The 230,686-nt window shown below is 45.1% G+C and carries 222 protein-coding genes and 1 riboswitch (2 of these 223 only partly in view); of the genes, 142 read left to right on the plus strand and 80 right to left on the minus strand.

Going from position 1 to position 230,686, the window contains the following annotated elements; all coding sequences use genetic code 11:
* A protein-coding gene (locus tag R7E29_RS15230; RefSeq protein WP_054576314.1) for an MATE family efflux transporter crosses the window boundary here: on the plus strand, positions 1-1,284 show its 3' portion. 63 nt of this gene lie to the left of the window's left edge; 1,284 of the gene's 1,347 nt are visible here — the last part of the coding sequence; the start codon falls outside the window, past its left edge; it ends in the stop codon at positions 1,282-1,284.
* A 51-nt stretch (positions 1,285-1,335) separates the two neighbouring features.
* Here the strand turns inward: R7E29_RS15230 and R7E29_RS15235 are convergent, their stop codons facing one another.
* From R7E29_RS15235 to R7E29_RS15245, 3 genes are all read right to left on the minus strand, one after another.
* The gene (locus tag R7E29_RS15235; RefSeq protein WP_054576345.1) at positions 1,336-2,214 is read right to left on the minus strand and encodes a U32 family peptidase; all 879 of its coding nucleotides are present in this window, start codon (positions 2,212-2,214) and stop codon (positions 1,336-1,338) included.
* 20 nt (positions 2,215-2,234) lie between these two features.
* Complete coding sequence (locus R7E29_RS15240) at positions 2,235-3,248, minus strand: peptidase U32 family protein (protein ID WP_054576313.1); 1,014 nt, start codon at positions 3,246-3,248, stop codon at positions 2,235-2,237.
* A gap of 133 nt (positions 3,249-3,381) precedes the next feature.
* Positions 3,382-5,421 carry a bifunctional diguanylate cyclase/phosphodiesterase gene (locus R7E29_RS15245; RefSeq protein ID WP_005380112.1) on the minus strand — a complete coding sequence of 680 codons (2,040 nt, stop codon included), beginning with the start codon at positions 5,419-5,421 and terminating at the stop codon, positions 3,382-3,384.
* Between the two features lie 363 nt (positions 5,422-5,784).
* Here R7E29_RS15245 and R7E29_RS15250 point away from each other — a divergent pair, with 363 nt between their 5' ends.
* Positions 5,785-6,312 carry an SCP2 domain-containing protein gene (locus R7E29_RS15250; RefSeq protein WP_054576344.1) on the plus strand — a complete coding sequence of 176 codons (528 nt, stop codon included), beginning with the start codon at positions 5,785-5,787 and terminating at the stop codon, positions 6,310-6,312.
* Positions 6,296-6,799 carry a GNAT family N-acetyltransferase gene (locus tag R7E29_RS15255; protein ID WP_005380119.1) on the plus strand — a complete coding sequence of 168 codons (504 nt, stop codon included), beginning with the start codon at positions 6,296-6,298 and terminating at the stop codon, positions 6,797-6,799. The genes R7E29_RS15250 and R7E29_RS15255 overlap by 17 nt, the downstream gene beginning before the upstream one ends.
* 62 nt (positions 6,800-6,861) lie before the next feature.
* Here the strand turns inward: R7E29_RS15255 and R7E29_RS15260 are convergent, their stop codons facing one another.
* Positions 6,862-7,308 carry a hypothetical protein gene (locus tag R7E29_RS15260; RefSeq protein ID WP_054574829.1) on the minus strand — a complete coding sequence of 149 codons (447 nt, stop codon included), beginning with the start codon at positions 7,306-7,308 and terminating at the stop codon, positions 6,862-6,864.
* 159 nt (positions 7,309-7,467) lie between these two features.
* Here R7E29_RS15260 and R7E29_RS15265 point away from each other — a divergent pair, with 159 nt between their 5' ends.
* The 6 genes from R7E29_RS15265 (at position 7,468) to R7E29_RS15290 (ending at position 12,752) form a co-directional block, all read left to right on the plus strand.
* Positions 7,468-7,869, plus strand: a complete 402-nt coding sequence (locus tag R7E29_RS15265) for a DNA polymerase III subunit psi (RefSeq protein WP_005380121.1) — start codon at positions 7,468-7,470, stop codon at positions 7,867-7,869.
* Between the two features lie 12 nt (positions 7,870-7,881).
* On the plus strand, positions 7,882-8,337 hold the full coding sequence (gene rimI / locus R7E29_RS15270; protein ID WP_005380122.1) for a ribosomal protein S18-alanine N-acetyltransferase: 456 nt from the start codon (positions 7,882-7,884) through the stop codon (positions 8,335-8,337).
* Positions 8,338-8,622: 285 nt separating this feature from the next.
* Positions 8,623-10,212, plus strand: coding sequence for a peptide chain release factor 3 (gene prfC, locus R7E29_RS15275; RefSeq protein ID WP_005380123.1), 1,590 nt, complete (start codon positions 8,623-8,625; stop codon positions 10,210-10,212).
* A 94-nt stretch (positions 10,213-10,306) separates the two neighbouring features.
* The gene (locus tag R7E29_RS15280; protein WP_005380125.1) at positions 10,307-10,504 is read left to right on the plus strand and encodes a DUF5363 family protein; all 198 of its coding nucleotides are present in this window, start codon (positions 10,307-10,309) and stop codon (positions 10,502-10,504) included.
* Entirely contained in the window at positions 10,491-11,264 is a 774-nt protein-coding gene (locus R7E29_RS15285) for a TatD family hydrolase (RefSeq protein WP_042521361.1), read from the plus strand. Before R7E29_RS15280 ends, R7E29_RS15285 begins: the two co-directional genes overlap by 14 nt.
* 204 nt (positions 11,265-11,468) lie before the next feature.
* Positions 11,469-12,752, plus strand: a complete 1,284-nt coding sequence (locus R7E29_RS15290) for a NupC/NupG family nucleoside CNT transporter (protein ID WP_005380131.1) — start codon at positions 11,469-11,471, stop codon at positions 12,750-12,752.
* 358 nt (positions 12,753-13,110) lie between these two features.
* Here the strand turns inward: R7E29_RS15290 and R7E29_RS15295 are convergent, their stop codons facing one another.
* Positions 13,111-13,245, minus strand: coding sequence for a hypothetical protein (locus R7E29_RS15295; protein WP_005391675.1), 135 nt, complete (start codon positions 13,243-13,245; stop codon positions 13,111-13,113).
* 90 nt (positions 13,246-13,335) lie between these two features.
* On the opposite strand from R7E29_RS15295, the gene deoC reads away from it, so the two are divergent.
* From deoC to deoD, 4 genes are all read left to right on the plus strand, one after another.
* Positions 13,336-14,112, plus strand: a complete 777-nt coding sequence (gene deoC / locus R7E29_RS15300) for a deoxyribose-phosphate aldolase (protein ID WP_005380133.1) — start codon at positions 13,336-13,338, stop codon at positions 14,110-14,112.
* Between the two features lie 97 nt (positions 14,113-14,209).
* Positions 14,210-15,538 carry a thymidine phosphorylase gene (gene deoA / locus R7E29_RS15305; RefSeq protein ID WP_025768209.1) on the plus strand — a complete coding sequence of 443 codons (1,329 nt, stop codon included), beginning with the start codon at positions 14,210-14,212 and terminating at the stop codon, positions 15,536-15,538.
* Between the two features lie 68 nt (positions 15,539-15,606).
* Complete coding sequence (locus R7E29_RS15310; RefSeq protein ID WP_054576312.1) at positions 15,607-16,827, plus strand: phosphopentomutase; 1,221 nt, start codon at positions 15,607-15,609, stop codon at positions 16,825-16,827.
* 143 nt (positions 16,828-16,970) lie between these two features.
* Entirely contained in the window at positions 16,971-17,690 is a 720-nt protein-coding gene (deoD, locus tag R7E29_RS15315; protein ID WP_005380140.1) for a purine-nucleoside phosphorylase, read from the plus strand.
* 95 nt (positions 17,691-17,785) lie between these two features.
* Here the strand turns inward: deoD and R7E29_RS15320 are convergent, their stop codons facing one another.
* Positions 17,786-18,391 (minus strand): YtjB family periplasmic protein, encoded by a 606-nt coding sequence (locus R7E29_RS15320; RefSeq protein ID WP_005391677.1) that lies wholly within the window; start codon positions 18,389-18,391, stop codon positions 17,786-17,788.
* 91 nt (positions 18,392-18,482) lie between these two features.
* Between R7E29_RS15320 and serB the strand changes: the two genes are divergently transcribed.
* Positions 18,483-19,463 carry a phosphoserine phosphatase gene (serB, locus tag R7E29_RS15325; protein WP_005380142.1) on the plus strand — a complete coding sequence of 327 codons (981 nt, stop codon included), beginning with the start codon at positions 18,483-18,485 and terminating at the stop codon, positions 19,461-19,463.
* A 63-nt stretch (positions 19,464-19,526) separates the two neighbouring features.
* Here serB and R7E29_RS15330 read toward each other — a convergent pair whose 3' ends face one another.
* Complete coding sequence (locus R7E29_RS15330; RefSeq protein ID WP_054576311.1) at positions 19,527-21,875, minus strand: PilZ domain-containing protein; 2,349 nt, start codon at positions 21,873-21,875, stop codon at positions 19,527-19,529.
* Between the two features lie 136 nt (positions 21,876-22,011).
* Between R7E29_RS15330 and radA the strand changes: the two genes are divergently transcribed.
* Positions 22,012-23,391: a DNA repair protein RadA gene (gene radA / locus R7E29_RS15335; protein WP_005386443.1), complete on the plus strand. Its 1,380-nt coding sequence runs from the start codon at positions 22,012-22,014 to the stop codon at positions 23,389-23,391.
* A 215-nt stretch (positions 23,392-23,606) separates the two neighbouring features.
* Entirely contained in the window at positions 23,607-25,697 is a 2,091-nt protein-coding gene (gene fusA / locus R7E29_RS15340) for an elongation factor G (RefSeq protein ID WP_005386444.1), read from the plus strand.
* Positions 25,698-25,803: 106 nt separating this feature from the next.
* Here fusA and R7E29_RS15345 read toward each other — a convergent pair whose 3' ends face one another.
* Entirely contained in the window at positions 25,804-26,751 is a 948-nt protein-coding gene (locus R7E29_RS15345) for a LysR substrate-binding domain-containing protein (protein WP_005380154.1), read from the minus strand.
* A 106-nt stretch (positions 26,752-26,857) separates the two neighbouring features.
* Between R7E29_RS15345 and R7E29_RS15350 the strand changes: the two genes are divergently transcribed.
* Positions 26,858-27,058, plus strand: a complete 201-nt coding sequence (locus R7E29_RS15350) for a DUF1127 domain-containing protein (RefSeq protein ID WP_224721253.1) — start codon at positions 26,858-26,860, stop codon at positions 27,056-27,058.
* Positions 27,059-27,126: 68 nt separating this feature from the next.
* On the opposite strand, the gene R7E29_RS15355 is transcribed toward R7E29_RS15350, so the two are convergent.
* Positions 27,127-28,818 carry an AMP-binding protein gene (locus tag R7E29_RS15355; RefSeq protein WP_054576343.1) on the minus strand — a complete coding sequence of 564 codons (1,692 nt, stop codon included), beginning with the start codon at positions 28,816-28,818 and terminating at the stop codon, positions 27,127-27,129.
* A gap of 476 nt (positions 28,819-29,294) precedes the next feature.
* Between R7E29_RS15355 and R7E29_RS15360 the strand changes: the two genes are divergently transcribed.
* A complete protein-coding gene (locus R7E29_RS15360) occupies positions 29,295-30,290 on the plus strand; it encodes a transporter (RefSeq protein ID WP_005380160.1) in 996 nt (331 codons plus the stop codon).
* 224 nt (positions 30,291-30,514) lie between these two features.
* On the opposite strand, the gene R7E29_RS15365 is transcribed toward R7E29_RS15360, so the two are convergent.
* Genes R7E29_RS15365 through R7E29_RS15380 form a run of 4 tightly spaced genes read right to left on the minus strand, consistent with a single transcriptional unit; the run spans position 30,515 to position 33,092 of the window.
* On the minus strand, positions 30,515-31,081 hold the full coding sequence (locus tag R7E29_RS15365; protein WP_005391689.1) for a hypothetical protein: 567 nt from the start codon (positions 31,079-31,081) through the stop codon (positions 30,515-30,517).
* Positions 31,082-31,135: 54 nt separating this feature from the next.
* Positions 31,136-31,813, minus strand: coding sequence for a C39 family peptidase (locus R7E29_RS15370; RefSeq protein ID WP_005380165.1), 678 nt, complete (start codon positions 31,811-31,813; stop codon positions 31,136-31,138).
* A gap of 5 nt (positions 31,814-31,818) precedes the next feature.
* The gene (locus R7E29_RS15375; RefSeq protein WP_005380167.1) at positions 31,819-32,142 is read right to left on the minus strand and encodes a hypothetical protein; all 324 of its coding nucleotides are present in this window, start codon (positions 32,140-32,142) and stop codon (positions 31,819-31,821) included.
* A 20-nt stretch (positions 32,143-32,162) separates the two neighbouring features.
* Positions 32,163-33,092 carry a hypothetical protein gene (locus R7E29_RS15380; protein WP_005391691.1) on the minus strand — a complete coding sequence of 310 codons (930 nt, stop codon included), beginning with the start codon at positions 33,090-33,092 and terminating at the stop codon, positions 32,163-32,165.
* Between the two features lie 568 nt (positions 33,093-33,660).
* Between R7E29_RS15380 and R7E29_RS15385 the strand changes: the two genes are divergently transcribed.
* Positions 33,661-34,305: a helix-turn-helix transcriptional regulator gene (locus R7E29_RS15385; protein ID WP_005380169.1), complete on the plus strand. Its 645-nt coding sequence runs from the start codon at positions 33,661-33,663 to the stop codon at positions 34,303-34,305.
* A 123-nt stretch (positions 34,306-34,428) separates the two neighbouring features.
* Here R7E29_RS15385 and chrA read toward each other — a convergent pair whose 3' ends face one another.
* Positions 34,429-35,568, minus strand: a complete 1,140-nt coding sequence (gene chrA / locus R7E29_RS15390; protein ID WP_054576310.1) for a chromate efflux transporter — start codon at positions 35,566-35,568, stop codon at positions 34,429-34,431.
* Positions 35,569-35,680: 112 nt separating this feature from the next.
* On the opposite strand from chrA, the gene R7E29_RS15395 reads away from it, so the two are divergent.
* The gene (locus tag R7E29_RS15395; protein ID WP_005380171.1) at positions 35,681-36,598 is read left to right on the plus strand and encodes a LysR family transcriptional regulator; all 918 of its coding nucleotides are present in this window, start codon (positions 35,681-35,683) and stop codon (positions 36,596-36,598) included.
* 172 nt (positions 36,599-36,770) lie between these two features.
* On the opposite strand, the gene ebgR is transcribed toward R7E29_RS15395, so the two are convergent.
* The gene (gene ebgR, locus R7E29_RS15400; RefSeq protein ID WP_054576309.1) at positions 36,771-37,757 is read right to left on the minus strand and encodes a transcriptional regulator EbgR; all 987 of its coding nucleotides are present in this window, start codon (positions 37,755-37,757) and stop codon (positions 36,771-36,773) included.
* Positions 37,758-38,177: 420 nt separating this feature from the next.
* Here ebgR and R7E29_RS15405 point away from each other — a divergent pair, with 420 nt between their 5' ends.
* Entirely contained in the window at positions 38,178-38,765 is a 588-nt protein-coding gene (locus R7E29_RS15405; RefSeq protein WP_017820436.1) for an outer membrane beta-barrel protein, read from the plus strand.
* Positions 38,766-38,803: 38 nt separating this feature from the next.
* Here the strand turns inward: R7E29_RS15405 and R7E29_RS15410 are convergent, their stop codons facing one another.
* Positions 38,804-39,355 carry a gamma-glutamylcyclotransferase family protein gene (locus R7E29_RS15410; RefSeq protein WP_025768214.1) on the minus strand — a complete coding sequence of 184 codons (552 nt, stop codon included), beginning with the start codon at positions 39,353-39,355 and terminating at the stop codon, positions 38,804-38,806.
* Positions 39,356-39,537: 182 nt separating this feature from the next.
* Here R7E29_RS15410 and R7E29_RS15415 point away from each other — a divergent pair, with 182 nt between their 5' ends.
* Positions 39,538-40,722 (plus strand): NnrS family protein, encoded by a 1,185-nt coding sequence (locus tag R7E29_RS15415; RefSeq protein WP_054576308.1) that lies wholly within the window; start codon positions 39,538-39,540, stop codon positions 40,720-40,722.
* Positions 40,723-40,795: 73 nt separating this feature from the next.
* Here the strand turns inward: R7E29_RS15415 and R7E29_RS15420 are convergent, their stop codons facing one another.
* The 5 genes from R7E29_RS15420 to R7E29_RS15440 all read right to left on the minus strand — a co-directional run bounded on the left by R7E29_RS15420 (position 40,796) and on the right by R7E29_RS15440 (position 47,142).
* Complete coding sequence (locus R7E29_RS15420) at positions 40,796-41,749, minus strand: CorA family divalent cation transporter (RefSeq protein ID WP_005391702.1); 954 nt, start codon at positions 41,747-41,749, stop codon at positions 40,796-40,798.
* A 276-nt stretch (positions 41,750-42,025) separates the two neighbouring features.
* A complete protein-coding gene (gene glpD, locus R7E29_RS15425; protein ID WP_054576307.1) occupies positions 42,026-43,585 on the minus strand; it encodes a glycerol-3-phosphate dehydrogenase in 1,560 nt (519 codons plus the stop codon).
* Between the two features lie 175 nt (positions 43,586-43,760).
* The gene (locus R7E29_RS15430) at positions 43,761-44,552 is read right to left on the minus strand and encodes a DeoR/GlpR family transcriptional regulator (RefSeq protein WP_005380192.1); all 792 of its coding nucleotides are present in this window, start codon (positions 44,550-44,552) and stop codon (positions 43,761-43,763) included.
* Between the two features lie 158 nt (positions 44,553-44,710).
* Entirely contained in the window at positions 44,711-46,228 is a 1,518-nt protein-coding gene (gene glpK, locus R7E29_RS15435; RefSeq protein WP_005380193.1) for a glycerol kinase GlpK, read from the minus strand.
* A 59-nt stretch (positions 46,229-46,287) separates the two neighbouring features.
* Positions 46,288-47,142, minus strand: coding sequence for an MIP/aquaporin family protein (locus tag R7E29_RS15440; protein ID WP_054576306.1), 855 nt, complete (start codon positions 47,140-47,142; stop codon positions 46,288-46,290).
* An 896-nt stretch (positions 47,143-48,038) separates the two neighbouring features.
* Here R7E29_RS15440 and glpT point away from each other — a divergent pair.
* Together glpT and glpQ are read left to right on the plus strand one after the other, a co-directional pair.
* A complete protein-coding gene (gene glpT, locus R7E29_RS15445) occupies positions 48,039-49,403 on the plus strand; it encodes a glycerol-3-phosphate transporter (RefSeq protein ID WP_005380199.1) in 1,365 nt (454 codons plus the stop codon).
* Positions 49,404-49,459: 56 nt separating this feature from the next.
* Positions 49,460-50,515, plus strand: coding sequence for a glycerophosphodiester phosphodiesterase (gene glpQ / locus R7E29_RS15450; protein WP_005380201.1), 1,056 nt, complete (start codon positions 49,460-49,462; stop codon positions 50,513-50,515).
* 69 nt (positions 50,516-50,584) lie between these two features.
* Here the strand turns inward: glpQ and dapD are convergent, their stop codons facing one another.
* From dapD to R7E29_RS15475, 5 genes are all read right to left on the minus strand, one after another.
* The gene (gene dapD, locus R7E29_RS15455; RefSeq protein ID WP_054576305.1) at positions 50,585-51,616 is read right to left on the minus strand and encodes a 2,3,4,5-tetrahydropyridine-2,6-dicarboxylate N-succinyltransferase; all 1,032 of its coding nucleotides are present in this window, start codon (positions 51,614-51,616) and stop codon (positions 50,585-50,587) included.
* A gap of 323 nt (positions 51,617-51,939) precedes the next feature.
* Complete coding sequence (locus R7E29_RS15460) at positions 51,940-52,923, minus strand: GGGtGRT protein (RefSeq protein WP_258630188.1); 984 nt, start codon at positions 52,921-52,923, stop codon at positions 51,940-51,942.
* A 23-nt stretch (positions 52,924-52,946) separates the two neighbouring features.
* Complete coding sequence (locus R7E29_RS15465; RefSeq protein ID WP_005386501.1) at positions 52,947-53,639, minus strand: iron-sulfur cluster assembly scaffold protein; 693 nt, start codon at positions 53,637-53,639, stop codon at positions 52,947-52,949.
* 132 nt (positions 53,640-53,771) lie between these two features.
* Positions 53,772-53,846: riboswitch (Fluoride riboswitch) on the minus strand.
* 155 nt (positions 53,847-54,001) lie between these two features.
* The gene (locus tag R7E29_RS15470) at positions 54,002-54,301 is read right to left on the minus strand and encodes a YebG family protein (protein WP_005386503.1); all 300 of its coding nucleotides are present in this window, start codon (positions 54,299-54,301) and stop codon (positions 54,002-54,004) included.
* Positions 54,302-54,429: 128 nt separating this feature from the next.
* Positions 54,430-55,356 carry a LysR substrate-binding domain-containing protein gene (locus tag R7E29_RS15475; protein WP_005386506.1) on the minus strand — a complete coding sequence of 309 codons (927 nt, stop codon included), beginning with the start codon at positions 55,354-55,356 and terminating at the stop codon, positions 54,430-54,432.
* 109 nt (positions 55,357-55,465) lie between these two features.
* Between R7E29_RS15475 and R7E29_RS15480 the strand changes: the two genes are divergently transcribed.
* Positions 55,466-56,440: a TDT family transporter gene (locus tag R7E29_RS15480; RefSeq protein WP_005391714.1), complete on the plus strand. Its 975-nt coding sequence runs from the start codon at positions 55,466-55,468 to the stop codon at positions 56,438-56,440.
* Positions 56,441-56,515: 75 nt separating this feature from the next.
* On the opposite strand, the gene R7E29_RS15485 is transcribed toward R7E29_RS15480, so the two are convergent.
* Positions 56,516-58,339: a DUF3413 domain-containing protein gene (locus tag R7E29_RS15485; RefSeq protein ID WP_054576303.1), complete on the minus strand. Its 1,824-nt coding sequence runs from the start codon at positions 58,337-58,339 to the stop codon at positions 56,516-56,518.
* 252 nt (positions 58,340-58,591) lie between these two features.
* On the opposite strand from R7E29_RS15485, the gene recC reads away from it, so the two are divergent.
* From recC to recD, 3 genes are all read left to right on the plus strand, one after another.
* Entirely contained in the window at positions 58,592-62,083 is a 3,492-nt protein-coding gene (gene recC, locus R7E29_RS15490; protein WP_054576302.1) for an exodeoxyribonuclease V subunit gamma, read from the plus strand.
* A 326-nt stretch (positions 62,084-62,409) separates the two neighbouring features.
* The gene (gene recB / locus R7E29_RS15495; RefSeq protein WP_258630295.1) at positions 62,410-66,084 is read left to right on the plus strand and encodes an exodeoxyribonuclease V subunit beta; all 3,675 of its coding nucleotides are present in this window, start codon (positions 62,410-62,412) and stop codon (positions 66,082-66,084) included.
* Positions 66,084-68,231, plus strand: a complete 2,148-nt coding sequence (gene recD / locus R7E29_RS15500; protein WP_054576301.1) for an exodeoxyribonuclease V subunit alpha — start codon at positions 66,084-66,086, stop codon at positions 68,229-68,231. Before recB ends, recD begins: the two co-directional genes overlap by 1 nt.
* Before the next feature lie 34 nt (positions 68,232-68,265).
* On the opposite strand, the gene R7E29_RS15505 is transcribed toward recD, so the two are convergent.
* Both R7E29_RS15505 and argA read right to left on the minus strand, forming a co-directional pair.
* On the minus strand, positions 68,266-68,454 hold the full coding sequence (locus R7E29_RS15505; protein WP_005380230.1) for a hypothetical protein: 189 nt from the start codon (positions 68,452-68,454) through the stop codon (positions 68,266-68,268).
* Between the two features lie 417 nt (positions 68,455-68,871).
* Positions 68,872-70,209, minus strand: coding sequence for an amino-acid N-acetyltransferase (gene argA, locus R7E29_RS15510; RefSeq protein WP_012841478.1), 1,338 nt, complete (start codon positions 70,207-70,209; stop codon positions 68,872-68,874).
* Positions 70,210-70,371: 162 nt separating this feature from the next.
* Between argA and R7E29_RS15515 the strand changes: the two genes are divergently transcribed.
* The 5 genes from R7E29_RS15515 to R7E29_RS15535 all read left to right on the plus strand — a co-directional run bounded on the left by R7E29_RS15515 (position 70,372) and on the right by R7E29_RS15535 (position 74,791).
* Positions 70,372-70,827 (plus strand): DUF2850 domain-containing protein, encoded by a 456-nt coding sequence (locus R7E29_RS15515; protein WP_054576300.1) that lies wholly within the window; start codon positions 70,372-70,374, stop codon positions 70,825-70,827.
* A gap of 273 nt (positions 70,828-71,100) precedes the next feature.
* The gene (mltA, locus tag R7E29_RS15520) at positions 71,101-72,204 is read left to right on the plus strand and encodes a murein transglycosylase A (protein WP_054576299.1); all 1,104 of its coding nucleotides are present in this window, start codon (positions 71,101-71,103) and stop codon (positions 72,202-72,204) included.
* A 99-nt stretch (positions 72,205-72,303) separates the two neighbouring features.
* Positions 72,304-73,113 (plus strand): tRNA cyclic N6-threonylcarbamoyladenosine(37) synthase TcdA, encoded by an 810-nt coding sequence (tcdA, locus tag R7E29_RS15525; RefSeq protein ID WP_005380241.1) that lies wholly within the window; start codon positions 72,304-72,306, stop codon positions 73,111-73,113.
* 19 nt (positions 73,114-73,132) lie between these two features.
* On the plus strand, positions 73,133-73,561 hold the full coding sequence (csdE, locus tag R7E29_RS15530; protein WP_054576298.1) for a cysteine desulfurase sulfur acceptor subunit CsdE: 429 nt from the start codon (positions 73,133-73,135) through the stop codon (positions 73,559-73,561).
* A gap of 309 nt (positions 73,562-73,870) precedes the next feature.
* A complete protein-coding gene (locus R7E29_RS15535; RefSeq protein WP_054576297.1) occupies positions 73,871-74,791 on the plus strand; it encodes a GGDEF domain-containing protein in 921 nt (306 codons plus the stop codon).
* Positions 74,792-74,824: 33 nt separating this feature from the next.
* On the opposite strand, the gene csdA is transcribed toward R7E29_RS15535, so the two are convergent.
* The 4 genes from csdA to R7E29_RS15555 form a co-directional block, all read right to left on the minus strand.
* Positions 74,825-76,036, minus strand: a complete 1,212-nt coding sequence (gene csdA, locus R7E29_RS15540) for a cysteine desulfurase CsdA (protein WP_054576296.1) — start codon at positions 76,034-76,036, stop codon at positions 74,825-74,827.
* Positions 76,036-76,635, minus strand: coding sequence for a DJ-1 family glyoxalase III (locus tag R7E29_RS15545; protein ID WP_054576295.1), 600 nt, complete (start codon positions 76,633-76,635; stop codon positions 76,036-76,038). The genes csdA and R7E29_RS15545 overlap by 1 nt, the downstream gene beginning before the upstream one ends.
* On the minus strand, positions 76,632-77,522 hold the full coding sequence (panE, locus tag R7E29_RS15550) for a 2-dehydropantoate 2-reductase (RefSeq protein ID WP_054576294.1): 891 nt from the start codon (positions 77,520-77,522) through the stop codon (positions 76,632-76,634). The genes R7E29_RS15545 and panE overlap by 4 nt, the downstream gene beginning before the upstream one ends.
* 108 nt (positions 77,523-77,630) lie before the next feature.
* Entirely contained in the window at positions 77,631-78,428 is a 798-nt protein-coding gene (locus R7E29_RS15555) for an outer membrane protein OmpK (protein WP_005385292.1), read from the minus strand.
* A gap of 323 nt (positions 78,429-78,751) precedes the next feature.
* Between R7E29_RS15555 and R7E29_RS15560 the strand changes: the two genes are divergently transcribed.
* The 4 genes from R7E29_RS15560 to R7E29_RS15575 are packed head-to-tail and all read left to right on the plus strand — an operon-like array spanning position 78,752 to position 81,988.
* Positions 78,752-79,348, plus strand: a complete 597-nt coding sequence (locus R7E29_RS15560; protein WP_033905540.1) for an LON peptidase substrate-binding domain-containing protein — start codon at positions 78,752-78,754, stop codon at positions 79,346-79,348.
* Positions 79,345-80,703: a DUF4397 domain-containing protein gene (locus R7E29_RS15565; protein ID WP_033905539.1), complete on the plus strand. Its 1,359-nt coding sequence runs from the start codon at positions 79,345-79,347 to the stop codon at positions 80,701-80,703. The genes R7E29_RS15560 and R7E29_RS15565 overlap by 4 nt, the downstream gene beginning before the upstream one ends.
* A 44-nt stretch (positions 80,704-80,747) precedes the next feature.
* The gene (locus R7E29_RS15570; RefSeq protein WP_005380255.1) at positions 80,748-81,332 is read left to right on the plus strand and encodes an RNA polymerase sigma factor; all 585 of its coding nucleotides are present in this window, start codon (positions 80,748-80,750) and stop codon (positions 81,330-81,332) included.
* Positions 81,329-81,988, plus strand: a complete 660-nt coding sequence (locus tag R7E29_RS15575) for a ChrR family anti-sigma-E factor (RefSeq protein WP_033905538.1) — start codon at positions 81,329-81,331, stop codon at positions 81,986-81,988. Before R7E29_RS15570 ends, R7E29_RS15575 begins: the two co-directional genes overlap by 4 nt.
* 63 nt (positions 81,989-82,051) lie before the next feature.
* Here R7E29_RS15575 and R7E29_RS15580 read toward each other — a convergent pair whose 3' ends face one another.
* The 4 genes from R7E29_RS15580 to R7E29_RS15595 all read right to left on the minus strand — a co-directional run bounded on the left by R7E29_RS15580 (position 82,052) and on the right by R7E29_RS15595 (position 85,777).
* On the minus strand, positions 82,052-83,404 hold the full coding sequence (locus tag R7E29_RS15580) for an AmpG family muropeptide MFS transporter (RefSeq protein WP_005380257.1): 1,353 nt from the start codon (positions 83,402-83,404) through the stop codon (positions 82,052-82,054).
* A gap of 71 nt (positions 83,405-83,475) precedes the next feature.
* Entirely contained in the window at positions 83,476-84,021 is a 546-nt protein-coding gene (locus R7E29_RS15585; RefSeq protein WP_005380258.1) for a peptidylprolyl isomerase, read from the minus strand.
* Positions 84,021-84,590: a YajG family lipoprotein gene (locus R7E29_RS15590; RefSeq protein ID WP_005380259.1), complete on the minus strand. Its 570-nt coding sequence runs from the start codon at positions 84,588-84,590 to the stop codon at positions 84,021-84,023. The genes R7E29_RS15585 and R7E29_RS15590 overlap by 1 nt, the downstream gene beginning before the upstream one ends.
* Positions 84,591-84,622: 32 nt before the next feature.
* The gene (locus tag R7E29_RS15595; protein WP_054576293.1) at positions 84,623-85,777 is read right to left on the minus strand and encodes a methyltransferase; all 1,155 of its coding nucleotides are present in this window, start codon (positions 85,775-85,777) and stop codon (positions 84,623-84,625) included.
* A 243-nt stretch (positions 85,778-86,020) separates the two neighbouring features.
* Between R7E29_RS15595 and bolA the strand changes: the two genes are divergently transcribed.
* From bolA to nqrM, 9 genes are all read left to right on the plus strand, one after another.
* Positions 86,021-86,329, plus strand: coding sequence for a transcriptional regulator BolA (gene bolA, locus R7E29_RS15600; protein WP_005380262.1), 309 nt, complete (start codon positions 86,021-86,023; stop codon positions 86,327-86,329).
* Between the two features lie 473 nt (positions 86,330-86,802).
* The gene (locus tag R7E29_RS15605) at positions 86,803-88,143 is read left to right on the plus strand and encodes a Na(+)-translocating NADH-quinone reductase subunit A (protein ID WP_005380264.1); all 1,341 of its coding nucleotides are present in this window, start codon (positions 86,803-86,805) and stop codon (positions 88,141-88,143) included.
* A gap of 5 nt (positions 88,144-88,148) precedes the next feature.
* Positions 88,149-89,393 carry an NADH:ubiquinone reductase (Na(+)-transporting) subunit B gene (locus R7E29_RS15610; protein WP_005380265.1) on the plus strand — a complete coding sequence of 415 codons (1,245 nt, stop codon included), beginning with the start codon at positions 88,149-88,151 and terminating at the stop codon, positions 89,391-89,393.
* On the plus strand, positions 89,383-90,153 hold the full coding sequence (locus R7E29_RS15615; protein WP_005380267.1) for a Na(+)-translocating NADH-quinone reductase subunit C: 771 nt from the start codon (positions 89,383-89,385) through the stop codon (positions 90,151-90,153). The genes R7E29_RS15610 and R7E29_RS15615 overlap by 11 nt, the downstream gene beginning before the upstream one ends.
* Positions 90,153-90,785: an NADH:ubiquinone reductase (Na(+)-transporting) subunit D gene (locus R7E29_RS15620; RefSeq protein WP_005380269.1), complete on the plus strand. Its 633-nt coding sequence runs from the start codon at positions 90,153-90,155 to the stop codon at positions 90,783-90,785. Before R7E29_RS15615 ends, R7E29_RS15620 begins: the two co-directional genes overlap by 1 nt.
* 7 nt (positions 90,786-90,792) lie before the next feature.
* Positions 90,793-91,389, plus strand: coding sequence for an NADH:ubiquinone reductase (Na(+)-transporting) subunit E (gene nqrE / locus R7E29_RS15625; protein WP_005380270.1), 597 nt, complete (start codon positions 90,793-90,795; stop codon positions 91,387-91,389).
* 33 nt (positions 91,390-91,422) lie between these two features.
* Positions 91,423-92,646: an NADH:ubiquinone reductase (Na(+)-transporting) subunit F gene (gene nqrF / locus R7E29_RS15630; protein WP_005380271.1), complete on the plus strand. Its 1,224-nt coding sequence runs from the start codon at positions 91,423-91,425 to the stop codon at positions 92,644-92,646.
* Between the two features lie 157 nt (positions 92,647-92,803).
* Positions 92,804-93,808: an FAD:protein FMN transferase gene (locus R7E29_RS15635; protein WP_258630196.1), complete on the plus strand. Its 1,005-nt coding sequence runs from the start codon at positions 92,804-92,806 to the stop codon at positions 93,806-93,808.
* A gap of 22 nt (positions 93,809-93,830) precedes the next feature.
* Positions 93,831-94,064, plus strand: coding sequence for a (Na+)-NQR maturation NqrM (gene nqrM / locus R7E29_RS15640; protein WP_005380273.1), 234 nt, complete (start codon positions 93,831-93,833; stop codon positions 94,062-94,064).
* A gap of 158 nt (positions 94,065-94,222) precedes the next feature.
* Here nqrM and R7E29_RS15645 read toward each other — a convergent pair whose 3' ends face one another.
* Complete coding sequence (locus R7E29_RS15645; RefSeq protein WP_258630197.1) at positions 94,223-95,440, minus strand: response regulator; 1,218 nt, start codon at positions 95,438-95,440, stop codon at positions 94,223-94,225.
* 187 nt (positions 95,441-95,627) lie between these two features.
* On the opposite strand from R7E29_RS15645, the gene R7E29_RS15650 reads away from it, so the two are divergent.
* Both R7E29_RS15650 and dinB read left to right on the plus strand, forming a co-directional pair.
* Positions 95,628-95,861: a DUF2789 domain-containing protein gene (locus tag R7E29_RS15650; protein ID WP_005380277.1), complete on the plus strand. Its 234-nt coding sequence runs from the start codon at positions 95,628-95,630 to the stop codon at positions 95,859-95,861.
* Between the two features lie 76 nt (positions 95,862-95,937).
* Entirely contained in the window at positions 95,938-97,002 is a 1,065-nt protein-coding gene (gene dinB / locus R7E29_RS15655; protein WP_025998728.1) for a DNA polymerase IV, read from the plus strand.
* Here dinB and R7E29_RS15660 read toward each other — a convergent pair.
* Positions 96,999-98,924 carry an ATP-dependent DNA helicase RecQ gene (locus R7E29_RS15660; protein ID WP_258630200.1) on the minus strand — a complete coding sequence of 642 codons (1,926 nt, stop codon included), beginning with the start codon at positions 98,922-98,924 and terminating at the stop codon, positions 96,999-97,001. The genes dinB and R7E29_RS15660 overlap by 4 nt on opposite strands.
* Positions 98,925-99,000: 76 nt before the next feature.
* Between R7E29_RS15660 and R7E29_RS15665 the strand changes: the two genes are divergently transcribed.
* Positions 99,001-99,480: a GreA/GreB family elongation factor gene (locus R7E29_RS15665; RefSeq protein ID WP_053349827.1), complete on the plus strand. Its 480-nt coding sequence runs from the start codon at positions 99,001-99,003 to the stop codon at positions 99,478-99,480.
* Positions 99,481-99,541: 61 nt separating this feature from the next.
* Positions 99,542-100,285, plus strand: coding sequence for a YggN family protein (locus tag R7E29_RS15670; RefSeq protein ID WP_005385316.1), 744 nt, complete (start codon positions 99,542-99,544; stop codon positions 100,283-100,285).
* Between the two features lie 90 nt (positions 100,286-100,375).
* On the opposite strand, the gene R7E29_RS15675 is transcribed toward R7E29_RS15670, so the two are convergent.
* On the minus strand, positions 100,376-102,922 hold the full coding sequence (locus R7E29_RS15675; protein WP_213906527.1) for an Ig-like domain-containing protein: 2,547 nt from the start codon (positions 102,920-102,922) through the stop codon (positions 100,376-100,378).
* Between the two features lie 378 nt (positions 102,923-103,300).
* Between R7E29_RS15675 and R7E29_RS15680 the strand changes: the two genes are divergently transcribed.
* Entirely contained in the window at positions 103,301-104,665 is a 1,365-nt protein-coding gene (locus tag R7E29_RS15680) for a sodium-dependent transporter (RefSeq protein WP_005391763.1), read from the plus strand.
* Positions 104,666-104,769: 104 nt separating this feature from the next.
* On the opposite strand, the gene R7E29_RS15685 is transcribed toward R7E29_RS15680, so the two are convergent.
* The 5 genes from R7E29_RS15685 to tsaA all read right to left on the minus strand — a co-directional run bounded on the left by R7E29_RS15685 (position 104,770) and on the right by tsaA (position 108,649).
* On the minus strand, positions 104,770-104,961 hold the full coding sequence (locus R7E29_RS15685) for a DUF4250 domain-containing protein (RefSeq protein ID WP_005380289.1): 192 nt from the start codon (positions 104,959-104,961) through the stop codon (positions 104,770-104,772).
* Positions 104,961-105,167 (minus strand): YaeP family protein, encoded by a 207-nt coding sequence (locus R7E29_RS15690; RefSeq protein WP_005391765.1) that lies wholly within the window; start codon positions 105,165-105,167, stop codon positions 104,961-104,963. The genes R7E29_RS15685 and R7E29_RS15690 overlap by 1 nt, the downstream gene beginning before the upstream one ends.
* A gap of 111 nt (positions 105,168-105,278) precedes the next feature.
* The gene (locus tag R7E29_RS15695) at positions 105,279-105,947 is read right to left on the minus strand and encodes a tellurite resistance TerB family protein (RefSeq protein WP_213906528.1); all 669 of its coding nucleotides are present in this window, start codon (positions 105,945-105,947) and stop codon (positions 105,279-105,281) included.
* 179 nt (positions 105,948-106,126) lie between these two features.
* Complete coding sequence (locus R7E29_RS15700) at positions 106,127-107,842, minus strand: proline--tRNA ligase (RefSeq protein ID WP_213906529.1); 1,716 nt, start codon at positions 107,840-107,842, stop codon at positions 106,127-106,129.
* Between the two features lie 111 nt (positions 107,843-107,953).
* Complete coding sequence (gene tsaA, locus R7E29_RS15705; RefSeq protein WP_005380294.1) at positions 107,954-108,649, minus strand: tRNA (N6-threonylcarbamoyladenosine(37)-N6)-methyltransferase TrmO; 696 nt, start codon at positions 108,647-108,649, stop codon at positions 107,954-107,956.
* 123 nt (positions 108,650-108,772) lie between these two features.
* Between tsaA and R7E29_RS15710 the strand changes: the two genes are divergently transcribed.
* From R7E29_RS15710 to R7E29_RS15720, 3 genes are all read left to right on the plus strand, one after another.
* Positions 108,773-109,033, plus strand: a complete 261-nt coding sequence (locus R7E29_RS15710) for a type B 50S ribosomal protein L31 (RefSeq protein ID WP_005380295.1) — start codon at positions 108,773-108,775, stop codon at positions 109,031-109,033.
* Positions 109,034-109,036: 3 nt separating this feature from the next.
* Positions 109,037-109,162 carry a type B 50S ribosomal protein L36 gene (gene ykgO, locus R7E29_RS15715; protein WP_005380299.1) on the plus strand — a complete coding sequence of 42 codons (126 nt, stop codon included), beginning with the start codon at positions 109,037-109,039 and terminating at the stop codon, positions 109,160-109,162.
* 229 nt (positions 109,163-109,391) lie between these two features.
* Positions 109,392-110,978: an AbgT family transporter gene (locus tag R7E29_RS15720; protein ID WP_005380301.1), complete on the plus strand. Its 1,587-nt coding sequence runs from the start codon at positions 109,392-109,394 to the stop codon at positions 110,976-110,978.
* A 106-nt stretch (positions 110,979-111,084) separates the two neighbouring features.
* Here the strand turns inward: R7E29_RS15720 and R7E29_RS15725 are convergent, their stop codons facing one another.
* The 8 genes from R7E29_RS15725 to R7E29_RS15760 all read right to left on the minus strand — a co-directional run bounded on the left by R7E29_RS15725 (position 111,085) and on the right by R7E29_RS15760 (position 118,249).
* The gene (locus tag R7E29_RS15725; protein ID WP_258630203.1) at positions 111,085-112,158 is read right to left on the minus strand and encodes a hypothetical protein; all 1,074 of its coding nucleotides are present in this window, start codon (positions 112,156-112,158) and stop codon (positions 111,085-111,087) included.
* Positions 112,155-113,267 carry an ATP-grasp domain-containing protein gene (locus R7E29_RS15730; protein ID WP_258630205.1) on the minus strand — a complete coding sequence of 371 codons (1,113 nt, stop codon included), beginning with the start codon at positions 113,265-113,267 and terminating at the stop codon, positions 112,155-112,157. The genes R7E29_RS15725 and R7E29_RS15730 overlap by 4 nt, the downstream gene beginning before the upstream one ends.
* Positions 113,255-114,523: a F390 synthetase-related protein gene (locus R7E29_RS15735; protein ID WP_374041306.1), complete on the minus strand. Its 1,269-nt coding sequence runs from the start codon at positions 114,521-114,523 to the stop codon at positions 113,255-113,257. Before R7E29_RS15735 ends, R7E29_RS15730 begins: the two co-directional genes overlap by 13 nt.
* Complete coding sequence (locus R7E29_RS15740; protein ID WP_053349822.1) at positions 114,511-115,374, minus strand: MBL fold metallo-hydrolase; 864 nt, start codon at positions 115,372-115,374, stop codon at positions 114,511-114,513. The genes R7E29_RS15735 and R7E29_RS15740 overlap by 13 nt, the downstream gene beginning before the upstream one ends.
* Positions 115,343-116,329, minus strand: coding sequence for an NAD-dependent epimerase/dehydratase family protein (locus tag R7E29_RS15745; RefSeq protein WP_053306722.1), 987 nt, complete (start codon positions 116,327-116,329; stop codon positions 115,343-115,345). The genes R7E29_RS15740 and R7E29_RS15745 overlap by 32 nt, the downstream gene beginning before the upstream one ends.
* A complete protein-coding gene (locus R7E29_RS15750; RefSeq protein WP_213906533.1) occupies positions 116,326-117,315 on the minus strand; it encodes a ketoacyl-ACP synthase III in 990 nt (329 codons plus the stop codon). The genes R7E29_RS15745 and R7E29_RS15750 overlap by 4 nt, the downstream gene beginning before the upstream one ends.
* A 194-nt stretch (positions 117,316-117,509) precedes the next feature.
* Entirely contained in the window at positions 117,510-117,959 is a 450-nt protein-coding gene (locus R7E29_RS15755) for a YaiI/YqxD family protein (RefSeq protein WP_005380310.1), read from the minus strand.
* Positions 117,956-118,249 (minus strand): hypothetical protein, encoded by a 294-nt coding sequence (locus R7E29_RS15760; RefSeq protein WP_005391777.1) that lies wholly within the window; start codon positions 118,247-118,249, stop codon positions 117,956-117,958. Before R7E29_RS15760 ends, R7E29_RS15755 begins: the two co-directional genes overlap by 4 nt.
* A gap of 932 nt (positions 118,250-119,181) precedes the next feature.
* On the opposite strand from R7E29_RS15760, the gene R7E29_RS15765 reads away from it, so the two are divergent.
* Positions 119,182-119,667 (plus strand): GNAT family N-acetyltransferase, encoded by a 486-nt coding sequence (locus tag R7E29_RS15765; RefSeq protein ID WP_213906554.1) that lies wholly within the window; start codon positions 119,182-119,184, stop codon positions 119,665-119,667.
* Here the strand turns inward: R7E29_RS15765 and R7E29_RS15770 are convergent.
* Positions 119,627-119,926, minus strand: a complete 300-nt coding sequence (locus R7E29_RS15770) for a DUF3301 domain-containing protein (RefSeq protein ID WP_005380315.1) — start codon at positions 119,924-119,926, stop codon at positions 119,627-119,629. The two genes, R7E29_RS15765 and R7E29_RS15770, sit on opposite strands and share 41 nt — an antisense overlap.
* Before the next feature lie 13 nt (positions 119,927-119,939).
* The gene (locus R7E29_RS15775; RefSeq protein WP_213906534.1) at positions 119,940-120,977 is read right to left on the minus strand and encodes a DUF3549 family protein; all 1,038 of its coding nucleotides are present in this window, start codon (positions 120,975-120,977) and stop codon (positions 119,940-119,942) included.
* 76 nt (positions 120,978-121,053) lie between these two features.
* Here R7E29_RS15775 and R7E29_RS15780 point away from each other — a divergent pair, with 76 nt between their 5' ends.
* Positions 121,054-121,368 carry a YqcC family protein gene (locus tag R7E29_RS15780; RefSeq protein WP_042521408.1) on the plus strand — a complete coding sequence of 105 codons (315 nt, stop codon included), beginning with the start codon at positions 121,054-121,056 and terminating at the stop codon, positions 121,366-121,368.
* A gap of 4 nt (positions 121,369-121,372) precedes the next feature.
* Positions 121,373-122,143, plus strand: a complete 771-nt coding sequence (truC, locus tag R7E29_RS15785; protein ID WP_213906535.1) for a tRNA pseudouridine(65) synthase TruC — start codon at positions 121,373-121,375, stop codon at positions 122,141-122,143.
* A 90-nt stretch (positions 122,144-122,233) separates the two neighbouring features.
* Here the strand turns inward: truC and R7E29_RS15790 are convergent, their stop codons facing one another.
* The 3 genes from R7E29_RS15790 to map form a co-directional block, all read right to left on the minus strand.
* Positions 122,234-122,617 carry a DUF3461 family protein gene (locus R7E29_RS15790; protein WP_171344492.1) on the minus strand — a complete coding sequence of 128 codons (384 nt, stop codon included), beginning with the start codon at positions 122,615-122,617 and terminating at the stop codon, positions 122,234-122,236.
* Positions 122,618-122,759: 142 nt separating this feature from the next.
* Positions 122,760-125,384 carry a bifunctional uridylyltransferase/uridylyl-removing protein GlnD gene (glnD, locus tag R7E29_RS15795; RefSeq protein ID WP_017636037.1) on the minus strand — a complete coding sequence of 875 codons (2,625 nt, stop codon included), beginning with the start codon at positions 125,382-125,384 and terminating at the stop codon, positions 122,760-122,762.
* A 108-nt stretch (positions 125,385-125,492) separates the two neighbouring features.
* Positions 125,493-126,371 (minus strand): type I methionyl aminopeptidase, encoded by an 879-nt coding sequence (gene map, locus R7E29_RS15800; RefSeq protein WP_005380326.1) that lies wholly within the window; start codon positions 126,369-126,371, stop codon positions 125,493-125,495.
* A 384-nt stretch (positions 126,372-126,755) separates the two neighbouring features.
* On the opposite strand from map, the gene rpsB reads away from it, so the two are divergent.
* From rpsB to R7E29_RS15905, 21 genes are all read left to right on the plus strand, one after another.
* A complete protein-coding gene (gene rpsB, locus R7E29_RS15805; RefSeq protein ID WP_005380327.1) occupies positions 126,756-127,484 on the plus strand; it encodes a 30S ribosomal protein S2 in 729 nt (242 codons plus the stop codon).
* Between the two features lie 132 nt (positions 127,485-127,616).
* Positions 127,617-128,462, plus strand: a complete 846-nt coding sequence (gene tsf / locus R7E29_RS15810) for a translation elongation factor Ts (protein WP_005380328.1) — start codon at positions 127,617-127,619, stop codon at positions 128,460-128,462.
* A 147-nt stretch (positions 128,463-128,609) separates the two neighbouring features.
* Entirely contained in the window at positions 128,610-129,335 is a 726-nt protein-coding gene (gene pyrH / locus R7E29_RS15815) for a UMP kinase (protein ID WP_005380329.1), read from the plus strand.
* Positions 129,336-129,435: 100 nt separating this feature from the next.
* On the plus strand, positions 129,436-129,993 hold the full coding sequence (gene frr, locus R7E29_RS15820; RefSeq protein WP_005380330.1) for a ribosome recycling factor: 558 nt from the start codon (positions 129,436-129,438) through the stop codon (positions 129,991-129,993).
* 96 nt (positions 129,994-130,089) lie between these two features.
* Positions 130,090-130,845, plus strand: coding sequence for an isoprenyl transferase (locus tag R7E29_RS15825; RefSeq protein WP_005380331.1), 756 nt, complete (start codon positions 130,090-130,092; stop codon positions 130,843-130,845).
* A 12-nt stretch (positions 130,846-130,857) separates the two neighbouring features.
* Positions 130,858-131,700 (plus strand): phosphatidate cytidylyltransferase, encoded by an 843-nt coding sequence (locus R7E29_RS15830; RefSeq protein WP_005385351.1) that lies wholly within the window; start codon positions 130,858-130,860, stop codon positions 131,698-131,700.
* 50 nt (positions 131,701-131,750) lie between these two features.
* Positions 131,751-132,956 carry a 1-deoxy-D-xylulose-5-phosphate reductoisomerase gene (ispC, locus tag R7E29_RS15835; protein WP_213906536.1) on the plus strand — a complete coding sequence of 402 codons (1,206 nt, stop codon included), beginning with the start codon at positions 131,751-131,753 and terminating at the stop codon, positions 132,954-132,956.
* Complete coding sequence (gene rseP / locus R7E29_RS15840) at positions 132,956-134,314, plus strand: sigma E protease regulator RseP (RefSeq protein ID WP_017820751.1); 1,359 nt, start codon at positions 132,956-132,958, stop codon at positions 134,312-134,314. The genes ispC and rseP overlap by 1 nt, the downstream gene beginning before the upstream one ends.
* A 44-nt stretch (positions 134,315-134,358) precedes the next feature.
* Positions 134,359-136,773, plus strand: coding sequence for an outer membrane protein assembly factor BamA (gene bamA / locus R7E29_RS15845; protein ID WP_042521413.1), 2,415 nt, complete (start codon positions 134,359-134,361; stop codon positions 136,771-136,773).
* 13 nt (positions 136,774-136,786) lie between these two features.
* Positions 136,787-137,296 (plus strand): OmpH family outer membrane protein, encoded by a 510-nt coding sequence (locus R7E29_RS15850; RefSeq protein ID WP_005391804.1) that lies wholly within the window; start codon positions 136,787-136,789, stop codon positions 137,294-137,296.
* A gap of 6 nt (positions 137,297-137,302) precedes the next feature.
* Positions 137,303-138,334 carry a UDP-3-O-(3-hydroxymyristoyl)glucosamine N-acyltransferase gene (lpxD, locus tag R7E29_RS15855; protein WP_005380347.1) on the plus strand — a complete coding sequence of 344 codons (1,032 nt, stop codon included), beginning with the start codon at positions 137,303-137,305 and terminating at the stop codon, positions 138,332-138,334.
* Positions 138,335-138,566: 232 nt separating this feature from the next.
* The gene (fabZ, locus tag R7E29_RS15860) at positions 138,567-139,019 is read left to right on the plus strand and encodes a 3-hydroxyacyl-ACP dehydratase FabZ (protein WP_005380349.1); all 453 of its coding nucleotides are present in this window, start codon (positions 138,567-138,569) and stop codon (positions 139,017-139,019) included.
* 1 nt (position 139,020) lies between these two features.
* On the plus strand, positions 139,021-139,809 hold the full coding sequence (lpxA, locus tag R7E29_RS15865) for an acyl-ACP--UDP-N-acetylglucosamine O-acyltransferase (RefSeq protein WP_005380357.1): 789 nt from the start codon (positions 139,021-139,023) through the stop codon (positions 139,807-139,809).
* A gap of 119 nt (positions 139,810-139,928) precedes the next feature.
* A complete protein-coding gene (lpxB, locus tag R7E29_RS15870; protein WP_042521417.1) occupies positions 139,929-141,068 on the plus strand; it encodes a lipid-A-disaccharide synthase in 1,140 nt (379 codons plus the stop codon).
* A gap of 9 nt (positions 141,069-141,077) precedes the next feature.
* Positions 141,078-141,713 carry a ribonuclease HII gene (gene rnhB, locus R7E29_RS15875; RefSeq protein WP_145473570.1) on the plus strand — a complete coding sequence of 212 codons (636 nt, stop codon included), beginning with the start codon at positions 141,078-141,080 and terminating at the stop codon, positions 141,711-141,713.
* Between the two features lie 81 nt (positions 141,714-141,794).
* On the plus strand, positions 141,795-145,274 hold the full coding sequence (gene dnaE / locus R7E29_RS15880) for a DNA polymerase III subunit alpha (RefSeq protein WP_213962814.1): 3,480 nt from the start codon (positions 141,795-141,797) through the stop codon (positions 145,272-145,274).
* Positions 145,275-145,320: 46 nt separating this feature from the next.
* Positions 145,321-146,280, plus strand: coding sequence for an acetyl-CoA carboxylase carboxyl transferase subunit alpha (accA, locus tag R7E29_RS15885; protein ID WP_005380365.1), 960 nt, complete (start codon positions 145,321-145,323; stop codon positions 146,278-146,280).
* A 106-nt stretch (positions 146,281-146,386) separates the two neighbouring features.
* Complete coding sequence (gene tilS, locus R7E29_RS15890; protein WP_213906540.1) at positions 146,387-147,697, plus strand: tRNA lysidine(34) synthetase TilS; 1,311 nt, start codon at positions 146,387-146,389, stop codon at positions 147,695-147,697.
* A 70-nt stretch (positions 147,698-147,767) separates the two neighbouring features.
* Positions 147,768-148,082 carry a c-type cytochrome gene (locus tag R7E29_RS15895; protein WP_213906541.1) on the plus strand — a complete coding sequence of 105 codons (315 nt, stop codon included), beginning with the start codon at positions 147,768-147,770 and terminating at the stop codon, positions 148,080-148,082.
* A gap of 188 nt (positions 148,083-148,270) precedes the next feature.
* Entirely contained in the window at positions 148,271-148,609 is a 339-nt protein-coding gene (glnB, locus tag R7E29_RS15900) for a nitrogen regulatory protein P-II (protein WP_005380372.1), read from the plus strand.
* A gap of 140 nt (positions 148,610-148,749) precedes the next feature.
* Entirely contained in the window at positions 148,750-149,595 is an 846-nt protein-coding gene (locus tag R7E29_RS15905) for an endonuclease/exonuclease/phosphatase family protein (RefSeq protein ID WP_213906542.1), read from the plus strand.
* A 1-nt stretch (position 149,596) separates the two neighbouring features.
* Here R7E29_RS15905 and R7E29_RS15910 read toward each other — a convergent pair whose 3' ends face one another.
* From R7E29_RS15910 to gloB, 3 genes are all read right to left on the minus strand, one after another.
* Positions 149,597-150,283 carry a YIP1 family protein gene (locus tag R7E29_RS15910; protein WP_005380375.1) on the minus strand — a complete coding sequence of 229 codons (687 nt, stop codon included), beginning with the start codon at positions 150,281-150,283 and terminating at the stop codon, positions 149,597-149,599.
* The gene (locus tag R7E29_RS15915) at positions 150,280-151,863 is read right to left on the minus strand and encodes a LysM peptidoglycan-binding domain-containing protein (RefSeq protein WP_054574850.1); all 1,584 of its coding nucleotides are present in this window, start codon (positions 151,861-151,863) and stop codon (positions 150,280-150,282) included. Before R7E29_RS15915 ends, R7E29_RS15910 begins: the two co-directional genes overlap by 4 nt.
* Before the next feature lie 254 nt (positions 151,864-152,117).
* Complete coding sequence (gene gloB, locus R7E29_RS15920) at positions 152,118-152,876, minus strand: hydroxyacylglutathione hydrolase (RefSeq protein ID WP_017636045.1); 759 nt, start codon at positions 152,874-152,876, stop codon at positions 152,118-152,120.
* Between the two features lie 37 nt (positions 152,877-152,913).
* Here gloB and R7E29_RS15925 point away from each other — a divergent pair, with 37 nt between their 5' ends.
* Positions 152,914-153,660 carry a class I SAM-dependent methyltransferase gene (locus R7E29_RS15925; protein WP_017636046.1) on the plus strand — a complete coding sequence of 249 codons (747 nt, stop codon included), beginning with the start codon at positions 152,914-152,916 and terminating at the stop codon, positions 153,658-153,660.
* Here R7E29_RS15925 and rnhA read toward each other — a convergent pair.
* Positions 153,657-154,121, minus strand: coding sequence for a ribonuclease HI (rnhA, locus tag R7E29_RS15930; protein ID WP_005380384.1), 465 nt, complete (start codon positions 154,119-154,121; stop codon positions 153,657-153,659). The two genes, R7E29_RS15925 and rnhA, sit on opposite strands and share 4 nt — an antisense overlap.
* 59 nt (positions 154,122-154,180) lie before the next feature.
* On the opposite strand from rnhA, the gene dnaQ reads away from it, so the two are divergent.
* The 5 genes from dnaQ to R7E29_RS15955 all read left to right on the plus strand — a co-directional run bounded on the left by dnaQ (position 154,181) and on the right by R7E29_RS15955 (position 157,994).
* The gene (gene dnaQ / locus R7E29_RS15935) at positions 154,181-154,903 is read left to right on the plus strand and encodes a DNA polymerase III subunit epsilon (RefSeq protein ID WP_017636047.1); all 723 of its coding nucleotides are present in this window, start codon (positions 154,181-154,183) and stop codon (positions 154,901-154,903) included.
* Between the two features lie 8 nt (positions 154,904-154,911).
* Positions 154,912-156,162: a TIGR03503 family protein gene (locus R7E29_RS15940; RefSeq protein ID WP_042521423.1), complete on the plus strand. Its 1,251-nt coding sequence runs from the start codon at positions 154,912-154,914 to the stop codon at positions 156,160-156,162.
* Positions 156,163-156,384: 222 nt separating this feature from the next.
* Entirely contained in the window at positions 156,385-156,915 is a 531-nt protein-coding gene (locus tag R7E29_RS15945) for a hypothetical protein (protein WP_005380387.1), read from the plus strand.
* A gap of 191 nt (positions 156,916-157,106) precedes the next feature.
* Positions 157,107-157,499 (plus strand): DUF1353 domain-containing protein, encoded by a 393-nt coding sequence (locus R7E29_RS15950; protein WP_017633769.1) that lies wholly within the window; start codon positions 157,107-157,109, stop codon positions 157,497-157,499.
* An 84-nt stretch (positions 157,500-157,583) separates the two neighbouring features.
* A complete protein-coding gene (locus R7E29_RS15955) occupies positions 157,584-157,994 on the plus strand; it encodes a GNAT family N-acetyltransferase (protein WP_017633770.1) in 411 nt (136 codons plus the stop codon).
* 73 nt (positions 157,995-158,067) lie between these two features.
* On the opposite strand, the gene R7E29_RS15960 is transcribed toward R7E29_RS15955, so the two are convergent.
* Together R7E29_RS15960 and fadE are read right to left on the minus strand one after the other, a co-directional pair.
* Positions 158,068-159,843 (minus strand): SulP family inorganic anion transporter, encoded by a 1,776-nt coding sequence (locus R7E29_RS15960; RefSeq protein ID WP_005380390.1) that lies wholly within the window; start codon positions 159,841-159,843, stop codon positions 158,068-158,070.
* 202 nt (positions 159,844-160,045) lie between these two features.
* Entirely contained in the window at positions 160,046-162,490 is a 2,445-nt protein-coding gene (gene fadE, locus R7E29_RS15965; protein WP_054574853.1) for an acyl-CoA dehydrogenase FadE, read from the minus strand.
* Positions 162,491-162,866: 376 nt separating this feature from the next.
* Between fadE and lpcA the strand changes: the two genes are divergently transcribed.
* Both lpcA and R7E29_RS15975 read left to right on the plus strand, forming a co-directional pair.
* On the plus strand, positions 162,867-163,442 hold the full coding sequence (gene lpcA, locus R7E29_RS15970) for a D-sedoheptulose 7-phosphate isomerase (RefSeq protein WP_005380392.1): 576 nt from the start codon (positions 162,867-162,869) through the stop codon (positions 163,440-163,442).
* A 50-nt stretch (positions 163,443-163,492) separates the two neighbouring features.
* Positions 163,493-164,338 carry a class II glutamine amidotransferase gene (locus tag R7E29_RS15975; protein ID WP_005380394.1) on the plus strand — a complete coding sequence of 282 codons (846 nt, stop codon included), beginning with the start codon at positions 163,493-163,495 and terminating at the stop codon, positions 164,336-164,338.
* A gap of 389 nt (positions 164,339-164,727) precedes the next feature.
* Here R7E29_RS15975 and purN read toward each other — a convergent pair whose 3' ends face one another.
* Positions 164,728-165,384, minus strand: coding sequence for a phosphoribosylglycinamide formyltransferase (gene purN, locus R7E29_RS15980; RefSeq protein WP_025768256.1), 657 nt, complete (start codon positions 165,382-165,384; stop codon positions 164,728-164,730).
* 151 nt (positions 165,385-165,535) lie between these two features.
* Complete coding sequence (gene purM / locus R7E29_RS15985) at positions 165,536-166,576, minus strand: phosphoribosylformylglycinamidine cyclo-ligase (RefSeq protein ID WP_005389861.1); 1,041 nt, start codon at positions 166,574-166,576, stop codon at positions 165,536-165,538.
* Positions 166,577-166,755: 179 nt separating this feature from the next.
* Between purM and upp the strand changes: the two genes are divergently transcribed.
* Positions 166,756-167,382 carry a uracil phosphoribosyltransferase gene (gene upp, locus R7E29_RS15990; RefSeq protein WP_005380401.1) on the plus strand — a complete coding sequence of 209 codons (627 nt, stop codon included), beginning with the start codon at positions 166,756-166,758 and terminating at the stop codon, positions 167,380-167,382.
* Between the two features lie 116 nt (positions 167,383-167,498).
* Here the strand turns inward: upp and R7E29_RS15995 are convergent, their stop codons facing one another.
* Positions 167,499-168,752 carry a uracil-xanthine permease family protein gene (locus tag R7E29_RS15995; RefSeq protein WP_005389855.1) on the minus strand — a complete coding sequence of 418 codons (1,254 nt, stop codon included), beginning with the start codon at positions 168,750-168,752 and terminating at the stop codon, positions 167,499-167,501.
* Positions 168,753-169,117: 365 nt separating this feature from the next.
* On the opposite strand from R7E29_RS15995, the gene R7E29_RS16000 reads away from it, so the two are divergent.
* On the plus strand, positions 169,118-170,326 hold the full coding sequence (locus R7E29_RS16000; protein WP_033907510.1) for a DUF2066 domain-containing protein: 1,209 nt from the start codon (positions 169,118-169,120) through the stop codon (positions 170,324-170,326).
* Between the two features lie 140 nt (positions 170,327-170,466).
* Here the strand turns inward: R7E29_RS16000 and R7E29_RS16005 are convergent, their stop codons facing one another.
* Genes R7E29_RS16005 through R7E29_RS16020 form a run of 4 tightly spaced genes read right to left on the minus strand, consistent with a single transcriptional unit; the run spans position 170,467 to position 173,318 of the window.
* Positions 170,467-170,907: a DUF2069 domain-containing protein gene (locus R7E29_RS16005; RefSeq protein WP_005380407.1), complete on the minus strand. Its 441-nt coding sequence runs from the start codon at positions 170,905-170,907 to the stop codon at positions 170,467-170,469.
* 22 nt (positions 170,908-170,929) lie between these two features.
* Positions 170,930-171,499: an NAD(P)H:quinone oxidoreductase gene (gene wrbA / locus R7E29_RS16010; protein ID WP_053304481.1), complete on the minus strand. Its 570-nt coding sequence runs from the start codon at positions 171,497-171,499 to the stop codon at positions 170,930-170,932.
* Positions 171,500-171,850, minus strand: coding sequence for an arsenate reductase (glutaredoxin) (arsC, locus tag R7E29_RS16015; protein ID WP_005380410.1), 351 nt, complete (start codon positions 171,848-171,850; stop codon positions 171,500-171,502).
* 16 nt (positions 171,851-171,866) lie between these two features.
* Positions 171,867-173,318: a tetratricopeptide repeat protein gene (locus R7E29_RS16020; RefSeq protein ID WP_005394337.1), complete on the minus strand. Its 1,452-nt coding sequence runs from the start codon at positions 173,316-173,318 to the stop codon at positions 171,867-171,869.
* Positions 173,319-173,575: 257 nt separating this feature from the next.
* Between R7E29_RS16020 and R7E29_RS16025 the strand changes: the two genes are divergently transcribed.
* Together R7E29_RS16025 and R7E29_RS16030 are read left to right on the plus strand one after the other, a co-directional pair.
* Positions 173,576-173,812 (plus strand): sulfurtransferase TusA family protein, encoded by a 237-nt coding sequence (locus R7E29_RS16025; RefSeq protein WP_005380414.1) that lies wholly within the window; start codon positions 173,576-173,578, stop codon positions 173,810-173,812.
* 1 nt (position 173,813) lies between these two features.
* Positions 173,814-174,887: an AI-2E family transporter gene (locus tag R7E29_RS16030; RefSeq protein WP_005389843.1), complete on the plus strand. Its 1,074-nt coding sequence runs from the start codon at positions 173,814-173,816 to the stop codon at positions 174,885-174,887.
* A 77-nt stretch (positions 174,888-174,964) separates the two neighbouring features.
* On the opposite strand, the gene bcp is transcribed toward R7E29_RS16030, so the two are convergent.
* Both bcp and R7E29_RS16040 read right to left on the minus strand, forming a co-directional pair.
* Positions 174,965-175,435 (minus strand): thioredoxin-dependent thiol peroxidase, encoded by a 471-nt coding sequence (bcp, locus tag R7E29_RS16035; protein ID WP_005380418.1) that lies wholly within the window; start codon positions 175,433-175,435, stop codon positions 174,965-174,967.
* Between the two features lie 16 nt (positions 175,436-175,451).
* On the minus strand, positions 175,452-175,994 hold the full coding sequence (locus tag R7E29_RS16040) for a glycine cleavage system protein R (protein ID WP_005380420.1): 543 nt from the start codon (positions 175,992-175,994) through the stop codon (positions 175,452-175,454).
* Positions 175,995-176,468: 474 nt separating this feature from the next.
* Between R7E29_RS16040 and dapA the strand changes: the two genes are divergently transcribed.
* Entirely contained in the window at positions 176,469-177,347 is an 879-nt protein-coding gene (gene dapA / locus R7E29_RS16045) for a 4-hydroxy-tetrahydrodipicolinate synthase (RefSeq protein ID WP_047102853.1), read from the plus strand.
* Positions 177,348-177,427: 80 nt separating this feature from the next.
* Entirely contained in the window at positions 177,428-178,447 is a 1,020-nt protein-coding gene (gene bamC / locus R7E29_RS16050) for an outer membrane protein assembly factor BamC (protein WP_005380424.1), read from the plus strand.
* Between the two features lie 106 nt (positions 178,448-178,553).
* Here bamC and R7E29_RS16055 read toward each other — a convergent pair whose 3' ends face one another.
* Genes R7E29_RS16055 through R7E29_RS16070 form a run of 4 tightly spaced genes read right to left on the minus strand, consistent with a single transcriptional unit; the run spans position 178,554 to position 180,972 of the window.
* Complete coding sequence (locus tag R7E29_RS16055) at positions 178,554-178,757, minus strand: DUF2897 family protein (protein WP_005380425.1); 204 nt, start codon at positions 178,755-178,757, stop codon at positions 178,554-178,556.
* A complete protein-coding gene (locus R7E29_RS16060) occupies positions 178,754-179,452 on the minus strand; it encodes a M15 family metallopeptidase (protein WP_054576283.1) in 699 nt (232 codons plus the stop codon). Before R7E29_RS16060 ends, R7E29_RS16055 begins: the two co-directional genes overlap by 4 nt.
* A gap of 14 nt (positions 179,453-179,466) precedes the next feature.
* Positions 179,467-180,603, minus strand: coding sequence for a succinyl-diaminopimelate desuccinylase (gene dapE, locus R7E29_RS16065; protein ID WP_054576282.1), 1,137 nt, complete (start codon positions 180,601-180,603; stop codon positions 179,467-179,469).
* Positions 180,604-180,621: 18 nt separating this feature from the next.
* The gene (locus tag R7E29_RS16070; protein WP_005387724.1) at positions 180,622-180,972 is read right to left on the minus strand and encodes an ArsC family reductase; all 351 of its coding nucleotides are present in this window, start codon (positions 180,970-180,972) and stop codon (positions 180,622-180,624) included.
* Positions 180,973-181,263: 291 nt separating this feature from the next.
* On the opposite strand from R7E29_RS16070, the gene R7E29_RS16075 reads away from it, so the two are divergent.
* Positions 181,264-181,551, plus strand: a complete 288-nt coding sequence (locus tag R7E29_RS16075) for a helix-turn-helix domain-containing protein (RefSeq protein WP_005380433.1) — start codon at positions 181,264-181,266, stop codon at positions 181,549-181,551.
* A 34-nt stretch (positions 181,552-181,585) separates the two neighbouring features.
* On the opposite strand, the gene R7E29_RS16080 is transcribed toward R7E29_RS16075, so the two are convergent.
* Positions 181,586-181,918: a DUF4156 domain-containing protein gene (locus tag R7E29_RS16080; protein WP_005380435.1), complete on the minus strand. Its 333-nt coding sequence runs from the start codon at positions 181,916-181,918 to the stop codon at positions 181,586-181,588.
* A 3-nt stretch (positions 181,919-181,921) separates the two neighbouring features.
* Entirely contained in the window at positions 181,922-182,275 is a 354-nt protein-coding gene (locus R7E29_RS16085) for a DUF2956 domain-containing protein (RefSeq protein WP_005380437.1), read from the minus strand.
* A 144-nt stretch (positions 182,276-182,419) separates the two neighbouring features.
* On the opposite strand from R7E29_RS16085, the gene R7E29_RS16090 reads away from it, so the two are divergent.
* From R7E29_RS16090 to fliJ, 18 genes are all read left to right on the plus strand, one after another.
* Complete coding sequence (locus tag R7E29_RS16090) at positions 182,420-182,905, plus strand: DUF2919 domain-containing protein (protein WP_025768263.1); 486 nt, start codon at positions 182,420-182,422, stop codon at positions 182,903-182,905.
* Between the two features lie 46 nt (positions 182,906-182,951).
* Entirely contained in the window at positions 182,952-183,854 is a 903-nt protein-coding gene (locus R7E29_RS16095; protein WP_054576281.1) for a Dyp-type peroxidase, read from the plus strand.
* A 146-nt stretch (positions 183,855-184,000) separates the two neighbouring features.
* Positions 184,001-185,140: a flagellin gene (locus R7E29_RS16100; protein ID WP_054576280.1), complete on the plus strand. Its 1,140-nt coding sequence runs from the start codon at positions 184,001-184,003 to the stop codon at positions 185,138-185,140.
* A gap of 263 nt (positions 185,141-185,403) precedes the next feature.
* Entirely contained in the window at positions 185,404-186,537 is a 1,134-nt protein-coding gene (locus tag R7E29_RS16105; RefSeq protein ID WP_005380447.1) for a flagellin, read from the plus strand.
* 288 nt (positions 186,538-186,825) lie between these two features.
* Positions 186,826-187,956 carry a flagellin gene (locus tag R7E29_RS16110; RefSeq protein ID WP_005380449.1) on the plus strand — a complete coding sequence of 377 codons (1,131 nt, stop codon included), beginning with the start codon at positions 186,826-186,828 and terminating at the stop codon, positions 187,954-187,956.
* A 92-nt stretch (positions 187,957-188,048) separates the two neighbouring features.
* Positions 188,049-188,483: a flagellar protein FlaG gene (flaG, locus tag R7E29_RS16115; protein WP_005384493.1), complete on the plus strand. Its 435-nt coding sequence runs from the start codon at positions 188,049-188,051 to the stop codon at positions 188,481-188,483.
* A gap of 21 nt (positions 188,484-188,504) precedes the next feature.
* Positions 188,505-190,499 (plus strand): flagellar filament capping protein FliD, encoded by a 1,995-nt coding sequence (gene fliD / locus R7E29_RS16120; RefSeq protein ID WP_047102855.1) that lies wholly within the window; start codon positions 188,505-188,507, stop codon positions 190,497-190,499.
* Between the two features lie 3 nt (positions 190,500-190,502).
* Complete coding sequence (locus tag R7E29_RS16125; protein ID WP_005380456.1) at positions 190,503-190,808, plus strand: flagellar protein FliT; 306 nt, start codon at positions 190,503-190,505, stop codon at positions 190,806-190,808.
* A 12-nt stretch (positions 190,809-190,820) separates the two neighbouring features.
* A complete protein-coding gene (gene fliS / locus R7E29_RS16130; protein ID WP_005380457.1) occupies positions 190,821-191,231 on the plus strand; it encodes a flagellar export chaperone FliS in 411 nt (136 codons plus the stop codon).
* 287 nt (positions 191,232-191,518) lie between these two features.
* A complete protein-coding gene (locus tag R7E29_RS16135; protein ID WP_005384490.1) occupies positions 191,519-192,985 on the plus strand; it encodes a sigma-54 dependent transcriptional regulator in 1,467 nt (488 codons plus the stop codon).
* A 199-nt stretch (positions 192,986-193,184) separates the two neighbouring features.
* Positions 193,185-194,216, plus strand: coding sequence for a sensor histidine kinase (locus R7E29_RS16140; protein WP_005380459.1), 1,032 nt, complete (start codon positions 193,185-193,187; stop codon positions 194,214-194,216).
* A gap of 36 nt (positions 194,217-194,252) precedes the next feature.
* Positions 194,253-195,662: a sigma-54-dependent transcriptional regulator gene (locus R7E29_RS16145; RefSeq protein WP_151515040.1), complete on the plus strand. Its 1,410-nt coding sequence runs from the start codon at positions 194,253-194,255 to the stop codon at positions 195,660-195,662.
* 122 nt (positions 195,663-195,784) lie between these two features.
* Positions 195,785-196,096, plus strand: coding sequence for a flagellar hook-basal body complex protein FliE (gene fliE / locus R7E29_RS16150; RefSeq protein ID WP_005384482.1), 312 nt, complete (start codon positions 195,785-195,787; stop codon positions 196,094-196,096).
* 14 nt (positions 196,097-196,110) lie between these two features.
* A complete protein-coding gene (fliF, locus tag R7E29_RS16155) occupies positions 196,111-197,853 on the plus strand; it encodes a flagellar basal-body MS-ring/collar protein FliF (RefSeq protein ID WP_005380462.1) in 1,743 nt (580 codons plus the stop codon).
* Positions 197,846-198,901: a flagellar motor switch protein FliG gene (gene fliG / locus R7E29_RS16160; protein ID WP_213906544.1), complete on the plus strand. Its 1,056-nt coding sequence runs from the start codon at positions 197,846-197,848 to the stop codon at positions 198,899-198,901. The genes fliF and fliG overlap by 8 nt, the downstream gene beginning before the upstream one ends.
* Positions 198,902-198,972: 71 nt before the next feature.
* Positions 198,973-199,773, plus strand: a complete 801-nt coding sequence (gene fliH / locus R7E29_RS16165) for a flagellar assembly protein FliH (protein ID WP_005394317.1) — start codon at positions 198,973-198,975, stop codon at positions 199,771-199,773.
* Between the two features lie 3 nt (positions 199,774-199,776).
* Positions 199,777-201,096 carry a flagellar protein export ATPase FliI gene (gene fliI, locus R7E29_RS16170; RefSeq protein ID WP_213868024.1) on the plus strand — a complete coding sequence of 440 codons (1,320 nt, stop codon included), beginning with the start codon at positions 199,777-199,779 and terminating at the stop codon, positions 201,094-201,096.
* Positions 201,097-201,102: 6 nt separating this feature from the next.
* Positions 201,103-201,546, plus strand: coding sequence for a flagellar export protein FliJ (gene fliJ, locus R7E29_RS16175; RefSeq protein ID WP_005380474.1), 444 nt, complete (start codon positions 201,103-201,105; stop codon positions 201,544-201,546).
* 40 nt (positions 201,547-201,586) lie between these two features.
* Here the strand turns inward: fliJ and R7E29_RS16180 are convergent, their stop codons facing one another.
* A complete protein-coding gene (locus R7E29_RS16180; RefSeq protein ID WP_005380475.1) occupies positions 201,587-201,901 on the minus strand; it encodes an NIPSNAP family protein in 315 nt (104 codons plus the stop codon).
* Positions 201,902-202,181: 280 nt separating this feature from the next.
* Here R7E29_RS16180 and R7E29_RS16185 point away from each other — a divergent pair, with 280 nt between their 5' ends.
* The 31 genes from R7E29_RS16185 to R7E29_RS16335 all read left to right on the plus strand — a co-directional run.
* On the plus strand, positions 202,182-204,035 hold the full coding sequence (locus R7E29_RS16185; RefSeq protein WP_054576276.1) for a flagellar hook-length control protein FliK: 1,854 nt from the start codon (positions 202,182-202,184) through the stop codon (positions 204,033-204,035).
* 85 nt (positions 204,036-204,120) lie between these two features.
* Positions 204,121-204,624, plus strand: coding sequence for a flagellar basal body-associated protein FliL (gene fliL, locus R7E29_RS16190; protein ID WP_005380477.1), 504 nt, complete (start codon positions 204,121-204,123; stop codon positions 204,622-204,624).
* A 7-nt stretch (positions 204,625-204,631) separates the two neighbouring features.
* Positions 204,632-205,678 carry a flagellar motor switch protein FliM gene (fliM, locus tag R7E29_RS16195; protein WP_005380478.1) on the plus strand — a complete coding sequence of 349 codons (1,047 nt, stop codon included), beginning with the start codon at positions 204,632-204,634 and terminating at the stop codon, positions 205,676-205,678.
* Between the two features lie 58 nt (positions 205,679-205,736).
* Positions 205,737-206,147, plus strand: a complete 411-nt coding sequence (fliN, locus tag R7E29_RS16200; protein WP_005380479.1) for a flagellar motor switch protein FliN — start codon at positions 205,737-205,739, stop codon at positions 206,145-206,147.
* 1 nt (position 206,148) lies between these two features.
* Positions 206,149-206,562 carry a flagellar biosynthetic protein FliO gene (fliO, locus tag R7E29_RS16205; protein WP_005380480.1) on the plus strand — a complete coding sequence of 138 codons (414 nt, stop codon included), beginning with the start codon at positions 206,149-206,151 and terminating at the stop codon, positions 206,560-206,562.
* Complete coding sequence (gene fliP, locus R7E29_RS16210; protein WP_005394311.1) at positions 206,549-207,418, plus strand: flagellar type III secretion system pore protein FliP; 870 nt, start codon at positions 206,549-206,551, stop codon at positions 207,416-207,418. Before fliO ends, fliP begins: the two co-directional genes overlap by 14 nt.
* Before the next feature lie 24 nt (positions 207,419-207,442).
* On the plus strand, positions 207,443-207,712 hold the full coding sequence (gene fliQ, locus R7E29_RS16215) for a flagellar biosynthesis protein FliQ (protein ID WP_005380488.1): 270 nt from the start codon (positions 207,443-207,445) through the stop codon (positions 207,710-207,712).
* Positions 207,713-207,720: 8 nt separating this feature from the next.
* Positions 207,721-208,503, plus strand: coding sequence for a flagellar biosynthetic protein FliR (gene fliR / locus R7E29_RS16220; RefSeq protein WP_005384463.1), 783 nt, complete (start codon positions 207,721-207,723; stop codon positions 208,501-208,503).
* Positions 208,504-208,506: 3 nt separating this feature from the next.
* Positions 208,507-209,637 (plus strand): flagellar biosynthesis protein FlhB, encoded by a 1,131-nt coding sequence (flhB, locus tag R7E29_RS16225; RefSeq protein WP_005380490.1) that lies wholly within the window; start codon positions 208,507-208,509, stop codon positions 209,635-209,637.
* A 210-nt stretch (positions 209,638-209,847) separates the two neighbouring features.
* Entirely contained in the window at positions 209,848-211,947 is a 2,100-nt protein-coding gene (gene flhA, locus R7E29_RS16230) for a flagellar biosynthesis protein FlhA (RefSeq protein WP_054576339.1), read from the plus strand.
* A gap of 28 nt (positions 211,948-211,975) precedes the next feature.
* A complete protein-coding gene (flhF, locus tag R7E29_RS16235) occupies positions 211,976-213,493 on the plus strand; it encodes a flagellar biosynthesis protein FlhF (protein ID WP_033907111.1) in 1,518 nt (505 codons plus the stop codon).
* 14 nt (positions 213,494-213,507) lie between these two features.
* On the plus strand, positions 213,508-214,395 hold the full coding sequence (locus R7E29_RS16240; protein WP_005380498.1) for a MinD/ParA family protein: 888 nt from the start codon (positions 213,508-213,510) through the stop codon (positions 214,393-214,395).
* The gene (locus R7E29_RS16245; protein WP_005380499.1) at positions 214,388-215,122 is read left to right on the plus strand and encodes an RNA polymerase sigma factor FliA; all 735 of its coding nucleotides are present in this window, start codon (positions 214,388-214,390) and stop codon (positions 215,120-215,122) included. Before R7E29_RS16240 ends, R7E29_RS16245 begins: the two co-directional genes overlap by 8 nt.
* Before the next feature lie 45 nt (positions 215,123-215,167).
* Positions 215,168-215,536, plus strand: coding sequence for a chemotaxis response regulator CheY (gene cheY, locus R7E29_RS16250; protein WP_017635949.1), 369 nt, complete (start codon positions 215,168-215,170; stop codon positions 215,534-215,536).
* Between the two features lie 118 nt (positions 215,537-215,654).
* On the plus strand, positions 215,655-216,395 hold the full coding sequence (locus R7E29_RS16255; protein ID WP_005380502.1) for a protein phosphatase CheZ: 741 nt from the start codon (positions 215,655-215,657) through the stop codon (positions 216,393-216,395).
* A gap of 9 nt (positions 216,396-216,404) precedes the next feature.
* Entirely contained in the window at positions 216,405-218,645 is a 2,241-nt protein-coding gene (locus R7E29_RS16260; protein ID WP_017635948.1) for a chemotaxis protein CheA, read from the plus strand.
* Positions 218,646-218,674: 29 nt separating this feature from the next.
* Positions 218,675-219,787 (plus strand): chemotaxis response regulator protein-glutamate methylesterase, encoded by a 1,113-nt coding sequence (locus tag R7E29_RS16265; protein WP_005380504.1) that lies wholly within the window; start codon positions 218,675-218,677, stop codon positions 219,785-219,787.
* A gap of 8 nt (positions 219,788-219,795) precedes the next feature.
* Positions 219,796-220,575 (plus strand): ParA family protein, encoded by a 780-nt coding sequence (locus R7E29_RS16270; RefSeq protein WP_005380505.1) that lies wholly within the window; start codon positions 219,796-219,798, stop codon positions 220,573-220,575.
* Positions 220,565-221,641 (plus strand): chemotaxis protein CheW, encoded by a 1,077-nt coding sequence (locus tag R7E29_RS16275; RefSeq protein WP_017635946.1) that lies wholly within the window; start codon positions 220,565-220,567, stop codon positions 221,639-221,641. The genes R7E29_RS16270 and R7E29_RS16275 overlap by 11 nt, the downstream gene beginning before the upstream one ends.
* Before the next feature lie 35 nt (positions 221,642-221,676).
* Positions 221,677-222,171 carry a chemotaxis protein CheW gene (locus R7E29_RS16280; RefSeq protein WP_005380507.1) on the plus strand — a complete coding sequence of 165 codons (495 nt, stop codon included), beginning with the start codon at positions 221,677-221,679 and terminating at the stop codon, positions 222,169-222,171.
* A 13-nt stretch (positions 222,172-222,184) separates the two neighbouring features.
* Positions 222,185-222,679 carry a DUF2802 domain-containing protein gene (locus R7E29_RS16285; RefSeq protein ID WP_025998721.1) on the plus strand — a complete coding sequence of 165 codons (495 nt, stop codon included), beginning with the start codon at positions 222,185-222,187 and terminating at the stop codon, positions 222,677-222,679.
* A gap of 289 nt (positions 222,680-222,968) precedes the next feature.
* On the plus strand, positions 222,969-223,586 hold the full coding sequence (gene ccmA, locus R7E29_RS16290) for a cytochrome c biogenesis heme-transporting ATPase CcmA (protein ID WP_005380511.1): 618 nt from the start codon (positions 222,969-222,971) through the stop codon (positions 223,584-223,586).
* A 1-nt stretch (position 223,587) separates the two neighbouring features.
* On the plus strand, positions 223,588-224,256 hold the full coding sequence (gene ccmB / locus R7E29_RS16295; RefSeq protein WP_005380512.1) for a heme exporter protein CcmB: 669 nt from the start codon (positions 223,588-223,590) through the stop codon (positions 224,254-224,256).
* 109 nt (positions 224,257-224,365) lie between these two features.
* Positions 224,366-225,109, plus strand: a complete 744-nt coding sequence (locus R7E29_RS16300; RefSeq protein WP_005380513.1) for a heme ABC transporter permease — start codon at positions 224,366-224,368, stop codon at positions 225,107-225,109.
* Positions 225,110-225,120: 11 nt separating this feature from the next.
* Entirely contained in the window at positions 225,121-225,327 is a 207-nt protein-coding gene (ccmD, locus tag R7E29_RS16305) for a heme exporter protein CcmD (protein ID WP_005380515.1), read from the plus strand.
* Positions 225,324-225,809, plus strand: coding sequence for a cytochrome c maturation protein CcmE (gene ccmE, locus R7E29_RS16310; protein WP_005380516.1), 486 nt, complete (start codon positions 225,324-225,326; stop codon positions 225,807-225,809). The genes ccmD and ccmE overlap by 4 nt, the downstream gene beginning before the upstream one ends.
* The gene (locus tag R7E29_RS16315) at positions 225,806-227,782 is read left to right on the plus strand and encodes a heme lyase CcmF/NrfE family subunit (protein WP_021034009.1); all 1,977 of its coding nucleotides are present in this window, start codon (positions 225,806-225,808) and stop codon (positions 227,780-227,782) included. The genes ccmE and R7E29_RS16315 overlap by 4 nt, the downstream gene beginning before the upstream one ends.
* A gap of 1 nt (position 227,783) precedes the next feature.
* Positions 227,784-228,338 (plus strand): DsbE family thiol:disulfide interchange protein, encoded by a 555-nt coding sequence (locus R7E29_RS16320; protein WP_005380518.1) that lies wholly within the window; start codon positions 227,784-227,786, stop codon positions 228,336-228,338.
* Positions 228,335-228,820, plus strand: a complete 486-nt coding sequence (locus R7E29_RS16325) for a cytochrome c-type biogenesis protein (protein ID WP_005380519.1) — start codon at positions 228,335-228,337, stop codon at positions 228,818-228,820. The genes R7E29_RS16320 and R7E29_RS16325 overlap by 4 nt, the downstream gene beginning before the upstream one ends.
* Positions 228,820-230,034, plus strand: coding sequence for a c-type cytochrome biogenesis protein CcmI (ccmI, locus tag R7E29_RS16330; RefSeq protein WP_054576274.1), 1,215 nt, complete (start codon positions 228,820-228,822; stop codon positions 230,032-230,034). The genes R7E29_RS16325 and ccmI overlap by 1 nt, the downstream gene beginning before the upstream one ends.
* Positions 230,035-230,250: 216 nt before the next feature.
* On the plus strand, positions 230,251-230,686 hold the 5' portion of the coding sequence (locus R7E29_RS16335) for a VacJ family lipoprotein (RefSeq protein WP_080996819.1). Its footprint extends 338 nt past the window's final position; only the first 436 of its 774 coding nucleotides appear in the window; its start codon is at positions 230,251-230,253; its stop codon lies off the right edge, out of view.

Consider the following 230,686-nt stretch of genomic DNA (forward strand, 5'->3'; position numbering starts at 1 on the left):
GTAAACGGTTTGTATCAAATAGTTGATGGCATTTTTATTGGCCGTTATGTTGGCGCTGACGGATTAGCTGGGATCAATGTTGCGTGGCCTATTATCGGTTCGATCCTCGGTATAGGAATGATGATTGGGGTGGGGACTGGCGCGCTGACTTCGATCAAGCAAGGAGAGAACGATCATGAAGGCGCTAAGCGAATCCTAACGACCGGATTGACGTTGTTAGCGGCATTGATGCCGGTCGTTGCTACAATATTGTTCTTGTTTTCGGATGAATTTATTCGCTGGCAAGGTGCGGAAGGGCGAGTGTTTGAACTTGCGCTGCAATATTTGCATATTCTGATTGTCGCGTGCGTATTCACGTTGGGTTCTATCGCAGTTCCGTTTTTATTACGCAATGACGACAGCCCGAACTTAGCAACGATTTTGATGGTCATCGGTGCCGTTATTAACATTGTATTAGACTACGTATTTATTGCTTGGTTGGAGTGGGAGTTAACCGGAGCCGCTATTGCCACTGCACTTGCACAATTAGTGGTCACTGTGCTCGGTATTGGTTACTTCTTTACTTCAAAAGCAACATTACGCCTTCGTATCCGCGATTTCAAAGTTCAGGTTGATGCTGCACCAAAGATTATCATGATAGGTACATCAAGTTTCTTTATGTACGCCTACGGCTCTGTGATGGTGGCACTGCACAACGCGTTATTTGCTCAATACGGAAGTGCAATGTTGATCGGAGCGTACGCCATTTTGGGGTACATCGTGACGGTTTACTATCTGATAGCCGAAGGAATTGCGAATGGTATGCAGCCTTTAGTGAGCTTCAACCACGGTGCACGTAATCAGGAGAACATCAGAAAGTTATTAAAGGTCGCGATGGGGACATCTGTGCTTGGTGGGGGGGCGTTCGTTGTTTTGATGAACCTTTTCCCGTACGAACTGGTTGCGGTGTTTAATAATGCTGACCAACAGTTGATTGATAGCACCGTGATCGGGATTCGTTTACACATGTTTGCGTTGTTCTTAGATGGTTTTTTAGTTGTGGCGGCCGCGTACTATCAATCAGTAAACAAAGGCAGCAAAGCTATGTTTGTAACACTAGGCAACATGCTGGTCCAGTTGCCATTCTTGTTCATTATGCCGAAACTTTTCGGCGTGACAGGTATTTGGTTAGCTTTCCCATTGTCTAACATTGCATTGAGTTTGGTCGTGATCAGTATGTTGTGGCGAGATGTGAAAAAGCTGCTTAATGAGAGTTCTGTCGAACCAAGGGTGCAAGCCTGCTAACAAAAGCTAACAGATAAAAGCGAGGCTAGGCCTCGCTTTTATCTTTAAGGATTAAATGGTTTTTACTTCTAAGCCCGCTAGTTGATGCCAATAGCCATTGCATTGGCGGCTTTCGAGCTTTTCAGGATTATCGCCGTATTCGTTTGAGCGAAAACGCTCTAACTCTGAAAAAATGTCCATACCAAGAGGGCTTAACCGGACCACATCAACCAGCCCTTTCATACTTGGTAAGTCATTGATGAGGTTGTAGCAATACCCTGACTGTGTTTGAATGCCGTTAAGGTTAAAGACTTCTTGCCCTTCTTGGCTGCTGACCTGGATACCCGTAGGGTATTTGATACAGCAGGTTTCGCAATCGTCTTTCGCTCGGTTTTCAGCTCGGGCTGTGAAACAGCGAGCGGAATACGCTAAAGGCAAATAACCGTGGCTAAATACCTCAACTTCAAACTTGTTACGAATACCAAGCTCGTCACACTGAACTAAAGTATCGTTTAACCATTCGCGAGAGAGTTCGACAGGCATGCACCAACGCATCATACCTTGCTTCAAAAATAAGTTGAGCGTGTGTGCGTTATAAGTATTGATTGCAGGGCCAACGACGAAAGGCACTTTATGCTCTGATGCCAATTGAACAGCAGATACGTCATTTGCTTCAATCGCGAAGTCACCGTTGTCGATGTACTTCTTCATTATGTTTACTTCACTCGGAGCTTCTAGTAGTGCCATCGTTGATAGCACCACTTGCTTGCCAGATGCAGACAGCTCTTTTGCGATTTCAAGCCAATGCGAAGGCTTCATTTCTCGACGTTTTGAGCATACGGTTTCCCCAAGATAGATGATGTCCGCGGAGCTTGATTTCGCTTGTTCATAAAACGCTTCGATGTCTTGTTTTGGCCAGAAGTACAACAGCGGGCCAAGCGCGTATTTCATTGAATTATCCATCTTAACCTCTATTGCCATTTGCGGTGATAAGCACCAAGTGTGGTCTGCGTACCTTCAGACACGTTTGCCAATGCGGCATCCCAAGCCGCTTCGACTTGGTAAGCTTCTGGGTTTGCTTGGTAACGGTCAATCGCGGCTCGCCATGTTCGAGTGACTTGTTCTACGTAAGCAGGGCTACGTTGGCGACCTTCAATTTTTACAGAAGCCACATTTGCAGCAAATAGTTCTGGCAGCATAGAGAGGGTGTTCAAACTGGTTGGTTCTTCCAGTGCGTGGTAGCGTTTTTTCTCGCCTTCGATTTCAGCTTCGAAACGACCTTTACACAAGGTAGGGTAGCCCGCATTTTCACCGGTGCTGTAGCGATCGATCAAAATGTCGTTAAGGCGGGATTCCAGACCATTTTCTGTTTCTTGCCAGCGAACGTACTTAGCTGGAGAGCATGCTCCCACAGTGTTTGGAGACTCACCTGTCATGTATGACGATAGGTAGCAGCGACCTTCAGACATGATACAAAGGCTACCAAAAGCAAAGACTTCTAACTCGACATCGCTAGTGATGTTGCGCGAAAGCTGTTTGACCTGATGAATCGATAAAACGCGAGGTAGTACCACACGTTTTACGTTGAAGTTTTGTTTGTAAAAATCAATGGCTGCGACGTTGGTCGCTGATGCTTGCACTGAAAGGTGTAGTTCCAGATCGGGATATTTGCGAACCGCGTACTCCAGCACTGCAATGTCTGCAACAATCAGCGCGTCTACACCCAGTGCCGCTGCATTGTCTACTGCGTTCGTCCAGCGCTCGAAGCCATTGGGATGAGCGAAGGTATTCAACGCGACATGAATTTTTTTATTGCGGTCATGAACGTATTGCACCGCTTTTTCTAACTTTTTGCCGTTAAAGTTGAGGCCAGCAAAGTGACGGGCGTTGGTATCATCTTTGAAACCAATGTAGACGGCATCGGCACCGCAATCAATCGCAGTTTTTAACGCAGGCAGGTTACCCGCGGGACACAAGAGTTCCATATGCTCACAATCATTGAGAATAAAAAGGTGTCCGCATTTTATGAAGAATTATGAATAGCGAAATTGACCTAAGTTAGGTTTAGCTCAATAAAGTCGATATTTACCCCTTGCGAGTAAGGGTATCGGGTCGGGGTTAGTTCTTGTGACGACGATTCTGTACAAACAGCTCTTCAATTTCATGTTTTGGCTGCGGGCGATAAAAATGGAATCCTTGAATCGCATTACATTGAAGGTTAGAGAGCAGGGTCGCTTGCTGGTGGGTTTCCACCCCCTCGGCAACGACAGTTAAGTCGAGCGACTTACCCAGATTAATGATGTTTTCAATCACAGTGACTTGTTTCGGTAGTGTGTCGATATCATTAATAAAAGCGCGGTCGATTTTTAGCTCGTCAATAGGAAAACGCGCTAAGTAGGAAAGAGAAGAGTAGCCGGTACCAAAGTCATCGATAGAGAGAGCGAAGCCAAGCTTTTTAATCGCATTCAACATTTGCAGTGTATGTTCGCTATCACTCATCACGGCACTTTCGGTTAGCTCGAAGGTAATGCAGCTTGGATCAAGCTCGGTAGTGCGAAGCAGCTTTTCCATAAAGTCGATCAGCTGTGGGTTGCCAAATTGCTCGGGAGAGAGGTTGATGGCGACACGGCCTGGCAGTATGCCTTGTTGCTTCCAACGTTTTACCGTATTGAAAACATCACGCATCACGACACGTCCAAGGTGTTCTATTAACCCAGCGCGCTCGGCGACAGGAATGAATGAGCCAGGACTAATGTACCCTTCGACTGGATGCTTCCAACGAACGAGCGCTTCTGCGCCGTTGATACTGAAGTCTCGCGCGTTAACCTTAGGTTGATACCACACTTCCAAACCGTTCTGCTGCAATGCTTTTTGCAGTTCAATTTCAAGCCACAAACGCATACGCGCTTCTTTGTTCATTTGATCGTTAAATTTGATCAGACGATTTCTACCACGATCTTTGGCTTCATACATCGCAGTATCGGCATTTTGTAGTAGGATTCGCGCATCTTGTCCGTCTTCAGGGTATCGAACGCTACCAATTGAACACGCAAGGCGTTTACTGAAGTGGTGCAAGTCGAAAGGTTGGTTGATCAACGAGATAATGCGATCGGACAAAATTTCAGCCATGCGGGTGTTTTCTGGCTCCGGCAGAATGACGCCAAACTCATCGCCACCCAAATGACCAATAATCGCTTGGTTTGGCAGTAACCGTTTAAGACGGGCCGATACCTCTTGAATCACTTTATCGCCAATATGGTGACCAAGTGAGTCATTAATGTTTTTGAAGTTATCGATATCCAAATAGAACACCAGAAGCGGTGTTTGCTTTTTGATCAGCTGTTCCAAACGTTTGGTGAAGCCAAAGCGGTTGTAGAGTTTGGTGAGCGAGTCAATGTGTATGTCTTCATTCGATGCAGAAGACAGGTTTTTGGGCGCATCATCAGCATCTTGGATTAGGATAATTTGAGATTCGCTACCTAATATCGCCGTGGAATCCGCGTGTAGCTGAACTTTCCGTTCAAAGCCGCATCTTGCACTGGTTAAGCAGACAAAAGGTTTGTCAGAAATTAATGTACTCAATCGATGACTAAATACCTTTTTACTGTTTTCATCGATGAATAAACGACTTAGCTCTTCGCCCAACAATTCATGAGGAGAGTTAAGTCCGAGAAGGCGCGCTGATGCGGGGTTCGCAGAGATGACAATATCATCTTCGATAAGCAGTAAGCCGTCTGGTAGCAGTTGTGTTAACTTCGCAAACTTACTTTCGGACTCTTCTAAGGAGCGAACGAGTATCTGCTTTTCTGAAGTATCGACAGCGTGAAAAACAACAAAGCGAATGTCGTTACCTTCAAAAACTGGCGAAAGACTAAAGTGAAGACTGGTTTCAAGGTCGGTTTCATCGAGCGTGATTTCGGCTTCGACATGTGCCCCTTTGAACGCGCGCTGATAGTATGGTGCAAGCTTCTTATAAAACTGTTCACCCAGCACTTGGCAATCGTTTAAGCCGACGATTTCCTCATGACTTAAACCTGCGATATCGCAGTAACGGTCACTTACCATTCGATAATTGTGTTTTTTATCAAGAATGGCAAAGAAGAAAGGGCTATTTGAGGTTAGCGTGGCAAACCAATGTTTTAATTGCTGGGAAGGCATTAGGGTATTACCGATCTCCAATGAGCCAGATTATTCGTCCGTGTATAAAAAGCGACACCCTGATAAGCCTGCGGCGATCTACCACCAAGCCAAAGTGTTACTTGCCATTAAAGGGCTCGCGGTTTTAGCTGTGCAGTCGACAATCACATGGATACGCTCAGATAACTATAACTTTGAAAATACGGTTGTAAAAGTGTTTATCCACCTGTTCGCATCAATAATACACGTAAGTTCAAAAAAAGAAGCGTTAGTGAGCAATAAACCACCAATCTAAAATAAGCACTTTATTGATACATAACAGTAATCTCATCGCCACGATTGCTTAATATAAGCAACCTAATGACAAAGTAACGGATAATGAACGTGTTAAACAAGATTCGCAGTCAACTAGTAAAGAACGCAGCTAATATTTTGCGTTCTCCAGTCCAGTTATTACCACAGCCAATTCAGCAAAAAGCGTTGCTAGAAGGGCTAAAAATGGTGTTTAAAGAAGCCTTGGAAGATGGTGACTTTGAGTTCCTTGAAGACAAGTGGTTAAAAGTTGCGATTAAAGACTTGAACTTAGCATGGTACATCAGCTATCAAGACGAAAAATTGGTGGTAGCTGAAAAACCAGTTCAGGAAGATGTGAGTTTTAGTGGTAATCTAAACGACCTAGTACTGATTGCTGGTCGTAAAGAAGACCCTGACACACTGTTCTTCCAACGTCGCCTTTCAATTGAAGGTGATACTGAGCTTGGCTTAGAAGTGAAAAACTTAATGGACAGTGTCGACTTAGAGCAGTTACCGAAAGCAATGCAAGTCGCTTTGAATCAATTGGCTGATTTTGTTCAGAAAGGAGTTCAAGCGTCTGCACAACCAACCGGAGTAGCGAATGCTTATTCGAACTGAAGCCCCTGCGGACATTCTTACCATTGACCGCTTATTGAAACACGCCTTCCCAACGGAAGCTGAAGCTGAGCTTGTGATGCGTTTGCGCGAAAACAGCAAATTCACGCTTTCCTTAGTCGCGTGTACAGATGAGGGAGAGGTGATAGGCCATGCTTTATTTAGCCCTGTGACCTTAAATGGTGAAGATTTGTCATGGCAAGGGCTAGCGCCATTAGCTGTTCATGAAGATTACCGTCGCCAAGGCATCGCTGCAGAGTTGATCAAAGAGGGTTTTGATTCACTGCGTGATTTTGGCTACCCAGTGTGTGTGGTGTTGGGCGATCCTGATTATTACGCGCGCCAGGGTTTTCAATCATGCGACGAGATGGGCTTTGAATGTGCTTGGGATGTCCCTAAAGGTGCATTTCGAGTCGCAGAGTTGGTCGAAGGTCAATGTGCTGGACGCTCCGGACGCATAGACTATGCGCCAGAGTTCTCTGAACTGTAAATGAAAGAAGCCCACGACTAAGTGGGCTTCTTTCTTATTCACTGAAAACTGAGATAGGGAGGTTAGGATGACTGGTTACTTTTCTTTTTGCCCCAGACCTCTATTTTCGCTTTTTTACTTACCCCTAGCAGGCTGAGTTTTGTGCTTCCCCAGCTACTGTAAGTCATTTCAATCTGTTTTAGCTTGGCTTCTTTTGTACCTGGAAGGCTCCAGGCACGAGTCGACAATCCGCTTGTTAGTACGCCCATAGAGGAAAGCTTTTTCTCACTACCATCTGTCATGACGACTTTTAAACCATTCATGTCTACCGTTCCTTGCACACATTTTAGTTTTATTTTACTGAAGCTTCGGTTTCGGAATAGGCTATTTGGTGTCACGGTATCTGTTTCTGTATGAAAGTTAACGGTTTTCGTTGCAATCAGCTCCCACTCATCGCTGTTATTAGCAAAAACACTCACGCTGGTGGCGGCTACCAGTGTGCAAAGTAGTAGCGTATTTAAGAATTTCATAATGTACCTCATATGTCATACCCAATGTGTGGCCGTTGGCAAAACGCTATGTTCAGGAATATCCAAATCATCTCATTGTGTTCAGGTGTTCCTTGAAGTCCTTTAGGTATAATCGCGATAATTTGATAGGATTGCCCTCGTTCAAATAGGTGACGGAAAATGTCAATTAACGAGAAACAGTATTTACGTGAAATGGGGATCAGCACATGGGAGCTGGTACACCCTGAAAGACTGGAAGGCTATCAATCGCCATTATTGGATTTGCAAAGTTCATGTAAACTCCTATTGGTATCGCCAATATGTCCAGAAAACGAGACGGCATTGATGTTTGAGCGCGTATTAAAAAGCATTAAGCTCACGCTTGATGATGCGCTACACCTAGAGCCTGAGCGCTTATCCATGCTGGGTGAACATCAGCTAGAGTGGGTGTGGTTTGCAGGCTGTGAGGCTGATCAAAGCATCAAGGCAAAGCACCTGACCTCGCCACTATTACAAGATATTGATGGTAATAACGAACAGCGCCGCGCATTGTGGCAACAAATCTGTTCGTACTCTTCTTAACGGAGCTAATGCGTGACAATTGAAATTACGCCGATGCGTGCAGAGCACCTCGACCAAGTTTGGCAAATCGAGCAGCAAGCACATTCTCACCCTTGGGCCGAATCTTTGGTTCGTGACTTATCCAGTCGCGGTGCTTGCCATCATGTGATGCTGGAAGGCTCTCAAGTGGTTGGTTACTTCTATGGACAGAATATTGTTGGAGAAGTGACACTATTAAATATTGCAGTAGCGCCTTCTCAACAGGGCAGAGGGCTAGGGCAAAAATTGCTGGACGCGTTTATTGAATACTGTGAACAAGCCAAAGCAGAGAGTGCTTGGTTAGAAGTGCGTGAAAGTAATCACCCAGCTATCCATATTTATGAGCAAGCAGGTTTTAATGAAGTGGACCGTCGTTACAACTATTACCCAGCTAAATCGGGAAATGGTAAGGAAGACGCCATTATCATGAGTTACTTATTTTTGAGTTAGTTTTAGGCCGTTACTAATTACCTCATCAACACTTATGCTTTAAATGCGTATCCGGATTCGAGGCTTTTGAATATGTAATAATAATTTTTTGAATTTTTACATCTCTTTGTGTGGAGCTGGCTTTCCCTTGTTAGTTGCAGGTAAAGGCTGGTGAGCCGAGTAAATTCAGTTCATGTCTTTCCAGTTTGCTAGCACAGCGATAATAAGCGAGAATACCGCACAATATCGAATAGTAGATATGCTTGCCTATTTTGTGAGCATGAAAGTAATTTAGAAGATTAACTAATGTCAAATCCCCTTTTTTTAGGCGAAGTGTCTAAGCGCAGAACGTTCGCTATTATTTCTCACCCGGATGCGGGTAAAACCACCATTACTGAAAAAGTCCTTTTATTCGGAAACGCGATCCAAAAAGCAGGTACGGTTAAAGGTCGTGGTAACGCACAGCACGCAAAATCAGACTGGATGGAAATGGAAAAAGAACGTGGTATCTCGGTAACCACTTCTGTAATGCAGTTCCCTTACAATGACTGTCTGGTAAACCTACTTGATACGCCTGGACACGAAGACTTCTCGGAAGATACATACCGTACGTTAACGGCAGTAGACTCGTGTTTGATGGTTATCGATGCGGCGAAAGGTGTCGAGGATCGTACACGTAAGCTGATGGAAGTAACGCGTCTGCGTGACACGCCAATCGTAACCTTCATGAACAAACTTGACCGTGACGTTCGTGATCCAATGGAAGTATTGGACGAGGTAGAAAACGAGTTGGGCATGATGTGTGCGCCAATTACATGGCCAATCGGCTGTGGTAAAGAATTTAAAGGTGTGTACCACATTCATCGTGATGAAACGATTTTATACGAATCAGGTCACGGTCATGAGATTCAAGAAGTTCGAATCATCAAAGGTCTCGATAACCCAGAGCTTGATGAAAAAGTTGGTGCAGGCCTTGCGGAAAGTGTTCGAGAAGAGCTTGAGCTTGTCATGGGTGCTTGCCCTGAGTTTGATTTGGAAATGTTCTTAACAGGTGACCTGACGCCAGTTTACTTCGGTACTGCATTAGGTAACTTTGGTGTGGATCATATGCTAGACGGTCTAACTGAATGGGCTCCAGCGCCGAAAACTCGTCAAGCGGTTGAACGTGAAGTTGAAGCGACTGAAGAGAAGTTCTCTGGTTTCGTATTTAAGATCCAAGCGAATATGGACCCAAAACACCGCGACCGTATCGCATTCATGCGTATTGTATCGGGCACTTACACGCAAGGTATGAAGATGAACCACGTTCGTCTTGGCAAGCAAGTGAGTATCTCTGATGCAGTAACCTTTATGGCTGGTGACCGTGCACGTGCAGAACACGCTTACGCCGGTGACATCATTGGTCTACACAACCACGGCACTATTCAGATTGGTGATACCTTTACGCAAGGTGAATCACTGAAGTTCTCTGGTATTCCGAACTTCGCTCCGGAACTATTCCGTCGTATTCGCCTGAAAGATCCATTAAAGCAGAAGCAGCTTCTCAAAGGTTTGGTTCAGCTATCAGAAGAAGGTGCGGTACAGGTATTCCGTCCTCTACAGAACAACGATCTGATCGTTGGTGCCGTTGGTGTACTTCAGTTCGATGTTGTTGTGGCTCGTTTGAAATCTGAGTATAACGTTGAAGCGATTTATGAAGGCATTAACGTTGCAACTGCTCGTTGGGTTGAGTGTGGTGATGCGAAGAAACTGGATGAGTTCCAACGCAAGAATCAAGCGAACTTAGCATTGGATGGTGGTGATAACCTAACGTATATCGCTCCAACAATGGTTAACTTAAACTTGGCGAAAGAGCGTTTCCCTGACGTTGATTTCCGTGCGACGCGTGAGCACTAATTTGCGCGGTTAGGGTAAGCCTTAACGCAAACTAGATTTTAAAACGCCCTTGGCTATAAACTTAGCCAAGGGCGTTTTTATATAAGGATAAGATATGAATTGGTTTAAACGTGGGCTAAAGCGTTACGACAACTGGTGTAAAGAGATGGGGTTAACTCCCGATCAGAAACGCAGCTGTGTCCCATATCGAAAAGACCCAGCCCATCAAACTGAAGAGAAGAGTGAAGCCCAACCATCCTCTGATTTTCTGCCCGCAGATACAGATAAAAAGCGTCAAGATGAAGCTCTTTGATACGCACTGCCACTTTGATTTTGATGTGTTTCAAGATGACTTTGCACATCAACTTGAGCTTGCTCAAACGCAAGGCGTCGCAAGAATTTTGATTCCTTCCGTCGGTCCGCAAAACTGGGCTCGTATTCAAACTTTGGCAGAGCAACATGCCAATTTGTATTATGCGCTCGGCTTTCATCCGTATTTTCTTGAAGATAACGTTGAGCAGCACCTTACAGAGCTAGAAGGCTATCTAAATCAAAAAGGGCAGCAGTGCGTGGCAATAGGAGAGTGTGGTTTAGATTTTGCCATTGATGTTGATCCACAGTTGCAAGAAAAGATACTTGAAGTTCAATTTGAGCTGGCTAGACGCTTCGAACTCCCAGTTATTTTACATAGCCGAAAAGCGCACAATCGCCTCATTCAAATGGTGAAAGCGGCGAATCTCCCTAGAGGTGGTGTGCTACACGCTTTTTCTGGGAGTTATCAGCAAGCCATGGAGTGGGTCAAATTAGGTTTTTTTATCGGTGTAGGAGGAACGATTACCTACCCAAGAGCCAAGAAAACACGCGACGCAATTCAAAAATTACCACTCGAAAACCTAGTAATCGAAACAGACGCACCAGATATGCCTATACTTGGATATCAAGGGGAGTCAAATCACCCAGCCAAACTCACTCACGTCTTTAATGAGCTCGTAGAGTTGCATAACGGCCGAAAGCAATCGATTGCCTCTCAACTGTGGAAAAATAGCAATTTTGCTTTCTCGATATGTGAATAAAATCTAAAGATGTGGTTTGAAATCGAAAACGTTTTCCTGCTTATTGTGAATTAACTCACAAAGCTGGTTGAATCAATCATGAATCTTATAGGAAAGTGTGAGGCTGGCATTACTTTAATTGATTCTGCATGAGTATAATTGCCCCCGCTTTATAGCTCCATTTTGTAACACGCCAATAAATAACTTATAAGGAAGTCATAAACTATGAGCCTGTTTATGAGCCTAATCGGTATGGTAGTGCTTCTTGCGATTGCAGTGGCATTTTCTAACAACCGAAAAGCTATCAACTTTAGAACTGTGGGTGGCGCATTCGCTATCCAATTCGCATTAGGTGCATTTGTTCTGTATGTACCTTGGGGCCGTGATCTACTAAACGGTTTCTCTTCAGGTGTTTCTAACGTTATCAACTACGGTAACGATGGTTCATCATTCCTGTTCGGTGGTCTTGTTTCTGACAAGATGTTCGAAGTATTCGGCGGCGGCGGTTTCATCTTCGCATTCCGTGTTCTTCCTACACTGATTTTCTTCTCTGCACTGATTTCAGTTCTTTACTACATTGGCGTTATGCAATGGGTTATCAAGATTCTTGGTGGCGCACTACAAAAAGCGCTAGGCACTTCTCGTGCGGAATCAATGTCAGCGGCAGCTAACATTTTCGTAGGTCAAACTGAGGCACCTCTAGTTGTTCGCCCATTCGTTCCAAAAATGACTCAATCAGAGCTATTCGCGGTAATGTGTGGTGGTCTAGCTTCTGTTGCTGGTGGTGTACTAGCTGGTTACGCATCTATGGGTGTTCCACTAGAGTACCTAGTTGCGGCATCATTCATGGCAGCACCAGGTGGTCTACTGTTCGCTAAAATCCTTCACCCAGAGACTGACCAGCCTCACGAAAGTATCGAAGAAGCGATGGACGGCGGTGACGACAAACCAGTTAACGTAATCGACGCAGCTGCGGGCGGTGCGGCTTCTGGTCTACAACTTGCGCTTAACGTAGGTGCAATGCTAATCGCATTCGTTGGTCTAATCGCGCTAATCAACGGTATGCTAGGTGGCATCGGTGGTTGGTTCGGCATGCCAGAACTAACGCTAGAGCTAATCCTAGGTTACGCGTTCTCTCCACTAGCATTCCTAATCGGTGTTCCATGGGCAGAAGCTGTAACAGCTGGTTCATTCATCGGTCAGAAAATCGTAGTGAACGAATTCGTTGCTTACTTGAACTTCACACCATATCTAGGTGAAAACGCTCAAGTAATCGCGGCAACTGGTGAAGTAATGTCTGAGAAGACAACAGCTATCATCTCATTCGCACTATGTGGTTTCGCGAACCTTTCTTCTATCGCGATTCTACTTGGTGGTCTAGGTAGCCTTGCACCAAACCGTCGTAGTGACATCGCTCGCATGGGTGTTAAAGCAGTTCTTGCAGGTACGTTGTCTAACCTTATGGCAGCGACAATTGCAGGCTTCTGCTTAAGCCTTGCAGCACTATAATTAGAATCGGTTCTTAATATATAGACGCCGTTTTACATCATGCCCTGTAGCAAGAGATTGCTGCGGGGCATTTTTCGTTTTTCGGGCTCCAAAATTTCATCGGGTGTTTGCCTTAGTCGAGGTATTACGCAGTCAATGGAATAGGGGCTAGGAAATTTTGAGATACAAACCGTTTGCGCTCTATTTGGTGCTACAGTTTTGCGGTGAAACTCTATAATGTATTAATCACAGGATAGTGGTTAAGCTTGATTCTTAATCACGTAATGAATATTACATAATCGATGGGCAAATGAATTGCCCTGCAATATCAGATCTAATAGGCGTTTTGCTTTGTGATGTGATATTAAAGACACCGCAATCATAGATTGTTGTGCCATAGGCCAAACTGGTACTGTGCGGTGACAAGGATAGCAATTGGCATATGATAAATTTTCGCTGTATATGCCGAGTCTTCAGGGAACCAAGTCCGTTCATTAATAGACTGTTTAGCCATTTACTCACATTGTCTCGACTTGTTGATTATAGTTAAAGACGTGATGTAAGGCTGAGTAGTGAATTTTTTGAATATTGATCGGAGATAGAAATGAGCGATTTAAAAGCAGCAGCGCTACGTGCACTTAAACTTATGGACCTAACTACGTTGAATGACGATGACACTGATGCAAAAGTGATCTCACTATGTCATGACGCGAAAACAGCAGTAGGCAACACAGCTGCAATTTGTATTTACCCTCGCTTTATTCCTATTGCTAAGAAGACACTTCGTGAGCAAGGTACGCCAGAGGTTCGTATTGCAACAGTAACGAACTTCCCACATGGTAACGACGACATTGAAATCGCAGTTGCTGAAACAAAAGCGGCGGTTGCTTACGGTGCAGACGAAGTTGACGTAGTTTTTCCTTACCGAGCGCTAATGGCGGGTGATGAGAAAGTAGGCTTCGAACTAGTTAAGCAATGTAAAGAAGCTTGTGGTGACATTCTTCTTAAAGTGATCATCGAAACAGGTGAACTAAAAGAAGAAGCACTAATCAAGAAAGCATCTCAAATCTGTATTGAAGCAGGTGCTGACTTCATTAAAACTTCAACTGGTAAAGTGCCAGTAAACGCAACACCAGAATACGCTCGCATGATGCTTGAAGTTATTCGCGACATGGGGGTTGCAGAAACTGTTGGTTTCAAACCAGCAGGTGGTGTGCGCACTGCTGAAGACGCAGCAGCATACCTAGCAATGGCTGACGAAATCCTAGGTGACAACTGGGTTGATGCTCGTCACTACCGTTTTGGTGCGTCTAGCCTGCTAACCAACCTACTAAATACATTAGAAGTATCGGACGACGTCGCTGATCCAACAGCGTACTAATTTCAATAATACGTCTGAACGGTAGCACCTAAACGGGTGCTACCACACCTCTTCTATCCTACTACAACCATGGCTCAAAAGAGCTTGGGAGGCACTAATGTATTTACCACAAGAAATCATTCGTAAAAAACGTGACGGCGAAGTCCTAACCGCCGACGAAATCAACTTCTTTATTCAAGGCGTAGCGAACAACACGGTATCTGAAGGTCAGATTGCGGCGTTTGCTATGACGATTTTCTTTAATGAAATGACCATGGATGAGCGCATCGCCTTAACGTGTGCGATGCGTGATTCGGGCATGGTTATCGACTGGAGCCACATGAACTTCGGTGGTCCAATTGTCGACAAACACTCAACCGGTGGTGTGGGTGACGTAACTTCTTTAATGCTTGGCCCAATGGTGGCAGCGTGTGGCGGTTTCGTACCTATGATCTCTGGCCGCGGTCTTGGTCATACAGGCGGTACGCTGGATAAACTTGAATCTATCCCTGGTTACAACATTACGCCGAGCAACGATGTTTTTGGTCAAGTAACCAAAGACGCTGGTGTGGCGATCATCGGTCAAACTGGTGACCTTGCTCCTGCGGATAAGCGTGTTTACGCGACTCGTGATATTACCGCAACGGTAGACAATATCTCCCTGATTACGGCGTCGATCCTTTCTAAGAAACTGGCGGCGGGTCTGGAATCGCTAGTGATGGACGTAAAAGTGGGTTCAGGTGCATTTATGCCAACTTACGAAGCGTCTGAAGAGCTAGCAAAATCAATCGTTGCGGTAGCAAACGGTGCTGGCACTAAAACTACGGCAATTCTTACGGACATGAACCAAGTATTGGCGTCTTCAGCGGGTAACGCAGTGGAAGTTCGTGAAGCGGTTCGTTTCTTAACGGGTGAATACCGTAATCCTCGTCTACTTGAAGTGACCATGGCTTCATGTGCTGAAATGTTAGTACTTGGCAAGCTTGCTGAGAACACAGAAGACGCACGCGCAAAACTGATGGAAGTGCTGGATAACGGCAAAGCGGCTGAGTGCTTCGGCAAGATGGTTGCCGGTTTAGGCGGCCCTGCGGACTTCGTAGAAAACTACGACAACTACTTAGAAAAAGCAGCAATCATTAAGCCAGTTTACGCAACAGAAACGGGCATTGTCTCTGCAATGGATACACGTGCTATCGGCATGGCTGTGGTTGCTATGGGTGGTGGTCGTCGTGTTGCTACTGATGAAATCGACTACGCAGTTGGTTTCGACGAGTTCATCCGCCTAGGTGAGGTCGCAGACAGTGATAAACCTCTTGCGGTCATCCACGCTCGCACTGAAGAGCAATGGGAAGAAGCGGCAAAAGCACTGCGCAGTGCAATCAAAGTAGGTGGTGAATACACACCAACTCCAGAGGTTTACCGCCAAATTCGTGCAGAAGATATCTAATAGAACAAGTAATTACACAAGGCCTACTCAACCATAATAAAAAGCCGAGTGGGCCTAAGGAACGAGCAATGAAAAGAGCATTTATTTTAGTACTAGACTCATTCGGTATCGGTGCAACTGCCGATGCTAAAGAATTTGGTGATGTAGGTTCAGACACACTAGGTCACATCGCTGACCAATGTGACAAAGGCTTAGCAGATAACGACAATCGCCAAGGTGCACTTCGCCTTCCAAATCTATCGAAACTTGGTTTGGCAATGGCGCATAAAGAATCGACAGGTCGCTTCGCACCTGGACTAGACGCAGACGCTGAAATCATTGGTGCATACGGTCATGCAGCAGAGCTTTCTTCAGGTAAAGACACGCCGTCTGGTCACTGGGAAATCGCAGGTGTTCCTGTTCTGTTTGACTGGGGTTACTTCACTGACAAAGCAAACAGCTTCCCGAAAGAATTGACTGACCGCATTCTTGAGCGTGCAGGTCTTGACGGTTTCCTAGGTAACTGTCACGCGTCTGGTACTCAAGTTCTTGACGATCTTGGTGAAGAGCACATGAAGACTGGCAAACCAATCTTCTACACGTCTGCTGACTCTGTATTCCAAATCGCATGTCACGAAGAGACTTTCGGTCTAGACCGTCTACTAGAGCTTTGCCAAATCGCACGTGAAGAGCTAGAAGATTACAACATTGGTCGTGTTATCGCGCGCCCATTCGTTGGTGCTGGTAAAGGTCAATTTGAGCGTACAGGTAACCGTCGTGACCTTTCTGTTGAGCCACCATCAGCAACGGTTCTACAGAAACTTGTTGAAGAGAAGCAAGGCAACGTGGTTTCTATTGGTAAGATTGCTGATATCTACGCAAACTGCGGCATCACTAAGAAAGTGAAAGCGACAGGTATCCCTGCATTGTTCGAAGCAACGCTAGAGCAAATCAAAGAAGCGGGCGACAACACGATCGTATTCACTAACTTTGTAGACTTCGACTCAGCTTACGGTCACCGTCGTGACGTAGCGGGTTACGCAGCGGCACTTGAGTACTTCGATGGTCGTATCAATGAAGTGCTAGAGATTATGGAAGAAGACGATGTGCTTATCCTAACGGCAGACCACGGCTGTGACCCAACATGGCCAGGTACTGACCATACTCGTGAGCACATCCCAGTATTGGTTTATGGTCAAAAAGTACCAGCTGGTTCTCTTGGCCGCCGCGAAACATTCGCAGATATCGGTCAAACATTGGCAAGTTACTTCGGTACTTCTCCAATGGATTACGGTAAGAACTTCCTATAATTAGTTAGGTTTTTGAAAACTAGGAGCTTGATTGCTCCTAGTTTTATGTTTGCAGTATGTAAATGCTGCTTGTCGGAAATGAGAATACTCTGGCTTATATCGCCTTAAGCGCGGAGCGCTAGAGAAAGGTTAAGGAAAAGAAAATGGCAACTCCACATATCAATGCTGAAATGGGTGCATTTGCAGACGTCGTACTGATGCCTGGCGATCCACTACGTGCAAAATACATCGCAGAGACTTTCCTTGAAGATGTCGTTCAAGTGTGTGACGTTCGTAATATGTTTGGTTACACAGGCACATACAAAGGCCGTAAGATCTCGGTCATGGGCCATGGTATGGGTATCCCATCATGCTCGATTTACGCGACTGAACTAATCAAAGACTTCGGCGTGAAGAAAATCATCCGTGTTGGCAGCTGTGGCGCAGTGAATGAAGACATCAAAGTGCGTGATGTTGTGATCGGCATGGGTGCATGTACTGACTCTAAAGTGAACCGTATCCGCTTTAAAGGTCATGACTTCGCGGCAATCGCAGACTACAACATGGTTCGTGCGGCAGAAGACGCTGCAAAAGCTCGCGGTATTGACGTTAAAGTTGGTAACCTATTCTCAGCAGAGCTTTTCTACACGCCAGATCCAGAAATGTTCGATGTAATGGACAAGTACGGCATTGTTGGTGTTGAAATGGAAGCGGCTGGTATTTACGGTGTTGCGGCAGAATACGGTGCAAAAGCTCTGACAATCTGTACGGTTTCTGATCATATCAAGACTGGCGAACAGACTACATCTGACGAGCGTCAAACGACATTCAACGACATGATGCTAATCGCACTAGATTCAGTATTGCTTGGTGACGAAGAGTAAGCGACGAAGAGTCATTCTATTTTTCGCTCTCAAGAGCTAAAAAAACAGCCCACACATTGCGGGCTGTTTTTATATGAGTTGTTAGCGCTACCTAGTTACTTGGTTAGCAGCAGGTTTGGCGCTTTTTTACGACGTATCGGTTGTCGACGTAAAATCAAGATGAACAACATACCACAGACAAAGCTCATTAAGACCATCATGTACATATAACGATCGCTCTTGCGATAGTGGTGGTCAGAAATAGCCGTCACCCGGCCCGTCTCAAAGGTCACGCGAACAAAACCGATAAGCGCACCATCTGCAAAAACTGGTTCAACCAACTGCTGGCGACCAATGGAAGCTGTTGCCAAAGGCGTATCCAGGCCAAGAACTTCGCGTACCGATAATGCCTCTTCACTAGACGCTAAACGTACACCCTGTGCATCGTAGATTGTTGCATCAAACACTAAACGGTCTTGTGCTAGCTGGTTTGTTAGCTGAAGTAATCGTTCTTGATCTTTAGTTAAAATCATCTCACTGGCAGAAAGAGACGCCTGTGAAATCAAAACTTTGGTGAGCGTTTCAAGCTGTTGTGCTTGAATTTTCTCATTACCCTTACTGATCACAACACTGTTTTTTATTGTGATAAACAACATCACACACAGTAGGATTAGTGCCAGAATTCTTAGGGCATTCCTTACTGAGAACAAAGATTCACTCATGCTCTTTACTCATCCATTTAAAATAAAACAAAGACTTGCCTTTTTAGTTTGTTGAGGTAACGTTTTAGCAAAGTCATAAGGGATTATATACATGGACGCGTCAAAAAGCTTGCCTATCAGAAAACATACGACACTTTTAAAACGATTACCCGAGACTCGATTTGCCTCCCAATTAGATAAAGCAAAAGCAAACTGGATCGTATTTGCTGAGTACCTTTCGCCAAGTCACTTCGAAGACATTGATTTCTTCACCGGCTTTTACAACCCAATACTAGAAACGTGGAAAGTTGGCCAATATGAAGTAGCCCTGATGGCCGGAGAGTTGACTCCTCAACATGAAACGATCTTACAAAGTCTCAACCTAGATTACGCCTCGCTTAATGAAGTGCCCGATCTATCAACCCAAGGGTTGATTGTATTTGATATGGATTCAACGGCGATCCAGATAGAGTGTATTGATGAAATCGCGAAACTGGCAGGAGTAGGGGATGAGGTCGCTGAAGTCACTGAACGTGCCATGCAAGGTGAGCTGGATTTTGAGCAAAGTTTACGTCAGCGAGTTGGTAAGCTCAAAGGTGCCGATGAATCAATTCTTGAACAAGTTCGTTCCCAGTTACCATTCATGCCGGACTTTGAAGCGCTAATTGCGACGTTGAAAGCCTTGGGCTGGAAAACAGCGATTGCCTCCGGTGGTTTTACTTACTTCTCTGATTACATCAAAGATAAAGTCGACTTAGACTTTGCTCGCTCCAATCAATTAGAAATTATTGACGGCAAACTCACGGGTAAAGTACTTGGCGATGTGGTAACGGCGCAGATGAAGTCTGACATTCTAGTGGAACTGGCGGATGAATATGAAATTGAGCAGCACAACACGGTTGCTGTCGGTGATGGCGCTAATGATCTTGTGATGATGTCGGTGGCAGGATTAGGGATTGCGTATCACGCAAAACCAAAAGTGGAAGCTCAAGCGCAATCAGCGATTCGCTTTGCAGGGTTGGGCGGTGTGCTCTGTATTTTATCTGGCGCATTGGTGAAGCAGCAAAAGGTCAGCTGGAAAGCTAAACCTTAACCATCCATTCAAAAACACCGCCAGAAAGGCGGTGTTTTTTTTCAATTTGGTATGACTTTGAATTTACTCGGTTAACTCCAATCTAATTACAACCTCTTCAGTAATGTCTTCAAATTCACTGTAACCAACGAGCGCTGTTAACTCTTTTTCTAACTTGCTCGCTTGATGTACGCCAAATTGGGTTAAGTCACTTAAATCTTGTTGCAGTAATGATGTCATCGGATCGAAAATTGGCGCAGTAGAAAGGCGAATCACGTAAAAGTCACCCATCATTCGCGCTTTCTTTATAAATTGAATCCGCTCTTTTACGCTGTTGAACTCTTGATGAAGCTTTGACTCAATGCTTGTAATTTTATTGCCTACTTTTGCGGCGCTTATGTAGATATCCTGATGTCTGGCTTGAGCACCTTCTACACGTTTTATTGGCTCTGCGATTAATGTGCTTGTCCGGCCTTTAAAGATAGGTTCAAGTGACAACAGTTGGTCATGCCCAAGACGGGCAAAAAGCTCAATGTGTTTAGGTAGCGGCAAGTTCACCCCGATAACGGGGGTTTTGATTGAAGGTGACGTACTCTTACTGATAAAAATGGGCGTGCTCAGCGTACGCGAGAGCAACATGCAGTGCAGCCTTTCAAGTAGAGCATTACTTGGTAGCGTCTCTTTTTGCGGGATTAGCTTGTCTTGATTGTGCTCGATAATGCTGTTGAAAAAAGCGATTACCTTCATGGTTTGGCTGCTTTCATCAATAACTAGCTGCACGCTACAACCGTCTGGGCTTACACGAATTACTCGGTATGGCACCGACATTAACGGCAATTTTTTATCGTAGAGTTGTAATTCTCGAAAGTTGATTCTTACCTCTTGCCCAGAACGTAACATCGTAGGCTCACTTAGCCTAATTCCGAGTCCTCGTTTGGAAAGGTCAACAGTACAGCCGCCTGTTTTAGTTTGTCCTGAGTACAACTCTAAAGGTGTTTTAAAACGATAACGAGGCTCTTTTCGACGAGACTTTGCATCAAAATAAATGCCCTTTGGATTGCCGATAACTCTTCTCGGATGACGAAACGCGTTTAACGTATTAGCGGGTAAGCGCGGCTTTTCAGTTAGCAGGTAATCCTGCCCTGATTTTTCGTCAGCAATTTCTTGCAAAATACCAATATGAGTCAGTGATTGAGACGTTTCTGCTAACTCTGGAGAGAAAGCTGCTAGGTCTTCCTGTTCTTGCTCAGATAGTTCAAAGATTGAAATTCTAAAGGCGCGCCAACTCTCTCGTTTGCCACCTAAATGCCAAAATAGCTGGCGCTGTTCGCGAGTTGCTTCAGGGCGAAACATCGAATAGAAATAGGTTCGATTCTCGTGCTCGTGAGTAAATGAATAAAGGACATTGGTTGTTCCTTTCACACCAGGCTTAATGAGTGACGCGATGCGTTGCTCGTTGAATAAGGAACCAAACATTTGCTGGTTTCTCTCATCGTGCCAGTATTGCCAAAGCTTTTGATTGTTTGGCGTTAACATTGCTAATTTTAGGTCACTACCATCAAAGAATAGAGGCAAGCTGCTGGTGTGCTTTAGTGCGATGTGCTCATAACCGCGAGTTCGAGCTCGAATAATCTTGTCTTGATTGTCGTGACGAGCCCTTTTAGCAGCACTGTTGAGCGCTTCATCTATCACTCTGGTGACGACATTGGTGTCAGTTAAGCGTATGGTTCTGAGGTATCGAACTGAGTCATTTTCGTAACAGTCATCAACCGCGAGTATGCGGTATGCAAGCGGTTTCTCTATACCTGCAACGTTAGATTTGCTGGCAAATTCAGTAAACGTGACCTGAATAATTTCCCCAAGGTTATATTTAAATGCACTAGGGACTTTGAACTTTGCGCCAGAGCTAGATAAATCAATGCTTAATCCATGAAGAAGCTGTCCTTTAGAACGGCAAATTTCAACTTGAGATTGGACTTTCAAGCGTTTTTCTTGGCGCTTTAAATCGTAGCCTAGGTGAACGGGTTCTGCTAAGAACGGGCTTTTAGGATCCGTTAACGATTGCGTTTTTTGCTGAGTAAGGCGCTTGCTCATTACGCGAAAGTTATTTCGCGTGTTGACCAATGCTTCCCACATTCCTTCCGTGTAGCAGCCAAACTTTTTGATGTTTTTATGGTAAGCGTTGAAAGCAACATCATCCAACCAATGTGGAATGCCATCCAAAATATACTCGCGACATTCGCCTTGAACGCGACCTCGCAAATCAATGCTTTTTTTGCATGGAGCCATTAAGCGGTTAAGTTCCATTTTAACCAAAATTTTGGCCGAAGGCGGCTCTTCCTCGGTCAGTTGGCCAAGGACAAAGTCAAAGTCATTCGTACCGTAAACGGGAATGAGTCGTTCTGCGAGCGAGAGAATTTCAGATTGCTGCATTATTTCTGTTAGAGTATGTCGTTACTTTAAATTGTATCGGCTAAGCGAAGTAATACTTAAGTATATCAATAGTTCATTTCAGTTCAGGTCTGACTTGGCTGTGCTTAGTCACATTTGTAGAAAAAATTGAGGCATCATGGCGAAAGCAAAACGAGCGTATGTTTGTAATGATTGTGGCGCGGACTTTCCCCGTTGGCAGGGGCAGTGTAACGCATGTGGTGCATGGAATACGATAACAGAAGTACGTATCGCTGCATCGCCAACCGTTGCTCGCAATGAACGCTTAAGCGGCTACGCTGGTTCCGCAACAGAAGCAACGGTTCAAACGCTATCCGAAATTGATCTGCAAGAAGTACCTCGCTTCACCAGTGGGTTTAAAGAGCTTGACCGCGTCTTGGGTGGTGGTGTTGTGCCAGGTGCCGCAATTTTGATTGGTGGTAACCCTGGTGCAGGTAAATCAACCCTTCTGTTGCAAACCATGTGTAGTTTATCTGCGCAAATGCCAACGCTTTACGTAACCGGTGAAGAGTCGTTACAGCAGGTGGCAATGCGTGCTTCCCGATTGGGCTTGCCGAAAGATCATTTAAAAATGCTATCGGAAACGAACGTCGACAAAATTTGCCAAATCGCCGAAAAAGAGCAGCCTCGTATAATGGTAATAGACTCGATTCAGGTGATGCACGTTTCTGATGTTCAATCGTCGCCTGGCAGTGTTGCTCAGGTACGTGAATCTGCGACGGCTCTGACACGATACGCAAAACAGAATAATGTTGCGGTATTTATTGTTGGTCACGTAACAAAAGATGGTACCCTTGCGGGCCCCAAAGTTCTTGAACACATTATCGACTGTTCGGTACTACTCGATGGTGGAACGGATAGCCGATTCCGCACTTTGCGTAGTCATAAAAACCGTTTTGGCGCTGTGAATGAGCTTGGTGTCTTTGCAATGACAGGCCAAGGATTGAAAGAAGTGAGTAACCCATCAGCGATCTTCCTTTCTCGTGGTGAAGAAGAAACATCAGGCTCTTCCGTCATGGTGGTTTGGGAAGGCACGCGCCCTCTGCTAGTAGAGATTCAAGCGCTGGTGGATTACTCGCAGTTAGCCAACCCTCGTCGTGTTGCGGTCGGCTTGGAGCAGAACCGCCTATCACTTTTGCTCGCGGTGTTGCATAAGCATGGTGGCTTACAAATGGCAGACCAAGATGTCTTTGTTAATGTGGTTGGCGGTGTTAAGGTGACGGAGACGAGCGCTGATCTTGCTTTAGTTATGGCGCTTTTATCGAGTTTTCGTGACCGTCCACTCCCTAAAGATGTGGTGATTTTTGGTGAGGTAGGGCTTGCGGGCGAAATCCGTCCAGTGCCAAGTGGGCAAGAGCGTTTGAATGAAGCGTTCAAACATGGTTTCAAGAAAGCCATCGTGCCAGCAGCCAACATGCCGAAAGGTGGCATCCCTGGCATGCAAATTCACGGCGTTAAGAAATTGTCGGAAGCTATAGAGGCTTTTGACGAGCTGTAATGCTCATAAGAATGGTATTTGTGCAATCACAAACTGTTCTATCCGTCCTCAATAAAATGCGAATAAAGTACATAAATTGCTGTGTTTGACTATGCTTTGGGGACGGAAATTTCACGTTAAAATTTTTTTTCTTCCATCCGCACGCAAGGGTATCAGTATTGACAGAATGTGATATACTCTGCGCGCACTTTATACCTTATTAACAGAGTAAGACAATGACTGATTTATCAAAATACAGAAACATTGGTATTTTTGCTCACGTAGACGCGGGTAAAACTACCTCTACAGAGCGTATCCTAAAGCTAACTGGTAAGATCCATAAGATCGGTGACACTCACGACGGTTCAACTACTACTGACTTCATGGAGCAGGAAGCTGAGCGTGGTATCACAATCCAGTCTGCAGCAACAACTTGTTTCTGGAACGATCACCGTCTAAACATCATCGATACTCCTGGACACGTTGACTTCACTATCGAAGTTTACCGTTCTCTAAAAGTACTTGACGGTGGTATCGGTGTATTCTGTGGTTCTGGTGGTGTTGAGCCTCAGTCAGAAACTAACTGGCGTTACGCTGACGAATCACACGTATCACGTCTGATCTTCGTTAACAAACTAGACCGTATGGGCGCAGATTTCTACAAAGTTGTAGATCAAGTACAGAACGTACTAGGTGCTACACCTCTAGTTATGACTCTACCTATCGGTATCGAAGAAGATTTCGTAGGTGTTGTAGACGTACTAAGCCAACAAGCTTACGTATGGGATGAGTCTGGCCAACCAGAGAACTACGAAGTTCAAGATATTCCAGCAGACATGGTAGAAAAAGCTGCTGAATACCGTGAAATGCTAATCGAAACTGCTCTAGAGCAAGACGAAGATCTAATGATGGCTTACCTAGAAGAAGGCGAAGAGCCATCTCTAGAAGACATCAAACGTTGTATCCGTAAAGGTACTCGTGATCTAGCATTCTTCCCAACTTACTGTGGTTCAGCGTACAAGAACAAAGGTATCCAACTTATTCTTGACGCGGTAATTGATTACCTACCATCTCCAACAGAAGTTGATCCACAGCCTCTAACTGATTCAGAGACTGGTGAGCCAACTGGTGAAGTTGCGACTGTATCTGCAGACGAGCCACTACGTGCTCTTGCATTTAAGATTATGGATGACCGCTTCGGTGCTCTAACCTTTATCCGCATCTACTCTGGTAAGATGAAGAAAGGTGACACAATCCTTAACTCTGCAACTGGTAAAACAGAGCGTATCGGCCGTATGGTTGAGATGCACGCGGACGAGCGTAACGAGATCGATTCAGCACAAGCTGGTGACATCATCGCTGTAGTTGGTATGAAGAACGTTCAAACTGGTCACACTCTATGTGATCCTAAGCACGAATGTACTCTTGAGCCAATGATCTTCCCAGATCCAGTAATCTCTATCGCAGTTAAGCCTAAAGATAAAGGCGGTTCTGAGAAGATGGGTATCGCGATCGGTAAAATGGTTGCAGAAGATCCATCATTCCAAGTTGAGACTGATGAAGATTCAGGCGAAACTATCCTGAAAGGTATGGGTGAACTTCACCTAGACATCAAGGTAGATATCCTTAAGCGTACTTACGGCGTTGAGCTAGAAGTTGGTGCTCCACAGGTTGCTTACCGTGAAACTATCACTCAAGCAATCGAAGATAGCTACACGCACAAGAAACAGTCTGGTGGTTCTGGTCAGTTCGGTAAGATCGATTACCGCATCAAACCAGGTGAGCCAAACTCTGGCTTCACGTTCAAATCAACAGTTGTTGGTGGTAACGTACCTAAAGAATTCTGGCCTGCAGTTGAGAAAGGCTTTGCGTCAATGATGGAGCACGGTGTTCTAGCTGGCTTCCCTACTCTAGACGTTGAAGTTGAACTATTCGACGGTGGTTTCCACGCAGTTGACTCTTCAGCTATCGCTTACGAAATCGCAGCGAAAGGTGCATTCCGTCAGTCTATGCCTAAAGCTGGCGCGCAACTTCTTGAGCCAATCATGAAAGTTGACGTGTTCACTCCAGAAGATCACGTTGGTGACGTAATCGGTGACCTTAACCGTCGTCGTGGTATGATCAAAGACCAACAAGCAGCGTCTACTGGCGTACGTATCAAGGGTGATGTACCTCTATCAGAAATGTTTGGTTACATCGGTACTCTACGTACTATGACTTCTGGTCGTGGTCAGTTCTCTATGGAGTTCTCACACTACGCACCATGTCCAACAAACGTTGCAGAGCAAGTAATTGCTGACGTTAAAGAGCGTAACGCTAAGAAGTAATTCTTAAGTTAACTCTATAACTTGAAAGCCCCGCTTAGTGCGGGGCTTTTTGTATTTAGCAGTCTTATACGCAGAGCGTGTTTGTTTTATTCCTATTTAGCGTTTGTTATGATGCCGTTCTAGTACTGTTGCCTTTTAGGTCAATGGTCTTAAAGTCTGGTACCACTGACTTTTCAAATATTTCTATTTCTTCCTTCAACCATTGCGCAAACAATTGAGCTTTAGGTCTTTTTAAGTAGCCTTTTGGCGCACACAAGTAATACGCAAAGTTGGGCTTGATAGCGATATCTCCAATTCGGACCAATTTGCCAGAACGAAAATATTGATGAGCTAAACTGTGTTTTACTAATGCCACGCCTTGAAGTGATAGTGCAGCCTCAAGCACGAGATGTGATCCACTGTATTTTAAGGTAGGCTTTGCTGCGCAGTGACCCAAGGTTGCTAACCACATATTCCAATCAAGATCAGGCCAAACATCTTCAATCAGCTCAGCTTTGCTTAAATCCTCGATGTTATAGATCCCGTGCTCTTTCTGGTACACCGGATGACAAGCTGGATAAAAAGCTTCGTCCATTAGCCATTGTGATTCTAAATTGGGGTACTTTCCTAAACCGTAACGAACACATAAATCTATCTGGCTATCTTGAAAAGACACCAAATCATTGGTTGGTTCTAATAGCAAGGCGATATCAGGGTGACGCTGACGAAAAGCCGTAATTTTCGGGACTAACCAATGATGAGCGAAAGAGGGGAGTGTTGATATCGAAAGGTGGTTCGGGTTTGGATCTTGATTGACTAATCTTACCCCTTGCTGCAAATGAGCAAACCCTCTTTCTGCCTGACTAAACAGTAGCTCTCCCTCTGGTGTGAGCACGATTTTTCTGTGCTGACGAACAAATAGGTCCGTGCCTAAGAACTCTTCTAAATGACGAATTTGCTGACTAATGGCCGCTGGCGTAACAAACAGTTCTTTTGCTGCCGTTTTAAAGCTTCCTTCCTTTGCTGCAACGAAAAAGTAATACAAGCTTTGTAAGGGAGGCATTCGATCTTTCACATTAGTTTTCCTTAACTCTATGGCAGATTCTATCGTTTGAGGTTATCAGCGTAGTCGCTGATTATTAAGTGGTCAACATTGTATAGGGATCTTTGAAATGGAAAACATGACACACACTTGTGAGCGTACTATACCTACTGCCCATCAGAGCGGGTTACAGTTAATTTATTCTAAACTGGCGGCTTGGAGAAGGAACTATAAGACACGTCGTCACTTGAGAGAGTTACCAAAGCACCTTTGGGACGATATTGGATTAGGTGAAAGGGAGATTAGTTGTGAAGTGAGTAAGCCATTCTGGAGAGAGTAGTCTATGAGTTTGATTCAAGCTCAAAGTTAAGTTGCACTCCCCAATGGTGTTGAGGAGTGCAAGCAAAATTACAAGTCTTCTTCCCACACGACCAATTCATCTTTTGGCCAATTGTGGCCTATCTCATGATACTTTTGTTCGAGCACATGACGTTTAATTTTAAGCGTTGGCGTCAGTACGCCATTTTCTATACTCCAAGGTTCTTTAATCATTAACACACCTTTGATTTGCTCATGAGAGGCGAGTTCTTGATTCATCCTGGCAATAACTTTACGTGTGGTACGTGCGTATCGCTCTCGATCAAAGTTAGGGAAGTCATGTGGCACAACCAAAAGAATCGGAGCGGGTAGCCCTAAACCGATGAGACACATCATCTCTACGCGACTGTACTCGAAAAGCTTTTTCTCGATAGGAACCGGAGAGACAAATTTACCTTTGGCGGTTTTGAAGTTATCTTTTTTACGGCCTTGAATCGTTAGATAACCATCTGAGTCGATAGCGCCGATATCGCCTGTGTGTAGCCAGCCCTCTGAATCAAAAGACTCTTGGGTGGCAATATCATTTTTGTAGTAGCCAGAAAATAGCCCTTTGCCACGCACCATGATTTCATCATCGGCTGCGATTTTTAACTCAATGCCTGGCCCTGCATTACCGACACTACCAATTTTGTCAGCTCTAAATGGGTAGTTGAGCGTGCTGTAGGCAAATGATTCCGTCATCCCCCAAGCCTCTGTGATATCAAGGCCCACTGAGTGGTACCATTCCAACAGCGCTGGCGAGACAGGTGCAGAGCCACAGCCTAATACTCGAGCCTGATCTAAACCTAGACCATCTGCTAGCTTTTTCTTGATCAAAGAATTGACGAATGGGATTTTCAACAGAATATTGAGCTTCTTCTGTGGAAGTTTGTCTTGAATACGTTGCTGGAATAGCGTCCATAATCGTGGGACGGAGATAAACAGAGTTGGTCGGTGCATCTTCACATCTTCGATAAAAGTGTCCAGTGACTCTGGAAATGCTGTTGGCACGCCACCCATAATCGATGAACCGAAGATATAAACACGCTCTGTAATATGAGCGAGCGGTAAATAAGAGAACAATCGGTCGTTTTCTTGGATACCAATATGATTGATCAGTTGCTGAACAGACCAACTGAATGCGCCGTAAGTTAGCATCGCGCCTTTCGGTAACCCTGATGTGCCTGAGGTATACACCAACGACATTAGCTTGTCATCGTAATGCCGCGGACGCTCTTCACTTGGCATTGCATCTGCAATGAGCGCTTGGTATTCGTGCTTACACTTTGGTGCCGTGTCATAAGGTAGAGCGATGCTAATGAGTTCAGGCATAGCATCAATGACTTGCTGAGTTGCTTTGGGATCATCGAGTTTTCCGCCAATGATCGCTTTACTTTCACTATGAGTCACACAGTATTCGATGGTATCTGCACCGGCGGTAGGAAAGATTGGCACACTGACATAGTCACCAAGCATCATAGCAAGATCGCAAATAAACCATTCTGCACAGTTTTTAGATACTAACGCAACTTTGTCGCCAGGCTTTACACCAAGCGAGCGTAGTGCGCTGACAAGTTTTAAGGCTTGATCTGCAACATCAGAGAATGTGTACTCAACAAACTGTCGGTTAATAATTTGTTTTAGGTAGACCTCATTTGGACGCTCTTGAGCCCATTTGAGGATCATTTCATTTGGTGGTGGGAGAGCGCAACCAGCAGCGCTATTTAGATTCGGCTGATTCATTTTAAGTGACTCCATGTCTTCTCATTGTATTTATAATTGTTAACGCATTGTTAACTTTAGCATGTTAAATCGCGACACGGGAATGCATTTTGATGAAATATGTGGGGAAGATAGCGTTAGTTATGGTTGAAGTCGGAGCGACTCGATCTAAAAAGCAATGTGATTGATGCTACGCAAAAGAGAACAGGCTTTTCAGCTGTTATGTCATACCGACTTCATACTAAGAGCACAGGTAAGCAATTTATTTTATTAATAATATTGCGAAAACATAGAATCTATCCTAATTATTTATTAACTAGTGGCTTAGTGTTGAAGATAAGTATAAATGTCTCCTAATTTCTTCAAAGCGCCAAACTTAAAGGTATGTCGTGGTTTTGAAGTAGCTATACTAATCTTACTTTGGAAAGTTAGGAGCTTCACCTCAAGCTATTGCCTGAGATTACTTGGGTACGATCATCAGCAAAAGGAAAGATGTGATGTTACGGAAGACTTTACTGGGTACCTATCTTTGTAGTTTATTCATTGCGGGGAATGCATATGGTGCTGAAGGAGATGATATTCCTCAGCGTGCCCAAACGGTTGGTGATGTTATTGAGCGCCCAGGCGTTCTCACACCTAAAGGTAAATGGTCATTTGATTCGTCTTTAAGCTATACACAAAACTCTTCAAACAAAGTATCTGTTGTTGGGTATACAGTCTTACCAACTCTGATTGTTGGGCGAATTGAAGTGAGTGATTCGGATAGGACTACAGTAACCGTTGGATTAACTGCTCGGTACGGTTTAACAAACGCCACAGAGTTAGAAGTTAGAGTGCCGTATGTGTATCGTAATGACCAAGTTTCTACGCGCCCCATTCAAGATGGTTCAAACAGTGAAGTAGTAAACACAACGGTGGATGGCGGAGGGCTTGGTGATGTAGAGTTCGCATTGAGGCACCAGTTTAACTTTGAGTCTGCGCCATACTGGGTAGGTGGCCTTAGAGTAAAGTCGGATACAGGACGATCGCCTTATGATGTTTCTATTGAAGATGGAAGCAACTCATTTAGTGATGTCCCTACAGGTTCGGGTTTTTGGAGTTTTGAGCCTAATTTATCTCTTATTCACCCTGTTGATCCTGCGGTCTTGTTCGCTAGTCTAAGTTATATTTATAACTTAGAGGATACTGTTACAGTTGGCGACACAAAAGCTGATGTTGAACTTGGAGACACTATTTCTCTTTCAGGGGGAATGGGGTTTGCGGTGAATCCTGATCTTTCATTCTCTTTAGGACTTAGCCATAAAACTATTTTAAAAAGCAAAGTAAATGGCAGATCGGCAGATGATGCTAAGTTGCTTCAATTAGATGCATTAACTTTTGGTATAAACTATGCCTTTAGTGAACGCTCATCTATCAATGTTAGTGCTCAAGCTGGTCTTACAGAAGATACTCCCGACTTTCAATTAACAGTACGAGTACCTTTTAATTTGTAAAATGGATATTAGGCCCTTGAGTCTTGGGCCTAATTTATCGTTAGCGCCTAGTGTTCGCATTATAAATTGATTGGATTATATTGGATAAAGTAGGTATATATTCTTAAAATGATGGTGGCCGATTGATATATCGAACTTTCTTTTGGTATGTAATCATAGATATCAGTCGTTTCTAATATCAAAGAAGCTTAACGTGACAATTTTTCAGATAAAAATGGAAATGCTCATTGAAGGTGGTTCAATAAGGCGTCTTCTAATTGTTGGTTTGCTTTGATTTCCCGTATTACCCCATTTACTTGAGCATCAATGTCTACGAGCGTGCTAAGTCCAATAATACTGTTATCTTTCGTGTTTTGAATAATATTGATAATACTTGAATTTATAAAGTCTGAACTTATTATATTAGGATTTTGAGACGAAGGCATTTTGGGTGAATCTATAGAATCATCTCCAATAATATTGCCTTCACCAAATTGTATGATGTTAACAATACCCTGGTTGAAAACATCTCCACTTTGATTTTCACTATTTGCGCTAATGTTTTTTAAATTACCATTTTCAATTACTAAGTTGGCAATATTTGTGTTCAAAATATCATCGCCATTTATAGTCGTAGTAATGCTTAATCCAATATTAATAATATACTCGTCCGTAATTTGGAAACCACCTCGATATTCTTCTAAAGATAAATTTGAAAGAGGAGTAAGTTCTTTCAGGCCAACATCTTTAGCATTCACATTAAAATGAGGTATTAGCATACAAAGCACTAACAAAAATTTATTGTAGTTCATAATGTAGGCCTTTCAGGTTGTTAAGTTCTTAAAGTTATTTAAAACAATGTTATATTAATTTTCACCGGAAACTGGGAGAGTAATGCTAAATACCCCTAAGGAATCTCTAGACACTCCTGTTTTTAATGGTGATCTTTGATATACGGTGAAATTATCATTGGTTATAAAGCTAGACCGTCCCATTTCCGCTTCGTTACGGACCAGTAACACAATTCCTTGGTAATATTTTTCAAACTCATCCAGTTTCATTATCATGGTTCCTCTAGAAGGGTCTCCTAGAATAACTGAGTGATTGTTTATACCTCTGATGACAACAAAATGCATATACCCGTCGAAATTAACGAGAGTAATCCCAGGGACGCCGACTTCTTTAATTTTCTCCAGTCCTACTTGAAAGCCGTCAGAACGTAACCCTATGGAATCCAAGTAAAACTTCATATCCAACAAAGAAAAACCTTTCTCTTTGATTTTTTCTTTATCACCTTTTTCAAACATGCTTTTGAAGATATCTTGTTCAGATGACTCTGTTGCATAATGAAAAGTGAGAAGAGAAGCCAGGGCGGCAGAGCCACAGCTGAAGTCATACTGTTGGCGAAAAACATCACCGAACACTATTTCTTTGTAGCTTTTAACAGGAACAGAGTAATGTGCTCGGTAAGGTAGCAGTTCTAATGAAATGGCTGATGCTGAATAAACGAGCATCAGCCAAATTAAGTTATTTAATACTTTCATATTGTTTACTTGAGTGTCAGGTTAACGACGGTAGAGTTCTGGATTAAAACGTTGTTTCCGCTGTTCTGAATTACGTTGGATATACCCGAACTGTCTGCGAACGCTCCACTTGATAGTATATTGTTACCACTCACGGTGTTTGACGCGACATTATCTGACGAAATACCATTGATATCTGATTCTGCATAAACCAAGTCGAGTTCAACATTTTGTCCACCTCTTGATTCATTCATGATATCCAAGCTAACTTCTCCGCCAGATAATGCAATGTCATCAGCGAGTGCAGTGCAGGCAACTATCATACTCAAAGTACAGATTGCCAAACGCATCGCTTTCTCCTACTAGTCGGTTACTCACCCCCAGTAAACACACTTGCATTAGTTGTAACAGATTGTTGTACAAGTGAATTTGAACCAGCATTCTGACCAACGGTAGTAATACCAGCTGCACCACCAAGACCACCAAGGGTGTTCATGTTTTCAACTCGAACTCGAGTATCATCCGCGTTAGTTGCATAAATAACTGATGCACCTGTAACACCACCCATTAGGCTTGAGCTCGCAACAACCATATCTGTATCCATATGGACTTGATTGAAGCTATCAACATTTGTTGAGCTCGAGTCACTTTGATAGTTACTATTGTCGTTAAAGCTGTTCGAGTTTGTTGTGCTTGAATCAGCGTAGCTACGGTTATCACTCTGGTTACGGTTGTCGCTTTGATTACGATTATCGCTGTTATCGTTAAAGCTACTGTTGATACTAGAGTCACTGTTGTCGTTGTTGCTACGTCTTACAGTAGTACTAGAGTCGCTGTTGTCGTTGTGGCTTCTATTTGTGTTAGTACTTGAATCACTACTATCACTATTTAGGCTCACATCAAGATCAGCACTGGTACTGTTGTCGTTAGCGTTAGACGTACTATTGTCGTTGTGGCTTTGAGCTGTGTTAGTGCTCGAGTTTGAGTTGTCGCTGTTGTTATTAAAGCTGTCATCAACACCAAGAGTTGCACTGTTGTCAGTGTCGCTGTTGTCGTTGAAGCTATGACCAATACCTAGTGACGCACTATTATCGCTGTTGTCGTTGAAGCTATCACCAACACCGAGAGATGCGCTATTGTCACTGTTATCATTGAAGCTGCCAGATAAACCGATATCGGTATTAGCGCTGTCAGTCCATTGCATGTTGTCGTCTCCATCATCGATCTCATTCGCGATTAGAGAGCCACTAAATAAAATTGCTGACATTGCTAAAGCAAGCCCTGTTTTGTTTAGAGTCATAACGATTACTCCATTTCCTGTTATTCCTGATTAAAAATGACTGCACTTAACTTCTTGCTGCTTCCTTCAAATGTTGTGGGAAGCGATGAAATTATAAGAAAGGATCAGTGAAAGCTGTTCTCATTATTGAGAATGATTCAGGCTGGAAGGGAGTATTTAGGTACGTCTATTTAAAGTATTAAAGAAAAAAATAACATAATCATAATGTTATTTTTTGTATTTACTTTAAGTACTCATCAAGTATGAAATGAAGCCAATATAAAGAAGTAATTTGTTCTATTGCACTGAGCGGAGCAGTCATCCATTTTTTATAAATGGCATTTTATCCAATTATTATCTTTATTATTTAATATTATAAATCATATCCTTATGCTAACACAGGTTGAAAAGTATGGATAAAAACACAACAGGTTCATACTTTTTAAGTCTTTTTCGGTGCTGAAAAGCAATGCGATATCATTCTGAAGTGCTATATTTTCTACTTAAAATGAAGATAAATTCTCTTTGCTGCCTCCAATTAATTTTCTAACGGGGGTTGGTGAAACAGGTAAGTTAATGTGGTGGGACTATGGAAAAGAAGCACTTGATACTGCTAGCTGAGAGTAATTTACAAAGTAACTTAATAAAAAAACAGCTGTCTTCCATTCATGATGTCGATGTAAAGATAATGCAACCAGATGAAGTGGTGTTCAGAAGTCACTCACTCAGTATCGATTTGATGTTTATTGATTACGATTTTATGCGTCAGCTTGAAGTACAAGGAAAGTTACCAGATTTTGATCTATTTGGGTGGTCCTTTATGCTTCACAACGTCCCTTGTGAAAAAGTACAAACGGACTTACTGCATTGGAAGTTGTTAAAAGGAATTTTGCTCCGAAGTGCATCAGTGACACATATATGTGATGGCGCGGAATACGTACTGAAAGGTGGGTTGTGGCTACCAAGAATGTACCTAGAGAAGTTAGTCCTCAATTATCGGCATGCAAATTTGTCCGAAGAACAGCAGCATGATGAGTTAACATGCAGAGAAAAACAGATTCTAGAGCTACTTGTGTACGGCATTTCAAATCAACAAATTGCTTCAAGACTTTTTTTATCTGAAAGTACAGTGAAAAGCCATATATACAAGTTGTACAAAAAACTCGATGTCCATTCTCGTCATGATGCAGTTAAGTTGGTAAGAATGAACAATGGCTTAACCGAGAGAAGTTAAGTCATAATTTGTGATGCTCTTTTTATCGGGGTCTGTTCCGTTTTCACTATCTAATCTAAGCAAGGGCACTCGTATTTGAGTGCCCGTGGTTTATCTAGATTCAATAGTTGGCGTATCAGCAGGCTACATCATGCCCGTGACAAGGCCTGCTGCCACAAAAAATACGATCATCCATAGTACCGAAAGGTTGAGCTTTTTGTGTAGATAGAAACCCGCAATCACTAACGCCATGTCGATGGGAGCAATAACTGCGCTGCTAAATACTGGCTGGTAAAGTGCCGCGAGTAGTAACCCTACTACCGAGGCATTTACACCGTTGATGGCGCCGGAGACCAGCGGTTTGCCTGCCAGTGCTTGCCAGTTCTTAAGAACGCCAAGTAGTAAAAGAAACCCAGGGAGGAATACGCCAAGCGTTGCGATCAGAGCGCCTAAAATTGGCGTATCCGAAAGCTCATAACCGATAAAAGTAGCAAAGGTGAACATTGGCCCCGGTACAGCTTGTGCAGCGGCGTAGCCTGTTAAAAATGCATCTTGGCTGAGCTGGTCGCCAACAATGTTTTGCAGAAGCGGCAGAACCACATGACCGCCACCAAACACTAAGCTACCAGCTTGGAAAAAATCACTAAACAGCCCAAGCAAAGGTAACGTATGAGCCACTAACGGTAAGCCGAGTAAAAGCATCGCAAATAGAGCTAATGGCGCGATAGACGGTTTAAACGACTCGGCTGATGGCGCGGAGTCTTTCTTCAGATATCGCATTCCGACAAAACCTGCTGCGATCAACACGAACATTTGCGTCATGATGCTTGGTGCCACCAGCAACGCAATCGCAGTCGCGACGCACAAACCCGCGGTCAGTTTACTTTGGCAGAAGTTTTTGTACATGCCCCAAGTCGCATCCGCCACGACGACGACTGCGAGCAGTTTTAGGCCGTGAACGATGTTTTGGAACACTGCGGTGTCGGTGATTTGGCTGCTCACCATCGCCAGCGCCAACATGATGACCACTGAAGGAAGCGTGAATCCGACAAATGCTGCGCATGCGCCACCTAAACCGCCACGTTTATAGCCTAAAGCAAAGCCAACTTGGCTTGAGCCCGGTCCCGGCAAAAACTGACTGAGCGCGGCAATTTGCGCGTACTCGCTGTCATCAAGCCATTTCAGTTTCTCAACAAAGGTTTGGCGAAAATAACCAATATGAGCCGCCGGGCCGCCGAAGCTGAACCAACCCAGCCAGAAAAAAGTTTTGAATATGGTGAACATGTCGAGCCTGTTTATCTAAAAAGCATTGTTGCTAATTTATCGAATGCTCTAAAATGACTCAAATTGATGATTTTAATTTCATCTATGAATGAAATGGGATGAGGATGTTGGAGTGAAAGAGGACATTCAGTGGCGCAACATTGACTTGAACTTATTGGTGACGTTTTCCTACTTGTATCGCTATCGAAGCGTTAGCGTCGCGGCAGAGAAAAGTTACGTTAGCCAGTCGGCGATGAGTCATAGTTTGTCTCGTTTAAGGTTGTTGTTTGACGACCCGCTTTTTGAGCGAAAAGGGCACAAGATGGAGCCCACCGAGCACGCTCACCACATCGCGCCAACTGTGCATCACTTGTTGGATTCTATCGCCAAAGACTTGCTCACTAAGTCTGCCTTCCAACCTGAAAATTACGCGGGTGTATGTCGCATCGGGTTAACGGATTATGCCGAGTTTATCTTTGCTCCTCGGCTTTATGACGAAATACGCCAGCGCGCCCCAGAGGCGCAGATCAGTTTTATTAACGTCAATCGTAGCAACTACGTGGCATTAACTGAGCACGAAAAGCTCGATGTCATTATTGGCAGCATGCCGGTGTTGGATGACAACTTTGAGAGCTTGTACTTGTACACCGAAAAGCACGTGTGCATGTGTGATAAACAGGTATTGCAAGGGGAAACACAGCTGTCTCTGGAAGCGTTCGCGAACATAGAGCAAGCTCTGGTAAGTCCCGATGGGAGCTTAAAGACACAAGTAGACCAAAAGCTTGCAGAACATGGTTTGAGCCGCAAAGTCACCGTGGCGTCGCGCAACTTTCTCACTATTCGGCATCTATTGAAAAAACGCGATCTCATTGCCATCGTGCCAGAAAAAATGGCATTGGCGGAGGGCTTTTCGGACGATCTCGTTACCGTTAAGCCGCCGATCGCCGTTGCGGATTTTGATATTGCCATGCTGTGGCATTCCAGCCGAAACAATGAAGACAAAGGCATTTGGCTACGCGAGTTGGTTTCTTCGACCATCACCTCTAAATGATAAACATTTGGGGCATTCATGGTGCTTAGAGTTATTTGTTGTTGAACTTCTTACTACCCGCTGAGTTATCGGCGTTATACCGAAACAGTACTGATTGAGCAAAATGAGTGTCTTTGGTTGGGGGGGGGGATGTTCCAGATTTAATTCATAAAAGAGATTAATGGAAAAGGTATCATTGAGTTGTACCACGTAGTTTAAGCTCTGTTTGCACGTATACATGAAGAGGTTGTAAGCGTCCATCTCGGTATTTTTCCACCAGTAAGTTCACTCCCTGAGTTCCCATCAACTCAGAGTGAATACGAATTGTAGACAACGGCGGAAAGGTAAAGCGAGCAGTAGGAATATCATTCATACTAATCAACGTAATATCCTCTGGTATCTTTAAGCCAAATTCATGGATTGCACGTACTATGCCAATCGCGATGGAGTCTGAATCAATGAATACTGCTTTCGGGAAGTCACCTTTGGCTAGCATCTCTTTCGCTAAGTTATAACCGGACAAACTAGAGCAGGCACAATAGTGTATATCTTGTTCTGCGACCACGCCTTTTAGATAGCCATAGTCCAAAAACACATTTTCACGAGTGTCAGCTGCGTCGGGCTTGTTTTGACCGCCAATATAACCGATGCGGCGGTGGCCTCGTTGTACAAAGAAATCAACTACTTGCCTACTGATTCGAATAAGGTCGACATCAACGCAATCATAAGGGCAGGTTGGATCTGAAAAGTTTATGTAGCAAATGCTATCGGCTAGACGTTTAGGTAATTTATCTACTACCTTTTGGTCGACATTTCCGACTAAAAGGACACCTGTTATCTTTTTCGTTTCAACATCAATTTCACTGTTATAGCAATTGGTTAGCGTAATACCTAATTTGTCGCATTGCGTTTCAATCCCATGACGAATTGATAAGTAGTAAGGGTCATTCACCTCTGTTTCTTGTTTGTAGTTATATAAGGCTAAAAAGTGATGTTTTTGCTTAGCTTCTTTGATGCCTTTCTTCGAGCTACTGGTGCGGTACTCCAGTTTTTCTGCAATTTCCAAAATGCGGTATTTGGTTTCTTCTTTAACGCTCAACGTTGGGTCGTTGTTCAAAACCCGCGATACGGTTGCAAGTGAGACGCCTGCTTCAATGGCGATATCTTTTAGCTTTGCCATGTAAATTTCCCGTTGGCACTGCCCAAGTGTGAGCTCAATAATCTGACTATTTTAAACAGCTACTTAGATATGCACAAACCTTTAGTAAGACAGTCCTAAACACTTTAAATCATCATATCAAGCCAAATTGTTTTCATGAAATAGACTCTATTGAGTAATAAATAAAGCCGTAAACGTAAGGATTATATTGCTGTAAAAATACTGAAAAACGCGACTGGTTTGGAAACTTGCTACTTGTGGTAACTCTAGTACTTAATAGGACTCGAGCTGTTTAGAGTTTAATCAAGCAAACGTTTTATTGTTCATGTTTATGTTTTGTGTCTCATTTTATAAACAAATCAATAGGAAAGTATTCAACTCTATTTATAATCTCCGCGCTTTTAAAAGCTGTCTAACAGTATGAAAAATTAGGAAATTATAATGAAAAAAGTATTGCCATTATTGGCTTTAGGTGCAGTGGTTGCTTCAGCATCAGTTCAAGCAAAAGGTAACTGGTATGTTGGTGCTGATTTGGTAAATTCAGATCTTAAAGTTAAAAGCTTGTCAAAAGATCTTTCTGCGACAGGTCTTAGCCTTGCTGTAGGTAAAGAGCTTCAATATTCAGAAAACTTCAAACTAGCTTTTGAAGGTGAGTACATATACTTTGGCGACTTTGAAGAAACATTTTCTTACATGGGGTGGCCGGTTAAATTTAGTGTTGATGCTTCTGCGTTCAATTTCAATGCGAAGCCTAAATACCAATTTGCAGGTACAGGCTTCTATGTTGGTGCGATTGCTGGCCTTGGTGTAATGAGTGTTTCTTATGAAGTGAAATCATCTAGCACTGTTACCGATGATGGTCGTGATGTAGGCTTTAACTACGGTGTTGAGGCTGGTTATGAGTTCGCTTCAGGTTTGGTTGTATCTGGTGGCTACCGTGCTTCTTCGGTAAGTATTGATGCCGAAAACGGTGGCAGCGAAGATTTTGATTTTGACAGCCTGTACGTTGGTGTTGATTACAAGTTTTAAGCTCGCGTAAGCAAAACATAGATACTAAAAAGGAGCCGTTAGGCTCCTTTTTTTATTAGATTATCAATCAACTCATAATGGTGATCTTGTACGCCTGCAAGGTTGCCATATTTGGGTTGGTGGCGGTCATTTTCTTTCGCGTGTTGCCAGCCAATGGTGTGACGCACAAAATGCTCTGCAAACGCGTGGGAAACTTCTAAGCAACCTGCCAGTACGGTATCAACATAACTTTGCATGATTGGGCTCTTTTCGCATGGTGGTAGTGGCTCGTCTTTTACGTAAACCCAAATGTCATGTTCTTGGTTAAAACTCGCATCTGTTTCGATTTGATCTGGCTGAAGTTGAATACGATGATAACCTCGCTCACGGCGGTCGAATTCTGCGAGCGCTTCTTCATTTACTTCGAGTAAAACGCCATTAACCTGTCCATCGCCTTGGTTCACCACTAATGGAGAGAGGCTGTAGCTGTCGTCAATCTTCCCCCAGTAGCGAACCAACCCATGTGCTATGACGGGAATGGCTTCTCCCGTTTGTCCGGTTAACTTACGCGACGCAGAATTAATCAAACTGCCATAGCCAAATATGTACATTGTCGTTGCATCCCTTAACTGATAGTTGTGCCTCTCATGTTTATACCTAACCCGCATCTGAAGCACAACTTTACCTCTTAAGTATAATCTTAATTATAAACATGTATTTTTTATGCATGTTTATGGTAGCATCAATATGTAGTTGAGTTAACCAGCATCGAGAGACGCTTGAGGGCAAGATAATGCTGAATATCACCGATAAAAAAGTAGAAGAAAAAATCCCCGCATGGCTGCGATTAGGCTTTCGGCCGTTTTTTCTGTTTGGGTCGATTTACGCCATTGTTGCGATTGCGTTGTGGGTGTGGATGTTCCAAGGCGGACAGCCAAACGCATTAGCCGTGCCTGCATTGTGGTGGCACGTACATGAAATGTTGTTCGGTTTTTCGATGGCCATTGTAGTTGGCTTTGTACTGACCGCGGTACAAAACTGGACTGGCATTAATGGTACCAAGCATTACATGCTTCTGGCTTTATTTGGCTTGTGGTTAGTGCCCCGCATATTGCTTTGGACACCAGCACCGTTATGGTTAACCAGCAGTATCGAAGCGGTATTTTTACTGTTTGTCGCCTATGAGGTGGGCATTCGTGTGTATCGAGCCAAAGGTTGGCGTAATTTGTTTTTCATTCCACTGTTTCTTTTAGCCATCTTTGCGAACTTTGCAAGCTACGCAACGATAAAAGGTATGCCGCCCTTTAGCTCTTCAGCGGTGTGGCAAGCAATGCTGTGGTGGTTTACCTTGCTGTTGTCAGTGATGGGCGGACGTGTGATTCCATTTTTTACTGCGCGTCGATTTAATTTCGAAAAAGCGCAACCATTGGCTTGGTTAGAGTGGTTCGCGAACTTGCCATTGGTAATGCTATTTGTGCTGAGCTTTTTCCCTGTGACGTTTGCAGAACTAGGTAGTCCTTTGATGCTATTTGCAGGTGTTGCTCAGTTGGTGCGTTTTGTTCGCTGGAAACCTTGGTTAACCCTGAGCGAGCCTTTAGTGTGGTCGCTGCATGCTGCGTATTTGTGTTTACCACTAAGCTTAATTTTGCGAGGCGTCTGGGGAGATGCATTTGCCAGCCATAACCTCATTCACCTGTTTGCGATAGGTGCGTTAGGCGGTTTGATTTTAGCGATGATTACACGGGTGACGATGGGACATACTGGTCGCATGATCTACAAAGGGCCAAACATGAGCCTTGCGTTTGCAGCAATTACCGCGGCAGCTTTGGTTCGCAGTTTCGCCGTGATCTTTGATCCAGCGAACATGATACTGTGGATTGATATCAGCGGCGGATTATGGATTGTTGCGTTTGGGCTATTTGTGTGGCGCTTTGGTGTGATGCTTGTGACCCCTCGTGTGGATGGTCACCCCGGATAAGATTCTAATGTGAGTAGAGAAAAGAGGAGCCGCGTGCTCCTCTTTTGGTTTTTGTTCTTTATAGGTTTAGTGTTTATTCGTCTTCGTCGTCCGCTTTATTCGTGAGCCCCAAGCGTTTAAATAGCCACCACTCTAGACCAAAAATGACAATTAAGGCGATGCAGAACCAGGTGAATGCCATGGTGGATTCCACGCCTGGCATTCCACCAACATTGATACCGAGTAAACCTGTTAAGAAGCTGGTTGGTAGAAAAATCGTTGCTACCAAAGTAAACAGGTAACTGTTTTTATTGGTTTTCTCATCACGATGATGTTTGATCTCTTCTTGGAAAAGCGCCACTTCTCCAAGATAAAACTCAAGTGTTTCATTTATGCGCGTAATATTATTGTGTGCGAAGCGATATTGATGAGGTCTCAAAGCAATCAATTCTGATTCTGACTCCACAAGATCACGGATAGCGTACTGCTGAGGGCGAATAAAACGCTTGATAGAAATCAGTGCTTTTTGAGTCGCCATATGTTTGTACGTCGACTCATCATTCACGTCGAACTGGTTTAGTGTTTCTTCAATCGTATCAAGGTAAATGTCTATTTTACTGTTTAATCCTTCAATGATCTGATGAAGTAAACTGGCAAGACTTTTTGGGCCTTTGTGTTCCGCTAATGCTTGGCGAATCTCCATGATCGCGCGTGATGGAATTTTACGAGTTGAAATGAGTGCGCCTTGAAAGTAGAGAATTCGAATACTAAGCATATCTTCTGGTGATGCATTGCCGTTCATATTGACGCCTCGTAAAATCAACATGAAGTTCTCGTCATCCAAAGGATGGAAAGATGGTCGACTTTCGTCGGCTAATAGATGATCAACCGTAGCTCGAGGTACTTGGTTTTGCTCCAGCCAACCACGAATATCAGGATGCAGCCGTTCGCAATGGTACCAATGCTTAGCTTGAATTTGCTCTGCCGTGGTGGATTGTTGAGTTGCTTCTGGGGTTGAGAAGTCCCAATGTTCAATCATAAAACCCATTTTCTTTTCCTTGTTTGAGCCGATACCAAAATAACCTCAAGATACTTCTTTCGCGAGAATTGCATTGCCATACAGAGGCAATGCTCTGAGTACGGTACTCTGAAGTCATTGATGCATTATTTTTCAAATGAGTATGATTGTATTTAATGCCAAATGTCTATGAATAGTTGTTCTTATTTGCAATCGAGTGGAGCGCACCAAGGTGTTGTGCTTAAACAACAAAACAAAAAGCCTGCAACTAAGCAGGCTTTATTGTGGGGGGAGGGAGGGGAGCTGTTAGCCAACTTGAGAAAGATTAACCACTTTCTGTTGTAGCTTTTTCTTTAAATAGTCCGTTAAGGCCTGTTTTTCTTCCTCGTTCATGTAAAGACCAAGCTTAGTACGGCGCCATAAAATGTCTTCATCGGTCATTGCCATTTCATGGTTCATTAAGTAATCGATCTCACGTTGGTAAACACCACCGGCTTGTGTCGAGAACGTTTGTCCTAAGTCAGCTTCACTTGTTGTACCTTCCATTAAGTTCCACGTTTGGGTACCAAACTGAGTGACATAACGAAGAATCAATGCTTCTGGCGCCCAAGTGTATTTAGCGTGAATTTGTTTAGCTAATTGTTCACGACTACAGCTGAAGTTACCACCAGGAAGGGTTTGGTTGGCCGTCCAGTCGCTTCCCATCTCTGGTAGGAAAGGAGCCAGCTTTTTCATTGCCGCTTCACCCAGCTTACGGTAGGTCGTCAGCTTACCACCAAAGACAGAAAGCAGAGGTGCATGGTCGTATTCCGCATCGAGCTCTAGCGTGTAGTCTCGTGTGATTGCTTGCGGAGAGTCAGATTCATCGTCACATAAAGGACGAACACCGCTGTATGTCCAAACTACATCTTCGCGAGTCAACTGGTGGACAAAGTGTTGGTTTACGATATCAATGAGGTAATCGACTTCGTCATCTGAGATCGACACTTCACGTGGGTCACCTTTGTATTCCACATCTGTTGTACCAATGATTGAGAACTTATCTAAGTAAGGAATCATAAATACGATGCGATTGTCTTTGTTTTGAAGAATGTAGGCTTGCGGTTCGTTGTGGATACGAGGAACAACGATGTGCGAGCCTTTGATTAAGCGAATGTTACGAGGAGAGGCTTGCTCTAATCCATCATCAAAGAACTGTTTTACCCAAGGCCCCGCAGCATTGACTAACGCTTTCGCTTTACGTTCGAAACGTTGGTCTGTCATCACATCGTGAATAGTAACATGCCAGATACCACCTTCACGGTGTGCTTTTTCCACGCGGCAGTAGTTACGCACTTCAGCATGGTTTTCGCGAGCCGCAAGAACGTTCAGTAATACTAAACGTGCATCATCAACCCAACAGTCAGAGTATTCGAAACCCGTTTTCATCTCTGGTTTTAGCAAGCCAGATTTCGCAAGGTTGACGGTTTTACTGCCTTGCAGCGTCGTACGTTTACCCAAGTTATCGTAAAGGAAAAGGCCACAACGAATCATCCAAGCTGGGCGTAGGAATGGGCGATGCGGTAAACGGAAACGCATTGGTAATGCGACGTGTGGTGCTTTACGAAGAATAACCTCACGCTCTGCGAGCGCTTCCGAAACTAAACGAAACTCGTAGTGTTCAAGGTAGCGTAAACCGCCGTGTATCAGTTTAGAACTTGCTGAAGAAGTCGCAGATGCGAAGTCATGTGCTTCATATAAGCCAACACTCAAACCTCGGCCAGCTGCGTCTGCTGCAATACCAGCTCCATTAATGCCGCCACCGATTACGATCAAGTCTAAGGTAGTGGATGAGCTAGTAGTGGAAGCATTATTTTGTATACTCATAAATTTGACCTCTTGGTGAGCGAACGAGCATTTTAGAACATAATGTAATCCTAGCTCAGGTTTCGTTTGTGATCATCTATTATTTTCGTTTGTGAGCGTTTTGTGTGATTTAGACACAAAAAAACCTCTGTCTAATTAAGACAGAGGTCATTTGAGGGGAGTTATACGATTGATGTTACTCGTTTTCGGAGTTTGATTCGTTAGCTTCAACCACTTCAAGTGGGATAGAAGCTTCCTTCAAAATTGACAAGATTTCTTCTGGTGGCTGCTTATTGGTAAAGATCATGTTGAGCTGTGCAATATTGCCTAGTTTCACCATAGCATTGCGCCCGAACTTGGTGTGGTCTACGGCCAGAAATACACTACGGCTATTGTCAATGATCGCTTGTTTGACCCGGACTTCGTGGTAATCAAAGTCTAATAGCGAGCCATCGAAGTCGATACCGCTAATGCCGAGAATACCAAAGTCGAGACGGAACTGTTTAACGAAATCGAGGGTAGCCTCGCCAACAATACCGCCGTCTCTGCTGCGGACTTCTCCACCCGCCAAAATGACTTTGATTTCAGGGTTAGGGAAAAGAATGGTCGCAACATTGATGTTGTTGGTGACAACACGCAACTGTTTATGGTTTTTATTGAGCGCTCGCGCAACTGCTTCTGGTGTGGTGCCGATATCGATGAATAGTGTGGCACCATCTGGAATGTGTTTGACTACCTCGTCTGCAATGACATCTTTTTCATTGAAGTTGAGCGCTTTACGCGTGTTGTAAGATGTGTTTTCAGAACTGAGAGGAATAGTGGCTCCACCGTGATAACGACGAATTTTGTTGTCATCGGCGAGTTCATTGAGATCGCGTCGGATGGTTTGTGGGCTGACATTGAATCTTTCTACCAACTCATCCGTGCTGACATAGCCTTGTTTTTTCACCAGCTCAACAATCTGCTGGTGTCGAGGTATTTGCTTCACTTACCACTCCCTTGTGCATTGGTAACGGCCAATGCTTCAAATTCGAAGCTCTATTGTGCTCGAATTTGCTCGTTGTGAGAAGTAAGCGAGTTCAGGAATCGGGGATAAAGCGCAAAAAGAGCGCACAAATGGCGCTCTTTTTTCTTATGGAGATGAGATTAATCTTCTTCGTCGTGAAGTTCAGACCAGGTTTGTGCACATTTCACTGCACGCTTCCAACCCTTGTAACGACGATTGCGTTTTTCTTCATCATCGTGTGGCTCAAAGGTGCGATCAAGTACCGCTTTATTCTGCAACTCATCAATGCTATCCCAGTAACCAACGGCAAGGCCGGCAAGGTAGGCTGCACCAAGAGCGGTAACCTCAGTTACTTGAGGGCGGTGTACTTCTGTGTTCAATACATCGGATTGGAATTGCATTAGGAAGTTGTTCGCTACTGCACCACCATCGACGCGAAGGTTCGCAAGCTTAATGCCTGAGTCAGCTTGCATCGCATCCAGTACGTCACGAGTTTGATAAGCGATGCCTTCCAATGTTGCACGGATGATATGGTTTGAATTCACACCGCGAGTAAGGCCGACAATCGTGCCACGTGCGTAGGCATCCCAGTATGGAGCGCCTAAACCAGTAAATGCAGGCACGACATAAACGCCGTTTGATGTATCCACTTTTGTCGCGAAGTATTCAGAGTCTTCTGCACCGTTTAGGATTTTTAATTCATCACGTAGCCATTGGATAGAAGCACCACCCATGAATACGGCACCTTCAAGTGCATAAGCTGGTTCGCCTGCAGGACCACAAGCCAAAGTTGTTAGAAGACCATGTGTCGAAGTGACTTTTTCTTGGCCCGTATTCATTAGCAAGAAACAACCCGTACCGTAAGTGTTTTTCGCTTGACCCGCTTCAACACACATTTGGCCGTAAAGCGCCGCTTGTTGGTCACCTGCGATTCCAGAAATAGGAATACGAGTACCGCCTTTACCACCGATGTTGGTTTTACCGTAAATTTCCGATGAGCGCTTCACTTCTGGCATCATAGATGCTGGGATGCCAAGCTCATCTAACATTTTTTGATCCCAACATAGATCGTTGATGTTAAACAGCATGGTACGTGATGCGTTGGTGTAGTCGGTTACGTGAACGCGACCTTGAGTCATCTTCCAAACTAACCAAGTATCGACAGTACCAAACAACAGCTTGCCTGCTTCTGCGTCTTCTCGTGCGCCTTCAACATTGTCCAGAATCCATTTAACTTTGGTACCGGAGAAGTAAGGGTCAAGCACCAAACCAGTGTTGTCACGTACATAGTTTTCGAGACCGCGTGCTTTTAAATCTTCACAGATATCAGCAGTACGGCGACATTGCCATACGATCGCATTGTAAACGGGTTTACCTGTTTCTTTATTCCAGACGATGGTCGTTTCACGCTGGTTAGTAATACCGATAGCCGCTAATTGGTCGCTACGGATGCCAGACTTAGCTAGAGCTTCTACTAAGGTAGAGCTTTGTGTTGCCCAGATCTCCATTGGATCATGTTCAACCCAACCAGCTTCTGGATAAATCTGAGTAAATTCGCGTTGCGCGACGCTTACGATGTTCGCATCGTGATCAAGAATCACTGCGCGAGAGCTTGTTGTACCTTGGTCCAGGGCAACAATGTATTTTTGCTCAGTCATGGTAAGAATCCTTTTGTTTCGTTATTTATATTTTAGTAAATGTTCGAGTTACGTCAGTTTTAAGCTCTAGCTTCTTCTGTTTCTTCTTCCGTCTCACATTGGTTTGGAATCGTACAACCGTGGCCTTGTTGTGGAAGGTAAGCGGCAATCGCTTTTGGATACAACCAACCACCAAAACACGCACCTGCAATCGGAGCAAGTAAAGGCACGATAAAGTAAGGAATGTCTTTAGCACCTGTCAGAGCGTAATCCCAACCTGCGAAGTAAGCGAACAGCTTCGGTCCAAAGTCACGAGCAGGGTTCATCGCAAAGCCTGTTAGTGGGCCAAGTGAACCACCGATGACGGCAATCAAAATACCGATCAATAGAGGGTTCATTGCGCCACGTGCTGCGCCGTTATTTTCATCGCCCAGAGCCAGAATCGCAAACATCAGCACAGCAGTGATAACGAATTCCACAGCAAAAGCACCAAAGAAAGAGAGGGAGGCATGCGGATAGGTTGAGAAGATACCAGCAGTTGCTAGTGCATCTTGGCTGCTGCGAACGAAGTTATGAGCGATTTCGTAGTCGGTGAAAAGGTTGCTGTATAAGCTGTATACCAATGCAGCAGAACAGAGTGCCCCAAGCATTTGAGCGATAATGTATGGCACCACTTTCGCCTTATCAAAACCATGGAACATAGCAAGTGCGATGGTAACGGCAGGGTTGATGTGTGCACCAGAGACGCCAGCCGTACAGTAAATAGCGATGGCGACACCGAAGCCCCATACAATACTGATTTCCCATTGTCCAAATGATGCGCCTGTTAGAACTAAGGCTGCAACACAGCCTACGCCGAAGAAAATAAGTAGTCCTGTACCGATAAACTCGGCCAAACATTCTCCGAGCAGAGAGGGGTGTTTGTTCGTTGTCATGTTAAAAGTCCTTTGATCATTTTTGCCTGTCTAGCACGGTACTATTGTGCATATATAAACGTTTGCGAAAACAAACGAGCGTTAAAAATGAGCGTTTGAGCATAAATTTGTTAATCAAAGTCTTCGTTTTTGTTAAATGGCGCATCTTTTAACCGGAAAAGAACACAACGAAAATAATTTATTTGTCACGAGGCCAGTGTTGAGAGCGCTCAAATTACCGATGTGAAAAAGAATGCACAACTGGTAAGAGGAGTTTTGTGAAGCTGCTACGTGCTTGGAGATTTATTACACAGAACTTGTGTAGCAGTTAACCCTAAAGGAGTAGGAGGATGTCAAATGTATCAAGGGCTAGCAGTGATATAAAAAATACGCAGTCATGTTTGGACTTTTAGAAAAAATCGTCATCCCATTGGTACCAATAGGATGAGTTGATAAGAGAATAAACGCTGTTAATGTCTTGTGTTTGTGAATCATTGCTTCGGCTTGTATTCAAATAAAAATTGTTTTTTTTATTTCGTTTGATGCTAAACGTGATCGTTTTTCAGCTTTTTAGTTATTAGTTGGTTCGGAGCGAGTAGGGCAGGCGTAAATCGCCCTTTTTACGGTTAGTTTATGTTCTAATTCGAGCCTTTGTTTCAAAGGTTTCGAATTGGAATGCTCAAGTGAGAGGTTTGAACATCAGTTTCATATTAACGAATCTTGAGTAAAGTTGAACGATGATCTAATTAATGCTCATATAATTTACTGTATTTACTTATATTTAATCCATGTGCAACATTTGTCACAGAAATAAAATCCTAACTCCATACAATTCATGAACTTTCGAACGAAGATTTATTTTGTTTCGTTCGCTCCTTTTGTGTTTTTACCATCGCATACAAAATAATGAGGTTCCTATGTTTGGAATATTCAAACCTAAGGCGCACATTGATCGTCTGTCCCCTGGCAGCATCGATAGCACCTACTCTCGCCTCCGTTGGCAACTCTTTATCGGTATCTTTGTTGGCTACGCCGGTTACTATCTAGTTCGTAAAAACTTCAGTTTGGCGATGCCTTATCTTATCGAGCAAGGCTTTAGCCGCGGAGACTTAGGTGTCGCCTTGGCAGCTGTTTCCATTGCATATGGTCTCTCTAAGTTTCTAATGGGCAGCGTTTCAGACCGCTCCAACCCTCGCTATTTCCTTAGTGGCGGCCTATTGATGTCTGCATTAGTGATGTTTTGCTTTGGCTTTATGCCATGGGCGACTGGTAGCGTCACTGCGATGTTCATTTTGCTTTTCTTGAACGGTTGGTTCCAAGGGATGGGGTGGCCTGCTTGTGGCCGAACCATGGTGCACTGGTGGTCACGTAAAGAGCGTGGTGAGATCGTTTCGGTTTGGAACGTGGCGCACAACGTGGGTGGCGGCTTGATTGGTCCACTATTTATTCTTGGCCTGTGGGCATTTAATGATGATTGGCGCACTGCATTTTATGTTCCTGCATTTTTCGCCACGTTGGTTGCTGTGTTTGTTTGGATGACGGTTCGCGATACCCCTCAGTCTTGTGGTCTGCCTCCTATTGAAGAATACAAAGACGATTACCCAGATGACTATGACAAGTCCCATGAACAAGAAATGACAGCGAAGGAAATCTTCTTCAAATACGTCTTCAACAACAAACTTCTTTGGTCGATTGCAATTGCAAACGCATTTGTTTACCTAATTCGTTACGGCGTACTGGACTGGGCACCTGTTTACCTAAAAGAAGCGAAGGATTTCTCGGTAGATAAATCGTCATGGGCTTATTTCTTATACGAATGGGCTGGCATTCCAGGAACACTATTGTGTGGTTGGATCTCTGACAAATTGTTCAAAGGTCGTCGTGCACCTGCTGGTATCTTATTTATGGTGTTAGTGACAGTTGCAGTGATGGTTTATTGGTTTAACCCTGCAGGCAACCCAACAGTAGATATGATGGCGCTTATTGCAATTGGCTTCCTAATCTATGGTCCGGTTATGCTGATCGGTTTGTACGCACTTGAACTCGCTCCGAAGAAAGCCGCAGGTACTGCCGCTGGTCTTACTGGTTTGTTTGGATACCTGGGTGGGGCAGTTGCCGCAAACGCGATTTTGGGCTACACCGTAGACCACTTTGGCTGGGATGGTGGCTTTATCATCTTAGTGGGTTCTTGTATTACTTCTATCGTGTGTTTGATGTACGCCTTCTTAGGTGAGCGTGCGCACCACGAGCAAAAAGAGCGCGAGAAGGAAGCGCTAGCGTAATATTTATTTAAAGAGGCAGTGGAATACTGCCTCTTCGCTTTATCAAGGAAATAACAATGAAAACAAAGTCAGTATGTCTTACTTTTTTAGCACTTAGCCTCTCTGCTGGTGCGATTGCGAAGCCGCTTGTCATTGCGCACCGTGGCGCATCGGGCTACTTGCCTGAGCACACGCTAGAAGCCAAAGCACTTGCTTACGCAATGAAACCTGACTACATAGAGCAAGATGTGGTAATGACGAAAGACGACCAGTTGGTCGTGTTGCATGACCATTATCTCGATCGCGTAACGGATGTTGCGGAGCGTTTTCCTGATCGTGCACGTAAAGATGGTCGTTATTACGCGATTGATTTCACTCTGGCGGAAATCAAATCCTTGCGAGTTACCGAAGGGTTCAACATCGATGAGAAAGGCAACAAAGTAGCGGGCTATCCAACCCGATTCCCTATGTGGAAATCTGATTTCACCGTGCCGACGTTTGCTGAAGAGATTGAGCTGATCCAAGGCTTAAACAAAACGCTGGGTTATGACATCGGTATTTACCCAGAAATTAAAGCGCCTTGGTTCCATCGTCATGAAGGTAAGGACATTTCTAAAGCAGTACTTAAAGTCTTGAAGCAGTACGGTTACGGCTCTCAAGACGACAAAGTCTACCTTCAGTGTTTTGATGCGAATGAACTTCAACGCATCAACAGTGAACTCATGCCTGCAATGGACATGGACTTAAAGCTCGTTCAGCTTATGGCTTACACGGACTGGAACGAAACTATGGTGTACAAAGGTGACAAGGCAACACCATACAGTTATGACTGGATGTTCGAAGCCGACGGCATGAAGAAAGTAGCGAGTTACGCGGAAGGAATTGGACCTTGGAAGCCGATGTTGGTGGATGATAAATCAACCAAAGACAATATCATCATCAAGCCGTTGATGAAGGCTGCAAAAGACGCTGGCTTGCAAGTGCATCCATACACGTTCCGCGCCGATCCAGGACGCATTCCAGCGTACACTGACAGCTTTGAAGGCATGATGGATGTGTACTACAACCAAGTAAAAGTGGATGGTTTGTTTACTGATTTCCCAGATAAAGCGGTCAGCTTTTTAAATCAGTAATCACGCATTTTGACTTAAGCTAAAAAATCCCCCAACAGTTTCCTGCTGGGGGATTTTCTTAACTACTTATTAGTTGTTTTTATGCAGTTCGCTGTTCAGTTCAACCGCGCTCTTGTTAGCAAGACACTCGATTTGACCTGTTACAGAGTTACGACGGAACAGTAGGTCAGAAACACCTGCAAGATCGCGTGCTTTCACCACTTCGACTTCTTGGCCAGCAGAATCTAGCATGCGTACTTTAGAACCAGCAGTTACGTATAGACCTGATTCGATAGTACAACGGTCACCCATTGGGAAACCAAGACCTGCGTTCGCGCCTAGTAGCGAGTTTTCACCGATAGAAACCACAACTTTACCGCCGCCAGATAGCGTACCCATGATAGATGCGCCGCCGCCGATGTCAGAGCCGTTACCAACCACTACGCCAGCAGAGATACGACCTTCAACCATGCTCACGCCAGTTGTACCTGCGTTGAAGTTGATGAAGCCTTCGTGCATTACCGTTGTGCCTTCGCCAACGTGTGCGCCAAGACGTACGCGAGAAGTGTCAGCGATACGAACGCCAGTTGGTACCACGTAGTCCACCATTTTAGGGAACTTGTCTACGCAATCTACGCTTAGTGCACGACCCGCTAGGCGAGCTTCGATTTGACGCTCTGCTAGTTCAGGTAGATCGATTGGACCTTCGTTAGTCCATGCGATGTTGTGTAGTAGACCGAAGATGCCGTCTAGTACCGTGCCGTGCGGTTGAACTAGGCGGTTAGAGATAAGTTGAAGTTTTAGGAAGCCTTCAGCAACGCTTTGTGGCTGCTCGTCAGTTGCAAGGATAACCAGTACAAGTGGTTGTGCTGATTCTGCTGCTTTTGCTGCGAAAGATGCGTTTGCAGCATCGCCGTTTGCTTCAAATGCTGCTGCCAGTTCTACGCTTTGTGCTGCAGAGATCTCGATAGCTTGGTTGCCTTGCTCGTAACCTGCTACTGCTGCTAGTGCGTTAACAAGCGCTTCGCTTGGGTTAAGAACTGGGTTTGGGAAAAACGCTTCGATGATTTTGCCGTCGCGGTTTTTAGTTGCCGTACCAAAGGCTAGAGAGAAGAAAGCCATAGTTGATCTCCATGTGTTGAGTCTTGTGTCTCGTCTGTTCACTGACAAGAAATAATTAAGTTGTCAGTCATCATAATGAGAGTGCTAGGGAGTTTAAAGAGGGGAAATGGAGAAAGTCTGTAGATGGATACCTTTTGTCTTTTTAGAGATATGTTTGTCTGATGAGAAATGTGTCGCAAAAGCCTTCTCAGACCGGTTTGGGGTAAAGCAAAGTGAAGTTGGAGAAGGGGGCATAGCAAAAAATAAGGGGAGGGCCGAAGTCACTCCCCCTACACTGGGTTTGTTGGATTTACTGGCTTTGGATAGTAAAGCGATAAATCGACTTAGAGGCTTAGCTCGCCGACCTCTACTGCAAGTGCAACCGTTGCCCCTACCATTGGGTTGTTACCCATGCCGATGAAACCCATCATTGCAACGTTTGCTGGTACTGAAGAGCTACCCGCGAACTGTGCATCGGCGTGCATGCGACCCATAGTGTCTGTCATGCCGTAGGATGCAGGACCCGCCGCCACGTTATCTGGGTGTAGAGTACGACCAGTACCACCACCTGATGCCACAGAGAAGTAAGGCATGCCTTCACGGTTACGTTCCGCTTTGTAGATACCTGCTACAGGGTGTTGGAAGCGAGTCGGGTTGGTTGAGTTACCTGTGATGCTCACATCCACTTGTTCTTTATGCATGATAGCCACGCCTTCACGCACATCGTCTGCACCGTAGCAAAGGATCTCACCACGTGGACCTTGCGAGAATCGACGACGTTCTACTTCCACTAACTCACCAGTTTGGTAGTTGTATTGAGTGCGTACGTAAGTGAAACCATTGATGCGTGAGATGAGGTAAGCGGCGTCTTTACCCAAACCGTTCAGGATCACTTTCAACGGATTTTTGCGTGATTTGTTGACGTTCAATGCGATTTTGATTGCGCCTTCTGCCGCTGCGAATGACTCATGGCCCGCAAGGAAAGCGAAACAGCCACTTTCTTCATTCAATAGACGAGCCGCCAATGCACCGTGACCGATACCCACTCGGCGTTGTTCTGCTACGCTGCCTGGTTTTGTGCAGGCTTGAAGGCCTTCACCGATGATGTTTGCAGCTTCTTCTGCTGTTTTTGCTCCGCGGAAAATCGCCAAAGCTGTGCCTAGCGTGTAGGCATCGGCAGCGCTTTCAAACACGATAGGTTGAGTGTCCATCACTAGTGCTTTAGGGTCGATACCACGATCCATACAGTATTGGTAAGCCTCTTCCAGAGAAGAAAGTTGCATTTCGTCTAATGTGCGACGTACAGATTCAGTAATTGGAGTGTTCATAATCTCTTTCCTCTTGGTGGCAATTATTGTTGGCGTGGGTTGATGGTCGTTACGGCTTCGTCAAAGCGACCGTAAGTCCCCGTTGCTTTGTCTGCGGCTTCTGCAGCAGATACGCCTTCGTTGATGGCTTTCATCATCTTGCCGAGGTTGAGATATTGGTAACCAATCACTTCTTTGTTTTCGTCTAGCGCGAGTTTTGTTACGTAGCCTTCAGCCAACTCCATGTAACGCACGCCTTTTGCTTTAGTTGAGTAACTAGTACCCACTTGGCTACGTTGAGTTTGACCAAGGTCTTCCAATGCCGCACCAATTTCTAAGCCGCCTTCAGAGAAAGCAGATTGCGTACGACCGTAAACAAATTGAAGGAAGATTTCGCGCATCGCGACGTTAATAGCATCACATACCAAGTCGGTATTCAGTGCTTCAAGAATGGTTTTGCCAGTTAGGATTTCTGCGGCCATCGCGGCTGATTGAGTCATGCCTGAACAGCCGATCGTTTCGATCAAAGCTTCTTCGATGATGCCGTTTTTGACGTTAAGAGTCAGTTTTGCTGCACCTTGTTGAGGAGCACAAGCACCAACGCCGTGGCTAAGACCAGAAATCGCGATAACGTCTTTTGGATTGATCATTGCGCCTTCAACAGGGATCGGTGCAGATGCATGAAGATCGCCGCGTTGAATCGGGCACATTGATTGGATTTCGTGTGAGTATTGCATAGTGTTTTCCCAGTGTATTTTTATTTTTTGAGAAAACAGGAGCGGGGTTGGAGAAGAGTTGAATTGCTCACTACAGAACTCTTGCTTTCACAACATAAGAGAAAGCACTTCCAACAGGGCTGACCTGTTTTCGTTTCTGTAGGAGTCATTAGCTTTAAAGCGGTTCGAATCTTTCGATTCTGGTGGCACCCCATCACCGTGCCCATTTAGATTAGATCTAAGTCACACTAATCTGCAACATGAAATTTAGAGCAATTTGGGATATTAAATCGGTTCTATATATTCTCAGAGATATATGGCGATAAATGCAACGCATAAAAAACGCCGCATAATGCGACGTTTTTTCTAAACAAATGAGAGGTTTATGCAGCGTCTTCTTGCTCGCTATCTTCTTCAACAGCTTCAAGCTTCTTTGCTTTTTTTGGTGCAGGTTTACGTTTTGCACCCAGAGCGTAAAGCACTTCTTCTTTGTTTTGCGCAAGGTACATTGCAAGATCTTCTTGCTTACCTTCGTCTTCTAGAAGTTCACTTTTACCCAGCAGTGAGAATAACTCGTCTGCCATATCCAGCATTTTGTCGTATGCGTCAGCTTCCGCTTTAGAGGTAAAAGTCATTTTCTCTTCTCCATTGCGTTCTACCACGTACTTGACGATTACAGCCATGGTTGGTCCCCTAATTTGGTGTATTGATACTGGCTTTTTATACAGTTTTTGACCAATCAAGTCTAGCGACAAGCCTCAGAATGAGAGACACGTACAACTAACTGACTAGCATTTAAACTATCTTGGTTTCACTTTGCGGGTTTGTCCGTCAAAGGAAGGTTTGTTGGTCGCTCCCAATCTTGGCAAAATTCGATAAACGTTTTGAGCAATGGGCTTTGATATTTCTCTTTATGAACCAGTAACCAGAAGCGACGTTTCATATCTAAAGGCATGTCGAGCAGTTTTACGCGGCCGTCACGAATAGCAGGTTCTGCAGACAAACGTGACAAGCAGCCCAAGCCTAACCCTGCCGATACTGAGTTGATCAACGCTTCGGTGGTATTGAGCTGAAAAGCTTCATGCCAATGTTCCAAGCGCGGTGCGACAACGCGCATAAAAAATTCGCGTGAACCAGATCCTGCCTCTCGCAATATCCATTCACTGTTTTCTAGCTCGGTTAAGTTTACTGGCCCTTCGTGCGCGGCTGGGTAATCGGGCGCGCAAATCACGCACATTTCATCTTCGCTAAACTGGGTAGACTGCAATTCAGGGTGAAGTGTTTTGCCCTCAATGAGGGCTATGTCTAACTCGTAATCGGTCAGCATGTCGCAGATTTGTGCGGAGTTAGAAATGAACAGGCTTTGAGAGCGATGGTTCGTTTGCTGACGAAATTCGCTAAGCAAATAGGGCGCGACTTGGTTGCCAATGGTGTCGCTGGCACCAATGCGAAGTTGGCCCGATAGCGCTTGGTCACCATCGAAAATGCTCTCGATGTCTTTGGCTCGGTTGAGTAACTCATCCGCCAGTGGTAGCAGTTTTTGACCTTCTTGGTTCAAAATCAGTCGGTTATTAACACGATCAAACAAGTGATGGCCGATCTGTTTTTCTAATTCTGAGAGTGCCATGCTCACTGCGGCTTTCGATAAAAAGAGACTATCAGAAGCCGCTGTGAGCGTTTTGTGCTGCGTGATCGTCGTAAACACTTTCAGTTGTTTAAGAGAAATGTGACTTGCCATACCCCACCGTTAAGTAATTCTGAACGTTTGTTTTAAATAATTAGATATATCGGAACGAAGTGCAAGCGTATTATACGCCCCATCAAAAGTGAGTCTGGTTGAGGTCATCATGATTCAAAGAACAAAAGCAAAAGTAATGGGAGCACCAACTCCAATGGCGGGTTTGGCTCTTGGTATTGCAAGCTTGGGCTGGAGTTGGGAGAACTTCGCCGAATTACATGGCTACGGACAGTGGATTAGTGCGGGTATCGCGAGCATATTATTGGCTATATTGGCAACCAAGTTTTTGCTACATAATCATCTATTGAGACAAGATCTTGCTCATCCGGTTGTGGGCAGCGTGGTTCCGACATTTGCGATGGGCACTATGGTGGTATCGAACTCTCTCGGCCATTTTTACCCATTAGCTGGCGATGCGCTTTGGCTGATTGCGGTGGTTTTGCACATCGTGTTCTTGGTGAGCTTTGTTTACCATCGCGCCAAAGATTTTGAATTGCACCACATGGTTCCTAGTTGGTTTGTACCGCCAGTGGGTATCATCGTTGCGGATGTGTCTTTCTCTGGCAACCCGATGTTAGCACCAGTGGCACAAGGTGCATTGATGTTTGGTATGGTGGCGTACGCGATCATGTTGCCGATGATGATTTACCGTTTCATGTTTACCCATGAAATTCCGGATGCAGCGAAACCAACCATGGCAATTATGGCGGCACCAGCAAGTCTATCATTGGCAGGGTACTTAACGGTCACTGCGACACCATCACCAGTGATCATCGCTATGCTATTTGGTATCGCGGTATTGATGACAGCCATCATTTACCTCGCATTCTTTAAATTGCTTAGACTGCCATTTAGCCCAGGCTATGCGGCGTTCACTTTCCCGATGGTGATCGGTGCGACGGCGCTGTTTAAAATGGCGAATTGGATGGAGTTGCAAGGATTGGCTGCGCACTATGTTCAACAAGTGCGAGGCTTAGCTAGTCTTGAGTTGATTGTGGCAACATTTGTTGTCTCTTATGTGGCCTTACAATACATCAACAACTTGTTGATTCAGCCACGCTTGATGCACGCTCATCACGCTTAAATAGCAGATAGGAAAAAGCCTCTTGGTCTTACAACCAAGAGGCTTTTTTATTTCAATCGGCGTCGATGTTGGACGCTAGCCTTTTTTGTAAAATCGCGACATCTCATCCAGAGAATGACGAATGATATCGACAGGAACTTTCTGTTCTTTCTCGACTTTTAACTGGCGATTCAGTTGCTGAGAGTGCCCGCCAGGGTTGACCACAAGCATCAGTTCTTTGCCGACCAATGCATAGTTGTAGTAGCTGCCTGCAATATACCAATCGCGAGAGGCTGAGCTATCAAACAAGTTATGACCAACGCTGTATGAACTCGTTGTGCCTTGAACGTCAAACAGCGTATTCATCATGGTTGGCACGACGTCAAAATGGGTCGTGCGGTAATCAACTTGCTCTGGCTGACGATTTGGCATGTACACGTAAAGAGGCACATGTACTTGAACGTCACTGTAGTTACCCGTGTGGCCCCAATAGTTCATCTTATGGTCATTAAACTCTTCACCATGATCTGATGAAATCACCACAATGGTATTGTCTAAGTCGACGTTTTTCAGCACATCACCAATCAAGCTATCGATGTAGTACAACGAGTTCTTGTATCGATTATGGTAAAGCGAAGCGTCAAAATCGTTGTTGAGCAAAATGTGGTCAACGCGTTCCCAGTATGGTTTGAATTTCGCAAATTCAGGTTCGGGAAATACTGTGCCATGGGCGGCATCGTAGAACAGAAAACCAAAGTACGGCTTGTCGCTATCCTGCTTTTGGAACTCGATGAACTTGTCTGTTATCTGCTGATCGCGCTCGACAGCTGTTTCCCCAGTTTGTTTCAGGGTCAAGTCCGACACTTTTTTGAATGCCGTGCGAGAAAGTGGCGGGCTGGTGAGCGGTGCCGAGCCAAAAATGCCCATGCGGTAGCCTTCTGCTTGCAGCGTATCCATAAAAACAGGAGAGCGTTGACTTGCGTAAAAGCTTTCCCAGTAGGTCGCTGGCAAGCTGTAAAACAGGCTGAAAATACCCGCTTGAGTTGAGTTGCCGCCGCTCATATGTTGTGTGAAATTCACTGTTTTTTCGGCGAACTTGCTGACATTTGGCATGACTTCCGGCGTCGCATCACTGTAGCGCCACGCATCAACCAAGATAAACAAGACATTGGGCTGTTTCTCTTTGCTTTGCACTTGAATCGGCGCAAGCGGATAGTTGAGTGAGCTACGTTCAATGTTGGTTAACTCTACGCGGTTCTTCGATGCAATGTTCTCATCCACTAGGTCGTGTTTGTAAATAAATTTACGAGCCGTCAGCGGGTAGTAAAGTGGCCAGTTATTCGAAAACTGACTGACTTCATCGTCGTAAAGTGCGTTTTTGTACGCATGAATCATCTGCGTGCTAAGCAATACAGCAAACCAGACGCTGATCAAAACGAACTTAGCTCGGCTTTGTGCCAGTTGATTACTTACCCAAACGGTACAAGCGAGCCCGATCACCAGAACGGAAATTTCACTGATGAAGATTAGCCAACTCATCCACGAAATATCGAAGACATCACCGCCACCTTCGAAAAACATACGGATTAATAGGGCGTTGATGTGAAGTTTGTATTGCTGAAAAACGAGGATATCGACTTTAAACATGATCAATAGACAGATCGCGATAGCGATCACGATACCTTTGAATGCTCGAGTCGGTAGAAAAGAGAGCAATAAACTCAACAACATAAATGGAAGAGCGATCAAGCCCAGCCAGCCATATTGAGTCGAAACCAAATAGTAACCTTGCAACAAGGTTAGCGGTTCATTCTGATTGTTAGACAACACAAAAGGATAACAAGCGATCGACAGGTACACTGCAAAGCAAGCAAAAAAAGCAATCAGCCAAGCGCTGTTGGAAGACAGTTTGCGAAACATACTTTTTGTTCGTTTATAAATTATGGGTAGAGGGAGTATAAAACAGTGTTTTTTATTATGGAATAGTTGCGACGAATGTCACATTTTGTATGGAAGTGTCAGACTTGATTGACATGTGAAAATTCAGAAGATTCATACTCTATTTGAGTGATATATAACCTTTTGTTTTTTCCGAACGCGAGATCACTGCGGGTTTAAATGGGGCTGTGCTAAGCTAGCTAACAGTTTCAATCGGCGCTCGGTATTCCCAATTTGTTTACTGTTTATCACTCCAACCAAGTTGACGTTCTTAAATCACTCCTTGTCGAACTGATTCGAATCAGTCCGCTGGAAAACCCGTTCGAAAAAGAACAAATTCTGGTTCAAAGTCCGGGCATGTCCCAGTGGCTAAAAATGGAATTGGCCAAAGAGTTTGGTGTTGCCGCGAACATTGATTTTCCGCTCCCTGCTACTTTCATTTGGGAAATGTTTACGCAGGTGTTGCCAGACGTGCCAAAACGCAGTGCGTTTAACAAAGAAGCGATGACGTGGAAGTTGATGCATCTGCTGCCGGGGCTTCTCAACCAAGAGGTGTTTTCGCCGTTAGCGCAGTACCTCAAAGATGACATTGACCACTCTAAGCTGTATCAGCTGGCTGAGAAAATTGCCGATATTTTCGATGGTTACTTGGTGTATCGTCCGGAATGGATCGCAAGTTGGGAAGCTGGGCAGAGTGTGCCAGAGCTGGAAGATGAGCATCCGTGGCAGCCGATCTTATGGCAAGCGTTGTATGATCACACTGTGTCATTAGGGCAGTCTCCTTATCACCGTGCCAACCTTTATGAGCACTTTATCGACACGTTAGAGAGTTTTAACTGCAATTTTGACCATTTACCCAAGCGTTTGTTTGTTTTTGGCATTTCTTCGTTGCCGCCTCGCTATATGGATGCGCTAAAAGCAATTGGTGAACACATCGACGTGCATCTGATGTTCACCAACCCTTGTCGTTATTACTGGGGTGAAGTTCGAGATCGCAAATATCTGGCTCGTTTGGCGGCGAAACATCGTCAGCACGTTGTGTGGCAGGACGATCACTCGGAAGTGCAAGGTGAAACTGAGCAACTGAAAGGATCACTGGAAGATAATGTGATCGATGAGCTGCACACCGATGTGGTCGGAAACAGTCTGTTGGCATCCATGGGTAAACTCGGGCGCGACAATATGTATCTGTTGTCTCAGCTGGAATCTCATGAAATCGAAGCCTTTGTTGATGTTGAGCGCGACAGTCTGCTCCATCAATTGCAAGCGGATATTCTCAATCTTGAAGAACATCAAGATGACCAACAGATTGAAAACAGTCATCACAAACAAGTGGTTAGCTTGGGTGATAAATCACTGAGCCTACACGCTTGTCACAGCCCGATGCGTGAAGTGGAAGTGCTGCATGATCAACTGTTGGCGATGTTCGATGCTGACCCAACGTTAAAACCGCGCGATATTATCGTGATGGTCGCGGACATCAACGCTTACAGCCCTGCGATTCAGGCGGTCTTTGGTAACGCGCCGGGTGAGCGTTTTATTCCATATTCGATTTCTGACCGAACCGCCGATCAAGAGAGCCCAATTCTGGCCGCATTTATGCAGTTGGTGAACTTACCCAATACGCGCTGTTTGGCATCAGAACTACTCGAACTTCTGGAAACTCCAGCGATATTAAAGCGTTTTGAACTCAGCGAAGATGATTTTTTACAAGCCAAACAATGGGTTGAGGAATCGGGGATTCGCTGGGGATTGGACGCCAATACCGGATGCGAATTTGAACTGCCGGAAACCCGTCAAAACACATGGCAATTTGGTATTCAACGAATGTTGCTTGGCTACGCGATGCCAGAATCCGCAGGTTTGTTTGAAACCGAGCAAGGCAGTTTGTCTCCGTACAACGAAGTACAAGGCATGGGCGCAGAGCTGGCGGGCAAGTTGGCACACTTTATCCAACAAATTAGCACTTATCGAAGCAAACTTTCTCATGTTCAGACTATTGATGGTTGGCGAGAGACTTTAGTTTTACTGCTGGATGACTTCTTCTCAGTTGAGTTAGAAGGCGAAATGGCGCTCAAATCCATTCGCGATACGCTCAGCCAACTCAAAGAGCAATTAGCTGATGCCGCATTTGATGATGCGTTATCGCCGTCGATCATCAGCCAATACCTTCAAAACAAATTATCTGGCACACGAGTCAGCCAGCGCTTCCTTGCTGGTCAAGTGAACTTTTGTACCCTGATGCCGATGCGCTCTATTCCGTTTAGAACTGTTTGTCTGTTGGGGATGAATGACGGCGTGTATCCGCGCTCCATGCCGCCAGAAGGCTTTGACTTGATGACAGGAAGAACCAAACCGGGCGACCGTTCGCGCCGAGATGATGACCGTTACCTATTCCTCGAAGCGATGTTGTCTGCACAGCAAACGCTCTACATCAGTTATGTTGGTCGTTCAATCCAAGATAACACCGAGCGAGTGCCTTCGGTTCTGGTTTCTGAGCTGATGGAATACTGTCACCAAAACTATTGTTTAAGTGGTGATGAAGCGTTGCCCGTTGATGAGTCTGGCGACAACTTATTAAATGCGTTGGTGAATACCCACGCCATGGTGCCGTTTAGCCCGAGTGCGTTCCAAGGCATGCACGCCAGCTACGCGAAAGAGTGGATTCCAGCGGCATTGACTCAAAGTAGTCAATCGCAAGGCTATGTTCGTCGTGATTTTAATCGGGCATTAGACGACTATCTGTTAGGAGCGACGTTCCCACTTGAGCTCGACTTAGTCGAGTTGCAACGTTTCTGGCGCTTACCTGTGCAGTATTTTTTCAATCGTCGTTTAAAAGTGATCTTTGAACCGCCGCTACCGGTGATGGAAGACGACGAACCCTTTGTTTTAGGTGGTTTGGAAAGCTATCAAATGCGTGATGAGCTGTTAGAAACCTTGCTTGAAACGACATTGATGCAGCCAGAGAAAAAAACAGAGGTGCTTAAACACTTTATGAGTCAACAGCGCGCGCAAGGCAAACTACCGGTGGGGGCGTTTGGTGATATCGAGTTTGAAACCAACCGAGTTCAGGCGGAAGAGCTGGTGGATAAACTGGCGTTTTTATCTGGTGCACCTCAAGACGATTTGGAAATCGACCTGACGTTTGATTCCTTGTTTGAGCGAAATGAAGGCGAAGAGAAAAACGTTCGCCTAACAGGTTGGCTAACTCAATGCTACCAATCCGGTTTGATTCGCTATCGAAGCGGTAAGATTCGATCGCAGGATTACCTTGCAGCGTGGATCGATCACCTTGCCATGTCGGCGTCGGGTCATGCTAAGAAAACCCACATCATTGGTTACGATCGTAAAGAAGGCGCACTGCATTTGATCTACCCAGAAATTGCCGATGCGCAGTATGCCAAACAGCTACTGACTGAATTAGTTCGCTTATTTTTCGAAGGCATGACTAAGCCTTTGCCTTATTTCCCGAAAACGGCGTTGGCTTGTGTTGAAGCGGGCTTTAGCCGCGGTCAGTGGGTAGATGACGAAGAGAAATCTTTGAAGAAAATGGCTGACGCATTCAATGATGGCTTCATGAGCCCGGGCGAAGGCAATAATGCGTACATCTCTCGAATTTGGCCTGCTTGGAATGATGAGTTGGCCTCAGAAGTTCGTTTGCTGACAGCATTAGTTTTGCAAGGTGCGCGCTTAGCGGTTCAAGACGCTGATGACGTAAAAGCGTAATAAAGACAGTTGGATAAAGAGAAGGAAGAGTAGGGTGGCCGCCAGAAAATCATTATTTTTTGTAGGGCGTTCGCTGTACGGCCACAAGGTCAGAGGGACCATGATACTTTTGTTTAATTCATTTGAGTTGTGCCGCCAAAAGGTTTGGCTTATCTCGTGGGGCGCATACTAACGGTACGTCTTATGGATAACCGTGAGAAAGATCTCACAAAGCTCTAAATTATCCAACTTGTTAAACATATTAATAGAATTTTTAACTATAGATCACATTTATTAGGTGATACGTCCTAGTAAATAATCCGGAGAGATTCAGCGTTATGGATCAAATGTCAGGTGCAGAGTGTCCTCTACATACATTAGACCGCACAGAGCAACCTCAACCAACGCCACTAGAACCGATGACGTTTCCTCTGCATGGTGCGAGGTTAATCGAGGCATCAGCAGGTACAGGTAAAACCTTCACTATTGCAGGTTTATATCTGCGCCTTTTGCTTGGTCACGGCAGCGCGGAAACTCGACATCGCGTACCGCTTACGGTCGACCAAATTCTGGTTGTAACCTTTACCGAAGCGGCAACTGCGGAATTGCGCGATCGTATCAGGGCAAGAATCCATGATGCGCGAATCGCGTTTGCGCGTGGACAGAGTTCCGACCCGGTGATCCAACCTTTGCTTAATGAGTTTGACGATCACAAGCAAGCCGCAGAAATTTTATTGCAGGCAGAGCGTCAGATGGACGAGGCGGCGGTCTACACCATTCACGGTTTTTGCCAACGTATGCTAACGCAAAATGCGTTTGAATCTGGCAGCCGATTTAATAACGAGTTTGTGACCGATGAAAGTCACCTAAAAGCGCAAGTTGTAGCCGATTACTGGCGCCGCAATTTCTACCCGTTGCCATTTACCTTGGCTGGGGAAATTCGCCAGCTATGGAGCTCTCCATCTGCGTTGTTGTCTGACATCAGCAATTACTTAACCGGTGCGCCGTTAATCCTTTCTGTTCCTGCAATGAAAGGCAGTTTGGCTGATCTTCATACTGAAAATCTGAAAAAAATTGATGAATTAAAAGCACAGTGGCGAGAAAGCCAAGATGACTTCTTCACGCTGATTTCAGATTCAGATATTAACAAACGCAGCTACACCAAAAAGTCTCTGCCGACGTGGTTGGAGGCGGTGAATGCTTGGGCGGCAACGGAAACCACAGGTTACGATTATCCAGACAAGCTGGAGAAATTCGCGCAAAACGTCTTGTTGGAAAAAACACCGAAAGGCAGTGCGCCGCAGCATGCGGTATTTGAAGCCATTGAAACATTTCTTGCCAATCCAATCAGCTTAAAAGCGCCACTGCTTGCTCATGCGGTTGAGCATTGTCGTGTGATGCTGGCCAACGCGAAAAATCAAAAACAGTGGCTCTCTTTCGATGATTTGCTGACGCAACTTTCTGCTTCTATCGATACGGACGAAAGCGAGCTTTTAGCGGCGCGTATTCGTACTTTGTATCCTGTCGCAATGATTGACGAGTTCCAAGATACCGACCCGCTTCAATACAGTATTTTCAGCCGTATTTATCTGAACAACCCGGAATGTGGTTTGTTTATGATCGGTGACCCCAAGCAGGCGATTTATGGCTTTCGTGGCGCAGACATTTTCACCTATATCAAAGCGCGTAACCAAGTAAGTGCCCACTACACGTTAGGAACCAACTGGCGTTCTAGCGCAGATATGGTGCAGGCGGTAAACCAAGTATTTGCTTTGCCTGATAGTCCATTTATCTATGATTCGGACATTCCGTTTTTACCCGTTAAGTACAGTCCCAATGCCGAAAAACGCATTTGGACTATGGGTGGCCAAAAGCAACCAGCGCTGACTTATTGGTTGCAAGAAGCGGACGATAAACCGCTACCAAAAGGCGAGTATTTGACTCGAATGGCAGAGGCGACCGCAAGCCAAATCCAAACCATTTTGACGCAGGCTCAACAGGGGCAAGCGTGTCTGGTGAATGGCGAAAAACAGAAAGCGGTTCAAGCGGGCGATATCGCGGTGTTGGTTCGAACAGGTAGTGAAGGTCGAATGGTCAAACAAGCGCTGGTAGACCAAGGCATTGCCAGCGTGTATCTGTCTAACCGAGACAGTGTGTTTACCAGTTCGGTGGCGCAGGATTTACAGCGTTTGCTGCAAGCGGTGCTGACTCCAGAAAATGACCGTGCGCTGCGTGCAAGTCTTGCTTCTGAGCTGTTTGCCCTCGACGCAGCAAGTTTGGATGCACTTAATAACGATGAAGTGGTGTGGGAAAACGCCGTAAACGAATTCAAAGAATATCGCAAACTTTGGGTTCAACGTGGTGTGCTGCCGATGTTGCGCGCGGTGATCAGCAAACGCCATATTGCCGAGCGATTACTAGAAGAAGGTGCTAGTTCACAGGGTGAGAATGGTGAGCGAGTACTTACCGATTTAATGCACATCGGTGAACTGCTTCAACAAGCCAGTAATGAACTGGATAGCGACCACGGTCTGCTGCGTTGGCTCGCTCAGTCTATCAGTGATGCGGAAAACGGTTTGGGTGGCAGTGATGACCAAATCCAACGTTTAGAATCGGAACGTAACTTAGTGCAGATCGTAACTATTCACAAATCAAAAGGCTTGGAGTATGACCTCGTGTTTCTGCCGTTTGTGTTCAGCTATCGAGAAGCCAGTGAAGCCAAATATTACGATGCAGCCAATGACCGCACGGTACTGGATATCACTGGCAACGATGCGTCCATGAAGCAAGCGGATAAAGAGCGTTTGGCGGAAGACTTACGCTTGATATACGTGGCGTTAACGCGTGCTGTGTATGCGTGTTTTATTGGAGCCTCGCCTTTGCGCAATGGCCGTTCGACCAAAGAGCCAACCGGCGTACACCGCAGTGCGATTGGCTATTTGATTCAAAATGGTCAAGAAGGTGGCATTAACGATTTGTACCAAGGTTTAACAAAGCAACAAGACGAGCTTGATTGTGTCGTTGTGGCCGATCCGCCGCAGCAACTCGAAGAGAAGTACGTAGCGCCACAAGAAGAAATACACGATCTTAGCGCGAAAGAGCTGCAAAACCCTATCGATAGAAACTGGCGCATCACCAGTTATTCTGGCTTGGTCAAGCAAGGCTCTCATCACGCCGAGCATGATGCCACGATTGAGATTACGGGTTTTGATATCGACTCATCTGAAGAACAAGACGAAGCGGATTTGGTGGAGCCAGAGCGTTCGATTTTTACCTTCCCTCGTGGTGCGCGTCCGGGTACGTTCCTGCACAGCCTGTTTGAGGAAATTGAATTTACTCAGCCAGCCACGACGGAAGAGAATACACAAATCATCCTTGGCTTGATGGAAAGCGAACAGCTAGATGAAGAGTGGTTGCCCATTTTACAGCAATTGATTGATACCGTACTCGCAACGCCGTTGGATGGTAAGTCTTTGCTGCTGAATCAAAAAGCACCGTCGCAACGTTTGGTGGAGATGGAATTTTTGTTGCCGATTGAAGTGTTGTCTGCGCCGGCGTTAAACCGAGTCATTCAACGTCACGATCCGTTGTCGGCGAAAGCGGGGGATTTAGGTTTCCAAACCGTGCAAGGCATGCTCAAAGGTTTTGTCGACTTGGTGTTTGAACATCAAGGTAAATACTACGTGCTTGACTGGAAATCGAATCATCTTGGCGACGATGTAACGCACTATCATGGTGAGGCTCTGAAATCGGCGATGGCGGATCACCGCTACGATTTGCAGTATCAGATTTATGCGTTAGCCCTGCATCGTTTCCTACACAGCCGATTGGCCAATTATGATTATGAACAGCACTTCGGTGGCGTGTATTACTTGTTCTTGCGCGGCATGGATGGGCAGAGTGACCACGGCATTTTTGCCGCGAAACCAACCTTAGACTTCTTACAAGAGATAGATCGTTTGATTGATGGTCAAGCACTTGAAACGCGCTCAACTCAAGCCGGGCAGATGGAGCTACTTTAATGACGACAAATCGCAATCTTCATTCTGGCCAAGATAGTCTATTGGTAGTGCTGGAACGCTTGGCGCACAAAGGTGCTATTCGTCAGCTCGACTACCAATTCGCCTGCTTTATTGATTCTCAAGCGCATGATGAATCGTCGGACAGCCAAGCATTGGCGTTTATCGCTGGTGTTGTCAGTAGTGAGCTCGGCAAAGGACATATCTGTCTGTCTCTGTTCGATGCACAAGGGCAATCTGCGGATTTAGCCAGTAAGTTAGGGCTGTTTGGTGAGTCGGCATTGGCGCTCAACACACAGTTGCAAGGCATAGACTGGATTCAAGTATTACAAAATTCCAGCGTGGTCGGCGCGCAAGGAGAAGCCTTGCCTTTAATGTTCGATGGTGAGCGTCTGTATCTGCATCGCTATTGGCATTATGAAGTGACACTGGCGGAAAAGCTCAATCAGTTGGGCGCCGCAGTTAACTTGCAACCACAAGAGTTTGCGCGATTATCCGAGTTGCTCAACTATTTGTTTGCACGCCAATACCATTTTCTGTTTAACGCGTTAGGCAAAGCAGTAGAAGCGGGAAGCAGCAACCAAGTGTTGCGTCAACAATTGGTGTGTGACCACCTTGATGTGGTCGCAAGCGAATCGTTGGATTGGCACGCGATTGATTCCGTGCTTAGCAATGCGCGTAAGGTTCAAGATTTGCAAACACTGGATGAACTCGTGCCACTCTCAGCTTGTGTGAACTGGCAAAAAGTCGCGGCGGCGGTTGCGTTAACTCGTCGATTTGCTGTGATTTCTGGTGGCCCTGGTACGGGTAAAACGACGACAGTAACCAAATTGCTTGCTGCTTTGATTGAACAGGCGACGCAAGAGAAAAATCTAACCATTAAGCTGGTGGCCCCGACGGGGAAAGCGGCGGCGCGATTAACCGAGTCCATTGGTAAAGCGGTGCAAGAACTGCCAGTTTCTCCGGAGCTAAAAGCCAAAATTCCGACTGAATCGAGCACTTTACATCGGTTGCTGGGCGCGATTCCTAATAGTGCAGAATTTCGTCACAACAAGCAAAATCCACTGCATTTGGATATTTTAGTTATCGACGAAGCGTCGATGGTCGATTTACCAATGATGTACAAAGTGGTCGATGCCTTACCGAAACATGCGCGGCTGATTTTGTTAGGTGATAAAGACCAACTTGCCTCAGTTGAAGCTGGGGCTGTGTTGGGTGATATCTGTTCGTTCCATGCATTGGGTTATGGCAAAGAGCAGGCGTCAGCCATCGCAAAACTGACGGGTTTCGATACTTTAGCGCATACGGGTAACAGTGCATCTAGCATTGCTGATAGTTTATGTATGCTGCAAAAGAGCTACCGATTTGACGCTCGCTCAGGCATTGGTCAGTTGGCAAAAGCGGTTAACTCAGGTTCTGCTGCGAGCGTAGATAACGTCTGGGCGCGTGACTTTTCTGACATCGAACATTTCGCGCTAAGTAGTCAACATTACAACCAAATGATGCAGACGTTGGTGCAGGAATACGGTCGTTACCTCAAACGCATTGGACAACAGGAAACTGATCCTAAAACCGGAAAGCCAGAGTCGCTAACGCACAAAGCCAAAGCGGTGTTAGATACTTTCAACCAATGCCGACTGCTGTGCGCGATCCGTGAAGGTGACTTTGGTGTGGCTGGGCTAAACCAGCGCATCGAGAAAGCGCTCGCGGCGCGCAAGTTCATTCAAGTTCAGGATGAAATTTGGTATCACGGCAGACCCGTTATGGTTACGCGTAATGATCACGGTTTAGGTTTGTATAACGGTGATATTGGTATTTGCATGCGAGATGACACTGAAGAAGAACCGCGTTTGAAAGTCTTTTTTGAGTTACCTGACGGCAGTGTGAAATCGGTCTTACCGAGCCGAGTACCTGAACATGAAACGGCTTACGCCATGACCATCCATAAATCGCAAGGCAGTGAATTTGATTACACCCTGATGATTTTGCCACCAGACTTTAGCCCGATATTAACCCGTGAGTTGATTTACACAGGCATTACCCGCGCGAAAAAGCGTTTAGCTCTTTACGCCGAACTTAATGTTCTGAAGCGAGGCATTAAGGTGAAAACCACTCGTGCGAGTGGGTTAGTACAGCGGCTTACTAACTAAAACAAGAAGACCGAGCTTATGGCTCGGTCTTCTTTTATGCATGTTTTGCAAACGCGTTGGTAAAAGACACGCTGCGTATTTTGTATTGCTGTTGATAAGCAAGAATAAAATCTCGGATAGCGTCATTTACGGGGAAAACACAGTGGACGTCTAGGCCTTCTAAAAACTGATTGTCAGCCATATCCCAGAAGCTTTGAAGCGAATTACAAATGATTGTTCTCATAACAGTGCTCGTCTCGGCTTATTTAAAGTCAGATTAACAACTGTCCTTGGTGTGCAATACGGAGCTAACTAGTTTTTCAATTGCCCAGTATTTTAGGGTGAAGGCTACATTACATCACCTAGATCCATTCGTATTGGTTAAAAACCAATCACTAGCGAGCAGAGTATAGCCAACCAAATGTATATTTAAAAGATAAAATTGGAACAAAAATCAAGCAATGGTTTGCGCATATCTAAGTTGGGTTTACATGATGACCCGCTAGTCCGGAGTAGGGGTTATGTGTGGCCTTACTCCTAAACAAACTCGTTCCTAAACAAGCTCGATGTGCAGGGTTGAGCGTTAATGAACTAAATCCTGCCCTTTGAGGTTAGTTGGTATAGTGGAACGTTAAGTTTCGCTCCCTGATTTAAGGTTAAGCTATAAATCTAACGCTAAGATTTTGGACTTACGCTGGAAGTTATATAACCCTTGTTTGGCTCCAGGCAAATAGTCGACACTGACTTCGTAAAAACCTTGCTCTCTAAACCAATGCAAACTGTGTGTCGTGAGGACAAAAATCTGATCAATGGTTTCGGATTTAGAACGATGTTTCATGTAGTTGAGCAGTAACAAACCTCGGTTTCCATCACGATAGTCAGGGTGAATCGCTACGCAAGCCATCTCAGCTTTACGCTCTTCTGGGTATGGATAAAGGGCAGCACAGCCAATAATCAAGCCGTCTTTTTCGATGATGGTAAATTTTCCTATCTCTTGCTCTAGCTGCTCTCGAGAGCGCCTAACGAGTACACCTTGTTCTTCTAAAGGGCGAATGAGGTCTAAGATACCGCCAATATCGTCAATATTAGCTTGCCTCACTTGTTCAGCACTCGCCATAACAACTTGGGTACCGATACCGTCGAAAGAGAACAACTCCTGAATTAAGGCGCCATCTACTTTATAACTGATCAAGTGGCTACGAGGTACTCCGGCACGGCAAGCGGCAATAGAGCCTTTAAGAAAGCGCAGTGTCCCAGTGTTGTAATCTAGGTCAGGAGACGTATTTTCAGAAAGCGTTTTGATGACATGCTCCGCCTCAATTGGTAGTAACTCGGCGACAGCATTGCCGTTGTCATCAATGACACCTTGTTCGGAGCAAAAACCAATCAGCTTATCCGCACCCAGCTTTATCGCTAGTTGGGTGGCGACTTCTTCCGATAATAAATTGAAGCACTCGCCAGTCACAGAGCTAGCAATGGGACCTAGCAGAACAATTGAACCTTGATCAAGAGTGCGGTTGATAGCATCGGTGTCAATGCGGCGAATGCGTCCACTATGGCAATAGTCCACACCATCATCAACGCCGAGTGGCTGAGCAATGATGTAGTTTCCGCTAACGACATTGAGCTGGGTGCCTGCCATCGGAGTGTTGTTGAGGCTCATTGATAGGCGCGCAGTAATCGCAAGCTGAAGTTGTCCGGCAGCTTGCATAACAACAGATAAAGCCGATTCATCCGTAATGCGGATATTTTTGTGGTAAGGCGTAGTGAGGTCTTGTTTTTCTAGCAGCTGATTAATTTGAGGACGTGCACCATACACCACCACGACTTTGATTCCGAGGCTGTGCATGAGTGCGATATCATTAATAATATTGCCAAAATTTTTGTGTGCGACGGCTTCTCCGCCCAGCATGATCACCATGGTTTTTCCGCGGTGAGCATTGACATAAGGTGTTGATTGACGGAATCCTTTTACGAGAGCAGTACTACGAATTTTCACTACAGCCATTCCATTGTTTAATTATGTTAAAATAATGCCTTTTTATTCACTTGGTGGCAAGGTGAAATTTTGGAATAAAGCACAAACATATTGAGGTAGGTTCTTGGTCCCGTTAAAAGGGAAGGTTACAATGGGTGCGTCTTTCCTCAATACGTGAACCTCATGTCTTCTGCTGTTAATAAGAATGCTGCGATCACTGCTTCAAATCTGTCAAAAACGTCATCTAAATCAATGCTTCGTAAGTGGCTAGAGCGTTCTCTCATGCTTATAGCGATAGTTGGAACCGTTGTCGTGTGCATGCTGTATAGTGATTTGATTACTCGAACCATTAATCCGCCCATTCCCAAATCGATAATTTATGGTCGCTGGGTTGAGCAAGATGTTGCGCCTTATGCTCGTGAAGAATTTGTGTTGAGTGAGCGCGGTGTTACCGTAAATGGTTCTACAGTGGCGACCAGTTTTGAATTCGATGGGGATTCGTTTTCGTATCGAGTGGGTTCAAATGAGCGGCACTTCAATTTTGTGGGTAAGCAGCATGCAGAAATGAAGCTGGATGCTAATGCACATTATCTACCTGTATTCCGTTTAGAGGGGCGTGCAAGGATTGCGGTAAGATAGTCGTTTTTATTATTGTCTCTTAAGCTGACAGCTTTTTCGTCTGTGAGTCACATGGATGATCACAACTTCATCTCTCAATCAGTAAATTTTACTTTCAAACATAATCCGGACAATTCCGTAATTCTTCCGCTGTTATCATGTTGCATTAACTGAATGAATTTACAACGAGTAAACGGATTGGCTTAGCGTTGAAACATTTTGTCGTTGCTTTTCAATTGCGTCGTATTCATTTGTTTGCCATCCTTTTGCTATTCTCTTTTACGGAAAAGACACGTGTTAAAAAAACTCCTTCCTATTATCTCTTTGAGCCTACTCTTTGGCTGTGCTCAACAAAATGATCGTGCTCAGCAATATCTTGATGGTGAGTTTCCTCAGATCCTCAATAAAGTGGACGTAGTTGAGTCTAACAAACCACGCGATTTTACTGAATTTAACAAGCAAGCAGAGCAAGTGGTGATAAAGTCACCATCCATGGCGAAGATTTACCAACCGCTATATCAACGATTAAGTGAGTGGGCGCAACAAAGCGGAGACACCAGCGCGTTGAGTGCGTTTGGCATTCAAGCTGCGCAATTAGGCGGTGGTGATCAAAAAGGTAATGTACTGTTTACCGGATACTTTTCTCCCGTGATGGAGCTGCGTCATACACCAAACGACATTTTTAAGTACCCAGTTTATGGCAAGCCAAACTGCTCATCAGATTGTCCGACTCGCGCGGAGATCTACAACGGGGCATTAGATGGCCAAGGTTTAGTGCTAGGTTATGCGCCTAATCGTATTGACCCGTTTATGATGGAAGTGCAGGGCAGTGGCTATGTGCATTTTGAAGATGATGATACGTTGGAGTACTTCGCGTACGCAGGGAAAAATAATAAAGCTTACGTTAGTATTGGCCGCATTTTGATTGAACGTGGTGAAGTGCCGCGTGAAAAAATGTCCCTCAAAGCAATCAAAGAGTGGGTGATGGACAACGACGATGCGACAGTGCGCGAGTTGTTGGAGCAAAACCCTTCTTACGTCTTCTTTGCACCAAAAGCGGAAGCGCCAGTAACGGGGTCGGCTGGTATTCCTTTGTTGCCAATGGCGGCGGTCGCGGGTGACCGTTCTATCTTACCAATGGGGACACCAATCTTGGCGGAAGTACCATTGCTGAATGCGGATGGTACGTGGAGCGGTGCGCATCAACTGCGAATGCTGATCGTTTTAGACACTGGTGGTGCGGTAAAACAGAACCATTTGGATCTGTATCATGGCATTGGTGCGAGAGCAGGAACGGAAGCAGGGCACTACAAGCATTTTGGTCGAGTTTGGAAACTTGGTCTGGAAAACTCACCAACTCAAGCGCCTTGGGCTTTGCCGCCAGAAAAGCTACAATAGCGACCCAAGAAAGAGGAACACTCTCTTATCTAGACATTTCATCAAAGAGTGCGTATAAATCGCACTCTTTGTTTTTCTATCGATCATCTGGACTTCAATATGCGTGAACTCGATACCCCAGCATCTGACAGCTACAATCAACGCTTTGGCGGCACTCGTCGTCTTTATGGCAACAGTGAAGTAGACATTCTTCGCGCTGCACACGTTTGTGTGATTGGTATTGGTGGCGTAGGTTCATGGGCGGTGGAAGCGCTGGCTCGTACGGGGATCGGTGAGTTGACTCTGATTGATATGGACGATGTTTGTGTCACGAATATTAACCGCCAAATTCATGCGATGACGGGCACCGTTGGCCAAAGCAAAATTGAAGTGATGGCCGAGCGTGTCAAATTGATCAACCCAGAGTGTAAAGTCAATCTGATTGATGATTTCATCACGCCAGACAATCAACATGAGTACTTAAGCAAAGAATTTGATTACGTGCTAGATGCGATTGACAGCGTAAAAGCGAAGGCGTCTTTGTTGGCGTATTGCCGCAGCAACAAGATCAAAGTGATCACCACGGGTGGTGCTGGTGGTCAGGTTGACCCAACGCAGATCATGGTCGCTGATTTAACGAAAACGATCCAAGATCCTCTAGCGAAGAAAATCAAAGACACCCTGCGTCGTCATCATAACTTCCCTAAGAATCCGGCTCGTAAGTTTGGTATTGATTGCGTGTTTTCAACCGAGCAGCTGAAGTACCCTCAAGCAGACGGTTCAGTGTGTGGTGTGAAGTCGACAGCGGAAGGCCCAAAACGTATGGATTGTGCTAGCGGTTTTGGTGCGGCGACTGTTGTAACTGCAACGTTTGGCTTTGTCGCGGTATCGCGAATCGTTGAGAAGTTGATTTCAAAATATAAGAAGTAAACTAGAAGAAGAGCGCATCATGACAGATTTTCCCGTTTCTCCATTTGGTACAGATATCACCAGCGAAGACATTGTAGCGACTATGCAGCAACTTCAAGGCTGGGAAGATCGTTACCGTCAGGTTATTCAGTGGGGTAAAAAGCTGCCACAAATGCCAGAAGAGCTGAAATCAGAACAAGTTACCGTTTCGGGTTGTGAAAGCTTGGTGTGGTTAGTGAGCCAAGAGCAAGATGGCGTTTGGCATTTTTGTGGGGACTCCGATGCGCGTATCGTCCGTGGATTGATTGCCTTGGTAATGGCTGCTTATGACGGTAAAACGGCCGATCAAATTCAAGCATTTGATATTGATGCTTATTTTGATCAGCTGGGGCTTGTCTCCCATTTAAGCCCGTCACGTGGTAATGGCTTGAAAGCTATTGTAGAGCAGATTAAGCAAATCGCCGTGTAACGAGTCATTTTCCCAACTCTTAAAAAACGCCGAATAGCCTAGCTGTTTGGCGTTTTTTGTATCTGAGTTGAGATATTTTTTGCTTATGGATAAAAAGTATGCAAATGGTCGACTATTTTAGCGTTAATTAACCATTCTATTGATCCTGGTTCATTATATTGCCCACTTGGTTTTTATAAACTCAATTGTATTTAAAATTTTTCTATATTAGATAATAGACATATGCCCCATCCGCTCCTATTCCCCTATGTGGAAACACACTTGGAAGCGATTGGGTTACTTAGATACAAATGCTAGGAACCTCCCTATATGCAATTCACCTTGGAACATGCGCAAGACGTTTTATCCGGAATGCCAGACCCCACTTTTATTCTGAGTGAAGATGGTATCTATATTGATGTTTTTGGAGGAACAGATAAAAAAGCCTATCACGATGGAAGTAATTTGATAGGTGAGACGCTGCACAGCGTACTCGAGAAAGATAAAGCTGACTGGTTTATCGAACAGATAAAGCGGTCACTGAAACAAGACAGTATTGTGACGATCGAGTACAAGATGTGCGCCGACAGCATTCAGGGAATAGATGCTAACAGTGGGCCAAGAGGCGACCTATACTACGAAGGCAAGATCTGCCCACTCGCTATAAAATACCGGGGTCGTCGCGTTGTCCTTATTCTTACACGCAACATCTCCAATCGCCACCGAGTTGAAACCCTTCTTCGCCATCAAAGCCAAATAGATGCTCTCACCAATATCTACAACCGACGTGTTTTTTTCGAAAAGCTCACAGAAGAGGTCATTAAAGCTCAAGAGCCGAACTATCACTCCGCGTTGTTATTGTTTGATTTGGACTTTTTTAAAGTCATTAATGATAAACGTGGCCATGATGCGGGAGACCATGTCTTAGAAACGTTAGCTGATTTGGTTTCTCACTTACTCGTCAAAGACGAAATTTTCGCAAGAGTCGGAGGGGAGGAGTTTGCGATTATTTTGCCAGAAACTTCTCTGTCGGCGGCGAAAGAGGTAGGAGAGGAAGTACGTTCCCACATTCAAAATTGTCAGTTCGAATTTGAAAAGATTGAAATTCCGGTCACGGTGAGTGTAGGCGTGGTGGAAATAGGCAGAAATGAAACCACCAAACGTTTGTATGCGCATGCAGATAAAGCGCTTTATGCTGCGAAAAGAAATGGCAGAAATTGCGTGGCGACTCTGGATAGGCAGATGGAGTAACCTTGTTGGTTACTCCAAATCAAACCGTTGGCGTTATAGCATGTCGACGGCTTTTTCAACGGCGGCGATGAGTCTTTCCACATCGCTCGTCGTGTTATAAATACCAAAAGAGACGCGTACCGTGCCTTTCACATTTAGCGCATCCATCAATGGGTGAGCGCAGTGGTGTCCTGCTCGTACCGCAATGCCTTGTTGATCGAGCAGCGTCGCAATATCTTGGTGATGAACGCCGTCCATTACGAAGGTCAGTACAGAGGCATTCGGTTGATAGCCTAGAATATGGATGTCATCCAAAGCGCTTAGTGCTTGGTAGGCCTTATCCTGAAGCACATGGAAATGAGCCTCTACTTCGTGATGGTCAAAACCTTGGTACCACTCAATGGCTTTCGCTAGAGCAATCGCGCCCGCAACGTTTGGTGTGCCCGCTTCAAATTTACCAGGAAGTGCAGAAAACGTCGTTTTCTCGAAAGAAACGCGTTCAACCATTTTGCCGCCGCCGTGCCATGGTGGCATGGCTTCCAAAAGTTCAAGCTTGCCGTATAAAACCCCAATGCCTGCTGGTGCATAAAGTTTGTGACCTGAGAAAACGTAGAAATCGATATCTGATGCCGATAAATCAAGTTGCTCATGTACGATGCCTTGCGCGCCATCAACTACAACAACCGCGCCAACGTTGTGCGCCAGTTCAGTGATTTTTTCGATAGGTTGGCGTGTGCCTGTTACGTTGGTTATTTGTGCGCAAGTAACAATTTTACAGCGGTCAGACAGAAGCGCCTCAAATGCACTGATGTCGAACTGACAATCTGATGTCATCGGAACTTTAATGACTTTAGCACCCGTTTGTTCTGCCACGATTTGCCAGGGCACGATGTTGGCGTGGTGCTCCATCTCGCTAATCAAGATCTCATCACCTGGTTGTAACGTGCTACGGGCGTAGGTTTGAGCAATTAAGTTCAGTGCTTCGGTTGCGCCCCGTGTCCAAATGATCTCTTTAGAGCTGTTTGCACCAATAAAGCTTGCCACTCGTTCTCGTGCCGCTTCAAATTGGCTGGTGGCATTAGCCGTTAAACTGTGGCTGCCACGGTGAACATTGGCATTTTGCGCACTGTAGTAATGACTGATGACATCAATCACACATTGCGGTTTTTGCGTTGTCGCTGCGCTATCTAGATACACTAAGGGCGTATCGTTGACGGATTGATTTAGAGCGGGAAATTGCTCACGTACAGCATTTACGTCAAACATTATTCTTCACCAAGCTTGTGGTAGTGCAGAGTAGGCAGAGGGATCATTGGTTCAGCAACTGACCATGCGTGTTTTTTACCTGAGAGTTGAATGATTACTTCCATCGCGAACTCTAAAGCTGTACCCGGACCTTGACTAGTGATCAGGTTGTGGTTGATATCAAAGGTCACGCGTTTGCTGCGCCACTTCTCTTCCGGGATATGTGACTGCAAGCTCGGGTGACAGGTCATCAGTGATTGTGGGAAAAGATTATGGTGTTGCAATACCAACGCCGGTGATGCGCAGATAGCAGCAACCAATTTTCCCTCGTAGATGTGCTGCTTAAGGATTTCTATCATCACCGTACTATCACGGAAAATTTCTGCACCACCAACACCACCAGAAAGCGCTATGGCATCAAACTCATCATCAGCGATATCGACCAGCTTACAATCTGCCGTTAATGTGACTCCGCGAGAAGCTTTCATCGTCAATGAGCCATCAAAAGCAGCACTCGCTACTGTAACGTCATAACCCGCGCGAACCATCATGTCGATGACGGTGACGGCTTCCATTTCTTCGGTGCCTGGAGCGATTGGTACTAAGATTTTCTTACTCATTGTTCTGTCCAGCTTTGTTCTATTTGTTTGATGCGTTGGTAAAGTTTTAAATTCTCAGGCGTATTGATGCGATGTTTCTTGGCAGCCTTTAACAAGTATCCGGTTATAAAATCAATTTCCGTTCGACGCTGATGGAATACGTCTTGTCTCATTGAAGAATAGTTCTCAGCTGTGGCGTTCACCACTTGCATTACCGTATCGAAAAGAGAGCGAAACTCGATAGCAATACCTTCTTTACTCAGTACTTCAACCAGTTCTTGAGTGATGCTTTCGAGTTGTATCTTAAACTCGGGCTTCGCAAGTTCACCATTCTTACACTGGAGAATCGCAGTCAGTGGGTTAATCGCGCAGTTGATCGCTAACTTAGTCCATAACGCAGATTGGATGTGTGGATTCCAAATGGCCTCTGGAAGGGCATTATGCATAACATCTTTCAGAAAAGTGCACTGCATTCCTTTGTCATTATAACCACCCACTTGCGTTGTTCCGTGACCGGTATGCAGTACGTGTTGGTTATCTGGTTTGTATGCGCCGTGCGTCGTTGTGGCGAGCACGATAGGATTGTTTGGCAGAGCCTTCTCCACGCCAGAGGCGGTACCCATACCATTGTGCATCAGCATGATAATCGTGTCTGCGTTGATATGAGGCAGTAAAGGCTGAATGGCGTCTTCCATTTGCCAAGCTTTTACCGTGATCAAAATGAGATCTGCTTTATTGACGGAGGAAATATCTTGATTACTGAATACGATTGCGGGTGTGTCATCCAACTGAAGTGATTGTTGGCTTTCAGAACTTCTTCCCCACAATGAAACATTGTGCCCGGCAAGCTTAAATTTTGTTGCCCAGAGTGAGCCCACCGCACCTGGACCGAGGATAAGGATATTCACCAAACGCTCTCATTAAAAAGGTTTGCTGCAAGGATAATGAGGGAAAAAAGGAAAGCAAATAAAAATGGCGCCGAAAGGCGCCATTTTTGAGCAAACTTAGTGGTTCAATTAGAACTTGTAAGTTACAGCAAGGTAGTGGCCAAAGCCAGTTGACTTGAACCCATCAGTATCTTTGATACCGTACACGTCTTTGTAACCTTTTAGACCGTAACCCACTGCGAAGCGGTCTGAGTGCCAGTAGATACCGTTGAACATTGCACCACCGTTTGACGCGGTTGAACCAAACTTGTTACCAGCATCATCATCCATACCGAATTGGTAATCGATGTAGCCTTGGTAAGAAATGAATGAACCGTTCTCGAAGAAGTAGAATGGTTTGAACCAGTTAGTCGAGATTTGGAAACCGTTCCAATCCTTTTTGTTGCCGTCGTAAGTACCGTATAGGTTAACACCAACTTTACCAAACCAAGGAACCATTACGTCAGAACCTAGACCGATTTTTTGAGAGTTAACACCAGAGTTACCACCCCACTCGATTAGAGTTGCAACGTATAGCTCTTGAACTGGACCGAAAGATAGGTCTTTACCAGTTACCGCATCTAGAGACATACGTGGAGCGAATTTCATAAAGATCTTCTCTGCGCCAGCTTTGTCGCTACCTGGATCAGAAGTTAGGTTGAATACATCAACGTAGCCGTAAAGGTCGAAGATACCAGAGCGGCCGCCGAATTCCATTTCTAGGTAGTCGTGTGAAGACTCACCTGGAAGTTCGTCAAATGCACCCATTAGGTTAAATTGCATCCACTTGTAATCGTTTTTGTGAATATCGCCGTCAGAGTAATCTGCCGCCATAACTGGAGCTGAAGTAGCCGCTAGAAGGCTAAGAGCTAAAAGTGATTTACGCATAAGGGGACTCTCTATGTTTGTAATGATTCAGAACACGCAATCTGTGCTGCGCTTTCCAATTGGCGGGAATAATAGCGATAAAAATCCCAAATGAAAGTGATAAAGGGTGCAAAATGAAACGTTTTTGGTGAGTTGCATCACGAAATTATCTTTATTTACGGAACTTTTTGTTTGTTGCATTTTATTGCAATAAATATGTGATTTGGATCGTTTGCGTAAGCGATTTTATGACTTTTTAAGCCAGTCGATTAACCAACATAAATCGTTAGTGATCGGAGTGATAAGGGATTCGTATGTATCCGTGAATCAAAGAGGACGTTTGAATGAAAGAAGTCATGTTATTCCCACTCACTTCAGTTGTACTCCCTGAAGGTAAAATGAATCTGCGCATTTTTGAGCCACGATATAAGCGAATGGTAAAGGAATGCAGCCTACAAAATGTGGGTTTTGGAGTTTGCCTAGTAGGAAGTGAAGGTGACCCTAAAGACGTGGGTAACGTTTCATCTATCGGAACTTTGGTCAGGATCGTTGATTTTGAAACACTCAGTGATGGCCTTCTTGGTATTACAGTTGCTGGTGAACAACGCTTTGTTGTCAAACGCGTCCGTGCAGATGCGGATGGCTTACGTCATGCAGAGGTTGAATGGTTAGACAATTGGCAACATCTAGACAACTCACCAGATTTCTTCTTTTTAAGCCAGCAGTTATCCCATGTTTATGAAGAGTTTCCTCAACTTGGAAGCCTCTACCAGCATCGTTTTTACGATGACTCTGCTTGGGTTACTCAGCGTTGGCTTGAGTTACTACCCCTAGACTGCAATCTGTTCGAACAGCTAGTCGGCGCAGAGGACTGTATTTCTGCGTTGCAATTTCTGACAGAAGCCATAGAAGCCCCGACTAACAAAGAGGCAAGGATATGAAAGGATTTAATAAAGCTGCGCTAACTATTGTTGCGACATTAGGACTGGCGGCGTGTGGCTCCGACAGTGACACTATCGAGTATTCCAATTTACAGGCAGTGCACGCGTCTTCTGATGCGCCGCTTGCAAATGTGTGGATCAACGATAAACCATCATTAACGAATGTTGATTATGGTGTGGGATCTGGCTACGTTAAATTGCGAGAGGGGATGAATTCGATTCAGGTCGATGTTCAGCTCCCAGGTAATGAAACCGCGACCGTAATACCTAAAACAGAACTAGATCTTGATTCCGACCTCAATTATAACGTGTTCGTTGTTGGCGATGCCGATGGTTCGCCAAACCCAGTTGAGCCTTTAGTTGTGACTCGCAGCGCCGATTCAATGGCTGATGCCAATAGTCTAGATGTTCAAGTTGTTCATGCAGCTTCAGGCGTTCCTGCTGTTGATCTTTATGTCACTGAGCCAGGTGTTGCTCTTGCTAGCGCGACTCCAATAACTAACCTTGCTTACAAAGCTTCTACCGACGTATTGAACATCCCAGCTGGTGAGTATCAAGTTCGACTTGCCGTAGGAGACAGCGTTGCTTTTGACTCCGGCACAGTACCTCTTGCGGCTAACTCCAACTTGACGATTGCCGCTATCGGCACAGGAGATTCGAATAGCACGTCACCTGTCAAACTCTTGGTGTTGGACGGTTCGGGCTCTTCTATAATTGAAGATATGGGCAGCCAAGCTGAAGTAAGAGTCGGACACCTTGTCGATGGAGCGCCAGTCGTCGATGTTAACGTTAACGGGGCGGCCTTCGCTCCTCTTGCCGACTTAGCGTTCAAAGAGATTCGTGGTTATTTGGATCTTGCTGCTGGGGATTACGATATTGATGTTTACGTGGATGGCACAACAACCAATCCGATCATAGATGTTGACGGGTTAATGGTTGCAGGTGGAATGGATTACAGTGTTTATGCAGTCGGTGTTGTTAGCCCAGCGATTGATATCGAAGCTCTGGTTGTTGAAGATATGAGACGCGCTGTGACGACTAGCGCGACATTGAATGTGACACACGCGGCGGCTAATCCTATAGCGGAAATGGTGGATATTTACCTCACTACGAGTGCAGGAATAGATGGAAGTGATCCAACTATTGCTAATTTTGCGTATAAAAATAGTGTACAAGGATTATATGTCGCTGAAGGTACATATTATGTAACGGTAACAGTGGCTGGTAACCCAAGTATTGTTGCGGTTGACTCAGCACCAGTCAATGTAATGAACGGTGTTGTGTACCAAGTCGTTGCCATTGATGATGGGAACAACGGTGGTTTCAACTTGTTGGTCGATGACGTGACCGATTAGGAAGAATGGGAGGAGGAAACTCCTCCCACAAATTAAGGCCGATTATGATGAGTGATAGCCCGAAAAAACTGGGGCGCAGTGATTGGAACGATTACATGGATAAAGTGAAGGCTCGAGACAAAGACGCGTTCGCTTTTGTATTCCGTTTTTACGCACCCAAGCTGAAGCAATTCGCTTACAAACATGTTGGTAATGAGCAAGTTGCTATGGAGATGGTGCAAGAGACCATGGCGACAGTTTGGCAGAAAGCGCACCTCTATGATGGTGAAAAGAGCGCGTTATCGACTTGGATATATACCATAATCCGAAACCTTTGTTTTGATTTGCTGAGAAAACAGAAAGGTAAGGAATTACACATTCATTCTGATGACATTTGGCCGTCAGAGTATTATCCACCTGATCTTGTTGATCACTATTCACCAGAGCAAGATATGTTGAAAGAACAGGTGGTTAAGTTTTTAGATATATTACCGAAAAACCAGAGAGATGTTTTACAAGCGGTATATCTTGAAGAGCTACCTCATCAACAGGTCGCGGAATTATTTGATATACCCCTCGGTACTGTAAAATCCAGGCTGAGGCTTGCAGTAGAAAAGCTAAGGCATTCAATGCATACGGAGCAACTATGAACAAACACCCAGATAACAGCTTGTTAGAAGCATACGCTTCGGGAAGCATTGATGCAGTTTCTGGTCTTGTGGTCGCAACCCATTTAGAAACATGCACCAAGTGCCGAGCTTATGTGAACCAAGTCGAAGCAAGTCAAGCGAACATCGTAAGTGACATACCTTCTGAGTATGTTTCTGAATTTGACGACATGTTTAATGACATCATCAATGCGGAGCCAGCGACTGATAATATCGTGATCCGCGACCCTGCTGCTGTTAATGTGGCAGGAAAAAGTTTCGCTCTTCCTAAAACTCTAGCGCGTTTCTCTGACCTCGTAGGGTCATGGAGAAGTTACGGAGGCAAGGTTTTCAGTGCTCAGATTGACCTAGGGGAAGACGCTCGTGTCAGCTTAATGTACATCGGGGAAGATGTGCAAATTCCTCAACATACGCACAAAGGCCTGGAGTCTACATTGATCCTACATGGCGGATTTAGTGACGAGGATGGCCAATATGAAGAAGGCGATTTGATGATTAGAGACGCATCAGTGAAGCATAGCCCTTACACTAAGGCCGGAGAAGACTGCTTGTGTTTAACCGTATTGACTGAGCCGATGATCTTTACTCAAGGCGTGGCACGTATATTTAATATGTTTGGTAAAGGGTTATACCCATAGACCTCTTATCTTATATATCGCAAAACAAAAACCACCGAATTCGGTGGTTTTTTATATGCTTCGTTAATGCTTGTGACGTGCTTTTTCCAATAGAGCATCAAAGTAATGTCGTAGCGAGTACAACATAATCAAGCTTGGCACGACCATGACAGCGGTAAGCACGAAGAATGTGCTCCAATCATTAAGATAATCCACTAGCTCGCCACTGAAAGAAGCAAGAGTCGTCCGTCCGAAGTTTCCTAGAGAGGCAAGCAACGCATACTGAGTTGCCGAAAATGCTTGCCCGGTTAGAATCGTCAAAAATGAAACAAAAGCGACGGTTGAGAAAGCAGTCGTAAAGTTATCGACAATAATCGTGGCTAAGTACAAGTGCTCGTTTGGGCCTACCGAAGCAATCCATGCAAACATCAAGTTACTGGCAGACATAGCAATACCGCCGATCATTAATCCACGTACAATACCAAACCTAACGTTGAACATGCTTCCGACAAAAGTAAAGAAGATGGTGGCTCCCCAACCAATCAGTTTGGAGTAATAGCCAATTTGTTCATTGCTAAAACCAATATCTTTATAGAACGCGATCGACATCCTGCCCAAAAACGCTTCGCCAATTTTAAATAGGAAAACGAACAGCAACAGAGTAATCGCGACACGGACGCCATTGCGATTAAAGAAATCAAGGAAAGGTTCTACAACAGTCACGGTAAACCAAGCTACGACTTTTGAACCAACCACTTCTTTGTGGCGTTGTTCAGCGGCAGACTGAAGTTGTTCGCGTTGAGTCTTCGGTTCACCGACTAAAATCGTAAAGACCATTAGAATGCCGACTATCACCGCCATCCCGTAGTACACACCATTCCAACCGACACTGTCAGCATTAACAAACGCTAAATAACCCGGTAGTGAATAACCTGTCCACCAGCCAATGACCGCCATTGCAGAAGCTTGAGGCAGTTTAGACTCTTCTGACTTTGGGAAAGTATCAATACGAAAAGCATCAATTGCGATGTCTTGTGTCGCTGAAGCCGTTGCAATGCACAAGGCGAGTAGTGACGCAAACACCAAGTTTTCCGCTGGATTAACGCCGGCAATAAATAGGGTAGCGACGAGTACGATACTTTGGCAAAAGAAAATCCAACTACGTCTTTGCCCCAGCAGTCTAAAGAGGACTGGCAGCTTCACGCGGTCAACCAGAGGTGCCCACAGAAAGTTGATCGCATAGACCGCAAAAACGCTACCAAAATAGCCAATTGCGGAGAGGGTCAAGCCGGCATCTTTTAGCCAACCTGACATGTTTGAACCGATAAGAACCCACGGAAAGCCGCTAGAGCAGCCCAGCATGAAAACCCACATGAGTCGTTTATCGAGGTAACTTTTTACCGTTTCCAACCAAGTGATGGAAGGTAATGAAGACATAAATCAATCCAATAAAATGAAGCCGTTGAAAGAGAAAGCCCTTCGATTATTCAAAGGGCTTATCGTTTTGGCTATTTAAGTAGTGTAGCTTTGGTGATGACGATTTGCGTCTCTGGTACATCACGCATTCGGCCTACTGTCGTGGTCGGCTGCTGAGCCATTTTCTGGATAACGTCGAACCCCTCAGTAACCTCACCAAATACAGCATAACCTGGTGGTCGAGCGCCATAGTTGAGAAAGTCATTGTCGACTAAGTTGACAAAAAACTGACGAGTTGCAGAGTTTGGTGCATTAGTTCGTGCCATGGCGATGGTAGCACGGTCATTGTTTAGACCATTATTTCCTTCGTTTTTGATTGGCGCGTATGTTTTCACCATCTGCATATCTTGGTTAAAGCCGCCACCTTGTGCCATGAAGCCTGGGATAATACGATGAAAAATAGTACCTTCGTAGCTCCCATCTTCTACATATTTCAGAAAATTAGCGACAGTGATAGGTGCTTTCTCTTCGTTTAACTCAACCGTAAATGAGCCAAGTGTCGTTTCAAACGCTACTTTTGGTCCAGCCCAAACGCTGCAGCTGAGTAATGCTAAAGACAGAATCGCTTTGCGTAACATTAGAAACGCTCCTGCATGTATTGACGAAGCTCAGGGTCATTGGCAATCTCTTTAAGCGTCAATGTCACCACATCATTCAATGTCTCTTCAATATCGGCATCAGAAGCACTCAATGTGCCAGATCGCTTTGCTGTACCTGTATAAGTTTTGACTAGCTTGCCCTCAGGTGTCTCTGCTGTGATTTCCAGCACAACTTTAGCATCCATCTCATTTTCCATCACCGAATGCTTCACGTTGACCAACGCTTCTTGAACGCTCAATTCAATCGCGTTGTTGCTGTTTAGATCCGCATGGAAACCTTGAGATGAGAATTGCTTCTCTAATGCTTCTTCTAACGCAATACGTAAATTCTGTTTAGCATGAAGAGGAAGAATGTTCGAACGGCCGTTATCCACCAACGCCACGTACTGCGCTGCACGTACATCTTTGCTGGTCAAACTGTAAGTCTTGCCTTGAACAATTGGATTGGTGCTCAATGTGCTTTCTGGCATCAGGTTCAGCTGAGGTTGTTGAGGGGCTGAACACGCAGCAAGCAACGCAACCGAAGCCGCAAGTACCAATTTTCTCATTTTATTATTCCTTTTAACTATTTTGCTAAAGCTTATTTTGCGCTTAATTTAGCAGGATTTTTTGTAGCCTGTAAAATCACAAACTTATTGTTGGAAGCGATAAGTTTCACATTTTTATCGCCAAACAGACGTTTGAGTTTTGCGTCGTACCCGAGGTGACGATTTCCGATAACCAGTAAACGGCCATTTTCACTTAATACTTGTTTAGCATCGCAGAACATTTGCCAAGCAATATGATCGGTGATTGCCTGTTGTTGATGAAACGGTGGATTACACATAACCATAGAGCTGCTGCTGTGTTTAAAACCGTCCAAGCAATTGTTCGCTATGCACTGTATGTCTCTATTTTCACCAAGGTTGTCGAGTAGGTTCTGTTTTGCCGACTCAAGCGCCATAAAGCTTTCATCAACACATGTTAGCCGAGCATTTGGATTCAACTGACCAAATTTAACAGACAAAACACCATTGCCGCAGCCGAGGTCGATGACATTGTCTATCGAAGGGTCTTGAGGCAGGTGCTGCAGCATAAAGCGTGCACCTAAATCTAAACTTTCTCCTGAATAGACATTTGGCATGTTCTTGAGTTCGATATCTTCGCCATCAACGCGCCAAGTCGTGAAAGGCATTACTTCAATCGGAGGCTCAACTGTTGCTTGAGAAAACACCAATCTGTGCTTTTTCCAGGCCAAAGATGTTTTTGTTTCGCCTAAGTATTTTTCAAACAGTTTTAGCGTCGAAGTATGAATGTCTTTCGCTTTATTGACTGCAATGACGGGGCAGGAAGCCGGTAGCGCCTTTCTTAATTGGCTTAGTATCCACACTAGATGGCGGTTACTTTTGGGCAGTTGCAGCAAGACGAGATCAATATTGGCAGGAACGAGGTCCATCGTGGTGGCAAGCGCTACTTTATTGCACTGGTTTTGCTCGAGATTTTGCTGTGCACCTTTATGTGAGATGAATGAATCACTCATTAGCGTTACATGGTGCTTTTCCGAAAACCAGCAGGAGAGGGCACCAAAGCTGTCATTAATCATGAGGATGTTTTGATTGTCTGGCAAAGCAAGCTCTTCAACATGATTAATAAGATACTCATCACCGGCATCCCACGCTTGTAGCGTTTCGTTACTACGTTTTGGGAAACGATGAAGTGTTAAGCTTCGCTCGTGAAGGTTCAGTTCGGTTTTCATAGCTAAATGTAAGTTGATTTAGAAATTAAGTGTTATTGTCGCAAATGATGACGTGTCGAGATACAAAAAGCTGTCAAATTTTACGAGTTCAGTGATGGCTGCTCTCTAGGCATGCTCATGGAGTCGAGCGCCTTGAGACAATATGTCTACAAAGTGCGTCAATAATGAGAGTGACGTTTGAGTGATGCATGTCTGCTTTACTTAGGTATATACTTATGGAATTCGCATCAATGAGGAACGAATATGATCCAAGAAATCATAGAGAAGAAACTACACAGTGAGCTGCAACCCAGCTATCTCAAAGTCATTAATGAGAGCTACATGCATAATGTGCCACCAGGCTCAGAGAGTCATTTCAAAGTGATTGTTGTGAGTGATTCGTTCGCGGGACAGCGTTTGATTGGGCGCCATCGTCAAGTTCATCAAATTTTGGCAGATGAACTGGACAACCACATTCATGCATTAGCTATTCATACATATACTGATGAAGAGTGGAAGCGTGAACAAGATGGCGCCCCTGATAGCCCGATGTGTATGGGTGGTGGTCACTAAAAACGCAAGATATAAAGGTGCAGAGAAAGGTGGCTTAAGGCCATCTTTTTTCGTTTTACATTCTTTAGGGACGTTAACGTGGCACAAATTCTGGTTAAAAAATGTGTTAACAGTGTTTCAACAAATGAATGGAAATTGCAGAATATTTCAGGCGATGAATATCACTTTTCCATAAGATATGTATGGAATATGGCATTTGTGCGATGGGTCAAAGTTATGACTATTCTTTGACCTTTTAGACCTGATTCTACCGAAATAACCCCTCTATTCTAATGATTGATCATGGCATCAAGTTCCTAAAAAATGCTAGACTACGGCACCTGATAAATCTCGCGTATTCCTTGTGACGAGATTTTTAATAGGATGTTGCGATTTTGATGTTTAAAACAACATCAAAACCGGACACTGATGTCGTGTCTAAAAGTTACGCAATCAAAAGAATCTTTTTCCCGATAAAAGTAGTGCAAGTGCGTATGATTACAATAAAGAAGGGCTTGGATCTTCCTATCGCAGGAACTCCATCCCAGGTGATTAATGATGGTAAGACCATCAAAAAAGTCGCCTTGCTTGGCGAAGAGTACGTTGGCATGCGACCTACCATGCATGTCCGCGTTGGTGATGAAGTGAAAAAAGCGCAAGTTCTTTTTGAAGATAAAAAGAACCCAGGCGTGAAATTTACTGCACCAGCAGCCGGTAAAGTGATCGAAGTTAACCGTGGCGCTAAACGTGTCCTTCAATCTGTAGTGATTGAAGTGGCAGGTGAAGAGCAGGTGACATTTGATAAGTTCGAAGCCGCTCAACTTTCAGGTCTAGATCGTGAAGTGATCAAGACTCAGTTGGTTGACTCTGGCTTATGGACCGCTTTACGTACTCGTCCGTTTAGCAAGGTTCCTGCAATCGAGTCTTCTACTAAGGCTATTTTCGTAACTGCAATGGATACTAATCCACTAGCAGCTAAGCCTGAGTTGATCATTAATGAGCAACAAGAAGCATTCATTGCTGGTCTAGACATTCTTTCAGCCCTGACAGAAGGCAAGGTTTACGTATGTAAATCTGGCACTAGCTTGCCACGCTCTTCACAGTCTAACGTAGAAGAACACGTCTTCGATGGCCCTCACCCAGCAGGTCTTGCTGGCACCCACATGCATTTCCTATACCCAGTAAATGCAGAGAATGTGGCATGGAGCATCAACTACCAAGACGTTATCGCGTTCGGTAAGCTGTTCCTAACTGGTGAGCTATGCACAGATCGTGTTGTGTCTCTAGCTGGCCCAGTTGTGAATAACCCTCGTCTAGTTCGTACCGTAATGGGTGCAAGCTTAGATGACCTAACAGATAACGAGCTGATGCCTGGCGAAGTTCGTGTGATCTCTGGTTCAGTACTAACAGGTACACATGCAACTGGTCCACACGCATACCTTGGCCGTTACCATCAACAGGTTTCTGTATTACGTGAAGGCCGTGAAAAAGAACTATTTGGCTGGGCAATGCCTGGTAAGAATAAGTTCTCGGTAACTCGCTCTTTCCTTGGTCACGTATTCAAAGGTCAGTTGTTCAATATGACAACGACGACCAATGGTAGTGATCGTTCAATGGTTCCAATTGGCAACTACGAACGCGTAATGCCTCTAGATATGGAGCCTACTTTGCTGCTTCGTGATCTATGTGCCGGCGACACAGACAGTGCTCAAGCACTGGGTGCGCTTGAACTGGATGAAGAAGATCTAGCATTGTGTACCTTTGTATGTCCAGGTAAGTACGAGTACGGTACGTTACTTCGTGAATGCCTAGATACTATCGAGAAGGAAGGGTAATTTTCATGGCTCTTAAAAAGTTTCTTGAAGACATCGAGCATCATTTTGAGCCTGGTGGCAAACACGAAAAATGGTTTGCCCTGTACGAAGCTGTAGCAACAGTTTTTTACACGCCAGGTATCGTAACAAATAAAAGCTCGCACGTTCGTGATAGCGTTGACCTAAAACGTATCATGATCATGGTTTGGTTTGCGGTATTCCCAGCAATGTTCTGGGGTATGTACAACGCAGGTGGCCAAGCTATTGCAGCACTTAACCACATGTACGCTGGTGACCAACTAGCGACAGTTATCGCAGGTAACTGGCACTACTGGCTAACAGAAATGCTTGGCGGCACTATCGGTGCGGAAGCGGGTGTTGGCAGTAAGATGCTACTAGGTGCGACTTACTTCCTGCCAATCTACGCAACAGTATTTATTGTTGGTGGTTTCTGGGAAGTGTTGTTCTGTATGGTGCGTAAGCACGAAGTTAACGAAGGTTTCTTTGTAACTTCTATCTTATTCGCACTTATCGTTCCACCAACGCTACCTCTATGGCAAGCGGCGCTAGGTATCACATTTGGTGTTGTTGTAGCAAAAGAGATCTTCGGTGGTACAGGTCGTAACTTCCTTAACCCTGCACTTGCAGGTCGTGCATTTCTATTCTTCGCTTACCCAGCGCAAATTTCGGGTGACGTAGTATGGACTGCAGCTGACGGCTTCTCTGGTGCTACTGCTCTTAGCCAATGGGCTCAAGGTGGTAACGGTGCTCTAGTTAACACAGTAACTGGCGCTCCTATCACTTGGATGGACGCGTTCATCGGTAACATCCCTGGTTCAATTGGTGAAGTATCGACTCTAGCTCTAATGATCGGTGCAGCGATGATCGTTTACATGCGAATCGCTTCATGGCGCATCATTGCGGGGGTAATGATCGGTATGATCGCAGTATCGACTCTGTTTAACGTGATCGGTTCTGACACTAATCCAATGTTTAATATGCCATGGCACTGGCACCTAGTTCTAGGTGGTTTTGCATTCGGTATGTTCTTCATGGCAACGGACCCAGTATCAGCGTCATTTACTAGCAAAGGTAAATGGTGGTACGGCATCCTGATTGGTGCAATGTGTGTGATGATCCGTGTAGTTAACCCAGCGTACCCAGAAGGTATGATGCTGGCGATTCTATTCGCGAACCTATTCGCACCTCTGTTCGACCATGTAGTGATTGAGAAGAACATCAAGCGGAGACTAGCACGCTATGGCAAGTAATAACGACAGCATTAAAAAGACGCTGGGTGTTGTTATCGGGTTGAGCCTTGTTTGTTCAATCATCGTATCAACAGCAGCAGTAGGTCTGCGTGATAAGCAAAAAGCTAACGCTGTCCTAGATAAGCAATCAAAGATCGTTGAAGTTGCAGGCATTGACGCAAACGGTAAGAAAGTACCAGAGCTATTTGCTGAGTACATCGAACCTCGTCTAGTAGACCTTGAAACAGGTAACTTTACTGAGGGTAATGCATCTACGTACGATCAACGTGAAGCATCAAAAGATGCAGAACGTTCAATCGCATTGACACCAGAAGAAGACGTAGCTGATATCCGTCGTCGCGCGAATACAGCAGTGGTGTACCTTGTAAAAGATCAAGATGAAGTCCAAAAAGTTATCCTGCCTATGCACGGTAAAGGACTATGGTCGATGATGTATGCCTTTGTAGCCGTTGAAACTGATGGTAACACTGTGTCTGCTATTACTTACTACGAGCAAGGTGAAACTCCTGGACTTGGTGGTGAAGTAGAGAACCCTTCATGGCGCGATCAATTCATTGGCAAGAAATTGTACAATGAAGATCACCAGCCAGCGATTAAGGTCGTGAAAGGCGGCGCACCGCAAGGTTCTGAGCACGGTGTTGATGGCCTATCAGGAGCGACGCTCACTAGTAATGGTGTTCAACACACATTTGACTTCTGGTTAGGTGATATGGGCTTTGGTCCTTTCCTAGCAAAAGTTCGTGACGGAGAACTTAACTAATGTCTAGTGCACAAAACGTTAAAAAGAGCATTCTAGCGCCAGTATTGGATAACAACCCAATCGCGCTACAAGTTCTTGGTGTATGTTCTGCTCTTGCAGTAACAACTAAACTAGAAACAGCTTTTGTAATGACACTAGCGGTAACATTTGTAACTGCGTTGTCTAACTTCTCTGTTTCATTGATCCGTAACCACATTCCTAACAGTGTGCGTATCATCGTTCAGATGGCAATCATCGCATCGTTAGTAATCGTGGTAGACCAAGTGCTAAAAGCTTACCTATACGATATATCTAAACAGCTATCTGTATTCGTTGGTCTGATTATCACTAACTGTATCGTAATGGGTCGTGCTGAAGCATTCGCAATGAAGTCTGCGCCAGTACCATCTCTTATTGACGGTATTGGTAACGGTCTAGGTTACGGCTTCGTTCTTATCACTGTAGGTTTCTTCCGTGAGCTATTTGGCTCAGGCAAACTATTTGGTCTAGAAGTTCTACCTCTAGTGAGCAACGGTGGTTGGTACCAGCCTAACGGCCTAATGCTACTAGCACCATCAGCATTCTTCCTAATCGGCTTCCTTATCTGGGTAATCCGTATTCTGAAACCAGAACAAGTAGAAGCGAAGGAGTAAGGACGTCATGGAACATTACATTAGTCTGTTAGTTAAATCGATTTTCATCGAAAACATGGCTCTGTCTTTCTTCCTAGGTATGTGTACTTTCCTTGCCGTATCTAAGAAGGTTAAGACCTCTTTCGGCCTAGGTGTTGCAGTTGTGGTAGTTCTGACTATCGCTGTTCCTGTGAACAACCTAGTATACAACCTAGTTCTGAGAGAGAACGCGTTAGTTGAGGGCGTGGACCTTAGCTTCCTAAACTTCATCACCTTTATCGGTGTAATTGCAGCACTTGTACAGATTCTAGAGATGGTCCTAGACCGTTTCTTCCCACCTTTGTACAACGCGCTAGGCATCTTCCTACCGCTGATCACAGTAAACTGTGCAATCTTCGGTGGTGTATCTTTCATGGTACAACGTGACTACAACTTTGCTGAATCGATCGTTTACGGTTTCGGCTCTGGTGTGGGCTGGATGCTAGCAATCGTTGCTCTTGCAGGTATCCGTGAGAAGATGAAGTACTCTGACGTACCTCCAGGTCTACGTGGTCTTGGTATCACATTTATCACTGTAGGTCTTATGGCGTTAGGCTTTATGTCTTTCTCTGGTGTTCAACTGTAAGTCGGGTAAACCGCAACAATTAAGGAATAGTCAATGGACATTATTCTTGGTGTAGTGATGTTTACTCTGATCGTACTAGCACTAGTACTAGTGATTCTTTTCGCTAAGTCTAAGCTTGTACCAACAGGTGACATTACAATTTCTGTGAACGATGACCCTTCTCTGGCGATCGTTACACAACCAGGTGGTAAGCTACTGAGTGCTCTAGCAGGTGCTGGCGTATTCGTATCTTCTGCTTGTGGTGGCGGTGGCTCATGTGGTCAGTGTCGCGTAAAAGTTAAATCAGGTGGTGGCGACATCCTACCAACCGAGCTTGACCATATTACTAAAGGTGAAGCGCGTGAAGGTGAGCGTCTAGCGTGTCAGGTTGCAATGAAAACTGACATGGATATCGAGCTTCCTGAAGAAATCTTCGGCGTTAAGAAGTGGGAATGTACTGTTATCTCTAACGATAACAAAGCGACATTCATCAAAGAGCTTAAGCTACAAATTCCAGATGGCGAATCAGTACCTTTCCGTGCTGGTGGTTACATCCAGATTGAAGCTCCTGCTCACCACGTGAAATACGCAGACTACGATATTCCTGAGGAATACCGTGAAGACTGGGAGAAGTTCAACCTTTTCCGTTACGAGTCTAAAGTTAATGAAGAGACCATTCGTGCATACTCTATGGCTAACTACCCAGAAGAGCACGGTATCATCATGCTTAACGTTCGTATCGCAACTCCGCCGCCGAACAACCCAGACGTACCACCAGGCATCATGTCTTCGTACATCTGGTCTCTAAAAGAAGGCGACAAGTGTACTATTTCTGGTCCATTTGGTGAGTTCTTTGCGAAAGATACAGATGCAGAAATGGTATTCGTTGGTGGTGGTGCTGGTATGGCTCCAATGCGCTCACACATCTTCGACCAACTTAAGCGTCTGCACTCTAAGCGTAAGATGTCTTTCTGGTACGGCGCACGTTCTAAGCGTGAAATGTTCTACGTAGAAGACTTCGATATGCTACAAGCTGAGAATGACAACTTCGTATGGCACTGTGCACTGTCTGATCCACTTCCAGAAGATAACTGGGATGGTTACACTGGCTTTATTCACAACGTTCTTTACGAGAACTACCTACGTGATCACGAAGCGCCAGAAGACTGTGAATACTACATGTGTGGTCCACCTATGATGAACGCTGCTGTAATCGGCATGCTAAAAGATCTAGGTGTAGAGGATGAAAACATCCTACTAGATGACTTCGGTGGTTAATTCCTCCAAGTGATTGAATCTATGGCTAGCTCTCCAAGAGAGCTAGCCATTATTTTTTATAGACATAAAACTGATACTCAACAGTTGATATAGGTAATCGGATTGAAAGGATTGATCCTATTTCCCATATCAATTCAACAACATTGGGAGTTAACAAGTGAAAAAGTGGCTTGTTGCATTTGCTTCTCTATTGATTTTGGCTGGCTGTGAGCAGCCTGCCGATCAAATTCATTTAAGTGGCCCTACCATGGGGACTTCTTACAACATCAAGTATATCGAGCAAGATGGTATTCCAACGCCAAAAGCGATGCAGACAGAAATTGATCGCTTATTGGAAGAGGTTAATGACCAAATGTCGACCTATCGTGACGACTCAGAGTTAAGTCGTTTTAATCAGCATCAAACGAGCGAGCCATTTACAGTTTCGACACAAACTGCAACGGTAGTGAAAGAAGCAATTCGCCTTAACGGTCTTACTTTAGGTGCATTGGATGTGACGGTCGGCCCTCTAGTTAACCTGTGGGGGTTTGGTCCAGAAGCTCGTCCAGATGTAGTTCCAACCGATGAAGAACTCGCTGCTCGCAAAGCAAATACCGGTATTCACCACCTATCTGTTGATGGTAATACACTGTCCAAAGATCTTCCTAACTTGTACGTCGACCTATCGACGATTGCGAAAGGTTGGGGGGTTGACGTGGTTGCTGACTACCTTCAATCTGAAGGGCTACAGAACTTTATGGTCGAAGTTGGCGGTGAAATGCGTCTCAAAGGTGTCAATCGTGAAGGTGTGCCTTGGCGTATCGCAATTGAAAAACCGACCGTTGATGAACGTTCAATTCAAGAAATTATTGAACCAGGCGACATGGCAATTGCAACAAGTGGTGACTATCGTAATTACTTTGAGAGTAATGGTGTGAGATACTCTCATATTATTAATCCACGAACAGGCAAACCAATTCATCATAAAGTGGTGTCTGTAACGGTATTAGATAAATCGTCGATGACTGCTGATGGTCTTGCAACTGGTCTTATGGTGCTAGGTGAAGACAAAGGCATGGCAATTGCGAACGAAAATAATATTCCTGTTTTCATGATTGTGAAAACGGAAGATGGTTTTAAAGAGTTGGCTTCGGAAGCATACAAGCCATTCATGAAGAAATAACAACAGAAGTGAGCATGTTTTTATGAATACATTTCTAATTACCTTTGCTGTGTTTGTCGCGGTAATCACTGCAATGGCTGTCGGATACATTTTCCAAAAGAAAGTCGTGAAAGGTAGCTGTGGTGGCTTAGGGGCAGTTGGCATCGAAAAAGTGTGTAATTGTCCAGAACCCTGCGATGCGCGTAAAAAACGTGAAGCGCGCGAGGCTGCGCGTGCTGAGAAATTGGCGGCGTGGGAAAAAGATAGAATTGCTTAGTATTGGTTAATCGTACTAAGAAAGTGATAAAGCTCAGCGTTCTGCTGAGCTTTATTTTTAGGCAGCTAACCAAAGCTCAGATGTCCGAGAAAGAGCCCAATACCGTGTTTTGTTGTTTATTTCTCTCATGTTACAGAGCAAGACCACACCGATAGTCATTAGGACGAAGAAATGATTTGGTTACGTCCGTTCTCTTTGGCCATGTAAAGTCGCTCATCCGCCACTTTTATTTGTTGTTCCAGCTCCCCCTCGATGTTGCTTACACCAATACTCGCGGTCACAAGAATGTTTTTGTCCAAATAAGTTATTGGCGTTTTTTCTATGCGCTGTCTCATTTGTTCTAAGCGTGTTAGAAAGCCGTCATAGTCGCCACTGGCTTGAATACAAAACTCCTCGCCACCAAGCCTAGCGACAATATCATTTGGAAAATAGATTTTTAGAATATTCGCTATCATGACTAGCACGGCATCGCCACCCTCATGTCCGTGTGTATCATTTACTTGCTTAAAGAAATCGATATCAAGCATCGCGATGTTTCTTTGAGCGTTTTCTACATGGGGCTGCTCAAACAGAAAGCGGCGGTTCCATAAGCCCGTTAGCGCATCTTGATTTGCCATTTTAAACAGTTCAGATGTTGCGTCTTTGATATCTAACAGTTGGTGAATACGGCAAAAAAATTCTTCTTGATTAAATGGCTTGTATAAAAAGTCATTGGCCCCTGCTTTTAGAAACCTAGCCGTCATGGTCTTAGAGTTACTACCCGACAAGCCGAGAATGGCTAATTGATTTTTATCCCACTTCCGACGTAATTCACGCACCATAGTAATGCCATCTTTAACGGGCATGTCATGGTCGGTTAAAACGAGAGTGATATCTGGATTTTGCTCGACAAGCTCTAGGGCTTTTTGCCCATTGTCAGCTTCCAACGTTTGAATATATTGATGTTCCAAAAGTTGGGCGATGTGTCTTCTTACGGTGTGAGAATCATCAACGACTAAGCATTTGTGTTGTTGATTGTTGGTTAGTCGCTTGAGGAGTGGTAATAGATAGGAAACGGACGCCATGTTGTCTTTCAAAATATAGTCGAGGACACCTTTTGCAAGCATCTTTTCGCGAGTGTCTTCTTGAAATCGAGCCGTTAAAACAATGACACGATGACCATGTTCCAAAACGAGATCAATAATCTCGCCATCTTGAGCATCCGGTAAACAATAGTCTAAAACCGCACAGAAGAGGTCCTGTGCTGAAGATAACAAGTTCTTTGCCTCCGCGTAGCTTTCCGCTGCGATGACCTCATAACCAGCTTGGCTTATTGTTTGGCAAAGAAAGTTTTTAAATGCACGACTATCTTCAACAACCAGAATCTTATTACTCAAGCGCAGTCCCCAAAATTAATTGTTTAAAATCAATGATAACTAAAATTAAACTTATCGCCATCAAAAAACACATGTCAACCAAAAGTAGAACAACTACTCAAATGTTTGACACGCATCCGTTAACATCACATCATTATTCCTGTCTTAGTTATATAATTATGTTTAGCTAACGTAGGGAGAAAGTAGTATGGAAATGCATCAACATGGTATGGCTGAGCTATTTCAACAACTGGGCCTCGGTAGCTCTCCTCAAGAAATGAAAGATTTTATTAATCAACATCGACACAAAAGAGATTCTGCGCCTTTACATGAAGCTAGCTTTTGGACGATGTCACAGGCGAACTTTCTAAAACAAGCCATCGAAGAAGATGCAGATTGGGCCGAATTGGTCGATCAATTGGACGTAATGCTTCGAGATTGACGTTCGTTTAAACACGCCCATTTCTCTTCAGGTAGATTTGATTTATACTGTTTTTTTGAACAGTGCTTTGATGGCTATGTCAGATCGAATTAGAAAAATTATTCATGTCGATATGGATTGTTTTTATGCTGCCGTAGAGATGAGAGATAACCCCAGTTACCGTGGCATTGCACTCGCTGTTGGCGGACATGAAAAGCAGCGTGGAGTGATTAGCACCTGTAATTATGATGCGCGTAAATATGGTGTTCGCAGTGCAATGTCAACGGCGCGCGCGCTGCAACTCTGTCCTCATTTGTTGGTTGTGCCCGGTAGAATGCATGTATATAAGCAAGTCTCTCAGCAGATTCGTGCTATTTTTGAGCGTTATACGCCTATCATTGAACCTCTCTCATTGGATGAAGCATACCTCGATGTCACGGACTCGACAGCTTGCCGTGGCTCCGCAACGTTGATCGCAGAGTCAATTCGCCGTGATATCTGGAGTGAACTTGGATTGACGGCATCGGCGGGCATTGCTCCGATTAAGTTTCTTGCCAAGGTCGCGTCAGACATGAATAAGCCCAACGGTCAGTTTGTGATTCCGCCAGAGAAAGTCCAAGAGGTTATCGATAGTCTTCCGTTAGAGAATATTCCTGGCGTGGGGAAGGTGAGTCTTGAGAAGCTCCACCAAGCCGGTTTTTATCGATGTGAGGACATTAAAAACAGTGACTATCGAGAGTTGTTGAGGCAGTTTGGTCGTCAGGGTGCCTCCTTATGGCAGCGAAGCCATGGAATTGATAATCGAGAAGTCGTTGTTGAGCGCGAGAGAAAGTCCGTCGGTGTGGAAAGGACATTCAGCCAGAACATCGCAACCTATGGTGAATGTTGGCAAGTGATTGAGGAGAAACTTTATCCTGAACTCGAGAAACGTTTAGAGCGTGCAAGCCCAGATAAGTCGATTATTAAACAAGGTATTAAAGTCAAATTTGCCGATTTTCAACTGACAACAATTGAGCACATCCATCCGCAATTAGAGCTTGAGGACTTCAAGATCTTGCTAAGAGATATTCTTAAACGCCAAAATGGACGGGAAATTCGCCTTTTAGGCTTGAACGTGATGCTCAAGCCCGAAGACCAAGCGCGTCAATTGAGCTTTTTTTAGGCCCTTACCGTTTCTACCTGCGTTAATACCTGCTCAAAACTTACGTTTGCCATTGCACCATAACCTGCTAGCTTTGAGGCTTTTAGCTGGCTAATCAAAGGAGTGCTGATTCCGCACAAGAAGCGAGCAACGGCATCATTACTGATGGCCGATGGGGAAAGCTGAATAAACTCCTGCGCCCATATCGATACTTGAGATTGTTCAATATCTTCAGGTTCTGGTGCTGTGAATGTGGCGACGTGACCACGACACACGGAGCAGTGACCACATTGCTTTGGTGCATCGTGATCCGCAAAGTAGTTCGCCAATTGTGAGCTCAAACAGTGCTCGGACTGGAACAAGTGCAGCATGGTGTGGATTCTTTCGATATCTTTGCTTTCTTTGGATTGGAACAGTTCATACAGTTGTTGGATTAAAACATCCGAGCTCTGTTTGGTTGGCATAACTGAGTACACGTCCGTCAGTTGTTTGCTCTCTAGTTCTATCCAGCCGTTCTGGTGAAAATAGTCGAGCGCTGCGACAACTCGGCTGCGTTCCGATTGATAGTTCATCCATAGCGCTTCTAGATCAACTTGGCACCACACTTTGGCTTTTTGCGAGCAGGAGAAAATAGCCTCCACAAATTGACGTCGCTCGCCTTGAAATTGATTCACAATAAATTGCTGATCGTGCAAAAACTTAAACCGATATTCCGCAAAGTAACTGTACTTTGCTTCAATGACGTTATGTAGCTCCAAATAAACCAACAAGGTTTTGAGTGGCAATTGGCGGATATTACTTTCACGCGACAAACGCAGTGGCACTACCTCCCATTGTGGAGCATGTTCTTTCGCTTGCTCGACTACATAGTTAATTGACGTAAATTCTGGTGTGTCACCATAGACAAAATTCTCCAACACCGTTAAGCCGGACGTATTGCCTAGCAGAATGCACTCAGAGCGTTTCCCGTCCCTGCCTGCACGTCCAATCTCTTGTGCGTAGTTCTCGATTGATTTGGGTAAGTCGAAGTGAATGACGCGTCGAATATCAGATTTATCGACCCCCATACCAAATGCAATAGTTGCAACAATACAGTCAATTTGGCCATCCATGAACTGCTGTTGGATTTGTTCACGAACGTCGCTTTTCATGCCAGCGTGGTATGCGTGAGCGTTAATGCCAATATGGATTAATGACTTTGCTACTCGTTCTGCTGTTTGCTGCTGCGTCACGTATACGATGGTCGGAAGCTTAGGTGAAGAGGCGATGATCTCACTGAGCTGTTCTTGTTTCTTTGTTTCCTCACACGGGATCACCGAGATATCCAGATTAGAGCGGTAGAAGCCTGTAACGGTAATATGTTCACTGGCAATATCGAACTTTTTTTGTATGTCTTCAATAACTGCAGGCGTTGCCGTTGCGGTGAGAAGTAAAGACTGTGGGATGTTCAGTTCACGTTGATATTGCGGTAGTTTGAGATAATCTGGACGAAAGTTATGCCCCCATTCGGAAATACAGTGCGCTTCATCAATGACCATCAAAGAAATCGGTACTTGGCGAATGAATTCACGAAAACGCTCATTTTTTAGTCGCTCAACAGAAATCATCAAGATTTTGATTTGTCCATTCTTCACGCCAGCCATGACCTGTTGTGCTTCTTCTCTACTTTGACTGCTATCGATAGAAGCGGCCGCGATTCCTTTACTTTGTAAAAAGCTCAGTTGATCCTTCATTAACGCCAACAACGGAGAGATCACCAACGTAAGGTTGGGTAATATGGTTGCAGGTAGTTGATAACAGAGTGACTTCCCCGAGCCTGTAGGAAAGATTGCCGCAGCAGAGTAACCATTCATAACGGCTTCAATAACGGGTTGCTGACCTTGGCGTAATGAGTCAAAACCAAATACAGATTGAAGTGTTTGATGCAGCGAGTCACTTTGCATAATAGGGAAACCTTTCTTTGATGGTAAACTTGGCTACATTAACACACCCCGAATACTAAACGCGCGTCCTAAAAGTATGAACAAAGCTGACTTAGTCCAAATTATCATCCAACATCTGGAAGAAAAACTTCAAGTTGCCCATGCATCGGCTCAGCGAGCGATCGATGCCGCGACAGATGAAGAAACTGTTCCCGAGCACAAGTACGATACATTGGCACTTGAAGCCGCGTATCTTGCTCATGGACAAGCCATGCGAATCCAAGATAGTGAAGAGGAATTGCGTCAATATCGTTCTTTAGTGACTCGCGACTTTAAGAATGCGCCTGTTGGTGTTGGCGCTTACGTTGTTCTCGCAGATGAGAATTTGCTTGAAAAGCACTTCTTTGTAGGCCCTTGCTCTGGTGGTTTGACTGTTCAATATCAGGCTCAGGAAGTCTTTGTCTTAACAGCTAAATCTCCTCTGGGTCGAGCGTTGTTCGGAAAAGAAGAAGGTGATGAGGTTGACGTGAAAATAGGAGATAAAACAACTTGTTACGAAGTCGTGACGGTTTGCTGACATCTCATGTATCACTCAGTGTTATGTTTAACACGAGTAATGTTAAATAAAAGAGAATGACATGAAAAAGCTTTTTACACTCTCATTGCTGATGGTCAGTGCTACTGGTTATGCAGCGCAGTGTCGTGTGGACATCAATAATGAAGTCCGTATGGATGGGCAAAGCTTGGAAATTCGCCAAACGACAGGTGATAAAGCTGTCGTGGATGAAGATAACAATCTATTCATCAAAGGTGAGTTAATTGAACTCAATGCCGACCAAAAAGCGGCAATTGAAGACTATCGCGAAAAAATGAACGCGTATATTCCACAAGCAAAGCAGTTGGCGAGTGATGGTTTAGCGCTTGCAAATGACATCATCGATGATGTCGCAGAAAGCCTAGACGCACCTGGCGCGTTTGATAACGTCAAAGTCGCAGTACAGGACTTTTTCGCTGATGTTGAATCACGTTACTACAAAGATGGAGATTTCATTCTACCAGCGGAAAGTTTTGAGTCCATGACACAAGGGTGGACTGAAGACTTTGCAAAAGCACAAGAGATCTTCAATAAAGAGTTTTTAGCGAGTTCGTTGGATGCTTTATCGAAAAAAATGAAGGAAGAGGGGGGAATAAACCTCACTGCATTATCGGAGAGTATGGCTGAACTCAGCGCGAAAGTAGAAGAGCGTTTAGCTGAGCATTCGAAAGAGGTAGAGCAACAAGCAGAAGACTTGTGTGACTCGTTGGATGACATGGCAGGGCAAGAAGACGATTTGTTGAAGAAAATCCCTGAGCTAAAAGATTACCGAGTATTTACGATTTAATTACTCATTAAAAAGTAAAAACTCGATGAGATAAAGAAAGAGAGCACTATTGTGCTCTCTTTGCGTTTTACTCGCTTGTTCTTTGGTTGCTTATTGCGCGTTCATCTTGGTGAGCTTATCGCCGACAGGTTTTGAGAAGTTAAAACCATCATGCTGATCCCAGTTGATAGACCATGTCATTACTCCTGCATAATTCGGGTAATTGAACGCTGGCTTAACGGTGCCACATGAAGTGCCTTTGGTTAAACAATCTAGTGCGCTGATAATATTCTGTGTCGGAGCCTGCCCTGAATTTGCCGAGCTAGGACCTGAAGGTAAGCCGATTGCGACTTGATCATCACGTAGTGGTGCAAACTGAGTGCCGTCGGCCAATTCAAAGCCTTCGATAAGCATTTTAGATTGCGCTACCATCATATCCACAGAGCCTTCTGGTGCACTGCTTGGCAAGTATGGGTTTGGCAAACCACCGTTGTTATATAACTGGACGTGAAGCAAGTCGAGCGTGCTGCGTGTCTCGTTAATCACAGGGATGTACGCCCCCCAAATACCGCTGTAAGCCACATAACCACCTTGAACATAAGGGTGCTCAGGCGCCATGGTTAGGTACATATCGCCACCCATGTTTTGCTCTATTTGAAGCAAAGCACGACCAAGGCGAGCTTGAATTTGCGAGCCATGAACTAAGTTAGAACCACTCTCTAAATCCACATCTAGACCATCAAAGCCCCACTCAGCGATAAGACTTGTTAGGCTAGAGACAAAGTTGGCTTCATCTTGGTCGGTATTCAGCGTAATCGTGCCTTCTGCGCCGCCAAGAGAGAGAACAAACTTCTTACCTTTAGCTTGAAGCGCTGCCATGTCCTGCTTGAATTGTGTTGGATCGAGTGCTGGACAATCGCTGTAAATATCGCCTGAATATAGATTAAAGTGCACGGTGCCATCACTGTTGCGATCATTTTCAGCAAAGGCAATATCAATCACATCCCAAGCATCTGCCATATCTGCTAGACGAATTGGACAGCCCGCTCCATTTACAAAATTGTGCCAGTAACCGATGAGTTTATGGCGTTTATCTACTTGCTCAACCACCGTTATTGCTGCGGCGTCAGACAATGCATTGCTTCCTGACAAATCCACAGCTTGGGCGCTAACTGTAAAGTTACCAAGTGCAGTTGGTGTCCAGTTGGCTGTGTAAGGTGCCGTGGTATCGGTTGCAACAATAGAGCCGTTGATCATGAAATCAACGTGTTTAATGCCTGAAGTTAAAGACGTTGCATCGGCGCTTAATGCGAGGCTTTTGCCTAATCCGGTGGTCTGACCGCTGCTTGGTGAAGTCAGAGAGACGACCAAATCTTTATCGCTGACTTCCACACCAACCAGGGACTCTGACGTGTTGTTATCATTATCGGTTGCGACGGCTTTAAGCTGGTTAGCGCCAATAAGTGTGGCGTTCCAAGTAACGGAATATGGCGCTTGAGTGGTGACCCCTAAGCTGGTGTTGTTCGCAAAAAACTCAACTTGCGTGACTGTGCCATCAGCATCGCTTGCGTTTGCCGTGATTTCGTTATTGCTGCCAGCGAGCACGACTTGTCCATCCGTTGGTGCCGTAATGGTAACTTGCGGTGGTGTCGAACAAGCACCTAGGCCACTCCAAGCATCTTGCCAGTATAGCCCTTCACCAGGCTCGTAAGCCCATGTCGCATCCGAGGAGCACCAACCAGCAACATCACAACGATATTTTTGGTTGAAGTGAGAAACCAGGTCGCCAGTTTGATAACTTGTGCCTGCCACATAAGGTACTGCATCTGCACATCCGCCCGTTCCGGTTTCTGAATTACTAATAACCAGCGCAACTTCTTGGCTCATCGTTGCGAGGTTTGTATCATCAGTCGCTTGTGCTTTGAACGAGTATGTACCTGGACTAGCGGTCCATTGATATTCGTAAGGTGCGCTAGTATCAATGGCGACAAATTGATTGTTTACGAAGAACTCAACTTGTGTGACCACTCCATCAATATCGTCAGCTTGAGCGGCTACGGTTAGGTTATCGCCTACATTAAGCACTTCTGTGCCTACTGGGCTTGTCAATGAAATGCTTGGTGGCGGTAATTCGACTTGTGGTTGAACTTGGATAGAAATCGTCGTGGTGCTAACAGCTCCCTCATTATCTGTCGCAATTGCGGTCAATTGCGAGATCCCTTCAATAGCTGTCCAAGAAGCTTCGAATGGTGCTTGAGTTACCACAGCAACGGTTTGGTTGCCTGCAACAAACTCAATTTGTGTGATTTGGCCATCTTCGTCAGCTGCGTTGGCTAACAAAGTGATCGCACTGCCTTCGGGAATTTGTGCGTTGTTTATTGGAGAGGAGAACGACACCGTTGGTGATAAGTTGTTGCTTCCACCATCGCATTGCCCTAACGCTTTCCATGCTTCCCAAGATCCTGAGTTGGTCACGGGGTCATTGCCTTGCGTCCAATATGCAGCCTCATAAGCGGCTCCTTGCGTTTTTACTAAAGCGCCCGATGTATAAGTCGCAGTGCTGTCCCAGTCGGGTAGACTTTGACAGTTATAGGCTTGAGCTTGGTAGCTGGCGCTGAGTGCTACAACCATCGCTCCGTGAAGTAGGGTGACCTTCATTTTCCTCTCCTTGAATCATGGGTATAAATGAGAACAGAGTAATAACTAGCTGATAAATAGACATTAGGGGGAAAAAGCGAAGCACAATATTCTGCTTTTCGACACAGTATCACGAGGAACAGTTCGTCCCTTACACCAGAGCTCATTATTTTTCGGCTCACTTCACGGCAGAAGGATTGGTAAAATTCAGCCACGTAAAACGAACAACAGTCGCGAGGCTTTTGAGCGATGAATATGAGATGTACGTTAAAATTTACAAGCTGAATGACTACAAATTGTTTCAACTGTCGAGGATTTAACCGAGGTGCTCTTGTTGAATAGTGAATATTGCTATAGTGTACTAGTTAGCTAGTTCAATGATATTTTTGTGTGAGTAGTATGACACAGCAAACCTCTTCTCAGCCTCGCGAGCATTTTGGCTCTCGTCTCGGGTTCATCTTAGCTGCCGCAGGTGCCGCAGTTGGCCTTGGCAATATTTGGGGCTTCCCAACTCAAGCAGCCAGTAATGGTGGCGGTGCTTTCCTGTTAGTTTATTTGGTGATGATTCTTATCGTCGCATTTCCGATGCTGGTGGTTGAAATGGCGATTGGTCGCCATGGTCAAGCCAACCCTGTAGACAGTATGCGTGCAATCACAGATAACCCTGCCGGTAAAAAGCTCGGCGGCATTGTGGGTTGGATTGGTTTAAGCGTACCAAGCGCTGTCTTAGCGTTTTATTCAATTGTTGGTGGTTGGTTGATCTGCTTTTTACTGGGTGCAATCACAGATCTAATGGGGTTAGAAGCTGCAACTCAATGGCTAAAGGGCTTTAGTGTTGAACGTAACTTGTTCGGAACCATTACTTTTTATGTACTGACGATTCTCATCGTACAAGGTGGCGTAAAACAAGGTATTGAGAAGTGGTCCACACGTTTGATGCCAGCATTGTTTGTTCTGTTTGCTCTGCTATTTGCTTACATCATGACGCAAAACGGTGCGATGGAAGGTCTGAAACATTACCTAGTGCCGGATTTTGAAAAGGTATGGGACCGCAAGTTGATTCTTGCTGCAATGGGACAGGGCTTCTTCTCGCTTACGATCGGTGGCTGCTCAATGTTGATTTACGGATCTTACTTGAGTAAGAAAGAAAACCTACCAAAGATGGCGATGAACGTGACCATGGTAGATACTGCCGTTGCTTTCATTGCAGGATTAGTGGTGATGCCAGCGATGTTTGTGGCAATGCAAAAGGGCGTTCAAATCTATGCAGAAGATGGCTCTCTATTAAGCTCAGATACGTTAGTGTTTACGGTATTGCCACTAATGTTTGATAGTTTAGGTTTGCTTGGTCAATTGTTCTCTATTGTGTTCTTCTTATTACTGACGATTGCGGCGCTAACGTCCTCCATTTCAATGTTAGAGTGTCCAGTGGCTTTAGTGAGTGAGCGCTTCAATACTAAGCGCAGCGCAACGAGCTGGGTTTTAGGTGGTCTCATTGCCTTGTTCAGTGTGGTGATTGTTTATAACTTTGGCGCTCTGTTTGGTATGGTCGCGACGGTTGCTACTCAATATCTACAACCAACCGCTGCGCTCTTATTCTGCTTATTTGGTGGTTGGGTATGGAATCGCAACTCAAAAATCAAAGAACTTGAGCAAGGTTGCCCGGAGTTTACGCAAGGTTGGTTTGGTAAGTTATGGCCTGCGTATGTGAAGTTTGTATGTCCAATTCTTGTGGCGACAGTCATCTGGGCTTCATTTGGCTAACCGAGACGCCTATCGAATAAAAGAAAAGGGCTTGATGGTAACTCATCAAGCCCTTTTTGATATTGGTTATTCTCGTTTCGGTTATCCGCCAAGAATGGTGTTGATTAACGGAATTGTCCTGCTTCTGGAAGAAAGTCAAAACCAGCAGAAGCCAGTTTTGTCTCCAGTGCTGTGCGTTCGATATCGAAGAAAGCCACCAGTTTATCTAAGTCACCACCGAAGTCGTCGCGTAGCTTCATATTCACAATGCTCATCAGCATGACAGGATCCATGGATTCAAAGTTCGCTAGATTCATTACTTATCCTCAAAATCTGAAATCAGTAGGTTTGCCGCAGCAAATGCCGCTTTTTCACGCACTTCTTTTGGTAGCGATTCATCCGCTGCAACATCGTTCAGTGCTTTAACTGCACATGAAATTGCTTGGGGAATATAAGCTTGATCGCCACTACCAATCTGAGCATAAAGCTCACGAACCAGTTCACAACAGCCGTATACTTGCATGTTTTCTTTCCACTAAATGATAACTTATCTCAATATACACACAGCGGATTTGAAACTCAAAGTACAGAGTTGTTTTGGCTCAAGTTAAAGGTTTGCTTGAGCGAGATTTAATCACTGCATTTGTGCTTCTAACTGCTGAGTGACTTCTGGTGAAAGTTGAAGTTGTTTTGCTAGTTCTTGCAGATACGCTTTTTCCATAAAGTTTTGTTCATCAGCGACGATCAAAGACGCTAGGTAAATTTCTGACGCTTGTTGAGGAGAGGTCGCCTGATTAGCAATTTCAGCAGGATCAAGCGGTTTGTTTAACTCTTGCTGAACGAGGTGACGAACGTGCTCATCTGCGCCCATATCCGCGAGAGCTTGTTCAATGCGCGCCATTTCCTCTTCATCAACGTGACCATCAGCTTTTGCAGCTCCAATCATTGCTTTTAAAATTAAGACACTGTGTTTACTGTCATCGGGGTCAAAGGTTTCTTGAACACCTTGACCGGATTGCTTGGCTTGCCAGTCGTTATACACTTTGTAGGCCAAGGCTCCAAGCGCAGCTGCTCCACCGACTTTTAATGCGCTTGACGCTACTTTTTTAGTCATTTTTTTACTTTTCTTTGAGCCCATCAGCATACCGATGAGGCCTCCGCCTACAGCACCTGCTCCTAGCGTTTTTAGGCTACTTGAATTTGATGAGGATTTGATGTTGTTGGTTTGTTTGCCCAATGCATCTGCACCTTGCTTAAGTAAGTCTGATTTGAGTGCTTGGTTTAGAAGACTTTTTAAATCCATAACTGACCTCCTTTAGATGATGAAATCAGTTTAATAGCAAGAAGCTGAACCAAAGATTAACAAAGTGAATAGTTCGAAAAAGGTGGAGGGAGGATGTTGAGCTGTAATAAAAAAGGGCTGACCGAAGCCAACCCTTTTTAACTATTTGAAATTACTTCAAATGAGAACTCGTCGAGTGCTTACTTTAGTTGAGCTTTTACGTGCTCAACAATGTCAGTCATTGCGACTGCTGTTTTCTCACCAGTAGCACGGTTCTTGTATTCGAAGTTGCCTTCTTTCATTGAGCGGTCACCGATAATAATGGTATGCGGTACACCAATAAGCTCCATGTCAGAGAACATTACGCCTGGGCGTTCTTTACGGTCGTCAAATAGCACTTCGATGCCCATTGCCGTTAGCTCAGCGTACAATTTCTCAGCGGCTTCTTTCACTTCTTCTGACTTGTGCATGTTCATTGGAACGATCGCTACCTGGAATGGTGCGATTGCATCTGGCCAGATGATGCCGTATTTGTCGTGGTTTTGTTCAATAGCAGCTGCTACTACGCGAGTGATACCGATACCGTAACAACCCATTTCTAGGATGACGTTCTTACCATCAGGACCCAGTACACCACAGTTCATCGCTGCGGAGTAAGCGTTACCTAGTTGGAAGATATGGCCAACTTCGATACCACGCTTAAGCTGGATAATGCCCTTGCCACATGGGCTTGGGTCACCTTCCACAACGTTACGTAGGTCTTCAACTTGACCAAGCTCTACATCACGACCCCAGTTAATACCGAAGTAGTGTTTGCCATCGATGTTCGCGCCCGCACCGAAGTCGTTCATTACCGCAACGCTGCGGTCAACAATGAACGGCAGTTTAAGGCCAACAGGGCCTAGTGAACCAGGGCCTGCACCGATAAGCTCACGAATTTCTTCTTCAGATGCCATTTCCAGTGGAGCTGCAACCTGAGGAAGGTTTTCTGCTTTCACTTCGTTCAGTTCATGATCACCACGAATAATAAGCGCGATGATTGGCGCATCAACTTCGTCAGATGCTTTCACAAACAGTGTTTTCACTGTTTTTTCAATTGGTAGTTCGAACTGCTCAACCAATTCAGCGATTGTTTTCGCGTTTGGCGTATCAACCAACGTCATTTCTTGTGTTGGTGCCGCAGCCTCAGAGGCTGGAGCTAGTGCTTCTGCTTTTTCAATGTTTGCCGCGTAATCTGACTCGCTAGAAAATGCGATGATATCTTCGCCGCTTTCAGCCAGTACGTGGAACTCTTGAGAGCCGCTACCACCGATAGCACCGCTATCTGCAAGTACAGGACGGTAATCCAGACCCATGCGATCGAATGCTTTACAGTAAGCATCGTGCATTGCGTCGTATGACTTTTGTAGGCCGTCTTTATCAATGTCAAAGCTGTACGCATCCATCATTGAGAATTCACGTGAACGCATTACACCGAAGCGTGGACGACGTTCGTCACGAAATTTAGTTTGGATTTGGTACAGGTTTAGCGGAAGCTGTTTGTAAGAGCTCACTTCATTGCGAACAAGGCTAGTGATCACTTCTTCAGCGGTTGGGCTAAGTACAAACGGACGAACATGACGGTCAGTAAAGCGAAGTAGCTCAGGGCCCATCTTTTCGCTGCGGCCTGTCTCTTCCCATAGTTCAAACGGCTGAACAACGGGCATCAAAGTTTCGACTGCGCCTGCATTGTCGATTTCTTGACGAACGATGTTTTCGACTTTACGCAGTACACGTAGACCAGTAGGTAGCCAGGTGTATAAACCTGAAGCCAGCTTACGGATCATACCTGCACGTAACATGAGCTGGTGGCTCACTACTTCTGCGTCGTTTGGAGTCTCCTTCAGAGTAGAAAGAAGATAATTACTGGTACGCATTAAATTTATCCGTTTATTTAAGTTAGATACTCAAGCTTGAATAAGCAGGAGTATGGGAGTTCCCTAAAGGGAAATTTGTTAGCCGTCTATAATATCAGCCAATTGCGTTTGTCAAAAGCTTTCAATAGCGGTAACCGTTATTAAGTTGCTTGTTGCTGTGAACTTTACGTTCAAGTCGAACAAATTTACCGCATATTCTTTGTCGTCCGGCTTGTTTTTCTTATATGCAGGGCGAGGATCTTGTGCCAGAACTTGTTCAATGACTGATCTTACATAGTCAGTATCGGATCGATTTTCTATCGTTGCTAATGCTTGAGCAGAAAAGGTGACTTGTGACTTTTCTGGCTCTTGGTCTGCGTATCCGCCTTGTGCTTCCGAAATAGAATCCGAATAGGGGATATAAGGCTTAATATCCACAATCGGTGTCCCATCCACGAGATCTACACTGCCTAAATCAAGATAGATTTGATCGCCTTGCTTAGTGACTCCTTTCACTTCAACGGCTGACATTCCGATTCCGTTTGGACGGAAAGTCGAGCGCGAGGCAAAGACACCAATTCGTTCATTGCCGCCTAATCGTGGCGGACGTACAGTTGGTTTCCAACCAGCTTCCAGGTTCTGATCAAATAGAAACAACAACCAAACGTGAGAGAACTGTTCTAGCCCACGCACTGCTTCAGGGCTATTTGCTGCACCTAACAGTTTTACGCGTGCTTTAGCCTCTGGTACTAAGCGTGGTTGGCGCGGAACTGCAAACTTTTCTTTGTACGGTGTCTCAATGACGCCGATGGGTTCGATGGAATACATGATGGACATCTTTAAGAATTCATTGAGATGAAAAGTATCACAAATTTCTCTTGCTTTTCTTGTTGATAATGATTATTAATTAAAATGTTATAACATAACAATTTAATTGAAAGGAAAAGTATTATGAAACCAGGAATCCACCCTGAATATCGTCCTGTGGTGTTCCACGACACCAGTGTAGATAAGTACTTTGTCGTTGGTTCTACGTTGAAAACGGAGAGAACCATCGAATGGAAAGATGGCAAAACTTACCCTTACTTTACGTTAGATGTGTCGTCAGCTTCTCACCCGTACTACACCGGTAAACAGCGCGTTGTACAAACCGAAGGTCGCATTGCGAACTTCAACCGTCGTTTTGGTCAATTTAAGAGCGAAAAGGAATAAATCATGAAGGTAGTAAAATCATTAAAAAGTGCAAAAAGTCGTCATCCGGATTGTCAGATTGTAAAACGGAGAGGGCGTCTTTATGTCATTTGTAAAACGAACCCGAGATTCAAAGCTGTGCAAAAGTAATCAACCTGCATATATCTAACTTATGGTTTTGTTTAATTGATAATGTTGAGTTAATTATTTTACATGGATGAAATATCTACATTTTTATTCAATGTTGGTTATAAATGCCTCTGTTCGTCACAGTTTGTAACATTTAGGGCTTTTATTTGACCTTCTACTCAAGTACCCTTCGCACGCTTTTTGACATTTTTGTCACATTTGCATAGGAATAAAAACAAGGAGGGAACAGATGAGTTCATCTGATTCAATTAAACAAAACTCGCCTAAGAAGCCGCTGTTTACGCGCTTTTTGGATACTGTCGAATATTTGGGGAACTTATTACCCCACCCGATCACACTATTTGCCATTTTCTGTTTAGCCATTCTGGTGATGTCGGGTATTGCAGGATACTTCGAAGTTTCCGTAGTTGACCCTCGTCCTGAGGGTGCAAAAGGTCGTGCCGCGGATGGCATGATTCATGTCGTTAGCTTGCTTAACGCTGATGGCCTTGAACTAATCGTTACCAATCTAGTGAAAAACTTTGTCGGCTTTGCACCTTTGGGTACGGTATTGGTTGCGATGTTGGGTGTTGCTATTGCTGAATACTCAGGCTTGCTATCTGCAGCAATGCGTGGCTTAGTCATGGGTGCATCTCAACGCATGGTAACAGTTACGGTCGTTTTCGCGGGTATCATTTCAAATACGGCATCAGAGCTTGGCTATGTGGTACTTATTCCACTGGCTGCAATGCTGTTCCATTCTTTAGGTCGTCACCCACTTGCCGGTCTTGCTGCGGCGTTCGCTGGTGTATCTGGTGGTTACTCAGCAAACCTACTTATTGGTACGGTTGACCCGCTGTTGTCAGGCATTACTGAAACGGCGGCGCAAATGATCGACCCAACTTACACTGTTGGTCCAGAAGTTAACTGGTACTTCATGTTTGTGTCGACATTCTTCATTGCAATCACAGGTGCGTTTGTTACTGAAAAAATTGTTGAGCCAAAGCTTGGCAAATACAGTGAAGAAGAAGCCTCAGAAGATTTGTCGAACGACAAAATGGGTGGCTTAACAGACATTGAGAAGAAAGGCCTAAAACTAGCAGGTGTTGCTGTACTGGTTGTTTCAGCGCTGCTTGCTTGGACGGTTGTTCCAGAAGACGGCATCCTACGTTCTGATGCAGGTACAATTGCAGGTTCACCATTCCTGAAAAGTATCGTGGCATTCATCTTTGTGTTCTTTGCTATTCCAGGCTTTGTGTTTGGTAAAGTTGTGGGCACGATGAAGACGGATCGCGATGTAATTGATGCAATGGCGAAATCTATGTCTTCTATGGGCATGTACATTGTATTAGTTTTCTTTGCGGCTCAGTTCGTTGCTTTCTTTAAATGGACTAACTTCGGTCAGGTATTCGCGGTTGCTGGCGCTAGCTTCCTGCAAGAAATTGGCTTAACTGGCCCAATGTTGTTCTTTGCCTTCATCCTGATGTGTGGCTTTATTAACCTAATGATTGGTTCGGCATCGGCACAGTGGGCAGTAACGGCTCCGATTTTTGTTCCTATGTTGATGCTTGTTGGTTATGCACCGGAAACGATTCAGGCTGCTTACCGAATTGGTGACTCGACGACAAACATCATTACTCCAATGATGAGCTACTTTGGTTTGATTCTTGCCGTAGCGACTCGTTACATGAAGAACTTAGGTATCGGTACGCTGATCGCGACCATGCTACCTTACTCAATCTGCTTCATTGTAGGTTGGAGTGTGCTGTTCTACCTATGGGTATTCGTATTTGGTTTACCAGTAGGCCCTGGCGCAGCAACATACTACACACCGTAGAAAACGGTTACCTCACACAGCTCTATTATAAAAAGCCTGCGAACGTCGCAGGCTTTTTTATCGATTGAGACTGTGTACGCAGGCTTACCTGATTATAGATGTCGGTTTATAGCTGAAAACGCATCAACAAAGGGCGATAAAAGTGCTGAGTGAACCAGCATAAGCTTTTCCAAATTATGCGTTTGTACCAAGGTAAGTGCGCAATATAAACATAGCTAAATTCAATTTCTGGCCGGGCTTTTCTGTTGCGTTTAAAAGCCGGAGCACCTGAGCTCATATTAAAACGACGCTGGAATATCATTGCGTGGCGGATGGTATAGGCCGATATTCGACGATACAATGCGAGGCGTTGTGGCTTATTGGTATCGTAGCCAAAAATTGGGCAAGTCATATCATTATCAATTTCTACAATGCCTAACGTAGCCAGCATCTCTTCTTGATAAAACAGTCCCACTAACTTTACTAATTTGTTCTGGCTCGCCTGTTTTAAATATTGGGTTGAAAACTGGATGTTATTGAGGCTGTATTTATCAAGGTAAAGCATGTCATATAACTCTTTGGCACGCTGAAACTCTTCATCAGTGGTCAGTGGCCTAAACTGCCAATCTTTATCATTAAGCAGTTTGAAGTCTTTCGTTAAATCTCGGTTGAAGCTGAACGCTTGCCAATCATCAAGTAGATACACTTGTCGTGTTACCAAGCTTTGCCATTGCTGCTGCTCTAATCGCTGAATAAAGCGTGATTGTTGACGTTGGTTAATGGAGCGAAGCACCAAGGGAAAGGTGGGGTATTGATCGAGTGCGACGCGACGCAGTTCATCGAGATTTAAGGCTGCCCATTGTTCGCTATACATATTGGTGGACAAGCACTGATTGTTGAGCGTTTGGACTTGATCCAATCCAGCCAATGATAAGATTGGTTTAGTCATATTAATAAGTAACTTACATACCCATCGAACAGCCACATTTTTGACTTTGTGAAGCTCTTCTTCGGCGTAGCCACTAAGCAGTGTCATAGGGGAGACTGCATAACAGTTGTTTGGTATTTTTGGTGTTACGGAGTAAGGAATGGCAACATCATCGATATAGTAGCAACCAAAGCTTGCTGTGCATTCATCAATAGGATTTGACTGCATAAGAGTGATAAAGGTTTGATGCCATTCTTGAGAGGAAAGTGTCATGAGTTCAATGCCTCTCCATTCCACTCAATATCAACGGTAGAAGCGTCGCTCCACTTCGTCTTGTTCTGCCTAGCTAACCGGAGTAATTCAAACATACTCCGGATTTGGCTCCCGACCGGTAAGTTATGCTGTTGCATCACATTCACTCCAGACCACCAATCTTGCCAAGTTCGAGCCTTGAACAGGGATAACCCGCCTTCAGCGATGAGTGTTATTGGACCTAAATGATGCAATCGCTGCTTGGAAGGACTGGTAAACTCCATATTAGGAAGCAGTTGGTTGCATCGAGACGAGAGTAGGTGCAAACCACTGGTGGCTCTTGGGTTACATTCAATCACGTAGAGTTCATCTTGTGATTTGATGAAGTCAAACGACACTTGCCCATGATAAGTATGACGTTTACCAAAAGCTGCGATAAATCTATCTAGTCGTTCGCACGAGATCGGCTGAAAAGCACTGGCGGCCGAGCCGTTTACACAGTATTTCGGCACATAAGCTTGGTGTGCTTTAAGGTCACCATGTTCAAAAATGGCATAGTTACACACCGGAGTCCCATGGATTTTTTGTTGCTGAACCCAAGGGAAAAGGGGCGATATCGTGGCGGCAGAAATAGACTGAGTCGTCACATCTCTTATGACTTGCCCGCCAAACCGAGAGTAAACGGGCTTTAGAACGGTTCTCTTATTAATTTCAATCTCACTTTTATCAGCGACCAAACGAGTTTTTGGAAGTGTGATTTCTGGCAAACCTTGAAGCTGTTCAAAGACGGTCAACTTGTTGTGCAGGGCATTGAGTAGTCCCACATTGGGCAGAAAAAAATCTACTTCTGGGCATTGTTTGGCAACATGAGCCAAGTAATAAACTTCTTCACAAGTGGGTATCACTATATCAATACGCATCTGAGTAATGATTTTTAGGATCTGCTGTTGATAGGTGGGAAACGTAAATCGAGGTGAAGCGGTGGGTATATAAGACTCGATACCTCGCAAAAATGATCCCAGAGGCTTTTTTAGCGAATCGGTGAGAATTACTTCATGCTCATGATGCATACACATGGTTGCCCACTCTAGTGCAACTGGTGCTCGGGCTCCGGTGATTAAGACCCGCATATGTTCACCACACGTCGTTGTTTATTCATTGGCGTCCAAATAGGCGCAGGGCGGTAACTAAATCTGACAGGATCAAGCCGCAATTGGTCAAACAACTTTATCAAGGCTTGATGTATAACCCGATGGTGGTGAAAATCCGCTTCAATTTGAATGGCTTGTGACCCTGTTTGGGTGATTCGGTAATCCACGCGACTTTGGGCGGATAGTGTTATAGCGCGGTAGATGAGATCTGGTAACACCGTCACTGGGACCTGGTTTGCGTTTAGCGTGAGGCGATCACCACATCGTCCGGCAATCGTGCCAAGAGGTTCAAATACGCCATTATCCTGTTTATTCTCAATAATATCGTCGAGCTGATAACGAATAATGGGCTGAGTTTTACGACGAAAATCGGTGATAATTGGGCTGTAATGAGTACGTTCGGTATTCAGCCAATGTTTTTCGATGTAAATAACATCCTGATTCCAGCGCATTTGTCCATGCTGATCAGTACATGCAAGAAAACCTTCGGTACATTGATAGACTTCATGGAGTTCGCTGTCGAACCGTTGAGAAATAAAGTGACGGTCACTCTCAGTTAGGACTTCTGCACCAGAAATGATCCGCTGTGGTTGAATTTCGGGTTGACCAAATTGACCGCTGAACTGGGCGCAGAGCTGAAGAGCTTGCGCACTACCAACCAAAAGCGTGGGTTGGAACTCATCCAACTCTTTTATCCATTCTTGGTAAGGTTTAGTTAAATCCGCATAAAAGAATGTGACAGGGCCTTTCGCGACGGATTTATACAGTGGGCTGTTGGCGCGCAAGGCTAGCGCAATTCGGTGCTTTTGCCATAGGTTGGGCAACAGGCGAGCCAATATATTGCCAGCCCACAGTTGCGTTTCCTGTTTGTCAGCAAGAAACAACCCGCGCATGCCTGATGTGCCCGAAGAAAGCCCAACAGTAACATCGCCAACTTTCGAAGCGGCGAAGTTGCGTGACTGTTCTGCTTCGAGTGCTTGTTGCATTAGCTGTTCAGCATCTAAGCCTTTCGTATTCAACTCCGAGAGGTTCTCCATCATGGTTTGCTTATTCATGATAGGGAAATCACTAAGTACTGCACCTTGAAGTGAGCGGTAATACGGTGAATGACAGCATACCCAATCTAGGTGTTGCGTTAAATGTCGTTGCTGCCAAGCTTCGACTTGTTCCCTTGAACCGAAAGGGCGGTAGCGGGTTCGCCAGAATTCTGAGATAAGCGTTATCACTTCATCCACCCTTCTTTGATTAGCTGCTGGATAGTTTCCTGACAATGTGAAGGCACGAAGCGAACAAAGTGGTGGGTTTGTTGGTAGCAACTTCTCAACTCGGAGAGGGTGTTTTTATAGGCCTTTGTGTCATCGCAAAGCATGTTAGCCAGCCAATGCTGATCGATATTTTCACTCAAGCTCTCAATTAACCAACATGCATCGGCGAGTAAGAACATCCAATCTCGTTCTCTCTTAACTAATAGGCCCACTTGACCCGCAGCATGGCCTGGCAAGCTAACCATATAAATGAATCCGTCGTCGAACATGTCTTTACAGAGCAAATTAACACCTTGGCACTGAGGAAGAATTTGGCTGATTGGTACAGAAAAGTCACTATGAATGAATAAGTTAGATTCAAGTTGTGGAGGAAGTAGAGCTTTTAGGTATCCTTTTCTTACGCCTCCAATTCGACCACTTTTAGTAATTGCATCCACCCCTTTTTGTTGGCAATGCAATTGAGAGTGGGAAAACTCAGACACGGCAGCAATGTGATCAGCATGGAAGTGGGAGAGTACTAAGTGTTCAATATCATGAGGTTTGAGACTTTCTTTTGCTAACTGCGCAACAATTCCGTGTTCTTTTTTATAGCGACAAGGTGTTGTCCAAGCATAAAAACGTTCAGGGAAGGGACGAGTCGCGCTAAAAAAATGCTCGTGATATCCCGTGTCAAACAGGATGTTGCCTTGTGTTGGGTGCTGAATTAACGCAACGGCTGCCGGAAATGCTCTAGGCTTGATACCAGAACCTGGTTTGACAACAAAGCCTGGGTGTACGCAGTGTCCAGCCTCAAAGATTTTTATTTTTAGACCAGTTTGCATACTGCTGTATTCCTTCTTGAATTGAAAAAAGCGGTTGGTAATTCAGTGTTTGTTTAGCCTTGCTGATATCCAGAGTTTGATGATAGTTAAACAATCCTGCGCTGTATGAGGTGAGCCTTGGTTCTGGCTGATGTGGTAAGTGCCTTCGTATTTGCTCACTGAGCTTTAATAATGGTGATACAACGCCATATGGTAATGATTGTAACGTTACTTTTAGGTTTAACCCCTCACATAAAGCTTGCAGAACAGTCTCAATTGGCATTGGTTCGTTGTTGGAAATGTTGAACACATCACCATGCTGAAGTCGGTCTGCCTGAGTGCAAGCGAGCATCGCTGCATGGGCAACGTTGTCGACATAGGTCAGATCAACCACAGGATTTCTACCTGATGGCAGAAGCAGAGTGTTGTTTTTTATCGCCTTAAGCACTCTTGGGATAATCGCGCGATCATTGGGTCCAAAAATGCCACGCGGCCTTAAAATGATCGCTTTACTTCGGCCTTTTACGGCTTCAATTTCCGATAGGTATTTTGTGTGTGCATAATCATTACACCAGTATGAAGCTATGGCGTCGGTTTCTCGAATATTCCAACGGTCTTGATGGTCAAAGTAGACGCTGGTGGAGGAAATATGGATAAAACGCGAGATTTGATGGGTATTAGCCGCATTGACGAGGTTTTTGGTGGCATCTACATTGGCTTGATAAAACGCCTGCCACTTTCCCCATGGGCTTGAGAGAGCGGCACAATGGATGATTGCATCCATACCTTGGCATACCGCATGAACTGCTGAGTGGTCTCTTAAATCGACTATATGTGGGATAACATCGAATTGCTCGGCGAGTTGTTTAGCGATGACTGTGTTTCGTGCTGTAAAATGCAGTTCATGCTGCTGGTGAAACATTCTCAGAATTGCGCTACCCAACATCCCGCTGCCACCAGTGACCAATATCTTCATAGTTTTAGCACTCCCATCCCTAGTGACAACCCTGCGGCGGTGCCAGCTAATAACACATGTTTTCCTGCGGTTTCTGGCTGATTACGCAGCCAGTGTAAGTTAATTGGGAGTGAGGCGGCGACTTGGTTTCCCAAAGTCGAAAAGTGATTAACGGTTTTCTCTGTTGGTAGCCCGGTGAGTGAAGGCAGTTTTTTTAATCCATGCGCGCTGGCTTGATGAGGAAGAAAATAATCAATATCGCTGAGTGTTACCGGAGAGGCGTCAAACCCTTTTTTTAGAAACGCTGGTAAGGCTTTACGCACATGTTTAAAGAGTGCTTTGCCCTCCATCTCAAACTGGCAACTTTTTAAATAGGCTTGATGCTCGGAGGTATGCGGATTGATATGACTACCTCCGCCCTTAATTTGACAAAATGAATACCCGGTATGATGCGTTTCAAAGTGACTGGTGAGCAATCCATCATCGTTGCGTTCTTCGAGCAAAAATGCGGCGGCACCGTCTGCGAATAGCGTTGCAACTTCTGGTTTGAGCGTAAAATTTCGATTCAGTGTGATGCCAGTGGCGAGTTCGCTGGTGACAATAAGAATCCGACGGTATCGTTTTGCTAAGAATAGACTCTGAGCAAGATCAAGCGCAGAGAGAAAGGATAAACAGGTGCTGTTCAAATCAAAGCTTTCTAGCCATGTTGGAGCGTCTAACGCGGCGAGAACCGCTGAGGCGTCGTAGGGTAGAGACTGGTGGTGTGTGCCGCTAGCGTAGATAAGAAGATCAACGGAGCTTAAGGTATGTGTGTTTCCTAAACACTGCTCTATTGCCTGCACTGCCATGTAAATAGCGGTCTCTTTTGTATTGGCTACATGACGATATTCAACGTCGAATTTATTTCGGCAGGTCCCTGGCGCTAATTTTAGTAAGCGATCCATCTCTCGAGCAGACCATTGATTCGTTGGCAGGTAGCTTCCACTGGAAACGATGTTAAAGCCCATTATTCTCTATACACTTATTAAAAACGTCGTTCAAAATAAACCACGTTGCATATTGAAGCTATGGCGAGCAAGATGAAAAATAAACAGAACAAAACAAATGGGAGTAAGAGCACGCTTTGGGTGCAATGCTGAGAATGAGTTTTCAGGAATGAGCCAGGCTTTGATATGCTGGCTCAATATGAATAGAGTGAGGGTTACTTCTTAAATTTCGCCAAAATACGATCCAAATGGTTTGCAAATTCGCGTCGATCGGTTTGAGAAAGCGCGGCGGGCCCACCTGTCTGAATTCCGCTTGAACGCATGGTTTCCATAAAGTCGCGGATATTTAGGCGAGCTTTGATGGTGTCTTTTGTATAGAGCTCGCCACGAGAACTGAGGGCTTGAGCGCCTTTAGAGATAACCTCATCTGCAAGCGGAATATCTGACGTGATCACCAAGTCGTTGGCTTCCACACGCTTGACGATTTCGTTGTCTGCGATGTCAAATCCCGCAGGGACTTGCAGCGAGTGGATGTTGTCTCTTTTCGGCACAGGGACAACGTGGTTAGCGACAAACGTACATTCAATCCCCGTACGCTCGGCGGCACGCACAATGGTTTCGCGAATAACTTTCGGACACGCGTCTGCATCTACCCATAACTTCATGATGATTTCTCACTGAGTTTCGCTTCTAACTCTTCAATACGAATGGCTAGCATTTTTACGGTGCGCTCTAGGGCTTCAAGACGATCATTATCGGTGTGGTGTTGTGCTGCGATTTCAACCTTGGGTACGCGTTGAGCACTCTTCCAACTTTTTATTGCGGTGATTAATGCTGGCATTGGAACTGGCGTTTTCAAGCGTGCTTTCACTAACGCTACGGTTGGCTCTTTTCCTTGTTGTTGCAACTGTTCCATTGCCGCTTCTAATTCTTTAGTAACGTCTTGAGTTAACATTTTTAATCCTTAACAACGATATATCTATCATCATACGTTGAGTGCGCTAATTTGGCGAATGGCATTTTGGAGAGTGTAGTGTGAGAGATCTCTTACATAGGTTGTGAGAGAAAACGATTTCGTAAGCGGAAAAAGAGAAGCTGAAGAGCTTAAGTTTCTGATAAATAATGATTTAACAACTTATTAACCAATGTGAGAGCCAAATATTTATCTTAGATAGATTGTCTATTTTTGGAAAAGGCGTAAATTGAGAGTTGTCAGCAGGAAGCAGACATGGAACAGGAAAGCACCAAGGATTTGGTTATCGTCAGGAAGACGATTTGGTTGGTCAGGATGATTAATCAAGCATGGAGCGTAGGACATTGTAAGGATACTATCATCAATAGGATGTTGATGACTAAGGATAGACAATGGACCCCTCTAGGATTGAGGTTATGGACAGCATCAGGAAGATGCAAGGGACACCGCTCAAGGAACAAGTGACGTGTGCTAACGAGGAATGTTAGCAGTCAGGATGATAAGGACACCGCTAGGACGGCGACGTAAGGAATAAGCTGACGGAATCAGCCACTATTATGGATGATGCATGGAGCACTTTTAGTAGCCGGACTGCTGCGAGTAAGACCATGACCCCGATACTTATGTGTCGGGGTCTTTCTTATATAAAAACGATATCCAGTGTTCTCATTGAATTAAGCATCTCGATGTTATTTGGGGATATCAATATCACAAAATATATAAATTCCTAATAACACTTAATAAAAAACAACTCAGATCAATATCCTTTCCAACCAGTTGGTTTAACTTTCGGCTTCTCTACAAGGTGTTATGCCCGCAATCATTGAGCATGTTCAGCTCATCGAGTTTGTGATCTGCGGATAGATTAAGTTTGTTGTAATCAAGGAACAGATGTGGCCATAGTAACCAGAAGAATGCTTCTTCTACCCTACAATGAGTCGTTGCAACTAGAATTCGTCATGCTGAATTGCTGTGCGAAAAACCGTGCTGAATTGAATGGTCCGTATACAGTTGCGTCTGCCAAACAGATGTTTGAGAAAATACTGGATGATGAGAACATTTATAGTATGGCAGTGCTAGAGAGCACCAGTCGTGACTATATGGGGCACGTGTTCATTGCTAATCTCGATTCCGAACCTGAATTAGGGTTTATTTTTGATAAATCATATTGGGGTAAAGGGTTAGCAACAGAAGCACTAAAAGCATTTTTCCCCAAAGCGTGCCATGAATTGGGCTTGAATAAGGTGAAAGCTAACGTGAATAGCAATCATCAAGCTTCTATGGCAGTACTGAAAAAGCTGGGATTTGTTGAAACAAAAGAAAGTAAGGATATATATGGTCCTTACTTTGAAATGGAATTTACAAGCGATGCGGTGGTAGGTGAAAGTTCTGCGGCCTGAAACCGACCATGGTTAACTCTCCTTGGTAGCAATCGTCACCAAGAGATGAAAACTCAAATTGATACACCGTATGCCAACGCCAGACTCCGTCTGGCGTTTTTAGTTTATGGGCACCAAAGGCGATGCTGATTAATTGGAGATCCAATTGCTCACATTTACGCGTGATGGCCGCTTTTGCGAGTTCGGCTTGGCGACGCTGTTGCCAAAACAGGTAACAGAAAAAGCAGAGCCCTAAAATTGCTAAAAGATCACCAATCATTCCTGAACCTTTCTTAGCTTTTTGTTGTTTGTTGTAAGCTTACTAGCGCATTTGCTAGTTCCTCTGATGGGTTTGAATGCAGTAAAGGCAATAACACCATTCTTAACTCTGGCAGCATCACTAAATCGGCAAATAACTGATTAAATAGGGCTTGATTACCGGTTTGAGCTAAACGCAGCAAAAACTGTTCTGCTACCTTTTCATTGGCGAGTAAGTGCCAAGCGCGACCCGCCACACCAATCAATACCTCCTGATGGCTTAAACGAGGGCTATGCAATATCGCATCTAATACTGGAGAGGCGACTTCTGTTGGTGCACCAGCAAGGGCTCGGATAAGTGCTGAAAGTAGGAAGAGATCAGGTTCGCTACTTGCGATTTCTTGCTGTGCCTTTTCCGCGATACGTCCTGCTAAACGCTCTTGAAGCTCTACGTGCTCAAGCGCACCTAATAGGGCATAAAGTGGCTCATTTGGTAGGTGGTTCAACGCTTTGCGTATCATTACCCCGTTTTGCTCTTTGTCCAGGCGAGCGGCTATGTCTGTGATACCTTGCAGACCTACAGTTTGCCAATTATCCCAGCCTAAACCTCCAGAGAAGTAATGCTGGGTATGCTCGTAATATTGGCTGGTAGGAAGATTGAGGTTTGCGCGGACCTGGCTATGAAACACGGCCATTTTATCTTCGGAAGGTTTGAAAGTGTATGGGTTGTTAGACAGCTTTTGTTGTTGCTCTTCAGTGATATCATCATTGAGGCGTGTTCCCATAGCCTCCACGACGTATTTAATGAAATTGCCGATATCCGCTTGCTTTAACAAACCGCGCTCGTCCAATTCAAACTTTAGAAACCAAATCCAAGGTTGCTTTTGTTCATTCCAATAAGCGATGGCAAGGTGTGCTTTACGCTGCATTGGAAATGGGTAAGGTGCTTGACCTTTTTCTACATCGGTAAACTCTTTCTTAGCGATGGTTTTGATACGGCGACCAAGATCGAAGATTTGATAATCACAGTGGCTGTTGTTCAACAGTTGAGTGAGGGTTTGAATGTTTTCCATTAAATACGACGTCCTAACGTTCTTTTCACAAGAAATGGTATCATTCTCGGCTAATTCAAGGTTCGAGATAGAATTAATGGTAACAAATACTCAATTGGTCGACTTACTTCACCAACTTGAAACGCAGCTTAGAGAGCATAAATTGTGGCAATACACTATGCCTTCAGAGCAAGCCTTACAAAGTGCGGAGCCATTTGCGATTGATACATTGCATCCTCATGAGTGGTTGCAGTGGATTTTTATAGCCAGAATGCACGCACTAGTGAAAAATAACCAACCACTGCCAAGAGGGTTTTCTCTCGAGCCCTATTTTTCAGAAGCGTGGAAGCAGGAACCGCAGTTCGCCGAGCTGCTCGTTACAATCCGAACCATTGACGAACTGTGTAAGTAAACGAATGCTAGAACAAGAACTAACGCGATCTTCAGAACCAGTTGAGCTGGAGATCGTTTATCAGGATGAATATTTTGTAGCGGTCAACAAGCCTGCAGGCATGTTAGTGCATCGCAGTTGGTTAGATAAACACGAAACTCAGTTTGTCATGCAAACTTTGCGCGACCAAATTGGTCAGCATGTGTTCCCATTGCATCGTCTGGATCGCCCAACATCTGGTGTGCTCGTGTTTGCGTTGTCGAGTGAAGTCGCATCACAAGTCATGCCGATGTTTGCTGAACATAAAATGGAAAAGACATACCACGCAATAGTACGCGGTTGGATTGAGGAAGAGGGCGTCTTGGATTACGCGCTCAAAGTCGAGTTAGACAGGATTGCTGATAAGTTCGCTTCACAAGAAAAAGAAGCGCAAGAAGCGGTGACGGAATATAAGCCGTTGGCTAAAGTGGAAGTTCCCTATTCGACGGGTAAATTTCCTACAACGCGTTATTGCTTAGTTGAGATGAAACCTAAAACGGGGCGTAAGCACCAACTTCGTCGTCATATGGCACATCTACGCCATCCGATCGTGGGTGATACAACGCACGGGGATGGAAAGCACAACAAGCTGTATCGCACAGAGTTTGAATCTCATCGTCTGCTACTGCATGCTTCAGAGTTACGGTTCATCCATCCATTTACCGATCAAGAGATTGTTATGACGGCTAATCTTGATGAAACTTGGCAGCAATTGTTTACTCGATTTGAGTGGGATGAATCGATGATCAACCGATAATCGGCGCAGTTAGATCTAGATAATGATTGGGTACAAATAAAAAGGGTTAGCATCAATGCTAACCCTTTTTTAATATTTAAGACTTAACGTTTACTTTAGTTTTGCGAGATCCGCTTCGATCTCTGCGATCTTGCTCGAAACGACTTTTTCTAAATGACGAAGGTCTGAAAGAATTTTCTCTTTTACATCAACCTCAGGTTGTTTCGTTGGCTTAGTGATTTTATTCAGCTCATCAATGACTAATGTGAGGTTACGGTTGATTTCCGTTACTTCTTTATATTTGTGACTGCCACTATCAACAAGAACATTTTTGATTTGGCGTGGGTATTTGAATTTAACGCTTTTAGCGAATAGTTCGCCTTTTTGCTTGTGGAAATAGATCTTGAGTACGTCTTTGTGTGCTTCTTGGCGTAGGGAATAACGTTCAATCTGCTTAGGGTCGTGAATACCCAAACCAGTGAGGTGGGGATACATAGGCTACCTCTATTACATCGAATTGATATTGATATAACTGTAGCAGCCTATGTATGAGCTAGATAGCTGATATTTAGCCAAAATGCTTAACTTGTGGGCAAGATCGCTCTCGCCCTGAACCGAAAAGATTGGCAGGTTTGATCTAAGCTGCGACCTCATCAGATAACTTTTCGATCAATCTCTCTCTTAGCTCATCTTGCTGTTCTTCACTTAACCTTCCCCCTGCATCACTGGTTAAAATAAACAAGTCTTCTGCTCGCTCACCAATGGTGGTGATTTTAGCACCGTGAAGGTTGATGTTTAAATCAGCAAACGTACGGCCTACTTTGGCCAACAGCCCCGGTGTGTCTAGCGCGACAAACTCCATTAAAGTGTGTTTTTTACCTTTGGTTGGTAAGAAGTCGACTTTGGTTTTCACGTTAAAGTGCTGAAGTTTGTTCGGAGTACGGCGCGTTTTAATCTTGGTTGGTCGGCCCGCCTCCAGTACATGGGTGAGGTGTTTAATCACCGCCGCGTGACGAGACTCATCGATCGCTTCGCCATGTTGATCGAGTACCATAAAGGTATCAATCACGTGCCCATCTTTGCTGGTCATGATTTGCGCGTCGTGTACATTAAAATTACGCCTATCTAACTCCGCCACGACCGTCGCAAATAAAGCAGGCTGGTCTTTCGTATATACAAACACCTCAGTGCCCCCACGAGTGGCTTTTTTACTGATCAATACCAAAGGCTTAGTCGGATCTTCCATGCGAAGTAAGTGTTCACAGTGCCACGCGATTTGCGTATGAGTATGACGAAGGAAGTAGTCAGCTTTAAAGCGTTGCCACAATACTTCAATTTCGCGCGCGGCAAACCCCTCTTTGCGCAGCATTGCGGAGGCCATTTGTTGATTGTGGCGAATTCGCTCACGCACATCGACAGGGTTCTCTAGGCCTCTACGTAAAGCACGTTGTGTGGAGTAATACAGCTCCGCAAGTAAAGTTCGTTTCCAAGCATTCCAAAGTTCTGGGTTGGTTGCACAAATATCTGCAACTGTCAGGCATACAAGATAATCGAGAGATTCTTCGTCTCTGACTTTTTTGGCAAATTCGGTAATGACATCAGGATCATAAATGTCTCGGCGCTGTGCGGTGACAGACATTAATAGATGATGTCTTACCAACCAAGCGACAAGTTTGGCTTCGGGCTTCGATAAGCCATGCTCAATGCAGAAGTCGTACGCTTCTCCTTCACCGATAATTGAGTGATCGCCGCCACGACCTTTCCCGATATCGTGGAAAATAGCGGCAATAATCAGCAGCTCTTTCTTTTGCATTCGAGGGTAGACGTCACAGCAAATTGGGTGCTTCGCATGATTTTCTGGGTCACTAAAAGTGTTGATGTGTTTAAGTAAGCGAATACTGTGTTCATCAACTGTGTAGGCATGGAATAAGTCAAACTGCATTTGACCAACAATCTGACTCCATTGCGGTAAATAGGCCGCCATAACCCCTAATCGGTGCATGAGACTGAATGCTTTGTGCAGAGCATTAGGGTGACGACATAACGCCATGAACTTTTCACGCGCAGCAGGAATGGTGTGCAAAAACTTGTTGAGCCGACGGCGAGCGGTGCGCAGTTGACGCAGCGTTGGTGGGCTCACCCCTTCAATAGTTGAGTCGTTAGCAATATGTAAGAACATATCCAGAATAGTTTCTGGGCGAGCTTGGAACAATGCGGGTTTCCGCGCTTCAATTAAAGAACCGCGACGTTGAAAGTCCGTATCGAGAATCTCGGCACTTTCTGTCGCCCCACCATTAATGATCGCTTGGTCAAAGAGTTTGAGTAGCATTTTATTGAGCTCTGCCACACGACGAAGCGTGCGGTAGAACTCTTTCATCATCATTTCTACGCCTCGGTTGCCTTCTCCGACGTAGCCTAGATTTTCCGCAACTTGTGCTTGATGAGCAAAGGTCAAGCGGTTGTCATAGCGGCGAAGCTCCATGTGCAGAGCGAAACGTACTCGCCAAAGGAAGTCCTGACATTCAACCAATTCTCGGTATTCTGCGTCAGTTAAAAATCCGTATCGGCTCATTTCTAACAATGAAGTCGCACCAAAGTGACGTCGAGCGACCCAGCTTAATGTATGAATATCGCGCAGCCCGCCAGGGGTTGATTTAATGTCCGGTTCTAAGTTGTAGGTCGTGTCGTGGTAACGTGCATGGCGTTCGCGCTGCTCTTGAATTTTAGCGCGGTAAAACGTCTCACTTGGCCAGAAGGAGTCTGATAACACGACTTTCTTCAGTGCCTGAAAGGTGTCCTCGCTTCCACACAGCAGTCGCGCTTCTTGCAGGTTTGTCGCGACCGTTAGATCGGCTTTACCAATTTCAGCACATTCAGTAACGGTGCGAACAGCGTGTCCGACCTCGAGTTTTAAATCCCACAACAGCGTAATGAATTCGCTGATTTTTGCTTCTAACGCGGTTGGCAGTTTATTGTTCGACAGAATCAAAATATCGATATCGGAGAGCGGATGCAGCTCGCCTCGTCCGTAGCCACCAACGGCAACTAGGGAAATGTTGTAAATATCCTTGAAACCAAAATGTTGCCACAAACGATTGAGAAGCAGATCCATATATTCAGCTCTGGCTAAAACCAAGCTTGTTACCGGATGATGATTGAGAAACTCTTGGTTTTGATTAGAGCTAAACTTCTCTAATTCTTGTTTGAGTTCACCGATATTGATTTGTTCATCGGAAAAGGTAAGAGGGGACTGAAGTGTCATATTTGCCATCCGTGCAAGCTAATCTAATAACAATCTAACAAATTTGCGGCAGATAAAAAATATCCCCGCCGAAGCAGGGATATAGTAAACAACGAGTGGTCGTCAGCTTTACGCGTTTTTCATTAGGCGAGGAATCGTATCGTCGCTACGAAGCGTCAGTACTTCACAACCTTCTTTTGTTACTACAATGGTATGTTCCCATTGCGCAGAGTTCTTGCCGTCGCCCGTGTAAACAGTCCAGTCATCTTGTGCATCAACAGAGCAACCAAATTTACCAGCGTTAATCATCGGCTCAATAGTAAAGCACATGCCTTCTTTTAATACGCGGCGGTCTTTGTTCTTGTAATGAACCACTTGTGGTTCTTCATGGAACTCATCGCCGATACCGTGACCACAGAAGTCTTTCACAATAGAAAACTTGTTGCGAGGATTGTTCTTGTTGTTCTCTTTGATGTACTTCTCGATAGCTGTACCGATGTCACCAACCGTTGAACCTGGCTTAACGGTACGCATACCAACATACAGTGCTTCTTGAGCTACCATGCACAGACGTTTGTTTGCAGGCGAAACATCACCGACTAGGAACATCTTAGAAGTGTCACCATGGTACCCCTGAGGACGCACGCTCAGATCGGCATTCTCATCATTTGGAACGATTACGGTAATATCAACGTTTAAGATGTCACCATCTTTTAGTACCGCCGGCTTCATTTGGCCGTTACTACCGATTTCGTCTTTTTCCGCTGGAATACCGTGGCATACGATATGGTTGATTGAAGTACAGATCGACTTAGGGAAACCATGGTAATCAAGCGGAGCAGAGTATGCACCTTTTTCTAGAGCGTACTCATGACAGATTTTGTTTAACTCTTCTGTCGTCACACCAACTTTGATGTGTGGTTCGATCATTTCTAGAATCTCTGCGGCTAGCTTGCCCGCAATGCGCATGCGTTCTATTTCTTCAGCAGTTTTAATCTTGATTGACATTGGCTTTCTCTACTTATTCCTAAGCACGTAAACGTGCGAATGGCCGCATTCTATCAGACATCGGGGCGTTAACCCAAGTTAGATAGGAATATGCATCATTCTTAATTCGATCATATGTTTTAAGTTTTGCTTATAAATAGGAGAAAGTGGCTCGGTGAAGAAATAATTTTTACTAGCCACAGTGAGCTAAAATATGGTATAAAGCGCGCCGGAATAGAGGACTGTTCTCTTCGTTTAGCAAAGTTAAGCGGCGAAGCAAGCTTCATCCGAATAACCTTTTATCTTTAAATCACACACATTCCGTCACATATTCCGGGGTGCTGAGCAGAAGCTTGGTCGGAGTTATGGGGAATGTGGAGGCCTAACCCCATAGAGGATTTTAAAATGGCAACTGTATCAATGCGCGATATGCTAAAAGCTGGTGTTCACTTCGGTCACCAGACTCGTTACTGGAACCCAAAAATGAAGCCATTCATCTTTGGCGCTCGTAACAAAGTTCATATCATCAACCTAGAAAAAACTGTACCAATGTTCAACGACGCTCTAGCTGAACTAGCTAAAGTTGGCGAGAAAAAAGGTAAGGTTCTATTCGTAGGTACTAAGCGCGCTGCATCTGAAGCTGTTAAAGAAGCTGCAATCGCAAGCAACCAGTTTTACGTAAACAACCGCTGGTTAGGCGGTATGCTTACAAACTACAAAACAGTTCGTCAGTCTATCAAGCGTCTAAAAGAACTAGAGACTCAATCTCAAGACGGTACTTTTGACAAACTAACTAAGAAAGAAGCTCTAATGCGTACTCGCGAAATGGAGAAGCTAGAGAAATCTCTTGGTGGTATCAAAGACATGGGCGGCCTACCAGACGCTCTATTCGTAATCGACGCTGATCACGAACACATTGCAATTAAAGAAGCTAACAACCTAGGTATTCCAGTATACGCTGTGGTAGATACTAACTCTAACCCAGACGGCGTTGACTACGTAATCCCAGGTAACGACGACGCGATCCGCGCTGTACAGCTATACCTGAACGCTGCTGCTTCAGCAGTATCTGAAGGTCGTAACAAAGACGTAGCTGCAGTTGCTGAAAAAGACGGTTTCGTAGAAGCTGAATAATAGCGGCTCTGTGTCACACTTGGTCTATGTGAAACCTTTGTGTAGCATAAACTAAGTTATAGTTAGCAATGGGGGCCGACAATGTTAGGCCCCTGTTTTTTACCTTATTTCGAATCAAACGAGGAAGACAGAATGGCAACTGTAACTGCTGCTCTAGTTAAAGAACTTCGCGAGCGTACTGGCGCTGGCATGATGGAATGTAAGAAAGCGCTTGTAGAAGCAAACGCTGACATCGAACTAGCAATTGAAAACATGCGTAAATCTGGCGCAGCGAAAGCAGCTAAGAAAGCTGGTAACGTTGCAGCTGAAGGCGCAATCATCATCAAAGAAGAAAACGGCGTTGCTGTTCTTCTTGAAGTTAACTGCCAAACTGACTTCGTTGCTAAAGACGGTAACTTCACTGCATTCGCAGAAGAAGTTGCAGCTGCAGCTCTAGCTTCAAAAGCTTCTGTTGAAGAACTACAAGCACAATTCGAAGACGCACGTGTAGCTCTAGTAGCTAAAATTGGTGAAAACATCACTATCCGTCGCGTAGAATACGTTCAAGGCACTGCAATCGCTTCTTACCGTCACGGTGAGAAAATCGGTGTTGTTGTTGCTGGTGAAGGCGACGCAGAAACTCTTAAGCACGTTGCAATGCACGTTGCTGCTTCTAAGCCAGAGTTCGTTAACCCAGAAGACGTACCAGCTGACGTAGTAGAAAAAGAGAAAGCGGTTCAAGTTGAAATCGCAATGAACGAAGGCAAGCCTGCTGAAATCGCTGAGAAGATGGTTGTTGGCCGCATGAAGAAATTCACTGGCGAGATCTCTCTAACAGGTCAAGCTTTCATCATGGAGCCTAAGAAAACTGTAGGCGAAATGCTGAAAGAAAAAGGCGCTTCAGTTTCTACGTTCGTTCGCCTAGAAGTAGGTGAAGGTATCGAGAAGAAAGAAGAAATGAGCTTCGCTGAAGAAGTTGCAGCAGCTCAAAAAGGTTAATCCTTAGAGACTGTATAAAGATTAGACCGTAGCCAAGGCTACGGTCTTTTTATGAGCAGTGAACGATTAGCCGTGATGAATAGCCATAACTGAAGTTGTGTCTATTCATGACTGTTAATCAACAACTCTCTTTGGAAGGTAAACTCCATGACTACGAACCCTAAACCAGCGTATCAACGTATTCTATTAAAACTGAGTGGTGAAGCTCTTCAAGGTGAAGACGGTTTTGGTATTGATCCTGCGGTCCTTGATCGTATGGCACAAGAAGTTAAAGAACTGGTTGAACTGGGTGTTCAGGTTGGTGTAGTTATCGGTGGCGGTAACTTGTTCCGTGGTGCAGGCCTAGCTGAAGCTGGTATGAACCGCGTAGTTGGTGACCACATGGGTATGCTTGCTACAGTAATGAATGGCCTAGCGATGCGTGATGCTCTTCACCGTGCATACGTAAATGCGCGCGTTATGTCTGCAATCCCTCTAAAAGGCGTATGTGACGACTATAATTGGGCTGATGCGATCCGTGAGCTTCGCCAAGGCCGAGTTGTCATCTTCTCTGCTGGTACTGGTAACCCGTTCTTTACAACGGATTCTGCTGCTTGTTTACGTGGTATCGAAATTGAAGCGGATGTTGTACTAAAAGCGACGAAAGTTGATGGTGTATTTACTGCTGACCCTGTAGCAAACCCAGACGCAGAGCTGTATGATAAGCTATCTTATGCAGAAGTTCTGGATAAAGAGCTGAAAGTTATGGACTTGGCGGCGTTTACGCTAGCTCGTGACCACAAAATGCCAATCCGCGTATTTAATATGAACAAGCCAGGCGCACTACGTCGCGTGGTTATGGGCGAAGCAGAAGGCACGCTCATCAACGAATAAGCTTGGCTTAAGGTGCCACTCCAAAGCGTTAGGGTGGTGCTTGCTTTGCTCAACCGTTTTAGGCTTTCTTCAGGAAAGATGACATTTTTAAGGTGAAACTGTGATTAACGAAATCAAAAAAGACGCGCAAGAGCGCATGGATAAAAGCGTTGAAGCGCTTAAGAACAACCTTTCTAAAATTCGTACAGGTCGTGCACACCCAAGCCTACTATCTGGTATTTCTGTAGAATACTACGGTGCAGCAACACCTCTAAACCAAGTAGCAAACGTTATTGCTGAAGATGCGCGTACACTTGCAATCACGGTTTTTGATAAAGAGCTGACGCCGAAAGTAGAAAAAGCGATCATGACGTCTGACCTTGGTCTAAACCCTATGTCAGCTGGCACTATCATCCGCGTTCCACTTCCACCGCTAACGGAAGAGCGTCGTAAAGACCTAGTTAAGATCGTTCGTGGTGAAGCTGAAGGTGGTCGTGTTGCTGTTCGTAACATCCGTCGTGACGCAAACAACGATCTTAAAGCGCTTCTAAAAGATAAAGAAATCTCTGAAGATGAAGACCGTAAAGCACAAGACGAAATTCAAAAGCTAACTGACGTTGCAGTTAAGAAGATCGATGAAGTTCTTGCTGCAAAAGAAAAAGAGTTGATGGAAGTTTAATACTCCCACACACATCACTGTTGGAAAACGCTGTGCTCACAGCTCAGCGTTTTTTTATGTTAGTCTATCCAACTGATGGAACTCAATTAACTCCCTATGCAAAATTCTCAAGCCTTCTCTGATTCCCTTCCTAAGCATATTGCCATCATTATGGACGGTAATGGCCGTTGGGCTAAGTCCAAAGGAAAACCTCGCGTATTTGGTCATAAAAAAGGCGTTAGTGCCGTTCGTAAGACCGTGGCTGCTGCTTCAAAACTAGGCATTAGAGCCATGACGCTGTTTGCTTTTAGTAGTGAAAACTGGCGTCGTCCGGAGGAAGAAGTGGGTCTTTTGATGGAACTGTTTATCACGGTCCTGTCTAGTGAAGTAAAAAAACTACACAAAAATAACTTACGGTTGCGCGTGATCGGTGATACCAGTCGATTTAGTGAGCGTCTACAAAAGAAAATTGTAGAAGCAGAAAACCTAACGGCAGATAACACGGGTATGGTGATCAACATTGCAGCCAACTATGGCGGTAAATGGGACATCACAGAAGCTGCTAAAACGTTAGCGCTAAAAGCACGTAACGGTGAAATTCGTGTAGAGGATATCAATGAGCAGCTAATCACTGAGCATTTGACCATGGCAGACCTACCGGAAGTGGATCTTTTAATTCGCACCAGTGGAGAGTGCCGCATCAGCAACTTTATGTTGTGGCAAATGGCTTATGCAGAAATGTACTTTACACCAGAGTACTGGCCAGAATTCGATGAAGACAGTTTGGTAGAAGCTGTGACTTGGTTTATCAACCGAGAACGTCGTTTTGGCTGTACAGGTGAACAAATAAAGGCATTGATGGCAGCTCAATAAGGACTAGTTAGTTTGAAACAGAGAATAATAACAGCACTAATTTTAGCTCCCCTGGTTATTTTAGGCATTTTTAAATTACCGCTAATGGGCTTTATTGCCGCTTTAACTGCAATAACGCTATTAGGTTTTTGGGAGTGGACTCAGTTTACAGGAAGCAACTCTCGCATTGCTGCCCTTGTGCCGGCAATCATTATTACCGGACTTAGTTTTCTATACATCTCGCCTGATGCATATAGCCTCAATCACTTAACGACACCTCATTATGTCGTCTTGGGTATTGGTTTTGTTTGGTGGATTATTGCTAGCTTAATGGCGATTACTTACCCCAAAACGACGAAATCTTGGCAAAGTAATTTTGTTTTACGTCATGTATTTGGTTTTCTGACATTAATCCCATTCCTTTGGAGTGTGATTATTCTCAGAGCGTATGACATCACTGTAGATCCATACCACGGCGCAAAGCTTGTGTTGTACGTTTGTTTCTTGGTATGGGCTGCAGATAGCGGCGCCTACTTTGCAGGCAAAAGCTTAGGCAAACGTAAGATGGCTCCTCATGTAAGCCCCAATAAAACTATTGAAGGGCTAATTGGCGGCATTATCACGGCATTAATCGTAGCGTGGGCATTTGCTGATTGGTTCGACATCCAGTTCACTAGCCCTGTCCATATGGTGCTGATTACGCTAGTGACTGTCGTTATTTCAGTGCTTGGTGATCTGGTTGAAAGTATGTTCAAACGTGTCTCAGGCATTAAAGACAGCAGTAACATTATCCCAGGGCACGGTGGTGTGCTAGATCGTATCGACAGCCTAACCGCAGCATTCCCAGTTTTTGCTCTTCTTTACTACGTATTCTAATTTATCAGGAGCGGCGTCGTCGCTCCTGAGCTTTCTAACGGTCTTACAACATGCAAAAGTTAACGATTCTTGGTGCTACTGGATCAATTGGTGCAAGCACGCTTAAAGTGGTCGAACAAAACCCAGATCTGTTTTCTGTCGTTGCCTTAGCGGCAAGCACTAACGTTGAAAAGATGATCGGTCTATGTCGTCAGTGGCAACCTAAGTATGCGGTCATGGCAGATAAAGCTGCGGCATCTCAACTTCAAGCTGAGCTACACTCGGTTTCACCAAGTACCGAAGTGCTAGGTGGTGTTGATGCGCTATGCCATATTGCTTCGCTGGACGAGGTCGACAGTGTAATGGCTGCTATTGTAGGAGCAGCCGGCTTATTGCCTACTATGGCTGCCGTGAAAGCAGGTAAGCGAGTCTTGTTGGCAAATAAAGAAGCACTTGTAATGTCAGGCCAGCTATTTATTGATGCTGTAGAAGAATTTGGCGCAGAGCTACTTCCCGTCGACAGTGAACACAACGCCATTTTCCAATGTTTACCACAGCAAGTACAAACCAATCTAGGTCGTTGCAATTTACAAGAACATGGCATTTCTCATATTTTGTTGACTGGATCTGGTGGTCCTTTCCGTTACACTGACATCGCAGAACTGGAGCAGGTGACACCCGCGCAGGCGATTGCTCATCCAAACTGGTCGATGGGGCCAAAAATTTCTGTTGATTCTGCCACGATGATGAACAAAGGCCTTGAGTATATCGAAGCTAAGTGGCTATTTAATGCTGCTCGCGAACAACTGAAGGTGGTTATTCATCCTCAATCGGTAATTCATTCTATGGTTCAGTATCGTGATGGTTCGGTCTTGGCACAAATGGGAGAAGCGGATATGGCGACGCCAATTGCGCTCACCATGTCATACCCGTCAAGAGTGGAAGCTGGGGTTAAGCCGCTAGACTTCACGAAAGTTGGTGAGCTGACGTTTTTGCAGCCTGATTTTGCTCGTTACCCATGTTTAAAACTCGCAATTGATGCCTGTTATGAAGGTCAACACGCAACAACAGCATTGAATGCAGCTAATGAAGTCGCTGTTGATGCATTTTTAAATAACAGACTAGGTTTTACCGATATTGCTCGCATCAATGAGTCTGTGTTGAGTAAAATCAACGCAAGCTGCAAAGCTGAGAATGCGAATAGCTTGGAAAGCTTGCTCGAGCTAGATAGAATGGCACGAACTATTGCCCTAGAAACCATACGCGAGCGTAGCTGATGACTGGTATATTGTGGAATCTCATTTCTTTTATCGTCGCACTGGGCATTCTTGTTGCCGTGCACGAATTTGGGCATTTTTGGGTTGCTCGCCGTTGCGGCGTTAAAGTTGAAAAGTTTTCAATCGGTTTCGGCAAGTCTATTTGGAGTAAAGTAGGCAAAGACGGAACGGAGTACAGCATCTCAATGATCCCTCTCGGCGGCTATGTGAAAATGGTTGATAGCCGTGTCGATGAGGTGCCAGAACATGAGAAGCACCTAGCGTTTGATAAGAAGCCGTTATGGAAGCGAACCTCTATTGTTGCGGCTGGCCCCATCTTTAATTTTCTTTTCGCAATTTTTGCCTATTGGCTGGTATTTCTAATTGGTATCCCGGCTGTTAAGCCTGTAATTGGTGAAGTTACGCCCAATTCGATTGTTGCGGAAGCTGGAATTGAATCTGGAATGGAACTTAAATCGATATCTGGTATCAAAACTCCGGATTGGGAATCAGTAAATATGGGATTGATTTCTCATATTGGCGATGATTTGATGACGGTAACACTAACGTCAGCGAATGAAGTTGGTTCAGAAGTAACGAAAACGCTCGATTTACGTGAGTGGAAGTTCGACCCAGAAACTCAGTCAGCGATGCAGTCGTTAGGTTTTACTCCGTATACACCGGAGGTGTATCGAGTTATCGAGCAGGTCTCGCAAGGTGGAGCGGCGGAAAAAGCCGGTGTGCTTCCAGGTGATGAGGTTGTCGCAATTGGTCAACAACGCGTGACCGAATGGAAGCAAGTGGTTGAAGCGGTTCGTTCTAATCCTGATACACCGCTTGAATTGACGGTGTTACGTCAGGGTTATGAGCAAACATTGACGCTGACGCCCGGTAGCCGTGAGCTAGCTAACAAAGAAGTCGTTGGTTTTGCAGGTATTGCACCTAAAGTCGCAGAATGGCCAGAAAGTTATCGCTTCGATCTTCAGTTTGGTGTATTCGAGTCAATAGGTAAAGCAGTAGACAAAACTGGCCAAGTCATTGGTTTGACAATCAGCATGCTTAAGAAGCTTATTGTTGGAGACGTTGGTCTGAATAATCTGAGTGGACCAATATCCATAGCCAAAGGCGCAGGCGCGACAGCAGATTATGGTTTGGTCTACTTTTTAGGTTTTCTCGCTCTAATTAGTGTTAACCTAGGTATTATTAACCTCGTTCCTTTACCAATGTTGGATGGCGGTCATTTGTTGTTTTTTGCAATTGAAGCAGTCATTCGACGTCCTGTTCCTGAGAAAGTGCAGGAAATGGGCTTTAGAATTGGTGGTGCGATTATCTTCTCGCTCATGGCGTTAGCGCTATTTAATGATTTTACTCGTCTGTGATAGTTCAGAGACAAAAGCAGTAGCAAGGAATAATTAGAACAAGTATGGCGATTAAGCGAATTCTATTTGCAAGTTTACTGGCGACCAGTGTATCTGCAAATGGAGCAGAGAACTTCGTAGTTCAAGATATTGAAATCGATGGATTGCAACGTGTAGCACTGGGTGCTGCATTGTTGAAAATGCCTGTACGTGTCGGTGATACCATTGGCCAAGGCGATGTTGCAGAAATTATCCGCGCCCTGTATGCATCTGGTAACTTTGAAGATGTGAAAGTGTTGCGTGACGGTGGTGTTCTGATGGTTCAAGTCAAAGAACGTCCTACCATTGCAAGCATCTCTTTTTCAGGTAACAAAGCAATCAAGGACGAGCAGCTACAAGAAAACCTGAACGCGTCTGGCGTTCGTGAAGGTGAAGCGCTTGACCGCACCACGCTAAGCAACATTGAAAAAGGCTTAGAAGACTTTTACTACAGCGTAGGTAAATACAACGCAACAGTAAAAGCGGTGGTGACTCCACTACCACGTAATCGTTCTGATCTTAAGTTTGTCTTTACTGAAGGTGTGTCGGCAAAAATTCAGCAAATCAACTTTATCGGTAATGAAGTGTTCAGTGATGAAGAGCTGCTTTCGCGCTTTAACTTAAATGTTGATGTGCCGTGGTGGAATTTCCTTTCTGATGAAAAGTATCAAAAGCAAGTTCTTGCAGGTGATATTGAAGCACTCAAATCATTCTACCTAGATCGTGGTTACTTAAAATTTAACGTTGATTCGACACAAGTTGCAATCTCTCCTGACAAGAAAGGGGTATACATTACTCTTGGTCTAGAAGAGGGCGAGGTTTACACCGTTAAGAACGTGAAGTTCCGTGGTGATTTGATTGGCGAGGAAGCGACGTTCGAAAGACTTGTGCCATTTGAAGACAATGAGACATACAACGGCTCGTTGGTTACTTCAATGGAAGAAGGGATTAAGCGTGTGCTTGGTGAGTCTGGTTATGCTTATCCTCAAGTGAATACCATTCCAGAGTTTGACGACGAGAATCAAGAAGTTTCTTTGGTCGTTAACGTAGACCCGGGTAACCGAATTTATGTTCGTGATATTCGCTTCACGGGTAATAACTCAACCAAAGATGAAGTCCTTCGTCGTGAAATGCGTCAGATGGAAGGCAGTTGGTTGAACTCGAAATCGATTGAAACGGGTAAAACTCGTCTAAATCGTTTGGGCTACTTTGAAAATGTTGAAGTACAGACGGTTCGAGTTCCTGGTAGTGATGATCAAGTTGACCTAGTTTACTCTGTCAAAGAAGCAAACTCTGGTAGTGTTAACTTCGGTGTTGGCTACGGTACAGAATCGGGTGTGAGCTTCCAGGTTGGCCTGCAACAAGATAACTTTATTGGTAGTGGTAACCGTGTTGGTATCAACGCGATGATGAATGACTACCAGAAAAACATCAGTCTAGATTACCGTGATCCGTACTGGAACTTAGACGGTGTAAGCTTGGGTGGTAAGGTTTTCTATAACGAATTTGAAGCTAAAGAAGCCAATATCGTTGACTATACCAACGAAAGCTATGGCGCGAGCTTAACGTGGGGCTTCCCATTCGATGAGTTGAACCGTTTTGAATTCGGTGTCGGTTATACGCACAACAAGATCGGTAACTTATCGCCTTACTTGCAGGTAGAGCAGTTCTTACGAGCACAAGCAGACAACATTGATTCTAGTGGAGCGTTGAACACAAACGACTTCGACTTCAATATCTCTTGGACACGTAATAACTTAAACCGTGGCTATTTCCCTACGGCAGGTAACCATCAGCGTGCATTCTATAAAATGACCGTACCTGGCTCTGACGTTCAATACTTCAAAATGCAGTACGATGTTCGCCAGTATGTGCCATTGACTAAAAAGCACGAGTTTACCCTCTTGTTCCGTGGCCGCTTAGGTTACGGTAATGGTTACGGTCAGACGGATGGTAACGATAACTTGTTCCCATTCTACGAAAACTACTACGCAGGTGGCTTTACATCGCTTCGTGGCTTTGGCTCAAACTCTGTTGGTCCTAAAGCGGTTTACCGTGATACATCTGGTTCAAACAATGGCGCAGATACAGCAACAGATGACTCTGTTGGTGGTAACGCCGTAGCGCTAGCAAGTGTTGAGTTGATTGTCCCAACACCATTTGCATCAGAAGAAGTACAAAACCAAATTCGTACCAGTATCTTCTTTGATATGGCAAGTGTTTGGGATACGGAGTTTGACTACCGCGATTCAGGTGCGGAATATGGTGACCGTTACTACTACGATTACTCAGATCCAACCAACTACCGCTCTTCTTACGGTGCGGCGTTGCAGTGGATGTCTCCAATGGGGCCACTAGTATTCTCACTAGCGAAACCAATTAAGAAATTTGATGGCGATGATGAAGAGTTCTTCACATTCACTATCGGTAGAACTTTCTAAAGAGGAAAATATTTTGAATAAAATGATCAAAGCGGCTGGGATTGGCCTTCTTGTACTGAGCTCTTCAATGTTTGCAAATGCGGCAGAAGCTGCACAGAAAATTGCTTACGTAAATACAGCTCAAGTTTTTCAAGCTCTTCCTCAACGTGAAGTTGTACTACAAAAAATGCAGAAAGACTTCAAAAGCAAAGCTGATGAACTGAAGTCAATCCAAGCACAAGCTAAAACAAAGATTGAGAAGCTACAACGTGACGGCGAGCTTTTGGGTCAAGACGAAGTTGAAAAGCTACGTATCGATATCGCGAAGCTCGACAGCGAGTACAAAGTGAAAGCACAAGCACTTGAAAAAGCAAGTGCGCGTCGTGAAGCTGAAGAAAAAGCGAAGCTTTTCAAAACGATTCAAGATGCAGTTAAGAAAGTCGCAGACAAAAATGGTTACGATCTTGTGATTGATATCTCTGCTTTGCAGTACGGCAAGCCAGAATACAATATCTCTGAAGACGTAATTAAAGCTCTAAAATAAGAAGTTATGAAGACATTAACATTAGCCGAATTGGCGACAATTACCGGGGGTGAGCTGTTTGGTGACGAGTCTCTCGTTGTAAGCCGTGTTGCTCCAATGGATAAAGCACAAGAAGGTGACGTAACCTTCTTGTCTAACCCAAAATACGCAAAACACCTTTCTGAGTGCCAAGCTACCGTTGTTATGGTAAAGGCTGAGCATAAAGATCAATGCGTTGGAAATGCGCTAGTGGTTTCAGACCCTTATGTCGCATTTGCTCGTGTGGTCCAAGCGATGGATACCACACCAAAACCGGCAGACGATATTGCACCAAGTGCTGTGATTGCCGCTGACGTTAAGATGGGTGAGAACGTTACAATCGGCGCTAACGCTGTGATTGAAACGGGCGTGGAACTCGGCGACAACGTAAGTGTTGGTGCTGGTTGTTTTATCGGTAAGAACGCCAAGCTAGGGAATAACACCAAGCTTTGGGCTAATGTCACTATCTACCATGAAGTGTCATTGGGTGATGACTGTCTCGTTCAATCGGGTACCGTCATTGGCTCTGATGGCTTCGGTTATGCGAATGACAAAGGCGAGTGGATTAAAATTCCTCAGCTTGGTTCAGTGCGTATCGGTAACCGCGTTGAGATTGGTGCTTGTACTACGATTGACCGCGGTGCACTCGAAGATACTATCATTGAAGACAATGTCATTCTGGATAACCAACTTCAAATCGCGCACAACGTGCAGATCGGATATGGTACCGTGATGCCTGGTGGTACTATTGTCGCGGGCAGTACAAAAATTGGTAAGTACTGCCAGATTGGCGGCGCGTCTGTTCTGAATGGCCATATCACTATCGCAGATGGTGTGGCTATTACAGGTATGGGCATGGTAATGCGCAGTATCGAAGAAAAAGGCCTTTACTCATCAGGTATCCCACTACAAACGAACAGAGAGTGGCGTAAGACCGCGACTCGAGTTCACCGTATTGATGAGATGAATAAGCGCCTAAAAGCGGTTGAAAAACAGCTGGAACAGAAAGAAGAAATTTAGAACAAGTTATCTTTCGCTCTGTATTTAATACGAAGGCTAACAAGCTCTAGTTCCATATTCTGTAAGAAGACTCGCGAAATGCGGGTCTTTTTCTTCTATAATGACGCGCTCTAAGTAGATTTAACTCCAAGATGGTGCGTATTTTGCTAGTATATTGCAAAGCGATTCGGCTTTACGACCTGTTGCCACGTTTGCCATCTTGGCGGCAAAAAATTGATATAGGAAGACGACTTTGACTACTGAAAAGAAAACGATGAACATCTCTGAAATTCAAGAGCTACTACCTCATCGCTACCCATTCTTATTGATCGACCGAGTGATAGACTTCCAAGAAGAGAAGTACCTTCACGCGATTAAAAACGTGTCGGTTAACGAACCTCAGTTCACAGGTCACTTTCCTCAACTACCAGTATTCCCAGGTGTTTTGATTTTAGAAGCAATGGCTCAGGCAACAGGCTTACTTGCATTTAAATCATTTGGTGCACCAACAGAAAATGAACTGTACTACTTTGCAAGCGTAGACGGCGCGAAATTCCGTAAACCAGTGGTTCCGGGCGACCAATTGGTTATTGAGGTAGAATTTCTGAAAGAACGTCGCGGCATTGCTGCATTTAGCGGTGTAGCAAAAGTTGACGGTGAAGTGGTATGTTCTGCAGAACTGAAGTGTGCTCGTCGAGAGTTTTAATATGATTCATGAAACCGCTAAAATCCACCCGGCAGCGGTGGTAGAAGAGGGCGCCAAAATTGGTGCTAACGTAACAGTAGGTCCTTTTACGTACATCACCTCTACGGTTGAAATTGGTGAAGGCACAGAAGTGATGTCTCACGTTGTGATCAAAGGTCACACAACTATTGGCAAAGATAACCGTATTTTCCCACATGCTGTCATTGGTGAAGAAAACCAAGACAAAAAATACGGTGGTGAAGACACAACTGTGGTTATCGGTGACCGTAACGTCATTCGTGAAGCGGTCCAAGTTCACCGCGGCACAGTGCAAGACAAAGCAACCACGATCATTGGTGATGACAACTTATTGTGTGTGAATGCACACGTTGCGCATGATGTTGTTATTGGTAACCACACTCATATCGGTAATAACTCGATTCTTGGTGGTCACGTTACTGTTGATGATTATGCCGGTGTGATGGCACTGTCTGCGATTCATCCGTTTTGTACAGTGGGCGCTTACGCATACATTGGCGGCTGTTCAGCTGTGGTGCAAGATGTCCCAGCTTATGTACTCGCGCAAGGTAACCACGCTACTCCATTCGGCTTGAACCTTGTTGGCTTGAAGCGTAATGGCTTTGAGAAACCAGAGATTCGTGCGCTACAAAAAGCGTATAAAGAAATCTACCGTTCAGGTAAGACGCTAGAAGAAGTGAAGCCTATTCTGGCTGAAATGGCTCAAGAGTGGCCGGCTGTGAAGCGTTTCTCAGATATTCTGGAAACGACGGAACGTGGCATTATTCGTTAATTGGCGAATGAACCAATAAATAAAAAGATCGTGACCAAATTTGAGGTTACGATCTTTTTGTGTTTTATGGATAAGGCAAACCGTTATCCATAGCGCACAGGAAAAATAGCGAAGTAGATATGGAAAGACCATTACGTATTGGCATCATTGCCGGAGAATTGTCTGGCGATACGCTAGGTGAAGGCTTTATCAAAGCAGTAAAGCAACAATTTCCAGACGCAGAGTTCGTAGGCATTGGTGGTCCGAAAATGATAGCCCAAGGTTGCGAGTCTCTGTTTGATATGGAAGAGCTTGCGGTGATGGGATTAGTCGAGGTTTTAGGCCGCTTACCGAGACTTCTTAAAGTGAAAGCTGAGCTCGTTCAGTATTTTACTCAGAATCCGCCTGATGTTTTCATCGGGATCGATGCTCCTGACTTCAACTTACGCTTGGAGCTTGACCTCAAGCAAGCGGGCATTAAAACCGTTCATTACGTGAGTCCGTCTGTTTGGGCTTGGCGTCAGAAGCGCATCTTTAAAATAGAAGCGGCAACGAACTTGGTGCTAGCATTTCTTCCGTTTGAGAAAGCGTTTTACGACAAATTTAATGTACCTTGCGAGTTCATTGGTCATACCTTGGCTGATGCCATCCCACTAGAATCAGAACAAGCGCCTGCACGTGAGTTGCTTGGTTTAGAACAAGATAAAAAGTGGCTTGCTGTCCTGCCAGGCAGTCGTGGTAGCGAGTTAAAAATGCTCTCAGAGCCATTTATTGAAACCTGCAAGTTACTCCATAACAAATTTCCAGAACTGGGGTTTGTTGTCGCGCTTGTTAATCAAAAACGCCGTGAGCAGTTTGAACAAGCATGGAAAGAGCTAGCGCCAGAGTTGGACTTCAAGTTAGTTGATGACACCGCACGCAACGTCATCACCGCATCCGATGCCGTGATGTTGGCCTCTGGTACCGTAGCGTTGGAGTGTATGCTTCTCAAGCGTCCAATGGTGGTGGGTTATCGTGTGAATGCATTTACCGCTTTCTTAGCTAAACGTCTATTGAAAACGAAGTATGTGTCATTGCCGAATATCTTGGCGGATGATGAGCTCGTCAAAGAATATCTACAAGATGAGTGCACACCAGACAATTTGTTTACTGAGGTTTCTCGCTTATTGGAAAGCGACAATAAACCGATGTTAGATAAGTTTACGGAAATGCATCATTGGATCCGTAAAGATGCGGATCAACAAGCCGCAAACGCGGTTCTAAAACTGATTGAAAAATAGAGATTTATCATGGCTGTTAAACCAAAAGCGACCAAAACCAAAGTTGAACTCCCTCCGTTTGAATATCCGCAAGGTTATCAGCTTGTGGCCGGAGTCGACGAGGTAGGACGTGGCCCTTTGGTGGGAGACGTCGTCACCGCTGCGGTTATCCTTGATCCTAACAATCCTATTGAAGGTTTGAACGATTCGAAAAAATTGACCGAAAAGAAACGCATGGCGCTGCTTCCTGAAATCAAAGAAAAAGCATTGGCGTGGGCGGTCGGGCGTTGTTCTCCTGAAGAAATCGATCAACTGAATATTTTACAGGCGACTATGGTTGCGATGCAGCGTGCAGTGGCGGGGTTACAGGTTCAACCTGATTTGGTGTTGATTGATGGTAACCGTTGTCCAGAGCTGACAATGGATGCTCAAGCTGTAGTAAAAGGCGATCTACGCGTTGCCGAAATCAGTGCGGCTTCCATTATTGCCAAAGTCGTGCGTGACCAAGAGATGGAAGAGTTGGATAAACTTCATCCACAATTTGGCTTCGCGAAGCACAAAGGTTATCCAACTAAAGCGCACTTTGAAGCGATTGAGCAACACGGAGTGATCAGTGAACACCGAAAGAGTTTCAAACCAGTAAAAAAAGCTTTAGGCATAGAATAATCAAACGATCTAATTGGTGTTATAAACCCAACCTCTTTAGGTTAGAATCCCCAACAAAATAGAGTTACACGGTACCTGTTAATGTCAGATCCCAAATTCATCCACCTGCGTGTTCATAGTGACTTCTCGATGGTGGATGGCCTCAACAAAGTTCCGCCAATCGTAAAGAAAGTTGCTGAGCTCGGCATGCCCGCAATGGCGTTGACCGACTTTACCAACCTATGTGGTTTGGTGAAGTTTTACGGTACGGCGCATGGCAGTGGTGTTAAACCGATCATTGGTGCTGACTTTAAAATGCAGTCGGACGAGTTTGGTGAAGAGCTGACACAAGTGACTTTGCTTGCGGCGGATAATGTGGGTTATAAGAACCTGACGTTATTGATATCAAAAGCGTACTTACGCGGACATGTTCAACACCACCCTGTGATTGATAAAGTCTGGTTGGCTGAAATGTCTGAAGGCTTGATTGTATTATCCGGCGGTAAAAGCGGGGAAATTGGTCGCGGCCTTTTGAAAGGCAACCGTCAAATAGTGCAAGGGTGTGTTGATTTTTATAAACAGCATTTTCCAGATCGCTTTTATCTTGAGTTACTTCGTACCGGTCGTCCAGATGAAGAAACTTATCTTCACTTTGCAGTTGAATTGGCAGAGCAGCAAGACTTGCCAGTAGTGGCGACCAATGAAGTTGTATTCCTGAGTCCAGACCTATTTGATGCTCATGAAATACGCGTAGCGATTCACGATGGTTACACATTAGAAGATCCGCGTAGGCCAAAAAACTACAGTCCGCAGCAATATCTTCGTACAGAAGAAGAAATGTGCGAGCTGTTTGCTGATATTCCTGAAGCGTTAGAAAACAGTGTCGAGATAGCGAAACGTTGTAACGTGACTGTGCGCTTAGGGGAGTACTTCCTACCAGCCTTCCCAACTGAAGGGATGAAAGAGACTGAGTTCTTAGTCATGAAATCCCGAGAGGGCTTGGAAGAGCGTTTAGAGTTCCTATTTCCAGATGAGGAAGAGAGGAAACGTCGTCGCCCTGAATATGATGAACGTCTTCAGATAGAGCTAGATGTTATCAACCAAATGGGATTCCCTGGTTACTTCTTGATCGTAATGGAGTTCATCCAGTGGTCAAAAGATAATGGAATTCCTGTAGGTCCTGGACGTGGTTCCGGTGCCGGCTCTTTGGTGGCTTACGCATTAAAAATCACCGACCTGGATCCATTAGAATACGACTTGCTGTTCGAACGTTTCTTGAACCCAGAACGTGTCTCGATGCCCGATTTCGACGTCGATTTCTGTATGGATAAACGTGACCAGGTTATTGACCACGTTGCGGAAATGTACGGTCGTGACGCGGTGTCTCAGATCATCACGTTTGGTACCATGGCGGCAAAAGCGGTAATCCGTGACGTTGGCCGCGTATTGGGTCATCCATTTGGTTTTGTTGATCGTATTTCAAAGCTGATCCCGCCCGATCCAGGCATGACGCTAGATAAGGCGTTTAAAGCTGAACCTGCACTACCTGAATTGTATGAGGCCGATGAGGAAGTTAAAGAACTCATCGACATGTGTCATATTTTGGAAGGCTGTACGCGAAACGCCGGTAAACACGCTGGTGGTGTTGTAATTTCACCTACAACAATTACCGATTTTGCGCCAATTTATGCAGACGCTGAAGGTCACTTTCCGGTTACTCAATTTGATAAAAACGATGTTGAGACCGCTGGCCTAGTTAAGTTTGACTTCTTGGGTTTACGTACCTTAACCATTATTGACTGGGCGTTAGGGCTGATTAACCCACGTCTAGAGCGAGAAGGTAAAGAACCGGTTCAAATTGAATCCATACCGTTAGAAGACCCAGCCTCTTTCCGTTTGTTGCAAAACTCTGAAACGACAGCAGTATTCCAGCTTGAATCTCGAGGTATGAAAGAGCTGATCAAGCGACTTCAGCCAGACTGTTTCGAAGACATTATCGCATTGGTAGCACTCTTCCGTCCGGGTCCTTTGCAATCGGGCATGGTAGATAACTTTATCGACCGTAAACATGGTCGAGAGGCGATCTCTTATCCAGATGAAAAGTGGCAACACGAGTCGCTAAAAGAGACGCTTGATCCAACCTACGGCATCATCCTGTACCAAGAGCAGGTAATGCAGATTGCGCAGATCTTAGCGGGTTACACGCTAGGTGGTGCGGACATGCTCCGTCGTGCAATGGGTAAGAAAAAGCCAGAAGAGATGGCAAAACAACGTGCTATCTTTGAAGAAGGTGCGATAAAGAACGGTATCGATGGCGAGTTGGCGATGAAAATCTTCGACTTGGTAGAGAAGTTCGCTGGTTATGGTTTTAACAAATCGCACTCGGCTGCTTATGCATTGGTTTCTTATCAGACTCTTTGGCTGAAAACCCATTATCCTGCCGAATTTATGGCCGCGGTAATGACAGCTGATATGGATAACACGGAAAAAGTCGTTGGCTTGGTCGATGAGTGTTTCCGTATGAAGCTCACCGTGCTGCCACCAGACATCAACTCTGGCCTATATCGCTTTAATGTTGATGAAAATGGCGCAATTGTTTACGGTATTGGTGCGATAAAAGGGGTAGGTGAAGGCCCTATCGATGCGATTCTTGAGGCGAGAAATAAAGGTGGTCACTTTAAAGACCTATTTGATTTCTGTGCTCGAGTTGATCTAAAACGCGTCAATAAACGAGTGATAGAGAAGCTGATCTACGCGGGTGCGTTAGATCGACTAGGTCCACACCGCGCGGCGATGATGGCGTCACTCAATGATGCGGTAAAAGCGGCAAGTCAACATCACCAAGCCGAGGCGTTTGGTCAAACGGATATGTTTGGTGTGCTAACGGATGCGCCTGAAGAAGTAGAGCACAAGTATACGCAAGTTCCGCCTTGGCCAGAAAAAGTGTGGTTAGAGGGCGAGCGTGATACCCTAGGTCTATATTTGACAGGGCACCCAATTAACGCCTACGTAAAGGAACTAAACAAATACACCAGTTGTCGACTAAAAGACGCAACGCCTACGCGTCGCGACCAATCTGTCACGGTAGCCGGCCTGGTTATTGCCGCTCGTGTAATGACGACCAAGCGTGGTACACGAATTGGTATTATGACACTGGATGACCGAAGTGGTCGTATGGAAGTGATGTTGTTCTCCGATGCGCTGGATCGATACGCTGAACTTCTCGAAAAAGACAGAATTTTGGTCGTTTCTGGACAGGTCAGCTTTGATGACTTCAACGGTGGCCTTAAAATGTCGGCGCGTGAAGTTATGGATCTCGGCAGTGCGCGCGAGAAATACGCTCGTGGTTTGTCGGTATCGATAGATGCAAATCAGATCAACGATCAGTTTTTTGAGCAGTTCAGCCGTATTTTAGAACCGCACAAAGCCGGAACCGTACCCGTCAATGTATACTACCAGCGTGCCGACGCCAGAGCGCGGTTAACATTGGGCACCGAGTGGCGAGTTACGCCAAGTGATACATTACTCGACGATTTAAAACAGTTGCTTGGCAAAAGCCAGGTAGAACTCGAATTTAACTAAAAATTCAGCGCAATATGTTAGACGCTGAGTAAACAAGGATTCATAGATGAGCCTAAACTTTCTTGAATTTGAAAAGCCAATTGCAGAACTAGAAGCGAAAATTGAAGCATTACGTGATGTCTCTCGTCACGGTGGTGATTCTGCGATTGACCTGGATAAAGAAATCGAACAGCTTGAGAAGAAAAGCTTAGAGCTGAAGAAAAAAACCTTCAGTGACCTAGGTGCATGGGAAACAGCTCAACTGGCTCGTCACCCACTACGTCCTTACACGCTGGATTACATCCAACACGCTTTTGAGGAGTTTGATGAATTAGCGGGTGACCGCGCGTTTGCAGACGACAAAGCGATTGTGGGTGGCATGGCTCGCCTTGAAGGCCGCCCTGTGATGATCATTGGTCACCAAAAAGGTCGTGAGACCAAAGAAAAGGTGAAACGTAACTTTGGTATGCCGAAACCAGAAGGCTACCGTAAGGCTCTACGCTTGATGGAAATGGCAGAGCGTTTCAACATGCCGATCATCACATTTATTGACACGGCTGGCGCATACCCAGGTGTGGGCGCAGAAGAACGTGGTCAATCTGAAGCTATCGCGAAAAACCTAAAAGTGATGTCTGGTCTTAAAGTACCAGTAATCTGTAACGTTGTCGGTGAAGGCGGTTCTGGTGGTGCATTAGCAATCGGTGTAGGCGACTACGTGAACATGCTTCAGTACTCTACGTACTCAGTAATTTCTCCTGAGGGTTGTGCTTCAATCTTATGGCGTGATTCAGACAAAGCGCCACAAGCGGCAGAGGCAATGGGTCTAACTGCTCCGCGTCTTAAAGAGCTTGAACTGATCGACGAAATCATCGAAGAGCCACTAGGCGGCGCTCATCGCGATCATGTTCAAATGGCAGCGAATATGAAAGCGACACTACTTCGTCAGCTCGAAGATCTAGAACAACTGGATGAAGAGACGCTACGCGAACGTCGTTACCAGCGCCTAATGAGCTACGGTTACTGTTAATTTCGGTGATTGCTGTTAAGCGTTAGCTGATATCTCAATTGATAACAGTTAAAATAGAAAGGGTTGGATGAGAGTCCAGCCCTTTTTTGCACCTATCGGATCGTTTATGGAATCGCTTTACCTGCATTTTGCTCAAGTTCTCGGCCGCTACTATCAATCAGGCACTAAGGTTGTCTTGGCGTTTAGCGGAGGAGTGGATTCACGTCTTTTACTCGAATTACTCAGTCGCTACCAACAAGCGCACTCTGTAGAGTGTCACGCTGTGTATGTGCACCATGGTTTAAGCTCGAATGCCGATAATTGGGCCGATAAATGCTTACTTTGGGCACAACAAGTGGGGATATCGTGCTCGATCGAGCGAGTGAGCTTAGACATCAGCAATGGTGAAAGTATTGAACTTCTTGCTCGTGAAGCTCGCTACCAAGCCTTAACTAAGTACATTCAAGAAGGCGATATACTGTTGACTGGTCAACATGCCGACGATCAAATAGAGACTTTTCTCCTTGCTCTTAAGCGCGGTAGCGGGCCAAAAGGGTTATCTTCGATGGCGGAGAGTATGCCGTTTTCTTGCGGATCTCTAGTTCGACCATTGCTTACTATCAAGCGGAAGACCATCGAAGACGCCGCTACTAAATTAGGCTTGGAGTGGGTGGAAGACGAAAGCAATCAAGATACCCGTTATGATCGTAACTTTCTTCGTCATTGTGTTGTTCCTGAATTGTCTGGTCGTTGGCCGAGTATCCATCAAGCGGTTCAGCGCAGTGCAAGCTTATGTGCTCAACAAGAAGCGCTATTGGATGAACTATTGAGCGCGGTGTTTGAACGCGCTTTACAAACGGATCTAAGTTTGAGTATTGAAGAACTGGCTAAGCACAGTGAATTAGCACGTGCGCGCTTGATTCGTATGTGGCTAGCTAAGCTTAATACTAGTATGCCGACTCAGGTACAACTCAATCTTATCTGGAATGAAGTGGCATTAGCTCAGCAAGATGCCAACCCCAAACTACAACTTAAACAAGGTGAAGTGCGCCGTTTTCGAAATCGTCTCTATTGGGTAACGGACACGGCTGATGTCACTAAGTGGCAAAGTACGATTCAGGTTGATGCGACTTTGTCGCTGCCTGAGGGACTCGGGGAGCTGACCTTAACGACGAGTTCTAGTAACGCAACGATTGCGCTACCGAGTCAGCCAGAATTGCTTCGCGTGACCTTTAATCCGGAAGGTTTATCAGCGCATCCAACCACGCGTAATCACAGTCGAAAACTGAAGAAGTTATTCCAAGAATACAATGTGCCAAGCTGGCTGCGTCGTCAAATTCCGATTTTAATGTACCAAGACCGAGTCGTTGCTGTGGCAGATCTGTTCGTTGATCAGGCTTTTAATGGTCAAGATTGTGAACTTATTTGGCGCAGGTAATGAAAATTCATGCCACAATGTCGATTATAAAATATAAAAATCCTTAAATAATAATTGATTAGGTGAAGCAATGAAGAAAACAATCATGGGTGCAATGGTGGTGTTAACCATGTTTAGTGGGCAAGCTCTAGCTGCGGGAGATGCTACAGCAGGTCAAGCAAAGTCGGGAGTATGCGCGGCGTGTCATGGCGCTGATGGTATTGCTGTCATTCCGGGTTACCCAAATCTGAAAGGGCAAAATGAGCAATATATTATCAGTTCAATTAAAGCTTATAAAAATAAAGAGCGAACAGGTGGACTTGCTGCTGTGATGCAAGCTCAAGCTTCATTGTTGTCTGATGAAGACATCGCTAACCTAGCGGCTTACTACGCAAGTTTGAAGTAAACGTGAGCCTGAAGTAAAGCTTGGACGATTGGGCATTGAGCAGTCCTCATTGGGTTTTATCAACTCACGATATTCGCTATGTTAATTTGCTCAGCCTGGATTTTCGCTGGTGGAGCAGAGACAAACATTGAATGTTGCGAAACGCTAAACGATAATAAGCGCAATCGATTGAAGCTTAAGGGATGAACATGAAAAAAATTGAAGCGATTATCAAGCCATTTAAATTGGATGATGTTCGAGAAGCGCTAGCTGAAGTTGGCATTACAGGGATGACCGTCTCTGAAGTGAAAGGTTTTGGTCGCCAAAAGGGTCACACAGAGCTTTACCGTGGTGCAGAGTATATGGTGGACTTTCTACCTAAAGTGAAGCTCGAAATCGTTGTAACCGAAGATGTGGCTGATAAATGCGTAGAGACAATCATTGAAACCGCGCAAACTGGTAAGATTGGTGATGGTAAAATATTCGTCACTGATATTGAGCGTGTGGTTCGTATTCGTACTGGTGAAGAAGACGAAGACGCGATCTAAGGTTTCTTGTCACCTGTTTCGTATTTATTATGCTAAAAGGGAGCCAAGTGGCTCCTTTTTTGTTGTTTGCTTATTAGTGAAATCATTTAACCCGAGATTGGTTGTTCTAGATTTCGGGTGCCTACATTCAGGTTTGTCGTATGTTTAAGCGTTTTTTTCTGGCGTTAGCTTTTCTTATTATGGCGGTATTGGTCGGCTTCCAGGTTATTTTCACCGTACCAGATCAGCCGCAAATTATTACCCAAACAGGTACCGAGCTGACACAAGATATTAGGTGCATCGAATTTAGCGATTCAAAAGCTCTCGATCATGACGGCAAAATCAATGTGCTTGTCTGGAATATCTACAAACAGAACCGGGCTAATTGGCAACGTGCACTCGATGAGTTTTCTGCTGATAAGCAGTTACTGTTATTGCAAGAAGCCAGCATGACACCATCATTTAAACAGTGGTTGGTGGATGGTCGCTGGGTTAGTAATCAAGTGAGTGCTTTTAAGGCGCTGGGTAGCGGTGCCGGTGTAATTAGTATTGCTCAAGGGCAACCAGAAAAAGCCTGCGCTTACACCTCTAAAGAGCCGTGGCTTCGCTTACCTAAGTCTGCATTATATAGCCAGTATCACTTGAGTAATGGCGAGAAACTCGCAGTGGTGAATGTACATGCGATTAACTTCACCGTAGGTACAAAAGAGTATGTATCGCAGTTAACGGCGCTTGAAATACTTTTAAAGCATCATGTGGGGCCAATTCTATTTGCTGGAGACTTCAATAGCTGGAGTGAATCTCGCGTTAATGCGATGAGGCAGGCCTTAAAGGCTGCGGACTTACAAGAGGTGACGTTCTTGCCGGATCATCGAGTCCAATTTATAACAGGGTTACCACTGGACCATGTGTTTTACCGAGGTCTGACGCTTAAGTACGCAAAAGCGCCGCAGAGCGACGCTTCCGATCATAACCCATTGTTATTGTCATTTACGTTAAATGACTAGCTTAGGTTACCACAATATAAAGTGCCCAAATAACGTAGAAGAATACCCATGGCAGGCTTGCAATCACCAAAGCTTGGCCACGTTCAAACTCCGTCCACGTCAGTACAACGCCGTAGCCGAGCACAATGTACCAAGGCAGAAGCAAAGGTAACGAGCTAGCGAAATGAGACCATTCGTTAGTAAGAGGCAGCTTTAATAGACCATTGAGGCTATTTAAATCGGCAGCGTAAGTCATTACCTGACCATGCTTGAGTAGCAAGCTCGCGTAGCTTGCTACATCGCCCAATACTGCTGGGAATAAGATAGCACACGATGCGGCAAACCATTTCCAGTAACCGTATTGTTGTTTGCTTGCCTTTGTTGCAAGAAAGAACCAAAGCGCGAGCAATAGTAAGGTGGCAAAGCGGTTGAATACATCATTGATGATCGCGCTTGCCATTAGCGTGTTTGGTTCTAATAGCTCAATCTGCTTCGGGTCGATTTGCTGAAATTGCGCAGCAAGTTGGTCACTGAGCCACGTGAAATCGACATTCGAAAAGTAAGCACCCCAGAATAAAAACGGACTAAGCATCAGGAAGATGAACGGTTGCCATCCCCATCCACCGCGTTGATAAAGCGCAAGAAAACAAGATGTTGGAGAACGAAAAATGTCCAACAGCATCACAAGTGGATTGCTTGATGGGTTCATACACTTACCTTCGTTACGTCAACGTACAACTTAAGCTTTTGACCTGGTTGTAAGTATTTTTTCTTGTGTAGCGAGTTCCATTTCACGATGTCGTTCGTTTTTACTTTGAACTTGCTTGCAATGCCGCTAATGGTGTCGCCAGAGCGAACGTTGTAGAAAACGGTACGGATCACAGAACCTTTGTCTGAATCCTTCCAAATCACTAGCTTTTGACCCACACGCAATGGATCTTTAGGGCCCATACCATTCCATTTTGCTAACGATTTATACGACACTTTATTGTTACGTGCGATTGACCACAAACTTTCTCCAGACTGAACGACATGGGTGAGTTTGAGTTGACCACGAGCACGAGATTGAGTCTTGCTTAATCGGTTTTGTGCCGTTAATGCATATTTTGCATCGTCTTTTGTTGATGTCGGAATCAATAGGTATTGACCAATACGAATGTTGTTATTCGATAGGCCGTTGGCACGTCGAATGACTTTCGTGGTTGTGCCGTATTTATTAGCTAGCACGCTTAAAGAGTCACCAGATTTCACCTTGTAGCGAGCGACCTTCATCCCTTTACCGCGATTTTTCTCCACCTTGGTGAGAAAAGTCTCTTTTTTCTCTACGGGAATCAAAAGTTGGTGCGGCCCCTCAGGCGCTGTCGACCACTGGTTGTATGCTGGGTTGTAACTCTGCAACTCTTTTACGCTAATGCCGGCATAATCTGCGGCAATAGCCAGATCTAACTGCTCTTCTGGATCAACAAGCGTTAGAACAGGCTTGTTTGGAATTGCAGGAATATTAAGTCCGTACTTGTCTTGGTTTGCGATAACGTCAGCCAAGGCCAATAGCTTAGGAACGTAACTGCTGGTCTCTTTTGGTAAGTCTAATGAGAAGAAATCGATAGGTTTACCGAGCTTTTTATTCTTACGAATTGCGCTAGAAACTCGGCCTCCACCGCTGTTATAAGCGGCGATTGCATGTTCCCAGTTACCATCAAAACGCTCGTTTAGTTGTACTAGGTAGTCCAGCGCTGCATCCGTTGCTGCTGCCACATCTCTGCGACCGTCATACCAGTAGTTTTGCTCTAGTCCCATCATTTTTCCGGTGCCAGGGACAAATTGCCACAACCCAGCCGCGCTACCATGTGAGTAGGCAAAGGCATCGAATGAACTTTCCACTACAGGAAGTAAAGCTAGCTCCATTGGGAGTCCGCGCTCTTCGATACGTTTTGTGATCATGTATAGAAAAGGAGTCGCACGCTTAGATACCGTGTAAAGGTGATTTGGGTGCTTTAAATACCACGTACGGTAGTAGTCCACTTTCTTGTGGTTTGGGATATCCATGTCCAGCTGCATGGCGATACGTTGCCACACATCTTCTTGTTCTTGGGGGGAGAGAACTTTAGGCGCGTCGTTAGCGGATTTTTTTGCTAGTGACGATTTATTGCCCGGTTGAGCTTTTACTGCATTTTGCTTTGCAGTCTGCTCAGATTTATTGGTTTCTGGTGTAGAAGACGTTGAATCTGACTGAGTCAATTGACAGCCAGATAATAACAACGCCAACGCCCAAGTATACTTCAAACGCATGGATTCAGCCTATTTAGGGCCTGTTTATCTTCACCTGCCTGTCGCGCAACGTAATGTGCGTGGCAGTCGCAAGATAATAGACATCTTTTAAACACTAACTAATTTATAGAGGCAAAGAGCTTCTAATTATGCAATGGGGAGAAATTCAAATAGATTTATATCAACCCCAAACGTAAGAGAAGCGCCAGTGGCGCTTCTCGAAAAATCAGTCCCTGATAATACTGGGGTCTTGCAAACTTACAAGCAGAAAATGGTTAAAATTCGTTCTTCCACTCGCGTAAAGCAGTAAAAACCGAGCATGGATCGCTATTTTTAATGCGACTAGCAACAGATTGAACCACGTCAGGGTTAGAGGTTCGCAAGAACGGATTAATCCACTTTTCTTTGCGTATTGTTGTTGGAAGTGTCGGAATGTTGAGTGCTCGCAGTCGGTTTACATCGTCGCGATATTGGCGAAGTTGCTCATTGTCAGGTTCAACCGCTAGAGCAAACGCCACGTTACTCGCGGTGTATTCATGCGCGCAGAAGACTTGAGTTTCTTCTGGTAGAGACGTTAGTTTGCTCAGTGATTCAAACATTTGCTCAGGCGTACCTTCAAAAATACGACCGCAGCCAGCAGAAAAGAGCACATCACCGCAAAAGAGTTTTCCGTCCCCAACGTAACCGATATGGCCCAAAGTATGGCCGGGTAACCCAAGTACTAAGAAAATCTCACCAAACAACTCCAGCTTGTCGCCTTCTTCCATTGGTGTCGTTAGGGTTGGAATTGGCTCTGATTTTGGGCCCACAACGGCGACGTCAGGAAATGCACGCACTAAGTCTGGAACGCCACCAATGTGATCGTTGTGGTGGTGCGTAATTAAAATCGCTTCTAAAGTTAATTCGTTAGCCTGCAGAAATTCTAATACTGGCTTCGCATCGCCCGGATCAACGACTGCGCAGCGCTTATCGCTATTTTGTATCAGCCAGATGTAATTATCATTAAATGCGGGTATGCTTTTGATCTCTAACACGATTCGTTCTCCGTCACCCATTTTAGTCAGGTGGTTAATGAAACCAGCACTCAGCAACAAAACTATACCACACCCGTCGACTTGGTCAGCAATGAACAACGGTCCGTGGGTGCTTGAGTCAATCCAGACCCGACTTGATGAATGGTGCCCGAAACTCTTCGGCTACCATATGCTCAAACTGGGCGGGTTGAGCTGTGAGCTAACCAGCTGTAATTGTAACATTCAACACCAAGTCAACGTAGATATCCAGAACCCGTTGCATAATGTGATTGCAGATGGTTACGAATTACCCTTTTTGGAAAAAAGCTTTGATGTTGTGATACTCGCTCATCAGCTCGACTATGCAAGCGATCCACACCGTTTGTTGCGTGAAGTCGATAGAGTGATGATGGATGATGGCTATGTAATTATTACTGGATTCAACCCATTAAGCTTGACTGGATTAGCGAGTTTGCTTCCATGGCGTAAACATAATTTGCCTTGGAGTGGACGAATGTTTACGTCGAACCGCATCAAAGATTGGTTAGGGTTACTTAATTATCAAGTGATTCATTGTGATCGTTATGCGCTGTTTCCGATGAAACGTTACCGTACGATGTGGACATGGTTGGAAAATAGTCTTGGTGATTGGGCATCACCCGCTGGGAGTTTGTATTACATAGTCGCGCGGAAACGGACATACCCTCTCAAGCCTATCAAACCGCATTGGCGCTTGAAGAAAAAGCTCACACCACTTGGGGTGATGAATCGAGAGGGTAACACTATGAGGAAAGAATCTCGCTAAGAGGGTTGGTAACCTGTATCTTCCTCAGTTGGGTTTTCTGCAGCAGTCCGGGCTAGCTCATCACACATTTCGTTCTCACGATGGCCCGCGTGGCCTTTTACCCAATGCCATTCAACTTGATGGCGTGCGGTTTCTTTGTCTAGAGCTTGCCATAAATCGGCATTCTTCACGGGTTTTTTATCCGCTGTTTTCCAACCACGCTTCTTCCAGTTATGGATCCACTGAGTAATACCTTGGCGCACATATTGGCTGTCAGTCGTTAAAGTGACTTTACAAGGTTGTTTTAACGTCTGTAGCGCGACGACAGCCGCCAACATTTCCATGCGGTTGTTGGTAGTTAACGTATAGCCTTTGGAAAGTGTCTTTTCTACGTCTTTGTAACGCAATACTATGCCGTAACCACCTGGTCCTGGGTTACCTAAACAAGAACCGTCAGTGAAAATCTCAACGTGTTTGGTCATATTTTTTGGTACTATTAGCCGAAACATTTAATAAAGCATAGTCTGACATACATAACCTTATGAATACCAGCAGCAATTCTGAATATAACCGCATTGTCGTTCTCGATACCGAAACCACAGGTATGAACCGCGAGGGTGGTCCTCACTACATGGGACACCGCATTATTGAAATCGGTGCCGTGGAGATCATCAACCGTAAGCTGACTGGTCGTCACTTCCACGTTTATTTAAAACCCGATCGTGAAATCCAACCAGAAGCGGTTGAAGTTCACGGTATTACGGATGAATTCTTGGTTGATAAACCGGAATACGCGAGCGTGCACCAAGAGTTTCTTGAGTTTATTAAAGGCGCAGAACTTGTTGCCCACAACGCGCCCTTCGATACCGGCTTTATGGATTACGAGTTTGGCATGCTCGATCCTAACATCGGCAAAACGGACGACTACTGCAAGGTGACCGATACCCTTGCTATGGCGAAGAAAATCTTCCCTGGTAAGCGAAACAACCTTGATATCTTATGTGAACGTTACGGTATTGATAACTCGCACCGTACACTCCACGGAGCTTTGCTCGATGCGGAGATTCTAGCCGACGTTTACCTCTTTATGACGGGTGGTCAAACGAGTCTAGAATTTAACGCGAATAAACAAGAGGGTGGGGTAGAAACCATTCGTCGTATTGAAGGAAGAAAAGCGCTAAAGGTTTTGCGCGCAAGTGCCGATGAACTAGAAGCTCACCAAAAAAGATTAGAGTTGGTGAACAACTGTATTTGGCATCAATAGGAGAAGCTATGTTGAGGGCTTTGTTGGTCGCGTTTTTAGCGATATGGAGTAGTCTCTCGAGTGCTGCGAGTGAATCTACAATGTCTTTGTTAGACAATCGCTTTCGAGTTGATCCAACCATCGAGCAGATCACGTTTTTGGTTTATCGTGAGCAAAGTTCTCAGCCAGTTGTTTTAGTCCGTCCTGACGGTAAAAAATACTATGCTTGGGGCTCTTACGACAATGTACGTTGGTATCAAGAAGCCTCACTCGATATTATTTCCGTTGATAACCCTATGCCAGGTCCATGGCAGGCTGTGGGGAAAGTTACGCCTAAAAATAACATCCGCTTAATTTCTCACCTAAAGCTCAGTACGGATCTGTTCCCAAACCGATTATATAATGGGGAAGCGCTTAAGTTTACAGCTCGCCTGACCTCCGACGGCAAACCTCTTGTACTGCGCGACTTCCTTGATCGCGTGAATCTGCGCGTGACATTTACCAAGTTTGTCGAAAATGAAGATGAGCTGATCAAAGAAGCACGTCCAGTGCCGATGGTTGTGGGTGAGTTTTCTGATGACGGCCGCGGCTTGGATGAAAAAGCAGGGGATGGTGTGTTTACGGTTCAGCTCCCAATAGACGTTGAGCCTGGTAAGTACCGCGCGCGCATCACGTCTGGCAATGGCGTATTCTTACGAGCGCAAGAACAAGTCATCTTGGTTTATCCGAACCCAATCTCTCGTACTTTTATTCAGGCTCGTAATCCCGATAAGCCACACCAATTAGTGGTGAGTGGCGAGCAAGGTATGATTGCACCAGGCTCTATAGCAGTCACAGTGAAAAAGGACGCTCCCGATGGTTTCATTAGTTACAGCCAAGGACAGGTCTCTAAAGATGGAATGAGAGTTACGTTGAACCTCAATAACGATGCTGAGCTTGGTAAGTACGCATGGCGCGGCGAGATCTTTGCCACTGATTTTGCAACTCAGCGTCCGTTGGTGTTTCCTATTCCAGAGCAAACTTTCAGTGTTGTTGATGAAGTTGATCTAGAAGCTGCTCGAATTGCAAAAGAAGCTGAATTAGCCGAGCAGCGCCGTATTGAAATGGAAAAGCAAATTATCGCTGAGCGAGAGGCTGAGCGTAAGCGCAGCATGATTATTATCGCGGTAGGTAACTTGATAATGCTGCTGATTGTGATCATTGCATGGATAGTCTGGCGCAAAATTAAAGCGAAGCGCGATGCCATGCCAGAGATGCAATTAGAAGTACCAAAGAAATAGTAGTAACACATAAAGCGAGAAACGGAGCCAATCGGCTCCGTTTTTTTATCAAGTTACCAAGTTGGAAGAAGAAAAATGGATAAATTATGAATATTTAAGTTTACTGTACTCAAATATATGTTTGGGATTTTATATAAATAATATATCATTTTTACTTTCTAAATTGGTTGCATTTTTAATGTGACTAACTTTCAAAACAATCAATTAAAGATAAAAGAAATAATGAATAAAATTTTAGCTTTTTTTTGTGCAGTGATAATTGTAGGTTGTTCTTCTATTGATAATGGTGTTAATAATCCAGATTCGGGAAGTAATAATTTAAAATCACTTGATACCTTCACTTTCGATCCCTTAAGTAAAATCCAAAAAGTAGAAATACCAACTTATTATGATGGCTTGTTTGATACAGCAAGACCCTATTTAGATGAAAAGTACCCTTACACCTATGTCAGTAAACCTCAAGCATACATAATTGATGACGAGATTATTTCTTTTGCTCCTTGGTTTCCTGTCGAAGGAAGGTTTACGGTTTTTCCAACCGCTCACTATATAGTTATAACTCAAGAAACCGAGAGTGGCTTAGTCTCCGCACGATTTAATCATGAACAAGTAATTAAGCTGTTAAGTGAAGAGTATAAAATTACTGAGCATACAAGTCCGTTTTTTCATTATGTTCTAGAGGTTTCTCCAAGTGAACAAGCCAATTTTGTAGAAGATATCCATAAAAAATTGAGTAGACTTCCTTCAGAATAAGGATTGTTGGTTAAATTTTGGTCAATAAAGTCAGGGGTTCTGGCTTTATTGATTGCATGGAGTTCTATTTATATTGATTTGGGCTTTGTAATAGGTAGTACGCCATAATAACAAGAGCCGATCTTGTAGGGTTTCTGGATAAATATTCAGCTGTGCGTGATAAATAAGAATAAGTAAACGCGAGGTCTCTGATGAAATACAAAAAGCGTCAGAAGTATAAATACACTCTCCATTCTGAAGAAAAGATTGAGACTCACATTTCAGTGAGTAACGCGTATGACAGCCCTTTTCTTAGTTTGTCCAAACAAGGCGTGTTAACGATTAAAAAGGGCTATGCATGGGATGGAGCGAGTGGGCCAGCGTTAGACACAAAAAACATTATGAAAGCTTCTTTAGTGCATGATGCTCTTTACCAACTCATGAGGGAAGAGGTGTTGCCACAAAGTGCTCGAAAGCATGCGGATACGTTGTTGAGAGAAACATGTTTAGAAAAAGGAATGTCTAGCTTCAGAGCAACTTATATCTATTATGGCGTCAGAGTTGTCGGTGGCTTCTTTTCTAGACCTGATACTTTGTGTGCTTAATGGGAACATCTTTCCAACGTTTAACTGTTTATTTATACAGTTTAGTTATGTAAGCTCCAAGGTGATACAAAGGAGTAGTACATAATGACAATAAGATATGAAGAGCATGTGCCAAGCCCGAAAGAATACTGTGATATGCGTGTCAAAGCCGGGCTATCACCCAAATCGTTGAAAGCTGCTGAAATTGGTCTACCCAATTCGTTATATGGCGTATCTGTTCGGGATGAAGGAAAGCTCATTGCAATGGGTCGGGTTGTTGGTGACGGGGCGTGTAACTTCGAAATTGTCGACGTTGCCGTTGATTCTGATTATCAAGGCAACGGTTTAGGTAGAAAAGTCATGGAATACATCGACGGTTATCTTTCATCTGTTGCACTTGAAGGCTCTTACGTTTCTATGATTGCTGATGAACCGGTCTTTTACGAAAAGCTTGGTTATAGGCTGGTGGCTCCTAAAAGCCAAGGGATGACAAAAAAGTTTAAGCCAAAGGCGTAACACGTATTCAGCTGTGAAGATAAGCACTAGAAAACAGGAGTTTAATTTCCTGTTTTCTATATTAAATTTGTATTTAAGCCACTTCTGGAATTGGTTTGGGTGGCTGCTCTAAATCAGGCTCTTTTTGAACAGTAGGAATTTGTCCCTCACCCACAGCACTGATGTAACAGCCACTAAGTTTAATGGCAAGGTACATATCAGCTCGCAGTAAGATGCCTCCTTCACTGGTGCTGATACCAGTAAGCTCACACCATTGACGAAGACGTCGTTTCCTTCCAGCGAGGATTAAGCGTACGCCTCTCTTTTTCAAAGTATTGTGAATATCTGCCAGTGTTGCCATCACACTGAGATCCAAGTGAGTAAAGCTCGATACGGCGTCGATGACAACGCAACTTGCGTCTTTGTGATGCTCTGCCTGCTCTAACACTCTACGTTTAAAGTAAGGAGCATTGAAGTAAGTTAGCGGTGAGTTAAAGCGGTAAATCACCATTCCAGGAATAGGCGAAGCTTTTCCTGAGTCGTCGATGGTCCGAATGGTACCTTTTTCATCCAAGCCAAGTAGCTGATCACTCGGTCGCATGACAATCCGTAAAAATTGAAACAGCCCTAGCAATACCGCCAAAGTGATCCCCGGTATTACACCCACGATCAACACAGAAATAAAAGTAATGATGGCCAGATAAAATGCATCTTTGTCACGAGATTTTAATTTCCAAATTGCTTTAAGATCGAGCAGCGATAGGGACGCAATGATCAATACAACACCAAGTGAAGCGATAGGGATGAACTGCAAAGGCTCGTAAATAAATACCGCAATAATGGCAATGGTGATTGCGGCGACAATCGAAACTAATTGAGATTTACCGCCATTTGCATCATTGACGGCTGTGCGTGAGTCAGCGCCGCTTATTGCGAAACCTTGTGAAAACGCTGAGGCAATGTTGGCAAAACCCAACGCCTGAAACTCTTTATTTGCATCAATATCATAACCGTTTTTAGCCGCGAAACTGCGGGCGGTGAGCATCATGCTAACAAAACTGACAATCGCAAGGTTGAGCGCCGGGACTACTAGTTCACGAACTTCACCTAGCTCAAATTCCGGTGTTTGAAACTGAGGGAAGCCACCTTGAGTGAGTCCGACAACCGATACGCCCATCTCTTGTAAATGGAAAAACCAAACTGACGCAGTAGTTACGAGGATCGCCAGCATGGCAGCAGGCCAAGTTGGTCGGTAGCGTTTGGTGAGCAAATAAACGACAACCGTCACGATACTCAGAGTTACAGTAGGCCAATGAAGATCGGTTAATCGTTGTGGAGCTTCCCATAAACGTTCCAGTAAATAACGTTGCTCGTATTTCAAACCGACTACTTTCGCAAACTGACCAACGATAATTGTGAGAGCAACACCGTTGAGTAGACCCAAAAGAATCGGACGAGAAAGGAAATCTGCAAACACTCCTAGCTTGAAACGACTTGCCAGTACACACCAAATCCCCGTCATCGCTGTCATGGTCATAACCAACTGCCAATGTTTTGTGGGGTCACCTGCGGCAAGTGGTGTCACAACAGCAGCAATCACTGCACAGGTTGCTGCATCGGGTCCGACAATGAGTTGTCGAGATGTGCCCATCATGGCGTAAACCAACATTGGCAGTACACACGAATACAGACCGACAATTGCGGATACACCAGTTAACTGTGCATAAGCTATGGCAACTGGCAGTGCAACCGCGACAACAGAAAAGGCGGCTCTGAAGTCGTTAACAAACCATTCTTTTTGATAATGCTTAAGCTGAACAAGCCCTGGGAACCACTGTGCGAGTAATATTTTAGCCAACGGATTTACCATATATGTGAGTGAGTTACTTAAAGTATACACCGCTTAGTTGGAACGTCTGTGAGTTAGTTATCACTGGAAATCGGGGAAAAGATTGGAGTGCGAGGATTTTATTGCGCAGGGGGGCTTTGTAGTGTGAGGTGTTATGAATCCGATTCTGGAAGCAATAAAAAACGGGAGCTGATACTCCCGTTTGTGATCTCAGATTCTAGAGTTACGCGACACTATCCATCTGAGGGTATAGCGGCTTTGCGGCAAGCAGTTCCGGCTCAAAATCGTCAACGTTGATTGTATCTAGACGATGCTGTTCCGCTTCTCTGAGTAGATCGGCTTCTTCTTGCGTGATAAAGCCTTGCTCTAGCCCTTCCTGAGCAATCATATCCAAACGTAAGAATGGGCGACGCTTACCCTGCGCTTTACATACTTTGTCAAACACAGGCTCAGCTTGAAGAATGACTGATAGTGCAAGTTCAATCTTACCTGCTGCGTTGTGCTCGGTTGGTTCAAGGTATTGACCGCGACCAATGCGTGAGCGCGTTGCACTTGGCGTTTGTAGAATGCGCGCCACTTTACTGTCTAGTTTATCGCTTGGTGCTTTGCGTACGCGACCAAATGGCATGATTAATACGCGTAGCGCACGGCCAATTACTTTGTTCGGGAAGTTTGCTAAGAATTCATCTACTGCCACTTCAGTTTGCTTCAAGCTGTCTTGCAAGCCCCAATGTACTAATGGCAAATCTTCAACTGGACGGCCATCTTGCTCAAAACGTTTCAACGTCGCAGAGCTCAAATATAGCTGGCTTAGAATGTCACCAAGACGTGCTGATAGACGCTCTTTACGCTTCAAAGAGCCACCTAGCACTGCCATTGAGATATCCGATAGCAGAGCAAGGTTTGCACTGTAACGGTTCAATTGTTGGTAGTAACGCTTGGTTGCATCTTTGGTTGGTGATGAAGAGCCCAGACCGTCGCTCAAACCAAACCAGATACTGCGCACTAGGTTACTCATTGTAAAGCTCACGTGACCAGCAAGCGCTTTATCAAATTTCTCGACAGCATTACTTGCTTCAGAATACGCCGCGTTCATTTCTTCAAGAACGTACGGATGGCAACGGATTGCGCCTTGGCCAAAGATGATCATTGAGCGTGTTAGAATGTTAGCACCTTCAACCGTTACCGCGATTGGCGCACCTTGGTAACCACGAGCTAGGAAGTTAGAAGGTCCCATACAGATACCTTTACCGCCTACGATGTCCATTGCATCGATGATGCTTTGCTGGCCGCGGTGCGTACAGTGATACTTCACGATAGCTGAGATTACTGAAGGCTTTTCACCTAAGTCGATACCCGCAACGGTTAAGTTGCTTGCTGCATCCATCACGTAAGCATTACCACCCAAGCGTGCTAATGGTTCTTCAACCCCTTCCATATGGCCGATAGGCTGTTTGAACTGACGGCGAATACGTGAGTAAGCACCGGTTGCCATTGCCGCAGTTTTGATGCCACCTGTTGAGTTTGAAGGTAGCGTGATACCACGTCCAACCGACAGACACTCAACCAGCATACGCCAACCTTGGCCCGCCATTTTTTCGCCACCGATAATGAAATCGATAGGAACAAAGATGTCTTTACCGCGCGTTGGACCATTTTGGAATGGCACATTGAGTGGGAAGTGTCGGTTACCAATCTCAACACCTTTGACATCAGTTGGGATAAGCGCACAAGTGATGCCAAGATCTTCTTTGTCGCCTAGCAAACCTTCAGGGTCGCGAAGTTTAAATGCTAAGCCTAGTACGGTTGCGACTGGCGCTAGGGTGATGTAGCGCTTGTTCCAAGTCAGGCGCATACCCAGTACTTCTTTTCCTTCCCATTCGCCTTTACAGACCACACCGTAATCTGGAATAGATCCAGCGTCAGAACCCGCTTCTGGACTTGTTAGGGCGAAACAAGGGATTTCCTTACCTTCAGCTAGGCGCGGTAAGTAATGATTTTTCTGATCTTCAGTACCGTAGTGTTGCAGTAACTCACCAGGGCCTAAAGAGTTAGGAACACCAACGGTAGACGATAGAACGCCAGAAACACCCGTTAATTTTTGTAGTACCAAAGATTGCGCGTATGCTGAGAACTCAAGACCACCGTACTTTTTCTTAATGATCATGGCGAAGAACTTATGATCTTTCAGGTATTGCCAAACTTCTGGCGGTAAGTCCGCGAGTTCATGGGTCACTTGGAAATCACTCACCATGGCGCACACTTCATTCACAGGGCCGTCTAAAAAGGCTTGTTCTTCCGCACTTAACTTAGGTGCTTGAATTGCGTGTAGCTTTTGCCACTCTGGTTTGCCTTTAAATAGTTCGGCTTCCCACCAGACGGTACCTGCGTCTAACGCTTCTTTTTCGGTTTGAGACATAGCTGGCAGCACTTTCTTGAAAAGCACTAACGCTTTGCGGCTAATTAAAGACTGACGTACGCCAGGAACCGCGAGCACAGCTGCGGCGAGAACGTAAATCGCCCAACCAATAACGCCGACAGTACCAGCTACTGTAAGAGCCAGCATGGCTGCGGTGAGTAAGCTAATAGATTTCACGAGAGACATGCGGTGGTAGAGCGTAATGCCTAGCACGATCGCCATCGTGATGATTGAGAGCAAGATGTCCATATATATTTTCCTTTTCAGACTTTATAAGTTTTGTACGTCTGCATGTTAGGTAAGAGGTCTAACCAGTTGGTTTAAGTGTAATCAAAATATTAAGGAAATGTAAAACATAAGATTGGATAAAAAGTGATCTAAGTAGAGTTAAAATTCTAAAGTTGAGATTTGAGTGATGGTTTCATGAGCAAGTTGACAAGTTTATTACCATCACTAATCTAAATCTGTTGGTTCACTATCGACACTAATTCTCGTTTGTGGGTAAACTCAGAGTAATCAAACCCGAGTTCCGGTTTATGAAATGTCCGATACCAAATTGGTATCAGAACAATTTGCTCAGTGAGTCAAGAGCTGACTGAAGCCGAAATAATAAAGAGAACGTCTTATGTACCATGATCTGATTAGAAGTGAATTAAACGAAGCTGCTGAAGTGCTCAACAAATTTTTAAGCGATGACCATAACATTGCGCAAATCGAAGCAGCGGCGAAAATGATTGCTGACTCATTCAAGCAAGATGGTAAAGTATTGTCGTGTGGTAACGGTGGTTCTCACTGTGATTCAATGCACTTTGCCGAAGAGCTAACAGGCCGTTACCGAGAAAATCGTCCTGGCTATGCTGGTATTGCTATTTCAGATCCAAGCCACCTTTCTTGTGTGAGTAATGACTTTGGTTATGACTTCGTGTTTTCACGTTATGTAGAAGCGGTTGGTCGAAAAGGTGACGTACTGTTTGGTCTGTCGACTTCAGGTAACTCAGGTAACATCCTGAAAGCGATTGAAGCAGCACAAGCGAAAGGCATGAAGACGATTGCGCTAACAGGTAAAGATGGCGGCAAAATGGCAGGCCTTGCAGATATTGAAATCCGCGTGCCACACTTTGGTTATGCAGACCGCATTCAGGAAATTCATATTAAGATTATTCATATCATCATTCAGTTGATCGAAAAAGAGATGGAATAATCGTTTACGGCCACCGTTTCGAGCTGTGTTGTTAGGGAGTTTTTTAAACCATGTGTGAATTGCTCGGTATGAGCGCTAATGTTCCAACGGATATTTGTTTCAGTTTTACTGGGCTCATGCAGCGTGGAGGTCGAACCGGCCCACACCGTGACGGATGGGGGATCACCTTCTACGAAGGGAAGGGCTTTCGAACCTTCAAAGATCCCAAGCCAAGTTGTGAGTCTAAAATTGCAGAGTTGGTACAAAATTATCCCATCAAAAGTCGTGCGGTCGTTAGTCATATCCGACAGGCGAATCGTGGTGGTGTTAATTTAGAAAATACTCATCCCTTTACACGTGAGCTGTGGGGTAGGTATTGGACGTTTGCGCATAACGGTCAGCTCTCTGGCTATCAAGACTTGCATACAGGTCGACATCGACCTGTCGGTGAAACAGATAGTGAACTGGCATTTTGCTGGTTATTGAAGCAAATGGAAGATCGATATCCTGAGCCACCAAAGGATATGGAGTCGGTATTCTTATATGTTGCTAAATGTTGTGATGAGCTAAGAGAGAAGGGTGTATTTAACATGCTTCTGAGTGATGGTGAGTATGTAATGACGTATTGCACCAATCATTTGTATTGGATCACAAGACGCGCACCGTTTGGAAAAGCCGCGTTGCTTGATGAAGATGTGGAAATTAACTTCCAAGAAGAAACAACGCCACACGATATCGTTTCTGTGATCGCAACTCAACCTTTGACGGGCAACGAAGCTTGGCAGCGTATGAAACCTGGCGAATACGGCTTGTTTCACCTAGGTGAACTAGTCAAAAATAATGCCTCTGAACTGGTAAATGTGCCGTTTGCGGCGGCTAAGCCGGGCAATCAAGCGCCAACCGAACCGTTAGAGTGATGGTCTCTTACTCTGAATATAAAAATAAAGCTCGCTTAATCGCGAGCTTTATTTTTATGCGTTTTAAACCGAGGGCGGATACGGATGAGCATTCTTACTTTCTAGAGTGCTGGTAGTAGAGTCCTAGTCTCGCTAAGGCTTGCTGTAAAGACGTAACTGATAGAAATTTCTCATAAAACACCTCGTCAGTCTGAACGGTGAAGAACGAACCAGATTCAGAATCTACTTTCCGAGTGTTATGTTACTCAAGTGGTTATGGGATTTTTTAGAATGTTGGGTTTTAGGTTTCTAGTCTCACCATGGTTTTCTTGAATCAAGTTTATAAGTATTAAAACAACCAAGAGCAGCCCTCAGGCTGCTCTTTTGTGCTTGGAGTTTATTATTCAGGGCTACTCATCTGAGGCGTACCCATGTACGCCAAGCTCTGCGCCATCTAAATAGGCTTTACCATCCTTCATGATCAACCGCTCGTCTACCAGCCACTTAGCCACCATAGGGTAGATTCGGTGCTCCTGCGCCTGAACACGTGCCGCAAGTACACTAGCATCATCGTCTTCGAACACAGGAACTTTTGCTTGCAGTATGACAGGGCCACCATCAAGCTCTTCCGTTACAAAGTGCACACTCGTACCATGTTCTTTATCGCCAGCATCAATTGCTCTCTGGTGTGTGTGTAGCCCAGGATATTTTGGTAGAAGAGAAGGGTGGATATTGATCATCTTACCCATGTAATGAGAAACAAATGCGCTGCTCAGAATGCGCATGTAACCAGCAAGAATAATCACGTCTGGTTGGTATTCATCTATTTGACTCATTAGCTCTGCATCAAAGCTTTCACGCGAGCTGAATGCTTTAGGGTCGACAAAGTGACCGTCTACATCAAACTTTTTTGCACGTTCTAAACCAAAAGCATCTGCTTTGTTAGAGAACACGGCTGCCACTCGTGCGTTTGGCATGCTGTCTTCGCAAGCTTCCAAGATAGCTTGCAGGTTACTTCCGTTACCCGAGATGAGGACCACAAAGTTTTTTAGGGTATGGTTTTTCATGATGTCGAGAGCGCCTTGGTATTGTAGGTTGGAGTTATGTAGCTTCTAAACTACCTACTAATAGAATGGTTTTTAGTGTTCTAGATAGCAAAATGAGGACCTAGTCATCTAGTGTCCTCATTCTTCTTATCTTTTGAGCTCGATTTGCAAATTATTGGATTTCAACTTGCTCTTCGTTCGCGTCTGCTTGTGCGATTTGACCAATCACCCACGCGTTTTCGCCTTCTTCTTTAAGAAGAGCAACTGCTGCGTCTGCCTGGTCTTTCGGTAGTGCGACGATTAGACCTACACCACAGTTGAATGTGCGGTACATTTCGTGTGTGTCGACGTTGCCTTTCTCTTGTAGCCACTTGAAGATAACTGGCCATTCCCAACTGTTACCATCGATAACTGCTTTCGTGCCTTCAGGCAGTACGCGTGGGATGTTTTCCCAGAAACCACCACCAGTGATATGAGAAATCGCATGGATGTCGTGTTTCTCAATCATCTTAAGTGCTGACTTGATGTAAATTTTTGTTGGTTCTAGTAGGTGCTCACCAATAGTGCGGCCTGCTAGCTCTTCGCTCTTATCTGCACCAGATACTTCTAGGATCTTACGGATAAGGGAGTAACCGTTTGAGTGTGGGCCGCTTGAGCCAACAGCGATAAGTGCATCACCAGCAGCGACTTTCGTGCCGTCAATCACGTCTTCTTTTTCTACTACGCCAACACAGAAACCAGCTACGTCGTAGTCTTCGCCTTCATACATGCCAGGCATCTCCGCAGTTTCGCCACCAATTAGGGCACAACCTGCTTGAACACACCCTTCTGCGATACCTGAAACAACATCCGCTGCGGTATCAACGTCTAGTTTGCCTGTTGCGTAGTAATCTAGGAAAAACAGTGGCTCTGCGCCTTGCACGATAAGATCATTTACACACATTGCCACTAGGTCGATGCCAATCGTGTCGTGCTTGTTCATATCCAGTGCTAGGCGAAGTTTTGTGCCAACGCCATCAGTACCAGAAACCAGTACAGGTTGTTTGTATTTAGTTGGCAATTCGCATAGCGCGCCAAAACCACCGATACCACCCATAACTTCAGGGCGACGAGTACGTTTTACCGCACCCTTAATACGATCCACAAGCGCGTTGCCTGCATCAATATCTACACCAGCGTCTTTATAGCTAAGAGAAGAGTTGTTACCACTCACAGGGAAGTCCTCGGTATTAAGTTGGATATGAAAACGGCGCTATTCTAACAGTGCTTAAACATAGATAGCAAACGTTTGCGTCTGTTTTTTTCTTTAGTGATTTATCCTGATATCCCTGTGAAAATCATGTATAATCTGAAGGTTTGTTTAAATATTGCCAACTATAGCCGGAGATGGACATGAAAGTTGTTGAAGTAAAGCACCCTCTAGTAAAACATAAAATTGGTCTAATGAGAGAAGGTGACATCAGCACAAAACGTTTTCGTGAGTTAGCGACTGAGGTCGGTAGCCTACTTACTTACGAAGCAACGTCAGACTTTGAAACAGAAAAAGTGACCATTGATGGTTGGAACGGTCCGGTAGAAGTAGACCAGATTAAAGGTAAAAAAGTAACCGTAGTGCCAATCCTACGTGCAGGTCTAGGCATGATGGATGGAGTTCTTGAGCACATGCCAAGCGCACGTATCAGTGTTGTGGGTATTTACCGTGATGAAGAAACGCTTGAGCCAGTTCCTTACTTCAACAAGCTTGCTTCAAACATCGAGGAGCGTATTGCGCTTGTTGTTGACCCAATGCTTGCAACAGGTGGTTCTATGATTGCTACGATCGATCTCCTAAAAGAGAAAGGTTGTAACCAAATCAAAGTGCTGGTACTTGTTGCTGCACCAGAAGGTATTGAAGCGCTAGAAAAAGCACACCCAGATGTTGAGCTATACACTGCGGCAATCGATGAGAAGCTTAATGACAAAGGCTACATCGTTCCGGGTCTAGGCGATGCAGGTGATAAGATCTTCGGTACTAAGTAATTCTTTGATGTATTACTATGACTGAACAGAAAAAGGCTTGGTGAAAACCAAGCCTTTTTTGTATCTACAAGAGGAGAAGAGTAAGACACGCCAACTAATAAAGCGGCGCAAACGAACTATTTCGCGCTTTCTTCTTCCATTTGTGCGTTATCCACAACGTGGTTTTCACCTAAATCGTTTGGTAGCACAAGGTTAAGAATAATTGCCACGATACCGCATAGGCTCACACCTTGTAGACTGAACTCACCAATACCGAAAGCCATACCACCAATGCCAAACACAAGTGTTACGGCAACAATCACTAGGTTACGAGACTTATGTAAATCAACGTTATTCTTGATCAGTGTGTTGAGGCCTACCGTTGCGATGGAGCCGAACAGCAGAATCATGATGCCGCCCATAACAGGAACTGGAATCGTTTGAAGAACCGCACCTAGCTTACCTACCAATGCAAGTACGATTGCGGTGATTGCTGCCCAAGTCATGATCACAGGGTTAAATGCTTTGGTTAGCATTACCGCTCCTGTTACTTCACTGTAAGTGGTGTTTGGTGGAGCACCCACCATCGAAGCTGCGATAGTTGCCACCCCGTCACCTGCGATTGTGCGGTGAAGGCCTGGTTTTTTCAGGTAGTTTTTTCCTGTAACGTTTGAGATAGCAAGCATGTCACCTACGTGCTCAACCGCAGGTGCGATAGCGACAGGAATCATGAACAAAATTGCGTTGATATTGAACTCTGGCGCGGTGAAGTTTGGCATGGCTAGCCAAGCCGCTTGCTCTACGGGAGTGAAATCAACCACACCGTAGAATAGAGAAACAGAGTAACCAGCAAGAATACCACCAACAATAGGAACGAGCTTCAAAAAGCCTTTTGCAAAAACGCTGAGTACAATGGTTGTGAGCAGTGAGACCGCCGAGATAATGATCGCAGCATCACCATTAACTAGCTGTGCAGCTCCATCACCAGTTTTACCTACCGCCATGTTCACTGCCGTTGGGGCAAGGCCAAGGCCGATAACCATGATCACAGGGCCAACGACAACGGGCGGGAGAATTTTATGGATAAATCCAACACCACGCACTTTGATCATCGCCCCTAGAGCCACATAAACTAAGCCCGCTGCCATCAAGCCGCCCATCGTTGCACCGATACCCCAAGTTTGGATACCGAACATAATAGGAGCAATAAACGCAAAAGAAGAGGCAAGGAAGATGGGAACAGAACGTTTAGTCATTAACTGGAAGAGGAGAGTACCGACACCGGCACCAAAGAGGGCTACGTTTGGATCAAGGCCAGTTAGGAGCGGCACAAGCACCAAAGCACCAAAAGCGACAAAGAGCATTTGAGCGCCTTGTAACGCGTTTTTCATAATAATTCCCTATTTTCAAGATACGCAGACAAATCCGGCGAATACTATCATCCTGCAATCGTTTGCAATGTTGCATAGATCAAACTTTCGATTGAATTTTTCCCATAAATAGCACTTTTGAGAGTTGCTTGCTTGCAAATTGTCCTCTTTTACGTGTCTTGCGTGAAGATGAAAAATGGACAGCCTAACTTGTTGAGATAGCTTAATAAGCAATGAGTTTATTATAAAAAATAGCACTGAAGCGCTGGTTGAGGCCCGAGTTAACAAAGCTGGTCATAATACAGACAATTTACTCAGTACTTACCTTGCTCAAGATTTGATAGTTGCTTATTATTCGGGTTCTTGTTCAGAGGATTATAAAAACTATGCGCTATTTAGCTCTCTTACTGATAGGTTGGTTGTCCCTACCAGTATATGCATTAACTCAGGTGGATATCTATCGTGCCGAAGTGGTTATCGACAGTGAGCAGAACGACGGTGAGTCTTTGGCTCGTCAACAAGGTATGCAGGATGTGATTGTTCGAGCGACCGGTTCTCAATCCTCTTTAAGCAATCCAGTGATTAAAAAGGCACTTAGCTCAAGTGCGCGTTACATTTCTCAACTGAGCTATGGGCAGGTTGATGGAAAAGCGAGCTTAAAAATGTTGTTTAACAACGACCAAATCAGCTCTCTTTTAACACAAGCACAATTGCCATCTTGGTCGCCAAATCGTGCCAATATTTTAGTTTGGATGGTTGAAGAACAGGGTTACGATCGTAACATTGCGTGGGAGCATTCTGAATCTTCAAATGTTGCAGCACTTCGTAGCGCAGCGAAACTAAGAGGCCTACCAATCACTATCCCGGTTGGGGATTTTGATGATGTAACCGGTGTTAATGTCTCTGATCTTTGGGGCGGCTTTATTGAGCCAATTGGTCAAGCTAGCCAGCGCTACCCAGCTGACGCCGTTTTGGTTGTACGAGCTCAAGGTGAACAAATTCGTTGGACACTCTACGACCAGTCGCCAACGAGAATTGTAGAGGCGCAACGTTCTCCGCGTAGCGGGTCTGCATCAGGTGCTAATGCTATTGCAGAAATGGTGGATGGCATCGCAGACTACTATGCAAGTAAGAGTGCAGTTGTGGTTTCAGGAAAGTCTTCAAAAGCGCTAGCAGTGAAAGTCCTTAATGTAACCTCTGCCACGGACTTCTTCCGTTTAGAGAATGCGCTAAAACAACTTAATTCGGTTGCGGGTACAGAGATTAAGCGTGTTCAAGGGGACGAGTTAACGCTCAACATCCACCTTTTGGCATCACAACAAGCTTTTGAGAAAGAAGCTTCTTCTATTTCTCAATTAATGGTTTTTGAAGATCCTTTAGGTGAAGTTGATGCCCCAGCTTCAACTCAAGAAGAAGAGCCATTGGTTCAGAGTAATGAAGCAAAAGACGCCGCGACGCCAAAAGAAGCGCAGCCTGAAGTACCAGTAAATGTTGTGGCAGAAGCAAGTGACGAAACACAACCAACTCAGCCGATGATTGTGGAGCCTGTCCGAGAACAGTATGACTTGATCTACGAGTGGCGCTCGGCATCGTAATCTCCTTGGTAGCGTTCCAGGCGTGAAACGCAAGGATCAAACACCAATGTGGTAAGCATAAAAAAGAGTCGCAATAGCGACTCTTTTTGTTTTCTAAATTCGTATTCGAACCAATGATCAGTGATTGACTGCGATTGGCGTTATTTATTGAATTTCGCTTTTTCTTCTTTTTCTACTTGAGAGAGGCGTTTCAACTTAAGGCCTAGCTCTTTGCCTCTCGCTCTAGCAAACAAAATATTGCCAGCGAAACCGAGTGAAGTCAGTATCAGTTCCACTGCCGCAAGCCAGCGTTCACCCCCATCCACATAGAGGATGGTCAGCGCATGCAAGAAATACAACATAAGAACAAAGTTAGCCCAAGCATGAGTGTAAGGCTTACCAGCTAAAATACCAGGCAACGGAAGTAGTAGCGGAATACACCAAGCAATAGCAAGTGTTGTGCTGCTGAGGTGAGGGTGAGGGGATAACGCAAGCTGCCAAATAGCGACCCAGGCTAATAAGGCTAAGTTGCCAAATAAAGCCAGGTAACGATAGGTTTTAGCCTGTGTACCGAGTGGTGTTTGGTCTAAAGAGTCAGACATCGATTAACTATCCTTGATTTTACTAACAGACTTTTAGTTTTAACGCTGCAGTTGCCAGCCTTTTGCCTAATTGTTGTGCCAGGCGAATCTCTTCACTGCTTAGGGTTGCCTCATGGCCTACACTGCTGGCGCCATACGGAGTGCCTCCGGACTGCGTAGTGTGTAACTCTGGCTCGGAATAAGGAATGCCCAAAACCATCATCCCATGATGCAATAAAGGGGTCATCATGCTTTGTAACGTTGTTTCTTGACCACCATGCATTGAGGACGAAGAGGTAAAGACACAAGCAGGCTTATCGATTAAGTCACCACTGACCCATAAAGATGTAGTCTGATCCCAGAAGTGCTTTAAAGGCGCAGCCATGTTGCCAAACCAGACGGGACTGCCAAACGCTAGACCGTCGCACGTTTTTAGTTCCTCTAGAGTAACAATTGGATCAGAAGGGGAGTGTGAGTGAGGTGACAGTTCTTCAACTGTACGCAAAATTGCATGGCATTGAGGAGTCGATTCGACTCCTCTTGCTATTTGTCTTGCCAGTTGTTTTGTCGAGCCATGACGGCTGAAATACAAAATAAGGATCTGGCAATCCATTTATAAAATATCCAACACTTGCTCTGGTGGGCGACCAATTTTTGCTTTGCCGTTAGCAACGACTACCGGACGCTCAAACAACTTTGGATTTTTCGCCATTGCTTCGAATAATTGCTCATCGCTGACGGAGTCTTCGCCTAAGCCAAGCTCTTTATATTCACTTTCTTTAGTGCGCATCATTTCACGTACAGATGAAAAGCCAAGCTGGGCGTACAGCGCTTTTAGTTCATCCACGTTAAGTGGTGTGTCTAGGTATTTGACGACTTCCGGTGTAACACCATTTTGCTCAAGCAGTTCAAGTGTTTGACGGCTCTTTGAGCAACGAGGGTTGTGATAAATCACGACTGACATGGTTTTCTCCATTTCGTTATTGTAATGCCATGAATCGATCTCTTTGGATCATGAGTTGGTCGATACGGGCATCGTATCGCGCTTGCTCTAAGCTGCCCAACTTGGCCATTTTACTTGCTTCACTATAATATTGAATCGCTTTATTCCAATTTGCTCGCAATGCCAAAATTTCCGCTCGAGCAGCCAACTCTTCATCGCTACGCCCCAGCGCGTGGTAGCTCTTCGATATTAGGTGCCAGCCATTTGTATCTTCAGGATAGTCATGAGTGTATCTTTGAAGAACTCGCGTGGCTTGATCGTTTTTATTGTCCTCAAGTAGCGCATTGGCGTAGTTAATGGTCAATACTTTATTTTGAGGGTTACGAGATAATGCTTTGCGGAGCATCTCGGTTGCTTTTTCTGGCTGCTTCTTCTCGATGTATAAATCCGTCATAGCGTCCAAGTAAAACGGGTTACTTGGGTCTTGTTCCAGTAACTTTTTCAAAATTGGTTCCGCTTGAGATAAGCGTTTATTGTCTAAATGCACGAGTGCTCGACCATAATCAAAAGCAGGTGTAATGTCCGCAGAGGCTTTCTTTTGGGTTCTCTCAAACCAGCTCAGGGCGGCTTGTCCATCAATGCCAGCGTAACGAGCCACAATGCGCGCGCGAGCTAGATGATAGTCTATTGAAGGCACAACACGCATTGGAGGATAGGTTCTTGCTCGCGCACGGCTATCGGTAATTCGATCTTCAGGCAGAGGGTGAGTCAGGAGCATTGGTGGCGGTTTACTCGCATAACGATACTCATCAGCAAGACGGCCAAAAAACCTTGGCATTGCTTGAACATCAAAACCGGCTTTTGCTAGTGTCGAAATACCAAAGCGATCCGCTTCTTTTTCGTTTGCACGAGTGTAGTTGATTTGACTTTGCATGTTTCCCGCGGTTGCTGCTGTAATTGCAGCCATCCCCGCTTCGGGTGAGGCAATTGAAAGCAGTAGTGCCCCCGCAAGTGCGGCTAATGTGGCCGGAGAGCGGCGTGCTTGTTCTTCCATACTCCGAGCAAGATGACGTTGTGTGACGTGCGCTATCTCGTGAGCGACAACAGAGGCCAGCTCACTTTCTGAACGAGCATGAAGAAACAACCCAGAATGCAGCGCTACATAGCCACCAAAAAACGCGAACGCGTTGATATTACGGTCGCGAATCATAAAGAAGTGGAACGGCGTTTTTACATCATTCGCATTGGCCACTAATTTGTGCCCAAGAGAGTCAATATATTCATTGATGACAGGGTCATTAACGATAGGTTTACTGGCTCTGAGCATACGCATATAGGCGTCGCCATAAATCAACTCTTGGTCTATTGAAAGCGTGCCACCAGCAGCTGTGCCAATGTCTGGCAAGTCAATGCTATTGGCATAAGTTGTCGGCGAACTGATGGCAGCAGCAAGACATAAGCAAACTAGCGAGCGAGTGCGTTTTAACATACGTTTAAAAGGTTCTCCAAAATACATAAGCATGTGGTTACAGGTCGAGAGCCCATTAACAGCGCCACATACGTTTTGGTTATCCGTGAGGATATAAGCTAACAGTAAGACCGGAAATAAATGAATTGGTTTCGTAAATTATTTTATATCCGAGCTATTTCAGCATGTGGTTAAATCATGTCAGAAGTGCTAGCACCAGCTCAAAAAGCCGTTACAATACAACCCTATCATAAGTGCAGAGCAATACAATGGAATCCATGTTACTTGATTTGCGTGAGCAACGTTGTCCTATGGCACTGTTACTTGCAAAGCGTCATGCTGCTGAGGTCTTTCAAGGAGAAGCAAAGCAGTATCATCAACTTGTCATTCAAGTGGTGGACAACAGCTCTAAACGAGACATTGTGAACTATCTTAGTGCCCAAGGGTACTCGGTTGATTGCCAATCTACATCAGAGCACTACACATTGACTGTCTTCAATAAGGAATCCGCATAAGATGTTTGAAATGGTTAGTCGTTGGTATAAACGACGTTTCTCTGACCCTCACGCAGTAAGTCTCGTCGCGATCTTGCTGTTTGGCTTTATCACCATTTACTTCTTTGGACACTTGATTGCGCCATTACTTGTCGCGATCGTTTTGGCTTATCTACTTGAATGGCCAGTTGTCAAAATGTGTCGTATGGGCGTGCCGCGCACTTTGTCGGTTATTATCGTGATCTTGGTCTTTGTCGGGTTAATGTTAATTGCGTTGTTTGGCTTGGTTCCGACGATTTGGACTCAGGTCGGTAATCTAATTAACGATATTCCGAACATGTACAACGGGCTACAAAAGTTTATTGTCACATTGCCAGAGCGCCATCCTGAACTAGCCAATTTAGAAATAGTAGAAACCGTGGTGACGAACGCCAAAAACCAAGCACTGGGGCTGGGTGAAAGTGTCGTCAAAGGGTCGCTTGCTTCATTAGTTAGCATTGCAACGCTAGCGGTATATTTGATCTTAGTGCCACTCCTTATCTTCTTTTTGCTTAAAGACAAAGAAGAAATGCTGCGAATCGCAAGCGGTATTCTGCCGAAAAACCGTAAATTGGCGAATAAAGTTTGGCATGAAATGAACGAGCAGATATCAAATTACATTCGCGGTAAAGTGTTAGAGATTTTAATCGTGGGCGGTGTGAGCTACGTAACTTTTGCCCTTTTAGATCTTCGTTACTCGGCGTTGCTTGCCGTAGCCGTTGGTCTATCGGTTTTGATTCCTTATATCGGTGCGGCGGCTGTTACTGTACCTGTTGCTATCGTTGGTTTGTTCCAATGGGGTTTAACGCCTCCGTTTTATTGGTTGTTGCTTGCTTACGGTATTATCCAGGCGCTGGATGGTAATGTGTTGGTTCCTGTTCTGTTTTCCGAGGCAGTAAACTTACACCCAGTTGCTATCATTGTGGCTGTATTAGTCTTTGGTGGGCTGTGGGGTTTTTGGGGGGTGTTCTTCGCCATTCCTTTAGCGACATTAGTCAAAGCCGTATGGCATGCATTACCAAGCACGGAAGAAAACGAACCTGTCGAACAAGAGTAGTTGTTACCAAAGGTACGATGGTTAAAAGAAAGCCCAGCAGTTTGCTGGGCTTTTTGTTTGTAGAAAAACAATAGCGTTTAAGCGTTTTCGTTTAAGTAGTTTAATACGACTTCGTGGTGATCTTTGGTTTTGAACTTGTTGAACACATGTTCGATCACGCCTTCTTCATTGATCAGAAAGCTAATGCGGTGAAGACCGTCGTATACTTTGCCCATGAATTTCTTTTCGCCCCAAACGCCGAACTGGTCAGCAACGGCATGGTCTTCATCAGAAAGCAGAGTGAAGTTTAAATCATCGCGCTCGATGAACTTGCCTAGGCGCTTTACAGGGTCGATGCTTACGCCGAGTACCACCACGTTATGTGCATCGAGTTCAGCTTTGATGTCACGAAGGCCTTTTGCTTGTGTAGTACAACCCGGCGTCATCGCCTTAGGGTAAAAGTAGAAAAGTACTTTCTTGCCTTTAAAGTCTTCAAGAGAAACGGTATTTCCGTCTTGGTCGAGCAAAGAGAAGGCTGGCGCTGGCGAGCCTGCTGTCAGCGTATTCATTTTGATTTCCTTTACTTTATAGTGTGTTTTTAATGAAATTCAGAGAACCTTGTACGTTGAGCGACTTACAAAGTTCATCGAAGTCTTCTTGTAACTGCATCAAATTAAAATCCGCGCTTACAGATGCAGTAATCGCAATGTGAAACTGGTCAGAATCGAGTTGAATTTTCGACTTGCTGATGGTTTGCGCGCTAAGAGAGTCTAAACCAATCTGCTGATCAGCGAAGAACTTAGTAAATTTTTCAGTTAACCCAGGGCGGTCTTCAGACTCAATAAACACTTCCATGGTGTAGCTGTTATCGAGCAGTTCGTGCGCCGCTGTGCGTTTCATGATCGTAATAAGGTCATGTTCTTGGCCAAGCAGGGGCAATTGCGTTTCAACTCGAGTCACGCTGCTGGCGTTCCCAGTCAGGAGCATGATCAGCGTAAATTCGCTGCCAAAGATAGCGATACGGCTATCGACTATGTTACAACCAGCTTGAGTAACGAGCTGTACGACTTGGTTACAAATGCCTGGACGGTCCGTTCCAACTGCTGTAAGTACCAGATGTTGCTTCATAAATGAGCTTCTTGTCCTTTATTCAATAGAGAGATGTTAGCACAGATATTGCGAAGAAATATCGAGCCAGTTCTTTTTAGTCTATAAAAAGCAGGAGGATGTTGAGGGGAGTGGTGGGAAATAAACAGTAAATGCAGGCTGTAGGATAAACAAAACGTTTGCATGATGTGCTTGCCTATTGTCTGGCCGTTTTATTCACTTAGATCTGACTTGGCTAACAAGACCAAAGAGTATATTTTCCTTGCTTGTGCTCTTCAGTATTTTCCAAATCACTGATAGATTCTAAAGTCACTCGAAAGCCCAACACGATTATCAATATTGCCGTTAATCAAACCAAATAGAGCAATTAAGTTGCTAGACCTCTAACAACTGGTAATTATTCATTCATTTGTACTTTGTAAGCGAGTTTACGCTCTTGTGTTTTTCAATCGCATTACAGTACCATGCAGAAAGAGTTAAATGAGGGAGATAAACATGTTTTCAGGAAGTATCGTAGCGCTGATTACGCCATTCAAAGCAGATGGCGAAGTAGACTTTGACGGTCTGCAAAAGCTAGTAGAGTACCACGTTGAAGCGGGTACAGACGGTATTGTGGCAGTAGGCACAACAGGTGAGTCAGCGACACTGACCATTGAAGAGCATGTAAAGGTCGTTAATAAAACTGTTGAGTTTGCCGACGGTCGCATCCCTGTGATTGCTGGCACGGGTGCAAATGCAACCCATGAGGCAGTAACATTTAGCAAATTACTGGCTGATTCTGGTATTGCTGGCTTCCTGAGTGTGACACCGTATTACAACAAACCAACTCAAGAGGGTTTGTTTCTACATTACAAGGCAATTGCCGAAGCGAGTGATGTGCCTCTAATTTTGTACAACGTACCAGGCCGTACTGCTGTTGATATGCAGCCAGAAACAGTGGCACGCTTGTCAAAGCTTGATAATATCGTAGCTCTAAAAGATGCAACGGGCGATTTGGAACGAATTGCAATTCATCGTGAACTTTGTGGCGAAGATTTTATCTTACTAAGTGGCGATGATGCGACAGGGCTGGATTTTGTGAAACTTGGCGGCAATGGTGTTATCTCGGTAACGAACAATATTGCAGCTAAAGACATGGCAGACATGTTCCATTTGGCAAGTGAAGGTAAGTACGAAGAAGCAGAAGCGATTAACCAACGCTTGATGACTCTACACAAAAACCTTTTCATCGAAGCAAGCCCTATCCCAGTAAAATGGGCAGCGCAAAAGCTTGGTTTGATTGAAGAAGGTGGTTTGCGTCTTCCTTTAACTACGCTTTCTGAAAAATCGCAGCCGATCGTCGAGCAGTCGCTAACAGACGCCCATATTTATTAAGATTGAGCTATTAAGATTGAGTTACTAGGATTGAAGTTCATACTGGGGGCCAAAGCGCCCTCGGTGTTTTAGGAGTATAGATGAAGCTTTCAAGCCAGTTAGTGTTAAGTTCATTAGCTGTATTCGTATTGACTGCCTGTTCAGGTGGTGCCAATCAACGTCGTCAAGCAAAAGATGACTTCGAGTATTTGAACTCCCCAAATTTGGGTGAGTGGAATGTCCCACAGGGTGCACAGCCTCAGTTTTACCCTAACTACGAGATCCCTCAGGGTAACTACGCTGGTGGTGTCGGTAAAGATGTCGACATTCGTCCACCTCAACAAGTCCTAGAGCTTATTCCCGGTGCACGTTTGGACCGCAGCAGTGATGGTGAAGTGACACTTTGGCTACTTCGTAAAGATGAACTAGATAAAGTTTGGCAAACGGTGCAAAACATGGTCGCGGCTAACGAGATTCCAGTTGAAAGCCAAACAGACTCTCGCATCGAGACAGGGTGGGTGACTTGGGATTCGCCAGATGAAGAGCTAGAAATTGGCAGCCGATATGAAATCGTACGCGCTGAAGCAAACGGTCGACACGGCTTTAAGGTGAGCCTTATTGACTGGCGTGAAGGCAATCAAGTGAAAGAAGTAACGGCGACCAACCGTGAGCGCTACAATGTGTTCATGACGAACTTGGTCACCGCTCGCTACGATCAAGAAGTGCGTGAAGAAGCACAGCGTAAAGCGCAAGAGTTGGTTAAACAGATCCCAATCACAATGGGTAAAGACCGCAGCGGACTTCCTGTGATTATCGCGCGTGCGCAATACAACATGCTTTGGCAACGTCTGCCTAATATTCTACCTAAGATGGGCTTTAAGATTGAAGAGCGTAGCCAGTCTCAGGGTACAATCACTGCGAAATATGCGTCTCCGGATGATGAATTCTGGAACGATATCGGCGTTAAACCAGTGGAGTTAGCCGCTGGTAAGTACACATTCTTACTTGGTGATTTAGGCAACCGTACGTCTATCAATATCACCGACTCCTCTGGCAAGCCAGTAGAAGAAGAGTTTTTGAAATCACTAGCGCCTGTATTGGCTGCAACAGTGAAGCAGTAAACAAAGCGAGCTTAACGCGGCGTGTTTACTTAATGATAGAAAAGGGACCTAGTGGTCCCTTTTTTGATGTTTAGATTAAATGTGTCGAGATGAAGCTGGTGAGTAACTAACGAGGCTCGTTTTTGTTTTTATCTTCTTCAGCGTAGCGCTGTTTATCCAATGTGTTCAGCTTATCTAAATCGTTCTTACGGCTTTTATCCATCTGACCAAACTTCATTTTTGCGGTGTATTTGAGTGCTGCAATATTACCAATGACCACGCTCAACACTACAATAATAATGACCCAAGGATTGGTTAGTATTTCTATCATAGAGCCTCCGGCGGCGTGATATTGTGAATAAATTTGGCAACGACGTTATCCAAATTATTCAGTATGACGTCAATCCCTGCAATGTTGTCGGTCTGATTTTGTTTAATCAACTGGCTTCTGAGTACATCAAGCGTCAACTGCTCGAGACATTGCTGCCCGACAGCGCGGTGACTAATGTGCCAAGGCTCAATCGAAACGCCACCTAAATCATGCTGATAAGGAAAGAAGAAACCGAACCGACCAAGGTTGGCTTTTAACCATTGGTAGAACGCCTGCTGGTGGCCTTCAAGATACTCCCAAGGTTCCAACTTGAGTGTTGTGTCAGCAGGCAATAAATTGCGCGCATAGACATCAAAATCACAACCCCAATGATGACGACTTCCTCCGGGCAATGCCGACCAGCGCAAAATGGCCATCAATTTCTCTTCGTCATTTAACTCTGCTTTATTCAAAGGGCGGGAGTTGACGTCGAGAATTGGCAACTCACCAGAAAACTTCCCGTTCCAGATGGCTTTTTGGCGATTAAAGTCACGAAAACCACTGGCGATTTCCATTTTGAAACCTGCTTCGGTTGCGGCATTAATCATCTTCAATAAGTCATTGACTACTTTAGGGTGAAGCATAAATGCCTTTTGCCCCACTAGTGTGGATTGAAGATGGGAATCAGTGATTCCGGTGAGTTGCTCTGGTGTCATTGTGTTCTCGCTGATTACTTCGCCAATAGGTGTTTCAACGTGTTTTCGTACATGTCCGTCAACTTTTCAAGATCGTCGACTTTCACACACTCGTTCACTTTATGAATCGTAGCGTTAACAGGGCCTAACTCTACGACTTGACCTCCCATTCGAGCAATAAAACGACCATCAGAAGTACCGCCAGTTGTAAGTAGCGCTGGCTTCGTATCATTGACTTCGGCCACAGCAGCTACAACTGCGTCTAGCAGTGCGCCCGTATCGGTCAGGAATGGGTCACCGTTGAATGTCCATTTTAGGTCGTAGTCCAGCCCATGCTTGTCCAATGTTTCGGTAACACGCTGAACAATTGCGTCATTGTTAAGCTCAGTACTAAAACGTAGGTTGAACTGAACATGGAACTCGCCAGGAATAACATTAGACGCACCAGTGCCAGCCGATACATTCGGGATCTGGAAACTAGTCGGTGGGAAGTAATCATTCCCTTTGTCCCATTCTGTCGTCGCGAGTTCATGAATCGCGAGTAGAGACTCGTGCACTGGATTGCTGGCTAGGTGAGGGTAGGCCACGTGACCTTGTGTTCCTTTTACCGTTAAATCACCAGTGATGGATCCACGGCGTCCATTTTTCACTACATCGCCAACTACGTCGGTGCTGGATGGTTCACCAACAATACACATATCGATGTTCTCACCACGTTCCATCAACGTTTCTACAACGCGAACGGTACCATTGATAAATGGCCCTTCTTCATCTGACGTAATCAAAAAGCCAATTGAGCCTTTGTGGTCTGGGTTTTCTTCAATGAAGCGTTCGACAGCAACGACCATAGCAGCTAGCGACCCTTTCATGTCAGCTGCGCCGCGGCCATGCAAGTAACCATCAATAATGGTCGGTTCAAACGGATGTGTATTCCAGTGTTCCAATTTGCCAGCTGGTACCACATCGGTGTGGCCAGCAAACGCAAATAGCGGCGCTTCTGAACCACGTCGAGCCCAGAAGTTCGTGGTGTCTTCAAATACCATCACTTCAATTTCAAACCCGAGTGCTTTTAAGCGCTCGATCATCAAATCCTGACAACCTGCGTCTTCCGGCGTTACGGACTGTCTACTGATCAGATCTTTAGCAAGTGCCAATACTGGACTGTCTGTCATCCTTGAGTATTCCTTTATTTAAGAGTTGAAAATGCTAGCGTATTGATCAGCTTTAAAACCGATATGAAGCTGATCATTCACTTTTAAAATTGGGCGTTTAATCATCGCAGGGTTTTCTACCAAAAGAGCGATGGCGCTTTCCTCGTTAAGTGTGTCTTTCTGCTCTTGCGCTAATTGGCGGTAGGTTGTGCCACGTTTATTGAGCACCTGTTCCCAACCTAAAGCGCGACAAAATTCACTTACCATTTCTGCATCAATGCCTTGCTTACGGTAGTCATGGAAGTCGTAAGCAATATCCTCGGCTTCTAACCATTTCTTGGCTTTTTTGATCGTATCGCAGTTGGGAATACCAAACATGGTAATCGACATAGTGTTTCCTTTTTCTTTGTTCTACTTTTCACTGGCGCGGTTAAGACGCACTTAAGTGATTTGGGCTGTTAAAGCATCCTATCAAGAAGCAATCAAACTGACAAAATGCGGTGGAAAATATTTTCAGATAGATTGAGATAACTAATGTCACATAACTTATTTACGATGAATGCGCTATAAATCGAATAAAAATTCGTCTAAATCAAATGGAAAAGTCGAGTTATTGATCAAACGCAACACCTCGCTGAGCAAAAACGAAATAATGAATCAGCACAATTTTAGGAGGTGTCAATGGAATTGAGTCCTGTTTTTGCAAGGCGGCTATATTTGGCCTTGTTGGTGGAAAACCTAGAAAGGCCGAATGTGCCAAAGTTGATCGAAAAAACGGGGTGGCCTCGTCGTACTATTCAAGATGTACTCAAGGCGTTACCTGGGATCGGCATTGAACTCATATTCGTTCAAGATGGCCGACGTCATAATGACGGCTATTATCAACTTTCAGATTGGGGGCCTTTTGATAGCCAATGGGTTCTAGAGCGGGAGAGAGATATCGCTAGCAGTCTTGGATTTCGTGCATAAGCCAGCAATTGCTGGCTTTTTTCATATTCAGGCCTCATCCATTGCAGCGGTAAGCGGAACCCAGCACGCTAAATGAAGTGATAAAATCTTGTGGGGAGACCATAAAAACGGTGTCCGCATCGATAGCCGCTGCATTGTTTTTTAAATCGTTCATCGCGCCTTGCATCATCGCGTCATTAGTCATGAAAATGTAGTTATACCAATGGCCTTCACTTCCGGTGACTTCGCCTTTGTATTCGCATCGCTCAGGGTCGAATTGCGCGTCAATGCGAATATGAACATCTTGACTTTGAGCATGAGTAAGGTGAGAAGGCATCGTGCAACCCGTTAGAAGCACGACAAAAAGTCCAAGTAACAGGCGTTTCATTAGCTATTTCCCCAATACTATGTAAGCAGCAAAGCCAATCCAGCTCAGGACAAGTAGTGTCCAAGGCAGTTTGCTTGATGAATGGTTTGGCGCATCGTCGGTGATATTGTCTTGTTCGATAATCTCTTCATGCTGACGTTGTTTTTCACGTTGCTGTTTTTTCTTCGCTTTATCGGCTTGGCGGTTGCGCTCTTTTTGTTGTTTCTTATATTGCGCGATGCCTTTTTCGATACCTTGAGCGATGAGCTTGGTTTGCTCTTTAGTTTGGCCGGGCTTTTGCGTGGATTTAGCAATTCTCATCGCTTCGGCTTGTGTTTCTTGAGAAGGCACAGGGGTGGCAGGAGTTCTTTTTTTCATGTTTCTCATCAACGTCGCTGTAAATCTTTGTTTAGTTTACCTGTGTAAGGTGCTGAAATGAACTTCAGTTCTCATCTTTGTTGGCTTGCAACTCTGAAACGATAGGTTAAAGTGACGTTTTTATCACATAAAGAAGAAGATGTTGTGCGCTATTCGTTTGACCAATATGACGCTCATGGATTTTTAAAGGCGCCGATCATTTTATGGGTGGGATGGATGTTTCTTGTGCGTTCATGGGTGGTGTTTGCCATGGCTGGTGTAAGTCGTGATAGTGGCAGTAAGCTACTCGCTATTGTTTACCCAGATTCAAGTACGTTGTATTTAGGTTTGGCGATGGGCATTCCAAGTTTGCTTCTTATGTGGTTAATGGGGCTTCGTCATCCCGACAGAGGATGGGTAAACAGAATTACTCGCTATGGTCGCGAGATCACTTTGATCTTGTGCGGTATTCAACTTGCTCAGACCATGTATCATGTGTACCTAGAACATGGAGTGTTTAATTGGGCAAACGCCCTTACCATTACCTTATTAGCTTGGTTTATGATCTATCTTCTAAATGGAAGATGGGTAAAAGACTGTTTTCATGTGCCACAATTGGCGCACGATGAACAGCAGCATTCAAAGAATTAAAAACAATAACTTCCCACTCTGGGGCAAAGTAATAGAGGAAACCTCAATGTCACAAGCTCAAACGGCGATCGTGCCAGAAGCCGGGCCATTTGCACTGTACACTCAACTCAAAGTGAACCAAAACCGTGAAAACGTATTAGAAAAACTGAAAGCACTACCAAAGTTGGTGGAAGAGTTAAACATTACCCAGCCGGGTGCAGCGCTGACGCTTTCTATCGCATTCACAAAATCGTTTTGGGAACACCTTAATGTAGACGCGCCAGAAGAGCTTATTGATTTTACTCAACTTGGCGAAGGTGACATCGTTGCTCCAGCAACAGACGTAGATGTACTGATTCACTGTCACTCGACTCGTCACGACTTGCATTTTTACGTGTTGCGTAAGTTCCTAGAAGAGACGGCACAAGATGTCACCATTGTGGACGAAACATATGGGTACCGTTACCTTGATGCTCGTGATATGACAGACTTCATTGATGGCACAGAAAACCCGAAAGGGGAGGCTCGCGCTGATGTGGCTCTAGTAAAAGAGGGCCCATTTGCTGGAGGCAGTTATGTTATGGCTCAGCGCTTTGAACATAACCTTGCCGCTTGGAATCGATTGAATGTCAAAGCGCAAGAAAAAGTGATTGGTCGTACCAAACCAGACTCTATCGAGCTAGAAGATGTTCCTGCTGCGTCGCACGTTGGTCGGGTTGATATCAAAGAAGAAGGTAAAGGTTTGAAGATTGTTCGCCACAGCTTACCATACGGGACGGTGACCGGAGCTCACGGTCTGTTGTTCATCTCTTACTGCAATACACTTCATAACATTAAAGTGATGCTAGAAAGTATGTACGGCGTAACAGATGGTAAAACAGACCAAATGCTTCGTTTCACAACAGCGGTAACAGGTGCGTACTTTTTCGCTCCTTCGCAAGAAATGCTCGCAGAGCTAGCCATCAAGTAAGTTCTCAGACTTTATTTCTTAAGCCCTCCAATTAGAGGGCTTTTGTTTTCTATTTCTATTCCAATCTCTTTTCAAAAAACACTAAACTTTTCTGTTACTTGGTCGATAAGTATCCAAAGCCTTAATTTATTTGGAGTCTGTGTCTCGTGGCGATCACCGTTAATACCAATGTAGCAGCACTTGTCGCACAGCGTCATTTGACCAGTGCAACTGACATGCTGAACCAATCCATGGAGCGTTTGTCTTCAGGGAAGCGTATTAACAGCGCAAAAGATGACGCGGCGGGTCTGCAAATCTCCAACCGTCTGCAATCGCAAATGCGTGGTTTGGATGTCGCGGTACGTAACGCGAATGACGGCATTTCCATCATGCAAACTGCGGAAGGCGCGATGAATGAGGTGACCAATATCATGCAACGTATGCGTGATTTGTCGCTACAGTCAGCCAATGGTTCAAACAGCAAAGCGGAGCGCACTGCACTGCAAGAAGAAGTTTCTGCTTTAAATGATGAGTTAAGTCGTATTGCAGAAACGACCTCCTTTGGCGGACGTAAATTGCTGAATGGCACATTCGGTACATCGTCTTTTCAAATCGGAGCAACGGCTGGTGAAGCGGTACAAATTGGCCTGCGGACCATGCAGCCGGAATCTTTAGGTAGCTTTTCAATGAGCTCATATCAAAGAGTCAGTTCAGATTGGACGGTTCAAAACGGAAATAATGAAATTGTTATCAGCTACCGTGATAACAATTTTGAAGAGCAGGAGATCCGTATTGAAGCTAAAGCTGGCGACGATATAGAAGAACTCGCGACTTACATTAATGGGCAAACCGATAAAGTGAAAGCGTCTGTTAATGAGGAGGGGCAACTGCAGTTACTCATGTCCCACAAGGACGCCATAAAATACCCTGGACCAACCTTCAGTGGTGGCCTGGCTGATGAGTTAGAACTTGGCAAGTATGTCACCGTAAATAGAACGGTAGATAGTATTGATATTAGCACGGTCGGTGGCGCTCAGATGGCGGTCGGCATTTTAGATGATGCTTTGAAAACGGTAGATGGCAGTCGTGCGGAGTTAGGCGCGTATCAAAACCGCTTTAATCACGCGATCAATAATCTCGATAACATCCGCGAAAACTTAGCTGCTTCCAACAGTCGTATCCAAGACACTGACTACGCGAAAGAAACCACGCAAATGGTGAAGCAGCAGATTTTACAACAGGTCAGTACTTCTATTCTGGCGCAAGCAAAACAAGCGCCAAACCTAGCATTGACCTTGCTTGGCTGATGAATGGCCTTGCCCGAATTTAACGCAAAACCTGCCTGTATCGACAATTCGAAAAGAAGCTTTAGCGAAAAATGAAAGTTTTTTTGCTTTTTTATCCGCTTTGTCACGATTACCCCTCCAAACGAATTATTTTCAAAAAAATCTAAAATTTTCTCTAAAGAAAACAGGGCATGCGCCGTTAATAAAAGTAACTTTGAGAGAACTACTTGGTTTTCCGAGACGTCGGAAACCGCTACACCGGAAAATCAATTGGAGAAATCACCATGGCAGTGAATGTAAACACTAACGTATCAGCGATGACCGCTCAGCGTTACCTAAACAACGCAAACTCAGCTCAACAAACTTCTATGGAGCGTTTGTCTTCAGGTTTTAAAATCAACAGCGCAAAAGATGACGCTGCGGGTCTACAAATCTCGAACCGTTTGAACGTACAAAGCCGTGGTTTGGATGTAGCGGTTCGCAACGCGAACGACGGTATCTCAATTGCACAAACTGCTGAAGGTGCAATGAACGAGACCACTAACATTCTTCAACGTATGCGTGATTTGTCTCTGCAATCAGCAAACGGTTCAAACTCGAAAGCAGAGCGCGTTGCGATTCAAGAAGAAGTGACCGCACTCAACGACGAACTAAATCGTATCGCAGAAACAACCTCTTTCGGTGGTAACAAGCTACTAAACGGCACACACGGTGCGAAATCGTTCCAAATCGGTGCGGATAACGGTGAAGCAGTGATGCTTGAGCTAAAAGACATGCGCTCAGACAACAAAATGATGGGCGGTGTGAGCTACCAAGCTGAAAGTGGTAAAGGTAAAGACTGGAACGTTGCTGAAGGTAAGAACGACCTAAAAATCAACCTAACGGACAGCTACGGCCAAGAGCAAGAAATCAACATCAGCGCAAAAGCGGGTGACGATATCGAAGAGCTTGCGACTTACATTAACGGCCAAACTGACCTAGTGAAAGCGTCAGTAGACCAAGACGGTAAACTGCAAATCTTCGCTGGCAACAACAAAGTTGAGGGCGAGGTCGAGTTTTCAGGCGGTCTATCTGGTGAACTAGGTTTGGGCGAAGGTAAAAAAGTGACGGTAGATACTATTGACGTAACCTCAGTCGGTGGCGCACAAGAATCTGTTGCAATCATCGATGCGGCACTGAAATACGTAGACAGCCACCGCGCAGAGCTGGGTGCATTCCAGAACCGTTTCAACCATGCAATCAGCAACTTGGACAACATTAACGAGAATGTGAACGCGTCGAAGAGCCGTATCAAAGATACAGATTTCGCGAAAGAAACGACGGCAATGACCAAATCACAAATTCTATCGCAAGCGTCAAGCTCAATCCTTGCGCAAGCGAAACAAGCGCCAAACTCAGCGCTAAGTCTGCTAGGTTAATTTCAAACCTAAGACGAGAACCTCATTGGCTCGTGGTGAGAGATGAGCGAGTAAACCCAGCTTCGGCTGGGTTTTTTTCTGCCTTTAAAAGAGCGAAGGTATTCATCAACGGCAATATTAGAGCTTTATCACACTTCAGTAAGCCAAAGAAAATAATCGCAAAAAATTGAAAATTTCTCCTAAAGGATATGCATACGTCGCCGTTAAAGGGACTGAGAGAAATGAGATGTACCTAAGTGAGGTGAGAGACACGACGGTACATTCACTAAAGCCTTAAGGAGATCAATTATGGCGATTAACGTTAATACTAACGTTTCTGCGATGACTGCACAGCGTTACCTGAACCAGGCAGCTGACGGTCAACAAAAATCTATGGAGCGTTTGTCTTCGGGTTACAAAATCAATAGCGCGAAAGACGATGCTGCAGGTCTACAGATTTCAAACCGTTTGAATGCACAAAGCCGTGGCCTAGATATGGCAGTGAAAAACGCAAACGACGGTATTTCTATTGCACAGGTTGCTGAAGGTGCAATGAATGAATCTACCAACATCCTACAACGTATGCGTGATCTTTCGCTTCAATCGGCGAACGGCTCTAACTCAAAAGCAGAACGTGTAGCGATCCAAGAAGAAGTAACAGCGCTAAACGACGAGCTAAACCGTATTGCTGAAACTACCTCTTTCGGTGGTAACAAGCTTCTAAACGGTACTTACGGTACTCAATCTTTCCAAATCGGTGCGGACTCAGGTGAAGCAGTGATGCTTTCTATGGGTAACCTACGCTCAGACACTTCAGCAATGGGTGGTAAGAGCTACGCAGCAGAAGAGGGTAAAGACGCATCTTGGACTGTTGGTGAGAAAACAGAGTTCAAAATGAGCTACACCAACAAGCAGGGTGAAGAGAAAGAGCTATCAATCAGCGCTAAGCAAGGCGATGATATTGAACAGCTAGCGACATACATCAACGGTCAAAACGATGATGTAAAAGCCTCTGTTGGCGAAGATGGCAAACTACAAGTATTTGCTTCTTCTCAAAAAGTTGAAGGTGATGTTGAGTTTTCTGGCAACCTAGCAGACGAGATCGGCTTTGGTGGTCCGAAAGACGTAACAGTGAAAGACATCGACGTAACCACAGTAGCTGGCTCTCAAGAAGCAGTAGCGGTTATCGACGGCGCTCTTAAGTCCGTAGACAGCCAACGAGCTTCACTCGGTGCTTTCCAAAACCGCTTCAACCACGCAATCAGCAACCTAGACAACATTAACGAGAACGTTAACGCGTCTAAAAGCCGTATTAAAGATACTGATTACGCGAAGGAAACCACTGCGATGACTAAGTCGCAAATTCTTCAGCAAGCAAGTACTTCAATCCTGGCTCAAGCGAAGCAGTCTCCATCTGCAGCGCTAAGCTTGTTGGGCTAAGTGGTAAACCCAGCCTGAGGTCAACACCTTAGTGCTGGGGCACCAAAGCGATAGATTCTATCGTTAGCCCATAAGGTGGAAGGGAGATTGTAATGGATATATCCTCCTACGCATCGAACATCCAGCCTTACGGCACGCCAAATGGCACAAAGTTTGCAAATAAAAATGGCAATGATATAGGCACGTCTAGCCCAGCAAATTCAAATGGTGAGATTTCGCCGCAAAAAGCGAAAAACACCGAATACGACTTCTCTGTTCAAGCTGCGATCGAGATGGCTGAAAGCCGTCAAGAACTGAACAAAGAAGAACGTGAAAAATTGGTCGCACAAATGAATGAATTTGTAACGTCCATAAACAAAGGAGTCGCATTTCGAGTGGATGAAGAATCCGGACGAGATGTGGTGACGATTTATGAAGCCAATACCGGTGACGTGATTCGTCAAATTCCTGATGAAGAAATGCTAGTGGTATTGCGTCGCCTAGCTGAGCACACAGCCAACAGCGGGTTGTTGACTGAAAAAGTGTAAGTCGTTTTTAGAGGTGATTTGATGAGTTTAGGCCCTTTGGGGATGTCTGGCGGCATGGATATTAATTCCATGGTCAGCAAAATTGTGGATGCCGAACGCGTACCAAAGCAGCAACGCATCGACAACGAACGCACGACAATTAATGCCAGTATCAGTGCTTACGGACGACTCAGAGAATCATTGGATACGATGAAAAATCTCATGGCGAACTTTCGTCAGGAGAAAGCATTTGCCGTTCGCACCGTCGAAACGACCAATGACAATATTGTATCTGCCACGGCAACCACAGATGCTATCGCTGGCAAATATGCTATCGATGTGTTGCAGCTTGCTCAGAGCCATAAAGTCGCTTCTGACGTATTGCCAGAAGACGCAAAATTTGGCCCTGGTAAGCTGCAGATTTCGCTTGGTGATGAGCGTTTTAATATCGATGTTCGTTCCCGATCTAAGCTCATCGATGTCGTACGTGGCATCAATGGCGCTAAAGATAACCCTGGCGTTCGTGCATCTCTTATTAACGACGTCGAAGGTCCACGCCTTATCCTTGCTTCTAACCTCTCTGGTAAGGATCATCAAATCAGAGTCAGTGTGGAGGCAGAAAAAGGCAACCCTCTTAAATATTTCGAATACCAAACACTTGAAGACCGCGTCAACGCGCTTGAAGAAGCTCGTTCAGCGGCGGAAGATGTCTTAGGTCCTCTTAAATTTCCGGAACAACCAGCAGAAGAGCTGGATGCAAACGGCAATCCTCTACCTCCAGAAGAGCAAAAAGCGGCAGACGATGTACAAGATGATGCATCGCAAGCGCCAATCTCTGCGGCGGGTGCAGAAGCAGCCAAAGCTGGTCAAGAAGCCATTGATGAAGCCAACCGACGCGCGAGTTTACGCCCTGAAGACAGAATTCCAGGGTGGACAGAAACTGCGTCAGGTACTTTGTTGGACTCTTATGAAGAACCAGAGCTCGAACTCGACGAAAAGGCAATAGAGAAGGCACCAGATGTTCCAGGCTGGAATAATGCCGCATCGGGCACCCTAACCGATTCTTACGTTACGACGAAAGAGGCTAAGCAGCTTCTTGAGCAAGAAAAAGCGGAAATCGAGCAAAAAATTGCGAGTGAAAAGCAAGCGTTAGACGAAAAAGTGGCACGTGGTGAACTTTCCGAAGCGCAAGCTAAGCAAATTCATCGCGCTAAACTTGATCCTCAAGAACGTGAGCGTCTGGAAAAAATTGATGAAGCAGAAGCGAAAATCGCAAAGGCACAATCTGCTTTTGAAGAATACCTTGGGATGACAGAAGTACAAGCAGGGCAAGATTCAGAAGTTCTGCTTGATGGAGTGGCAAAGCTATCTAGCCACAACAATGTGATTGAAGATGCGATCGAAGGTGTTGATTTAACGCTAAAAGGCAAATCAGAACCGAATAAACCGCCTGCTGAAATTGGTGTCGAGTACGACCGTCAAAGTGTACGCAACGATATCGAAAACTTTGTGGCAGCGTATAACTCGTTTTATCAAACCTCCCAAGCGTTGGCGAGTGTGGATCCGGTAACTGGTCAAAAAGGGCCGTTGTCAGGTGACAGCACCGTACGCAGTGCAGATTCACGATTAAAATCGGTCTTTTCTACTCGAATCGATAAGGCGCCTGAAAACCTAAAGTCCTTAACAGAATTTGGCATTACGACCACACGTCAAGGCACCCTAGAAATCAACTATGACATGCTAGATCGCCAGTTGAACAATAACTTCAACGAGTTAGAAAAGTTCTTCGGTGGCAACACAGGTTTTGCTAAACGAGTAGAAGATGCGATTCACGGTATCACAGGTATTACAGGCAGTATTCGTACTCGAGAAAAAAGTCTCACAGAACAAAACTACCGTTTGAGTGACGATCAAGCGGCATTAGATCGCCGCATGGAAAGCCTAGAGAAGCGTACTCATGCGAAGTTTACCGCGATGCAAGATGCAACCGGTAAAATGCAAGGCCAGTTAGGCGCTTTGATGAGTGCGTTGGGTTAATAAATGCAAAAAGAACTCATGGAAATTAGTGATATAGATCAACTAATTACGCAAGAATTAGAAAAAATTGATTTTAATGCTGAAGAAATTCTTCGCTTGGTCGATATCAGGGAACGGTTATTGCAAAACCTGTTACCAATTATTCATCAAAATCCTTTGGTTAAGCAGGATGCAGAGTGGCAAGCGTTGCTAACTCGTACCAAAAGAATTGTCGAGCTGATGCAATCGGAAACGTCAAAGGTCGGAAAAGAGCTCCATAAGTTTCGTTATGGCCAGCGTTCACTTCAGCAGTACAAAAAATTTATTTAAAAGAGGATTACTATGCGCGGTTCTTTGCAAGCATACAAAAAGGTATCAGTCGACAGCCAGCTTAGCGCGGCTTCTCCGCACAAAGTCATTCAAATGCTTATGGCTGGTGCGATTGAGCGCCTTATTCAAGGTAAAGCAGCCATGCAAGCAGGCAATATTCCAGCAAAAGGTGAGCGCTTGGGTAAAGCGTTAGACATCATTATCGCGCTACGCAGCTGTCTATCTATGGATGACGGTGGTGATATTGCTTCAAACTTAGATTCACTGTATGAGTTTATGATCACGCAAATTTCTGCTGCTAACCATCAAAATGAGCCTCAGCTGATCGACGACGTTATCGACATTATCCGTGAGATCAAGTCCGCTTGGGACCAAATCCCAACAGAGTTTCATAATCTTACCGCTGCTGAAGTTGGTATTTAATAGTCAAAACAATGCGTTAAGATACTAGACGAATATATTTGTCAATTGCGCAACGAGTTGTATAGCAAAGTTTCTATCAAGCTCACACCTCTCCATTGCTTGGTTGCCTTATTTTTATATTCAAATAAAATAGAAGCCATTAGTAGCCCTAATGGCTTTTTTGTTGCTGATTTTCCTATTTTGTCTATCGTAAATTGAGTGTGGTGGTTCTGCCTTCTTTAGCACCCAATTGCGCAAATCAAGGTTTGGCCGCAACGCACCTAAAATAAAGGCAATCATTCTTACTTATGCATGGTTTGGCAAAGCTGCTTGTAATTGATGATGACGCATCAAGTCGTTTAAATTTAAGCAATATATTGGAATTTGTTGGAGAAAATTGCGAAGCGGTCAGTTCTGATCAGCTCAGCGATGTTGATTGGTCTAGCGTATGGTCGTGCTGTATTGTTGGTAATATTCCAGCAGGTCAAGCGGCGAGTACGGTTATCTCTCATTTAAACAGCGCTTACCACATCCCTCTTCTAGTCATGGGCCGTTTTCCTTTGCCTGTTGATGATCTTCCAAATTTTGTTGGTGAACTAGAGCTGCCGCTTAATTACCCACAGCTTAGTGAAGCGTTACGCCACTGCAAAGATTTTCTGGGGCGAAAAGGAGTGAATGTTGTTGCTAGTGCACGCAAAAACACGCTTTTTCGCAGCTTAGTTGGTCAAAGTAGAGGTATTCAAGAAGTTCGACACCTGATTGAGCAAGTATCAAACACGGAAGCAAACGTGTTGATATTAGGTGAGTCCGGTACAGGTAAAGAAGTTGTTGCGCGTAACATCCACTATCACTCTTCATACCGCGATGGCGCATTTGTACCTATTAACTGTGGTGCAATACCGCCTGAGCTCCTAGAAAGCGAATTATTTGGTCACGAAAAAGGCGCGTTTACTGGTGCGTTAACTGCCCGTAAAGGTCGATTTGAGCTCGCAGACGGTGGCACTATCTTTCTTGATGAGATTGGCGATATGCCAATGTCGATGCAAGTAAAGTTGCTTCGTGTATTGCAAGAACGCTGCTTTGAACGTGTAGGTGGCAATAGTACCATCAAGGTAAATGTTCGAGTTGTGGCGGCGACACACCGTAATCTAGAAAATATGATTGAAGAAGGTACGTTCCGAGAAGACTTGTTCTATCGTCTGAACGTGTTTCCAATTGAGATGCCAGCGCTGAAAGAGCGCAAACAAGATATACCATTGCTGCTGCAAGAACTGATGACACGTTTAGAGGCGGAGGGCGGACAACCTATCTGCTTTACACCTCGTGCAATCAACTCACTGATGGAGCATAACTGGCCGGGCAACGTACGCGAGTTGGCTAATCTTGTTGAGCGAATGATTATTCTGTATCCAAATAGCTTGGTGGATGTAAACCATCTACCAACCAAATATCGCTACAGTGACATCCCAGAGTTCCAACCAGAGAGCAACCCATTTGTTTCGGTGGAAGAGCAAGAGCGTGATGTATTCCAAGATATCTTCTCTGAAGATTTTAGCTTTGAAGATCAAGACGACCTTGATCACAGCATGAACGCCCCGCAAGCGCTGCCACCGGAAGGGGTTAATTTGAAAGAGCTGCTGGCTGATTTAGAAGTTAATATGATCAGCCAAGCATTAGAAGCGCAGGGTGGCGTTGTAGCAAGAGCGGCCGACATGCTGGGTATGCGACGTACTACGCTGGTGGAAAAAATGCGTAAGTACAACTTACAGCGCTAGGTAAAGTGAAGTTTTAAGACGATATCTGAATAATCACTTGGGCTGGTTAACATCGTTTTTCTGGCATCCAAAACCGTTATCTCTGAGTGTCAACTTATTGTCGATAGCTTAACGTCCTGATAAATATAGAAAATAGCTTGGTACGCTAATTGCTTACCAAGCTATTTTAGTTTTAGCGGCGATATTTCGACAGGCAGTAATGGATAACAACACCAATCAATCCCATTTAGATTCCGTAGAGAATCAGGTTGAGCGCTACAAACAGGTGCTCGATGTGATGCCTGCTGGAGTGATTTTGCTCGATACGTACGGAGTAGTGCGTGAAGCAAATCCAGAAGCGCACCGAATTCTTGAGATTCCACTGGTTAACGAAAAATGGTTCAACGTTATCCAGGCGGTGTTTGACCCACGTGAAGATGATGGCCATGAAGTTTCATTACGTAATGGCCGTAAAGTTCGACTCGCCATCTCGGCGTCCACAACAGGTCAATTGATCCTGATTACCGATTTAACCGAAACCCGTTTACTTCAAGCTCGTGTCAGTGATTTACAGCGCTTATCGTCGTTAGGACGTATGGTTGCATCGCTTGCTCACCAAGTAAGAACGCCGCTGTCGAGCGCTATGTTATATGCATCCAATTTGGGAGCGCCAAATCTTCCTCCAGCGACAAAAGATCGCTTCCAAACCAAATTAATGGATCGACTGCACGATTTGGAAAAGCAGGTTAATGATATGCTGCTTTTTGCTAAAGGTGGTGATAATAAAGTCATTAAGCCATTTACGATTGCCCAGTTGGTAGCGGAATATCAGCCGATGGTCGAAACCGCGCTAAAAAACAACAGTATTGATTACTGCCTAGAAGTGGAAGAAGAACAAACTGAACTACTAGGCAATGCGAACGCCATTGCATCTGCATTGAGTAATCTGGTCATGAATGCGATTCAAATGTCTGGTAAAGAATCGCAAGTCGATATTTTTTTCCGCCCGGTAAATGGTGAGTTACGCATTTCTGTGCAAGACAGCGGACCGGGTGTGCCCGAAGAACTGCAAGCCAAAATCATGGAGCCATTTTTTACCACACGTTCTCAAGGAACTGGATTAGGGTTGGCAGTTGTTCAAATGGTTTGCCGTGCCCATGACGGTCGATTGGAGCTTATTTCAGAGCAGGGTGATGGAGCCTGCTTCACCATGTGCATTCCGCTAGAGCGAGTGCAAACAGAAGCGCAATAAGCGGCTTTTGGTAATAACAATTTCTGGAGAATCATAATGGCGCAAAGCAAAGTGCTGATCGTAGAAGACGATGAAGGTCTTCGTGAAGCCCTAGTCGATACTCTGGCTCTGGCAGGGTATGAGTGGTTGGAAGCGGACTGTGCTGAAGATGCACTGTTGAAGCTGAAATCGAATACGGTTGATATCGTCGTTTCTGATGTGCAAATGGCGGGTATGGGTGGCTTAGCTCTGCTCAAAAGCATCAAGCAGAATTGGCCTAACTTACCAGTATTGCTAATGACGGCGTACGCCAACATTGAAGATGCCGTGTCTGCAATGAAAGATGGCGCGATTGACTACATGGCGAAACCATTTGCACCAGAAGTGTTGCTAAATATGGTCAGTCGTTATGCACCGATAAAAAGTGATGACAACGGTGATGCTATCGTTGCTGATGAGAAAAGTCTGCGCTTACTCGCGTTGGCCGATAAAGTGGCGCGTACAGATGCGAATGTTATGGTGCTAGGTCCGAGTGGCTCAGGTAAAGAAGTGATGTCGCGTTATATTCACAACGCGTCAAATCGTAAAAATGGTCCTTTTGTCGCAATTAACTGTGCCGCGATTCCTGACAATATGCTCGAAGCAACACTGTTTGGCTATGAAAAGGGCGCATTTACTGGTGCTGTTCAGGCATGCCCAGGAAAGTTTGAACAAGCGCAAGGTGGCACAATCTTGCTTGATGAAATCAGCGAAATGGACTTGAACCTGCAAGCGAAGTTGTTGCGTGTTTTGCAAGAGCGAGAAGTAGAGCGCCTTGGCAGTCGCAAAAGCATCAAGTTAGATGTTCGTGTGTTAGCGACGAGTAACCGTGATCTTAAGCAATACGTGTCAGAAGGAAACTTCAGAGAGGACTTATATTACCGCCTGAATGTATTCCCAATTTCGTGGCCTGCACTTAAAGAACGTAAAGGCGATATTGCACCGCTTGCCAAGCATCTTGCTGAGCGTCATTGCAGCAAAATGGGCATGCCAGTGCCTCAATTCTCGACCGTTGCGTTAGAAAAACTATTGCAATACCCTTGGCCGGGTAATGTTCGTGAATTGGATAACGTGGTTCAACGAGCGCTGATATTAAGTGAAAATGGCGACATCGATGCAGAGCACATTTTGCTTGAGGGCGTAGATTGGCAAGATGCCAATAGCTTGCAACACGTGGTGCAAAATGCAGATATGGTCGTGCCCAATGTTAAGCCAGTTGCTCAAGCTGAGAGTGTTAGCCGCCCAGTAACTGGTGGAGAAGGCTTAGGTAGCGAGCTGCGCGATCAAGAATACGCCATTATTTTGGAGACTTTGGTTGAGTGTAATGGTCGACGCAAAGAAATGGCGGAGAAACTGGGTATAAGCCCTCGAACCTTGCGCTATAAGCTTGCCAAAATGCGTGATGCTGGTATAGATATCCCGAATTAACACAGACAACAGCCATAAGACGAAAAGTGTAAGTAAATTGATTGCTAATGTCTTATGGCACGTTAATTGCTGTGTCAATAATCAGTTTTGTTAATAGTCAATCTTTTGGCTTAGAGGTGCTAATGAAAATTGATGGTATTCAGGCAGAAATGCGCGCCATGATGGTAGAAGCAACCAATACGGCTCCTACTGCAAGTGGGGCGAAAGTTGGAGCAGATTTTAACGATCTCCTAACTAAAGCCATCAATAACGTAAACACACTTCAAAAAGCATCTGGTGATTTACAAACCCGTTTTGATCGTGGTGATGCCGATGTATCCCTTTCTGACGTTATGATCGCTCGTAACAAGTCTAGTGTCGCTTTTGATGCGACGGTTCAAATTCGCAATAAACTCGTTGAGGCATATAAAGACCTCATGAACATGCCAGTGTAATTTAGGTAATAAGTGTGGCAGACAAGTCTACAGATTTAACCGTCACTGAAGGCGGCTCAGATGGTGCACTGGTAGCAAGTTCCGATGTGGATGTGGAGAGTCAAAATCCAGATCTAGAGGAGCGCAGTGCGTCAAAATTCGATATGGCAGTGGGCGACCTCGATTTACTTCGTCAGGTTGTGCTTGTGCTGTCGATATCCATCTGTGTTGCATTGATCGTGATGCTGTTCTTTTGGGTCAAAGAACCGGAAATGCGCCCACTTGGTGCGTATGAGACCGAAGAATTGATCCCCGTTCTGGATTATCTGGACCAGCAGAAAATCAATTATAAGCTTGATGGCAATACTGTTTCTGTTGAATCGAGTGAGTACAACTCGATCAAACTTGGCATGGTTCGTTCCGGCGTTAACCAAGCTACAGAAGCAGGCGATGATATTTTGCTGCAAGACATGGGCTTTGGTGTTTCACAACGTCTTGAGCAAGAGCGTCTGAAACTCAGTCGAGAGCGCCAATTAGCTCAAGCAATTGAAGAGATGAAGCAAGTTCGCAAAGCACGAGTGTTATTGGCACTGCCAAAGCACAGCGTGTTTGTGCGTCATAACCAAGAAGCGTCTGCGTCGGTATTTTTGACATTGTCGACAGGCACTAACCTTAAGCAGCAAGAAGTGGATTCTATTGTCGACATGGTAGCGAGTGCCGTGCCGGGAATGAAAACTTCTCGAATTACCGTCACAGATCAGCATGGCCGCTTACTCAGCTCAGGCTCCCAAGATCCTGCTTCTGCGGCGCGACGCAAAGAACAAGAATTAGAACGCAGCCAAGAGCAAGCGCTGCGCGAAAAAATTGATTCCGTACTATTACCCATTTTAGGTTATGGCAACTATACGGCGCAGGTTGATATCCAAATGGATTTCAGTGCGGTTGAACAAACTCGCAAACGTTTTGATCCAAACACCCCTGCGACCCGCAGTGAGTACGCACTCGAAGATTACAATAACGGTAACATGGTAGCGGGTATTCCGGGTGCGTTGAGTAATCAGCCTCCAGCGGATGCCTCTATTCCGCAAGATGTGGCTCAAATGAAAGATGGTTCTGTCATGGGGCAGGGGTCAGTTCGTAAAGAGTCCACGCGTAACTTTGAGCTAGATACCACCATCAGCCACGAGCGAAAGCAGACCGGGACGGTGGCTCGTCAGACCGTTTCTGTTGCGATTAAAGACCGTCGTCAAGTTAACCCTGATACGGGTGAAGTGACTTATACCCCAATGTCCGAATCTGAAATCAATGCCATTCGCCAAGTATTAATTGGTACCGTTGGCTTTGATCAAGGCCGTGGCGATTTGCTGAATGTATTGAGTGTAAAGTTTGCTGAGCCAGAGGCTGAGCAGCTAGAAGAACCACCAATTTGGGAGCACCCTAACTTCAGTGATTGGGTTCGTTGGTTCGCAAGTGCATTAGTGATTATTGTGGTTGTGTTGGTTCTGGTTCGCCCAGCAATGAAGAAATTGCTTAACCCTACCAGCGATGATGAAGACGAAATGTACGGACCAGACGGCTTGCCGATTGGTGCGGATGGTGAAACTAGCTTGATTGGCAGTGACATCGAAAGCAGCGAACTGTTCGAGTTTGGCTCAAGTATTGATTTGCCAAACCTTCATAAAGATGAAGATGTATTGAAAGCGGTTCGCGCTCTGGTTGCGAATGAACCTGAACTGGCTGCTCAAGTAGTGAAAAACTGGATGAATGACAATGGCTAACGATATCGTATCTCAAGATGATAACGCTGCGGGAATGCCAGTAGAGCTGGATGTTTCAACCATTACTGGCGAAGAAAAAGCGGCAATTTTGCTATTGAGTCTTAATGAACAAGATGCAGCTGGCATTATCCGTCACCTAGAACCAAAACAGGTTCAGCGTGTTGGTAGTGCGATGGCTCGCGCGAAGGATCTCAGCCAAGACAAGGTATCTGCTGTTCATCGTGCGTTTTTGGAGGATATCCAGAAATACACCAACATTGGTATGGGCAGCGAAGACTTTATGCGTAATGCACTGGTTGCCGCTCTTGGTGAAGACAAAGCCAACAACTTAGTTGACCAGATCCTACTTGGTACGGGCTCAAAGGGTTTGGATTCTTTGAAATGGATGGACCCACGCCAAGTGGCGAGCATTATTGTCAATGAACACCCACAGATTCAAACTATCGTATTGTCTTATTTAGAAGCAGACCAATCTGCAGAGATTTTGTCTCAGTTCCCTGAGCGCGTGCGTTTGGATCTGATGATGCGTATTGCCAACCTTGAAGAAGTTCAGCCATCAGCATTGGCAGAGCTGAACGAAATCATGGAGAAACAGTTCGCGGGTCAAGCGGGTGCACAAGCAGCCAAAATTGGCGGCCTGAAAGCAGCAGCGGAGATCATGAACTACCTAGACAACAACGTCGAAGGTTTGTTGATGGAGCAAATTCGCGATCAGGACGAAGACATGGCGACGCAAATCCAAGACCTAATGTTTGTCTTCGAAAACTTAGTCGAGGTGGACGACCAAGGTATTCAGAAGTTGCTGCGTGACGTACCACAAGACGTGTTGCAAAAAGCACTCAAAGGTGCAGATGACTCGTTACGTGAGAAAGTCTTCAAGAATATGTCTAAACGTGCTGCTGATATGATGCGTGATGACATAGAAGCGATGCCGCCAGTACGAGTGGCAGATGTAGAAGCCGCTCAGAAAGAAATCTTAGCAATTGCCCGTCGAATGGCGGATGCTGGTGAGCTTATGCTATCTGGCGGTGCTGACGAATTCTTATAATTTCTATTGCTTCGCAATTATCCTATTGCGGAGCACCCTCACTTCTTAATCGAACACACAATAGGTAACCCATGGCTGGCGATAGAAAACGTGGATTTATCCGTCCTGATGAAGATGATTCGATGATCGAACCTCAACGTTGGGGGCTGCCTGATTATGGCGAGCCTAAAGCCAAACAAGCAAAACAAACCGCGTTCAACTATGACCCGGGATGGGTGCCGAATTTTGATGAGCCTGAAGAAGAGCAGCCACTTGCGCTAACCGAAGAGCAAATTGAACTGATTAAGCAAGGTGCTTATCAAGAAGGCTTACATCAAGGTCAGGAAGCTGGCTTTAAGCAAGGTTACGACAAAGGTAAAGAAGAAGGGTTGCAAGCCGGCCATGCTGAAGGTCTCGAGCTCGGAAAAGCTGAAGGGGTAACTGCAGGGCAAGAATACATTCAGCAGCAAGTTGAAACTTTTATGAACTTGGCCAATCAGTTTGCTCAACCTTTGGAGTTGATGAATGCTCAGGTTGAAAAGCAGCTGGTGGATATGGTGCTCTGTTTAGTTAAAGAAGTGGTGCACGTTGAAGTACAAACCAACCCTCAAATTATTTTAGATACAGTGAAGCAGTCGGTTGAAGCGCTACCAATATCAGGCCACCCTATTACCTTGCACCTGAATCCAGAAGATGTCGCGATTATTCGTTCAGCTTATGGTGAAGAAGACCTTAATTGTCGCAACTGGACGTTAGTTGCTGAGCCATCGCTCAATCGAGGTGACGTCCAGATTGAAGCCGGTGAATCAAGCATTAATTATCGCATGGAAGAACGCGTCAAAAGCGTATTGCACAGCTTTTGTGGCGCAAACCGTCATCAAGAGGGCGAGTAATCCATGCAAGCACTCTCTGACCGCTTAAAAAGCTACAAAGTTGAAGGCCTTACGACGCGTCCTGTCGCCTCTGGCAAACTGGTGCGTGTGGTTGGGTTAACGTTGGAAGCGACCGGCTGTCGCGCACCAATTGGCAGTTTATGCTTAGTGGAAACCATGTCAGGTCAGATGGAAGCCGAGGTTGTCGGCTTTTCAGGTGACAACCTATTTTTAATGCCAAGCGAACAAATTACGGGCATTTTACCTGGCGCGAGAGTCACCCCTTTAACCAGTGACGCTGGTTTGCCTGTCGGCATGGAGTTACTTGGGCGCGTGATAGACGGGGTTGGGAATCCACTTGATGGACTTGGCCCTTTGTATACCGATCACCGTGCCTCTTTTAATGCCGAACCAATCAACCCGTTGGCTCGAAAGCCAATTTCTGAACCGCTCGATGTTGGCCTAAAAGCCATCAATGGTTTGTTGACGGTTGGTAAAGGTCAGCGTATCGGTCTGTTTGCAGGTTCTGGTGTGGGTAAATCGGTCACGCTTGGCATGATGACGCGAGGCACCACCGCACAGGTTGTGGTCGTCGGCCTGATAGGTGAGCGTGGACGTGAAGTTAAAGAGTTCATCGAAGAGATCTTGGGTGAGGACGGTCGTCGCCGCTCAGTGGTGGTCGCGGCGCCTGCCGATGCTTCACCTCTAATGCGCTTAAAGGGGTGCCAAACGGCATTAACGATTGCTGAATACTTCCGGGACCAAGGGTTAGATGTTCTGCTATTGATGGACTCGTTGACTCGTTTTGCACAAGCACAGCGTGAAATCGCACTTTCTGTTGGTGAGCCGCCAGCGACGAAAGGCTACCCGCCTTCTGTATTTGCCAAGCTGCCAGCGCTGGTTGAGCGAGCGGGTAATGGAAGTGCCGAACAAGGCTCGATTACGGCGTTCTTTACCGTGTTGACCGAAGGGGATGATTTGCAAGATCCGATAGCGGACGCATCGCGAGCCATTCTTGATGGCCATATTGTACTTTCTCGTGAAATGGCGGATGCAGGCCATTATCCGGCGATTGATGTCGAGAAGTCGGTGAGCCGTGTTATGCCGCAAATCACGACTGAAGAGCACGTTTTGATGTCAAAAGCGGTGCGACAGGTCTTGTCTATTTGTCGCAAGAATCAAGATTTGGTCTCGATTGGAGCGTACAAACCGGGTACCGATCCTGCTATTGATGGCGCATTTACTTTGAAACCGAAGTTAGACGAATACTTGCAGCAGAGCATGAAAGAATCGGTGCCATACGATATGTGCGTCAATATGCTTAGAAACATTTTGGGTGGGTGATAGCGCATGAATAATGCGATGGAGTTTCTACTTGAGCAAACTAAGGATCGTGAAGACCAAGCTGTGCTTGCACTGAACAAAGCGCGTTCTGAACTCGAAGATTATTACCGTCAGGTTGAACAAATTGAAAAGTATCGGCTTGATTATTGCCAGCAACTCGTCGACCGTGGTCAGGCGGGCCTAACGGCAAGTCAATATGGACACTTAAATCGATTCCTTACCCAGCTAGATGAAACTTTATCTAAGCAAAAGCAAGCAGAAAGTCATTTCAAAGAGCAGGTTGAAAACTGTAAAGAATATTGGTTAACCGTGCGTAAAGAACGCAAATCCTATGAGTGGATGATAGACAAACGCGAAAAAGAGAAACAACTTGCTGAAGCTAAGCGCGAACAAAAGCAAATGGACGAGTTTTCCACCTTACTTTACAGTCGAAAACCACATCGTTTCTAAACGTTATCGGTTCGATATTGCATTACGGTGTTGCAGCTGACTACATCTCTACCGATTCAAGTAAGGTAACTTTGATTGAGTCTTGTTCAATTAACTCAAACACCTTCGGTCGAATCTCGCGAACCCACCACTCGTTGTATGTTTTTTCGTAGAGAGCCTGGCGTGCTTGTTCATTGTCGAACTCTCTAAGCCAAACAAAATAGTCATGTCCATCATCACCAGTGTGGACGTAAGTATTCAGTACACGCATGCCTTGTGAGCGTTGATAGGGCAACAGTTCTTCCTTCATCCAACTTAGCCACTGTTCTGTTTTGCCTGCTCTGATTCTATATTGGCGTAATTCTGTGATCTTCAAAGTGATTCCTTAATTGTTAAGTCAAATGTCTGTTTACGCTTATCGTTTTTCAAAGTCAATCAAGTAGCTGTACATCATGTTAGGAACCAGGTTCTCGGATAGTACTGTTGATGTTTGTTCCATAAACATGCCATCTATTAGCTTACCGAGAATTGACTCAATATTGTGGTGTGATTTTTGCATTTTAGCTGTCAGTGTCGGGTCTTTTTGACCTTTGTTTGCCGCCAGTATTGCTGTCTGTCAGCGATACGCTCAGAGCCACGAGAACGAGAGTTTCTAAATGAGTGTGAATTTGTCCCATGTATCTGCGACTACCAAGACGCCAGTTTCTGATGTGTCCGCTAAAGCGTCCGCAGAGAGCACTGAGAGCAAGGGATTTTTAGAAACGTTAACCGATGCGTTTGCTGGTAAACAAAAGCCCGAAAAAGTAGCAACAGAATCGACAGTGGTTGAAGAAAAAGAAAGAGCGGATGTAGGCAGTACTTCTTCTGCTAACGTCTCGGACGAATTGTTGGCGCAAGAAAGCCAAGAATCCGTCAGTGACGAGACCCATGGTTTTGATGAAATATCAGCAAACAAACCGAATGCAACCTTAAGTGAAGAAGCAAGTTTACAAAAGGCGGGTAACAGCACACCTTTGGAGAATGATGTTGAAGCTATTGAAAAAGTGAAATCAACATCAATCGATACGAGCAACCCATCAAATACAATGGACGTAAAAAGCACTATGGGCGAAGGACAACAGCTTCTTGGCCGAATTGAACAAGCGAATCAAACCCTGAATGCGAGTAATGCATCCATCAATAGTGGCAAAGTTTTGCCTCAGAGCGCGAATTTAGTGCATTCGTTCCACGAGCAAGCAACCGTTTCGACAAACCTTGATGAGCTGGCTTTGAATGAAACGCCATCAGTTCATTCTCTTGAACAAGCACAGCTGATCCCAGGGCAAGACTTAGAGCCAATTTTAGATAAGAATGGTCAACCTATCGATGTCGACAAACTCTCGTCTGAGTTTGCTGCTTGGCAAGAGCTAGCGAAACAAGCCAGCCATCCGACGACTAAGAGCGCAGTCAGTGGTGAAGTAGCTAATGATCTGTCGCCGTTGTTAACAGATGTTGATGGTTCCAACATCGACGCGCTTCCACGAGTATCCTTGGATGAACTTGAAGTTATAGATACTAAGTTGGCGCAAGGAAAACCACTGACTCAGCAAGAAGCTCAGATCATTGAAGGGTTGAAACAAGGAAGGATCTCGGCGGATATTCCTGATCAAGACCTTGCCCAATTTGTTGCGCTCCCTAATGACATTAAACAGATTCTCGCAGAGCAACAAGTACAACATAATTTAACTCGCCAGGCTGGACCTATGGCAGTGTCTCAGCAAATCCAGCATACAGCGGCTCAAGTACCCCAGCCACAAACTGCTCATAGTGGAGAAAAAGTCGCATTATCTCCAACGCCTGATACGTTGATAGCCGCGCAAGTGCCGACGTCGCTTCAAGGTGTGAAAGACGGAGAGATTAGCCAGAAAGTGATGAACGCAGCATTGGAGACTGGTGCGCTAAAGGCGACTGCGGATAAACAAGATAAGCCGGACCTCCAACATGGCTTCGCTGGACAACTTCAGGCTATGGCAGGTCAGCAAGGAATTAATGTGCAGCAACAAGCGCGTATTGATGCTGCACAACAAGCTCAGCTTCCGTTGCAACTAACTAAAGAGCTAGCCAACGAGCAAGTTGCGGAAAAAGTGCAAATGATGATGTCGAAGAATCTGAAAAATCTCGATATTCGTCTTGATCCACCAGAGTTAGGTCGTATGCAAATTCGTATGACCATGAATAACGACGTTGCCAATGTACATTTTACAGTGAACAACCCGCAAGCTCGTGACATTATTGAACAGACGCTCCCTCGTTTGAGAGAAATGCTAGCGCAACAAGGTATGCAGCTGGCTGATTCTTCCGTCCAGCAACAAAACAGCGGGCAACAGCAAGGTAGGTATACTGCTGAACAACATGGTCAAAGCGCGCAAAGTGGCGGTTTTTCTGGACAGTCCGAAGAGGGTTTTGAATCTGATGTCAATCTGGATTTGAATGTCGCTTCAAAGCGTGATGGAATTAGTTTTTACGCATAAAAGGCCGTTTAACGGCAATGGCATACGGTTACCAAGCAACTCACTAAAACGTCTTGGTAACTCAAAAGAACAATAAGAGACAAGAATGGCAGAAGAACAGTTACAAGGGGCCGATGCGCCGAAAGGAAAAAGCAAGTTACTTATCATCATCATCGCTGTTGTAGTATTACTACTTGGTGGCGGGGCAGCGGCATTTTTTCTAATGGGCTCTGATGAACCTGCTCAGGCTGAATCGTCTCAACAGGCTCAAGTGAAGGCATCGGATGCTGCGCCCATCGCGTATGTGAATCTTCCTCAGGCATTTGTATTTAACGTTACTGGGGATAGCCGCGATAGGTTGGTTCAAATTAAAGCGCAGTTAATGGTTCGCGGTGCAGAAAATGAAGAGTTGGCGCGGTATCATTCGCCACTGATTGAAAGCTCTATGCTATCAACGTTTGCTTCCGCGACGGTTGATCAATTGCGCTCTCCTACAGGACGAGTGGAATTGCGCGATCGTGCTTCCGAAGATATCAAAGCAGCGCTGAATGCTGCGGTCGGTAAGCCAGTGATTGAAAAAGTACTGTTTACAGATTTTGTTATTCAATAGGTAAAACGTGACCGATCTATTAAGCCAAGACGAAATTGATGCGCTATTGCATGGGGTTGACGATGTTGATGACGTCGATGAACCGATAGAAAACGACACTGAGGGTGCCGTCAATTTTGATTTCTCGTCGCAAGACAGGATCGTACGTGGTCGAATGCCGACGCTCGAACTTATCAACGAGCGCTTTGCACGGCACATGCGTATTAGTCTGTTTAATATGCTGCGTAAAACGGCAGAGGTGTCGATCAATGGCGTGCAGATGATGAAGTTTGGTGAATACCAGAACACATTGTACGTGCCAACCAGTTTGAACATGGTGCGTTTTCGTCCGTTAAAAGGCACTGCGTTGATCACCATGGAGGCTCGTTTAGTCTTTATTCTGGTAGAAAACTTCTTTGGCGGTGATGGTCGATTCCACGCCAAAATCGAAGGCCGTGAATTTACCCCAACGGAACGCCGCATCATTCAGTTGTTACTGAAAATTGTATTTGAAGATTATAAAGAAGCGTGGTCGCCAGTGATGGGGGTAGAGTTCGAATATCTCGACTCTGAAGTAAACCCAAGTATGGCAAACATTGTCAGCCCGACAGAAGTGATTGTCGTGAGTTCCTTCCATATAGAAGTTGACGGCGGTGGCGGCGATTTTCATGTCGTTATGCCTTACTCCATGGTTGAGCCTATCCGTGAACTATTGGATGCAGGTGTTCAGTCCGACAAGATGGAAACGGACGTTCGCTGGAGCTCAGCACTACGTGAAGAGATCATGGATTGTCCGGTTAACTTCCGCGTGAACTTGCTCGAAAAAGACATTTCTTTGCGTGACCTCATGGAGCTGCAACCTGGCGATATCATCCCGATTGAAATGCCAGAACATGCGACGATGTTTGTAGAAGACCTACCGACCTATCGCGTAAAAATGGGTCGTTCGGAAGACAAATTAGCGGTGCAAATTTCTGAGGAAATTGAGCGCCCACATGTCGTCAAAACAGATTTAGCTTTCTTAGGTAAAGACATCATGTCCGAGCTTGAGAGTGAAGACGATATAGACCATTAAGATACCTTATTAAATAGACATGCTATGGCATGAGTAAGGCGTAACACAGGATAGAAAAATGGAACCAAGTGACGATCAAAAGCTAGCAGACGAATGGGCAGCCGCTCTTGGCGAAGACCCGTCTGCCCCTTCTGTAGACGTAGATGAAGTATTGGCTGCGCCACTGGAAGAGCTAAAAGACACTTCAAGCCCAATTAGCGAAGATGAGCGTCGTAAACTCGACACTATTATGGATATCCCGGTGACGATTTCGATGGAAGTCGGTCGTTCTCAAATTAGCATTCGGAACCTGTTGCAGCTTAACCAAGGTTCGGTTGTTGAGTTGGATCGTCTAGCCGGTGAGTCGCTCGACGTATTGGTTAACGGTACTTTGATTGCTCACGGCGAAGTCGTGGTCGTCAACGATAAGTTTGGTATCCGTTTGACGGATGTGATCAGCCAAACTGAACGAATTAAGAAGCTGCGTTAAGATGAGTCGTTCAATCAAAATGCGATTGAAGCAAATCACTGGAGCACTGAGCTTAATGCTAAGTGCTCCTTATGCATTTGCTGCCGCACCAAATAATCTGGATCTTGCGACGACACTTGGCTCGCTTGTGCTTGTAATCGGCGTGATTCTTTTGCTGGCTTGGTTGCTGAAACGTATGCAAGTGCCAGCGATGGGACAACAAAAGGGCTTGCGTATAGTGAGTCAGTTGCCAGTGGGTACAAAAGAAAGAATCGCAGTAGTTCAAGTGGGTGAAGAACAGTTTTTGGTTGGGATTACTAGCCAATCGATCCAAACTTTAGCCAAGTTAGATAAGCCACTGAAAGAGGAAGAGTTGGCGACCAATGCTTTTGCGACTCAATTTAGCCAGCTGATCAAAAAACATGACAAAGGGTAATCCAATTCGTTTGCTCCTGAGTACGTTGTTACTTTTTGTCGGCGTGCTGTTTTCTTCATTTACCTTTGCTGAAGCAGAGGAGTCAGCGCTGCCAGATAACTTAGCCGATGGAAGTGGTGTTACAGTTCAGGCTATGCAAAGTGATACTGGTGCTAGCCGTGCTATGTCCGTTTCTAGTGGCGGTGGTATTCCAGCATTCACCATGACCACGAACCCTGATGGCAGTGAAGACTACTCGGTTACACTACAAATTTTAGCGTTAATGACCATGCTTGGCTTCTTGCCTGCCATGGTGATTCTGATGACCTCGTTCACTCGAATTGTGGTGGTGATGTCGATATTGCGTCAGGCAATGGGTTTGCAACAAACGCCTTCTAATCAGGTTATTATTGGTATTGCGCTGTTTTTGACCTTTTTTGTTATGTCTCCTGTCCTGAACGAAATCAACGACAAAGCTGTTCAGCCTTATTTGAACGAGCAAGTTACGGCGCGAGAAGCGTTTGATGCTGCACAAGCGCCAATGAAAGCATTTATGCTTAAGCAGACCCGAATCAAAGATTTGGAGACGTTCGTAACCATGTCAGGAGAGCAAGTCGAGAATCCAGAAGATGTGTCGATGGCGGTGTTGATTCCGGCTTTTATCACCTCAGAGCTAAAAACTGCATTCCAAATTGGCTTTATGCTCTTCTTGCCGTTTTTGATTATTGACCTTGTAGTCGCTTCGGTACTGATGGCAATGGGTATGATGATGTTGTCACCAATGATTGTTTCGTTGCCGTTCAAGTTGATGTTGTTCGTATTGGTCGATGGTTGGAACTTGATACTCTCGACACTCGCGGGCAGCTTTGCCCTTTAGTTAAGCGCAGATAGAGGATAAGACATGACACCAGAAATGTTTGTCGAGCTTTTCCGTGAAGCACTTTGGATGGTGCTTATCATGGTCTGCGCTATTATCATCCCAAGCTTGCTTATCGGCCTTGTAGTTGCGATTTTTCAAGCTGCGACATCCATCAACGAACAAACATTGAGCTTCTTACCGCGTTTGATTGTCACGCTTTTGGCCCTGATGCTGTTTGGGCATTGGATGACGCAAATGTTGATGGAATATTTCTATGGCTTGATTGAACGCTTACCTCAGGTGCTTTATTAGAGGCGCCTATGGAGTACCCCACTAGCGTTGTCTTAGATTGGATCGCAAACTACTTCTGGCCCTATGTTCGTATCTCATCCATGTTGATGGTGATGACAGTAACCGGGGCCCGATTTGTTTCGCCAAGAATCCGCCTTTACCTCGGTTTAGCCATCACTTTCGCTGTCATGCCAGCTATCCCCGCCGTACCTCAAGACATTGAGCTACTCTCGTTTCGTGGCTTCATGACCATTGCCGAGCAAATGATCATCGGCATAGCGATGGGTATGGTTACTCAATTTATGATTCAAACCTTTGTCCTACTTGGTCAAATATTGGGTATGCAATCAAGTTTGGGCTTTGCTTCTATGGTTGATCCCGCAAATGGTCAGAACACGCCATTGCTTGGTCAGTTATTCATGTTCTTAACGACAATGTTTTTCCTTGCCACCGATGGACACTTAAAAATGCTGCAATTGGTGGTATTCAGTTTTAAAACTTTGCCGATTGGCTCCGGCTCTCTAAACGCGGTTGATTTCCGTGAAATGGCAGGCTGGCTTGGTATTATGTTCCAAACGGCACTGAGTATGTCTCTATCTGGCATTATTGCGCTACTGACCATTAACTTGTCGTTTGGTGTAATGACCCGTGCCGCACCACAGCTGAATATCTTCTCGCTTGGTTTTGCTTTTGCTTTGATGGTGGGTCTATTACTTTGTTGGTACATACTGGCTGGTCTATACAGTCATTATGAAATGTTCTGGACAGTGGGTGAGGCGCAGATTTGTCGGCTTATTCGCTTGGAGTGCTAAGATTTGGCAGAATCAGACGGTCAGGAACGCACCGAAGAAGCCACGCCCCGACGGTTACAACAAGCCAGAGAAAAGGGGCAGGTCGCTCGATCTAAAGAGCTTGCATCAGCATCTGTGCTGATCGTTGGCGCCATTTCATTGATGTGGTTTGGCGAGGCGTTAGCACGTTCATTGTTTTCCATCATGAGCCGTTTATTTGATCTTCAACGAGAAGAGATTTTCGATACTGCAAAACTGTTTGATATCGCTTTGGGCGCGATGAGTGATTTGTTGTTCCCACTATTTTTGGTGTTAGCGACATTGTTTACCGCCGCCATGATTGGAGCAGCAGGTGTGGGAGGAATCAGTTTTTCTGCCCAAGCGGCCATGCCCAAGCTGTCGAAAATGAATCCGCTTAGCGGCTTAAAGCGAATGGTTGGAATGCAAAGCTGGGTAGAGTTGATCAAATCAATCCTTAAAGTGGTTCTGGTCACTGGTGTCGCCATCTATTTGATCCAAGCATCACAGGCCGATCTGATTCAATTGAGCATGGATGTGTATCCGCAAAACATCTTCCATGCTTTAGATATTTTGCTGAACTTTATTTTGCTGATCAGTTGCTCGCTATTGATTGTGGTTGCCATCGATATTCCATTTCAAATTTGGCAGCACGCCGATCAGTTAAAAATGACCAAGCAAGAAGTCAAAGACGAATACAAAGAGACTGAAGGTAAGCCGGAAGTGAAAGGCCGTATTCGTATGTTGCAAAGGGAAGCGGCTCAACGTCGAATGATGGCGGACGTTCCTCAAGCTGATGTTATTGTTACTAACCCAGAGCACTTCTCGGTAGCGCTTCGTTATAAACAGAAGACAGACCGTGCGCCAGTCGTGATCGCTAAAGGTACTGACCACATGGCGATGAAGATTCGAGAAGTCGCCCGCGAACATGACATTACGATTGTGCCCGCACCACCTTTGGCTCGTGCGTTGTACCACACGACAGAGCTCGAGCAAGAGATCCCCGATGGGTTATTTACTGCCGTCGCTCAGGTTTTGGCATTTGTATTCCAATTGAAGCAATACCGAAAACGAGGTGGACAGCGCCCGAAAATTCAAGATTATGATTTGCCAATCCCACCCGAACACCGCCATTGATACGAAAAGCGGTAAAGCCTTAAAAAAGCTCGTTTGATCAAAAGCTAAGCTCTATTTGAGTGTTTAGTCATTATTTTGGCGCTAATTATGGTACATAGATTGCTTAAAACGCTTTAATTATCAACCCTACCTAAACTTTTAGGCTAAAGCGGTCGCGTATTAATAGTAAGAGCTTACGTGACGCTTCAATCGATTGAGATCTCTCGCAGTATGAAGTTAAGCCTGCCGTTTGCAGATAAATTGCCACGAATCCCTCAACGTGAAATGCCAGCTATTGGTGCTCCGGTGATGGTTTTGGCCACCCTAGCGATGGTGGTACTGCCGATTCCAGCATTTTTGCTGGATATGTTCTTCACCTTTAACATCGCGCTGTCGATGGTGGTGTTGTTAGTGACCGTTTACACACGTCGCCCTTTGGACTTCGCTGCTTTTCCAACGGTATTGCTGATCGCCACGTTGCTCCGCTTGGCTTTGAACGTTGCCTCGACTCGTGTCGTCTTACTGCATGGTCATGAAGGCGGTAATGCGGCAGGTAACGTAATTGAGGCGTTCGGTAACGTCGTTATTGGTGGTAACTACGCGGTCGGCCTAGTGGTTTTCCTCATCTTAATGATCATCAACTTTATGGTGGTGACCAAAGGTGCGGGTCGTATCTCTGAGGTAAGTGCTCGCTTTACGCTTGATGCGTTGCCGGGTAAGCAAATGGCGATTGATGCGGACTTGAATGCCGGATTGATAGACCAAGAGCAGGCAAGAGTTCGTCGTTTTGAAGTGACCAAAGAAGCGGATTTCTATGGCTCGATGGATGGTGCCTCGAAGTTCGTAAAAGGGGACGCGATTGCCGGTATTTTGATTCTGTTTATCAACATCGTCGGCGGTCTGTCGATCGGTATGGCGCAGTATGGATTGGGTTTCGGTGAAGCGATTGAAATCTATACCTTACTGACAATCGGTGATGGTTTGGTCGCACAAATCCCATCGCTATTGCTGTCGATTGCAGCGGCAATGATGGTGACACGCCAAAACACCGATGAAGACATGGGTGAACAACTGGTCTTCCAGATGTTCGACAACCCAAAAGCGCTGATGATTACTGCGGCTATTCTTGGTGTGATGGGCATCGTACCGGGCATGCCACACTTTGCGTTTTTGAGCCTGGCAGTCGCGGCCGGTGCAGCGGCATATTTCATCGACAAACGGCAGAAGCAGAAAGCGAAAGAGCCCGCTTTACCAGCAACAGCAGACGAAGGTGCAGAACCTTCCTCACAGCGCGAACTGTCTTGGGATGACGTCCAGCCAGTCGATATTATTGGCTTGGAAGTCGGTTATCGCTTAATCCCTTTGGTGGACAGAGACCAAGGTGGGGAACTGTTAGAGCGCGTAAAAGGCGTGCGTAAAAAGTTATCGCAAGATTTTGGGTTCCTAATTCCAGCGGTTCATATTCGTGACAATCTTGAGCTGACCCCAAACAGTTACCGAATTACATTGATGGGGGTTGCGGTGGGCGAAGCAGAGATTCGTCCGGATCAAGAGCTAGCGATTAACCCAGGTCAGGTGTATGGCATGATTGATGGTGAGCCAACCATTGACCCTGCTTTTGGACTGGAAGCCGTATGGATCCGAGAAGATCAGCGTGAGCACGCGCAGGCTCTGGGTTATACGGTTGTTGATTCATCAACGGTATTAGCGACGCACCTAAGCCAGCTATTGACCAACAACGCATCACAGCTAATTGGTCATGAAGAAGTAGAGAATTTATTAGAAATGTTGGGACGCAGCGCGCCTAAGTTGGTCGAGAACTTTGTTCCTGACCAATTACCATTAGGTGTGGTGGTGAAAGTCCTACAAAACTTGTTAAACGAGGCCATTCCAATCCGCGATATTCGCACGATTGTTCAAACTTTGGCTGAGTACTCAAGTAAGAGTCAAGAAGCTGACATATTGACGGCAGCAGTTCGAATTAGTCTTAAACGTCTAATTGTTCAAGAAATCAATGGTATAGAGCCTGAGTTACCAGTGATTACTTTGATACCCGAACTGGAACAAATATTGCATCAAACTATGCAAGCATCAGGAGGCGAATCTGCGGGGATTGAACCGGGACTCGCTGAGCGATTGCAGTCTTCACTAAGCCAAGCGACACAGGAACAAGAACTGAAAGGCGAACCTGCCGTTCTGCTTACTTCCGGCGTATTACGCTCGACGTTGGCGAAATTTGTGAAGAACACAATACCTAATCTCCGGGTACTGTCTTACCAAGAAATCCCGGATGAAAAACAGATCAGAATTGTGCAAGCCGTGGGTAACTGATCTCACGCATCATTAATGGATTCATAGTTTGAAAATAAAGCGATTTTTTGCCAAAGACATGAGAACGGCGCTGCTCCAAGTGAAAGAGGAGTTAGGCGCGGAAGCGGTGATCATGTCAAACAAGAAAGTGGCTGGTGGAGTAGCGATTGTTGCGGCGATAGATAGTGAATCTAATCCGTCTCAAGCAAGCGCAGCGTCACAGCAAAATCGCGGTGCTTCTCAATCGAATCGCTATAACGAACATCGTCAAATGTCATCGTCTTCTGCTGATCGTTACCAAGATCGTCATTTAGATGAAGATAAAATTAGCCTGAACAGTAATAACAGTAACAATGAAAAAACAGGCTCAATGACGCAGCGATTCGCTAATATGCTTAAGCAATATAGCGGTGGTGCAGCAGATGCTGACGACCACGTAGCGGAAAATGAAGATTCGCTCTCTGCTTTGCTGCAACGCCAAAATAAGCATCGCGACGGCTACAACCAAGAAAAGCCAGCGCCATATCAACCAGATTCACCTTTGGCGAAGCTAATCGCACAGGACAATCGATTTGAACGTCCGACGCCCAAGCTGGACCCGACGCGCTATGACCGACGTCGCCCAAGTGATGAGCGTGACGAATCGGCCGATGAGCTAGAAAGCATGCGCGAAGAGATGACGTCAATTCGTCGTCTGTTGGAGCACCAAGTTTCTGGTCTGATGTGGCAAGAAGTAGAACGTCGTGAGCCACTAAGAGCAATGCTGATTAAGCGCTTAGAGCGAATGGGCGTTTCTCCGGAGTTAGCAGACCAGATGGCCTGTTATATCCCGGAAGATACAAAGCCAGCGCGAGCGTGGAAAGCGTTATTGTCGCTGGTGGCGGATCAAATCAATATTCCTAAACAGGACATTTTAAAACGTGGTGGTGTAGTCGCATTGTTGGGTCCGACGGGGGTTGGGAAAACAACAACCGTAGCGAAACTCGCAGCACGCGCAGCCATGGAATACGGTGCCGACAATGTGGCCCTTGTGACAACAGATACATATCGCATAGGTGCACATGAGCAACTCTCAATTTACGGAAGAATTATGGGTTGTCCCGTAAGAGTTGCTAAAGATTCTAACGAGTTAGCCGATGTTATATATCAGCTAAGAAACAGAAGACTGATTTTGGTCGATACGGCAGGGATGGGGCAACGAGATGTGAGGCTTTCCGAGCAGCTCGACACTCTAATGCAAGAGAGCGGGGAAGTGATTCACAGCTACCTTGTTTTGCCGGCTACCGCACAACGTCGTGTTCTACAAGAAACGCTGGATCACTTCCGACGTATACCACTTTCGGGTTGTATTATGACGAAGCTTGATGAGTCATTAAGCCTAGGCGAATTCATCAGTGTAGTGATTCAAAACGCAATGCCAGTAGCTTACATCGCTAATGGTCAGCGCGTACCAGAAGACATTGTGATAGCGCAACCAAAATATATGCTTGCGAAAGCAAATGAACTGTTAGAGAAGTCGACAGAGAACGAACCTCACTTTTGGAACAGTGACAGTGAAGGACTCTAAGGCGGCGGACTACTATGACTGAGAATATGATACACGATCAAGCAAGCGGCCTCCGTCGCTTAACACAACCATCGTTGACCAAAGTGATTGCTGTTACTGGCGGCAAAGGTGGTGTGGGGAAATCAAACGTAACACTGGGTCTGGCGATTTGTATGGCTCGCCAAGGCAAGAAGGTGATGGTTCTCGACGCTGATTTAGGTCTGGCCAATGTGGACGTGATGCTCGGAATTCGTGCAAAACGTAATCTAGGACATGTCTTAGCGGGTGAATGTGAGCTAAAAGATGCGATTGTCGAAGGGCCTTATGGTATAAAGATAATTCCTGCAACTTCTGGCACACAGAGCATGACAGAGCTTTCTCACGCTCAGCATGCTGGACTCATTCGAGCATTTGGTAGTCTTGAAGACGAAATGGATGTCCTGCTGATTGATACCGCTGCTGGTATCTCTGACATGGTAATCAGTTTTTCGCGAGCAGCTCAAGATGTGGTTGTAGTTGTGTGTGATGAACCGACGTCAATCACAGATGCCTATGCATTAATCAAGCTGTTGAGTAAAGAACACCAAGTTCAACGCTTTAAAGTTGTAGCAAATATGGTCAGAAGCTACCGTGAAGGGCGAGAATTGTTTGCAAAGTTGACACTAGTCACAGAGCGATTCTTGAATGTTAGCCTTGAACTCGTAGCATGTATTCCATTAGATGATAAAGTACGACAGGCTGTAAAAAGACAAAAAATTGTCGTTGATGCGTTCCCACGCTCGCCTGCCGCTTTAGCTATCAGCTCACTAGCAAACAAAGCGTTGACGTGGCCACTACCGAAAACACCAAGTGGACACTTGGAATTTTTTGTGGAAAGGTTGCTAAATCGTACCGAATTCGCAGAGGACCCTTTTGGTGAATAAAGCGATAACCTATGACCAACATGGCAAATTTAATAGCCAGCAGGCGTTCATTGAACGTTATTCAGTGTTGGTTAAGCGCATTGCTCACCACCTACTAGGCCGTTTACCGCCGAGTGTTCAGGTAGAGGATTTAATTCAGGCCGGCATGATCGGTCTTATCGAAGCTCAGCAGAATTATGATGGTTCTAAAGGTGCGAGCTTTGAAACTTATGCAGGTATCCGTATTCGTGGCGCAATGTTAGATGACATGCGTAAAGGCGATTGGGTACCGCGTTCTGTTCATAAAAATAATCGAGAGATTAACCAAGCGATTGCGGAGCTGGAAGGCGAATTAAATCGAGATCCTACTGATTCTGAAGTAGCCACGCATCTCGGTATGACACTGGATCAATATCATAGTGCTCTTACCGATATCAACTGCTCAAAATTAGTCGGTATTGAAGATTTAGGCGTTTCTGATGATGTGATTTCACCGGCGGATGAAACCGATGACAGCAACCCATTCAAAGGGGTAGTTGATGAATCATTTCGAAAAGCACTGGTTGAATCAATAAAACAGCTTCCAGAGCGTGAAGCTTTGGTTCTTTCGCTTTATTATGATGAAGAACTCAATTTGAAAGAAATTGGCGATGTGTTAGGCGTAAGCGAATCTCGCGTAAGTCAAATACTGAGTCAAGCGATGCAACGTTTACGTACCAAGCTCAGTGCGTGGACACAAAATGACTAAAAACACTGATTTTACGATTCAGTGGAGGCAATTTTGAATAAAAACATGAAGATCCTTATTGTTGATGATTTCTCAACAATGCGCCGTATTGTTAAAAACCTGCTTCGTGACTTGGGTTTCAATAACACTCAAGAAGCGGACGATGGTTTAACCGCATTACCAATGCTGAAAAAAGGTGACTTCGATTTTGTTGTAACTGACTGGAACATGCCAGGTATGCAAGGCATCGATTTGCTTAAACACATCCGCGCGGATGCAGAACTTAAGCATCTGCCAGTTCTAATGATCACGGCTGAAGCGAAGCGTGAGCAGATCATTGAAGCTGCTCAAGCAGGTGTAAACGGCTACATTGTTAAGCCATTTACTGCTGCAACATTAAAAGAAAAATTAGATAAAATTTTCGAGCGTTTATAACTCTCTCTTTCTCTTTGTTATTCGAGTCATTCATACCAATTATTAAATACCTATTAAATGACTCGTTTAGCGTTTTCAAAGTGATAAGAAGAACTAAACGTAAAAGGGTCTATTCAGAATGATCTCACTAGAGCAGGCGAAGTCACTCGTTCAAATGCTAGAAAACGGGGAACAAGACCAAGCCAATATGCTTGTTGCCTCGATCTACGAAGGTGCCGATAACCCAATGCTGCAAGAAATTGGAGCGTTAACTCGAGACCTTCACGAATCACTCAAGCAGTTCAGTCTCGATCAGCGCATGACCGAAATTGCGAAAGACGAAATCCCTAACGCTAGGGATCGTCTCAATTATGTGATCGAGAAGACAGAGCTTGCAGCCAACAAAACAATGGATGCGGTCGACTGCTGCCTTCCTATCGCTGATAACCTGCATGATTGCCTTCTAAAAGTTCGTCCTCAATGGAATGAACTCATGCACGGGCGCATAGAATTAAGCGAATTTAAAGCACTGTGTCACCGAATCGACGGGCTATTAGTGCAAGTCGAAGGTGACAGCACTGAATTGCGCGGCCAATTGACCGAAATTCTCATGGCGCAAGACTTCCAAGACCTAACTGGCCAAATCATTCGCCGCGTAATTACGTTGGTTAATGAAGTTGAAGGCCGCTTAGTGGAAATCCTAACCGTATTCTCTGGAAATAAACTTGAAGAACATATTCAAGTTTTGTCAGAACCGGCAGATAAAAAGAATACACAAACAAGCGAAGCCGAAGGCCCGATTCTTCATCCAGAACTGAGAGAAGATGCGGTTTCATCGCAGGACGAAGTCGATGACTTGTTGTCCAGTCTTGGATTTTAAAGGTAACGTATGAGCTACGATTTAGACGAAGATATTCTTCAGGACTTTCTCATTGAGGCTGGGGAAATTCTCGAGCTGCTTTCTGAGCAGTTGGTTGAATTGGAAAATAACCCAGAAGACAAAGACTTACTTAATGCTATTTTCCGCGGGTTTCATACCGTAAAAGGCGGTGCCGGCTTCCTTTCATTGGCAGAGCTAGTCGATACTTGTCATGGTGCGGAGAACGTGTTCGACGTTTTACGAAACGGTCAACGCACGGTAACGCAAAACTTAATGGATACGATGCTAAAAGCCTTGGATACGGTTAATACCCAGTTCCAGGCTGTTCAAGATCGTGAGCCGTTAGAAGCTGCGGACCCTGAGCTTCTTGAAGAACTTCATCGTCTATGCAAACCTGAGTCAGAAGATGAAGTAGCGGCAACCGTAGTTGAAGAACCAGTGGCTACTCCAGAGCCTATTATTCCCGAGCCTATCATCGAAGAACCTGCTGCGCCGTCAGCACCATCAAGTGTCGGCTCTGTTGATGAAATTACCCAAGACGAATTCGAAAAGCTACTTGATGAGCTTCATGGTAAAGGTTCAGCGCCAGGCGCCTCAATGTCTGCGACATCTACAACGCCATCTGAACCGCCTCAATCGAGTGCGCCATCAGTTGAAAGTGGTGATATCACTGATGATGAGTTTGAACGTTTACTCGATGAACTGCACGGTGTAGGAAAAAGCCCTTCTACGGCAGAGGCTGCTGCATCTGCATCCGTACCAGTAGAGCCACCTAAAGCGGCAGAGCCTTCCGCTCCAGTGTCATCTTCATCAAATCAAGACAGTGACTTAATGACGGACGAAGAGTTCGAAAAGTTACTCGATGAGCTACATGGTTCAGGTAAAGGTCCAACGCTAGAAGAATTGGATATGGCAACGAAGCCTGCTTCAGCAAACGTAGAGCAAAGCCCTGCGAAACCTGAGCCTGTTGCTAAGCCAGCACCCGTTCAAACAGCGCCAGCACCAAAGCCAGAATCTAAACCAGTCGCCGTAAAAGAAGAAGCTAAAGCACCAGCGGTTAAAAAACCTCAGGCTGAAGCAACCGTTCGTGTTGATACCTCGACGCTTGATACCATCATGAACATGGTGGGTGAGCTCGTATTGGTTCGAAACCGCCTATTAAGCCTTGGTTTGAATAGCGACAACGAAGAGATGTCCAAAGCGGTCGCTAACCTTGATGTGGTAACTGCGGATCTACAAGGCGCGGTAATGAAAACGCGTATGCAGCCAATTAAGAAAGTGTTTGGCCGTTTCCCGCGCGTTGTCCGTGACTTGGCTCGTAACCTAAATAAAGACATCGTGCTAGAAATGCGCGGTGAAGAAACCGATCTCGATAAGAACCTTGTAGAAGCATTGGCCGATCCGTTGATTCACTTGGTACGTAACTCGGTTGATCACGGTATTGAAATGCCAGACGCACGCGCGAAGGCCGGCAAATCACGCACAGGTAAAGTGATTTTGTCAGCATCGCAAGAAGGGGACCATATTGAACTATCCATCGTAGATGATGGTGGCGGTATGGACCCGAACAAACTGCGTGGCATCGCGGTGAAGCGTGGCATGATGGATGAAGATGCGGCGGCACGTTTAACAGATAAAGAGTGCTTCAACCTTATCTTCGCACCTGGTTTCTCAAGTAAAGATAAAATTTCTGACATCTCTGGTCGTGGTGTGGGTATGGACGTGGTTAAGACGGCGATCAATACCTTAAACGGTTCAATCGATATCGATTCTGAGCTAGGCAAGGGCACTAAGATTACGATCAAAGTACCACTAACGTTAGCGATTTTACCGACTCTGATGGTTGGTGTTGGCGGTCATCCGTTTGCTCTACCACTGGCTTCGGTGAGTGAAATTTTCCACTTAGATCTTAGCCGTACAAACGTGGTAGATGGTCAGCTGACGATCATTGTACGTGAGAAATCTATCCCGCTATTTTACTTACAAAACTGGTTAGCATCCAAATCGCAAAACGTCCAAGAGCGTACTGGTCACGGTCACGTGGTGATTGTACAGATTGGTAACCAACGCGTTGGTTTTGTTGTGGATACGCTTATTGGTCAAGAAGAAGTGGTTATTAAGCCACTCGATAATCTATTACAGGGCACTCCAGGTATGGCTGGTGCGACAATTACTAGCGATGGCCACATTGCATTAATTCTAGATGTGCCTGATTTACTTAAGCGATACGCTGCGGCTTCACGCCTTTAAGCAAAGCTGACGTTATTAAAAGGAATAAGATGGCGATTAAAGTACTAGTCGTTGATGATTCGAGTTTTTTCCGACGTCGCGTGAGCGAAATCATCAACTCAGAATCGCGCCTAGAAGTGATTGACGTTGCGGTAAATGGTAGAGAGGCGGTTGAGAAAGCCAAATCTCTCAAACCTGACGTCATCACGATGGATATTGAAATGCCAGTGATGGATGGCATTACAGCTGTACGTGAAATAATGGCCGCTGCTCCAACGCCAATTCTAATGTTTTCGTCCCTGACCCACGACGGGGCGAAAGCTACGCTTGATGCGCTAGATGCGGGCGCATTGGACTTCTTACCGAAAAAGTTTGAGGACATTGCGCGTAACCGTGAAGAAGCGGTGTCATTACTTCAACAGCGTGTGATTCAGATTGCCTCGAAGCGCGCTTTCATGCGTCGACCTATCGCTCGCCCAACAGCGAGTACCAGCACGACTACTCGATCATTAGGTTCAAGAACGGCTTCACCTGTGACTCCAACACCAACTCGACCTGCTGCGACAAAGTACCGTGCTTCTGGTAAGAAGTATCAACTGACGGCAATTGGCACATCAACAGGTGGCCCCGTTGCTCTACAAAAAATTCTGACGCGTTTGCCGATGAACTATCCGCATCCGATTGTATTGATTCAACACATGCCAGCAACGTTTACTGCTGCGTTTGCCAGTCGTTTGAACACCTTGTGCAAGATTCAAGTGAAAGAAGCACAAGATGGCGATGTGTTACAGCCCGGTGTGGCATACCTTGCACCAGGTGGGAAACAAATGATGGTGGATGGACGAGCGGGCGCTGCTCGTCTTCGCATTATTGATGGCGGCGACCGCATGAACTACAAACCATGTGTGGATGTGACTTTTGGTTCTGCCGCAAAAGTATATGGCGACAAAGTGCTCTCTTTAGTGTTGACAGGCATGGGTGCAGACGGTCGTGAGGGCGCTCGCATGTTGAAGTCTTCAGGCTCAACTATTTGGGCACAAGATGAAGAAAGTTGTGTTGTTTATGGCATGCCCCAAGCGGTTGCTAAAGCAGGCATTTCTTCAGAAGATTTACCGCTTGACCGCATTGCTGAACGCATGTTGGTGGAAGTTGGCCTAGCTTAGGATTCATCATGATTGTTTGGAGTGTAGCAAACCAGAAAGGAGGCGTGGGTAAAACCACCTCAACAGTGACATTGGCGGGCTTATTGAGCCAGAAAGGCCATCGAGTATTGATGGTTGATACTGATCCTCACGCCTCACTGACTACTTATCTCGGTTATGATCCTGATGCAGTAACTTCGAGCCTATTTGATTTATTCCAGTTGAAGACGTTTTCTCGTGAGACGGTTAAACCGTTGATTTTAGAAACAGAGCTGGAAGGAATGGATATCATTCCCGCGCATATGTCCCTTGCCACGCTTGATCGCGTAATGGGTAATCGCAGTGGTATGGGATTAATATTAAAACGGGCGCTGCAAACTGTCTCACAAGACTATGACTATGTGTTGATTGATTGTCCGCCAATCCTTGGCGTGATGATGGTGAACGCGTTGGCAGCCAGTGACCGAATTTTGATTCCTGTTCAAACAGAGTTTTTGGCGATGAAAGGTCTAGAGCGCATGATGCGTACGCTAACCATTATGCAAAAATCTCGCCCGGGCGGTTTCAAAGTGACTATCGTCCCAACCATGTACGATAAGCGCACGAAAGCGTCATTGCAGACATTGATGCAACTGAAAAAAGATTACCCAAATCAAGTGTGGACCTCAGCGGTGCCTATTGATACTAAGTTCCGCGATGCCAGTTTAAAGCACTTGCCAGCTTCGCATTTTGCATCTGGTAGCCGTGGTGTGTTTGCCTATAAACAGCTACTGATTTACCTGGAGAGGTTGGCGTTCGATGAGCAGTAATGATGTGCTGTCCAGTGAACAAGCACTTGATGACTACTTTAATGCATTACTGGATGATGAAACTGAAATAACGACTCTTGAGGAAGACCTTGACCTGTTGGCTCAAGAGGTATCATCTGCAGAGCCAGAGCCAGAGCCAGAGCCAGAGCCAGAGCCAGAGCCAGAGCCAGAGCCAGAGCCAGAGCCAGAGCCAGAGCCAGAATTACAGCTACAATACTCGGAGCCAGAAACGTACCAGTTTCAAGAAACATATCCGCCAGAGTTGGAAGCTCCAAACCTGGAAGATGTTCAAAGGCTATTAAGTCAGCTTGAAGCAAGCAACCCAGTGGCTGAGTTGGATATTGATAGTATTCTTGAACAAAATACGATTGATATTGCAGCAGAGATAAAAGCGGCTGAGCCTGAGGTACAAACCTTTAGTGAGGTGCCTGAGCTTCAGGGTGTTGAGGAAATACAGGACTGGGTGATTGATGAGCCAGTTTTTGAGGAAGCGCAACCAGAGGTGGATGAACCTCACGCAGTGATCGAACAAAGTATCAATATAGAATCGAACGTCGATACTGAACTCGAAACACAAGCAGATTCCGATATACCAACGGTCTGGGAAAGCACGAAGCGAAGTGAGGACTTCCAAGTTCTTTACTTTGATGTGAATGGTGTCACGTTTGCTGTACCTCTTGATGAGTTAGGTGGTATTCATCGCATTAGCGAGCTTAACCATTTGATAGGAAAACCCGCCTGGTATTTGGGGCTACAAACAAATCGCGAGCAACAGTTTGATGTCGTCGATACCGCGAAATGGGTGATGGCAGATAAGCTTCGTGATGATAGCTATAAAGATAACTACCAATATGTCGTCATGCTTGGTGAGAGCATGTGGGGGTTGGCCAGTAACCAATTAATGGGGACTGAAACGCTTAATATCGACAAGGTTCGCTGGCGTGAGCAGGCGGGTAAACGCCCTTGGCTAGCGGGCATGGTAAAAGAAAAAATGTGTGCCTTAATTCATGTCCAGGCGCTCATTGACATGCTAAACGCCGGTTTAGATGTCAAATCACTGAATTAGATTTAAGTCGGGAACGACATTAACGAGGATTAACTATGTCTCAAGCTTTTGAAGTAGAAGTGAAGAAAGATGCATCGAATGACGAAGTTCTTCAGTGGGTGACGTTCCAGCTAGAAGAAGAAACGTACGGCATCAACGTAATGCAAGTTCGTGAAGTACTTCGTTATACTGAAATTGCCCCTGTTCCAGGTGCACCAGATTATGTACTTGGTATCATCAACCTACGCGGTAATGTAGTTACTGTTATCGATACACGTTCACGTTTTGGCCTGATGGAAGGCGAAGTCACCGACAACACTCGTATTATTGTGATCGAGTCAGAGCGTCAAGTGATTGGTATCTTAGTAGATAGCGTGGCAGAAGTCGTTTATCTGCGTTCTTCTGAAATTGATACGACGCCTTCAGTTGGTACCGACGAGAGTGCGAAGTTCATCCAGGGTGTGAGCAACCGTGACGGCAAGCTTCTTATCCTTGTGGATTTGAACAAGCTGCTAACAGATGACGAGTGGGACGAGATGGCTCACCTTTAATGGCTGAATGATGATGGCTGAAGAGACTCTTTTATCTGCTCCATTCCTTGCGGGTGGCGTCGCTTTTATCGTGTTAGTATTGGTTGTTTTGCAACTGCGGATTCGCTCGGGGTTACAAAAGCAGTTAGACCAACAACGAGCTCAATCTCGACACGCAGATAAAGAAGTGCAAAAGTTGAGTAAGCAGTTACTCGAAGTGCGCTCGGTTGTCGTTGGTCTTGGACAAAAAGTGACGGAGCAACAAGACATTATTCAGCACTTAAACGAGAGAATTCGCGAACTCGAACACGCTGATACTGATGGTCGCTTGTACAGTCGCGCTTCTAAAATGGTACAGCTTGGCGCTGATATCAACGAGCTGATTGAAGAGTGCGAACTACCAAAAGCCGAAGCAGAGTTGATGCTTTCACTGCAGAAGAAACTGGCAGGGAAAGAGAAGATTCCACCATTAAGTGGTCAGCCATCAGATGACGCAGAATATCCAGCGCGTGGACGTCGTCGACGCTAAAGGTTATCAAGCGATAAAAAAGAGGCGTTATTACGCCTCTTTTTTGTTTTTAGCTGCTAATGCTCTTCTTAAATACAACCCTAGATAACCTTCAGTCGATCTTGCTCTTAGTTCTGGCCTCTCAAATTCAAAATGAGCGCTTATAACTACTTATAGTTAATTTTATTAAAGTGTGATGATTAATTAACAAAAATACATGAACTTACATGTAACCTAGCCCTCTTATCCTGTTTTGTCATAACTAAGCTGTGCTAATATAGCGGCTCGTTCATTTTTTAGTTGAAGCTCTATGTTAGAAGTGTCTAACCTGACAGCAATCCGTGATGAAAGGGTTCTGTTTGAAAACCTGCAGTTTGAAATTAAGCCTGGTGAATTGGTCCAGATCGAAGGGCGTAATGGTACTGGTAAAACTACATTGCTACGGATTGTGACAGGGTTAGGTGATAGAGAAGAAGGTGTCATTAAATGGAAAGGCGAAGAGGTTGAAAAATCTCGTGATGTTTTCCATCAAGATCTGCTTTTCTTAGGACATCAAACAGGAGTGAAACGAGAGCTTACCGCATTAGAAAACTTACGTTTTTATCAATCTATTCAAAATAATCGCTCTTCAGACGAAGAAATCTTTATCGCTTTGACTCAAGTAGGATTAGCTGGTAGAGAAGATGTGCCTGTAGCACAACTTTCCGCAGGTCAGCAACGACGAGTCGCATTGGCAAGGTTATGGCTCAGTAAGCAAATTTTATGGATCTTAGATGAGCCGTTGACTGCCATTGATAAGCAAGGTGTCAAGGTGCTTGAATCTTTGTTCGCAAGTCATGCTGATAATGGCGGTATTGTTGTGTTGACGACGCATCAAGATATGTTTGCGGACAGCCCGAAACTTAGAAAAATAAAGCTGGGTGACTGATATGATTTCCTCGATGACCACCATCATTCGTCGTGAGCTCCTAATCGCATTTCGCCGTCAGGCAGACATTCTGAACCCGCTGTGGTTCTTTATTATTGTCATTACTCTCTTTCCTCTGAGTATTGGACCAGAGCCTAATTTGTTAGCACGTATTGCAGCGGGCATCGTTTGGGTTGCCGCATTGCTGTCCGCCTTATTATCATTAGAGCGTCTATTTCGTGATGATTTTCAAGACGGTGCACTAGAACAAATGATGCTAATGCCGATTCCATTGCAACTTGTAGTGGTTTCAAAGGTCATAGCACATTGGTTGTTAACAGGGTTACCTCTGATTTTAATTAGCCCATTATTGGCGGTTTTACTTTCGCTCGACTTCAATACTTGGCTATCGGTTGTATTAACCTTGATGATCGGTACACCAACACTAAGTTTTATTGGCGCCATTGGTGTGGCGTTGACTGTTGGGTTGCAAAAGGGTGGCGTTCTTTTGAGTTTGCTTATTCTTCCGCTCTACATCCCAATTTTGATTTTCGCAACATCGGCAATTGATGCTGCCGCACTCGGTATGGCGTATAACGGTCAACTAGCGATTTTAGGTGCGATGCTAATGGGGGCGATGACATTAACGCCTTTTGCCATCAGTGCCGCATTGCGAGTTAGTGTTAACTAACTCAATAAAGTGCCAATGAAGCGGCGCTTGATCAAAGAATTATTATTAAAGCACTGCTACGGTCTCAACCCTTTAGACAGTGTCCCTGAAGTAAGAGTGAGAACAAAACATGTGGAAATGGCTACATCCTTATGCCAAGCCAGAAGCAGCTTATCGTTTGAGTGGTAAGTTTCTGCCTTGGTTTTCTGTATTGGCCCTCGTATGCTTATCGGTTGGTACGGTTTGGGGGCTTGCATTTGCGCCTTCAGATTACCAACAAGGTGACAGTTTCCGAATCATCTACATTCATGTCCCATCAGCTATTTGGTCTATGGGCGTTTATATGTCGATGGCGATCGCTGCATTTATTGGCCTAGTATGGCAAGTTCGCCTATCTGATATGGCGGCACTTGCGATGGCTCCGATTGGTGCAGTATTTACTTTTATTGCTCTACTTACAGGTGCTGTTTGGGGCAAGCCTATGTGGGGCACTTGGTGGGTATGGGATGCCCGTCTTACATCTGAATTGATTCTTCTATTTCTCTACCTTGGTGTGATTGCGCTTTACCATGCGTTTGACGATCAAAAAACCGCCGCAAAAGCCGCTGGTATCTTAGCGATCGTAGGCGTAGTAAACCTACCTATCATTCACTTTTCCGTGGAATGGTGGAACACGCTTCATCAAGGTGCGACGATCACGAAATTTGAACAACCTTCTATTTCATCCGACATGCTTTGGCCGTTATTGCTGAACATCTTTGGCTTTGCGTTCTTCTTTGGTGCCGTGACGATGGTCCGTTTTCGTAACGAAATCATCAGTAAAGAAAGTCACCGCCCTTGGGTGCGCAAACTCGCAACAGAACAAACTCAGTGAGGTAACTGATTATGCATTTTGAATCTCTGAGCGACTTTTTTGCCATGGGCGGCTACGCATCATACGTATGGAGTGCGTTTGGTATTACTTTCTTATCCATGCTGATTCTTCTGATCACTAGCCTTCGCCGCGGTGATGCATTATTGAAAGAAGTGAAAGCAAAAATTGACCGTCAAGCTCGTATCGACGCAGCGAAGAACATGGAGAACACCTTATGAACCCGAGACGTAAAAAGAGGCTAGGTATTGTACTAGCGATCTTTATCGGTATTAGTGCCACCATTGGTTTGATACTTTATGCGCTTAACCAAAATATGGACCTTTTCTACACTCCAACGGAATTGGTTAATGGTAAGCCAGATGGCACCAAGCCAGAAGTAGGCCAGCGTCTGCGTATCGGTGGAATGGTGGTTGTGGGCTCAGTTCGTCGAGATCCTAATTCTTTGAAAGTGAGTTTTGACCTGCACGATGTCGGTCCGAAAGTGACGATTACCTATGACGGTATTCTTCCTGACTTGTTCCGTGAAGGGCAGGGTATTGTTGCTCAAGGTGTACTGAAAGATGCCACGACAGTTGAGGCATTTGAGGTCCTAGCGAAGCACGATGAAGAATACATGCCACCAGAAATTGCAGAAGCGATGAAGAAAACGCATGAACCGCTTCAATACAGCACCGAACAGAAACAAGGAAGCGGCCAATGATTGCTGAAATCGGTCACTTTGCTCTCATTCTTTCGCTTGCAATGGCTGTGCTGTTGAGCGTATTGCCATTGTGGGGAGCATCGAATAATAACACCATGCTCATGAACACAGCGCGACCGCTATCTTGGTCTATGTTCCTGATGCTGTTGTTCTCTTTCGCCATTTTATGTTGGGGATTCTATACCAACGACTTCACGTTACAGTATGTAGCGAGCAACTCGAATAGTCAGCTTCCTTGGTACTACCGTTTAACCGCAGTATGGGGTGCGCACGAAGGTTCACTGTTGCTATGGGTTTTAATCCAAGCTGCTTGGACTGTCGCTGTAGCGACGTTTAGTCGTGGTATGCCGCAAGAGTCGGTTGCACGTGTACTTGCTGTTATGGGCATGATCTCAGTAGGTTTCCTACTGTTTATCATCCTAACGTCAAACCCATTCCTACGTACGTTACCGTTCTTCCCGGTTGACGGACGTGACTTGAACCCTCTGCTTCAAGATCCTGGTTTGATTGTTCACCCGCCAATGCTTTACATGGGCTATGTTGGTTTCTCGGTTGCATTCTCTTTTGCGATCGCATCCCTAATGACCGGACGCCTTGATACGGCTTGGGCTCGTTGGTCTCGTCCTTGGACAACCGCAGCGTGGGTATTTTTAACACTTGGTATCGCACTAGGTTCTTGGTGGGCTTACTACGAACTTGGCTGGGGTGGCTGGTGGTTCTGGGACCCAGTAGAAAACGCATCATTCATGCCTTGGTTAGCGGGTACCGCATTAATGCACTCTCTTGCCGTGACAGAAAAACGCGGCACATTTAAAGCGTGGACGGTACTATTGGCAATCTCTGCATTTTCGTTGAGTTTGTTGGGCACCTTCTTAGTCCGTTCCGGTATTTTAGTATCGGTGCACGCGTTCGCGTCTGACCCGTCGCGCGGTATGTTTATTCTAGGCTTCCTCGTTTTCGTTATCGGCGGCTCTTTATTGCTGTTTGCCGTAAAAGGGGCAGCAGTGCGTGTACGAGGTAACTTCGACTTAGTCTCACGTGAAAATGCGCTCTTAGCCAACAATGTATTACTTATCGCCGCTCTTGTTGTGGTGTTAGTGGGGACACTGTTGCCGCTCGTACACAAGCAGCTTGGTTTGGGGTCGGTCTCTATCGGTGCGCCATTCTTTGACATGCTATTTGCGTGGTTAATGATGCCATTTGCTTTTCTGCTTGGTATTGGTCCTCTTATTCGCTGGAAGCGAGACAGTTTATCTAAACTTGTGAAACCAATGCTCGTTTCAGGTGTGCTTGCTTTCGCTTTGGCCGCGCTATGCGTGTACCTGTTTGCCGATTTCTTCTCAACCATGGCTTACATTGGTTGGGTGATGGCGATTTGGATTATTGCGATGCATGGCTTTGAATTGTACGAGCGTGCAACGCACCGTCATAGCTTTAGTGAAGGTGTTCGCAAGCTGCAACGTAGCCACTGGGCAATGATGTTGGGTCATGTTGGTCTGGCGGTATCTGTTATCGGTATTGCGATGGTACAGAACTACAGCATCGAGCGAGATGTACGTTTAGCACCTGGCGAACACTTCCAAATTCAAGGTTATGATTTCTACTTCTCAGGCTTGCGTGATAAAGATGGTCCAAACTACGATGGCTACATCGCAGACTTTGAGATCACACATGATGGCAAATACGTGAATACGCTTCACGCAGAGAAGCGCTTCTACCGTACGGCTAAGTCTATGATGACTGAAGCAGCCATTGACCGTGGTATTAGCCGCGACCTATACATTGCAATGGGTGAACGTTTAGACGACAACCGATCTTGGGCTGTTCGTATTTACTATAAACCGTTCGTTCGTTGGATTTGGGCTGGCTCTTTGATTATGGCATTAGGCGGCGCACTAGCGATTTCTGATAAACGCTACCGCTTCCGTAAATCGCCGAAGAAAAATGCGAAGTCAAAAGAGCAGGAGGCATAACATGAATAAGAAAATCTTATTTATTCCGCTTGTCGCTTTCATGATTCTAGCGGGCATTTTCGCAACCCAATTAATGCGTAACCAAGAGGGCGATGATCCAACTAAATTGGAGTCGGTTTTGGTTGGCAAGCCAGTTCCTGAGTTTCATTTAGAAGACCTGGCTGAGCCTGGAAAACAGTACGACCAATCAATTTTTAAAGGTGAACCGTTGCTCTTGAACGTTTGGGCAACGTGGTGCCCAACGTGTTATGCAGAGCATAAATACCTAAACGAATTGGCGGGTAAGGGCGTTAAGATCATCGGTATGAATTACAAAGATGATCGTAATAAAGCAATAGGTTGGCTGAATGATCTCGGCAACCCGTACTTGATCAGCCTATTTGATGGCAGTGGTATGCTTGGCCTTGACCTTGGCGTTTATGGTGCTCCAGAAACATTCATTATTGATGCAAATGGTGTGATTCGCTATCGCCATGTAGGGGATGTAAACCCACGTAATTGGTCAGAAACACTGGAGCCGCTTTACAACAAATTGGTTGAGGAGGCGAAGCAATGAGAAAGCTAATTCTTGCCGTTTTTGCTGCGATGACATTATCTCTTGCTGCTCACGCTGCCATTGAAGTGTACGAGTTCGATAACTTGGAACAAGAACAGCAGTTCAAAGAGTTAAGCCATACGCTCCGTTGCCCTAAATGTCAGAACAACACGATCTCGGATTCTAACGCTGAACTTGCTCAGGACTTACGCCATAAGGTGTACGAAATGACCAAAGAAGGTAAGTCCAAAGATGAGATTGTTGATTACATGATCGCCCGTTACGGTAACTTCGTGACTTACAACCCACCATTTACGGTCGCGACTGCGATTTTGTGGCTAGGGCCACTCGCTGTAGTACTGGGTGGTTTTGGTTTGATTGTACTGCGTAGCCGTAAATCTAAAGTTAAGGCAAAAGCGAGCAGTGACGAGCAATGGGATGAGCAAAAAGAAGCTCGTTTAAAAGCATTGCTTGAAGAAGAGAACAACGGAGATAAGAAGTAATGACACTATTTTGGATTTCCACCGTTGCTCTCACGCTTATTGCTTGTGCGCTGGTGGCTTTGCCGCTGCTTAAACAAAAAGCGAACAATGATGATGTGTTACGCGATGAGCTCAACAAGGCATTTTATAAAGACCGACTATCTGAGCTTGCAGAAGAAACTGACGAAGGTCTGGTTGAAAGTGAAGACGAACTGATTTCTGATCTAAAGCAATCACTGCTTGACGATATCCCTGGTGATAGAGCGCAAAAAGAAACCAAGGTTTCTCCAATCGCAGTTTTAGTTCCATCGGTAATTCTGACGGTGGTGCTGAGCTATGGTTTGTATTATAAATTTGGCGCGTCAGACGATATTGTTCAATGGCAAGAAGTGTCTGCAAATCTACCTGAGTTATCGAAAAAGCTGATGTCGGCTTCTTCTGAGCCGCTGAGTGACGATGAAATGGCGGATTTGACCCTTGCCCTTCGAACTCGCTTACATTACCAGCCGGAAGACTCGACAGGTTGGTTACTGCTAGGTCGTATTGCGTTAGCAAATCGTGATGTCACCACAGCTATCGATGCGATGGAAAAATCGTACCGCCTAGAGCCAAAAGACCCAGATGTGATGTTGGGTTATGCACAAGCTCTGATGCTGTCTCAAGAGGAAATGGATCAAGCGACGGCTCGCTCATTACTCGGCAAGCTGATGCAGCAAGACTATGTCGATCTGCGTGTGTTTTCTTTGTTAGCGTTCGATGCGTTTGAGCGTCAAGACTTCCCGGCAGCCATCAAGTACTGGGGAATCATGCAGCAAATGATTGGTCCAGAAGATAGCCGCTACGAGATGTTGTCACGAAGTATTGAGAGTGCTCGTAAGCAAATGGGCGAAGCGGTTTCACCGGATAAGAGTGTAGCTGTGACAATTGATGTGGCACCAAATGCTCAGTTGGATCCAAACGCAGTTCTGATTGTGTCAGTACATCGTTCAGATGGCTCCCCAATGCCTGTGGCTGCTGCTCGTTATCCGCTAGGTACTTTCCCTCGCACAGTCGTATTAGATGATGGCAATGCCATGATGCAAGGGCAAAAGTTATCTTCACTCGATAAGCTAATCGTCCGTGTGCGTGTAGATTCTGACGGTAACGTAGCAACGCGTGATCAAGATTGGCACGGAGAAAGTGACGTCGTTGAATTTGGCGCACCAGTAGAAGTGACCATTGATCAGCAGTATTAATTGTTAACATCTGTCTCTGAAACATGACAACGAGGTAGAGTCAGTTGCCTTTAGTGGTATGACTCTAAACGATCGAGTAGAATACCGAAGGCCAGCGATTGCTGGCCTTTATTTATTCCCATATCTGAGTCATCTTTACTATGTATCCTGCTCAACATACGTACAATGGTTAATCGGGGTGACTTAGGTACATTAATAGTCGTTATGGAAAATAAAATGTATAACAAGGGTAAATCTACCTTCTTGTTGCTGTTAGCCGTTGGACTGGTTGGCTGTTCAAGTGCGCCTGATGAAGCAGTAACAGGACAAGAAACAAATCAAACGACTTCTGATGTGTATGACCCGTTGGAAGGCTTTAACCGAACCATGTGGGAACTCAACTACGAATATTTAGATCCGTATTTGGTTCGTCCTGTATCACTTGCGTATGTAGAATACACGCCAGTTCCTATTCGTTCTGGTATCGCTAACTTCTTATCGAACTTAGATGAGCCAGCAAGCATGGTTAATAACTTAATCATGGGTAATGGTACGAAAGCCGTGGACCACTTTAACCGTTTTTGGATTAACTCGACGTTCGGTATTTTCGGTTTATTCGATATTGCAAGTGCCGCGGGTATTACGAAGTACGACGAGAAAGCGTTCAGTGATG

Source organism: Vibrio sp. Vb1729 (assembly GCF_033338655.1).
Taxonomy (GTDB): Bacteria; Pseudomonadota; Gammaproteobacteria; order Enterobacterales; family Vibrionaceae; genus Vibrio; species Vibrio alginolyticus.

Bases quoted from the DNA above. Each gene is read 5' to 3' on its own strand.
- R7E29_RS15235 (WP_054576345.1), bottom strand. From the start codon at position 2,214: ATGAAATACGCGCTTGGCCCGCTGTTGTACTTCTGGCCAAAACAAGAC.
- R7E29_RS15240 (WP_054576313.1), bottom strand. From the start codon at position 3,248: ATGGAACTCTTGTGTCCCGCGGGTAACCTGCCTGCGTTAAAAACTGCG.
- R7E29_RS15245 (WP_005380112.1), bottom strand. From the start codon at position 5,421: ATGCCTTCCCAGCAATTAAAACATTGGTTTGCCACGCTAACCTCAAAT.
- R7E29_RS15255 (WP_005380119.1), top strand. From the start codon at position 6,296: ATGCTTATTCGAACTGAAGCCCCTGCGGACATTCTTACCATTGACCGC.
- R7E29_RS15260 (WP_054574829.1), bottom strand. From the start codon at position 7,308: ATGAAATTCTTAAATACGCTACTACTTTGCACACTGGTAGCCGCCACC.
- R7E29_RS15265 (WP_005380121.1), top strand. From the start codon at position 7,468: ATGTCAATTAACGAGAAACAGTATTTACGTGAAATGGGGATCAGCACA.
- prfC (WP_005380123.1), top strand. From the start codon at position 8,623: ATGTCAAATCCCCTTTTTTTAGGCGAAGTGTCTAAGCGCAGAACGTTC.
- R7E29_RS15280 (WP_005380125.1), top strand. From the start codon at position 10,307: ATGAATTGGTTTAAACGTGGGCTAAAGCGTTACGACAACTGGTGTAAA.
- R7E29_RS15285 (WP_042521361.1), top strand. From the start codon at position 10,491: ATGAAGCTCTTTGATACGCACTGCCACTTTGATTTTGATGTGTTTCAA.
- R7E29_RS15290 (WP_005380131.1), top strand. From the start codon at position 11,469: ATGAGCCTGTTTATGAGCCTAATCGGTATGGTAGTGCTTCTTGCGATT.
- R7E29_RS15295 (WP_005391675.1), bottom strand. From the start codon at position 13,245: ATGGCTAAACAGTCTATTAATGAACGGACTTGGTTCCCTGAAGACTCG.
- deoC (WP_005380133.1), top strand. From the start codon at position 13,336: ATGAGCGATTTAAAAGCAGCAGCGCTACGTGCACTTAAACTTATGGAC.
- deoA (WP_025768209.1), top strand. From the start codon at position 14,210: ATGTATTTACCACAAGAAATCATTCGTAAAAAACGTGACGGCGAAGTC.
- R7E29_RS15310 (WP_054576312.1), top strand. From the start codon at position 15,607: ATGAAAAGAGCATTTATTTTAGTACTAGACTCATTCGGTATCGGTGCA.
- deoD (WP_005380140.1), top strand. From the start codon at position 16,971: ATGGCAACTCCACATATCAATGCTGAAATGGGTGCATTTGCAGACGTC.
- R7E29_RS15320 (WP_005391677.1), bottom strand. From the start codon at position 18,391: ATGAGTGAATCTTTGTTCTCAGTAAGGAATGCCCTAAGAATTCTGGCA.
- serB (WP_005380142.1), top strand. From the start codon at position 18,483: ATGGACGCGTCAAAAAGCTTGCCTATCAGAAAACATACGACACTTTTA.
- R7E29_RS15330 (WP_054576311.1), bottom strand. From the start codon at position 21,875: ATGCAGCAATCTGAAATTCTCTCGCTCGCAGAACGACTCATTCCCGTT.
- radA (WP_005386443.1), top strand. From the start codon at position 22,012: ATGGCGAAAGCAAAACGAGCGTATGTTTGTAATGATTGTGGCGCGGAC.
- fusA (WP_005386444.1), top strand. From the start codon at position 23,607: ATGACTGATTTATCAAAATACAGAAACATTGGTATTTTTGCTCACGTA.
- R7E29_RS15350 (WP_224721253.1), top strand. From the start codon at position 26,858: ATGACACACACTTGTGAGCGTACTATACCTACTGCCCATCAGAGCGGG.
- R7E29_RS15355 (WP_054576343.1), bottom strand. From the start codon at position 28,818: ATGAATCAGCCGAATCTAAATAGCGCTGCTGGTTGCGCTCTCCCACCA.
- R7E29_RS15360 (WP_005380160.1), top strand. From the start codon at position 29,295: ATGTTACGGAAGACTTTACTGGGTACCTATCTTTGTAGTTTATTCATT.
- R7E29_RS15365 (WP_005391689.1), bottom strand. From the start codon at position 31,081: ATGAACTACAATAAATTTTTGTTAGTGCTTTGTATGCTAATACCTCAT.
- R7E29_RS15370 (WP_005380165.1), bottom strand. From the start codon at position 31,813: ATGAAAGTATTAAATAACTTAATTTGGCTGATGCTCGTTTATTCAGCA.
- R7E29_RS15375 (WP_005380167.1), bottom strand. From the start codon at position 32,142: ATGCGTTTGGCAATCTGTACTTTGAGTATGATAGTTGCCTGCACTGCA.
- R7E29_RS15380 (WP_005391691.1), bottom strand. From the start codon at position 33,092: ATGACTCTAAACAAAACAGGGCTTGCTTTAGCAATGTCAGCAATTTTA.
- R7E29_RS15385 (WP_005380169.1), top strand. From the start codon at position 33,661: ATGGAAAAGAAGCACTTGATACTGCTAGCTGAGAGTAATTTACAAAGT.
- chrA (WP_054576310.1), bottom strand. From the start codon at position 35,568: ATGTTCACCATATTCAAAACTTTTTTCTGGCTGGGTTGGTTCAGCTTC.
- ebgR (WP_054576309.1), bottom strand. From the start codon at position 37,757: ATGGCAAAGCTAAAAGATATCGCCATTGAAGCAGGCGTCTCACTTGCA.
- R7E29_RS15405 (WP_017820436.1), top strand. From the start codon at position 38,178: ATGAAAAAAGTATTGCCATTATTGGCTTTAGGTGCAGTGGTTGCTTCA.
- R7E29_RS15410 (WP_025768214.1), bottom strand. From the start codon at position 39,355: ATGTACATATTTGGCTATGGCAGTTTGATTAATTCTGCGTCGCGTAAG.
- R7E29_RS15415 (WP_054576308.1), top strand. From the start codon at position 39,538: ATGCTGAATATCACCGATAAAAAAGTAGAAGAAAAAATCCCCGCATGG.
- R7E29_RS15420 (WP_005391702.1), bottom strand. From the start codon at position 41,749: ATGGGTTTTATGATTGAACATTGGGACTTCTCAACCCCAGAAGCAACT.
- glpD (WP_054576307.1), bottom strand. From the start codon at position 43,585: ATGAGTATACAAAATAATGCTTCCACTACTAGCTCATCCACTACCTTA.
- glpK (WP_005380193.1), bottom strand. From the start codon at position 46,228: ATGACTGAGCAAAAATACATTGTTGCCCTGGACCAAGGTACAACAAGC.
- R7E29_RS15440 (WP_054576306.1), bottom strand. From the start codon at position 47,142: ATGACAACGAACAAACACCCCTCTCTGCTCGGAGAATGTTTGGCCGAG.
- glpT (WP_005380199.1), top strand. From the start codon at position 48,039: ATGTTTGGAATATTCAAACCTAAGGCGCACATTGATCGTCTGTCCCCT.
- glpQ (WP_005380201.1), top strand. From the start codon at position 49,460: ATGAAAACAAAGTCAGTATGTCTTACTTTTTTAGCACTTAGCCTCTCT.
- dapD (WP_054576305.1), bottom strand. From the start codon at position 51,616: ATGGCTTTCTTCTCTCTAGCCTTTGGTACGGCAACTAAAAACCGCGAC.
- R7E29_RS15460 (WP_258630188.1), bottom strand. From the start codon at position 52,923: ATGAACACTCCAATTACTGAATCTGTACGTCGCACATTAGACGAAATG.
- R7E29_RS15465 (WP_005386501.1), bottom strand. From the start codon at position 53,639: ATGCAATACTCACACGAAATCCAATCAATGTGCCCGATTCAACGCGGC.
- R7E29_RS15470 (WP_005386503.1), bottom strand. From the start codon at position 54,301: ATGGCTGTAATCGTCAAGTACGTGGTAGAACGCAATGGAGAAGAGAAA.
- R7E29_RS15475 (WP_005386506.1), bottom strand. From the start codon at position 55,356: ATGGCAAGTCACATTTCTCTTAAACAACTGAAAGTGTTTACGACGATC.
- R7E29_RS15480 (WP_005391714.1), top strand. From the start codon at position 55,466: ATGATTCAAAGAACAAAAGCAAAAGTAATGGGAGCACCAACTCCAATG.
- R7E29_RS15485 (WP_054576303.1), bottom strand. From the start codon at position 58,339: ATGTTTCGCAAACTGTCTTCCAACAGCGCTTGGCTGATTGCTTTTTTT.
- recB (WP_258630295.1), top strand. From the start codon at position 62,410: ATGTCAGGTGCAGAGTGTCCTCTACATACATTAGACCGCACAGAGCAA.
- recD (WP_054576301.1), top strand. From the start codon at position 66,084: ATGACGACAAATCGCAATCTTCATTCTGGCCAAGATAGTCTATTGGTA.
- R7E29_RS15505 (WP_005380230.1), bottom strand. From the start codon at position 68,454: ATGAGAACAATCATTTGTAATTCGCTTCAAAGCTTCTGGGATATGGCT.
- R7E29_RS15515 (WP_054576300.1), top strand. From the start codon at position 70,372: ATGTCTTCTGCTGTTAATAAGAATGCTGCGATCACTGCTTCAAATCTG.
- tcdA (WP_005380241.1), top strand. From the start codon at position 72,304: ATGCGTGAACTCGATACCCCAGCATCTGACAGCTACAATCAACGCTTT.
- csdE (WP_054576298.1), top strand. From the start codon at position 73,133: ATGACAGATTTTCCCGTTTCTCCATTTGGTACAGATATCACCAGCGAA.
- R7E29_RS15535 (WP_054576297.1), top strand. From the start codon at position 73,871: ATGCAATTCACCTTGGAACATGCGCAAGACGTTTTATCCGGAATGCCA.
- csdA (WP_054576296.1), bottom strand. From the start codon at position 76,036: ATGTTTGACGTAAATGCTGTACGTGAGCAATTTCCCGCTCTAAATCAA.
- R7E29_RS15545 (WP_054576295.1), bottom strand. From the start codon at position 76,635: ATGAGTAAGAAAATCTTAGTACCAATCGCTCCAGGCACCGAAGAAATG.
- R7E29_RS15555 (WP_005385292.1), bottom strand. From the start codon at position 78,428: ATGCGTAAATCACTTTTAGCTCTTAGCCTTCTAGCGGCTACTTCAGCT.
- R7E29_RS15560 (WP_033905540.1), top strand. From the start codon at position 78,752: ATGAAAGAAGTCATGTTATTCCCACTCACTTCAGTTGTACTCCCTGAA.
- R7E29_RS15565 (WP_033905539.1), top strand. From the start codon at position 79,345: ATGAAAGGATTTAATAAAGCTGCGCTAACTATTGTTGCGACATTAGGA.
- R7E29_RS15570 (WP_005380255.1), top strand. From the start codon at position 80,748: ATGATGAGTGATAGCCCGAAAAAACTGGGGCGCAGTGATTGGAACGAT.
- R7E29_RS15575 (WP_033905538.1), top strand. From the start codon at position 81,329: ATGAACAAACACCCAGATAACAGCTTGTTAGAAGCATACGCTTCGGGA.
- R7E29_RS15580 (WP_005380257.1), bottom strand. From the start codon at position 83,404: ATGTCTTCATTACCTTCCATCACTTGGTTGGAAACGGTAAAAAGTTAC.
- R7E29_RS15585 (WP_005380258.1), bottom strand. From the start codon at position 84,021: ATGTTACGCAAAGCGATTCTGTCTTTAGCATTACTCAGCTGCAGCGTT.
- R7E29_RS15590 (WP_005380259.1), bottom strand. From the start codon at position 84,590: ATGAGAAAATTGGTACTTGCGGCTTCGGTTGCGTTGCTTGCTGCGTGT.
- R7E29_RS15595 (WP_054576293.1), bottom strand. From the start codon at position 85,777: ATGAAAACCGAACTGAACCTTCACGAGCGAAGCTTAACACTTCATCGT.
- bolA (WP_005380262.1), top strand. From the start codon at position 86,021: ATGATCCAAGAAATCATAGAGAAGAAACTACACAGTGAGCTGCAACCC.
- R7E29_RS15605 (WP_005380264.1), top strand. From the start codon at position 86,803: ATGATTACAATAAAGAAGGGCTTGGATCTTCCTATCGCAGGAACTCCA.
- R7E29_RS15610 (WP_005380265.1), top strand. From the start codon at position 88,149: ATGGCTCTTAAAAAGTTTCTTGAAGACATCGAGCATCATTTTGAGCCT.
- R7E29_RS15615 (WP_005380267.1), top strand. From the start codon at position 89,383: ATGGCAAGTAATAACGACAGCATTAAAAAGACGCTGGGTGTTGTTATC.
- R7E29_RS15620 (WP_005380269.1), top strand. From the start codon at position 90,153: ATGTCTAGTGCACAAAACGTTAAAAAGAGCATTCTAGCGCCAGTATTG.
- nqrE (WP_005380270.1), top strand. From the start codon at position 90,793: ATGGAACATTACATTAGTCTGTTAGTTAAATCGATTTTCATCGAAAAC.
- nqrF (WP_005380271.1), top strand. From the start codon at position 91,423: ATGGACATTATTCTTGGTGTAGTGATGTTTACTCTGATCGTACTAGCA.
- nqrM (WP_005380273.1), top strand. From the start codon at position 93,831: ATGAATACATTTCTAATTACCTTTGCTGTGTTTGTCGCGGTAATCACT.
- R7E29_RS15650 (WP_005380277.1), top strand. From the start codon at position 95,628: ATGGAAATGCATCAACATGGTATGGCTGAGCTATTTCAACAACTGGGC.
- dinB (WP_025998728.1), top strand. From the start codon at position 95,938: ATGTCAGATCGAATTAGAAAAATTATTCATGTCGATATGGATTGTTTT.
- R7E29_RS15660 (WP_258630200.1), bottom strand. From the start codon at position 98,924: ATGCAAAGTGACTCGCTGCATCAAACACTTCAATCTGTATTTGGTTTT.
- R7E29_RS15665 (WP_053349827.1), top strand. From the start codon at position 99,001: ATGAACAAAGCTGACTTAGTCCAAATTATCATCCAACATCTGGAAGAA.
- R7E29_RS15670 (WP_005385316.1), top strand. From the start codon at position 99,542: ATGAAAAAGCTTTTTACACTCTCATTGCTGATGGTCAGTGCTACTGGT.
- R7E29_RS15675 (WP_213906527.1), bottom strand. From the start codon at position 102,922: ATGAAGGTCACCCTACTTCACGGAGCGATGGTTGTAGCACTCAGCGCC.
- R7E29_RS15680 (WP_005391763.1), top strand. From the start codon at position 103,301: ATGACACAGCAAACCTCTTCTCAGCCTCGCGAGCATTTTGGCTCTCGT.
- R7E29_RS15685 (WP_005380289.1), bottom strand. From the start codon at position 104,961: ATGAATCTAGCGAACTTTGAATCCATGGATCCTGTCATGCTGATGAGC.
- R7E29_RS15690 (WP_005391765.1), bottom strand. From the start codon at position 105,167: ATGCAAGTATACGGCTGTTGTGAACTGGTTCGTGAGCTTTATGCTCAG.
- R7E29_RS15695 (WP_213906528.1), bottom strand. From the start codon at position 105,947: ATGGATTTAAAAAGTCTTCTAAACCAAGCACTCAAATCAGACTTACTT.
- R7E29_RS15700 (WP_213906529.1), bottom strand. From the start codon at position 107,842: ATGCGTACCAGTAATTATCTTCTTTCTACTCTGAAGGAGACTCCAAAC.
- tsaA (WP_005380294.1), bottom strand. From the start codon at position 108,649: ATGTATTCCATCGAACCCATCGGCGTCATTGAGACACCGTACAAAGAA.
- R7E29_RS15710 (WP_005380295.1), top strand. From the start codon at position 108,773: ATGAAACCAGGAATCCACCCTGAATATCGTCCTGTGGTGTTCCACGAC.
- ykgO (WP_005380299.1), top strand. From the start codon at position 109,037: ATGAAGGTAGTAAAATCATTAAAAAGTGCAAAAAGTCGTCATCCGGAT.
- R7E29_RS15720 (WP_005380301.1), top strand. From the start codon at position 109,392: ATGAGTTCATCTGATTCAATTAAACAAAACTCGCCTAAGAAGCCGCTG.
- R7E29_RS15725 (WP_258630203.1), bottom strand. From the start codon at position 112,158: ATGACACTTTCCTCTCAAGAATGGCATCAAACCTTTATCACTCTTATG.
- R7E29_RS15730 (WP_258630205.1), bottom strand. From the start codon at position 113,267: ATGCGGGTCTTAATCACCGGAGCCCGAGCACCAGTTGCACTAGAGTGG.
- R7E29_RS15740 (WP_053349822.1), bottom strand. From the start codon at position 115,374: ATGCAAACTGGTCTAAAAATAAAAATCTTTGAGGCTGGACACTGCGTA.
- R7E29_RS15745 (WP_053306722.1), bottom strand. From the start codon at position 116,329: ATGAAGATATTGGTCACTGGTGGCAGCGGGATGTTGGGTAGCGCAATT.
- R7E29_RS15750 (WP_213906533.1), bottom strand. From the start codon at position 117,315: ATGGGCTTTAACATCGTTTCCAGTGGAAGCTACCTGCCAACGAATCAA.
- R7E29_RS15755 (WP_005380310.1), bottom strand. From the start codon at position 117,959: ATGAAGTTATGGGTAGATGCAGACGCGTGTCCGAAAGTTATTCGCGAA.
- R7E29_RS15760 (WP_005391777.1), bottom strand. From the start codon at position 118,249: ATGTTAACTCAAGACGTTACTAAAGAATTAGAAGCGGCAATGGAACAG.
- R7E29_RS15765 (WP_213906554.1), top strand. From the start codon at position 119,182: ATGCTTCTTCTACCCTACAATGAGTCGTTGCAACTAGAATTCGTCATG.
- R7E29_RS15770 (WP_005380315.1), bottom strand. From the start codon at position 119,926: ATGATTGGTGATCTTTTAGCAATTTTAGGGCTCTGCTTTTTCTGTTAC.
- R7E29_RS15775 (WP_213906534.1), bottom strand. From the start codon at position 120,977: ATGGAAAACATTCAAACCCTCACTCAACTGTTGAACAACAGCCACTGT.
- R7E29_RS15780 (WP_042521408.1), top strand. From the start codon at position 121,054: ATGGTAACAAATACTCAATTGGTCGACTTACTTCACCAACTTGAAACG.
- truC (WP_213906535.1), top strand. From the start codon at position 121,373: ATGCTAGAACAAGAACTAACGCGATCTTCAGAACCAGTTGAGCTGGAG.
- R7E29_RS15790 (WP_171344492.1), bottom strand. From the start codon at position 122,617: ATGTATCCCCACCTCACTGGTTTGGGTATTCACGACCCTAAGCAGATT.
- glnD (WP_017636037.1), bottom strand. From the start codon at position 125,384: ATGACACTTCAGTCCCCTCTTACCTTTTCCGATGAACAAATCAATATC.
- map (WP_005380326.1), bottom strand. From the start codon at position 126,371: ATGTCAATCAAGATTAAAACTGCTGAAGAAATAGAACGCATGCGCATT.
- rpsB (WP_005380327.1), top strand. From the start codon at position 126,756: ATGGCAACTGTATCAATGCGCGATATGCTAAAAGCTGGTGTTCACTTC.
- tsf (WP_005380328.1), top strand. From the start codon at position 127,617: ATGGCAACTGTAACTGCTGCTCTAGTTAAAGAACTTCGCGAGCGTACT.
- pyrH (WP_005380329.1), top strand. From the start codon at position 128,610: ATGACTACGAACCCTAAACCAGCGTATCAACGTATTCTATTAAAACTG.
- R7E29_RS15825 (WP_005380331.1), top strand. From the start codon at position 130,090: ATGCAAAATTCTCAAGCCTTCTCTGATTCCCTTCCTAAGCATATTGCC.
- ispC (WP_213906536.1), top strand. From the start codon at position 131,751: ATGCAAAAGTTAACGATTCTTGGTGCTACTGGATCAATTGGTGCAAGC.
- rseP (WP_017820751.1), top strand. From the start codon at position 132,956: ATGACTGGTATATTGTGGAATCTCATTTCTTTTATCGTCGCACTGGGC.
- bamA (WP_042521413.1), top strand. From the start codon at position 134,359: ATGGCGATTAAGCGAATTCTATTTGCAAGTTTACTGGCGACCAGTGTA.
- lpxD (WP_005380347.1), top strand. From the start codon at position 137,303: ATGAAGACATTAACATTAGCCGAATTGGCGACAATTACCGGGGGTGAG.
- lpxA (WP_005380357.1), top strand. From the start codon at position 139,021: ATGATTCATGAAACCGCTAAAATCCACCCGGCAGCGGTGGTAGAAGAG.
- lpxB (WP_042521417.1), top strand. From the start codon at position 139,929: ATGGAAAGACCATTACGTATTGGCATCATTGCCGGAGAATTGTCTGGC.
- rnhB (WP_145473570.1), top strand. From the start codon at position 141,078: ATGGCTGTTAAACCAAAAGCGACCAAAACCAAAGTTGAACTCCCTCCG.
- dnaE (WP_213962814.1), top strand. From the start codon at position 141,795: ATGTCAGATCCCAAATTCATCCACCTGCGTGTTCATAGTGACTTCTCG.
- accA (WP_005380365.1), top strand. From the start codon at position 145,321: ATGAGCCTAAACTTTCTTGAATTTGAAAAGCCAATTGCAGAACTAGAA.
- tilS (WP_213906540.1), top strand. From the start codon at position 146,387: ATGGAATCGCTTTACCTGCATTTTGCTCAAGTTCTCGGCCGCTACTAT.
- R7E29_RS15895 (WP_213906541.1), top strand. From the start codon at position 147,768: ATGAAGAAAACAATCATGGGTGCAATGGTGGTGTTAACCATGTTTAGT.
- glnB (WP_005380372.1), top strand. From the start codon at position 148,271: ATGAAAAAAATTGAAGCGATTATCAAGCCATTTAAATTGGATGATGTT.
- R7E29_RS15905 (WP_213906542.1), top strand. From the start codon at position 148,750: ATGTTTAAGCGTTTTTTTCTGGCGTTAGCTTTTCTTATTATGGCGGTA.
- R7E29_RS15910 (WP_005380375.1), bottom strand. From the start codon at position 150,283: ATGAACCCATCAAGCAATCCACTTGTGATGCTGTTGGACATTTTTCGT.
- R7E29_RS15915 (WP_054574850.1), bottom strand. From the start codon at position 151,863: ATGCGTTTGAAGTATACTTGGGCGTTGGCGTTGTTATTATCTGGCTGT.
- R7E29_RS15925 (WP_017636046.1), top strand. From the start codon at position 152,914: ATGAAACCAGCACTCAGCAACAAAACTATACCACACCCGTCGACTTGG.
- rnhA (WP_005380384.1), bottom strand. From the start codon at position 154,121: ATGACCAAACACGTTGAGATTTTCACTGACGGTTCTTGTTTAGGTAAC.
- dnaQ (WP_017636047.1), top strand. From the start codon at position 154,181: ATGAATACCAGCAGCAATTCTGAATATAACCGCATTGTCGTTCTCGAT.
- R7E29_RS15940 (WP_042521423.1), top strand. From the start codon at position 154,912: ATGTTGAGGGCTTTGTTGGTCGCGTTTTTAGCGATATGGAGTAGTCTC.
- R7E29_RS15945 (WP_005380387.1), top strand. From the start codon at position 156,385: ATGAATAAAATTTTAGCTTTTTTTTGTGCAGTGATAATTGTAGGTTGT.
- R7E29_RS15950 (WP_017633769.1), top strand. From the start codon at position 157,107: ATGAAATACAAAAAGCGTCAGAAGTATAAATACACTCTCCATTCTGAA.
- R7E29_RS15955 (WP_017633770.1), top strand. From the start codon at position 157,584: ATGACAATAAGATATGAAGAGCATGTGCCAAGCCCGAAAGAATACTGT.
- R7E29_RS15960 (WP_005380390.1), bottom strand. From the start codon at position 159,843: ATGGTAAATCCGTTGGCTAAAATATTACTCGCACAGTGGTTCCCAGGG.
- fadE (WP_054574853.1), bottom strand. From the start codon at position 162,490: ATGGACATCTTGCTCTCAATCATCACGATGGCGATCGTGCTAGGCATT.
- lpcA (WP_005380392.1), top strand. From the start codon at position 162,867: ATGTACCATGATCTGATTAGAAGTGAATTAAACGAAGCTGCTGAAGTG.
- R7E29_RS15975 (WP_005380394.1), top strand. From the start codon at position 163,493: ATGTGTGAATTGCTCGGTATGAGCGCTAATGTTCCAACGGATATTTGT.
- purN (WP_025768256.1), bottom strand. From the start codon at position 165,384: ATGAAAAACCATACCCTAAAAAACTTTGTGGTCCTCATCTCGGGTAAC.
- upp (WP_005380401.1), top strand. From the start codon at position 166,756: ATGAAAGTTGTTGAAGTAAAGCACCCTCTAGTAAAACATAAAATTGGT.
- R7E29_RS15995 (WP_005389855.1), bottom strand. From the start codon at position 168,752: ATGAAAAACGCGTTACAAGGCGCTCAAATGCTCTTTGTCGCTTTTGGT.
- R7E29_RS16000 (WP_033907510.1), top strand. From the start codon at position 169,118: ATGCGCTATTTAGCTCTCTTACTGATAGGTTGGTTGTCCCTACCAGTA.
- R7E29_RS16005 (WP_005380407.1), bottom strand. From the start codon at position 170,907: ATGTCTGACTCTTTAGACCAAACACCACTCGGTACACAGGCTAAAACC.
- wrbA (WP_053304481.1), bottom strand. From the start codon at position 171,499: ATGGATTGCCAGATCCTTATTTTGTATTTCAGCCGTCATGGCTCGACA.
- arsC (WP_005380410.1), bottom strand. From the start codon at position 171,850: ATGTCAGTCGTGATTTATCACAACCCTCGTTGCTCAAAGAGCCGTCAA.
- R7E29_RS16020 (WP_005394337.1), bottom strand. From the start codon at position 173,318: ATGTTAAAACGCACTCGCTCGCTAGTTTGCTTATGTCTTGCTGCTGCC.
- R7E29_RS16025 (WP_005380414.1), top strand. From the start codon at position 173,576: ATGTTACTTGATTTGCGTGAGCAACGTTGTCCTATGGCACTGTTACTT.
- R7E29_RS16030 (WP_005389843.1), top strand. From the start codon at position 173,814: ATGTTTGAAATGGTTAGTCGTTGGTATAAACGACGTTTCTCTGACCCT.
- bcp (WP_005380418.1), bottom strand. From the start codon at position 175,435: ATGAATACGCTGACAGCAGGCTCGCCAGCGCCAGCCTTCTCTTTGCTC.
- R7E29_RS16040 (WP_005380420.1), bottom strand. From the start codon at position 175,994: ATGAAGCAACATCTGGTACTTACAGCAGTTGGAACGGACCGTCCAGGC.
- dapA (WP_047102853.1), top strand. From the start codon at position 176,469: ATGTTTTCAGGAAGTATCGTAGCGCTGATTACGCCATTCAAAGCAGAT.
- bamC (WP_005380424.1), top strand. From the start codon at position 177,428: ATGAAGCTTTCAAGCCAGTTAGTGTTAAGTTCATTAGCTGTATTCGTA.
- R7E29_RS16055 (WP_005380425.1), bottom strand. From the start codon at position 178,757: ATGATAGAAATACTAACCAATCCTTGGGTCATTATTATTGTAGTGTTG.
- R7E29_RS16060 (WP_054576283.1), bottom strand. From the start codon at position 179,452: ATGACACCAGAGCAACTCACCGGAATCACTGATTCCCATCTTCAATCC.
- dapE (WP_054576282.1), bottom strand. From the start codon at position 180,603: ATGACAGACAGTCCAGTATTGGCACTTGCTAAAGATCTGATCAGTAGA.
- R7E29_RS16070 (WP_005387724.1), bottom strand. From the start codon at position 180,972: ATGTCGATTACCATGTTTGGTATTCCCAACTGCGATACGATCAAAAAA.
- R7E29_RS16075 (WP_005380433.1), top strand. From the start codon at position 181,264: ATGGAATTGAGTCCTGTTTTTGCAAGGCGGCTATATTTGGCCTTGTTG.
- R7E29_RS16080 (WP_005380435.1), bottom strand. From the start codon at position 181,918: ATGAAACGCCTGTTACTTGGACTTTTTGTCGTGCTTCTAACGGGTTGC.
- R7E29_RS16085 (WP_005380437.1), bottom strand. From the start codon at position 182,275: ATGAAAAAAAGAACTCCTGCCACCCCTGTGCCTTCTCAAGAAACACAA.
- R7E29_RS16095 (WP_054576281.1), top strand. From the start codon at position 182,952: ATGTCACAAGCTCAAACGGCGATCGTGCCAGAAGCCGGGCCATTTGCA.
- R7E29_RS16105 (WP_005380447.1), top strand. From the start codon at position 185,404: ATGGCAGTGAATGTAAACACTAACGTATCAGCGATGACCGCTCAGCGT.
- R7E29_RS16110 (WP_005380449.1), top strand. From the start codon at position 186,826: ATGGCGATTAACGTTAATACTAACGTTTCTGCGATGACTGCACAGCGT.
- flaG (WP_005384493.1), top strand. From the start codon at position 188,049: ATGGATATATCCTCCTACGCATCGAACATCCAGCCTTACGGCACGCCA.
- fliD (WP_047102855.1), top strand. From the start codon at position 188,505: ATGAGTTTAGGCCCTTTGGGGATGTCTGGCGGCATGGATATTAATTCC.
- R7E29_RS16125 (WP_005380456.1), top strand. From the start codon at position 190,503: ATGCAAAAAGAACTCATGGAAATTAGTGATATAGATCAACTAATTACG.
- fliS (WP_005380457.1), top strand. From the start codon at position 190,821: ATGCGCGGTTCTTTGCAAGCATACAAAAAGGTATCAGTCGACAGCCAG.
- R7E29_RS16135 (WP_005384490.1), top strand. From the start codon at position 191,519: ATGCATGGTTTGGCAAAGCTGCTTGTAATTGATGATGACGCATCAAGT.
- R7E29_RS16140 (WP_005380459.1), top strand. From the start codon at position 193,185: ATGGATAACAACACCAATCAATCCCATTTAGATTCCGTAGAGAATCAG.
- R7E29_RS16145 (WP_151515040.1), top strand. From the start codon at position 194,253: ATGGCGCAAAGCAAAGTGCTGATCGTAGAAGACGATGAAGGTCTTCGT.
- fliE (WP_005384482.1), top strand. From the start codon at position 195,785: ATGAAAATTGATGGTATTCAGGCAGAAATGCGCGCCATGATGGTAGAA.
- fliG (WP_213906544.1), top strand. From the start codon at position 197,846: ATGGCTAACGATATCGTATCTCAAGATGATAACGCTGCGGGAATGCCA.
- fliH (WP_005394317.1), top strand. From the start codon at position 198,973: ATGGCTGGCGATAGAAAACGTGGATTTATCCGTCCTGATGAAGATGAT.
- fliI (WP_213868024.1), top strand. From the start codon at position 199,777: ATGCAAGCACTCTCTGACCGCTTAAAAAGCTACAAAGTTGAAGGCCTT.
- fliJ (WP_005380474.1), top strand. From the start codon at position 201,103: ATGAATAATGCGATGGAGTTTCTACTTGAGCAAACTAAGGATCGTGAA.
- R7E29_RS16185 (WP_054576276.1), top strand. From the start codon at position 202,182: ATGAGTGTGAATTTGTCCCATGTATCTGCGACTACCAAGACGCCAGTT.
- fliL (WP_005380477.1), top strand. From the start codon at position 204,121: ATGGCAGAAGAACAGTTACAAGGGGCCGATGCGCCGAAAGGAAAAAGC.
- fliN (WP_005380479.1), top strand. From the start codon at position 205,737: ATGGAACCAAGTGACGATCAAAAGCTAGCAGACGAATGGGCAGCCGCT.
- fliO (WP_005380480.1), top strand. From the start codon at position 206,149: ATGAGTCGTTCAATCAAAATGCGATTGAAGCAAATCACTGGAGCACTG.
- fliP (WP_005394311.1), top strand. From the start codon at position 206,549: ATGACAAAGGGTAATCCAATTCGTTTGCTCCTGAGTACGTTGTTACTT.
- fliQ (WP_005380488.1), top strand. From the start codon at position 207,443: ATGACACCAGAAATGTTTGTCGAGCTTTTCCGTGAAGCACTTTGGATG.
- fliR (WP_005384463.1), top strand. From the start codon at position 207,721: ATGGAGTACCCCACTAGCGTTGTCTTAGATTGGATCGCAAACTACTTC.
- flhA (WP_054576339.1), top strand. From the start codon at position 209,848: ATGAAGTTAAGCCTGCCGTTTGCAGATAAATTGCCACGAATCCCTCAA.
- R7E29_RS16240 (WP_005380498.1), top strand. From the start codon at position 213,508: ATGACTGAGAATATGATACACGATCAAGCAAGCGGCCTCCGTCGCTTA.
- cheY (WP_017635949.1), top strand. From the start codon at position 215,168: ATGAAGATCCTTATTGTTGATGATTTCTCAACAATGCGCCGTATTGTT.
- R7E29_RS16255 (WP_005380502.1), top strand. From the start codon at position 215,655: ATGATCTCACTAGAGCAGGCGAAGTCACTCGTTCAAATGCTAGAAAAC.
- R7E29_RS16260 (WP_017635948.1), top strand. From the start codon at position 216,405: ATGAGCTACGATTTAGACGAAGATATTCTTCAGGACTTTCTCATTGAG.
- R7E29_RS16265 (WP_005380504.1), top strand. From the start codon at position 218,675: ATGGCGATTAAAGTACTAGTCGTTGATGATTCGAGTTTTTTCCGACGT.
- R7E29_RS16270 (WP_005380505.1), top strand. From the start codon at position 219,796: ATGATTGTTTGGAGTGTAGCAAACCAGAAAGGAGGCGTGGGTAAAACC.
- R7E29_RS16275 (WP_017635946.1), top strand. From the start codon at position 220,565: ATGAGCAGTAATGATGTGCTGTCCAGTGAACAAGCACTTGATGACTAC.
- R7E29_RS16280 (WP_005380507.1), top strand. From the start codon at position 221,677: ATGTCTCAAGCTTTTGAAGTAGAAGTGAAGAAAGATGCATCGAATGAC.
- R7E29_RS16285 (WP_025998721.1), top strand. From the start codon at position 222,185: ATGGCTGAAGAGACTCTTTTATCTGCTCCATTCCTTGCGGGTGGCGTC.
- ccmA (WP_005380511.1), top strand. From the start codon at position 222,969: ATGTTAGAAGTGTCTAACCTGACAGCAATCCGTGATGAAAGGGTTCTG.
- ccmB (WP_005380512.1), top strand. From the start codon at position 223,588: ATGATTTCCTCGATGACCACCATCATTCGTCGTGAGCTCCTAATCGCA.
- R7E29_RS16300 (WP_005380513.1), top strand. From the start codon at position 224,366: ATGTGGAAATGGCTACATCCTTATGCCAAGCCAGAAGCAGCTTATCGT.
- ccmD (WP_005380515.1), top strand. From the start codon at position 225,121: ATGCATTTTGAATCTCTGAGCGACTTTTTTGCCATGGGCGGCTACGCA.
- ccmE (WP_005380516.1), top strand. From the start codon at position 225,324: ATGAACCCGAGACGTAAAAAGAGGCTAGGTATTGTACTAGCGATCTTT.
- R7E29_RS16315 (WP_021034009.1), top strand. From the start codon at position 225,806: ATGATTGCTGAAATCGGTCACTTTGCTCTCATTCTTTCGCTTGCAATG.
- R7E29_RS16320 (WP_005380518.1), top strand. From the start codon at position 227,784: ATGAATAAGAAAATCTTATTTATTCCGCTTGTCGCTTTCATGATTCTA.
- R7E29_RS16325 (WP_005380519.1), top strand. From the start codon at position 228,335: ATGAGAAAGCTAATTCTTGCCGTTTTTGCTGCGATGACATTATCTCTT.
- ccmI (WP_054576274.1), top strand. From the start codon at position 228,820: ATGACACTATTTTGGATTTCCACCGTTGCTCTCACGCTTATTGCTTGT.